Source organism: Streptomyces harbinensis, from assembly GCF_900116145.1.
Lineage (GTDB): Bacteria > Actinomycetota > Actinomycetes > Streptomycetales > Streptomycetaceae > Streptomyces > Streptomyces carpaticus.
The window spans coordinates 395094-596451 of sequence record NZ_FPAB01000005.1; the positions used below are offsets into that span (position 1 = coordinate 395094).

Annotated in this window: 180 protein-coding genes, 3 tRNA genes, 2 pseudogenes, 1 CRISPR repeat array and 1 riboswitch (1 of these 187 running past the window's edge); of the genes and pseudogenes, 98 read left to right on the forward strand and 87 right to left on the reverse strand. The window is 72.5% G+C overall.

The features are described from left to right. From BM385_RS16785 to rdgB, 8 genes are all read left to right on the forward strand, one after another. Positions 1-391, forward strand: the 3' portion of a protein-coding gene (locus BM385_RS16785) for an MBL fold metallo-hydrolase (protein ID WP_019433234.1). Its footprint begins 365 nt before the window's first position; the window shows 391 of its 756 coding nt (coding positions 366-756); its start codon lies beyond the left edge, outside the window; the stop codon is at positions 389-391. A 23-nt stretch (positions 392-414) separates the two neighbouring features. Beyond that, entirely contained in the window at positions 415-1143 is a 729-nt protein-coding gene (gene rph, locus BM385_RS16790; protein WP_019433235.1) for a ribonuclease PH, read from the forward strand. 201 nt (positions 1144-1344) lie between these two features. Continuing rightward, on the forward strand, positions 1345-2400 hold the full coding sequence (locus BM385_RS16795) for a LacI family DNA-binding transcriptional regulator (protein ID WP_093843530.1): 1056 nt from the start codon (positions 1345-1347) through the stop codon (positions 2398-2400). 32 nt (positions 2401-2432) lie between these two features. Then, the gene (locus tag BM385_RS16800; RefSeq protein ID WP_254791611.1) at positions 2433-3812 is read left to right on the forward strand and encodes an ABC transporter substrate-binding protein; all 1380 of its coding nucleotides are present in this window, start codon (positions 2433-2435) and stop codon (positions 3810-3812) included. After that, positions 3812-4687: a carbohydrate ABC transporter permease gene (locus BM385_RS16805; protein ID WP_019433238.1), complete on the forward strand. Its 876-nt coding sequence runs from the start codon at positions 3812-3814 to the stop codon at positions 4685-4687. The genes BM385_RS16800 and BM385_RS16805 overlap by 1 nt, the downstream gene beginning before the upstream one ends. Next, entirely contained in the window at positions 4684-5559 is an 876-nt protein-coding gene (locus tag BM385_RS16810) for a carbohydrate ABC transporter permease (protein WP_019433239.1), read from the forward strand. The genes BM385_RS16805 and BM385_RS16810 overlap by 4 nt, the downstream gene beginning before the upstream one ends. Positions 5560-5590: 31 nt before the next feature. Further along, complete coding sequence (locus BM385_RS16815; RefSeq protein ID WP_093843531.1) at positions 5591-7693, forward strand: beta-galactosidase; 2103 nt, start codon at positions 5591-5593, stop codon at positions 7691-7693. A gap of 8 nt (positions 7694-7701) precedes the next feature. Next, entirely contained in the window at positions 7702-8304 is a 603-nt protein-coding gene (gene rdgB / locus BM385_RS16820) for an RdgB/HAM1 family non-canonical purine NTP pyrophosphatase (protein ID WP_019433241.1), read from the forward strand. A 76-nt stretch (positions 8305-8380) separates the two neighbouring features. Here rdgB and BM385_RS16825 read toward each other — a convergent pair whose 3' ends face one another. The 4 genes from BM385_RS16825 to bcp form a co-directional block, all read right to left on the reverse strand. Continuing rightward, the gene (locus BM385_RS16825) at positions 8381-9049 is read right to left on the reverse strand and encodes a class F sortase (protein WP_093843532.1); all 669 of its coding nucleotides are present in this window, start codon (positions 9047-9049) and stop codon (positions 8381-8383) included. Further along, positions 9049-9729, reverse strand: coding sequence for a hypothetical protein (locus BM385_RS16830; protein WP_093843533.1), 681 nt, complete (start codon positions 9727-9729; stop codon positions 9049-9051). Before BM385_RS16830 ends, BM385_RS16825 begins: the two co-directional genes overlap by 1 nt. 132 nt (positions 9730-9861) lie before the next feature. Continuing rightward, positions 9862-10641 carry an HAD-IIA family hydrolase gene (locus BM385_RS16835; protein WP_019433244.1) on the reverse strand — a complete coding sequence of 260 codons (780 nt, stop codon included), beginning with the start codon at positions 10639-10641 and terminating at the stop codon, positions 9862-9864. Further along, on the reverse strand, positions 10634-11128 hold the full coding sequence (gene bcp, locus BM385_RS16840; RefSeq protein WP_019433245.1) for a thioredoxin-dependent thiol peroxidase: 495 nt from the start codon (positions 11126-11128) through the stop codon (positions 10634-10636). The genes BM385_RS16835 and bcp overlap by 8 nt, the downstream gene beginning before the upstream one ends. A gap of 134 nt (positions 11129-11262) precedes the next feature. On the opposite strand from bcp, the gene BM385_RS16845 reads away from it, so the two are divergent. Beyond that, on the forward strand, positions 11263-11571 hold the full coding sequence (locus BM385_RS16845) for a DUF3618 domain-containing protein (RefSeq protein WP_093843644.1): 309 nt from the start codon (positions 11263-11265) through the stop codon (positions 11569-11571). 74 nt (positions 11572-11645) lie between these two features. After that, positions 11646-11948, forward strand: a complete 303-nt coding sequence (locus BM385_RS16850) for a GroES family chaperonin (protein WP_051131108.1) — start codon at positions 11646-11648, stop codon at positions 11946-11948. Positions 11949-11958: 10 nt separating this feature from the next. Here the strand turns inward: BM385_RS16850 and BM385_RS16855 are convergent, their stop codons facing one another. Together BM385_RS16855 and BM385_RS16860 are read right to left on the reverse strand one after the other, a co-directional pair. After that, positions 11959-14250 (reverse strand): transglycosylase domain-containing protein, encoded by a 2292-nt coding sequence (locus BM385_RS16855; RefSeq protein WP_093843534.1) that lies wholly within the window; start codon positions 14248-14250, stop codon positions 11959-11961. Positions 14251-14327: 77 nt separating this feature from the next. Then, the gene (locus tag BM385_RS16860) at positions 14328-15626 is read right to left on the reverse strand and encodes an SGNH/GDSL hydrolase family protein (RefSeq protein ID WP_254791631.1); all 1299 of its coding nucleotides are present in this window, start codon (positions 15624-15626) and stop codon (positions 14328-14330) included. 78 nt (positions 15627-15704) lie between these two features. On the opposite strand from BM385_RS16860, the gene BM385_RS16865 reads away from it, so the two are divergent. The 6 genes from BM385_RS16865 to BM385_RS16890 all read left to right on the forward strand — a co-directional run bounded on the left by BM385_RS16865 (position 15705) and on the right by BM385_RS16890 (position 19529). Beyond that, positions 15705-16961: a DUF445 domain-containing protein gene (locus BM385_RS16865; protein WP_254791613.1), complete on the forward strand. Its 1257-nt coding sequence runs from the start codon at positions 15705-15707 to the stop codon at positions 16959-16961. Between the two features lie 70 nt (positions 16962-17031). Continuing rightward, positions 17032-17664, forward strand: coding sequence for an HNH endonuclease signature motif containing protein (locus BM385_RS16870; protein WP_093843537.1), 633 nt, complete (start codon positions 17032-17034; stop codon positions 17662-17664). Then, complete coding sequence (locus BM385_RS16875) at positions 17661-18359, forward strand: HNH endonuclease signature motif containing protein (protein WP_093843538.1); 699 nt, start codon at positions 17661-17663, stop codon at positions 18357-18359. The genes BM385_RS16870 and BM385_RS16875 overlap by 4 nt, the downstream gene beginning before the upstream one ends. A gap of 107 nt (positions 18360-18466) precedes the next feature. Beyond that, a tRNA-Leu gene (locus BM385_RS16880) sits at positions 18467-18541 on the forward strand. 134 nt (positions 18542-18675) lie between these two features. Beyond that, entirely contained in the window at positions 18676-19104 is a 429-nt protein-coding gene (locus BM385_RS16885) for an OsmC family protein (RefSeq protein ID WP_093843539.1), read from the forward strand. A gap of 89 nt (positions 19105-19193) precedes the next feature. Further along, a complete protein-coding gene (locus BM385_RS16890; RefSeq protein WP_093843540.1) occupies positions 19194-19529 on the forward strand; it encodes an antibiotic biosynthesis monooxygenase family protein in 336 nt (111 codons plus the stop codon). Between the two features lie 25 nt (positions 19530-19554). Here BM385_RS16890 and BM385_RS16895 read toward each other — a convergent pair whose 3' ends face one another. From BM385_RS16895 to BM385_RS27190, 7 genes are all read right to left on the reverse strand, one after another. Beyond that, positions 19555-20313, reverse strand: a complete 759-nt coding sequence (locus BM385_RS16895; RefSeq protein ID WP_019433255.1) for an IclR family transcriptional regulator — start codon at positions 20311-20313, stop codon at positions 19555-19557. Positions 20314-20428: 115 nt separating this feature from the next. After that, entirely contained in the window at positions 20429-21220 is a 792-nt protein-coding gene (ehuA, locus tag BM385_RS16900; protein WP_019433256.1) for an ectoine/hydroxyectoine ABC transporter ATP-binding protein EhuA, read from the reverse strand. 29 nt (positions 21221-21249) lie between these two features. After that, complete coding sequence (gene ehuD / locus BM385_RS16905) at positions 21250-21903, reverse strand: ectoine/hydroxyectoine ABC transporter permease subunit EhuD (RefSeq protein ID WP_093843541.1); 654 nt, start codon at positions 21901-21903, stop codon at positions 21250-21252. Continuing rightward, on the reverse strand, positions 21900-22619 hold the full coding sequence (gene ehuC / locus BM385_RS16910) for an ectoine/hydroxyectoine ABC transporter permease subunit EhuC (protein ID WP_093843542.1): 720 nt from the start codon (positions 22617-22619) through the stop codon (positions 21900-21902). The genes ehuD and ehuC overlap by 4 nt, the downstream gene beginning before the upstream one ends. Beyond that, positions 22619-23542: an ectoine/hydroxyectoine ABC transporter substrate-binding protein EhuB gene (gene ehuB, locus BM385_RS16915; RefSeq protein WP_093843543.1), complete on the reverse strand. Its 924-nt coding sequence runs from the start codon at positions 23540-23542 to the stop codon at positions 22619-22621. The genes ehuC and ehuB overlap by 1 nt, the downstream gene beginning before the upstream one ends. Before the next feature lie 61 nt (positions 23543-23603). Continuing rightward, a complete protein-coding gene (locus tag BM385_RS16920) occupies positions 23604-24803 on the reverse strand; it encodes a S8 family serine peptidase (protein WP_175543012.1) in 1200 nt (399 codons plus the stop codon). Then, positions 24800-26296, reverse strand: a complete 1497-nt coding sequence (locus BM385_RS27190) for a WXG100 family type VII secretion target (RefSeq protein WP_175543013.1) — start codon at positions 26294-26296, stop codon at positions 24800-24802. Before BM385_RS27190 ends, BM385_RS16920 begins: the two co-directional genes overlap by 4 nt. A 132-nt stretch (positions 26297-26428) precedes the next feature. Between BM385_RS27190 and BM385_RS16930 the strand changes: the two genes are divergently transcribed. Beyond that, a complete protein-coding gene (locus BM385_RS16930) occupies positions 26429-26935 on the forward strand; it encodes a DUF3830 family protein (protein WP_019433262.1) in 507 nt (168 codons plus the stop codon). Here BM385_RS16930 and BM385_RS16935 read toward each other — a convergent pair. After that, a complete protein-coding gene (locus BM385_RS16935; protein WP_093843546.1) occupies positions 26878-28428 on the reverse strand; it encodes an amidase in 1551 nt (516 codons plus the stop codon). The two genes, BM385_RS16930 and BM385_RS16935, sit on opposite strands and share 58 nt — an antisense overlap. Next, positions 28425-29405, reverse strand: a complete 981-nt coding sequence (locus BM385_RS16940; RefSeq protein ID WP_093843547.1) for a D-2-hydroxyacid dehydrogenase — start codon at positions 29403-29405, stop codon at positions 28425-28427. Before BM385_RS16940 ends, BM385_RS16935 begins: the two co-directional genes overlap by 4 nt. Positions 29406-29636: 231 nt before the next feature. Between BM385_RS16940 and BM385_RS16945 the strand changes: the two genes are divergently transcribed. Next, complete coding sequence (locus BM385_RS16945; RefSeq protein ID WP_019433265.1) at positions 29637-30539, forward strand: maleate cis-trans isomerase family protein; 903 nt, start codon at positions 29637-29639, stop codon at positions 30537-30539. Between the two features lie 161 nt (positions 30540-30700). Next, complete coding sequence (locus BM385_RS16950; RefSeq protein ID WP_254791615.1) at positions 30701-31534, forward strand: maleate cis-trans isomerase family protein; 834 nt, start codon at positions 30701-30703, stop codon at positions 31532-31534. Between the two features lie 102 nt (positions 31535-31636). On the opposite strand, the gene BM385_RS16955 is transcribed toward BM385_RS16950, so the two are convergent. Beyond that, a complete protein-coding gene (locus BM385_RS16955; protein WP_380979029.1) occupies positions 31637-33529 on the reverse strand; it encodes a putative bifunctional diguanylate cyclase/phosphodiesterase in 1893 nt (630 codons plus the stop codon). Positions 33530-33841: 312 nt separating this feature from the next. On the opposite strand from BM385_RS16955, the gene BM385_RS16960 reads away from it, so the two are divergent. Beyond that, entirely contained in the window at positions 33842-35059 is a 1218-nt protein-coding gene (locus BM385_RS16960) for a M6 family metalloprotease domain-containing protein (RefSeq protein ID WP_093843549.1), read from the forward strand. 72 nt (positions 35060-35131) lie between these two features. On the opposite strand, the gene BM385_RS16965 is transcribed toward BM385_RS16960, so the two are convergent. The 5 genes from BM385_RS16965 to BM385_RS16985 form a co-directional block, all read right to left on the reverse strand. Beyond that, positions 35132-35205: transfer RNA gene (locus BM385_RS16965), tRNA-Lys, on the reverse strand. 127 nt (positions 35206-35332) lie between these two features. Then, positions 35333-35406: transfer RNA gene (locus tag BM385_RS16970), tRNA-Lys, on the reverse strand. After that, positions 35397-35915, reverse strand: coding sequence for a hypothetical protein (locus BM385_RS16975; protein ID WP_086024451.1), 519 nt, complete (start codon positions 35913-35915; stop codon positions 35397-35399). Before BM385_RS16975 ends, BM385_RS16970 begins: the two co-directional genes overlap by 10 nt. 51 nt (positions 35916-35966) lie before the next feature. Further along, positions 35967-36344, reverse strand: a complete 378-nt coding sequence (locus tag BM385_RS16980) for a DUF8844 domain-containing protein (RefSeq protein WP_019433269.1) — start codon at positions 36342-36344, stop codon at positions 35967-35969. 53 nt (positions 36345-36397) lie between these two features. Further along, on the reverse strand, positions 36398-37276 hold the full coding sequence (locus BM385_RS16985) for a phosphatase PAP2 family protein (RefSeq protein ID WP_019433270.1): 879 nt from the start codon (positions 37274-37276) through the stop codon (positions 36398-36400). Between the two features lie 153 nt (positions 37277-37429). On the opposite strand from BM385_RS16985, the gene BM385_RS16990 reads away from it, so the two are divergent. Continuing rightward, positions 37430-38044, forward strand: a complete 615-nt coding sequence (locus BM385_RS16990) for a histidine phosphatase family protein (RefSeq protein ID WP_093843550.1) — start codon at positions 37430-37432, stop codon at positions 38042-38044. A 49-nt stretch (positions 38045-38093) separates the two neighbouring features. Next, positions 38094-38366: direct repeats of the CRISPR family, unit length 29 nt; unit sequence CTGCTCCCCGCACGCGCGGGGTTGGTCCC. Positions 38367-38404: 38 nt separating this feature from the next. Here BM385_RS16990 and BM385_RS16995 read toward each other — a convergent pair. Further along, positions 38405-39760, reverse strand: a complete 1356-nt coding sequence (locus tag BM385_RS16995) for an NsdA family TPR-like regulatory protein (RefSeq protein ID WP_093843551.1) — start codon at positions 39758-39760, stop codon at positions 38405-38407. 230 nt (positions 39761-39990) lie between these two features. Here BM385_RS16995 and BM385_RS17000 point away from each other — a divergent pair, with 230 nt between their 5' ends. Beyond that, the gene (locus tag BM385_RS17000) at positions 39991-40356 is read left to right on the forward strand and encodes a hypothetical protein (protein ID WP_019433273.1); all 366 of its coding nucleotides are present in this window, start codon (positions 39991-39993) and stop codon (positions 40354-40356) included. Positions 40357-40381: 25 nt separating this feature from the next. Next, positions 40382-41233: a spermidine synthase gene (locus BM385_RS17005; protein ID WP_175543014.1), complete on the forward strand. Its 852-nt coding sequence runs from the start codon at positions 40382-40384 to the stop codon at positions 41231-41233. Positions 41234-41258: 25 nt separating this feature from the next. Here the strand turns inward: BM385_RS17005 and BM385_RS17010 are convergent, their stop codons facing one another. Beyond that, positions 41259-41852, reverse strand: a complete 594-nt coding sequence (locus BM385_RS17010) for a hypothetical protein (RefSeq protein ID WP_093843553.1) — start codon at positions 41850-41852, stop codon at positions 41259-41261. A gap of 32 nt (positions 41853-41884) precedes the next feature. Between BM385_RS17010 and BM385_RS17015 the strand changes: the two genes are divergently transcribed. After that, on the forward strand, positions 41885-42580 hold the full coding sequence (locus tag BM385_RS17015) for a response regulator transcription factor (RefSeq protein ID WP_093843554.1): 696 nt from the start codon (positions 41885-41887) through the stop codon (positions 42578-42580). After that, on the forward strand, positions 42577-44079 hold the full coding sequence (locus BM385_RS17020; RefSeq protein ID WP_093843555.1) for a sensor histidine kinase: 1503 nt from the start codon (positions 42577-42579) through the stop codon (positions 44077-44079). Before BM385_RS17015 ends, BM385_RS17020 begins: the two co-directional genes overlap by 4 nt. 10 nt (positions 44080-44089) lie before the next feature. On the opposite strand, the gene BM385_RS17025 is transcribed toward BM385_RS17020, so the two are convergent. The 4 genes from BM385_RS17025 to BM385_RS17040 all read right to left on the reverse strand — a co-directional run bounded on the left by BM385_RS17025 (position 44090) and on the right by BM385_RS17040 (position 48919). Continuing rightward, positions 44090-45523 carry a GH1 family beta-glucosidase gene (locus BM385_RS17025; RefSeq protein WP_026047341.1) on the reverse strand — a complete coding sequence of 478 codons (1434 nt, stop codon included), beginning with the start codon at positions 45521-45523 and terminating at the stop codon, positions 44090-44092. A gap of 130 nt (positions 45524-45653) precedes the next feature. Beyond that, positions 45654-46619 carry a carbohydrate ABC transporter permease gene (locus tag BM385_RS17030; RefSeq protein ID WP_093843556.1) on the reverse strand — a complete coding sequence of 322 codons (966 nt, stop codon included), beginning with the start codon at positions 46617-46619 and terminating at the stop codon, positions 45654-45656. 3 nt (positions 46620-46622) lie between these two features. Continuing rightward, complete coding sequence (locus BM385_RS17035; RefSeq protein ID WP_093843557.1) at positions 46623-47630, reverse strand: carbohydrate ABC transporter permease; 1008 nt, start codon at positions 47628-47630, stop codon at positions 46623-46625. 20 nt (positions 47631-47650) lie between these two features. After that, entirely contained in the window at positions 47651-48919 is a 1269-nt protein-coding gene (locus tag BM385_RS17040; RefSeq protein ID WP_093843558.1) for an ABC transporter substrate-binding protein, read from the reverse strand. A 296-nt stretch (positions 48920-49215) separates the two neighbouring features. Between BM385_RS17040 and BM385_RS17045 the strand changes: the two genes are divergently transcribed. Further along, a complete protein-coding gene (locus tag BM385_RS17045; protein WP_093843559.1) occupies positions 49216-50253 on the forward strand; it encodes a LacI family DNA-binding transcriptional regulator in 1038 nt (345 codons plus the stop codon). A gap of 720 nt (positions 50254-50973) precedes the next feature. On the opposite strand, the gene BM385_RS17050 is transcribed toward BM385_RS17045, so the two are convergent. Next, positions 50974-51966 (reverse strand): NAD(P)/FAD-dependent oxidoreductase, encoded by a 993-nt coding sequence (locus BM385_RS17050; RefSeq protein WP_093843560.1) that lies wholly within the window; start codon positions 51964-51966, stop codon positions 50974-50976. A gap of 152 nt (positions 51967-52118) precedes the next feature. Next, positions 52119-52325 (reverse strand): GNAT family N-acetyltransferase, encoded by a 207-nt coding sequence (locus BM385_RS26790; RefSeq protein ID WP_139275186.1) that lies wholly within the window; start codon positions 52323-52325, stop codon positions 52119-52121. On the opposite strand from BM385_RS26790, the gene BM385_RS17055 reads away from it, so the two are divergent. Next, complete coding sequence (locus tag BM385_RS17055) at positions 52324-52692, forward strand: glyoxalase superfamily protein (protein WP_246337969.1); 369 nt, start codon at positions 52324-52326, stop codon at positions 52690-52692. The genes BM385_RS26790 and BM385_RS17055 overlap by 2 nt on opposite strands. A gap of 107 nt (positions 52693-52799) precedes the next feature. Here the strand turns inward: BM385_RS17055 and BM385_RS17060 are convergent, their stop codons facing one another. Next, positions 52800-54224, reverse strand: a complete 1425-nt coding sequence (locus BM385_RS17060; RefSeq protein ID WP_093843561.1) for a glycoside hydrolase family 6 protein — start codon at positions 54222-54224, stop codon at positions 52800-52802. Between the two features lie 616 nt (positions 54225-54840). Here BM385_RS17060 and BM385_RS17065 point away from each other — a divergent pair. Beyond that, positions 54841-56805 (forward strand): annotated as a pseudogene (locus BM385_RS17065) (glycoside hydrolase family 48 protein); the annotation flags it as partial. A gap of 146 nt (positions 56806-56951) precedes the next feature. On the opposite strand, the gene BM385_RS17070 reads toward BM385_RS17065, so the two are convergent. Then, positions 56952-57902: an SCO2400 family protein gene (locus tag BM385_RS17070; RefSeq protein WP_437438502.1), complete on the reverse strand. Its 951-nt coding sequence runs from the start codon at positions 57900-57902 to the stop codon at positions 56952-56954. Between the two features lie 363 nt (positions 57903-58265). On the opposite strand from BM385_RS17070, the gene BM385_RS17075 reads away from it, so the two are divergent. The 10 genes from BM385_RS17075 to BM385_RS17120 all read left to right on the forward strand — a co-directional run bounded on the left by BM385_RS17075 (position 58266) and on the right by BM385_RS17120 (position 69120). Beyond that, positions 58266-60038, forward strand: coding sequence for a glycoside hydrolase family 6 protein (locus BM385_RS17075; RefSeq protein ID WP_093843564.1), 1773 nt, complete (start codon positions 58266-58268; stop codon positions 60036-60038). A gap of 157 nt (positions 60039-60195) precedes the next feature. Continuing rightward, entirely contained in the window at positions 60196-61050 is an 855-nt protein-coding gene (locus BM385_RS17080; RefSeq protein ID WP_019433290.1) for an SOS response-associated peptidase, read from the forward strand. Between the two features lie 305 nt (positions 61051-61355). After that, positions 61356-62015, forward strand: coding sequence for a sigma-70 family RNA polymerase sigma factor (locus tag BM385_RS17085; RefSeq protein WP_026047344.1), 660 nt, complete (start codon positions 61356-61358; stop codon positions 62013-62015). Further along, a complete protein-coding gene (gene rsrA / locus BM385_RS17090) occupies positions 62012-62326 on the forward strand; it encodes a mycothiol system anti-sigma-R factor (RefSeq protein ID WP_093843565.1) in 315 nt (104 codons plus the stop codon). Before BM385_RS17085 ends, rsrA begins: the two co-directional genes overlap by 4 nt. A 184-nt stretch (positions 62327-62510) precedes the next feature. Further along, positions 62511-63791, forward strand: coding sequence for an HD-GYP domain-containing protein (locus BM385_RS17095; protein ID WP_093843566.1), 1281 nt, complete (start codon positions 62511-62513; stop codon positions 63789-63791). Continuing rightward, positions 63788-64492 (forward strand): HD-GYP domain-containing protein, encoded by a 705-nt coding sequence (locus BM385_RS17100; protein ID WP_093843567.1) that lies wholly within the window; start codon positions 63788-63790, stop codon positions 64490-64492. The genes BM385_RS17095 and BM385_RS17100 overlap by 4 nt, the downstream gene beginning before the upstream one ends. An 83-nt stretch (positions 64493-64575) precedes the next feature. After that, positions 64576-65562, forward strand: a complete 987-nt coding sequence (locus BM385_RS17105) for a tetratricopeptide repeat protein (RefSeq protein ID WP_019433295.1) — start codon at positions 64576-64578, stop codon at positions 65560-65562. 31 nt (positions 65563-65593) lie between these two features. Further along, complete coding sequence (def, locus tag BM385_RS17110) at positions 65594-66217, forward strand: peptide deformylase (protein WP_037755793.1); 624 nt, start codon at positions 65594-65596, stop codon at positions 66215-66217. Between the two features lie 252 nt (positions 66218-66469). Then, on the forward strand, positions 66470-67909 hold the full coding sequence (locus BM385_RS17115; protein ID WP_093843568.1) for a hypothetical protein: 1440 nt from the start codon (positions 66470-66472) through the stop codon (positions 67907-67909). Beyond that, on the forward strand, positions 67906-69120 hold the full coding sequence (locus BM385_RS17120; RefSeq protein ID WP_093843569.1) for a S8 family serine peptidase: 1215 nt from the start codon (positions 67906-67908) through the stop codon (positions 69118-69120). Before BM385_RS17115 ends, BM385_RS17120 begins: the two co-directional genes overlap by 4 nt. On the opposite strand, the gene BM385_RS17125 is transcribed toward BM385_RS17120, so the two are convergent. The 6 genes from BM385_RS17125 to BM385_RS17150 all read right to left on the reverse strand — a co-directional run bounded on the left by BM385_RS17125 (position 69100) and on the right by BM385_RS17150 (position 76856). Next, a complete protein-coding gene (locus BM385_RS17125; protein WP_078575964.1) occupies positions 69100-69306 on the reverse strand; it encodes a DUF397 domain-containing protein in 207 nt (68 codons plus the stop codon). The two genes, BM385_RS17120 and BM385_RS17125, sit on opposite strands and share 21 nt — an antisense overlap. A gap of 179 nt (positions 69307-69485) precedes the next feature. Next, positions 69486-70511 (reverse strand): ribonucleotide-diphosphate reductase subunit beta, encoded by a 1026-nt coding sequence (locus BM385_RS17130; RefSeq protein ID WP_019433299.1) that lies wholly within the window; start codon positions 70509-70511, stop codon positions 69486-69488. Continuing rightward, positions 70511-72904 (reverse strand): ribonucleoside-diphosphate reductase subunit alpha, encoded by a 2394-nt coding sequence (locus BM385_RS17135; protein WP_093843570.1) that lies wholly within the window; start codon positions 72902-72904, stop codon positions 70511-70513. The genes BM385_RS17130 and BM385_RS17135 overlap by 1 nt, the downstream gene beginning before the upstream one ends. Positions 72905-73041: 137 nt before the next feature. Further along, a riboswitch (cobalamin riboswitch) is annotated at positions 73042-73174 on the reverse strand. Positions 73175-73482: 308 nt separating this feature from the next. After that, a complete protein-coding gene (locus BM385_RS17140; RefSeq protein WP_093843571.1) occupies positions 73483-73719 on the reverse strand; it encodes a YbdD/YjiX family protein in 237 nt (78 codons plus the stop codon). Then, a complete protein-coding gene (locus BM385_RS17145) occupies positions 73716-75929 on the reverse strand; it encodes a carbon starvation CstA family protein (protein WP_302848654.1) in 2214 nt (737 codons plus the stop codon). Before BM385_RS17145 ends, BM385_RS17140 begins: the two co-directional genes overlap by 4 nt. Positions 75930-76067: 138 nt before the next feature. Beyond that, positions 76068-76856, reverse strand: coding sequence for a GntR family transcriptional regulator (locus tag BM385_RS17150; protein ID WP_019433303.1), 789 nt, complete (start codon positions 76854-76856; stop codon positions 76068-76070). Between the two features lie 266 nt (positions 76857-77122). On the opposite strand from BM385_RS17150, the gene BM385_RS17155 reads away from it, so the two are divergent. The 6 genes from BM385_RS17155 to BM385_RS17180 all read left to right on the forward strand — a co-directional run bounded on the left by BM385_RS17155 (position 77123) and on the right by BM385_RS17180 (position 84803). Next, positions 77123-78385 (forward strand): extracellular solute-binding protein, encoded by a 1263-nt coding sequence (locus BM385_RS17155; RefSeq protein WP_019433304.1) that lies wholly within the window; start codon positions 77123-77125, stop codon positions 78383-78385. Positions 78386-78433: 48 nt separating this feature from the next. Then, positions 78434-79408, forward strand: a complete 975-nt coding sequence (locus tag BM385_RS17160; RefSeq protein ID WP_093843573.1) for a carbohydrate ABC transporter permease — start codon at positions 78434-78436, stop codon at positions 79406-79408. Further along, positions 79405-80319 (forward strand): carbohydrate ABC transporter permease, encoded by a 915-nt coding sequence (locus BM385_RS17165; protein WP_019433306.1) that lies wholly within the window; start codon positions 79405-79407, stop codon positions 80317-80319. Before BM385_RS17160 ends, BM385_RS17165 begins: the two co-directional genes overlap by 4 nt. Before the next feature lie 7 nt (positions 80320-80326). Further along, a complete protein-coding gene (locus tag BM385_RS17170) occupies positions 80327-81895 on the forward strand; it encodes a glycoside hydrolase family 3 protein (RefSeq protein ID WP_093843574.1) in 1569 nt (522 codons plus the stop codon). A 23-nt stretch (positions 81896-81918) separates the two neighbouring features. Beyond that, entirely contained in the window at positions 81919-82944 is a 1026-nt protein-coding gene (locus BM385_RS17175; protein WP_051131110.1) for an SIS domain-containing protein, read from the forward strand. 365 nt (positions 82945-83309) lie between these two features. Beyond that, positions 83310-84803 (forward strand): sensor histidine kinase, encoded by a 1494-nt coding sequence (locus BM385_RS17180; RefSeq protein WP_093843575.1) that lies wholly within the window; start codon positions 83310-83312, stop codon positions 84801-84803. Positions 84804-84989: 186 nt separating this feature from the next. Here BM385_RS17180 and BM385_RS17185 read toward each other — a convergent pair whose 3' ends face one another. Both BM385_RS17185 and BM385_RS17190 read right to left on the reverse strand, forming a co-directional pair. Continuing rightward, positions 84990-85247: a WhiB family transcriptional regulator gene (locus BM385_RS17185; protein ID WP_019433310.1), complete on the reverse strand. Its 258-nt coding sequence runs from the start codon at positions 85245-85247 to the stop codon at positions 84990-84992. 331 nt (positions 85248-85578) lie between these two features. Next, positions 85579-86547, reverse strand: a complete 969-nt coding sequence (locus tag BM385_RS17190; RefSeq protein ID WP_093843576.1) for a diacylglycerol/lipid kinase family protein — start codon at positions 86545-86547, stop codon at positions 85579-85581. Positions 86548-86620: 73 nt separating this feature from the next. Here BM385_RS17190 and BM385_RS27195 point away from each other — a divergent pair, with 73 nt between their 5' ends. Further along, entirely contained in the window at positions 86621-87034 is a 414-nt protein-coding gene (locus BM385_RS27195) for a hypothetical protein (RefSeq protein ID WP_019433312.1), read from the forward strand. A 66-nt stretch (positions 87035-87100) separates the two neighbouring features. Here the strand turns inward: BM385_RS27195 and BM385_RS17200 are convergent, their stop codons facing one another. The 3 genes from BM385_RS17200 to BM385_RS17210 all read right to left on the reverse strand — a co-directional run bounded on the left by BM385_RS17200 (position 87101) and on the right by BM385_RS17210 (position 89544). Then, positions 87101-87976 carry an RNA polymerase sigma factor SigF gene (locus BM385_RS17200; RefSeq protein WP_019433313.1) on the reverse strand — a complete coding sequence of 292 codons (876 nt, stop codon included), beginning with the start codon at positions 87974-87976 and terminating at the stop codon, positions 87101-87103. A 38-nt stretch (positions 87977-88014) separates the two neighbouring features. Beyond that, positions 88015-88428: an ATP-binding protein gene (locus BM385_RS17205; RefSeq protein ID WP_019433314.1), complete on the reverse strand. Its 414-nt coding sequence runs from the start codon at positions 88426-88428 to the stop codon at positions 88015-88017. Positions 88429-88590: 162 nt separating this feature from the next. Further along, positions 88591-89544, reverse strand: coding sequence for a 1-aminocyclopropane-1-carboxylate deaminase/D-cysteine desulfhydrase (locus BM385_RS17210; protein ID WP_093843577.1), 954 nt, complete (start codon positions 89542-89544; stop codon positions 88591-88593). A 153-nt stretch (positions 89545-89697) separates the two neighbouring features. On the opposite strand from BM385_RS17210, the gene BM385_RS17215 reads away from it, so the two are divergent. Then, positions 89698-91950: a HelD family protein gene (locus BM385_RS17215; protein ID WP_093843578.1), complete on the forward strand. Its 2253-nt coding sequence runs from the start codon at positions 89698-89700 to the stop codon at positions 91948-91950. On the opposite strand, the gene BM385_RS17220 is transcribed toward BM385_RS17215, so the two are convergent. Continuing rightward, positions 91928-92392, reverse strand: a complete 465-nt coding sequence (locus BM385_RS17220; RefSeq protein ID WP_093843579.1) for an NUDIX domain-containing protein — start codon at positions 92390-92392, stop codon at positions 91928-91930. The two genes, BM385_RS17215 and BM385_RS17220, sit on opposite strands and share 23 nt — an antisense overlap. A gap of 99 nt (positions 92393-92491) precedes the next feature. Between BM385_RS17220 and BM385_RS17225 the strand changes: the two genes are divergently transcribed. Further along, positions 92492-92914 (forward strand): four-helix bundle copper-binding protein, encoded by a 423-nt coding sequence (locus tag BM385_RS17225; protein ID WP_175543015.1) that lies wholly within the window; start codon positions 92492-92494, stop codon positions 92912-92914. 81 nt (positions 92915-92995) lie between these two features. Here the strand turns inward: BM385_RS17225 and BM385_RS17230 are convergent, their stop codons facing one another. Next, a complete protein-coding gene (locus tag BM385_RS17230; RefSeq protein WP_093843580.1) occupies positions 92996-95434 on the reverse strand; it encodes a SpoIIE family protein phosphatase in 2439 nt (812 codons plus the stop codon). Between the two features lie 148 nt (positions 95435-95582). Further along, positions 95583-95978, reverse strand: coding sequence for a superoxide dismutase, Ni (gene sodN, locus BM385_RS17235; RefSeq protein WP_019433320.1), 396 nt, complete (start codon positions 95976-95978; stop codon positions 95583-95585). A gap of 171 nt (positions 95979-96149) precedes the next feature. On the opposite strand from sodN, the gene sodX reads away from it, so the two are divergent. Next, positions 96150-96569, forward strand: coding sequence for a nickel-type superoxide dismutase maturation protease (sodX, locus tag BM385_RS17240; protein WP_093843581.1), 420 nt, complete (start codon positions 96150-96152; stop codon positions 96567-96569). Here sodX and BM385_RS17245 read toward each other — a convergent pair. Continuing rightward, positions 96482-97105, reverse strand: a complete 624-nt coding sequence (locus BM385_RS17245) for a CGNR zinc finger domain-containing protein (RefSeq protein ID WP_093843582.1) — start codon at positions 97103-97105, stop codon at positions 96482-96484. The two genes, sodX and BM385_RS17245, sit on opposite strands and share 88 nt — an antisense overlap. A gap of 88 nt (positions 97106-97193) precedes the next feature. Here BM385_RS17245 and BM385_RS17250 point away from each other — a divergent pair, with 88 nt between their 5' ends. Beyond that, positions 97194-97958 (forward strand): class I SAM-dependent methyltransferase, encoded by a 765-nt coding sequence (locus tag BM385_RS17250; RefSeq protein WP_093843583.1) that lies wholly within the window; start codon positions 97194-97196, stop codon positions 97956-97958. 104 nt (positions 97959-98062) lie between these two features. Here the strand turns inward: BM385_RS17250 and BM385_RS17255 are convergent, their stop codons facing one another. After that, a complete protein-coding gene (locus BM385_RS17255) occupies positions 98063-99298 on the reverse strand; it encodes an NAD(P)-dependent malic enzyme (RefSeq protein WP_093843584.1) in 1236 nt (411 codons plus the stop codon). Between the two features lie 481 nt (positions 99299-99779). Between BM385_RS17255 and BM385_RS17260 the strand changes: the two genes are divergently transcribed. From BM385_RS17260 to BM385_RS17270, 3 genes are read left to right on the forward strand one after another with little or no spacing between them, the layout of a single operon-like run. Next, positions 99780-100721: an ABC transporter substrate-binding protein gene (locus BM385_RS17260; protein WP_093843585.1), complete on the forward strand. Its 942-nt coding sequence runs from the start codon at positions 99780-99782 to the stop codon at positions 100719-100721. Positions 100722-100728: 7 nt separating this feature from the next. Then, positions 100729-101658: an amino acid ABC transporter permease gene (locus BM385_RS17265; protein WP_019433325.1), complete on the forward strand. Its 930-nt coding sequence runs from the start codon at positions 100729-100731 to the stop codon at positions 101656-101658. Between the two features lie 20 nt (positions 101659-101678). Next, positions 101679-102431, forward strand: coding sequence for an amino acid ABC transporter ATP-binding protein (locus BM385_RS17270; protein WP_037755823.1), 753 nt, complete (start codon positions 101679-101681; stop codon positions 102429-102431). A 21-nt stretch (positions 102432-102452) separates the two neighbouring features. Here BM385_RS17270 and BM385_RS17275 read toward each other — a convergent pair whose 3' ends face one another. The 3 genes from BM385_RS17275 to BM385_RS17285 all read right to left on the reverse strand — a co-directional run bounded on the left by BM385_RS17275 (position 102453) and on the right by BM385_RS17285 (position 104546). Further along, complete coding sequence (locus BM385_RS17275; protein ID WP_093843586.1) at positions 102453-103253, reverse strand: SDR family NAD(P)-dependent oxidoreductase; 801 nt, start codon at positions 103251-103253, stop codon at positions 102453-102455. A gap of 44 nt (positions 103254-103297) precedes the next feature. Next, complete coding sequence (locus tag BM385_RS17280) at positions 103298-103864, reverse strand: Uma2 family endonuclease (protein ID WP_093843587.1); 567 nt, start codon at positions 103862-103864, stop codon at positions 103298-103300. Positions 103865-103979: 115 nt separating this feature from the next. Next, the gene (locus BM385_RS17285) at positions 103980-104546 is read right to left on the reverse strand and encodes a helix-turn-helix transcriptional regulator (protein WP_246337974.1); all 567 of its coding nucleotides are present in this window, start codon (positions 104544-104546) and stop codon (positions 103980-103982) included. A 50-nt stretch (positions 104547-104596) separates the two neighbouring features. Here BM385_RS17285 and BM385_RS17290 point away from each other — a divergent pair, with 50 nt between their 5' ends. Continuing rightward, on the forward strand, positions 104597-104830 hold the full coding sequence (locus tag BM385_RS17290; RefSeq protein WP_254791633.1) for a DUF2000 family protein: 234 nt from the start codon (positions 104597-104599) through the stop codon (positions 104828-104830). Between the two features lie 25 nt (positions 104831-104855). Here the strand turns inward: BM385_RS17290 and BM385_RS17295 are convergent, their stop codons facing one another. Continuing rightward, a complete protein-coding gene (locus BM385_RS17295; RefSeq protein ID WP_019433331.1) occupies positions 104856-105395 on the reverse strand; it encodes a GNAT family N-acetyltransferase in 540 nt (179 codons plus the stop codon). Between the two features lie 102 nt (positions 105396-105497). Between BM385_RS17295 and BM385_RS17300 the strand changes: the two genes are divergently transcribed. Next, positions 105498-106436 carry a zinc-binding dehydrogenase gene (locus tag BM385_RS17300; RefSeq protein WP_019433332.1) on the forward strand — a complete coding sequence of 313 codons (939 nt, stop codon included), beginning with the start codon at positions 105498-105500 and terminating at the stop codon, positions 106434-106436. A 36-nt stretch (positions 106437-106472) separates the two neighbouring features. On the opposite strand, the gene BM385_RS17305 is transcribed toward BM385_RS17300, so the two are convergent. Beyond that, positions 106473-107228: a FadR/GntR family transcriptional regulator gene (locus tag BM385_RS17305; protein WP_019433333.1), complete on the reverse strand. Its 756-nt coding sequence runs from the start codon at positions 107226-107228 to the stop codon at positions 106473-106475. A 239-nt stretch (positions 107229-107467) separates the two neighbouring features. Between BM385_RS17305 and BM385_RS17310 the strand changes: the two genes are divergently transcribed. The 7 genes from BM385_RS17310 to tkt are packed head-to-tail and all read left to right on the forward strand — an operon-like array spanning position 107468 to position 115575. Beyond that, entirely contained in the window at positions 107468-108868 is a 1401-nt protein-coding gene (locus tag BM385_RS17310) for an MFS transporter (RefSeq protein WP_019433334.1), read from the forward strand. Continuing rightward, positions 108865-110613: a dihydroxyacetone kinase family protein gene (locus BM385_RS17315; RefSeq protein WP_093843591.1), complete on the forward strand. Its 1749-nt coding sequence runs from the start codon at positions 108865-108867 to the stop codon at positions 110611-110613. The genes BM385_RS17310 and BM385_RS17315 overlap by 4 nt, the downstream gene beginning before the upstream one ends. A gap of 1 nt (position 110614) precedes the next feature. Next, positions 110615-111094: a ribose-5-phosphate isomerase gene (locus tag BM385_RS17320; RefSeq protein ID WP_019433336.1), complete on the forward strand. Its 480-nt coding sequence runs from the start codon at positions 110615-110617 to the stop codon at positions 111092-111094. Further along, positions 111094-111855: a triose-phosphate isomerase family protein gene (locus BM385_RS17325; RefSeq protein ID WP_093843592.1), complete on the forward strand. Its 762-nt coding sequence runs from the start codon at positions 111094-111096 to the stop codon at positions 111853-111855. The genes BM385_RS17320 and BM385_RS17325 overlap by 1 nt, the downstream gene beginning before the upstream one ends. After that, complete coding sequence (locus tag BM385_RS17330) at positions 111855-112658, forward strand: sugar phosphate isomerase/epimerase family protein (protein WP_093843593.1); 804 nt, start codon at positions 111855-111857, stop codon at positions 112656-112658. Before BM385_RS17325 ends, BM385_RS17330 begins: the two co-directional genes overlap by 1 nt. Continuing rightward, positions 112655-113524 (forward strand): phosphogluconate dehydrogenase C-terminal domain-containing protein, encoded by an 870-nt coding sequence (locus BM385_RS17335; RefSeq protein ID WP_019433339.1) that lies wholly within the window; start codon positions 112655-112657, stop codon positions 113522-113524. The genes BM385_RS17330 and BM385_RS17335 overlap by 4 nt, the downstream gene beginning before the upstream one ends. Next, a complete protein-coding gene (gene tkt, locus BM385_RS17340; protein WP_093843594.1) occupies positions 113524-115575 on the forward strand; it encodes a transketolase in 2052 nt (683 codons plus the stop codon). Before BM385_RS17335 ends, tkt begins: the two co-directional genes overlap by 1 nt. 107 nt (positions 115576-115682) lie before the next feature. Here tkt and BM385_RS17345 read toward each other — a convergent pair whose 3' ends face one another. Then, positions 115683-116123: a glutaredoxin domain-containing protein gene (locus tag BM385_RS17345; protein WP_026047349.1), complete on the reverse strand. Its 441-nt coding sequence runs from the start codon at positions 116121-116123 to the stop codon at positions 115683-115685. A 98-nt stretch (positions 116124-116221) separates the two neighbouring features. Beyond that, a complete protein-coding gene (locus tag BM385_RS17350) occupies positions 116222-116797 on the reverse strand; it encodes a TetR/AcrR family transcriptional regulator (protein WP_026047350.1) in 576 nt (191 codons plus the stop codon). A gap of 90 nt (positions 116798-116887) precedes the next feature. Between BM385_RS17350 and BM385_RS17355 the strand changes: the two genes are divergently transcribed. Beyond that, entirely contained in the window at positions 116888-117718 is an 831-nt protein-coding gene (locus BM385_RS17355) for an oxidoreductase (protein WP_019433343.1), read from the forward strand. A 161-nt stretch (positions 117719-117879) separates the two neighbouring features. Here BM385_RS17355 and BM385_RS17360 read toward each other — a convergent pair whose 3' ends face one another. Both BM385_RS17360 and BM385_RS17365 read right to left on the reverse strand, forming a co-directional pair. After that, a complete protein-coding gene (locus BM385_RS17360; protein WP_026047351.1) occupies positions 117880-118101 on the reverse strand; it encodes a DUF397 domain-containing protein in 222 nt (73 codons plus the stop codon). Further along, complete coding sequence (locus BM385_RS17365; RefSeq protein ID WP_026047352.1) at positions 118094-118921, reverse strand: helix-turn-helix domain-containing protein; 828 nt, start codon at positions 118919-118921, stop codon at positions 118094-118096. Before BM385_RS17365 ends, BM385_RS17360 begins: the two co-directional genes overlap by 8 nt. Before the next feature lie 159 nt (positions 118922-119080). Here BM385_RS17365 and BM385_RS27200 point away from each other — a divergent pair, with 159 nt between their 5' ends. Continuing rightward, a complete protein-coding gene (locus BM385_RS27200) occupies positions 119081-119248 on the forward strand; it encodes a hypothetical protein (RefSeq protein ID WP_175543016.1) in 168 nt (55 codons plus the stop codon). 38 nt (positions 119249-119286) lie between these two features. On the opposite strand, the gene BM385_RS28240 is transcribed toward BM385_RS27200, so the two are convergent. Then, positions 119287-119412 carry a hypothetical protein gene (locus BM385_RS28240; protein WP_259453509.1) on the reverse strand — a complete coding sequence of 42 codons (126 nt, stop codon included), beginning with the start codon at positions 119410-119412 and terminating at the stop codon, positions 119287-119289. Between the two features lie 74 nt (positions 119413-119486). Here BM385_RS28240 and BM385_RS17375 point away from each other — a divergent pair, with 74 nt between their 5' ends. Then, the gene (locus BM385_RS17375; protein WP_139275187.1) at positions 119487-119903 is read left to right on the forward strand and encodes a hypothetical protein; all 417 of its coding nucleotides are present in this window, start codon (positions 119487-119489) and stop codon (positions 119901-119903) included. Between the two features lie 821 nt (positions 119904-120724). On the opposite strand, the pseudogene BM385_RS17385 reads toward BM385_RS17375, so the two are convergent. From BM385_RS17385 to BM385_RS17405, 5 genes and pseudogenes are all read right to left on the reverse strand, one after another. Further along, a pseudogene (locus tag BM385_RS17385) lies at positions 120725-121573 on the reverse strand (helix-turn-helix domain-containing protein). Further along, positions 121570-122307 carry a DUF6879 family protein gene (locus BM385_RS17390; RefSeq protein WP_093843596.1) on the reverse strand — a complete coding sequence of 246 codons (738 nt, stop codon included), beginning with the start codon at positions 122305-122307 and terminating at the stop codon, positions 121570-121572. The pseudogene BM385_RS17385 and the gene BM385_RS17390 overlap by 4 nt, the downstream one beginning before the upstream one ends. A 127-nt stretch (positions 122308-122434) precedes the next feature. Further along, positions 122435-123331, reverse strand: coding sequence for a PadR family transcriptional regulator (locus tag BM385_RS17395; protein WP_093843597.1), 897 nt, complete (start codon positions 123329-123331; stop codon positions 122435-122437). A 12-nt stretch (positions 123332-123343) separates the two neighbouring features. Further along, entirely contained in the window at positions 123344-124222 is an 879-nt protein-coding gene (locus BM385_RS17400; protein ID WP_093843598.1) for a DUF4097 family beta strand repeat-containing protein, read from the reverse strand. A 109-nt stretch (positions 124223-124331) separates the two neighbouring features. Next, a complete protein-coding gene (locus BM385_RS17405; protein ID WP_019433354.1) occupies positions 124332-124511 on the reverse strand; it encodes a DUF6104 family protein in 180 nt (59 codons plus the stop codon). A gap of 144 nt (positions 124512-124655) precedes the next feature. Here BM385_RS17405 and BM385_RS17410 point away from each other — a divergent pair, with 144 nt between their 5' ends. The 8 genes from BM385_RS17410 to fxsT all read left to right on the forward strand — a co-directional run bounded on the left by BM385_RS17410 (position 124656) and on the right by fxsT (position 137865). Beyond that, on the forward strand, positions 124656-125051 hold the full coding sequence (locus BM385_RS17410) for a CU044_2847 family protein (RefSeq protein ID WP_019433355.1): 396 nt from the start codon (positions 124656-124658) through the stop codon (positions 125049-125051). Further along, positions 125048-127222: a VMAP-C domain-containing protein gene (locus BM385_RS17415; protein WP_093843599.1), complete on the forward strand. Its 2175-nt coding sequence runs from the start codon at positions 125048-125050 to the stop codon at positions 127220-127222. The genes BM385_RS17410 and BM385_RS17415 overlap by 4 nt, the downstream gene beginning before the upstream one ends. Positions 127223-127299: 77 nt before the next feature. Then, on the forward strand, positions 127300-128340 hold the full coding sequence (locus tag BM385_RS17420; protein WP_019433357.1) for an AAA family ATPase: 1041 nt from the start codon (positions 127300-127302) through the stop codon (positions 128338-128340). 4 nt (positions 128341-128344) lie between these two features. Next, the gene (locus tag BM385_RS27205; RefSeq protein ID WP_093843601.1) at positions 128345-131677 is read left to right on the forward strand and encodes an SAV_2336 N-terminal domain-related protein; all 3333 of its coding nucleotides are present in this window, start codon (positions 128345-128347) and stop codon (positions 131675-131677) included. An 87-nt stretch (positions 131678-131764) separates the two neighbouring features. Further along, the gene (fxsA, locus tag BM385_RS17430) at positions 131765-131974 is read left to right on the forward strand and encodes an FxSxx-COOH cyclophane-containing RiPP peptide (protein ID WP_019433359.1); all 210 of its coding nucleotides are present in this window, start codon (positions 131765-131767) and stop codon (positions 131972-131974) included. Positions 131975-132030: 56 nt separating this feature from the next. Then, positions 132031-133188, forward strand: a complete 1158-nt coding sequence (locus BM385_RS17435) for an FxsB family cyclophane-forming radical SAM/SPASM peptide maturase (protein WP_175543025.1) — start codon at positions 132031-132033, stop codon at positions 133186-133188. A 223-nt stretch (positions 133189-133411) separates the two neighbouring features. Beyond that, a complete protein-coding gene (locus BM385_RS17440; protein WP_019436052.1) occupies positions 133412-134731 on the forward strand; it encodes an HEXXH motif domain-containing protein in 1320 nt (439 codons plus the stop codon). 101 nt (positions 134732-134832) lie between these two features. Next, positions 134833-137865 (forward strand): FxSxx-COOH system tetratricopeptide repeat protein, encoded by a 3033-nt coding sequence (fxsT, locus tag BM385_RS17445; protein WP_093843602.1) that lies wholly within the window; start codon positions 134833-134835, stop codon positions 137863-137865. On the opposite strand, the gene BM385_RS17450 is transcribed toward fxsT, so the two are convergent. Then, positions 137862-138824, reverse strand: a complete 963-nt coding sequence (locus tag BM385_RS17450) for an MBL fold metallo-hydrolase (RefSeq protein WP_037756713.1) — start codon at positions 138822-138824, stop codon at positions 137862-137864. The two genes, fxsT and BM385_RS17450, sit on opposite strands and share 4 nt — an antisense overlap. A gap of 100 nt (positions 138825-138924) precedes the next feature. On the opposite strand from BM385_RS17450, the gene BM385_RS17455 reads away from it, so the two are divergent. After that, positions 138925-139908, forward strand: a complete 984-nt coding sequence (locus BM385_RS17455; RefSeq protein WP_093843603.1) for an AraC family transcriptional regulator — start codon at positions 138925-138927, stop codon at positions 139906-139908. Between the two features lie 85 nt (positions 139909-139993). On the opposite strand, the gene BM385_RS17460 is transcribed toward BM385_RS17455, so the two are convergent. From BM385_RS17460 to BM385_RS17480, 5 genes are all read right to left on the reverse strand, one after another. Further along, positions 139994-143752, reverse strand: coding sequence for a multifunctional oxoglutarate decarboxylase/oxoglutarate dehydrogenase thiamine pyrophosphate-binding subunit/dihydrolipoyllysine-residue succinyltransferase subunit (locus tag BM385_RS17460; protein ID WP_093843604.1), 3759 nt, complete (start codon positions 143750-143752; stop codon positions 139994-139996). A 289-nt stretch (positions 143753-144041) separates the two neighbouring features. Then, positions 144042-145121 carry a HAMP domain-containing sensor histidine kinase gene (locus BM385_RS17465; RefSeq protein WP_019436047.1) on the reverse strand — a complete coding sequence of 360 codons (1080 nt, stop codon included), beginning with the start codon at positions 145119-145121 and terminating at the stop codon, positions 144042-144044. Positions 145122-145125: 4 nt separating this feature from the next. Next, a complete protein-coding gene (locus BM385_RS17470; protein WP_019436046.1) occupies positions 145126-145998 on the reverse strand; it encodes a response regulator transcription factor in 873 nt (290 codons plus the stop codon). Positions 145999-146118: 120 nt separating this feature from the next. Continuing rightward, on the reverse strand, positions 146119-146841 hold the full coding sequence (locus BM385_RS17475; RefSeq protein ID WP_093843605.1) for a spermidine synthase family protein: 723 nt from the start codon (positions 146839-146841) through the stop codon (positions 146119-146121). Positions 146842-146890: 49 nt separating this feature from the next. Next, entirely contained in the window at positions 146891-147694 is an 804-nt protein-coding gene (locus BM385_RS17480) for a protein phosphatase 2C domain-containing protein (protein ID WP_093843606.1), read from the reverse strand. A gap of 323 nt (positions 147695-148017) precedes the next feature. Between BM385_RS17480 and BM385_RS17485 the strand changes: the two genes are divergently transcribed. Together BM385_RS17485 and BM385_RS17490 are read left to right on the forward strand one after the other, a co-directional pair. Continuing rightward, complete coding sequence (locus BM385_RS17485) at positions 148018-150441, forward strand: sensor histidine kinase (RefSeq protein ID WP_107407821.1); 2424 nt, start codon at positions 148018-148020, stop codon at positions 150439-150441. Continuing rightward, positions 150438-150902, forward strand: a complete 465-nt coding sequence (locus BM385_RS17490) for a roadblock/LC7 domain-containing protein (RefSeq protein WP_026047819.1) — start codon at positions 150438-150440, stop codon at positions 150900-150902. Before BM385_RS17485 ends, BM385_RS17490 begins: the two co-directional genes overlap by 4 nt. A 7-nt stretch (positions 150903-150909) precedes the next feature. Here the strand turns inward: BM385_RS17490 and BM385_RS17495 are convergent, their stop codons facing one another. From BM385_RS17495 to BM385_RS17505, 3 genes are all read right to left on the reverse strand, one after another. After that, on the reverse strand, positions 150910-152037 hold the full coding sequence (locus BM385_RS17495; protein WP_093843608.1) for a C40 family peptidase: 1128 nt from the start codon (positions 152035-152037) through the stop codon (positions 150910-150912). A gap of 76 nt (positions 152038-152113) precedes the next feature. Further along, positions 152114-152392, reverse strand: coding sequence for a DUF8847 domain-containing protein (locus tag BM385_RS17500; RefSeq protein ID WP_093843609.1), 279 nt, complete (start codon positions 152390-152392; stop codon positions 152114-152116). 31 nt (positions 152393-152423) lie between these two features. Beyond that, positions 152424-152960 carry a CHAP domain-containing protein gene (locus BM385_RS17505; RefSeq protein ID WP_093843610.1) on the reverse strand — a complete coding sequence of 179 codons (537 nt, stop codon included), beginning with the start codon at positions 152958-152960 and terminating at the stop codon, positions 152424-152426. Between the two features lie 279 nt (positions 152961-153239). Here BM385_RS17505 and BM385_RS17510 point away from each other — a divergent pair, with 279 nt between their 5' ends. Further along, positions 153240-154544 (forward strand): YeeE/YedE family protein, encoded by a 1305-nt coding sequence (locus tag BM385_RS17510; protein WP_093843611.1) that lies wholly within the window; start codon positions 153240-153242, stop codon positions 154542-154544. A 63-nt stretch (positions 154545-154607) separates the two neighbouring features. Here BM385_RS17510 and BM385_RS17515 read toward each other — a convergent pair whose 3' ends face one another. Beyond that, on the reverse strand, positions 154608-155330 hold the full coding sequence (locus tag BM385_RS17515; RefSeq protein WP_019436037.1) for a TetR/AcrR family transcriptional regulator: 723 nt from the start codon (positions 155328-155330) through the stop codon (positions 154608-154610). A 79-nt stretch (positions 155331-155409) separates the two neighbouring features. Next, entirely contained in the window at positions 155410-156585 is a 1176-nt protein-coding gene (locus BM385_RS17520) for a site-2 protease family protein (protein ID WP_019436036.1), read from the reverse strand. Positions 156586-156695: 110 nt separating this feature from the next. On the opposite strand from BM385_RS17520, the gene polX reads away from it, so the two are divergent. Then, complete coding sequence (gene polX / locus BM385_RS17525) at positions 156696-158432, forward strand: DNA polymerase/3'-5' exonuclease PolX (protein ID WP_019436035.1); 1737 nt, start codon at positions 156696-156698, stop codon at positions 158430-158432. Positions 158433-158655: 223 nt separating this feature from the next. Beyond that, complete coding sequence (locus BM385_RS17530) at positions 158656-159111, forward strand: hypothetical protein (protein WP_026047818.1); 456 nt, start codon at positions 158656-158658, stop codon at positions 159109-159111. A gap of 34 nt (positions 159112-159145) precedes the next feature. Here the strand turns inward: BM385_RS17530 and BM385_RS17535 are convergent, their stop codons facing one another. Next, the gene (locus BM385_RS17535; RefSeq protein ID WP_093843612.1) at positions 159146-160450 is read right to left on the reverse strand and encodes a phosphoribosyltransferase family protein; all 1305 of its coding nucleotides are present in this window, start codon (positions 160448-160450) and stop codon (positions 159146-159148) included. A gap of 194 nt (positions 160451-160644) precedes the next feature. On the opposite strand from BM385_RS17535, the gene BM385_RS17540 reads away from it, so the two are divergent. Genes BM385_RS17540 through BM385_RS27495 form a run of 5 tightly spaced genes read left to right on the forward strand, consistent with a single transcriptional unit; the run spans position 160645 to position 165995 of the window. Next, a complete protein-coding gene (locus BM385_RS17540; RefSeq protein ID WP_019436033.1) occupies positions 160645-161175 on the forward strand; it encodes a DoxX family protein in 531 nt (176 codons plus the stop codon). Next, positions 161172-162527 carry an ergothioneine biosynthesis glutamate--cysteine ligase EgtA gene (gene egtA / locus BM385_RS17545; RefSeq protein WP_019436032.1) on the forward strand — a complete coding sequence of 452 codons (1356 nt, stop codon included), beginning with the start codon at positions 161172-161174 and terminating at the stop codon, positions 162525-162527. The genes BM385_RS17540 and egtA overlap by 4 nt, the downstream gene beginning before the upstream one ends. Next, a complete protein-coding gene (egtB, locus tag BM385_RS17550) occupies positions 162524-163906 on the forward strand; it encodes an ergothioneine biosynthesis protein EgtB (protein WP_093843613.1) in 1383 nt (460 codons plus the stop codon). Before egtA ends, egtB begins: the two co-directional genes overlap by 4 nt. Beyond that, on the forward strand, positions 163906-164769 hold the full coding sequence (egtC, locus tag BM385_RS17555; RefSeq protein ID WP_093843614.1) for an ergothioneine biosynthesis protein EgtC: 864 nt from the start codon (positions 163906-163908) through the stop codon (positions 164767-164769). Before egtB ends, egtC begins: the two co-directional genes overlap by 1 nt. 20 nt (positions 164770-164789) lie before the next feature. Next, complete coding sequence (locus BM385_RS27495; protein ID WP_276034613.1) at positions 164790-165995, forward strand: L-histidine N(alpha)-methyltransferase; 1206 nt, start codon at positions 164790-164792, stop codon at positions 165993-165995. On the opposite strand, the gene BM385_RS27870 is transcribed toward BM385_RS27495, so the two are convergent. The 4 genes from BM385_RS27870 to BM385_RS17580 all read right to left on the reverse strand — a co-directional run bounded on the left by BM385_RS27870 (position 165955) and on the right by BM385_RS17580 (position 169372). Beyond that, positions 165955-166818: a DUF3152 domain-containing protein gene (locus BM385_RS27870; RefSeq protein WP_308277284.1), complete on the reverse strand. Its 864-nt coding sequence runs from the start codon at positions 166816-166818 to the stop codon at positions 165955-165957. The two genes, BM385_RS27495 and BM385_RS27870, sit on opposite strands and share 41 nt — an antisense overlap. 70 nt (positions 166819-166888) lie before the next feature. Next, positions 166889-167704 (reverse strand): hypothetical protein, encoded by an 816-nt coding sequence (locus BM385_RS17570; protein WP_093843615.1) that lies wholly within the window; start codon positions 167702-167704, stop codon positions 166889-166891. Then, the gene (locus BM385_RS17575) at positions 167701-168255 is read right to left on the reverse strand and encodes an RNA polymerase sigma factor (protein ID WP_093843616.1); all 555 of its coding nucleotides are present in this window, start codon (positions 168253-168255) and stop codon (positions 167701-167703) included. Before BM385_RS17575 ends, BM385_RS17570 begins: the two co-directional genes overlap by 4 nt. Positions 168256-168376: 121 nt before the next feature. Further along, on the reverse strand, positions 168377-169372 hold the full coding sequence (locus tag BM385_RS17580) for an NAD-dependent epimerase/dehydratase family protein (RefSeq protein WP_367889604.1): 996 nt from the start codon (positions 169370-169372) through the stop codon (positions 168377-168379). Positions 169373-169443: 71 nt separating this feature from the next. On the opposite strand from BM385_RS17580, the gene BM385_RS17585 reads away from it, so the two are divergent. Continuing rightward, complete coding sequence (locus BM385_RS17585) at positions 169444-169980, forward strand: DUF6328 family protein (protein ID WP_246337982.1); 537 nt, start codon at positions 169444-169446, stop codon at positions 169978-169980. Between the two features lie 155 nt (positions 169981-170135). Then, complete coding sequence (locus BM385_RS17590) at positions 170136-171014, forward strand: helix-turn-helix domain-containing protein (protein ID WP_019436023.1); 879 nt, start codon at positions 170136-170138, stop codon at positions 171012-171014. 30 nt (positions 171015-171044) lie between these two features. Here the strand turns inward: BM385_RS17590 and BM385_RS17595 are convergent, their stop codons facing one another. After that, on the reverse strand, positions 171045-173441 hold the full coding sequence (locus BM385_RS17595; protein WP_093843619.1) for a phosphoketolase family protein: 2397 nt from the start codon (positions 173439-173441) through the stop codon (positions 171045-171047). Between the two features lie 73 nt (positions 173442-173514). On the opposite strand from BM385_RS17595, the gene BM385_RS17600 reads away from it, so the two are divergent. The 10 genes from BM385_RS17600 (at position 173515) to BM385_RS17640 (ending at position 181554) form a co-directional block, all read left to right on the forward strand. Continuing rightward, positions 173515-175527 (forward strand): glycoside hydrolase family 31 protein, encoded by a 2013-nt coding sequence (locus tag BM385_RS17600; protein ID WP_093843620.1) that lies wholly within the window; start codon positions 173515-173517, stop codon positions 175525-175527. Between the two features lie 231 nt (positions 175528-175758). Then, entirely contained in the window at positions 175759-176958 is a 1200-nt protein-coding gene (locus BM385_RS17605) for a cytochrome P450 (protein ID WP_019436020.1), read from the forward strand. Between the two features lie 510 nt (positions 176959-177468). Beyond that, positions 177469-178701, forward strand: coding sequence for a helix-turn-helix domain-containing protein (locus BM385_RS17610; RefSeq protein ID WP_093843649.1), 1233 nt, complete (start codon positions 177469-177471; stop codon positions 178699-178701). 68 nt (positions 178702-178769) lie between these two features. After that, positions 178770-179309 carry a hypothetical protein gene (locus BM385_RS26805; RefSeq protein ID WP_139275190.1) on the forward strand — a complete coding sequence of 180 codons (540 nt, stop codon included), beginning with the start codon at positions 178770-178772 and terminating at the stop codon, positions 179307-179309. Beyond that, a complete protein-coding gene (locus BM385_RS17620) occupies positions 179306-179503 on the forward strand; it encodes a hypothetical protein (RefSeq protein ID WP_093843622.1) in 198 nt (65 codons plus the stop codon). The genes BM385_RS26805 and BM385_RS17620 overlap by 4 nt, the downstream gene beginning before the upstream one ends. A gap of 26 nt (positions 179504-179529) precedes the next feature. After that, the gene (locus BM385_RS17625; protein ID WP_139275191.1) at positions 179530-179760 is read left to right on the forward strand and encodes a hypothetical protein; all 231 of its coding nucleotides are present in this window, start codon (positions 179530-179532) and stop codon (positions 179758-179760) included. Then, complete coding sequence (locus BM385_RS17630; RefSeq protein ID WP_139275192.1) at positions 179760-180017, forward strand: hypothetical protein; 258 nt, start codon at positions 179760-179762, stop codon at positions 180015-180017. The genes BM385_RS17625 and BM385_RS17630 overlap by 1 nt, the downstream gene beginning before the upstream one ends. 125 nt (positions 180018-180142) lie before the next feature. Then, positions 180143-180412: a hypothetical protein gene (locus BM385_RS17635; protein WP_139275193.1), complete on the forward strand. Its 270-nt coding sequence runs from the start codon at positions 180143-180145 to the stop codon at positions 180410-180412. Positions 180413-180434: 22 nt separating this feature from the next. Continuing rightward, the gene (locus BM385_RS26810) at positions 180435-180743 is read left to right on the forward strand and encodes a hypothetical protein (protein ID WP_139275194.1); all 309 of its coding nucleotides are present in this window, start codon (positions 180435-180437) and stop codon (positions 180741-180743) included. Beyond that, positions 180727-181554: a Scr1 family TA system antitoxin-like transcriptional regulator gene (locus BM385_RS17640; RefSeq protein ID WP_093843626.1), complete on the forward strand. Its 828-nt coding sequence runs from the start codon at positions 180727-180729 to the stop codon at positions 181552-181554. The genes BM385_RS26810 and BM385_RS17640 overlap by 17 nt, the downstream gene beginning before the upstream one ends. 223 nt (positions 181555-181777) lie before the next feature. On the opposite strand, the gene BM385_RS17645 is transcribed toward BM385_RS17640, so the two are convergent. From BM385_RS17645 to BM385_RS17665, 5 genes are all read right to left on the reverse strand, one after another. After that, positions 181778-182842 carry an MDR family NADP-dependent oxidoreductase gene (locus BM385_RS17645; protein ID WP_019436019.1) on the reverse strand — a complete coding sequence of 355 codons (1065 nt, stop codon included), beginning with the start codon at positions 182840-182842 and terminating at the stop codon, positions 181778-181780. Continuing rightward, positions 182842-184623 (reverse strand): phytoene desaturase family protein, encoded by a 1782-nt coding sequence (locus BM385_RS17650; RefSeq protein ID WP_019436018.1) that lies wholly within the window; start codon positions 184621-184623, stop codon positions 182842-182844. Before BM385_RS17650 ends, BM385_RS17645 begins: the two co-directional genes overlap by 1 nt. Before the next feature lie 41 nt (positions 184624-184664). After that, the gene (locus BM385_RS17655; RefSeq protein ID WP_093843627.1) at positions 184665-194048 is read right to left on the reverse strand and encodes a non-ribosomal peptide synthetase/type I polyketide synthase; all 9384 of its coding nucleotides are present in this window, start codon (positions 194046-194048) and stop codon (positions 184665-184667) included. A 389-nt stretch (positions 194049-194437) separates the two neighbouring features. Further along, complete coding sequence (locus BM385_RS17660; protein ID WP_093843628.1) at positions 194438-195019, reverse strand: DUF305 domain-containing protein; 582 nt, start codon at positions 195017-195019, stop codon at positions 194438-194440. Between the two features lie 65 nt (positions 195020-195084). Further along, positions 195085-195426: a DUF6153 family protein gene (locus tag BM385_RS17665; RefSeq protein WP_019436015.1), complete on the reverse strand. Its 342-nt coding sequence runs from the start codon at positions 195424-195426 to the stop codon at positions 195085-195087. A gap of 131 nt (positions 195427-195557) precedes the next feature. Here BM385_RS17665 and BM385_RS17670 point away from each other — a divergent pair, with 131 nt between their 5' ends. Together BM385_RS17670 and BM385_RS17675 are read left to right on the forward strand one after the other, a co-directional pair. Then, on the forward strand, positions 195558-196316 hold the full coding sequence (locus BM385_RS17670; RefSeq protein WP_093843629.1) for a polysaccharide deacetylase family protein: 759 nt from the start codon (positions 195558-195560) through the stop codon (positions 196314-196316). 71 nt (positions 196317-196387) lie between these two features. Beyond that, positions 196388-197179: a VOC family protein gene (locus tag BM385_RS17675; protein WP_019436013.1), complete on the forward strand. Its 792-nt coding sequence runs from the start codon at positions 196388-196390 to the stop codon at positions 197177-197179. A 62-nt stretch (positions 197180-197241) separates the two neighbouring features. Here BM385_RS17675 and BM385_RS26815 read toward each other — a convergent pair whose 3' ends face one another. The 3 genes from BM385_RS26815 to BM385_RS26820 are packed head-to-tail and all read right to left on the reverse strand — an operon-like array spanning position 197242 to position 200482. After that, complete coding sequence (locus BM385_RS26815; RefSeq protein WP_139275195.1) at positions 197242-198015, reverse strand: hypothetical protein; 774 nt, start codon at positions 198013-198015, stop codon at positions 197242-197244. After that, on the reverse strand, positions 198012-200054 hold the full coding sequence (locus BM385_RS17685) for a hypothetical protein (protein WP_093843630.1): 2043 nt from the start codon (positions 200052-200054) through the stop codon (positions 198012-198014). Before BM385_RS17685 ends, BM385_RS26815 begins: the two co-directional genes overlap by 4 nt. Continuing rightward, positions 200051-200482: a hypothetical protein gene (locus BM385_RS26820; RefSeq protein ID WP_139275196.1), complete on the reverse strand. Its 432-nt coding sequence runs from the start codon at positions 200480-200482 to the stop codon at positions 200051-200053. The genes BM385_RS17685 and BM385_RS26820 overlap by 4 nt, the downstream gene beginning before the upstream one ends. Positions 200483-201040: 558 nt before the next feature. Here BM385_RS26820 and BM385_RS17690 point away from each other — a divergent pair. Further along, the coding region (locus BM385_RS17690) for an IS5 family transposase (protein WP_139275197.1) at positions 201041-201358 on the forward strand (318 nt) is incomplete at its 3' end.

Genomic DNA, 201358 nt, shown 5'->3' on the forward strand with positions numbered 1-201358 from the left:
CGCCGGCGGCACCTTCCGGCTCGGGCCGCTCACCATCCGCACCGACCGGGTGACCCACCCGGTGGAGACCTACGGCTTCCGCGTCGAACACCGCGGCCGGACGCTGTGCTATTCGGGTGACACCGGCGAGTGCGGCAATCTCACCGAGCTGGCCAGGGACAGCGACCTCTTCCTGTGCGAGGCGTCCTTCACCCACGGCAAGGAGGACATCGGTGAACTGCATCTCAACGGCCGGCAGGCGGGGGAGTGCGCCGAGCGGGCCGGGGCCAGGCAACTGGTCCTCACCCACATCCCGCCGTGGACCGATCCGCTCACCAATCTCCGCGACGCCCGGGCGGCCTTCGGCGGCCCGGTGGAGCTGGCCAGGCCCGGGGCGGTCTACCGCGTCTGAGGCCGCCCACTAGGCTCACCCGCATGTCTCGTATCGACGGCCGCCAGGCCGACCAGCTCCGCCCCGTCTCCATCGAGCGCGGCTGGAGCAAGCACGCCGAGGGCTCCGTGCTGGTGTCCTTCGGGGACACCAAGGTGCTGTGCACCGCCAGCTTCACCGAGGGCGTGCCGCGCTGGCGGCGCGGCAGCGGCGAGGGCTGGGTCACCGGCGAGTACGCGATGCTGCCCCGGGCCACCAACACCCGGGGCGACCGCGAGTCGGTGCGCGGCAAGATCGGCGGCCGTACCCATGAGATCTCCCGGCTCATCGGCCGCTCGCTGCGCGCGGTGGTGGACTTCAAGGCCCTCGGCGAGAACACGATCGTGCTGGACTGCGATGTGCTCCAGGCGGACGGCGGGACCCGTACCGCCGCCATCACCGGCGCCTATGTGGCGCTGGCCGACGCGATCTCCTGGGGCCGGGCCCGCAAGCTCGTCAAGGGCAAGGGCCAGCCGCTGACCGGCTCGGTGGCGGCGGTCAGCGTCGGCGTCGTCGGCGGTGTGCCGATGCTGGACCTGGCGTACGAGGAGGACGTGCGGGCCGGCACCGACATGAACGTGGTGTGCACCGGCGACGGCCGCTTCATCGAGGTGCAGGGCACCGCCGAGGGGGTGCCGTTCGCCCGGCACGAGCTGAACGCGCTGCTGGACCTGGCGGTGGCTGGCTGTGCCGAACTCGACGCGGCCCAGCGGGCGGCGCTGGCGGCCGACTGACCACCGGACATCCCGCCGGGGCGGTTACCCACCGTGAGGACGGGTGGCCGCCCCCGCTCTTTGTCCGGTATCCCGAACGAATTTCAGCATCCCGAACGTTTTTCCGCCGTAAACCTTGACGCCTCCGAGTACCCCTCCTTAACGTACCGGCAACCGGCTGACTGCGCAGTCAACCGGTGCCGCTGGCAAAGGAGCTGGTGCATGACGAGCCGCATATCCATGAGGGATGTCGCCCGCCGGGCCGGGGTGTCCCAGAAAACCGTTTCCCGGGTGGTCAACGACGAACCCCACGTCTCCCCGGAGTTGCGCGCCCGCGTACGGCGCGAGATAGAACTCCTCGGTTACCGGCCCAATACCTTCGCCCGCGCCCTGGTCACCCGGCGCTCCCGGAGAATCGGCCTCATCTCCACCGGCAGCGGCTATTTCGGCCCCGCTTCCCTCCTCAGCGGACTCCAGCGCGCCGCCCACGCCGAAGGCTACGACGTGAGCGTCATCCACGCCGACGAACACGACCCGGAAGAAGCCGGGCGCGCCGTCTGGCAATTGGTCGGCCACGGAATCGACGGCATCGCCCTGTGCGGCCCGATCGGCTCCGCGGACATCGCCCGGCACATTCCGCGCGAGATCCCCGTCCTGCGCGTCGACCTCCCCGAGGACCCGGCCGGCCCCGCCGAAACGGACGGCCACCGGGTGCTGTGGGTCGGCAACGACGACATCACCGCCGCCACCGAGGCCACCGCCCACCTGCTGCGGCTCGGCCACCGCACCGTCCACCACCTCGCCGGCCCGCCCCGCTGGGCCGTCACCGGCTACCGCCAACGCGGCTGGCGCACCGCCCTGGAACTGGCGGGCGCACCCCGCCCCGAGGCGCGGCACGGCGACTGGAGCCCCGCCTCCGGCTACCGGGCCACCCGCGAACTCCTCCAGGACGGCGGCGTCACCGCGCTGTTCGCCGCCAACGACCAGATGGCCATCGGCGCCGTCCACGCCATCGAGCGCAGCGGCCGGCGCGTCCCCGAGGACGTCAGCGTCATCGGCTTCGACGACATCCCCGAAGCCGGCTACCTCTCCGTCCCGCTCACCACCGTCCGGCAGGACTTCGCCCGCATCGCCCGCGAAGGCATGCACCGGCTCGTCGCCGCCATCGGCCACACCACGGGGCCCGGCACCGACGCCGCCCCGGCCGGTCTCGCCATCCCCGCCGAACTCGTCCACCGCGCCTCCACCGCACCCCCGCCGGCCCCGCCCACCGCCTGAGCCCCCACCGGCACCGCAACACAGGGACGACGATGACCCGCACCCACCACCCCCCGCCCACACCGCCGCCCGGCATATCCCGCAGGCACGTGCTCCGCGCCGCCGGCGGCCTCGGCGCCGCCGCGGCCCTCACCCCCGCACTCGCCGCCTGCGGCTCCGCCGCACCCGCCGAACCCCTCACCTCGGGACGCGCCGACCTCGCCTTCTGGACCCACGACGACGCCTACGTCGACTTCTTCCGCGAAGCCGCCGCCAACACCACCGGCTCCCCCTTCACCTGGCACCTCCGCCCCACCCGGGCCGGCGCCGCCGACCTCGTCACCAAGACCATCGCCCAGGCCATCGCCGGCCGCGGCACCCCCGACGTCGCCGGCTTCGAGATCGGCGCCTTCACCCGGCTGCTGCGCGGCGACATCGCCGCCGAACTCCTCGAAGACCTCACCGGCCACCTCGACCCGGACATCCGGGCGGACCTGCTCACCGTGCGCACCGAGCCGTTCAGCAAGGACGGCGCCCTCTACGCGCTCGACTCCGACGCCCCGCTGGTCGTCTACTACTACCGCGAGCCCGAATTCGCCCGCTACCACCTGCCCACCGACCTCGGCAGCTGGGACGAACTAGCCGACGCCGGCACCCGCCTCGCCGACCGGCACGGCGTCGCCGTCGCCGCCGTCCCCACCGGCAGCGACCTCCCGCAGGTCCTCCAGTCCTTCGAGATGCTGCTCCTCCAGCGCGGCGGCCGGCTCTTCGACGCCGACGGCACCCTCACCCTCGACACTCCCGAGGCCGAGGACACCCTGCGCTTCCTCGCCGACGGCGTGCAGCGCGGCTACCTCACCACCGTCTCCGACTACTACGGCCCCAGCATGCAGGCCGCCCTGAAGACCGGAAAAGTCATCGGCCAGTGGATGGCCAGCTGGTACAAGGTCTACGGACTCATCGCCAACGTCCCCGAACAGTCCGGCCAGTGGCGCATCCGCCCGCTGCCCGTCTTCCCCGGCGGCGGAGGCCGCACCTCCTTCGCCGGCGGCACCGGCTTCGCCGCCCTGCGCGGCAAACGCAACACCCTCGCCGGCGTCGAACTCGTCAAAGCCGCCTACCTCGACCCCGCCGAACAGGTACGCCGCTACACCGTCCTCGGCTACCTCCCCAGCCGGCGCTCCGTCTTCAACGACCCCGGGCTCACCCGCATCGAGGACGCGTACTGCGGCGGCCAGCGCATGTTCGAGGTGTACCGGGACATCATCGACGAAGCCCCCGTCCTCCATCTCAGCGCCGACCGCACCATTCTCGAAACCGTCCTCAGCGGCTATCTGCTGCGCGCCTACCAGGGCCGCACCTCACCCCGCGAAGCCCTGAGAAACGCCGAAGAAGATTTCCGGGGACAGACCCGCAACCGAGGAGGATCGTGATGGCCTCCCGCGGCAGACAATGGGCGCCCTACGCCTTCATCGCCCCTTTCTACCTCCTCTACGGCCTGTTCATGGTCGTCCCCATCGGCGTCGCCTGCTATCTCAGTCTCACCGAATGGGTCGGCCTCGGCACCCCCACCTTCATCGGCTTCGCGAATTTCACCGACCTCGCCCGCGACACCAGTTTCCACACCGCACTCGGCAATTCCCTGATCTTCGTGCTGGTATCGCTCTTCCTCGTCGTTCCCGCCGCGCTGCTCATCGCCCAGCTCCTCAACACCCGGGGCCTGCGCGCCCGCGATCTGTTCCGGGTCACCTTCTTCATCCCCATGGTGTTGTCACCCATCGTGATCGCCCTGCTCTACAGCCTGCTGCTCGACCGCGAATACGGACTCGTCAACTCCGTGCTGCGCGCCCTCTTCGGCTGGGGCGGCGCCGACTGGCTCGGCGACCCCACCCTCGCCAAGGTCTCCATCAGCTTCGTCCTGCTGTGGCGCTGGACCGGCTACCTCACCATCTTCTTCCTCGCCGCCCTCCAGGCCGTCCCCCGCGAACTGTACGAATCCGCCGAACTCGACGGCGCCGGAACCGTCCGCCAGTTCACCACCGTCACCCTGCCCGCCATCCGGCCCGTCACCGCCTTCGTCGTGGTGACCTCCTTCATCGGCGCCGCCCAGCTCTTCGACGAGCCCTACCTCATCACCGGCGGCGGACCCGGCGAAGCCACTCTCACCGTCGCCCAGTTCGTCTACCGCGCCGCCTTCGAACGCCAGCAGTTCGGCTACGCCGCCGCCGCCGGCCTCGTGCTGTTCGCCGTCGTCTTCGGCCTCAGCCAACTCCTCAACCGGCTGCTGCGCATCGGGAGGACCGCATGAGCGCCACCCGCGCCCGTACCCGCACCCCTCGCCCCGCCCCCCGGCGCCGCCGCTCGATACCCGGCCGGATCGCCCTCTACGGCACCCTCACCCTGCTGCTCGTCGTCTTCGCCGCACCCCTCCTCTGGGCCCTCTCCGGCTCCTTCAAACCGCGCGGCGACATCTTCGACTACCCGCCCACCCTCGTCCCCGACCCCGCCACCACCGAGAACTACCGCAACCTGCTCACCGGACAGCCGTTCTGGAGCTGGTTCGCCATCAGCGTCGTCACCGCGCTCATCGCCACCACCGTCGCCGTCCTGGTGTGCGCGCTGGCCGGCTTCGCCTTCGCCAAATACCGCTTCGCCGGCAAGAAACTGCTGTTCGGCGTCATGTTCAGCTCGCTGTCCGTGCCGTTCGCGGTGATCCTCGTCCCGTTGTTCATCCTGGTCGTCAAGTCCGGACTCGCCAACCCCTGGTTCGCCCTCGTCGTCCCCTGGGTCGCCCCCGCCTTCGGGATCTTCATGATGCAGCAATACATCATCCAGTCCATCCCGGACGAGATCCTCGAAGCCGCCCGCCTCGACGGCGCCGGCGAGTTCGGCATCTTCCTCCGCGTCGTCCTGCCCCTGCTGCGGCCCTCCCTCGGCGCCCTCGCCGTCTGGCAGTTCCTCCAGAGCTACAACAGCTTCCTGTGGCCGCTCGTCCTCATCTCCGACGTCGACCAGTACACCCTGCCGCTCGGCCTCAACATCCTCTTCCGCGCCGAGAGCCGCGCCTTCGACCTGGTCCTGCCCGGCGCCGTCCTCGCCTCCGTACCGACCATCGCCGTCTTCCTGCTGCTGCGCAAACAGCTGCTCGAAGGACTCTCCGCCGGAGCCGTCAAAGGCTGACCGCCCGCCCCGCAGAAAGGCCCCACACCCCATGTCCCACCTGCCCGACCGGGTTCTGTTCGGCGCCGCCTACTACCACGAGTACCAGCCCTCCCCGCGCCTGGACGAAGACCTCGACCTCATGGCCGCCGCCCACTTCACCGTCATCCGCGTCGGCGAATCCGTCTGGTCCACCTGGGAACCCGAGAACGGCGTCTTCGACCTCGACTGGCTCCAGCCCGTCCTCGACGGCGCCCACGCCCGCGGCATCCAGGTCATCCTCGGCACCCCCACCTACGCCGCCCCGCCCTGGCTCGCCCGCGCCTACCCCGAGATCAACACCGAACGCCGCACCGGAGCCCGCGCCGGCTGGGGCGCCCGCCAGGAAATCGACTACACCCACCCCGCGTTCCTCTTCCACGCCGAACGCGTCATCCGCAAGATCATCCAGCGCTACGCCGGCCACCCCGCCGTCATCGGCTACCAGGTCGACAACGAACCCGGCAACGAGATCTTCCACAACCACGGCGTCTTCCAGCGCTTCACCGACCACCTGCGCGAGCGCTACGGCACCGTCGAGGAACTCAACCGCGCCTGGGGCCTCACCTACTGGTCCCACCGCCTCGCCACCTGGGCCGACCTGTGGACCCCCGACGGCAACGCCCAGCCCCAGTACTCCCTCGCCTGGCGCCGCTTCCAGGACGACCTCACCACCGCCTTCATCGGCTGGCAGGCCGACATCGTGCGCGAATACGCCCGCCCCGGCCAGTTCGTCACCACCTGCATCTCCTACGAACGCCCCACCGTCCGCGACGACGACGTCACCGCCCGCCTCGACATCACCGCCGGCAACCCCTACTACCGCATGCAGGACAGCCTCCAGCTGCCCGCGAGCCCCACCGACCCCGGCCAGAGCTGGACCACCCACGGCACCTGGGCCCTGTACGCCACCGCCGACCGCATGTACTCCTCCCGCCAGGAACCCTTCCTCGTCACCGAGACCAACGCCCAGGCCATCGGCCCCTCCTGGATCAACGAACCCGCCTACGACGGCCAGTGGCGCCAGGCCGCCTGGGCCCTCGTCTCCCGCGGCGCCACCATGATCGAGTACTGGCACTGGCACACCCTGCACTACGGCGCCGAAACGTTCTGGGGCGGCATCCTCCCGCACAGCCAGGAACCCGGCCGCACCTACCAACAGCTCGCCGCGCTCGGCGCCGAGTTCCACCGCGCCGGCCCGCTCGTCGCCGCCCTCACCCCCGACACCGACGTCACCCTCCTGTACTCCGCCGACAGCAAACGCGCCCTCACCGAACACCCCCTGCTCGCCGCACCCGACGGCGGCCCCGACCCCCGCTCGTACCAGAGCGTCCTGGACGCCTACCAGCGCGGCGCCTTCGACGCCGGACTCCAGAGCGGCCTCATCCACCCACGCCAGCTCTTCGGCCAGGACCCCGCCGCCTGCGCCGCCGCCCGCCCGCTGCTCGTCGCCGCCGGACTCCTGGTCGCCGACGACACCCAACTGCGCTGGCTGAAGGCGTACGCGGCGGCCGGCGGCCACCTCGTCCTCGGCATCCACACCGGCTACGGCGACGAAGAAGCCCGCGCCCGCACCGAACGCAAACCCGCCCACCTCAGCGACGCCGCCGGCGTCCACTACGACGAGTTCTCCACCCTGCGCACCCCGCTGCCCGTCCACACCCCCGACGGCTCCCCGCTGCGGCTGCCCGCCGGCACCACCGCCACCCGCTGGGCCGACGGACTGCTCCCCGCCGACGGCACCGACATCCTCGCCGGCTACACCCACCCGCACTTCTCCCGCTGGCCCGCCGTCACCACCCGCGCCCACGGCACCGGCCGCATCACCTGCGTCGGCACCGTCCCCGACCCCGCCCTCGCCGCCGCCGTCCTCACCTGGGCCGCCGGCGAGCGCACCGGCGACGGCTGGCGGCCCGCCGCCGACAGCCAGACCGTCACCGGCGCCACCGCCGGCGACGGCACTCGGCTGCGCTTCGTCCACAACTGGTCCTTCACCCCCAGCACCTTCCCCCTGCCCACCGCCGTACGGGACGTCCTCACCGGCACCGACCTGCCCGCGGGCGACACCCTCCACCTCGGCCCCTGGGACGTCCGCGTCCTCGCCGAACACGGATAATCACCGCCATGCACCGTCTCGTCCTCGCCACCCGCAACGCCCACAAGATCACCGAGCTGCGCGCGATCCTCACCGGCGCCGGCCTCGACGTCGAACTCATCGGCGCCGACGCCTACCCCGACGTCCCCGACGTCAAGGAAACCGGCGTCACCTTCGCCGAGAACGCGCTGCTCAAGGCGCACGCCCTGGCCCGGGCCACCGGACTGCCCGCCGTCGCCGACGACTCCGGGCTGTGCGTGGACGTCCTCGGCGGCGCCCCCGGCATCTTCTCCGCCCGCTGGGCCGGCCGGCACGGCGACGACCGAGCCAACCTCGACCTCCTGCTGGCCCAGCTCGCCGACATCGACGACCCGCACCGCACCGCCCACTTCGCCTGCGCCGCCGCCCTCGCCCTCCCCGACGGCACCGAACGCGTCGTCGAAGGCCGCCTCACCGGCACCCTGCGCCACACCCCGGCCGGCAGCGGCGGCTTCGGCTACGACCCGATCCTCACCCCCGACGGCGACACCCGCAGCGTCGCCCAGCTCACCCCCGAGGAGAAGAACGCCATCAGCCACCGCGCCCGCGCCTTCCACGCCCTGGCCCCCGAAGTCGCCGCCCTGCCGGCCTGACCCGTGACACCGGACCGACCGCGGCGCGGCGAGCCCACCCGGCCCGCCGCGCCCCGGACCTCTCCCGCGCCCGCCCTCACGCCGTACCCGTCAGATACGCTGACACCACCACATTCGCCGAATACTCCCGCGCCTGCGGATCGTACGTCCCGCCACAGGTGATCAGCCGCAGCTCCGCCGCCCCCTCGCGGCGCGGCCCGTACACCCGGTCCGCGTCGAACTCCGAGCGCTCCACCACCTCGGTCCCGCTCACCGTGAACGCCGCCACCGAGCCGTCGTCCCGCACCACCCGCACCGCGTCCCCCGGCTCCACCGACCCCAGCGCATGGAACACCGCCCGGTCCGTCTCGGTGTCCACATGCCCCACCAGCACCGCCGCCCCCTCCGCACCCGGCGCCGGAGAACCCGCGTACCAGCCCACCAGATCCGGCTCACTGAACGGCGGCGGCGCCACCCCGCCACTGCCGTCCACCCCGCGCGCCATGATGTCCGCCCGCACCCCGATCGCCTCGATCTCCAGCACCGCCGGATCCACCCCGCCCGCCAGCGGCTCCGCCGCCGGCGGCAGCGCCCCGCGCGCCCCCGCCGCCTGCGCGGCCTGCGCCGCACCCGGCGCCGCGCCCGGCAGCCACCCCGCGCCCTCCGTCAGCTGACGCCCCCACAGCCACAGCCCCGTCAGCAGCAGCGCCCACGCCACGCACGAGATCAGCCGGCCGGTGCCCGAAGCACGCGGCTCGTCCTCCATCACCTCTCCCGGGACCGCAGCCGCCGCACCGTCAGCCCGGCCGCCGCCGCCAGCACCCCCGACAGCACCGTCAGCGCCGTCGGCACCCCCGGCACCCGCTCCTCGCGCTCACCGGCCACCGGCTCGGCGCCCGCCGTACCGCCGCCACCCGCCCGCACCGGAGCGGAGGGCCGCGCCGGCAGCGAAGGCGCCGCCTCCCGCTCGTGCTCGCGCCCCTGCTCGTGCTCGCGTTCGTGCTCCGTGCCGTGCTCCGCGCCCGGCTCCTTGCCGTGCTCCGCCCCCGGCTCCTTGTCGTGCCCGCGCCCACCGCCGTCCGCCACGACCTTCACCTGACCCGACACCGCCCGGTCCTCGCCGTCGCACGACACATCCACCGGATACGCGCCCGGCTCCACCGTCGAACTGATCCGCGCCTCGCCGAACAGCCCGCCCTCCGCCGACGGCGCCAGCACCGCCTCCGCGACGAACGCCTCCGAATGCGCGGTACCGCTCGCCCCCCGGCACCCCGTCACCCGCAGCACCACCTCCTCGCCCGGCCGCGGCCCGGACGGCGAGACCCGCACCTCCCCCTGCTCCCGCTCCCCGCCGGCCGCGAACGCCGCACCGGCCGGCACCGGCACCACGGCCAGCGACAACGCCAACGTGCACAAGGTGAGCCCGGCGGGCCTGACGATGCTCATGGCACAACCTCCGGATCGATCCCTTCCGAAGGTCACCCGCCCGCCGCGCCGCCGCACCCCGGGAGCCGCCCGCGTTACGCCATCGGGTGACGCGAATCCCCCGTTCGCGTCACCCGGAGAACGCCCCGCCCCTCAGACCCGGTCCACCAGATCCGCGATTGAATCCACCACCTTGGACGGCCGGAACGGATACCGGTCGATGTCCTCCGGCCGGGTCAGCCCCGTCAGCACCAGGAACGTCTCCATCCCCGCCTCCAGACCCGCCAGCACATCGGTGTCCATCCGGTCACCGATCATCGCGCTCGTCTCCGAATGCGCGCCGATCTCGTTCAGCCCCGCCCGCATCATCAGCGGATTCGGCTTCCCCACGAAGTACGGATCACGCCCCGTCGCCTTCGTGATCAGCGCCGCCACCGAACCCGTCGCCGGCAGCGCCCCCTCCGTGGAGGGACCCGTGTGATCCGGGTTCGTCGCGATGAACCGTGCCCCGTCGTTGATCAGCCGGATCGCCTTCGTCAGCGACTCGAAGCTGTAGGTACGCGTCTCACCCAGCACCACGTAATCCGGCGCCGCGTCACTGAGCACATAGCCCACATCGTGCAGCGCCGTCGTCAGCCCCGCCTCACCGATCACGTACGCGCTGCCGCCCGGCCGCTGCTCCGCCAGGAACTGCGCCGTCGCCAGCGCCGAGGTCCAGATGCTCTCCACCGGCACGTCAAGCCCCATCCGGGACAGCCGCGCGTGCAGATCCCGCCGGGTGTAGATCGAGTTGTTCGTCAGCACCAGGAACGGCCGGCCCGACTCCCGCAGCCGCTTCAGAAAACGGTCCGCGCCCGGGATCGGCACCCCCTCATGGATGAGCACCCCATCCATGTCCGTCAGCCACGACTCGATCGGCTTGCGCTCAGTCACCCTGCTCGCCTCCCGCCGGCGCCAGTTCCAGATCACGGATCAGCTTCGCCACGTGCCCGGTCGCCTTCACGTTGTACAGCGCCCGCTCGACCTTGCCGTCCTCCCCGACGATCACCGTCGAACGGATGACACCGGTCACCGTCTTCCCGTACAGCTTCTTCTCCCCGAACGCCCCGTACGCACTCAGCACCGCCTTGTCCGGGTCGCTCAGCAGGGTGATCCCCAGGCTCTCCTTCTCCCGGAACTTCGCCAGCTTCTCCGGCTTGTCCGGCGAGATCCCGATGACGTCGTACCCCGCCCCGGCCAGCAGCTGGAGATTGTCGGTGAAGTCGCACGCCTGCTTGGTGCAGCCCGGGGTCAGCGCCGCCGGGTAGAAGTAGACAATGACCTTGCGCCCGGCACGATCGGCCAGCGACACCCGCTTGCCATCGGCGTCGGGCAGGGAGAAGGCGGGGGCGGGATCCCCCGGCTGAAGGCGCTCACTCATCGCGGATCCTCACGGTTCGGTCATACGGGCACTGCGCCACCCAGCCTAATCGGGGGCTGCGACAGGCAGCGGCTGGGAGGAGCTGACACACTGTCCCGTAAACCCGAGACGGGACGGACCATGGAGGCGTGAGCGTGTCGCAAGCAGCCGAGAACCCCGCGGCGATCGAGGCGCGGATCCACAGGCGGCGGGAGAGCCTGCGGGGCACCCTCGAAGAGATCGGCGTCCGGGTGCACCCCAGGACCATCGTCGGAGACGCCAAGGCCCGCGCCGCCGCCAGCGTGGACCGCACCGTCGGCGGCTTCCGCGAGAAGCTCACCCACCCCGACGGCAGCCCCCGGATGAGCCGCGTGGTCCCCATCGCGCTCGCCGTGGTCGCCGTCGGCCTGCTGGTCGCCGCCTCCCGGTCCACCCCGGACGGCAAGGACCCGCGGAACCGGTAGCCGAACGTTCAACGACCTGAGATACCGTCTTCCCCGTGAGCTCGAACCCCACCCACGACAAACTGCCGATCCGGATGCTCCACGACCGGATCCTCGTCCGCGCGGACGGCGAGGGCGGCGAACGCCGCTCCTCGGGCGGCATCGTCATCCCGGCGACCGCCCAGGTCGGCCGCCGGCTCGACTGGGCCGAGGTGGTGGCGGTCGGGCAGAACGTCCGCACCGTCGAAGTCGGCGACCGGGTGCTCTACGACCCCGAGGACCGCGCCGAGGTCGAGGTCCGCGGCGTCGCCTACGTCCTGATGCGCGAACGCGACCTGCACGCCGTCGCCGCCGAACGCCTCCAGGGCTCCGACGACTCCACCGGCCTCTACCTCTGACACCGTCGGTCTAGGGCTCCCGCGCCGGAACGTCCGCCCCCTCACGCGGCGGCGACGGCTCCCGCGAGGGAGCCACCGGCGGCTCGCCCTCGCCCGGCGGACCCGACGGCACCGGCCCCGAGGACGGCTCGGCGGAGCCGGACGACGGCACCGGCGACGACGGCTCCGACGGCTCCGATGACTCCGGGGGCCCCGACGGCGACGGCGACACCTCCCCGGACCGCCCGCCCCCCTCCGTACCGCCCTCCGTACCGCCGCTGTCCGCCCCCTCGCCCTCGCCGGCCCCCTCCCCGCCGCCGTCCTCCCCGTCCGGCGACACCCGCTCCGCCGCGCCCCCGAACTCCGCCACCGGCAGGCCGTGCAGCGCCGCCGCCGTGTACTGCCCCCAGATCAGCGCAGGAAAGCCCCCGCCACTGATCCGCTCCTGCCCCGCCGCCCCGTACAGCGACTGCTGCTCACCCGTCTCCGAGTCCTGCCCGAACACCGCCACCACCGTCGCCAACTCCGGCGTGAACCCGGCGAACCACGCCGCCCGGTCCTCCTCCGCCGTCCCCGTCTTCCCCGCCGCCGGCCGCCCCGCCGACCCCGCCGCCGTCCCCGTACCCGACTCCACCACGCCGCGCAGCACCGCCGTCACCTCCTGCGCCACCCCCGCCGACACCGCCCGCCGCTCGGCCGGCTCCGGCACCGGCACCACCTCCCCGTCCCGGCTCACCTCCCGCACCAGTACCGCCTCCCGGAACACCCCCTGCCGGGCCAGCGCCGCGTACACCTGCGCCACATCCACCGTGCTCGGTGTCGCCGTCCCCAGCGAGATCGACCCCCGCGCCTCCGCCAGCCCCGGCACCTCCTCCGGAATGCCCAGCGCCACCGCCGTCTCCCGCACCCGGTCCGCCCCCACATCCTCACCGAGCTGCGCGAACACCGCGTTCACCGACCGGTCCATCGCCTCCGCCACCGTCAACGGGCCGTAATCCCGCCCACCCTCGTTCTGCGGCGCCCAGCCCGTGTCCGTGCCGTCCCGGCCCACCACCGGCCGGCCGCTGCTCCCGTCGTACACCGTGTCCGGGCCGATCCGCTCGCCGTCCACCGTCTCCGCGCCGTGCTCCAGCGCCGCCGCGTACACGATCGGCTTGAACGTCGACGCCGCCTGATAATCGCGCCGCGTCGCGTTGTTGACGAACTGCTCCGTGTAATCCCGGCCCCCGTACATCGCCACCACCTCACCCGACGCCACCTCCACCGATGTCGCCCCCACCCGCAGATAACTGTCCGGCGGCGCACTCCCCAGACCGTCCAGCACCTGCTCCTCCACCGCCCGCGTCAGCGCCTCCTGCCGCACCGGATCGATCGTCGTCGTGATCCGGTACCCGCCCGCCGCCAGCTCGTCCTCCTCCAGCACCCCCCGCGCGGTCAGCTCACCCCGCACCGCCTCCACCAGATAGCCCCGCTCACCCGACAGCAGATCCGGCGGCTCGTAAGGCCCCGGCCGCGGAAACTCCAGCGCCTCCCGCTCCGCGGGCGCCAGCCAGCCCTGCGACACCATCCCGTCCAGCACGTACTCCCACCGCGCCACCGCCCGGCCCGCGCTCCCCGGATCCGCCACCACGTCGTACGCGCTCGGCGCCTGCAGCAACGCCGCCAGATAGGCCCCCTCGGCCACCCCCAGCTCGCCCACGTCCTTGCCGTAGTACGCCTGCGCCGCCGCCTGCACCCCGTACGCGTTGCGGCCGAAATAACTGGTGTTCAGATAGCCCTGGAGAATCTCCTCCTTGCTCAGCTCCCGCCCCAGCTTCACGGCGATGAACAACTCCTTGACCTTGCGCGACACCGTCTGCCGCTGATCCAGGTAGTAGTTCTTCACATACTGCTGCGTGATCGTCGAACCCGACTGCCGCCCCCCGCCGCGCAGCATGTTCCAGCCCGCCCGCACCATCGCCGACAGATCCACCGGCGACGCGTCGAAGAAATCCCGGTCCTCCGCCGCCAGCACCGCGTACCGCACCGGCTCCGGAACCTCCTCCAGCGCCACATTCGCCCGGTTCACCTCACCGACCGCCGCGATCTGCGAACCATCCGCGTACAGATACACATTCGCCTGCGCCGCAGCCGCCGACTTCGGCTCCGGAATCTCCACCAGCAGATAGCCCGCCACCAGCGCCCCCACGGACAGCACCACCGCCGCCACCCCCGCGCCCAGCACCATCCGCCACGAAGGCACCAGCCGCCACACCCCACCCCGGCGCGGCCGGCGCACCCCCGCACTCCTGGCCGGCCACCGCGGCCATCGGTCATCGCCCATGGGCCACACTGTCGCAACCCGCCCCCGGCACGCCCCCGCACACCACCCGGTGCGCCCCCCGGCTCCCCCGAACGGCCCTACGCCGGTGCCGGCACCCCGGCCTCCAGCGCCCCCACATCGACCGCCCCCGCCATCGCCTCGTACCCCGCGTCCGTCGGATGCAGCCCGTCCCCCGAATCGAACACCGGCAACAGCCGCGACGGACGGACCGGATCACGCAGGGCCGCGTCCAGATCGACCAGCCCGTCGAACACCTCACCCGACCGCAGCCAGTCGTTCACCGCCAGCCGCACCGCCTCCAGCTCCGGCGACCACGCGTAATGCCCCTCGAACGGCATCAGCGTCGCCCCCACCACCCGCAGCCCACCCGCACGCGCCTCCCGCGCCAGCTGATCCAGCCCCGCCGTGATCCGCTCCGCGTCCAGCTGCCGCGGCTCCCGCAGAATGTCATTGATCCCCAACTGCACGATCAGCACCTCCGCGCCCTCCTGGCGCAGCACATCACTGTGCAGCCGGCTCAGCCCGCTCGCCCCGTTGAACGCCCGCCCCGGCGGACTGTCCCGCAACAACCGGTTCCCACTGATCCCCAGATTCAGCACCGGCCGCCCCTCCAGCCGCGCCGCCAGGAAATCCGTCCAGCGATGACCCGCGCCCGGCGTCGCCGTGATCCCGTCGGTCAGCGAATCCCCCAGCACCACCACCGCCCCGCGCGGCACCGGCGAGAACACCTGCACCCCCGTGAGGTAACGCCAGTGCTCGGTGACCGTCGTGTACGCCACCCCCGCCTCGTCCCGCGTGTGCTCCCCGCGCGCCGCGAAATTCACCTCCCGCGCATGCCGGTGATACGTCACAGGACCCGAAGGACCCGGCGCGTACACCGACACCAGCAGCCGGTCCGCCGGCTCCACCGCCAGCCCCACCGCATCACTCAGCACCACGCCCCCCACCGGTATCGTCACCGCGCTCCGGCCACCGAACGCCAGCGGCAGCACCGACCCCGCCACCGCCTCGGGCCCCGCACCCACCGCAAGCCCCACCGACGCCCGCGTGAACGTCACCGGCTGACTGCCGTACCGGTTCGACAACTCCACCCGCACCGCCGTACCACCCGCCGACACCTGCACCGCGTTCCGCAGCGACCGCCCGCCCAGACCGTCCCGCGTCCCCGGCTCCGCACCCGTCGGCGCCGCCGACCAGGCACCCACCCACGCCCCCTGCGCCGCCGGCACCACCGACCCCTCCGGCCCCGGCGCCGGCCGCAGCCCCCGCCCGTCACCGCCCGGCAACCCCGCCAGCACCGCCGACACGATCACCAGCACCGCCACCACCCCGGCCGCCGCCCACGCCGGGCCGCGCCGTACACCCACCGCTCCCACACCCACCCGGCCATGATCCCACGACCGGACGACAGGGGCTCGTCCGTTCGAATCGCCCCACCCCCGACAATGGGGGACATGAGCTTCACCGCAGCAGATGTGGCGAAACAACGCTCCCTGCGCCGCATGAAGGGAGTGGCCACCGGACTGCTGGTGGCCGTGGCCCTCGTGTACGCCCTCGCCACCTGGGCCGAACACCGCGGCGCCGGCGCCTGGGCGGGCTACGTCGCCGCCGCGGCCGAAGCCGGCATGGTCGGCGCCCTCGCCGACTGGTTCGCCGTCACCGCCCTCTTCCGCCACCCCCTCGGCCTGCCCATCCCGCACACCGCCATCATCCCCACCAAAAAGGACCAGCTCGGCCAGTCCCTCGGCGACTTCGTCGGCGACAACTTCCTCGCCGAGGACGTCGTCCGCGGCAAACTCCGCTCCCTCGGCCTCTCCCGCCGCGCCGGCACCTGGCTGACCCGCCCCGAGAACACCGACCGGGTCACCGCCGAACTCGCCACCGCCGTACGCGGCTCACTCACCGTCCTGCGCGACGCCGACGTCCAGGCCGTCATAGGCGAAGCCATCACCCGCCAGGCCGGCGCCCGCGAGATCTCCCCCCACCTCGGCGACCTCCTCGACCGCACCGTCACCGCCGGAGCCCACCACCGCCTCGTCGACCTCGTGTGCGCCCGCGCCCACGACTGGCTCGTCCTGCACCGCGACTCCGTCCTGGAAGCCGTCGAAGGCGGCGCCCCCGGCTGGACCCCCCGCTTCGTCGACCGCCGCATCGGCGAACGCGTCTACCGCGAACTGCTCCGCTTCGTCACCGAGATGCGCGACAGCCCCGACCACCCCGCACGCGGCGCACTCGACCGCTTCCTCACCGACTTCGCCCAGCAACTCAAGGACGACCCCGACACCCGGGCCCGGGTCGAACGCCTCAAAACCGACCTGCTCGGCCGCCCCGAGGTCCAGGACCTCATCGCCTCCGCCTGGTCCGCGGTCCGCGCCATGATCCTCACCGCGGCGGAGGACGAACACAGCGCCCTGCGCCGCCGCGCCCGCGCCGCCCTGCTCTCCCTCGGCCACCGGCTGGCCACCGACGACCGCCTCGGCACCAAACTCGACGGCTGGGTGACGGACGCGGCACTGCACGTCGTCTCCGGCTACCGCGCCGAGATCACCTCCCTGATCAGCGACACGGTCGCCTCCTGGGACGCCCGCACCACCTCCCGCAAGATCGAACTCCACATCGGCCGCGACCTCCAGTTCATCCGCCTCAACGGCACGATCATCGGCTCCCTGGCCGGCCTGACGATCCACGCGGTCACCCAGCTCTTCACCTGACCGGCGTAACCGGCGCCCGCCGCGCTCGTTGATCCGTGCGAGAGGACGACAGACGATCGAGGGGGCGCGCATGGCCGGTCCGTACACCCGCGAACGACTCGCCGAGGCGGCGGCGGGCGCGGCGACCCTGACCGAGGCGATCGCCGCGCTCGGCGCCGACCCCCACAGCCCGACACGGCGCTACCTGCGGGAACGGATGCGGGCGCTGGGCATCGACACCGCGCACTTCACCCCGGAGAACCGGCGCTGGAACCCGGAGCAACTGACCGAGGCGGTCGCGGCCGCACGGAACATGGGCGAGGTACTCGACCGCCTCGGCGTCCCACGGGCGGGCGGCCGGCACACCCACCTCAGCCGCCGGATCCGCGAACTGGGGATCGACACCTCGCACTTCACCGGGCGGGCGGGCGATCCGCCGCGCCGCGCCCGGCGCACGCCGGCGGAGATCCTCGTCCGTCAGGATCCCGGTGCTGGGCGGATCCCCGGGGCACGGCTCCGCCGGGCCATGCTGCGCGCCGGTATCGAGGACCGCTGTTCCGGCTGCGGCATCCCGCCGGTCTGGCGGGGGCAGCCGCTCCCGCTGGAGGTGGATCACCGGGACGGCGACCGGAACAACAACCGTCCGGAGAATCTCCGGCTGCTGTGCCCGAACTGCCATGCGGCGACCGACACCTACCGGGGCAGGGGCAAGCGGACGCGATGACCGGGAAGAGGTACTCACGGGAACTGCTCGCCGAGGCGGCCCGACGCTGTTCCGGCCTGGATGAGGTGATCGCCTTCCTGGAGGTGCGGCCCTATCCGAATCTGCGGCCGTATCTGCTGCGCCGCTTCGCCCACTTCGGCATCGATGTGACGCATTTCCCGCCCGGCGACGGCCGTCGCCGGGCGCGCCGCCCGGAGCCCACGCCGGTCGACTGGGTGGAAGCCGTCCGCGCGTCGCAGTCCATCGCCGCCGCTCTCAGAAGACTGGGGCTGCCCGACACCACCGCCTCACGGGCCCGGTTCCGCGCGGCGGTCGCCGAACTCGGGTGCGATACCTCGCACTTCCTGGGCCAGGCGCATCAACGGGGGAAGCCGAGCCCCCGTGCGCGGACCGCCGAGGCCATCCTGGTCGAGCGACCCGGTGAGCGGCGTACGAAAACCCATCTGCTGCGCCGTGCGCTCGCGGAGATCGGCCGGCCCGAGCAGTGCGCCGGCTGCGGAACGGGCCCGCGCTGGCACGGCAGGCCGATGACCCTGGAAGTGGACCACATCAACGGGAACTGGACCGACGACCGGGCAGCGAACCTCCGGCTGCTGTGCCCGAACTGCCATGCGATCACCCGCACCTGGTGTCGCGGCGGACGGCCGGGGCGCCAGGGGAATGAGAAGCCGCCCACGGCATCCCGGGGCGGGTGACCTGCGCTTCCGCCATGCTCCGGCTCGCACGGACAGTTCCGGCCGGGCAATCCGCGTACCCCCTGGCCGGAGCTCCGTGCTGGACACTGTCTGTAGGATGACGGCGCGGGTCCGTACCCCAGCTGGCCAGAGGGCGCCGGTTTAGGTCCGGTGTGTCGTGGGTTCGAGTCCCACCGGGCCCACCGTGGCAGACGTTCGCGGCCCGGCTCCGTGCGAGCCGGGCCGCCGCCGTGTCCGGGGTCGATCCGGGCGATGCGGTGATCGGGCCGATAGCGTGTGGGGGTATCGCTTTCCCTGATGTGCTGGAGGAACGACCATGGCAACCACCCGTGTCGCGACAACCCATTGGGCCGGCTCTCTCATGGAGGGGTCCGGGACCGTCGCGCTGGAGTCCTCGGGGGTCGGGACGTTCGACGTCAACTGGCCCTCGCGGGCCGAGACGCCGAACGGGCGGACCTCTCCGGAGGAGCTGATCGCCGCCGCGCACTCCTCGTGCTTCTCCATGGCGCTCTCGCACGGCCTGGCCGGCGCCGGTACTCCGCCGGAGACCGTGGACACCCAGGCGTCCGTCACCTTTCAGCCCGGTGAGGGCATCACCGGCATCGTGCTGAGCGTGAAGGCCCGCGTGCCCGGGCTGTCCGCGGACGGTTTCCAGGAGGCCGCCCGGGCCGCCAAGGAGAACTGCCCCGTCAGCAAGGCGCTCGCCGGGGTCACCATCACTCTGGAGGCCGAACTGCTCGACTGAGCGGGGCGCGGTCGGCCCCGGCGCCCTGCGGGGTGCCGGGGCCGCCGTACGCTGGCGGTGGTCCGTTCCCGCACGAGAGGTGTCCGCCGATGGCCAGCGTGGTGAAGATCAACGTCCTGACCGTTCCCGCCGAGCAGCGCGAGGAGCTGGAGCGCCGGTTCGCCTCGCGCGCCGGTGCGGTGGAGGGGCAGGACGGTTTCGAGTGGTTCGAGTTGCTGCGGCCCGTGGAGGGTACGGACACCTATCTGGTGTACACCCGCTGGCGCAGCGAGGAGGATTTCCAGAACTGGATGCGGGGGTCCATGCGGCAGGCGCACGGGGGCTCCGGCGGGGAGGGCCGCAAGCCGGCCGCGTCCGGTTCCGAGCTGTGGTCCTTCGAGGTGGTCCAGCAGGCGGCGCCGGTCCGTGGTGATCGTCCCGCTTGAGGACGCGTGAGGCGCCTGCCGCCGGTTACAGCGCGAGGGACAGCAGCGCCGGGGCGGCCTTGCGGTTGAGGGTTTCGGCCGCCTGCCGCAGCCGGTGTGCCTCGCCCACCGGCAGGGACAGCGCCAGGGTGCCGACCGTCGCCCCCGCGGTGAGCGGTACGGCCGCGCACAGCGTGCCCACCGCGTACTCCTGGAGGTCGAGCACCGGCATGGTGGGCGGCTGCCGCTCCAGGGAGGAGAGCAGGACCCGGGCGTCGGTGATGGTGCGGGAGGTGAGCCGGGCGGCCCGGTGGCGGGCGAAGTGGTCCTGCCGTCCGTCGTGGTCGAGCTGGCTGAGCAGGCACTTGCCGATGGCCGTGGCGTGCGCGGCCGAGCGGAAGTCGACCCACTGGTGCACCGGGGGCGTCTCGGGGGATTCCGAGACGTGCGGCACCTCCAGTTCGCCGTCCCGGTAGAGGCCGATGTAGACGGCCGCTCCCAGGCTGACGCGCAGGTCGTCCAGCGCCTCGCGCAGTTTGTCCCGGCGCACCCGGTCCCGGTCGCCGCCCCGGCTGAGCAGGATCAGCGCGTCCCCGGGCAGGTACGCGCCGTCGGGCAGCCGGTGCACGTACCCTTCGCGGCCGAGCATCAGCAGCAGATGGGACAGCTGGCCGGGCGGGAGGTCGACGTGCCGGGCGATCTCGTCCTCGGGGATGCCGTCGGAGTGAGCCGCGATGGTCTCCAGCAGGCGCAGCGCGTACTGCACGGAGTGAAACGGGGCGGTCAGCCCGGGTGTGATCGCCACTTCGTCCTCCTGGAGGGGGAGTTGTGCCAGCTCCGGACCCAGGGTAGCGACGTTGGGGCGTGCGGGGAGGCGGTCCGGCACAAGTGGGTGCCCGGTGCCGGACCGTACCCCCGGTTCACAGCACGGTGCTCAGGAACTCCCGGGTACGGTCGTGCTCGGGGTCGCTGAAGATCTTCTCGGGGGAGCCCGATTCGACGATCTTTCCCTTGTCGAACATCAGCACGCGGTCGGAGATGTCCCGGGCGAAGCTCATCTCGTGCGTCACGCAGATCATGGTGATGTCGGTGCTGTGCGCGATGTCGCTCAGCACGTCCAGGACGCCGGCCACCAGCTCGGGGTCGAGCGCGGAGGTGACCTCGTCCAGGAGCAGCACCTGGGGGCGCATGGCCAGGGCGCGGGCGATGGCGACGCGCTGCTGCTGGCCGCCGGAGAGCTGGCTGGGGTACTTGTCGAGGTGTTCGGTGAGGCCGACGAGTTCGATGAGGTCCTTGGCGCGCTGGGCGGCCTCGTCCTTGTCCAGGCCGAGGACGTGGACCGGCGCCTCCATGACGTTGCGCTGGACCTTCATGTTGGGGAAGAGGTTGAACTGCTGGAAGACCATGCCGATCTTCTTGCGGACCTCGCGGGTGTGCCGCTCGCCGGCCCGGACCAGCTTGCCGTTCTTCTGTTCGTGGGTGAGGAGTTCACCGTCGACGGTGATGGTGCCCTCGTCGGGCTTGAGGAGGGTCATCAGCAGTCGCAGGATCGTGGTCTTGCCGGATCCGGAGGGGCCGATGAGGGTGACGTGCTTGTTGGTGGCGACGGAGAAGTCGAGTTCGTCGAGGACGGTCACCTCGCCGAAGCGTTTGGTGACCTTGTCGAAGCGGACGAGTTCGGCGCCGTTGGCGCGGCTGGTGTCGTTGGTCATGGGTGTTGGGGTCTTCCCGTGCGATCGGATCAGGAGGTGAGCGCGAGCCGGCGTTCGAGGGCGCGGATCAGCAGGGAGGCCGGGTAGGCGATCACCAGGAACGCGATGCCGACGATCGTGTACGCCTCCGAGGTGAAGGTGGCGTTGCTGAAGCTGCGGGCCTCGCCGAGCATTTCGAGGGCGCCGATGACCGCGATCATGGGCGAGTCCTTGAGCATGGCGATGACGTAGTTGCCCAGCGCCGGTACGACGCGGCGGATGGCCTGCGGCAGGATGACGGCGGTCCAGGTGCGCACGCGCGGCAGGCTGAGCGCGGTGGCGGCCTCCCACTGGCCGACGGGGACGCCGCCGATGCCGGAGCGGTACACCTCGGCGGTGTAGGTGGAGTAGTGCAGCCCCAGGCCGACGATGCCGGTGGTCAGCGCGGACATGGACGGACCCCACTCGGGCACCACGAAGTACAGGAAGAACAGCTGTACGAGGAGGGGGGTGTTGCGGATGAACTCGGTGATCGCGCTGACCGGCCAGCGGACGAAGGCGAAGCGCGAGCGTTGCGCTATGGCCCACACCAGGCCGAGGGAGAAGGCGATCAGGGTGCCCAGCGCGAGCGCCTGGAGGGTGACCAGCACGCCGTCCCAGAAGAGCGGCATGAAGTCGGAGACGACGTCCCAGCTCCAGTTCATCGGGCACCTCCCGAGGTGGTCGCGGGGGCGGTGGCCTTGGTACGCCGGAACGTGAGCGGGTCGGCCTGGCCGACGCCGGCCTTGGCGACGCGTTCGACGACCCGCATGCCGCGGGTGAGGACGAAGGCCATCGCGAAGTACAGGACCAGCAGGAGGGTGTACACGGGTGCGCTTTCGTTGCTGCCGAGCCGGACCAGGTTGCCGGCGTACGTCATGTCGGCGACGCCGATGACGGAGACCAGGGCGGTGCCCTTGAGCAGTTCGATCAGCAGGTTGTTGAACGGCGGGACCATCTCGGGCCAGGCCTGCGGGATCTCGATCCTGCGCAGCCGCTGGGCCCGGGAGAAGCCGAGCGCGACCCCCGCTTCGCGCTGGGCGACGGGTACGGCGGCGAGCGCGCCGCGTACCACTTCGGAGCCGTAGGCGCCGTAGGTGAGGCCGAGCGCCAGGACTCCGGCGTACATCGGCACGAGCTGCCACTGGAGGATCAGGGGCAGCGAGAACGCCAGCCAGAACAGCATGACGAGCGCGGACATGCCGCGGAAGATCTCGAAGTACGCACCGGCGAGGAAACGGACGATCCACAGCCGTGAGGTGCGCAGGGTGCCGATGGTGAAGGCCACCACGGCGGCGAGCGCGGCGCTGTAGACGGTCACCTGGATGGTGATCCAGATGCCGGGGAGAAAGTAATTCTGGAACATGCCGGAGGTCATCATCAGCAAAGCTCCTCGGCCGTGAGGTCCGTCATTTCCGCTTCGGTGAATCCGAAGGGACGGACGATCTCGAGCAGCTCGCCGCTGTCCTTCAGCTTGTGCAGTTCCACATTGAAGGCGTCGCGGAAATTCTTCTCGGAGCGGCGGAACGCGAATCCGCCGGCGCCGTAGGCGGGCTCACCGTTCACATAGGGCTGGAACGGTTCGGTGGCCTCGGCGCGGGAGGAATTCTCGACGACGCCGGTGACGGTGACGTTCGTCCCCGCGAAGGCGGCGGCCCGGCCCTGGACGACGGCGTCGAGGCCGGCGACCTGGTCGGGGAGGATGAGCAGCCGGCTCTGCGGGATCCCGGCGGCCAGCGCGTAGTCGATCTCGGCGTAGGCGGTGCCGGTGGCCAGGACGAGGCCCTGTTCGGCGATGTCCTCGTAGCGCTGGATGTTGTGCGGGTTCCCGGTGGGCACGATGAACGAGTCCAGCATGAGGTAGTCCGGGTCCGAGAAGAGGACCTGAGCGCACCGGGTGGGGTTGATGTACATCCCGGCGGACACCACGTCGAACTGCTGGGCCTTGAGCCCGGGGATGAGCGCGCCGAATTCGACGGGCACCGGGGTGACCTTGTCGATCCCGAGCCGGTCGAAGATCACCTTGGCGATGGCCGGGGCCTCACCGTCGGGCTGGCCGTCCTCGTTGATGTAGCCGAACGGCGGCTCGCTGGCGATGCCGACCTTGACGGACCCGCGGGAGCGCAGCCGCTCCAGCAGATCGCCGCCTTCGACGTCGCCCTCCGGGGGGACCCGGCTGCACGCGGCGGCCAGGGAGCCGAAGGCGCCGAAGGCGGCGGCACCGGCGAGGAGTGATCGCCGGCTGATGCCGTTTGACGTCCGTCTTTCGGAAGGTGTCGATTTTGTCCGTTGTGGTGGAGCCATGGCGGCGCGGCTACCCAGCCTCAACGAACTTATGCGGCTCCTTTCAGGTCACGATCCGGACTCAGGCCCGCCGCCGCCACAGCAGCCAGCCCACGGATCCGGCCACGAGGACGGCGGCGCCGCCGCCGAGCAACCAGGGCAGCGGACTGGCGTCGTCGCTGGTCGCGGCGGGTTCGGCGTCCGGGGCGGGGGTGGTTTCGGCGTCGGGGCCGGGGCTGGTTTCGGGGGTGGGGGAGGGGGTGGCGGGCGGGCGGAGCTCGGCCTCCCAGTCCCGGAAGATGGGCGGGCTGTCGGGATCGCCCGGGTCCCCTTCTCCGTCCAGGACGACGCGGTCGGGCCGGACGATGCCGTAGCCGGTGTAGTCATCCCGTCGCTGGTCGTCGGGCCGCTCGGCGGTGTTGAGCATCACGCGCAGGACCTGGTTCTTGGTCCAGTCGGGATGCTGCGCCCAGATCAGCGCGGCGGATGCGGAGGCGAGCGCGGTGGCGGAGCTGGTGCCACCCTCGTCCCGGATGCAGGCGGGCCCGGAGATGTCGCCGCAGTGCCCGGGGACGTCGTCGCCGGGGGCGGCGAGGGAGACCTGGGGGCCGTAGGTCGAGTACGGGGCCCGCTCGCCGCTGCTGTTCACTGCGCCGACGCCGACAACGCCATCGAGCGAGTTCGGAACGGAAATGACGTTCGTGCCATCACCGTCATTCCCTGCGCCTGCAAAGATAAGTACATCGTGACGTGCGGCCATTTCCAGCGCTTCGGCCATATCCTGCTGCGTTCGCTCTGTGTATGGGTCGGCGAGAGAGAAGTTGATGATTCGGGCGCCGGAGTCAATGGCGTACGTTATGGCCTCGGCCCAAATGGGTCCCGAATTCCCGGTCAGTCCACCGGATGTAACCCGAACGGGGATGATTTTGGCATCGGGGGCCATTCCCTGCACTCCTGTTCCGGCGCCGGTTCCGGCGATGAGTGCGGCCATGTCGGTGCCGTGTCCGTCGGTGTCGACGTGGGCGCCTAGGGGGTCGGGTGTGAGGTCGGTGCCGTCGAGGACTTGTCCTTGGAGTTCGGGGAGGGTGGGGTCGACTCCGGTGTCGATGACGGCGACGGTGACGCCTTCGCCGGTGGTGTGTTCCCAGACGTCTTCGATGCGGTAGGTGTCGAAGTACCAGGGGTGCTGGGGGGTGTCCGCGTGGGCGGTGGTGATAGGTGCGGTGGTGAGTGTGGCGGTGAGGGCGAGGGTGGTGACCAGGGCCCTGCGGGTGGGGGTCATGACTGCCTGTCGTCCTTGCTCTCGTTCCGCTTCTTCCTGCTCTTGCTCTTTTTGGTTCTGCGGGTCTGTCCGGGCAGACCGATCACCCCGGTCGGCTTCGGCAGACCCCGCCGGCGGTCCCCCGGGGTGCGTCCGTCCACGGTCGCTTTCCCGTAGGTACCTCTGGGCTGACCCGGCTGCTCGGCCTTCCTCGTTGTGGGGGTGAGGCGTGAGTTGGTGGGGTTCATGCCGGGCTGGATCACCCCACCCGGCGGGATCCGCGACGCCACCGTGGGCTTGGCGTTCGATCCGGGTCTGCCGCCGAGGAGGCCGTAGTTGTTCGCCTTCCCCCACGGATTCCCCCCACCAGGACCCGTCGCAGAGGGACGCCCCAACGGATTCTGCTGACCACCGGGCGCGCCAGGGTTGTAGGGCGGGCGCCCCACCGGCGGCTGCTGACCACCCGGCACGCTGGACGGACCGGCCGGCACACGCCCACCACCGGCAGGCATCTCCCCGGGGCGCTGGACCGGGCCCCGGGTCGGCGGTACCTGACCACCACTGCCACCCCGGCCGGGACCTTGGCCTCGGCCGGGATTGCCGGGCCCGGGCCATCCCGGCGCAGGCCCCACGACCGGCTGCTGCACCGGACCCCCACCACCCGGTGCCACCGGCCGCTCCACCACCGGAGGCGGAGGCGCAGGCGGAGGCGCACTGTTGGGCAACGTCCCGACCGAATCCAGCGACGTCCCCACACCACCATCAGCAATGGCAGAACCGGATGGCTGCGTCACGCCGGTCGTCGGCCATACAGGAGTTACGGAAACAGGTTTCGGATCAGCCTGGCGAGATACCTCCTGGTGCACCGAAGAAGGCGTCGTACCGGTCGGCGGTGGCGTGCCTGCGGCGCTGCCCTCGGGCCGAGGGCCCTCATCGCCGGGGAGAACTGGACTTGGGTTCACCACGGTGAACTGCGGTTCCGGCGCATCCTGGATCGTCCGTGCCGACAGCTCGTACACCGACGACAGCCGCCGGATGGCCGCCACCGCCTCCTGGCGGGTGGCCTCGCTCTCGGTCAGGGTCGCCGGTCGTTCCGCGCCGGCCGGGAGCGCGGCTTGTTCCCGGAGCGACAGCGGCATCTCCATGGGAGGCGCCGGAGGCATCTCGCTCTTGGCTTGCTGGAGGGCTTCGCCCGCCCTGGTGATCGCCGTGGCGACGAACGTCACGTACGTCTTCAGAGTGCCCGACTCACGGGACAACTCCCGCACCCACGCCCGGAATTCCTCGGCCGCCTGGCCTTCCCACTCCAGTTCCTCGGCCCTGGCCCTGATCTCCTCCCCGAGCCAGCCCACCACTTCCGCCGTCGACTCCAGGGCCTCCCCGCGCTGCATCAGCGCCTGCGGATTCGCCCCCCTGAGCAGCGCCTCCAGCTCCTGGTGTGACATGGCCTGCAACTGCGCTTCCGTGGCGCCGCTGCCGCTGTATGTGTGCCAGTAACCATCCGCGTCTTCCACGTCGTTCCCCTCCCCGTTCACCTTCGCCGGTCAGACGCTCCCCGGCTCAGGATACGTTCCGCTGCCGACACGCTCCGGTGTGCCACCATGCCAGCAGCAGGAACATCGTGTGCGGATCAGGAGGGATGTCCCATGTCGGACCCGGAGCGGTTCATCACCGTCTCGCTGGACAAGCGCGGGGTCAGCTGCACCGCCAGGCTGCTCACTGACCGGGCGCCCATCACCTGTCATGCCGTCTGGGACGCGCTGCCGTTGGGCGGTGACGTCTATCACGCCAAGTACGCCCGCAACGAGATCTACACCCTCGTACCGCCCTTCGCCCCGGAGGAACCGCCGCTGGAGAACCCGACCATCACGCCGATCCCCGGCGACCTGTGCTACTTCACCTTCTCCGATACCCAGCTGGGCACGAAGTCCTACGGGTACGAGACCCACGCCGCCCACCAGGGCAAGGCGACCGTCGTCGATCTCGCGCTCTTCTACGAGCGCAACAACCTCCTCATCAACGGTGACGCCGGCTGGGTGCCCGGGATCGTGTGGGGGACCGTCGTGGAAGGGCTCGACCGGATGGCCGAGGCCTGTCAGGACCTCTGGCGGGCCGGCGCGATCGGCGAATCGCTCAACTTCCGGCGCGCGTAGGGGCCTTCGATCCGGGTGGCGCCGCAGGCGTCCAGGGCGTGGGCGACCGCGAGCACCAGTTCGTCCGCGTGCCGCGCCGCCACCAGCTGGGCGCCGATCGGCAGCCCGTCCGTGTCGAGGCCGCACGGCACGGACGCGGCGGGCTGCTGTGTCATGTTGAACGGGTACGTGAACGGCGTCCACTCCGTCCACCGCGTCATGCCGGAATCCGCCGGCACCTCCACCCCGGCCGCGAACGGCGCGATCGGCATGGTCGGGGTCAGCAGCAGGTCGTACGCCTCGTGGAAGCCGCCCATCGCCCGCCCGGCGGCCATCCGCACATCCACCGCCGCCAGGTAGTCCAGCGATCCGTACCGCGCGCCCTGTCCGCAGATCTCCCGCAGGTCCGGGTCGAGGAGGGCCCGGTGCCGTTCGTCGAACGGCTCGGTTACCCGGGCGGCGCCCGCGAACCACAGCACGTGGAACGCCTCCCGCAGCTGTTCGAGCGGCGGCAGCGGCGGGTCGGTCTCCTCCACCACCGCGCCCAGGTCCGCCAGCCGGTCCGCCACCCGCCGCACCGCCGCCGCGATGGCCGGCTCCACCGGGATGCCGGGGAAGCCGAGTTGCGGGGAGTACGCCACGCGCAGGCCGCGCACCGTGTCCTCGGCCTCCGCGACCGCCGTGCGGAAGCCGTGCGCCCCGCCGGTGGCGGGCAGGCTGGACCAGTCGCGCGGGTCGGGCCGGGCGATCACGTCCATCAGCAGCGCCGCGTCCCGCGCGTCCGGGGTGAGCGGGCCGACGTGCGCGAGGGTGCCGAACGCGCTGGCCGGGTACAGCGCCACCCGGCCGTAGGTCGGTTTCAGCCCGAACACGCCGCAGAACGACGCCGGGATGCGCACCGAGCCGCCGCCGTCCGTGCCCAGGCTCAGCGGCCCGGCGCCCGCCCGCACCGCCGCCGCGCTGCCTCCGCTGGAGCCGCCGGAGGTGCGCTCGGGGGCGTACGGGTTACCGGTCGCGCCGTGCCGCGGCGAGTCGGTGACCCCTTTCCAGCCGAACTCGGGCGTGGTGGTTTTCCCGGTGAACACCGCCCCCGCCGCACGCAGCCGCGCCACCGCCGGCGCGTCCTCGGCCCAGTCGCCGCCCGCGGACACGGCCGCCGAGCCGCGCAGGGTGGGGTGGCCGCGCAGCAGCAGGATGTCCTTCACCGTCACCGGTACGCCGTCCACAGGACCGGCCGGGGTGCCGCTGTGCCAGCGGTGTTCCGCGGCCCGCGCCTGTTCCAGGGCGCCGTCGTGGTCCAGCAGGACGAACGCGTTCAGCTCGTCCTGTACGGCCTCGGAGCGTTCCAGGACCGCCCGCGTCACCGCGACGGGGGAGAGTTCGCCCGAGGCGTAGGCCGCCGTCAGCTCGGTGGCGGTCAGCCCGGTGAGCTCGGTCGGCCCCGTCGCTCCGGTCGGTTCCGGCGCCGTCGTGGGCCCGGTGCGCCCGGTGGGGTCGCCGTCCGTCGTCGTCATGCCGCCTCCCCTGCGCCGGACACGTAGCCCAGCTGTTTGTCGACCACGTTGAACAGCGGCTTTCCCGCCGCCCAGCGGTCGAAGTTGTCGAGGAACTGCTCCGCCAGGTCGTCCCGCCAGCCGAAGGTGTCCCCGCTCATGTGCGGCGAGACGATCAGCCCCGGCGCGTCCCAGAGCGCGCTGCTCTCCGGCAGCGGCTCGGTGGCGAAGACGTCGAGCGCCGCGCCCGCGAGCGCGCCCGCGTGCAGGGCCGCCGCCAGGTCCGGTTCCACCACGTGGCCGCCGCGCCCGATGTTGATGAAGTGCGCGGTGGGTTTCATGCGGGCGAAGGCGTCCGCGTCGAACAGGCCCGTGGTCTCCTCGGTGAGCGGCGCGGCGCACACCACCCAGTCGGCCTCCGGCAGCAGTGCGGGCAGTTCGCCGGCCGCCGCGACCCGGCCGAATTCGGGATCGCCGGTACGTTCCCGGCGGCCGGTCAGGGTGACCTCGACACCGAGTGCCAGCAACAGGGAGCCGATTTTCCGGCCGATCGGGCCGGATCCGACGACCACCGCCCGGCTGCCGTACACCTTGAATGTCTCCCGGTGCCGCCAGCGGCGTTCCTGCTGCAATTTCCAGCTGCCGTGGAAATCCTTTGCCATGGCCAGGACCAGCCCCGCCACATATTCGGCGATCGGCCGGTCGAAGACGCCCCGCGCATTCGTCATGATCGTCGGTGCGGACAACAGTTCGGGAAAGAGCAGCCGGTCCACGCCGGCGCTCGCGGTATGCACCCAGCCGGGTCGCGCTCCGGCGCCCGGCCAGGCCTCGCGCACCGCGTCGGAGGTGAAGTCCCACACCAGCAGAACGTCGGCTTCCGGCAGCTGCCGGGCCAGTGCCGCGGCGCCGTCGGCGTGCAGTACGCGCGCGCGTCCGGCGAGCCGGTCGAGGCGGGGGAGGGGGTCGGCGTCGAGGACCAGGACACAGGATTCGGGCATCCGGCGAAACCGTTTCGAAACGAGGGAGTGTTTGAGTGGAGAACGTGGCGCCAAAGCTGCCGCAGCCAAGGATTGACCACGGTAGGGAGAAGAAACTACCTTCGTCAACGAAGGCATCGGCACCGGCGTCCGGTCCCGGAGGATTCACCGACCGGGTGTGCGTTTATGTCTGTGTCAGCGTCCGGCCAGAACTGGTTCTGCGCCGCCCCTGCGTGTGAATTGGGGTGTGAAATGGATGTCTCCTTCCTGGGCGGCCCGCAGCCGCAGCGCGGGATCGGAGTCGTGGCGCCGTTCGACTTCGCGCTCGACCGCGAACTGTGGCGGTGGGTGCCCGACGATATTTCCCTGCATGTGACCCGGACCCCGTTCGTCCCGGTGGAGGTGAGCCTCGACCTGGCCCGGATGGTCTCCGAGCACGAGACGCTGCGGGAGGCGGTACGGGCCCTGTCCGCCGTGTCCCCCGAGGTCATCGCGTACGCCTGCACCTCCGGCAGTTTCGTCGGCGGGGTGGCGGGCGAGATGTCCATGACCACCGCGATGACCCAGGCGGGCGAAGCCCCGGCGATGACCACCTCCGGCGCGCTGCTGGAAGCGCTGCGCGAGCTGGACGTCCGCCGGCTGGCGGTGATCACGCCGTACACCCGCTCGGTCACGGACTCGCTGGAGGAGTTCGTGCGCGCGGCCGGGGTGGAGGTGAGCGGGCGCAGCTATCTGGGGCTCACCCGGGAGATCTGGCGGGTCGGTTACCGCGATGTGGTGACCATGGCGCGCGAGGCGACCGCGGCCGACGCGCCGGACGCGCTGTTCATCAGCTGCACCAACCTCGCCACCTACGACGTCATCCCGCAGCTGGAGGCCGAGCTGCGGATCCCGGTGCTGTCGGCGAACCAGGTGACCGTCTGGAAGGCGCTGCGGATGATCGGCAAGACGGCGGTGGGCCCGTACCAGGCGCTGCTGGATCCGGCGGCGCGCGCCTCGCTGGAGGCCCTGTCCGCGCTGCCGCCGCTGCCGGCCGCCCCGGCGCCCGAACCGTACGCCGCGACGGCGCCGGCCGGTGAGGAGGGCCCGCTGGAGGCCGGGAGCGCCGGGCCGGTGTTCCCGGACGACCTGGGCGGCGGTCGCCAGGCGGGCTGACGGCGCGCGGCCCGCCGGTGGGCCCCAACCGGCGCGAGGACGACCCGTACGAGGACGCGTACGGCGACGAGAACGAGCACGAGCACGATCCCCCGCGGGCGCGCAGGCGACGCGTACCGGCACGAGCACGAGCACCAGCACGAGCAGGGAGCGAACGGCAGATGGGCGACAGCACGAGCCGCACCGGCACCACGGTCACCGCAGGAACCTCCGACACCACCGGCATCACGGGTACCGCCGGCACGGCGGACACGGCGGAGGCCACCGTCGGATTTCTCTACCCCGGCTACTCGGCGGAGGACGACTACCCGCGCCTGGAGTCCCTGATCCACGACAGCGGCGACCCCCGGGCCGCCGGGGTGCGGCTCCCGCTCGTCCACACCGACATGGGGACGGACGCCCACCGGGTGGACGCGTTGCTGGAGATGGGAGCGGTGCACCGGCTGGCCGCCGGGGTCGGGGAGCTGAAGGCGGCGGGCGCGCGGGCGGTGGTGTGGGCCTGCACCAGCGCCAGCTTCGTCTACGGCTGGGAGGGCGCGGGCCAGCAGGTGGCGGCGCTGTCGGAGGCGGCGGGCCTGCCGGCGTCCAGTACGTCCTTCGCCTTCGCGCACGCGGTCCGGGAGCTGGAGCTGAGCCGGGTGGCGATCGCGGCGACCTACCCGGACGACGTGGCCGGCCTGTTCGCCGAGTTCCTGAAGACGGCGGGCGCCGAGGTCGTGGGCACCCGGGGCAGCGGCATCATCACGGCGGCCGAGGTCGGCACCTGGGGGCGCGAGGACGTGCTGCGGATCGCCCGGGAGGGCGACGACCCGGCGGCGCAGGCGGTGCTGCTGCCGGACACGGCGCTGCACACGGCGGCCTGGGTGGCGGAGGTCGAGGAGGCGCTCGGCAAGCCGGTGCTCACCGCGAACCAGGTGACGGCCTGGGAGGGACTGCGGCTGCTGGGCCGTACGGTGCGGGTCCCGGCACTGGGCGCGCTCTTCGACCGGGGCTGACCCGGGGCTGACCGGGGGCCCGGGTGCCGGCCCCCCGGCCCCCCGGCCCCCCGGCACCCGGCCCTGGCCCGTGCCCCGGGCCACGGCCTCCGGGGGTGCGGCCTACCCCCGGCCCCCGCCCCCGCCGCTGCCGCCGTCCTCCCCGCCACCGCCACGGCCACCGCCGCCGTCCCCGCCGTACCCGGCCACGCCGTGGATCATCGCGGTGATCTGCTCGGGCGGCAGCGGCTTCGCGTACAGCCAGCCCTGCCCCGTGTCGCAGCCGATGCGCCGCAGCCGGTCCGCCTGGGCCTGGCCCTCGACGCATTCGGCGGTGACGGTCAGGCCCAGCTTGTGGGCGAGGTCCACCAGGGCGGTCACGATCGTCTCGTCGGCCGGGTTGAGGTGGCGGGCGGTGCGGAAGCCCTTGACGAAGGTGCCGTCCAGTTTGAGGGCGCGCACCGGGAGCTGGGAGAGGTAGGCGAGGTTGGAGTAGCCGGTCCCGAAGTCGTCGATGGCGATCCGTACCCCCATCTCGGACAGTTCCTGGAGCGCCTGGAGGGGGCGCCCGGCGGGGCCCATGACGGCGGATTCGGTGAGTTCCAGCTGGAGCAGCCCGGCGGGCAGCCCGATCTCGCCGAGCACCCGGGTGACGTCCGCGACGACGTCCGAGTCCCACATCTGCCGCACCGCCACGTTCACGCTGACGAAGGGCGGCGGGCCGGCGCCCGCCGTGCCCGCGGGCCGCAGCTGGTGGGCGAGCTGCCAGGCGCGGGCCTGCCGGACGGCCTCGGTGAGCACCCAGCGGCCGAGTGGGACGATCGCGCCGTTCTCCTCGGCGAGCCCGATGAACCGGTCGGGGGTGAGCCGCCCGAACCGCGGGTGCTGCCAGCGCACCAGCGCCTCGACGCCGCGCAGGGTGTCGTCGGCGAGGGAGACGATCGGCTGGTACTCCAGGACGAACTCGCCGCGTTCGATGGCGGGCCGCAGGGTGGCGGTGAGGGACTGGCGGGTCATGCGGTGCGCGTTGCGCTCCGGGTCGAACAGCGTCCAGCGGGCCTTTCCGTCGGCCTTCGCCCAGTACAGGGTGGTGTCGGCGGCCTGCATGAGGGAGGTGGCGGTCAGGCCAGCGCACTCGCGTTCCACCACGCCGATGCTGGCGGAGACCGACAGCCGCTGCCCGGCGACCTCGAACGGCCGCTGGAGCGCGGTCAGCATCGCCTCGGCGAGCCGGGTGAGCTGGGCGGTGCCGGCGGAGCTGTCCACCAGGACGGCGAACTCGTCGCCGCCGAGCCGCGCCACCAGGGGGCCGGAGCCGGTCGCGCCCGCCGTGCAGTGGGTGAGCCGCTGGGCGGCGGCGGCCAGCAGTTCGTCGCCGACCCGGTGGCCGTGGGTGTCGTTGATGGCCTTGAAGCCGTCCAGGTCGAGGTAGCACAGGCCGATCCGGCCGGTGGCGGAGTCGCCGAGGGCGGCGGTGAGCCGTTCCACGAAGAGCGAGCGGTTGGGCAGCCGGGTGACGGGGTCGTGCATCTGGAGGTGCCACAGCTTCTCGCGCAGTTCGCGCCGTTCGGTGACGTCCAGCACGGACAGCAGCGCGCCGCCGCCGTGGCCGGTGGGCCGTACCGTGACCTCGGCCCAGACGGCGTGCCCGTCGGCGTGTTTGAGCCGGCGGGTGCAGCGCAGCTGCTCGCGCCGCCCGCTGAGGACCGCGTGGTACGGGCCGCGGATGTCGCCGTCCAGGCCGAGGTCGAGGCCGGTGGCGGCGTCGGCGGGGAGGCCGGCCAGGGCGCCGGGCGCGTAACCGAGGAGGGTTTCCAGCGCCGTGTTGGCGGAGCCGATCCGGCCCGCCGGATCGATCAGCGCCATCGGCAGGGTGGCGATCCGGAACGCGGCCCGGTAGTCCGCCAGGTGACCGGCCCGGTCATCAGCCTGGACATCACGTTCCGTGACAGGTGGTCGGGGTGAATCCTGGGTGCCGCCCGAGGGGTCACCCGGTCCTGGGATGGGTCCGTTCACCGATCGCTCCTGGGCCGTCGGCGGGGGGAATCCGCTGGAAATGTGCCGATCATAGAGGCTGATCCATGGCCGGAGCCAGCTCCGCCGGGGCCTGTCTCGATCCCTGACACCTCCGCTCCGTACGTGTTTTCGACGGGCTGATCGGTTCTGCACGAGCGGGGCGAGGGACCGATCGATCGCGAAAGATATATACGCAGGGTAATCGTACTGCCCTTACTCCAGCCGGCCCAACTCAACGGGAAAGAGCGGGACAGAAGTGACCAGAGTGGTCAAGGCACCTTCCCGTCCCCGAAGACCCGATGGGAGGCCGACGTGTTCCGGAGCGCACTCCGCAGGCCCGCCGCGGTCCTCACGGTGCTGGCCGCCCTCATGGGCAGCACCCTCACCGCCGGGCCGGGCCCCACCGCGTTCGCCGACGACCTCTGCGGTCTGGAGCGCTCCGCCGTCCACCACTCCGAGGGCCTGGACACCTGGAACACCGCCTACCCGCAGCCGGTGGGCACCCTCGACGCGGTGATGCTCTTCCTCTCCTTCCCGGACTCCGCCAACCTCCTGGACCCGGACGTCATCGCCGCCGACTACTTCCCCGCCACCACCGACTTCTTCACCCGCGCCTCCTACGGGCGATTCCAACTGGCGGTGGACGTGGTGCCCCGGTGGACGGAACTGCCCGTCCCGTCCACCCACTACGCCATACAGCGCGACTGGGACGCCGGAGCCCGTACCGCCTACCTGCGCGACGCCTTCACCGCACTCGCCCCGCTCGCCGACCTCGGCGCGTACGACGTCATCTACCTGGCCGCCGACCCCGACGCGCCCGGCGTGGACTCCGACGCCACCAAGGTCGTGAACTTCCACGAGCCGCTGAAGGTCGCCGGCAGCGAGATCAACCGGGTCGTCACCCTCTTCGAGCAGCGCCCACCCGACCGCAACGTCCTGGCCCACGAGACCGGACACGTCTTCGACCTGCCCGACCTGTACAACCGGCCGAGTGGCGACACCGGCGACTGGGACACCCATGTGGGTGACTGGGACCTCATGGGCAGCCAGTTCGGACTCGCCCCCGAGCCCTTCGGCTGGCACAAGTGGAAGCTCGGCTGGCTCGGCGCCGAGCACGTCGACTGCGTCCGTGTGCCCGGCACCACCCGGCACACCCTCCAGCCGCTCACCGCGCCCCTCGACACCGCCCACCCGGCCGCCGACACCCGCATCGCCGTCGTCCGCACCGGCCGCACCGAGGTCCTGGTCGCCGAGGCCCGCACCCGGGACGGCAACGACCGCCGGGCCTGCACCGAAGGCGTCCTGCTCTACACGGTGCGCAGCGACATCGCCTCCGCCGAGGGGCCCGTGCAGGTCATCGACGGCCACCCGGACACCGAGGCGTGCACCGGCCGGTCCGTGCACCCGAGGCTGGCGGACGCGCCGCTGGGCACGGGGGAGAGCTACCACGACGCGGAGCGCGGAGTGCGGGTGGAAGTGGGCGACCGTACGCCCTCGGGTGGCTGGAATCTCAAGATCGTCAAGGAGTGAGCGGGAAGGGCAAGAGGGGGGAGAGAGGTACGGAAAAGGCCCCTCGCCGCTGCGAGGGGCCTTCCGTGTCGGTGCGCCGCCAGGGACTCGAACCCCGGACCCGCTGATTAAGAGTCAGCTGCTCTAACCAACTGAGCTAGCGGCGCCTGCTGACATCGACAAGATTAGCACCCCGCGCGCCCCCTTCCGTACCACCCCGGGATGGGGTACGCGGTGGGGTGGCGGAGGGTACGGAAAAGGCCCCCCGCTGCTGCGAGGGGCCTTCCGTGTCGGTGCGCCGCCAGGGACTCGAACCCCGGACCCGCTGATTAAGAGTCAGCTGCTCTAACCAACTGAGCTAGCGGCGCCTGCTGACGTCGTAGACATTAGCACCCCGCCGGTCATCAGCAAAAATCGCCGGTTCCGGCACCCGCCGGGACCCGTCCCTGGCCGCCCGCACACACGCCCACAGCACCATCTCGGGACCCGGCAGCCACGGATGCCGGCTCTGCGGCGCGACCAGCCACTGACCGTTCGCCGCCGTCCGGCCGTCCGGCACCGTCACCACGTCCCCGACGCCGTGGCACAGCAGCGGCGGGATCAGCCGGGCGCCCCGGTTCCACTCCTCCCAGCGCAGCAGCGCCGGCAGCCGGGCCGCCGTACCGGGCTGCGCGAAGAGCAGCAGCCGGCCGCGGTGCGCCGCCACCGGGCCGCGCCCCGGACCGGCCGACCACAGCCGCTCCAGCACCCGCCGCCCGAACAGTCCCGGTGCGCTGATCACATCGAAGGCCGTGCCGCAGCGCGCCGTGGCCAGCCACTGGGCGCCGCCGGAGGTGGGAGCCGGCAGCGGGGTCACCGGGATCGCGGGTTCCGTCATGACAACCAGGTGTACGGCACGGGGCGCGCCGCCGGGCCAACTCCGCGGAAATCAGGACAACGGGGGGTGCCCTCCGGTACCGTGCGGCGACTGCTGCCGCTGGAGGCGGCGGCCGAACTCGATCATCTTCACCGCGTAGTCCTCGGTCCACTCCGCCCGGTCGGCGATCTGCGCCGCCGACAGCCGGTCGAAGCGGCGCGGATCCGCCAGCTGGGCGGCAGCCACCGCCTGGTACTCCACGGCCCGGTCGGCCGCCGCCTGGAAGGCCACCGCCAGCTCGGTGGCGCGCGAGAGCAGCCGGTCCGGCTCGGAGATGGACTCCAGATCGAAGAAGTGCTCCTCCTGCGGGGCGTCCGTCGGCGGCTCGAAGAACAGCCCTGCCGGGCGGCGGAAGCGGGGCGGCTCCGGTGTCGGTCCGGAATCGGTCATGAGGGAGCCTCCACGGCTGGGTGGGGGAGGGGGACGGTGGGATCCTCCCCAGGTTACGTCCGGGAGCCGCCCGAGGACCGGCTCAGTTCGGCTTCGCTCCGGCCGGCACCCCGCGCGCCGTCCGCGCGCTCCGGGGCGTACGGGCGTACGGAGCCGGACCCCTCGCCCCGTACCGCCGCGCCGCGCACCGTGGCGAACCGCTCCTGGAACCGCTCGGCCAGCCGCATGAGCGGGCGGGCCAGCAGCAGCCCGGCGATCATCACCGCGATCCCGGCCAGCGCGTCCATGAAGTAGTGGTTGGCGGTGCCCATCACCACCATCACCGTGATCAGCGGATAGCCGACGGCGGTGGCGCGCAGCCACCAGGTACGCGGCCCGAAGTACCACAGCGCGACCCCGCACCACACCGCCCAGCCGACGTGCAGGCTGGGCATCGCCGCGTACTGGTTGGTCAGATCCCCCATCCCGCTGGGCGCGCTCGCCTCGTCACCCCACCAGCCGTAGTCGCTGTACTGCGAGAGGCTGTCGGTGAAACCGTGCCGCTCGTGCAGCAGCCGGGGCGGGGAGGTGGGCATCAGCGTGAACCCGATCAGCCCCATCAGGGTCGAGCCCATCAGCCAGGTGCGCATCAGCCGGTAGTGGGCGGGGCGGCGCTTGAACAGCCAGATCAGGATCGCCGGGGTGACCAGATAGTGCAGGGAGGCGTAGGCGAAGGAGGACGGGATGCCCAGCCATGCCTCGCTGGTGAACAGATCGTTCAACGGCTCCTCGGCGTTGAGGAACAGCGTCCGCTCCAGCCGCAGGATCGACAGCCCGTTCTCGACCGCCGTGGACACATCGCCCCTGGCCAGCAGCCGGGCGCCGGAGTACGCCCCGTACACAACCACGATGAGCAGCAGCTCGGTCCACCAGCGGGGCCGGACTCGGGGCATGGGGTCGGACTCCAGTGTCGGGGCAGGGCTGTTCACCCGCCGGACGGCAGGGCGTAAGGGAACAGACGCTCGGTTGGTGCCCATGGTTCCATGCGTGATGATGGGAAAATCAGCCACATACGACCCCGGTGAACCGTGAGAGAAAAGAGCAACATGACCGCGCGCATTCTGCTGGTACGACATGGGCAGACCGCCTGGTCGGTGGACGGACGGCACACCGGGCACACCGATATCCCGCTGCTCGACCGGGGCCGGGCGGACGCCCGCGCCCTGGGCGCGCGGCTGCGGAACGCGCCGTGGGACGGGTTCCCCGGTGCCGAGGTACGCACCTCACCCCTGTCGCGGGCGAAGGAAACCTGCGAGCTGGCCGGATTCGGCGACCGGGCGAGCGACTGGGACGCGCTGAAGGAGTGGGACTACGGCGACGCCGAGGGCCGCACCGGCGAGCAGATGCAGCAGGACCGGGGCGGCGAGTGGGTGCTGTGGCGCGACGGCGTACGCGGCGGCGAAAGCTTCGCGGAGCTGTCGGCACGCGCGGACGAGGTGGTGGCCTGGGCCCGCGAGGCGGAAAACGGGGCGGTGCTGTTCGCCCACGGCCACATCCTCCGCTCGGTGACGGCCCGCTGGCTGGGCGAGGACGTCCGCTTCGCCGCCCGCCTGAAACTGGACCCGGCCTCACTGTCGGAACTGAGCTGGGCCCACGGCAAGCCGGTGATCGCGCGCTGGAACGACACGGCACACCTGGAGGGGCGGACGGGCGCTGAGTAAAGTGAGTAAAGACGGCCTGACCGAGGGATAACGGCCCAGGTCAGAAAGCCTGCTCCCCGCACGCGCGGGGTTGGTCCCGGAGGCCGGGGGTCCGGCCGGCCCTGCGGGAGCTGCTCCCCGCACGCGCGGGGTTGGTCCCTGCAGGCTGCGCGTCATCACGATGTTCAGCCGCTGCTCCCCGCACGCGCGGGGTTGGTCCGTACAGCCCCGCACAGGAGCGGGCCATGGTCGCCTGCCCCCCGCACGCGCGGAGTTGGTCCCGCGACCTGGACGTCTCCGCGGCCATCCACGCGCTGCTCCCCGCACACGCGGGGTTGTGCCCATCGGCTTCACGCCGCAACTGCGCCCCGCCCGGCAGGGCTACGCCGCTCGCGCCGCGAACGCCGCGACCTCCGGAGCGTGGGTGTGCGCGGTCAGGCGGTTCGCCGTGTGGCGGAGGAGGGTGCGGATGCGGGAGGAGTGGACCTCTTCCAGGAGGTCCAGGGCCTGCTGGCCCGTCTCCGCCGCTTCTTCCGGGTGGCCGCCTGCCCGCAGGTGGTCGGCGAGTTCGGCGGTGTACAGGGCGCGGTTGCGGACCAGGTGCGGGTCCTGGGTGGTGAGGGCGCGGCGGGCCGCTTCGGAGGCGCGGTGCCAGTCGCCGAGCGCCGCCCAGCAGTGCGCTTCCTGGCTGGCGAGTTCGGCGGCGTTGAAGAAGCTCATCCAGTCCGGGTCGGCGTCGTCCGGGCCGTGGGCGAAGGCCGTCTGGGCGCGGGAGAGGGCCAGTTCGCAGCCCTTGCGGTCGCCGAGGCCGGCCCAGCCGGCGGCCTCGCGCAGGGCGAGCAGGGAGTGGAGGCGGTGCGAGCCGGTCGCGCGGGCCGCTTGCTGGCCGGCCTGCGCGGCGCGCACCGCTTCGCGGTGGCGGCCGGTGTCGCGGGCGAGGAAGGCGGTGTTGCAGAAGGCGTGCGCCTCCAGCGCGCGGTCGTCGCTGACGCGCGCCGTGGCGAGGGCTTCCGCGTAGTGCGAGCGGGCCTCGGTGTGCCGGCCCGAGTCGTGGGCCAGCCAGCCGACCGACAGGGCGAGTTCGCCGGCGGCGGCGTGCAGGCGGGCGCTGACGGTCGCGCGGGCGGTGCCGGCGTCCAGGAGTTCCTGGGCGGCGCGCAGTGATTCGCCGGCCGGGCGGTAGAGGGCGTCAGCGCCGTGGCGGTCGTCGTAGGTGCGGATGTCGGTGACCGCCTGTTCCACGGCGGCGGCCTCGGTGGCGCCCACCCGGCGGGGTGGTGCGGGTGCTTCGCCGGCGCCGGTAGCGGTGCCGGCTGCGGCGGTGAGTGCGGCCAGGGGGGTGAGGGACGCCACGGCGGCGGGGCCGCCGGCCATGAACACTCGGCGCAACACGTCGCTCTCCTCGGTGTTGTCGGTGCCAGTGCGGTCCCTGGTGGTGTACCCGGTATTTCGTACTGATGTGCTTACTCCGGCGCGCGCCCCGCGCCCGCGTACCGCGTAGCGGGGGGCGAAGCCCAGGTCGCTCAGGGTGCGGCCGGGGAACATGTGGCGGAACACCCGCTCGTAGGCGTAGTTCGGGCAGCGGATGACGCCGGACTCCACCCGGCCTATGTAGCGCGCATCACAGCTGACGTTCTCGCCGATCTCCCGGGCGGCCCGCCGTACCGCGGCGGCGAATTCGGCGGCCGAACGGTCGCCGCGCAGGGCCCGGAAGGACCGGTTCGGTGACGTGGCCATGGCGGGGGCACCTCCCTGAGGAGCCGTCCGGCCGGGGGCCGGCGGGGGAGTCCTGGGGCACGACCGTACCCGTCCCGGAACCGGCCAAGACGCGGACATCTGCGGACACATCGGATATTCCGCACGGGATCTGCCATGATCTGCCACTCGTTTCGGCGGCACATGCCCGTAGCCATTGACGCCTGTGCGGCGTTGTACCTCACACACCGAGACGTGAGGAGTGAATCCCCATGGCGAACGGCGGCGGAGCACAGCCGTGCGATCTGGTCACGGTACCGGCCAGAGAGGGCCTGGAAGCCGTGGACCTGATGGTGCGGCTGCTCAACGGCACCGGGCCCGTGCTGCACGACCGCAACGGCGACACCCTGGGTTTTCTCGTACCGCCGGGCACCGCCGAGCGCTGGGACGTGCCCGGCAGCGCCTGCACCCCCACCTACGGCCAGCCGCAGGGGGTGGGCCGCCCGCCGGTCACCGGCACCGGCTGGCTGGTGCCGCCGGACGGCTGCGTTCCGCAGGCCACCCCGCCCGAGCGGCTGCGCACGGCGCTGCGGCACGCCGCCCGGCTGCTCGCCGCCGCCGACCGCTGTCAGCCCTGACCGGTCCGCGCGCGATACTGAACGGATGGCGCGACGAGCACGGCAGGTGGAGACGACCAGCGCGACGGTGGCCGGCGGCCGGGCGGAACTGCTGCGCGACCCCGATCGCGCCGACGCCTGGGAACTGCTGCTCGACGGCGCCCCGCAATCCCACGTCGATCTCACCGAGCCGACCCGGCTCGCGTTCGAGTACCAGCGCCGGCTCGGTCACGTCATCGACGTCGCCGCCCCGGACCGGGCCCCGCTGCGCGCCGTGCATCTCGGCGGCGGCGCGCTCACCCTGGCCCGGTACACCGCCGTCACCCGGCCACGTTCCTCCCAGCAGGTGGCGGAGCCCGACGCGGCGCTCACCGAGTTCGTCCGCCGGCATCTGCCCCTGCCCGCCGGCGCGCGCATCAAGGTGCGCGCCCTGGACGCGCGCGAGGCGCTCGACCGGATGCCCGAGGACTCGGCCGAGCTGATCATCGCCGACATCTTCCACCACGCCCGCACCCCCGCCCACTGCGCCAGCGCCGAATTCCTGGACGCCGTGCGCCGGGTGCTCGCCCCCGGCGGGCTCTACGCGGCCAACATCACCGACGGCGGCCCGCTGACCCATCTGCGCGGCCAGGCAGCCACCGCCCTCGACCGCTTCCCGGCCGCCGCGCTGAGCATCGCCCCCGCCGTCGCCCGCGGCCGGCGCTACGGCAACGGCATCCTCCTCGCCTCCGACGGGCCGCTGCCCCTGGACGCCCTGCGCGCGCGGCTCGGCCGCGAACCGCAGCCCACCCGGCTGCTCACCGGCGCCGAACTGCGCGACTTCACCGCCGGCGCCCGGGTGGTCACCGACGCCACCGCCCAGCCCTCCCCGGCCCCGCCCGCGGAGCTGTTCGGCTGACCCCGGGAAGCCGCGGGCACACACCTCAGCCCTCGTGCACCTCGATCGCCGGCTCGTAGCCGTGCCAGGTGCAGAACGCCGACAGCTCCCGGCCGTGCCCCGCGAAGGTGACCCGCAGATACGACTCGGTCGTCCACACCTGCATCTCCCAGCCGGGCTCCGGGGTGGCCGACACCAGCTCGCAGCGCTCGGCCCCCAGGTCGTACACCACCCGGCCGCCCTCCAGCGTCACCGTCTCCACCCGGCCGGCCGCATCCGGCGGCGGATCGGCGGACTCCTCCGCACCGCCGTCCGGACCGGGATCCGGACCCGGCTCGGCCTCCGGTCCGGCTTCCGGCTCCGGGCCGGCCTCGTCCGGCGCGGGGCTCTGCGAGCCCGCGGGTGCCGAGGTGCCGGGCGCCGGGCCGGTCGCGGGCGGCGGCGCCGCCGGATCCTGCGGCGGCCGGTGCGTGGAGGACGCGTCCGGCTCCGCCCACGCCGAGGCGTCCCGCACCGGAACGGCACGCGGCGGGTCGTACACCGTGGCGCGCAGCACCGTGTGCACCCCGAACCAGGAGAGCGTCACGGACGAACCGGTGGCGACCAACCACACACCCGCGCGCACCAGGAGACGTTGCATCAGGATCACCCTAATGGCGTACGGTGCCGCGCATGGCGCATGTGCTCGTCGTGGAAGACGACCCCTTCGTCCGGTCAGCCCTGATCCGGCAGCTCACCGACGCCGCACACACCGTGCGCAGCGTCGGCACCGCGCTCGAAGCGCTCCGGGAAGTGGCCCAGATCGGCTTCGACCTGGTCATTCTCGACCTCGGACTCCCCGATCTCGACGGCAGGGAAGCCCTGAAGATGCTGCGGGGCATCACCGATGTCCCGGTGATCATCGCCACCGCCCGCGACGACGAAGCCGAGATCGTACGTCTCCTCAACGACGGTGCCGACGACTATCTCGTCAAACCCTTCTCGGCCGAGCACCTTTCGGCCCGCATGACGGCGGTATTGCGCCGAGTACGCGCCTCCGGCGGGCGCCCCGGCGCGCCCCAGGACGACGAACTGCGCGTCGGCGGCCTCTGCGTGGACCCGCTGCGCCGCCGCGCCCGCCTCGACGGAATCGAACTCGACCTCACCCGGCGCGAGTTCGACCTGCTGGCGTTCCTGGCCCAGCGCCCCGGTGTGGTCGTGCCGCGCAAGGAACTCCTCACCCGGGTGTGGCGCCAGTCCTACGGTGACGACCAGACCATCGACGTCCATCTGTCCTGGCTGCGCCGGAAACTGGGCGAGACCGCGGCCAAACCCCGCTATCTGCACACGCTGCGCGGCGTCGGCGTGAAGCTGGAAGCGCCCCGATGAGATGGGCGCTGGTGCGCATCTCCCTCGCCGTCACCTCCATGGTGGTCCTCGCCTTCGCGGTCCCGCTGGGCCTGGTCGTCCAGGAGATGGCGGGGGACCGGGCGATCGGCAACGCCGAACGCCAGGCCGCCGCCATCGGGCCGGTCCTCGCCATCACCGGTGACCGCGACCAGCTCGAACGCGCCGTCGCCAGCACCGAGGCGGGCGCGGCCGGGCGGATGGCTATCTGGCTGCCCACCGCCGACGCCCCGGACCCCGCCGGCCCCGCAGATCCCGCCGATGTCGCGGATACCGCCGACCCCGGCCGCGAAGCGCTGGTCATCGGCGACCCCCACACCAGCGACGAGGACTTCCGCGCCTTCACCGAGTTCGCCCGCGCCGCGACCCTGGAGGTCCCCGGCGGCGTCATCCTGCTCCAGCCCACCGCCGTATCCGGCGAACGCATCGCCGTCGTCGAGGTGTTCGTCCCCGACGCCGACCTCGCCACCGGCGTCACCACCGCCTGGCTGGTCCTCGCCGGGGTCGGCATCGCCCTGGTGGCCGGCTCCCTGGTCATCGCCGACCGGCTCGGCCGCCGTACCGTACGCCCCGCCGAACAACTCGCCGGCGCCGCCCGCAGACTCGGCGAGGGCCGCCTGGACGTCCGCGTCCCCGAGGCCGGGCCCGCCGAACTGCGCGAGGCGGCCGTCGCGTTCAACTCCATGGCCGACCAGGTGGTCCGGCTGCTCGCCAACGAACGCGAACTCGCCGCCGACCTCTCGCACCGGCTGCGCACCCCGCTGACCGTGCTGCGCCTGAACACCGCCACCCTCGGCGAGGGCGACGCCGCCGACCAGACCCGGCACGCCGTGGACCAGCTGGAGGCGGAGATCGACCAGATCATCCGCACCGTGCGCGAACAGCGCTCCCACAGCCCGGAAAGCCCGGGCACCGGCGAACGGGGCGAGGTGGACGCCGCCGAGGTGATCAGGGAACGGATGGCGTTCTGGTCGGCGCTCGCCGAGGACGAGGGCCGCGAGGCGCGGCTGTCCGGCGCCGACGCGCCGGTACGAGTGCCGGTGCCGCGCGCCGATCTCGTCGCCGCGCTCGACGCGATGCTCGGCAACGTCTTCCGGCACACCCCCGAGGGCACCGCCTTCGCGGTGGACGTGCACCACGCCAGCACCGACGACGCCGTCATCGTGCTGGTCTCGGACGCGGGGGAGGGCATCGCCGACCCGGATGCCGCGCTGCGCCGGGGGCACGGCCACGGCGGGCCGGGATCCACCGGCCTCGGCCTGGACATCGTGCGGCGGCTGGCCGAATCGACCGGCGGCGATCTGCGGATCGGCCGCTCGGTGCTGGGCGGCGCCGAGATCCGGCTGTGGCTGGCCCGCGGCGGGACCGCGACGGACGGCGGGCCGGGCCGTGACCCGGGCCCGGCCCGCCGCCGCGCACAGGCACGGCGGCGGACCAGGCACCAGGCCCCCCCGTCCCCCCTTCCGGGAAAGCGACGTTAGACGGCGGTGGCTAGTCGCTCTGGGAGGCGGGGAGCTGGTTCGCGGCGATGACCCCGGCGTACCAGCGGGCGCTGGACTTCGGGGTACGCGCGAGGGTGTCGAAGTCCACGTGGACGATGCCGAAGCGCTTGCTGTACCCGAAGGCCCACTCGAAGTTGTCCAGCAGCGACCACACCTGGTAGCCGCGGACGTCCGCGCCCTGCTCCATGGCGTCGTGCACGGCCGCGAAGTGCTGCCGCAGATAGGAGATGCGCTCCGGGTCGTGCACCGCGCCGGAGGCGTCCGGCTTGTCGTCGTACGCCGCGCCGTTCTCGGTCACGTACAGGCCGAGCTTCGGTGCCTCGCGGCTGAACCGCAGCAGCAGCTCGGTCAGCCCGGACGGGGCGACGGTCCAGCCCATCTCGGTGACATCGCCCGGCGGGCGGTGGAACACCACGTCCTCGGCCGCCACCCACATGGAGTGCTCGGACTTGCCGTGGTTGTCCGCGCGCTTGCTCTCCGGCAGCTCGTCCGCCACCGGACCGGAGACCACCGTGGTGGTGTAGTAGTTGATTCCGATCGAGTCCAGCGGCTGGTGGATGGTCGCCTCGTCGCCGTCCCGGACGAAGGACCAGTCGGTCACCCGCGCGGTGTCCTGCTTCAGGTCCTCCGGGTAGGAGCCGTGCAGCACCGGGTCGGAGAAGATCCGGGTGTGCAGGTTGTCGATCCGGCGCGCCGCGTCGCGGTCCGCCTCCGACTCGGGGTTCAGCGGGTGCACCACGCCGGGGTTGAAGCTGATCGACACCTCGGCGGTGCGCGGCAGCACCGAGCGCAGGGCCTGCGTACCGAGGCCGTGCGCGAGGTTGAGGTGGTGCGCGGCGCGCAGCACCGACTCGTGGTCGTGGCGCCCCGGGGCGTGCACGCCGGAGCCGTAGCCCAGGAACGCGCTGCAGAACGGCTCGTTGAGCGTGGTCCACAGCGAGACCCGGTCGCCCAGCGTCTCGCCGACGATCCCCGCGTACTCGGCGAACCGCTCGGCCGTCTCCCGCTCCGGCCAGCCGCCGGCGTCCTCCAGCTCCTGGGGCAGGTCCCAGTGGTAGAGGGTGACGATGGGCGTGATGTCGCGCTCCAGCAGCCCGTCCACCAGCTCGCGGTAGAAGTCGAGCCCGCGCTGGACGGCCGGTCCGCGCCCGGTGGGCTGGACCCGGGGCCAGGAGACGGAGAACCGGTACGAGCGCAGGTTCAGCTCGGACATCAGCGCGAGATCGTCGCGCCAGCGGTGGTAGTGGTCGCAGGCCACGTCACCGGTGTCACCGGCCAGGACCTTGCCGGGCGTATGGCTGAAGGTGTCCCAGATCGAGGGGGTCCGGCCGCCGTCGCGGGCGCCGCCCTCGATCTGATAGGCGGCCGTGGCCGCGCCCCACAGGAAGTCCGGTGGAAACACTCGTGGATTGTTTTCAGTCATGGAAGCGCTCCCATTTTTGCTTGTTTCAGAGGGTAACCGACCTCGCCGGACAGTGCTGCCCGCGGCGGCCCCGGGCCGTACCCGGGTGCCGCCGCCCGGCCGCGGGCCGCCGAGCGGCCCGCGGCGGTGTTCAGCCCTTGATCGCGCCGTGCATGATGCCGCCGACGATCTGCTTGCCGAACAGGACGAACGCGATCAGCAGCGGCAGCGTGCCCAGCAACGCGCCCGCCATGATGACGCCCTGATCGGGTACATACCCACGACCGAGATTGGTCAGGGCCACCTGAACGGTCGGATTTCGCTGGGTGAGGGCGATGATCGGCCAGAAGAACTCGTTCCAGGCCGCCACGAACGTGAGCATGCCCAGCACCGCCATCGCCGGCCGCGCCACCGGGAAGACCACGTGCCACACCACCCGCAGGCTGTGCGCACCGTCCATCCGGGCGGCCTCGATCAGTTCGGTGGGCAGCGCCTGCGACAGGTACTGCCGCATGAAGAACACCCCGAAGGCGCTCACCATCATCGGCAGGATGACCACTTGCAGCTGGTCCACCCACTCCAGCTTGGCGGCCCCCATGAACAGCGGCACCACCGTCAGCTGCGGCGGCACCATCATGGTGCCGATCACCAGCAGCATCAGCACGTTCTTCGCCCGGAACCGCAGTTTGGCGAACGAGAACCCGGCCAGCGTCGCGAACAGCACCGTGGAGACGGTGATGGTGCCCGCCACGAAGGTGGTGTTCAGCAGGGCCAGACCCAGGTTGGCGTCCGTCCAGGCCCGCTCCAGGTTGTCGAAGAGCCGGTCCCCGAACCAGAACGGCGGCGGCGTCTGCGCCAGCCGGCCCGAGGAGTGGGACGCCGCGATCAGCTGCCACACCAGCGGGACCAGCGAACCGATGGTGAAGATGATCAGAATGGTGTACGTCAGCCAGCCGCCGTGCATCTGCCGGCCGGCGCTGCCCGCCCGCCGGCCGCGCCGGCGCCGCCCGGAGGAACCGCCCGCCGCGCCGTCGCCCCGGCCATCGGACTCCGTGGCCGGGGACTTTCCGGCCACGCCCGCCGCGCGCTCCGTGCTCTCGGTCTCAGTGGTCGTCACGGGTCACGCCTCCTTACCGGCGGTGTCGCGGTTCACCCAGCGCATGATCGCCCAGTAGACCAACCCGATGATGATCAGCAGGAGGAACATGGTCCAGGCGATGGCCGCCGCTCGGCCGAGATGGAAGTTGAACCACCCCATCTGGTACATGTACAGACCGAGCGTCTGGTACTGGGACTGCGAACCACCCGCGGGCGAACCGGCGAACAGCAGCGGCTCACCGAACAGCTGAGTGGCGCCGATGGTCGAGACCACGACGGTGAAGATGATCGTCGGCCGCAGCGACGGGATCGTCACATGGATGAACTGCTGCCAGCGGCTGGCACCGTCCAGCGACGCCGACTCGTACAGATCGTGCGGAACGGCCTGCATCGCGGCCAGGTAGATCAGCGCGTTGTAGCCGGTCCAGCGCCAGATGACGATGGTGGACACGGCGAACTGGCTGCTCCAGCTGCCCGCTTCCCAGGACACCGGGTCGATCCCCACCAGGCCGAGCGCCCAGTTGATCAGACCGTAGTCCCGGCCGTACAGCATCGCGAAGACCAGGGTGGCGGCGGCGATGGAGGTGGCGTACGGGGTCAGCATCGCGACCCGGAACATCATCGAGCCGCGCAGCTTGTAGTTGAGCAGATGGGCGATGCCCAGCGCCATCAGCAGCTGCGGCACCGTGGAGATGACGCCGATGGTGAAGGTGTTGCCCAGGGCGTTCCAGAAGAATTCGTCCTGCCACAGCCGGGTGAAGTTCTGGAAGCCCACCCATTCCAGTTCGTTCGGGTTGTGAAGCGACACCCGGTGCAGGGCCGACCAGCCCGTGTACAGCAGCGGGAAGAGCCCGAACGCGGCGAAGAAGACGAAGAAGGGCGCGATGAAGCCGTACGGGCTCCACTTGGTGTCCCGCTGATAACGGCGGGAACGGCGAGCGGCCCGGCGCTGCTCCTTGGCATCGTCGCCGGGCGGGGCCGCGCCCCCCGTGGAAACGGGGGGCGCGGCCGGAACGTGATCGGTAGTCATGTGATCCGCACCTGATCCGATTATTCGTCGAGGGCGTTCTGGATCCTGCTGAGCGTGTTGTTCCAGGCCGCCTCGGGCGACTCGCCCTGCTGGGCGATCTGGAGCAGACCGTCCGCGAACGCCTCCTGGATCAGCTGGTCACGCGGACCGATGATGGTCGGCGGGATCTCCGCGGCGGCCGAGGAGAAGATCTCGCCCATCGGCATCCCCTCGAAGTACGGGTGCGTGGCCTCCTGGACGACCGACTCCTGCTGGGCCTCCAGGGACGACGGGAAGCTGCCGCGCTCGGAGAAGAGCTTGGCCTGCTGCTCCGGGGCGGTCAGCCACGCGGCCAGCTTGACCGCTTCCTCGCGGTTCTTGCCCGCCTCGGGCACACCGACGAAGGCACCGCCCCAGTTGGACGGGACGGGCGCGGGCGCCGCGTCCCACAGACCGGCGGAGCCGTCCCCGGCCTTCTCCTGGATGTAGCCGAGCATCCAGGCCGGGCAGGAGATGGTCGCGAAGTCGCCATTGGCCATGGCGCGGTCCCACTCGTCGGTGAACTGCTTCTGACGGGTGCTCAGACCGCTCTCCTCGGTGCGCACCCCCAGCTCCCAGGCGGCCTGCACGGCTTCGCTGTCCTCGTAGATCAGCTCGCCCTGCGCGTCGTAGTAGCGCTCCTCGTAGCTGGAGACGACACCGTTGTACACACCGCCGGGGGAGTCCACCCAGGAGACGCCGTCGGGGGCGTTCTCCTGGAACTGCTCACCGGTCTCGATGTACGCGGACCAGTCGCCGGCCCACAGCGCGCCGACCTCTTCGCGGTCGGTGGGCAGGCCCGCCGCCTCGAAGTGGTCCTTGCGGTAGCAGATGGCGGTCGGGCCGATGTCGGTGCCGAGCCCGATCAGACGGCCGTCCGCGCTGGTGGACTGCACCAGCTTCCACGGGGCGAAGTGGCTGGTGTCGACATCCTCGTACTCGTTGAAGTCCACCCAGCGGGCGTTGAGATCGCCCGCCATGTCTGCGATGTTCGCGACTTCGATGGCCTGGATGTCGGCCAGTCCGCTGCCCTGGGAGAGCCGGGTGAGCAGCTGGGCTATGTAGTCCTTGTTCTCGGTGATCGAGTCCTGCTGGATCTTGATGTGCGGGTTGAGGTCCATGTACTCGTCGTAGAGACCGGCCTCTTCGTAGCCGAACTGTCCGAAGACACCGACCGTGAGGGTGATCTGGTCACCGTCGCCGCCGTCGTCGCTGCTCGAACAGGCGGCGAGCAGACCACCGGTGAGAACAGCGGTCAGGCCGATCGCCATCGCTCTGGCGGTCCTGCCACGCGGGCGGTATGACACTTCGGGGGTGTTGCGCATAACGGGTCGTCCTCCTGGCGCACTGACGTTGCCTTCCCGGCCGGGTGATGCGGCGCGCGTGTGGGGGTGGGGCCTGGGTTCGGAACGTACGAGGTCTGTAGGGTTTCTGGTCTGTGGGAGCGCTCCCAGTTGTGATGGGTTGAAGGCTCCCCGAGCCCTTGGCAGGTGTCAAGGCATCGGACACGACGACTCGGTATCCGTGATGTAGTTGGAAACTGGGGCGGGCGAACGGGAGGAAAGCGATGGTTCGTACAGGACGCGGCTCCGGCCGTGACGGCAGACCGACCCTGGAGCAGGTCGCGGCCCGCGCCGGAGTCGGCCGCGGCACGGTCTCGCGCGTGATCAACGGCTCCCCGCGGGTGAGCGACCGCACCCGGGCCACCGTGGAGCAGGCGATCGCCGACCTGGGGTACGTACCCCACCGCGCGGCGCGCGCCCTGGCCGCCAACCGCGCCGACGCCATCGCCCTGGTCATCCCGGAGGCGGAGGCCCGGCTGTTCGCCGAGCCGTACTTCTCCGGCATCATCCGGGGCGTCACCGCCGAGCTGGCCGACACCGACATCCAGCTGCTGCTCACCCTCATCCGCACCCCGAAGGAACGGCAGCGCTTCGGCCAGTACGCCTCCAGCCGGCGGGTGGACGGCGTCCTGCTCGTCTCGGTACACGGTGATGACCCCCTGCCGGATCTGCTCACCGAGATCGGCATGCCCGCGGTCATGAACGGCCGCCGCTCGGGGCAGGAGTCCTTCCCGCACGTCGACTGCGACAACCTCGGCGGGGCCCAGCTCGCGGTCGAACACCTGCTGGGCCGCGGACGCGGCACGGTCGCCACCATCACCGGGCCGCTGGACATGTACGCGGCCCAGTGCCGGCTGGCCGGCTACCGCGAGGCACTGCGGGCGGCGGGCCGGGAGGCGGACGACGACCTGGTCGCGCACGGCGACTTCACCGAGGAGAGCGGCCACGCGGCGATGCGCGCGCTGCTGCGCCGCCGGCCCGGGCTCGACGCGGTGTTCTGCGCCTCCGACCTGATGGCGATCGGCGCCCGCCGGGCGCTGCGCGAGGTCGGCCGGACGGTGCCGGGGGACGTGGCGCTGGTCGGGTTCGACGACTCCTCGATGGCCCGGCACATGGACCCGCCGCTGACGAGCGTCCGGCAGCCGATGGAGGGGATGGGACGGGCGATGACCCGCGCCCTGCTGGCGGAGATCGCGGACGGCGGTCCGGAGCGCCCGCACCTGGTGCTGCCGACGGAGCTGGTGCGGCGTTCGTCGTCGTGACGCGGCGGGGGCGGCGCGACGGCGGGACGGTGGACGGCAGTCGGTAGCGGACGGCGGACGGCGGAGGGCGGACGGCTTTCGGTAGCGGACGGCGGGACGACTGTCAGTAGCGGACTGCGGACGCCGGGACAGCAGCGGCGAAATGGCCTGACGGGTGGGCGACGTCCGGGCGCATACGGCACGGCGGCGCGGCGGTTCGTACCGCGCGGCGCTGCGGCGGTTCGTACCGCGCGCGGTGCGCGGGCGGGGGCGCGGCGTCGTCCAGCGGTGCGGCGGTGCGTGCGGCTCGGTGGCGCGGCGGTGCGGCAGTTTTCGTACCGCGCAGCGGTGCGCGGGCGGGGGCGGGCGCCGGTCGCGAGAGCAGGATCTGCGGGACGGCAGGGCGGTGTCCGGGCTGGGCTCCGCTGCCCGGACCGGCGCCGGAGCGGTCCGTTCGGCGTCCGGTTCCGGCGGCGGCCGACCGGCGGGCTCTGTCGCACGGTCTCCGGTACCTCTGTCCACCCCGCCACCCTCCCGCCCGCGCGGCCCGGTCCCGCCCGGGCCCACCGGCCCTGCCGGCCCGCCCGGCCCACCGCCCGCCCTGTCCACCGCACCGCCCGTCCGCGCGGCACGCGCCGTGCCCGCGGTCGTCCCGCTCCTCCGGCTCGCCCGGCCCTCCGCGCTGGATCCCGTGACCCCCGCGACCTCGCGAGGGCCGCCCGCCCGGCAACGCCAGCGGGCTCAGCCCAGCGGGTCGTCGTTCCGGTGCCGCGCCGCGTGGGCCATGTGCTCGCCGGCGGCGGACAGGGCGCGGCGGTCCGCTACGGCCTGTTCCACTTCCGTCATCAGCAGGTCGGCGTTGATCGCCGCCGCCGCGGCCGAGCCCTGCCCGGCGGCGTGGATCACCTGGGCCATGGGATTGACGACGTTGCCCGCCGCCCACACCCCCGGCACGTCGGTGCGTCCGGTCGCGTCGGTGGCGACGAAGCCGCTGTCCAGGCGTTCGGCGCCCAGCGCGCGCAGTACCTCGTCCCGGGGGACGAACCGCGGCGTCACGAACATCGCCTCGCGCAGGACCGACCCGGCCCCGTCCACCTCGACGCCGCGCACCCTGCCGTCCTCGACGGCCAGCCGGTTCACCCGGCCGGTGACGACCCGCACCCCGCGCGCCGCCAGCTGCTCGTGCTCCTCCTCCGTCACCGGCTGCTCGTGCGGGAAGTACACGAGGTCGCGCGACCACTGGCTGAGCAGCAGCGCCAGGTGCGGGGCGCCGATGACGCCCACCGGGCGGTCCCTGACCTCGTAGCCGTGGCAGTACGGGCAGGCCGCCACGTCCTTGCCCCAGCGTTCACGGACACCGGGGATGCCGGGTAGTTCGTCGCGCAGTCCGGTCGCGACCAGTACCCGGAGCGCGGACAGCGTCGATCCGTCGTCCAGCCGGGCGCGGAACCGGCCGTCGGTGTGGGTGACGTCGTCGACCCGGCCGGTGATCAGCCGGACTCCGTACCCGGCGGCCTCGGTACGCCCCATGGCGAGCAGTTCGGACGGCGGCAGGCCGTCCCGGGACAGGAAGCCGTGCATGTGCGCGGCGGGCGCGTTGCGCGGGTCGCCGCCGTCCACCACCGCCACCCGCCGCCTGGCCCGTCCCAGCACGAGCGCGGCGCTGAGCCCGGCCGCTCCGCCGCCCACGATCAGTACGTCGTACGCGGAATCGTCGCGTGCGTTGTCGGTCATCGTGACCACCTCCGCGGCCGAGCATGCGGAGCGGATGCCATGCCGACAACTTCTGTTGCCATTTCCGGGAAGAGCGGCCGATGCGGGTGTTCAAGTAGTGAAGGCAGCGGCGTACGGGGCGCGGGTCCGCTCCGGCCTGCCGGGGGCGGCGGCTACGTCAGCAGGCGTTCGCCGAGGACCTGCCCGTGCAGCGTCTTTCCGGTCGGGCGGAACCCGACCCGCAGGTAGAACTGCTCCGGGCCGTTCGCGTGCGGCACCCACAGCACCGTGATCCGCCGCTGCCCCCGCCGGCGGGCTTCGGCGCACACCGCGCCGATGACACCGCGGATTGTCAGTGGTGGCTGCCAGGATCGGGGCATGGTCGATACGGACAGTGTGGTGGAGGAGATCGTCCCGGTGCTGCGGGTCGCCGATGCCGCGGCGGCGGTGCGGTGGTACGGGCGGCTGGGGTTCGCGCGGACGTGGGAGCACCGGTTCGAGCCGGGGCTGCCCGCGTTCGTGGAGGTGGCGCGGGGGCCGGTGAAGATCTTTCTGTCCGAGCACACGGGGGACGCCGTGCCCGGCGGCCTGGTGTATCTGCGGGTGCGGGACATCGACGCGGTGGCCGCCGTGTTCGGGGCGGTGGTGGAGGAGGCCCCGTGGGGGAGGGAGCTGGAGCTGACCGATCCGGACGGGAACCGGATCCGGGTGGGAGAGGCGGCAGGGGAGGAGGGCCGGGCGGGGTGAGCCGGAGGGGCCCGGGAAACGGCAACCCGCCCCCGGGCCGCGGAGGCGCCGGGGGCGGGTGCGTTCAGGAGGGGGTGACACCGGTGGTGCGTGCTGATCCCGTCAGATCACAGGGGCGGGTAGGCGTTCGCCAGCAGCTCCTGGAACTGGGCGGAGAACCAGTGACCCGAGACCGGGGCGTCCGGCAGAGCACCCGAGGGGTGGTTGTTGTTGCGGGGGTTGCCCTCGTAGGTCGGGTCGCACATGCGGTCGAAGCCCTTGCCCTCGTCGTTCGGGATCTCCGAGCTCGACCCGTCGGACTCACCCGGGGGCTTCATCCACACATACGCGTCGATGCCGGGGGCAGGAGCGGTGGTCGGGCGCTCGCCCAGGCCGGCGCCGGCCTGGTTGCACCAGTTGCCCTGGTGGATACGGCCGTCGACGCGGCTCGCCTCGACGAACTCGTTCACGCTCGTGCGCGGGCCTTCGCCGCTGGGCCGGTCGGGGCCGCCCCAGCCGCTGCGGGAGGTGTCGATCAGCATTCCGATACCGGGGTCGAAGCCCTGGCTGATCAGTTCGGTGCGGAACGCCTGGGCGAAGCCCTGGTTGTCGACGTAACGGTTCCAGTCCACCCAGTCCGACTCACGGACCGAGGTGCCGTTGACGGAATCGTCGATCGAGTAGTACGGCTCGACCGCGGGGCCGAAGTTGGCGGTGTTGACGATGAATCCGTGCACGTCGTCGACGGTGGCGCCGCCGGTGGTGGCCGTCGTCTTGAAGAGTTCGGCCGAGGCGGTGAAGTTGTCGTCCCAGCCGATCCAGCCGTAGTGGCCCGCGTCAACGTAGTTGTACACGTTCGGGATGGCACCGAGCTGGTCGAGCGCGTACGCCACGCCCTCGACGTAGTTGCCGTTCTCCTTCATCACATCGCACTCGGGCGTGGCCGTGGGCCGCGGTGAGATGTTGGTGATGAGGTTGGGCAGCGAGTCGATCTCGATCGTCGTCACGATCCGCAGGTCCGCGTAGGCCGGGTCGGCGAGGATCTCGGCGATCGGGTCGATGAACTCGCTCTTGTAGCGGTCGATCTCGGTCGGGCCCAGCTCGCCGTTGGAGGCGAGGGCCGAACAGTCACGTCCCGGCAGGTTGTAGACGACGACCTGGAACACGAACGCGTCGTGCCCGGCCGCCTGCTCCACCGCCGCGTCCAGGTGGTCGCGCAGGCCCATGGTGCGGCCACCACCCTGGCCCGAACCGTCAATGGCGGCGATCCGGTCCAGCCACACACCGGTCGGCTGGTCGGCGATCTGGTCGCCACCCGGCTCGGCGGCGGCGTTGGCCGACCACTCCGGGTTCACATAGACACCGGCGCCGACGTACGGATTGTCGACCCGGTTCAGCGTGCTGGGGCTGCCGTCGGCCGAGGCGGTGCTGAGCGTGGTCACCGTCAGGGCGCCGGCGCCGAGGAGCGCGCCGGCGGCCAGGGCGAGCCGGCGTCCGCGGCGGTCACGGCGGTGCGGGGGATGCTCGTGCGGGGGGTTGGTGGTGCGGCTCATCGCAGTCTTCCTCCGTTGTGGGGTATGGAGTGTTCTGCTGCTCTGTGGTGCCGGTGTTGACGGTTCGCCAGGTGCCGCGCCGCGGCGGTACGCGCTCGGTGGCCGGCCCGTACGTCCGCCCTCGCTGTACGGCGGTGACGTCGCGGCCATGACACCCGGGCGACTCGTGCGTTGTGGGGGTCGTGGGTTGTGGGGGTGGGTGGGGACGGAACGGGGTCCGGCATGTGGTGACGCGTCGTCCAGGGCGCCACGCCGGAGCTTGGAACCGCTCCCACTGGTTGAAGGGACCGTAGGACACGAACCCCCCATTCGCCAAGGGGGTGTTCGAGAAATTACCGCCGAACCCGGCTTTCCGGGGGGTTGACGTGTACACCTCGTAGACAGAATCCTTGGGAGCGCTCCCATTGGTCTGGAGTAGCACAGCCGGCACAGCCTCTCACCCCCCACCGAGCCGCGAGGAGGCGCGATGCGTATCCGGCCTGGATCACTCATCGGGACCCCAACCCGAGCGAGACCACACGAACCTCACCTGCCCCACCCGCCCCGCAGGTCCCGCAGCACCCGCAAGCTGTGGACCGCCGGACTGCTGGCGCTGTCGCTCCCCCTGGGACTGACCGCCACCGCCGCGCAGAGCAGCGCCGCACCCGTCCCGCTCACCGACGGGCCGGGCGCGCTGCGCTTCGAGGACCAGTTCCTCGAGCTGTACGACACGATCAAGGACCCCGCGAACGGCTACTTCTCGCCGGAGGGGATCCCGTACCACTCCGTGGAGACCCTGATCGTCGAAGCCCCCGACCACGGACACGAGACGACCTCCGAGGCGTACTCGTATCTGATCTGGCTGGAGGCGCAGTACGGCAAGGTCACCGGCGACTGGGGGCCGTTCAACGACTCCTGGGAGCTGATGGAGCAGTACATGATCCCGGGCTCCGTCGACCAGCCCACCAACAGCTTCTACAACCCGTCGAGTCCGGCCACCTACGCGGCCGAGCACCCCGACCCCTCCGCGTACCCGTCCCCGCTGGACCAGGGCGTGTCCGTCGGCCAGGACCCGATCGCGGGCGAGCTGACGTCCACCTACGGCACCGCCGACATCTACGGCATGCACTGGCTCCAGGACGTCGACAACGTCTACGGCTTCGGCAACAGCCCCGGCAACCCCTGCGGCGGCGGCCCGGACACCGAGGGACCGTCGTTCATCAACACCTTCCAGCGCGGTTCGCAGGAATCGGTGTGGGAAACCGTGCCCCACCCCTCCTGCGAGGACTTCAGCTACGGCGGGGACAACGGCTACCTCGACCTCTTCACCGGTGACCAGGGCTACTCGCAGCAGTGGCGCTACACCAACGCGCCCGACGCCGACGCCCGCGCCGTCCAGGCCGCCTACTGGGCCAACCAGTGGGCCGCCGAGCAGGGCAACGCCTCCGCCGTGGCCGCCACGGTCGACAAGGCCGCCAAGATGGGCGACTACCTGCGCTACTCGATGTACGACAAGTACTTCAAGCGCGCGGGCGACTGCGTCGGCGCCACCTCCTGCCCGGCGGGCAACGGCAAGGACAGCGCCCACTACCTGATGTCCTGGTACTACAGCTGGGGCGGCGCGCTCGATCCGAACGCCGGCTGGGCCTACCGCATCGGCAGCAGCCACTCGCACTTCGGCTACCAGAACCCGCTGGCCGCGTACGCCCTGAGCACCGACCCCGCGCTGATCCCGGACTCCCCGAGCGCCGGGCAGGACTGGGGCCAGTCACTGGAGCGGATGGTGGAGTTCTACCGCTGGCTCCAGTCCGCCGAGGGCGGCATCGCGGGCGGCGCCACCAACAGCTGGGAGGGCTCGTACGCCACCCCGCCGGCCGGCACCCCGACCTTCTACGGGCTGTACTACGACGAGGCGCCCGTCTACCGCGACCCGCCGTCCAACCAGTGGTTCGGCATGCAGGCGTGGTCGATGCAGCGGATGGCCGAGTACTTCTACGAGTCCGGTGACGCGCTGGCGGGCGAGGTCCTCGACAAGTGGGTCGACTGGGTCCTGGAGCACGTGACCATCGGCAGCGGCGGGGACTTCAGCATCCCCTCCACCCTGTCCTGGTCCGGCAGCCCGGACACCTGGAACCCGGCCAACCCGGGCAGCAACTCCGGGCTGCACGTCACGGTCACCGAGTACACCCAGGACGTCGGGGTGACCGGTTCGCTGGCCAACGCCCTGTCGTACTACGCCGCCGCCACCGGTGACACGGCCGCGCGGGACACGGCGGCCGGGCTGCTGGACGCGCTGTGGGCCAACTCCGACGGCCTCGGCATCGCGGTGCCCGAGGAGCGCGGGGACTTCTCCCGCTTCAACGACCCGGTGTACATCCCGTCGGGCTGGAGCGGTCAGATGCCCAACGGCGACGTGATCGAGCCGGGTTCCACCTTCGACTCGATCCGGTCCTTCTACCACGACGACCCGGACTGGCCGAAGGTCGAGGCTCATCTGAACGGCGGGCCCGCCCCGACGTTCGAGTACCACCGCTTCTGGGCGCAGGCGGACATCGCCATCGCCATGGCGACCTACTCCGAACTGTTCGGGGACGGCGCGTAGCGGGCAGACTCCCCCCGAACGACCTCACGCACCCACGCACCCACGCCCGGAGCCCCGGTCGGCGTTCCTACGCCGGCCGGGGTTTCCGGCGTGCGGCGGGGCGGCGGGGCGGCGGGCGGGGCAGGGCGGTCCGGGACGGTGCGGTGTCAGGAGCACCACCACAGCCAGCAACTGCCGCCGCCGCTGTCGCCGTTGTCGTCGTCCTCGCCGCCGCCTCCGCCCGCGCCGTTGTCGTCGCCGCCGCCGTCCTCGGGGGGCGGGGGAGAGGAGTCGTCCTGGCCCGGATCGCTCTCGGTCGGGTCGGGAGAGGCGCCATCCGTGGGGGTACCGGTATCACTGGGAGGCGGGCTGACCCGTCCGGAACTGGAGGCGTCCGGCGGCGGGGACTCACCGGCGCGCTCCTCGTCGTCGGCGCCGTCCCGGTCCCCGGCCTCCTCGCCGTCCTCGCCGGTGGCGCCGTCCTCCTCATCCGCGTCCGCGTCGTCCCGGGGCGCGCCGCTCTCCCCGGCGGTGGCGGAGGCGTCGCCGCCCGAGCCGGCGGCCGGGGCGTCATCGCTGTCCGTACCGTCCTCCCGCTCCTCCTCGCCCTCCGGCGCGGAGGCGGATTCGGACGCGGCGTCGGTGGTCCGGTCGGCCCCGGCCGGCTGGTCGCGCGGCAGCCGCACCTCGCCCACCTCGGCGACCAGCACACCGACCGCGACGATGCCGAGCACGGCGCCGATCGCGTACCGGCGGCCCTTGCGGGGGCGGGAGGCGTGCCGTTTGCCCCGGGCGGCGCGCCGGCCACCCCCGGGGAGGAGCGCGGCGGGGGAGGAGGCGTCGGAGCCGTCCGCGCCGGAGTCGTCCGTGTCAGAGCCGTCCGCGTCGTACTCCGTACCGTCCTCCGGGGCGGCGCGCCGGGGCGCGTCCGCTCCCGGCGCTCCGTTTCCGGACGCGCCGGAGCCGGCCGGGCCCGTACGCTCCGGGCCGGCCGGCGCCGGTGAGACGGCGGCCGGGTCCCGGTGCGCGGGCGTGGGCTGCCAGGAGGTCACTTCGCCACATCCTGGACATGTCAAAGCGCCGTTGAGGTGGCGGCGGCAGGTTATGCAGTAGTCCACGGGTTTACCCGGATTCGTACGAGGGGGGTCGGCGGTGCGCGAAACACCTTAGCCACGTGGACGTCCGGGGTGGTGCGGGTGGTTCTGGAGTGGTGCCAGGTGGTTCTTGCTCCATAGCTAGTGGGAGCGCTCCCAAGACTGTGACCATGACGCGTATGTGTCAAGACCTTTGACGCGAGGTCATGACTGTCCCGTGCTTTCCGTGCAGTATCTGACCTTCTGGTGACTTCATGGGCACAATTTCTGAACAGACATCTGGCGCACGGGTGGATTGGGCGCTACTTTCCTCCCAGCTAGTGGGAGCGCTTCCATGAACGCACCGCACTCGCGGTGCAGGACCTTTCGAGGACGAAGGGAACTGTGATGAGCCGCATCAACCCCCCACTTCCCCGTCGCCGCAGACGCGGCGCCCTGCTCGCCACCGGGGCGCTGATCGCCACCGCGCTCGGCACCGGCGGAATGCTCCAGGGCACGGCCTCGGCCGCCGCCGTGGAGTGCTCGGTGGATTACCGCACCAATGACTGGGGCTCCGGCTTCACCACCGATGTCACCATCACCAACTCCGGTACCACCGCCGTGAACGGGTGGACCCTCACCTACTCCTACTCCGGCAACCAGACCCTGGCGGGCGGCTGGAACGGCCAGTGGTCGCAGTCCGGCAGCAACATCACCGTCCGCAACGCCGCGCACAACGCCGGCATCGCCGCGAACGGCGGCAGTGTCAGCACCGGCGCGCAGTTCACCTACAGCGGCACCAACACCGCGCCCACCAGCTTCGCCGTCAACGGCATCACCTGCGGCGGCGGCAGCGGCAACCCCGGAGAGCCCGGGGAGCCGGGTGAGCCCGGTAACCCCGGCAACCCGCCCGGCGACCGCGTCGACAACCCGTACGTCGGCGCCGGTGTCTATGTGAACCCGGAGTGGTCGGCGAACGCCGCCGCCGAGCCCGGCGGCAGCCGGATCGCGGACCAGCCGACCGGTGTGTGGCTGGACCGGACCGCCGCGATCGAGGGTTCGGGCCAGGGCGCCGGCCGCACCATGGGCCTGCGCGACCACCTCGACGAAGCCGTCCTCCAGGCGGCCGGGCACGACGCGTTCGTGTTCCAGGTCGTCGTCTACAACCTGCCGGGACGTGACTGTTCGGCCCTCGCCTCCAACGGTGAGCTGGGCCCGACCGAGATCGACCGCTACAAGTCCGAGTTCATCGACCCGATCGCCGAGATCCTGGCCGACCCGGCCTACGCGGACCTGCGGATCGTCACCACTATCGAGATCGACTCACTGCCCAACCTCATCACCAACGTCTCGCCCCGGCCCACCGCCACCCCTGAGTGCGACGTCATGAAGGCCAACGGCAACTACGTCGAGGGCGTCGCCTACGCGCTCGACCAGCTGGGCGCCATCCCGAACGTGTACAACTACATCGACGCCGGCCACTACGGCTGGATCGGCTGGGACGACAACTTCACCGCTTCCGCCGAGCTGTTCAAGACGGCGGCCACCACCGGCGGCGCCACCGTCGACGACGTGCACGGATTCATCGTCAACACCGCCAACTTCGGCCCCGCCGTCGAGCCCTTCTACTCCATCAATGACTCGATCAACGGCACCTCGGTCCGTGAGTCGAAGTGGGTGGACTGGAATCGCTACGTCGACAACCAGGGCTTCGCCCAGGCCTTCCGCACCGAACTGATCAGCCAGGGCTTCGACCCCGGTATCGGGATGCTGATCGACACCTCCCGCAGCGGCTGGGGCGGCCCCGACCGGCCGACCGCCGCCGGGCCCCGTACCACCGTCGACGCGTTCGTCGAGGCGAGCCGCGTCGACGGCCGTATCCATCAGGGCAACTGGTGCAACCAGGCCGGCGCCGGCCTGGGCGAGCGCCCGACCACCGCTCCCGCCCCCGGCATCGACGCCTACGTCTGGATGAAGCCCCCGGGCGAGTCCGACGGCTCCAGCTCGGAGATCCCGAACGACGAGGGCAAGGGCTTCGACCGCATGTGCGACCCGACCTACGAGGGCAACCCCCGCAACAACCACAACATGTCCGGCGCCCTGCCGGACGCCCCGGTCTCCGGTCACTGGTTCTCCGCCCAGTTCCAGGAGCTGATGGCCAACGCCTACCCGCCCCTGTGATGCGGGCCGAACCGCATCGCCTGAACCGCATCGCCTGATCACCACCGGCTGATCACGGTCGCCCGGACGGCACCCTCCGCGTCCGGGACGTCCGATCACCCACCGTGTGCGCCGGGGCCCGTCACCGTACGGACCCCGGCGCATTACGCTTGATCACATGTGTGGACGGTACGCGGCCAGCAGAAGCCCGGAGGATCTCGCGTCGATCTTCGACATCGAGCGCTGGGAGCCCACCGAGGCCCTGCCCGCCGACTGGAACGTCGCCCCCACCAAAGAGGTGTACGCGGTCCTCGACCGCCCGCTCAAGGGCGCCGGCCCCGAGCCGGTGCGCCAGCTGCGGGTGCTGCGCTGGGGCCTGGTCCCCTCCTGGGCCAAGTCCCCCGAGTCCGCCGCCAAGATGATCAACGCCCGGTCCGAGACCGTCCACGAGCGGGCCTCCTACCGCCGCGCCTTCGCCGCCCGCCGCTGTCTGCTGCCGGCCGACGGGTACTACGAATGGGCCACCGGCGACGAGGAACGCACCGAGGAGGTCAAGGGCAAGCGCAAGCGGCCCCGCAAGCAGCCGTACTTCGTCACCCCCGCCGACGGCTCGGTGATGGCGCTGGCGGGCCTGTACGAGTTCTGGCGCGACGCCACCCTCCCCGAGGACCACCCGCGCGCCTGGTGGGTCACCTGCACGGTGCTCACCACCGAGGCCGAAGCCACCCCGCTGGCGGACGCCCCGCCCGGCACCCCGCAGTCCGCGGGCCCGGCCGTCGGCGGCGCGGCGAAGGGCCCGCGCTCCCTCGCGGACATCCACCCCCGGATGCCGCTCATGCTGCTGCCGGACCGCTGGGACGCCTGGCTGGACCCGTCCCGCACCGACCCGGAGGAGATCCGGGAGCTGCTCACCCCGCCCCCGGCGGGTACCGTCCGTGCCCATCCCGTCACCCGGGACGTCAGCAACGTACGGAACAACGGCCCCGAGCTGGTCGCGGCCCTGCCCGCGCCCGAGGAGGAGACGCTTTTCTGAGCGACGGGCGGTCGGGGCGGCCCGGCGCGGTCCGGCGCGGCCGGGCCCGGGAATGCGCCACCCGTCCGGTGTGTTGTGCCCTGCGTATGCGCGTACAGCACGCCGACGAGAGAGCGGAGACGTCCCCCATGGGATCCATCAGCTGCCCGACCCGACCGCAGCGGCCGGCCGCCGCCGAGGTGGACTGGGCGACGCTGGCACTGGCCGCCGACCGGTCCTCCCGACCGGCGGAGGGCACCGTCCGTCGTCTATCCTCCGAGACGGGCGGACCCGTGCCCGGGTTCGTCGCTTTCCGGGCGGAGGAGGTGGGTCAGGTCACCGGTACGGACGACAACGTGTCGCAGGACGAGACGGTGCGCGCGACCGAGAGCGAGGCGGAACGCAACGCCCGCTTCGAGCGTGACGCCCTCGGCTTCCTCGACCAGATGTACTCGGCCGCGCTGCGCATGACGCGCAACCCCGCCGACGCCGAGGACCTGGTGCAGGAGACCTACGCCAAGGCGTACGGCTCCTTCCACCAGTTCCGCGAGGGCACCAACCTCAAGGCGTGGATGTACCGCATCCTCACCAACACCTTCATCAACTCGTACCGCAAGAAGCAGCGCGAGCCGCAGCGCAGCGCCGCCGAGGACATCGAGGACTGGCAGCTGGCGCGCGCCGAGTCGCACATGTCGACCGGGCTGCGCTCGGCCGAGTCGCAGGCGCTCGACCACCTGCCGGACTCCGATGTGAAGCAGGCGCTCCAGGCGATCCCGGAGGAATTCCGGATCGCCGTCTATCTCGCGGATGTCGAGGGCTTTGCCTACAAGGAGATCGCCGACATCATGGGGACACCCATCGGTACGGTGATGTCCCGGCTGCACCGCGGCCGGCGGCAGCTGCGCGACATGCTCAGTGATTACGCCCGTGAGCGTGGCCTGGTCCCGGCCGGCACGGGCGGGGCACAGGAAGGCTCTGGCTCATGAGTGGCGACCCGTCGCGTCCCACGGACTGTTCCGAGGTCCTCGGGCATCTCTACGAGTATCTCGACAAGGAGATGCCGGATGTGGACTCCGCGAAGTTCCAGGAGCACATCGAGGAGTGCCGGCCCTGCCTGGCCGAGTACGGCCTTGAGGAGTCGGTGAAGAAGCTGGTCAAGCGGTGCTGCGGCCACGACGAGGTACCGGCCGACCTGCGCGCCAAGGTGCTGGACCGGATCGACCTGATCCGGGGCAGCGGCAGCGGGCAGGCGCCGGCCGGTGGCGGCGCGGCTCCGCCGGCGGCGACGGCCGACTGAGCGGGTACTGAACTGAGCGGGCGCACGCCCGGCCGGGGCTGCTCCGCTTTCACTTCCTTCACCCTACTTTCACTCGATCGGGTGAGTATGGCGGCGTTCTGCCAGGACTGACCCGCAAACTCCCCCCGCGTCCACCGGCTCGCGCTCTATCCTCCCCGGGACACCCAGGGGAGGAGGAACCACCATGCCGCACCTCGGGGAGGCCGTCGCGGCCCTGCCGTGGACCCAGTTCCTCCCGCTGGCCGTCCTCGGCACGTTCTGCCGCTACCTGCCCAGCTGCCGCTTCTTCGGCCACCGCGTGCCCCCGGAGACCGCCTCCTACGGCGCGCTGCTGTTCACCGGCGTCTTCCTGCTGCCGCCCGCGCTCGCCGCACTCGCGCCCGTACCCGGCGCGCTGCTCGGCCGCCCGCCCGCCGAGGGCCGCGCCCGGCACGCCCTACGTCTCATGGTCACCGCCGCCGCGGGCGCGTACTGCTTCCGGCTGCTCACCGAGGGTCTGCTCGGCGACGCCCTGCCGCTGCCCGGCGGCGCCGACCCGGGGCACTCCCAGCCGGCCGCCGCCCCGCTGACCATCACCCTGCTGCCCGCACTCATCGCCGTCCTCACCTGCGCCGCCGCCGACCGGGCGCTGGGCGGCAGCCGCAGCGCCTCCGCCGTCCTGCTCGGCCACCTGCCGTACGGGCTGCTCGGCCTGCTCGCCGCCACCCTGTGGCACGCGGCCCCCGGGCCGGGGCTGCTCGGTGCCCTCGCCGTGCTGGCGCCCGGCTACATCTGCTGCTGGATCCTCGCCCGCTCCCGGCACCTGGACGCCGCGCACCGCGCCACCGTCGCCGCGCTCGTCCAGGCGGTCGACCTCAAGGACCGCTACACCCGCGGCCACAGCGAACGCGTCGGCCACGCCGCCGCCCTGATCGCCGGCGAACTCGGCCTGGACGCCGAACGCACCCACGCGCTGCGCACCGCCGGCGCCCTCCACGACATCGGCAAGCTGGCCGTGCCCACCCGCACCCTGCGCAAGGAGGGCCCGCTGGACGACGAGGAGTGGCAGCAGATCCGCCGCCACCCCGAGTACGGGCACGCCATCGTGCGCGGCATCCCGGTCCTCGGCGAAGCCGTGGACGCCGCGCTCCACCACCACGAGAGCTTCGACGGCAGCGGCTACCCGGCCGGTCTCGCCGGGCGGCGCATCCCCGAGGCCGCCCGGATCGTGGCCGTGGCCGATGCCTTCGACGCCATGACCTCCACCCGCAGCTACCGGCGCGCGCGCCCGGTGGGCGAGGCGCTCGCCGAGCTGCGGCGCTGCGCCGGCACCCAGTTCGACCCGCGGATGGTGGCCGCGCTGAGCAGCGCCCTGGAGCGGCACGGGTGGCCCTACACCGAGGCCCCGCGCCGCGGCGTCCCCGGCGCCAGGCCCGCCGCGGAACCCGTGCCCCTGCCCGACGAGCAGCCCGGCGCCCGCGCATGAACTGGTCCGCGTTACGGCTGCTGCGCGCCGACCCGCCCGCCGCCACCGCGCTGGCGGTGGCCGTGGCGGGCGGGCTCGCCGCGCTGGTGCTCGGCACGGTGTACGCCCGTTGGTGGGCGGCACCGCTGTTCAGTGCGCCGCTGCTGATGACGGCGCTTGTCTTCCGCCGGTACGCGGCGGTACGCGCCACCTACCGGCAGACGGTCAGGGCGCTGGCCCGGGCCACCGAGGTCGCCGGGTACACCCCCGAGGGGCACGCCCAGCGGGTGGCCGCCCTGGCGCGCGCCACCGGGCGCGTGCTGCGGGTGCGCGGGCACCGGCTCACCGCACTGGAGTACGCCGCCCTGCTCCATGACATCGGCCAGCTCTCCCTCTTCGAGCCGCTGCCCGACGGCGCCACCGTCGCGCTGCCCGCCGCCCGGCGCCGGGCCATCGCCGCCCTGGGCGCGACGGTGGCGCGGGAGGCGGGCGCGGGGGAGGCCATCGCGCACACCGTGGAGCTCCAGGCCGAGCCGTACCGGGAACAGCCGCTGGCGGCCCGGATCGTCCGCACGGCCAACGCGTACGCCGACCTCGCCCCGCCGCACCGCCCCTGCGCCCAGCGGGCGCTGAGCGTGCTGGAGCGGGAGGCCGGCACCGAGTACGACCCCGAAGTGGTGCGGGCCCTCGCACAGATCGTCTCGCGCGGGGCGGTCGCCTGACCCATGCTGTGGTTGGATGCGCCCTGAGGCGGACAGGAGAACGACGACGTGCACATCACCCAGCGGGAATCAGGCAGGACACCGTGAGGATCTTCGGCAGAGTCCGGCAGCGTCCGTCGACCGACTGGCGACTGGCCACCAACCGGGCTTTCACCCTCATCGACGACGGCCGGTACGAGGACGCGGGCGCGCTCCTCACCCGTGCCGCCGATCTGGAGCCATGGCTGTCCGAGTCCTGGTTCAACCTGGCGCTGCTGCACAAGTTCCGGCACGACTGGGAACAGGCGCGCTCCGCCGGCCTGCGGGCCGTCGCGCTGCTGGAGCGGGACACCGGGGCCCCGGACTGGTGGAACGTCGGCATCGCCGCCACCGCGCTCCAGGACTGGCCGCTGGCCCGCCGGGCGTGGCAGGCGTACGGGCTGACCGTGCCGGGCGCCGGGACGGTCGCCGACGAGCCGCTGGGCATGGACCTGGGCGGGGCCGCCGTACGGCTCTCCCCGGAGGGCGAGGCGGAGGTCGTGTGGGGCCGGCGCCTGGATCCGGCCAGAATCGAGATCCAGAACATCCCGCTGCCGTCCTCGGGCCGGCGCTGGGGCGAAGTGGTGCTGCACGACGGGGTGCCGCACGGCGAGCGGGCCACCGGGTCGGCGGTCTTCCCGGTCTTCGACGAGATCGAACTGTGGGCGCCCTCGGCGATCCCGACCTGGGTGGTCCTGATCGAGGCCGCCGCACCGCGCGACCGGGACGCCCTGGAGCGGCTGGCGGCGGACGCCGGATACGCGGCCGAGGACTGGTCCTCGTCGGTGCGGCTGCTGTGCCGCTCCTGCTCGGAGAGCCGGATGCCGACCGAGGAGGGCGACGGCGGCGCGGTGCGGCACGACCCGCACGACCACAGCGAGCCGGGCAGCCCCGGCCCGCTGGGGCACGTGGCCGCCGCGGACGGCCTGTGGACCCCGGAACGCGAATGCGGCCTGGCGGCCCCCGAACCCCTGGTGCGCGGGCTGCTGGACGGCTGGGTCGCCGACAGCCCGGACACCCGGGACTGGCGGGACCTGGAAGAGGTCTGCTGAGGCTGTCGGATGCGGACCGTAAGCTGTATGCATGACGCAAGAGATCGATCAGCGTGTGGATGACTTCATCGACGACACGCAGGACTGCGAGGCGCGGGAGCAGGCGTACCGGGAACGCGGTACGGCCCGGCCCATCACGGTCGTCGGCAACCCGGTGCTGCACTCCGAGTGCCGGAACGTCACCGAGTTCGACGACGGTCTCGCGGCGCTGATCGACGACATGTTCGCCAGCCAGCGGGCGGCGGAGGGAGTCGGCCTCGCGGCGAACCAGATCGGCGTCGACCTGAAGGTGTTCGTCTACGACTGCCACGACGACGACGGCGTGCGGCACGTCGGGGTGGTCTGCAACCCGGTCCTGGAGGACCTGCCGGCCGAATCCCGGGTGCTCGACGACAACAACGAGGGCTGCCTGTCCGTCCCGACCGCCTACGCGGAGCTGGCCCGCCCCGACTACGCGGTGGTCACCGGCCAGAACGCGGCGGGCGAGCCGATCCGGGTCCGCGGCACCGGCTACTTCGCGCGCTGCCTCCAGCACGAGACGGACCACCTGTACGGCCGCCTGTACATCGACCGCCTCTCGAAGCGGGAACGCAAGCGCGCCCTGAAGATGATGGAAGAGGGCACCCCGCGCTACGAGACGGTCCCGAACGACTGACCCGACGGAGCCCCACCCCCGAGGACCCCGACGAGGGGCGGACCGCCGACCGGTCCGCCCCTCAGTCCTTGCGCTGATCCTTTGGGCACCGCGGCTCCCGGCGCCGAAGCAGTCCCCGGTGAGGCGGCCGTGGTGGAGGTGGCACCGGACGTGTTGACATCCGGATACGTACGGTAGCGGCCCCTTCGTGCTCGAAAACCAGCGGTACGTATCCTGTTGCGGTACGTACGTGACCGGGACGGGGAGGGGCCGGTGGACTTCGAGGATCTGGAATTCGCGACGCACGAGCAGTTGGCGGCGTTGCTGAACGGGGCCAATCCGGACGCGTTGATCGGGCGGGGGGAGACGCTGATCAACGCGGCACGTGCGGTCGCCCAGGTGGGCGCGGTGGTGGCCCACCAGATGCGGGTGCTGGAGTGGGAGGGCGAGACGGCGACGGTCCTGCGGGAGTGGGCGGCTCGCTTCGAGGCGGACTCCGAGCACCTGAAGATGTACACCAACACCATCGGCCTGGCGATGAGGACATCAGGTGCCGCGCTGAAGGAAGCCATCAGCAGCATGCCGCCCGTGCCGGAGACGACGCCGGTACCGGATTCCGGCTCGCAGCAGGCATTCGGAACGTACCTGGGCGCGGGCGCGCTGAGCGGGAACGAGCAGGTGCGCCAGGAGGCCATCGGCGTCATCTCCCGGCTGGGGCAGGCGTACACGGGGGCATCGACGGTGATCCGGGCGCTGCCGGAGCCGCACTTCACACCGCTGGAGCCCGAGGGCTTCTCCGACCGGCAGGACCACCGACCCGGGCCAGTCCCGTCGCCGGGCGCTGGGCCCCATTCATGGCTGCCGCAGTCCACCAGGAACGACCCTCTCGATCCCGATCAACCTGCTTATCGGGTATCGGCTCCGACCGTGCAGGGGTCTGCACAACAGCCCGGCACGACGGTGCCTCCCGTCATCGCTGATGGTGGGGTGGGGACGTCGCTGGATTCTGTCGGGACGTTGCCCAACAGTGCGCCTCCGCCTGCGCCTCCGCCTCCGGTGGTGGAGCGGCCGGTGATGCCGGGTGGTGGGGGTCCGGTGCAGCAGCCGGTCGTGGGACCGGTACCGGGCTGGCCCGCGCCCAACAACCCCGGTCCGGGGCGTGGCGGGGGCGGTGGTCAGGTGCCGCCGGTACGGGGCCCGGTCCAGCGCCCCGGGGAGATGCCTGCCGGTGGTGGGCGTGTGCCGGCCGGTCCGTCCAGCGTGCCGGGTGGTCAGCAGCCGCCGGTGGGGCGTCCGCCCTACAACCCCGGCGCGCCCGGTGGTCAGCAGAATCCGTTGGGGCGTCCCTCGGCGACGGGTCCTGGTGGCGGTAATCCGTGGGGGAAGGCGAACAACTACGGCCTCCTCGGCGGCAGACCCGGATCGAACGCGAAACCGACCGTGGCGTCGCGGATCCCGCCGGGTGGGGTGATCCAGCCCGGCATGAACTCCAACAACTCACGCCTCACCCCCACAACGAGGAAGGCCGAGCAGCCCGATCAGCCGAGGGGTGCCTACGGGAAAGCAACCGTGGACGGACGCACCCCAGGGAACCGCCGGCGTGGCTTGCCGAAGCCGACCGGGGTGATGGGTCTGTCCGGACAGACCCGCAGAACCAAGAAGAGCAAGAGCAGGAAGAAGCGGAACGAGAGCAAGGACGACAGGCAGTCATGACCCCCACCCGCAGGGCCCTGGTCACCACCCTCGCCCTCACCGCAGCACTCACCACCGCCCTCGCCACCACGGCACAAGCCGCCGATACACCGCAACATCCCTGGTATTTCGACACCTACCGCATCGACGAGGTCTGGGAACACACCACCGGCGAAGGCATCACCGTCGCCGTCATCGACACCGGAGTCGATCCCACCCTCCCCGAACTCCAAGGACAAGTCCTCGACGGCACCGACCTCACTCGAAGCCCGAAAGGCGCTCACGTCGATGAGGACGGTCATGGTAGTGACATGGCATCTCTCGTCGTCGGCACGGGAGGAAGCGGGATTCAGGGGATGGCCCCCGGGGCCGAGGTGCTTCCCATCCGCGCCAGCACGAATCAGTTGGATTTCGACGGCGCTCAACGCTGGGCCGAGGCGATTGAATACGCGGTCGCGCAAGGGGCCCAGATCATCAATATCTCCCTGGGCGCGACTGACAACGGCAGAGCCTCGGATGTGCTGGCCGACGCCCTCGCCTCCGCGGCCCGGAATGACGTTCTGATCTTTGCTGCGGTGGGGAATGATGGCGACACGTTCAATACGCGAAGCGCACCCGCAGTGTTGGACGGAGTCATCGGGGTCGCCGCTGTAGGGAGCGATGGAGAACGAGCGGCGTATTCCACCCACGGTCCGCAAGTTGCCCTCGCCGCTCCGGGGGAAGGTGTGCCCTCCCACTGTGATGACCTTTCCGGCCCTGCCTGCATTCGTGATGGCGGCGGCACCAGCTCCGCCACCGCGCTCGCCTCCGCCTCCGCCGCGCTGATCTGGGCGCAGCATCCCGACTGGACCAAGAACCAGGTCCTGCGCGTGATGCTCAACACCGCCGAGCGGGCCGACGATCAGCGGCGGGATGACTACACCGGGTACGGCGTCGTCCGGCCGGATCGGGTTGTTCTCGATGGTGAGGGTGATCCCGGGGATCCGGACAGCCCGCCGGTCTTCCGGGATTGGGAGGCTGCCCTCGATCCGCCCGCGACGCCCGAGCCCACTCCCGGAACCGGCCCGAGCCCTGACGCCGAACCCGCGCCCGGGCCCGACGCCGAAGCTGCCGCGACCAGCGACGACGCCAGTCCGCTGCCCTGGCTGCTCGGGGCCGGCGCCGCCGTCCTCGTGGCCGGATCCGTGGGCTGGCTGCTGTGGCGGCGGCGGTCAGGGGTGGTGCGGGGGTAAGGGGGTTAAGGAGTCGGTGCGGGCGGCTGTGACGAAGGATTGCCAGGCGGCTGCCGGGAGCAGCAACGTGGCGCAGGTGCGTGCCTTGGTGTCACGTACGGCCTGGAGGCCGGTGGGCAGGGGGGCGTGTTCGAGGCAGTTGTTGCCGGTGCTGCTGTAGCTGCTGATGTGCCAGCGCACGCTCATCGCGGGGCGCTCCTCTCGTTCCGGTGGCGGAGCGTCATCCTGCTGAGCCGGGTGGAGCGGCACAAACTCCTGATTCTGGTGAGCGGTCAATTAACGCCAGAGGGCGCGTTGTATACGAAAGGCGCCGCGGTCCGGTGGTTCCCCACCGGGCCGCGGCGCCTCGCGTGTGCCGTCTTGTCTCAGAAGTCGTCGTCGAAGGAGACGTTGCCCTCCACGGCCACCTGGTAGGCGGACGCGCGGCGCTCGAAGAAGTTGGTCAGCTCCTGGACGTCCTGGAGCTCCATGAAGGCGAACGGGTTCTCCGAGCCGAACACCGGCTTGATGCCCAGGCGCAGCAGCCGCTGGTCGGCGACGCACTCCAGGTACTGGCGCATCGACTCGGTGTTCATGCCGGGCAGACCGTCGCCGCACAGGTCGCGGGCGAACTGGAGTTCCGCCTCGACGGCCTCCTTGAGCATGTCGGTGACCTGGCGCTCCAGCTCCTCGTCGAAGAGCTCGGGCTCCTCCCGGCGCACCGTGTCGACGACCTCGAACGCGAAGTTCATGTGCATGGTCTCGTCACGGAACACCCAGTTGGTGCCGGTGGCCAGGCCGTGCAGCAGCCCGCGCGAGCGGAACCAGTACACGTAGGCGAAGGCGCCGTAGAAGAACAGCCCCTCGATGCAGGCCGCGAAGCAGATCAGGTTGAGGAGGAAGCGCCGCCGGTCCGCCTGGGTCTCCAGCCGGTCGATGTCCTCGACCGAGTCCATCCAGCGGAAGCAGAACTGGGCCTTCTCGCGGATGGAGGGGATGTTCTCGACGGCCGCGAACGCCTCCGCCCGGTCGTCCGGGTCGGGCAGGTAGGTGTCCAGGAGCGTCAGATAGAACTGGACGTGCACGGCCTCCTCGAAGAGCTGCCGCGACAGGTACAGCCGCGCTTCGGGGGAGTTGATGTGCTTGTAGAGCGTGAGGACCAGGTTGTTGGCGACGATCGAGTCGCCCGTGGCGAAGAACGCCACCAGCCGGCCGATCATGTGCTGCTCGCCGGGCGAGAGCTTCGCCAGGTCGGCGACGTCCGAGTGGAGGTCGACCTCCTCCACGGTCCAGGTGTTCTTGATGGCGTCCCGGTACCGCTCGTAGAAGTCCGGGTAGCGCATCGGCCGGAGGGTCAGTTCGAAGCCCGGGTCGAGCAGGTTCTTCTTCCGGTCGGGGGTCTCGGTGGTCATTACTGGCATGCCTCGCAGGACTCGGGGTTTTCCAGGGAGCAGGCGACGGCGTCGGCTTCGGCGGCGGGCTGCTGCTGTACGGGGATGGTCGGGGTGCCAGCCGGGGCGGCGGCGGTGGCCGGGGCGGTGCCGCGGGCGGAGGCGGCGATCCGGGTGGCCGGGCGCGACCGGAGGTAGTAGGTGGTCTTCAGGCCGCTCTTCCACGCGTAGGCGTACATCGAGCTGAGCTTGCCGATGGTGGGGGAGGCCATGAAGAGGTTCAGCGACTGCGCCTGGTCGATGAACGGGGTACGGGCCGCGGCCATGTCGATGAGCGCGCGCTGCGGGAGTTCCCAGGCGGTGCGGTACAGGGCGCGGACCTCGGCGGGCAGCGACTCGATGCCGTCGATGGAGCCGTTGGCCTCGCGCAGCGCGGCGCGGGTGGCCTCCGTCCACAGTCCGAGCCGCTTCAGGTCCTCCACCAGGTAGGTGTTGACCTGGAGGAACTCGCCGCTGAGCGTCTCGCGCTTGAAGAGGTTGGAGACCTGCGGCTCGATGCACTCGTACACGCCGGCGATCGAGGCGATGGTGGCGGTGGGCGCGATGGCCAGCAGCAGCGAGTTGCGCATGCCGGTGCCGGCGATGCGGGTGCGCAGCGCCTCCCAGCGCTCGGGCCAGGTGATGGCGGCGTCGGCGTAGTGGTCGGGGTGCAGGATGCCGCGGGCGGTGCGGGTCCTGGACCAGTTCTCGAACGGGCCGTGCCGTTCGGCCAGGTCGGCGGAGGTCTCGTACGCCGCGAGCATGATGCGCTCGGAGATGCGGGTGGAGAGCGCCTTGGCCTCGGGCGAGTCGAACGGCAGCCGCAGCCGGAAGAACACGTCCTGGAGGCCCATGAGGCCCAGGCCGACCGGACGCCACCGGTTGTTGGAGGCGGCGGCTTCCTCGGTGGGGTAGAAGTTGATGTCCACCACGCGGTCGAGGAAGGTCACGGCGGTGCGGACGGTGGCGTCGATGCGCTCCCAGTCCATGTCGCCGTTCTCGCCGAGGTGGGCGGCGAGGTTGATGGAGCCGAGGTTGCACACGGCGGTCTCGCCGTCGTTGGTGACCTCGATGATCTCGGTGCACAGGTTGGAGGAGTGCACGATCGAGCCGGGTTCGGCGGTCTGGTTGGCGGTGCGGTTGGCGGCGTCCTTGAACGTCATCCAGCCGTTGCCGGTCTGCGCCAGGGTGCGCATCATCCGCGCGTACAGCTGCCGGGCGGGCACCGTCTTGGCGGCGCGGCCCTCGGCCTCGGCCTTGCGGTAGGCGGCGTCGAACTCCTCGCCCCACAGGTCGACCAGTTCGGGTACCTCGGAGGGGGAGAACAGCGACCACTCGGCGTCGGCCTCGACGCGGCGCATGAACTCGTCCGGGATCCAGTGCGCCAGGTTGAGGTTGTGGGTGCGGCGGGCTTCCTCGCCGGTGTTGTCCCGCAGTTCGAGGAATTCCTCCAGGTCGGCGTGCCAGCTCTCCAGGTAGACGCAGGCGGCGCCCTTGCGCCGGCCGCCCTGGTTGACGGCGGCGACGGAGGAGTCCAGGGTGCGCAGGAACGGCACGATGCCGTTGGAGGTGCCGTTGGTGCCCCGGATGAGGGAGCCGCGGGCGCGGATGCGCGAGTAGGACAGGCCGATGCCGCCGGCGTGCTTGGAGAGCCGCGCGACCTGGTGGTAGCGCTCGTAGATGGAGTCGAGTTCGTCCAGCGGCGAGTCCAGCAGGTAGCAGGAGGACATCTGCGGGTGCCGGGTGCCGGAGTTGAACAGGGTGGGGGAGGACGGCAGGTACGCGAGCGAGCTGGTGAGCCCGTACAGCCGCGTCACGTCCTGAAGGGCGCGCTCGGAGTGGTCCTCGGCCAGGCCGCAGGCCACCCGCAGCAGGAAGTGCTGGGGGGTCTCGATCACCTTGCGGGTGATGGGGTGGCGCAGCAGGTAGCGGGACTGGACGGTGCGCAGACCGAAGTAGCCGAACCGGTCGTCGGCGCCGTCCGCGATCGCCTGCTCGACGAGCGCGTTGAGCCGGTCGGCGTGCGCGGCGACGAACGCGGCGGTGGAGTCGGCGATCAGCCCTTCGCGGTGGCCGGTGGCGATCGAGTCGGAGAAGGTGACCGCGCCCTGTCCGGCGGCTTCCTCGCGCACCGCGAGGGTGAGCAGACGGGCGGCCAGCCGGGAGTACTCGGGCTCCTCGCCGATGAGGCCGGCGGCGGCCTCGATGGCGAGCGAGCGCAACTCGGCCGCGTCGGAGTCGGCCGCCCGGCCGCGGATCACGGCCGCCGTGACCCGCGAGGGGTCGGTGGCGGGCAGATCGGCGGTGAGGTCGCTCACGGTGCGCAGCAGTTCGGCTGAGGCCGGTTCCGCTGGGGCGACGGGTGCGATGGTCACGCGATGCTCTCCCTCATATCGCAGGGAAACCTCCGGGGGCCACACACGACGGGCGCATGCGGGCATACGTGTGGCAAGGCAAAGGTCCTTGTGACGTACACCGCGCAGCGTCCGCCGGCCCAGCCCACGAGGCCCGGACGTTCTCGATACTGACGGCAGGTGTTCGGACTTGTGACGGGTCGTGAGAAATCGGCCCATCACATACCGTTGCGGGACAGTTCCGGAATCGCACCGGATTCCCCTGCGGCGACAGCGAGGACGAGCATACATCTAGTGCCGCATGAAGCGAGCACCCCCATATCTAGTGTTCGCCGTCATACTTACGGTCACAGTCCACGTGCGAACACGTGAAGAGCCGCCCCGGCTGCCGGGGAGTGGTCGCACTCCGGGGCCCGGACGAACCCGAGCCGTTCGCGAAGTCTGTGCGCTGTGTGCAACTGCGACGGACCGAAGAGGACGACACGCCGTTCGCCGGGCGTGGCGCGCCCGGCGCGGCCGGTGCCGGGGCGCATACGGACGGGCCGGTACCTCCCCGGTGGTGGCGGGGGATACCGGCCCGGTGTGGTGGCCTTAGGGGGTCAGCAGCAGCGGGCGCCGCCCTGGGGGTCGGCCGCTCTGGCGTCCATGCGCATCCGTTCGAACTCGCGCCGGGTGAGCACCCGTACGGCGGGGTCCTGGGCCCTGGCGCGGGCCGTGTAGCGGTCGTACGCGCTCTCCCCGGTGACCTCGCGCAGGTACCAGCGCAGCCAGCGGCCCACCCGGCGGGCGGTGCCGGCCACGCGGGTGCGGGCGGCCGGGGCGGTGGTCCCGTTCACTCCGCGGCTCCTTCCGGGGTGCGCTCGCCGCCGCGGGTCTGCCCGGGGATGCCGCCCTCGGGGCCGAGCCCGGCGGCCACCAACTCGGCCTTCTCCTCCTTGGTGGCGATGAGCCCGGCCGGGGCGATCAGCCGGGACTCGACGAACGGCGCCTCCTGGAGGGTGACCGAGCCGGGGTCGCGCAGCGACCTGACGATCATCCGGGCGGCGTCGGCGAAGACCACCAGGACCAGGATCGCCAGCAGGCCGGTGATGGCGGCGGTGATGGTGGCGTTGTTCACAATGGTCTGCATATCGGACATGTCCCTGGCGCCCGGGAGCAGTTCGCCGGCGGCGATGCCGTCCTGGTACTGCGAGCGGCGGGCCAGGAAGCCGACCGCCGGGTCGCCGGAGAACACCTTCTGCCAGCTGGCGGTGAGCGTGACGATCGCGATCCACACCAGGGGGACACCGGTGACCCAGGCGTAGCGCACCCGCCCGGCCTTGACCAGCAGCACGGTGCAGATCGCCAGCGCGACGGCCGCCAGCAACTGGTTGGCGATGCCGAAGACCGGGAAGAGCGTGTTGATGCCGCCGAGCGGGTCGTGCACGCCGATCCACAGCAGGCCGCCCCACAGGCCGACGACGACCGCGCCGGTGAACCAGATGCCGGGCCACCAGTGGGTGGAGCGGAACTTCGCGAGCCGGGGGTGCAGCCCGCCGATGGCGTCCTGGAGGATGAAGCGGCCCACCCGCGTTCCGGCGTCGATCGCGGTGAGAATGAACAGGGCCTCGAACATGATCGCGAAGTGATACCAGAAGGACATCATGGCCTCGCCGCCGAGGATGTCCGCGAGAATCGCGGCGAGTCCGAGCGCGAGTGTCGGGGCGCCTCCGGTGCGGGAGAGCAGGGAGCCTTCCTCCACCGATTCGGCCGCCGCCGTCAATTGGTCCGGGGTGACGGTGAAGCCCCACGAGGTGATGATTTCGGAGGCCGACTGGACGGTGTCCCCGATGACGGCCGGTGGCGCGTTCATCGCGAAATAGATGCCCGGATCGAGGACGCAGGCGGCGGTGATCGCCATGACCGCGACCGAGGATTCCATCAGCATCGCGCCGTAGCCGATGGTGCGGACCTGGGTCTCCTTCTGGATCATTTTCGGCGTGGTGCCGGAGGAGATCAGCGCGTGGAATCCGGAGAGCGCGCCGCAGGCGATGGTGATGAAGACGAACGGGAAGAGGGAGCCGGCGAAGACCGGGCCCTCGCCGTTGGAGGCGAAGTCGGTGATGGCGTCCATCTTCAGACCCGGCACCGTGATGATGATGGCCGCCGCCAGCAGGCCGATGGTGCCGATTTTCATGAAGGTCGACAGATAGTCACGGGGCACCAGGAGCAGCCACACCGGGACCACCGAGGCGGCGAATCCGTACACCGCCAGCCAGATCACCAGGGTGCCCGGCTCCAGGGTGAAGGTCTCGCCGAGCGAGGAATTCGCCACCCAGCGGCCGGCGACGATGACGAACATCAGCAGGGAGACGCCGATGACGGTGACCTCGGCGACCTTGCCGGGCCGCAGATAGCGCAGATAGAAGCCCATGAAGAGCGCGATCGGAATGGTCATGCCGACCGAGAAGGTGCCCCAGGCGGATTCGGCGAGCGCGTTGAGCACCACCAGCGCCAGCACCGCCAGCAGGATGATCATGATGGTGAAGATCGCGATGACCGCCGCGATCCCGCCCACCGGGCCGATCTCCTCGCGGGCGATCTGGCCGAGCGACTTGCCGTCGCGCCGGGTGGAGGCGAACAGCACCACCATGTCCTGCACGGCGCCGGCGAAGATCACCCCGACGATGATCCAGATGGTGCCCGGCAGATACCCCATCTGCGCGGCGAGGACGGGGCCGACCAGCGGGCCCGCGCCGGAGATGCCGGCGAAGTGGTGGCCCAGCAGCACCCGCCGGTCGGTGGGGTGGTAGTCCAGCCCGTCGTCGTACCGTTCCGCCGGGGTGGCCCGCCGCTTGTCGACGCCCAGCGCCCGGTGCGCGATGAAACGCGAGTAGAACCGATAGCCGATCGCGTACGAGCCGAGCGCCGCGGCCACCATCCAGGCCGCCGACACCTCCTCGCCCCGGGAGAGCGCCAGCACGGCCCAGCCGGCCGCCGCCACCAGCGACACCAGGGTCCAGATGACCACTGTGCGTGGCCGTGCCTGCCGTAGTTGTCGCACCACCGTCGTGCCTCCCTGCGCGCCGTGCCGGTCCTCGTCGCCCGACAGAGGGCGAATCTAGGGCAGGAGCGGCCGGATGACCATGGGGCGGTGCACGATTGGCGGACGTCTTCACCGAGTCGTCGCGCGGTGATCATGACCTCACGGCGCGGGCGGCGGCGGGGCGGGACGCTCCAGGTTGGCCACGAACTTGTACCGGTCGCCCCGGTACACCGACCGCACCCACTCCACCGGTTCGCCGTCCCGGTCGAACGAGTGCCGGGAGAGCATCAGCATCGGCAGTCCCACGTCGGTGCCCAGCAGCCCGGCCTCGCGCGGGTTGGCCAGCGAGGTCTCGATGGTCTCCTCGGCGCGCGCCAGGTGTACCCCGTACACCTCGGCCAGCGCCGTGTACAGCGAGGTGAAGCGCACCAGGGAGCGGCGCAGCGCCGGGAAGCGCTCCTGGGACAGATGGGTGGTCTCCAGCGCCATCGGCTCGCCGCTGGCCAGCCGCAGCCGTTCGATGCGCAGCACCCGGCCGCCCTCGGGCAGGCCGAGCAGCCGGCTGAGCCGTTCGTCGGCGTTGACGTAGCCGATGTCCAGCAGCTGGGAGGTGGGCTCCAGGCCCTGGGCGCGCATGTCCTCGGTGTAGGAGGTGAGCTGGAGCGCCTGGGAGACCTTGGGTTTGGCGACGAAGGTGCCCTTGCCCTGGATGCGCTCCAGCCGGCCCTCGACGACCAGTTCCTGGAGGGCCTGGCGGACGGTGGTGCGGGAGGTGTCGAACTCGATGGCCAGGGAACGTTCCGGGGGGACCGGGGTGCCCGGCGGCAGGGTTTCGGTCATCCGCAGCAGATGCCGCTTGAGGCGGTAGTACTTGGGCACGCGCGCGGTACGGTTCCGTTCGGTGCCGTCGGTTCCGGCCGCCGGTGCCGCGCTCCCTTCGCCCGCCATGGACCGTCCTTCCCCGTATCGGTGCGGTGGTGTCACCGGCTCCTCCGTTTTTCGCAGCTGACATCGTGGCACGGCCCGGACAGGGGCCGCGCCGACGGACATGTGTCGGTCCGATAACGGACGGACGGGGCCCGCTTGTGGACTCTTGACACTCCTCCTTGGTCTAGTCCAGGCTCCGTGCAACTGGTCTACACCTCTTGTTCCTTCCCTACTAACCACCGCTCCCGGCACGGGTGTCAAGGGGCGGATGCCCCGAGGAGGGTCACGTGAAGCGCACGCTGATGGCCGCCCTATCGGTGACGGCGATGACCGCCGCACTGGCCGCCTGCGGCACCGGCGACGACGGCAGCGGTTCGAGCGGCGGGGGCGGTTCGTCCGATTCCCTGACCGTTTGGCTGATGGACGGATCCGCGCCGGAACCGTGGGTGACCGAGCTCAACCAGGCGTTCGAAGCCGAGCACGGCGTCACGGTCGATGTCCAGATCCAGCAGTGGGGCGGCATCCAGGACCGGCTCACCACCGCGCTGTCCGAGGACGGCACCGTCGATGTCATGGAGATCGGCAACACCCAGACCGTGGGGTACGCCAACACCGGCGGCCTCGCCGATCTGAGCGAGCTGCGCGACGAGCCGTGGAACAGCAACATGCTCGCCTCCGCCGAGATCGACGACACCCTGTACGCGGTGCCGTGGTACGGCGCCAACCGGGTGGTCATCTACGACAAGCAGATCTGGGCGGAGGCCGGCGCCGAGGTGCCCACCACCCGGGACGAGTGGATCACCGCCCTGGAGACGATCCGCGACAACACCGACGCCGAGCCCATCTACCTGCCGGGCCAGAGCTACTACGTGCTGGGCGGTTTCATCGCGGACGAGGGCGGCAGCTTCGCCGTCGAGGACGGCGACGAGTGGAAGGGCTCGCTGAACACCCCCGAGGGGCAGGCGGGCATGGAGTTCTACGCCGAACTCCAGTCCTTCTCCGACTCGCCCACCGACAATGACGAGGCGTCGCCCCAGCAGTCCACCGACATCGTGCCGAACGGCAACGTGGCGTCCTGGATCGGCCTGGGCTGGGAGGCGAACGGCGCCATCGAGGCACTCGGCGGCGAGGCCGACTTCGGCTACTTCCCGGTCCCCGGCAAGACCGCCGACCAGCTCGGCAACGTCTTCCTCGGCGGATCCAACCTGGCGGTCAACGAGCGCGCCGGCAACCCGGAGCTCGCCCGCGAGTGGCTGGCCCTGGCCACCTCCCAGGAATGGGCACAGAAGTTCGTGGACGCCAACGGGGGCGGCGTCGTCCCCAACCGCACCGATGTGACCGCCAACCCGGAGGCCGGCTCCTTCGCCGAGGCCATGGTCGCCTCCGCCGATGTGGGGTTCCTGCCACCACTGACCACCGGATGGGCCAACGTCGAAGCCGTCCCGAATCCGATCAAGGAACTGATGACCGCGTCGCTCAACGGCGAGGACTACGCCTCCGCCGCCCAGGCGGCCGACTCGGAGATCACCACCCGCATCAACCGCGAATAGTCCGCGCGGCGGCGGATCCCTCCCAGCGAAGGACGAGGAAGAACACGCATGTTGACCGTGGACACCGAGGGACCCGGGACCGGCACGGCGGGCAGCAAGCCCGCCGGCCGGTCCGGCCGCCGGTACGCACCGCCCGGCGGCTGGCTGCCGTACGTGCTGATCGCGCCCGCCGTGCTGGCGATCGTGGGCATCCTCGGCTACGCCCTGGTGCGCAACCTCCTCATCTCCTTCCAGGCGTTCGGCCGCCGCCAGCTGATCTCCCACACCACCGAGTGGACCGGCTTCGACAACTACCGGCGGGTGCTGGAGGACGAGCGCTTCTGGGCCTCCCTCACCCGCACCTTCGTCTTCATGGCCGCCAACGTGGTGCTGATCATGGTGCTCGGCACCCTGATCGGGCTGCTGCTGAACCGGCTCGCCAAGCCGATGCGGCTCACCCTGTCCATCGCCCTGGTGGCCGCCTGGGCGATGCCGGTCATCGCCACGACCACCGTCTTCCGCTGGCTGTTCGACACCCAGTTCGGGGTGGCCAACTGGGTGATGCGCACACTCGGCTTCTCCGGCTACGAACAGCACAACTGGTTCAGCAGCGGCTTCTCCACCCTGACCATCGTCACCGTGCTGATCGTGTGGGCCTCGGTGCCGTTCGTGGCGCTCAACCTCTACGCCGGGCTCACCACCATCAGCGGCGAGATCTACGAGGCCGCCCGGATGGACGGCGCCTCCGGCCCGCGGATCTTCTGGTCCATCACGGCGCCGATCATGCGGCCGTTCTTCCTGATCACCACCTTCCTGGAGATCATCTGGGTCTTCAAGGCGTTCACCCAGATCTACGCGCTGAACGCCGGCGGGCCCAACCGCGAGTCCGAGACCCTGCCGGTCATGGCCTACATCGAGGGCATGATGCAGAACCAGTACGGGGTGGCGGCGGCCATCTCCGTGCTCACCCTGGTCATCCTGCTGGTCGCCCTGTCCTTCTACTTCCGCCTGATCCTCAAGCAGGAGAAGGAGCCGCAGTCATGACCGCCACCGACAAGGCCGTCGCCCAGGCCCCCGCCGCCCGGCACCCCGTCGCGGCCCGCGACGCCGCCGCCTCCGTCCGGGCGCGCCGCACCAAGCGGCTGGGCCGCTTCGGACTGAACTCGGTGGCCCTCGCGCTCACCGTGCTGTTCCTCTTCCCGGTCTACTGGATGTTCTCCACGTCCCTCAAGAGCAACTCCCAGGTGCTCGTGAAGGACCCGGTCTTCTTCTTCACCCCCACCTTCGAGCACTACTCCACCGCCACCGGGGTCGACCTGTTCTGGACGTACGTCCGCAACAGCCTGGTGGTGACCCTGGCCGCCGTCCTGCTGGCGCTGCTGGTGGCCCTGGCCGCCGGCTTCGCGATCGCCCGGCTGCACTTCCGCGGCCGGCGCGGCATGGTGCTCGTGGTGATGATGGCCCAGATGGCGCCCTGGGAAATCCTGATCATCGTGATGTATCTGAACGCCCGGGACGCCCAGGCGCTCAACAGCCTGGTCACCCTCATCGTCATCTACTTCGTGATGGCGCTGCCCTTCACCATCTGGACGCTGCGCGGCTTCATCGCCGCCGTGCCCAAGGAACTGGAGGAAGCCGCCCTGATCGACGGCTGCACCCGCACCCAGGCGTTCTTCCGCATCATCTTCCCGCTGCTGGCGCCCGGGCTGATGGCCACCTCGCTGTTCGGCTTCATCATGGCCTGGAACGAGTACGCCATGGTGCTGGTGCTCAACAAGGCCCCCGAGATGGCCACCCTGCCGCTGTGGCTCACCCAGTTCCAGACGAACTTCGGCAACGACTGGGGCGCCACCATGGCCGCCTCCTCCCTGTTCACCGTCCCCGTGCTGATCGTTTTCATCCTCCTCCAGCGAAGGGTCACCGGCGGTCTGTCCGCGGGTGCCGTGAAGGGATAGCCCCGCGATGACCACCACCCACCGCGCCACCGACACCCTCACCCGCGACGCCCTCGCCGTCCTCCAGCCCACCTTCGCCGGCACCACCGAGGCCCCGGCCTGGCTGCTGCGCCAGCTGGAGAACGGTATGACCGGCGTCGGGCTCTTCGGCCGCAACGTGCAGAGCACCGCACAGCTGGCCGCCCTCACCGCACAGCTGCGCGCCGCCAACCCCGAGGTGCTGGTCGCCACCGACGAGGAGGCCGGCGACGTCACCCGCCTCGAACTCATCGGCGGCTCCTCCTTCCCCGGCAACCTCGCCCTCGGCGCGGCCGACGACCTGGACCTCACCCGCGAGGTGGCCACCGCCATCGGCCACCGGCTCACCGAAGCCGGCGTCACCGTCAACTGGGCGCCCTCGGCCGACATCAACACCGACCCCGGCAACCCGGTCATCGGCGTCCGCTCCTTCGGCCAGGACCCCCACCTGGTCGCCCGGCACACCGTCGCCTTCGTCGAAGGGCTCCAGAGCACCGGCGTCGCCGCCTGCGTCAAGCACTTCCCCGGCCACGGCAACACCAGCGTCGACTCCCATCTCGCCCTGCCGCGCATCGACATCGACCTCGACACCCTCCACTCCCGCGAACTCGTCCCCTTCAAAGCGGCCGTCGCCGCCGGCACCCGCTGCGTGATGAGCGCGCACATCCTGCTGCCCGTCCTGGACCCCGACCGCCCCGGCACCCTCAGCCCCAGCGTGCTCACCGGGCTGCTGCGCGCCCCCGAGGCGGACGGCGGCCTCGGCTTCGACGGGGTGATCTACTCCGACGCCATCGAGATGAAGGCGATCGAAGCCGTCCACGGCCTGGCCCGCGGTTGCGCCCTGGCGGTGGCCGCCGGCGCCGACGCCATCTGCGTGGGCGGCACCCCCTCCGACGAGGACGAGGTGCTGACCCTGCGCGACGCGATCATCCAGGCGGTACGCGACGGGGACCTGTCCGAGGAACGCCTGCACGACGCCGCCGAACGGGTACGCGCGCTCGGCCGCTGGACCGCCACCGCCCGCACCGCGGCCACCACCACCCCCGGCGCCCCCGCGCGGGACATCGGCCTGGCCGCCGCCCGCCGCGCCCTGCGGGTGACCCGGCAGCCCGGCGCCGCCCCGTACACACCGCCGGCCCGGCCGCCGTACGTGGCCTCCTTCCACCCGGTGGCCAACATCGCCGTGGGCCACCACACCCCGTGGGGCGTGGCCACCGAACTGGAGCGGCTGCTGCCCGGCACCCGCTCCGCCGAGCACACCGCCGACCGGGCCGGCGCCCTGGGCCCGGCGGGCCTGGCCGCCCGGATCCTGGCGGAGGCCGGCGAGCAGCCGGTGGTCGCGGTGGTCCGCGACGCGCACCGGCACCCGTGGATGGCCGACACCGTCACCGCGCTGCTCGCCGCCCGGCCCGACACCGTCGTGGTGGAGATGGGGGTTCCCGCCTCCTCGCCCACCGGCGCCCTGCACATCGCCACCCACGGCGCCGCCCGGGTCTGCGGGCGGGCCGCAGCCGAGATCATCGCCGGGGTACCGGCGGGGGAGGACCGCGACCAGTGACCAGTGACCGGCCCGGCCGCATCATGGCCGGTGAGATGGCCGAGCAGCCCGCCGTGCTGCGCCGCCTGCTGACCGAAGGGGCCCCCGCCATCCGGGAGACGGCCCGCGCGATCGCCGCCCGCCGGCCCCGCTTCGTCCTGCTGACCGCCCGGGGCACCTCCGACCATGCCGCGCTCTACGCCAAGTATTTGCTGGAGATCGAGCTGGGCCTGCCCTGCGGCCTCACCTCCATGTCCACCACCACCGCCTACGGGGCCACCCCCGAGCTGCGGGACGTGCTGGTCATCACGGTGAGCCAGTCCGGCGGCTCACCCGATCTGCTCGCCTCCACCCGCGCCGCCCGCGCGGCCGGCGCCCTCACCCTCGCCGTCACCAACAACCCCTCCTCCCCGCTGGCCGGGGCCTCCGAGTTCCACATCGACGTGCTCGCCGGACCCGAGGAGGCCCTGCCGGCCACCAAGACCTACACCGCCGAACTGCTCGCCCTGTACCTCCTGGTGCAGGGCCTGCGCGCGGCGGACGGCGCCCCGGACGCGGCCGGGCTGCCCGAACTGGCCGAGCGGATCCTCGACCGCCGCCAGGAGATCACCACCCTGGCCGCCCGCTACCGCTTCGCCCAGCGCATGGTCCTCACCTCGCGCGGCTACGGCTACCCCACGGCCAAGGAAGCCGCCCTGAAACTCATGGAGACCAGCTACATCCCCGCGCTGTCCTACTCGGGGGCCGATCTGCTGCACGGCCCGCTGGCCATGGTCGACAACGTCTCCCCGGTGATCGCCATCGTCACCGACGGCAAGGGCGGCCGGGCCCTGCAACCGGTGCTCGACCGGCTCCGCGACCGGGGCGCGGATCTGATGGTGGTGGGCCCCAAACCCCAGGTGGACGCGGCCTCGGCCGGCTTCGCGCTCCCCACCGAGGGGGTGCCGGAGAACCTTCAGCCGATCCTGGAGATCATCCCGCTCCAGATGCTGGCCCACGAGATCACCCTGGCCCGCGGCCAGGACCCGGACGCGCCCCGCGCGCTGGCCAAGGTCACCGAGACCCGCTGAACCGTCCGCAGCCGTGGCCCCTGGGGCGCACGCGCCGTCCCGGCGCGCACCCAGGGCCGCGGCGCCTGAGAGGGACCCTCAACCCTCCCGGCACCGCAGCCCGGAGCGATCGCGGACCCGGGCGCCGTCAGGGCAGAGAGCACCGGGGCCTCGCGTTCTGCCCTCCTGTGCGGGGAGGACAGAGGTATCGGAAGCTGCGGTCCGGTCCATTCTGACCGCAGCCGCGGCGGCTGTCCATGCTCTGAACGCAATTCCCGCGCCCACCGCCGCCATCCGCCCGGCTGCCGACGTTTCCTGATCACAGCGGCGCACCCCTGGCGGTGCGCGCCGCTCACCATCCGGACACCCGCCGGTAAGCTCCCCGTGTGCCCTCCATGAACGACCTCGTCCACCAGCACACCGATCTCGGGGAACGCGATCTCGAGTGGCTGCACCTGCTGGTCTCCGAATGGCAGCTGCTCTCGGACCTCTCCTTCGCGGACCTGGTGCTGTGGCTGCCCACCCGGGACGGCACCCGTTACGTCTCCGTCGCCCAGATGCGCCCCAACACCGGCCCCACCTCCTACCAGGACGACATGGTCGGCCACCTCGTCCCGCGCGGGCGCCGCCCGCTGCTCGACGTCGCCCACGACGAGGGCCGCATCGTCCGCGAGGGCGACCCCGAATGGCGCGAGGAGGTCCCGGTCCGGGTCGAGTCGATCCCGGTGCGCCGCGAGGGCCGCGTGCTGGGCGTCATCGCCCGCAACACCAACCTCCTCACCGTCCGCACCCCCAGCCGCCTCGAACTCACCTATCTCCAGAGCGCTTCCGACCTCGCCCAGATGATCGCCGGCGGCACCTTCCCCTACCCGGGCCAGCAGGTCGGCATGGACCGCGCCCCCCGGGTCGGCGACGGCTTCCTGCGGCTGGACGCCGACGGCGTCGTCCAGTACGCCAGCCCCAACGCCCTCTCCGCCTACCACCGGCTCGGCCTCGCCGCCGACCTGGTCGGCCTCCCGCTGGGCCCCACCACCGCCGAACTGGCGCCCACCCGGGGCCCGGTGGACGAGTCCCTGGTCAAGCTGGCCAGCGGCTACGCGCCCCGGGAGACGGAGATCGAGGGGAACGACTGCGTCGTCCAGCTGCGCGCCATCCCGCTCAAGCCCAAGGGCGAGCACATCGGTTCGCTCATACTGCTGCGCGATGTGACGGAACTGCGCCGCCGCGAGCGCGAGCTGATCACCAAGGACGCCACCATCCGGGAGATCCACCACCGGGTGAAGAACAACCTCCAGACCGTGGCCGCCCTGCTGCGCCTCCAGGCCCGCCGGATCGGCGCCACCGGCGACGAGAACGCCCGCGCCGCGCTGGAGGAGGCGGTGCGCCGGGTCGGCTCCATCGCGATCGTGCACGAGACGCTCTCGCAGAACCTGGACGAGCGGGTCGAGTTCGACGAGATCGCCGACCGGGTGATCACCATGGTCGCCGAACTCTCCCCGGACGGCCGGGTCACCGGCCACCGCAGGGGCCGCTTCGGCATCCTGGACGCCGAGATCGCCACCCCGCTGTCCATGGTCCTCACCGAAATCCTCCAGAACGCCCTGGAGCACGCCTTCGGCCCCGGCGAGACGGGCCGGATCGAGGTCGGCGCCACCCGTACCGAGGTACGCCGCGGCTCGGCCCGGCTGCTGGTCACGGTGACCGACAACGGCCGCGGGCTGCCGGAGGGGTTCGACCCGCGCTCGGACGGCAGTCTCGGCCTCCAGATCGTGCGCACCCTGGTGGAGGGGGAGTTGGGCGGCCGGTTCGACATGATCGCGGCCGAGGGCGGCGGCACCCGGGCCGTCCTCGATCTCCCCGTCGAGCAGCGCAAGCGCTGAACCCGGCGGCCGGCTGCCGGCCGGCCCGCTGCGGACAGACGACGAGCCCCGGACCTGAAGTGGTCCGGGGCTCGGTCGCGTTCATCGCGTATCGCGTGGCACCTGCGGTCGGTGCGCTGTGTGCTGCGGCTCGGGGCAGCAGTGGCGGGGTGGCAGCCGCCGGGCGAGGCCTGGGCCGGCCTCGGGTCAGGCGGTGGCCTTCCGTGCCCGGTTGCGAGCGGCGCGGCGCTTCATGGCGCGGCGCTCGTCCTCGCTCATCCCACCCCAGACACCGGAGTCCTGGCCGGACTCCAGCGCCCACTGCAGGCACTGCTCCATGACGGGGCAGCGGCGGCAGACGGCCTTGGCTTCCTCGATCTGCAGCAGCGCGGGACCGGTGTTGCCGATGGGGAAGAACAGCTCGGGGTCTTCCTCGCGGCAAACGGCGTTGTGACGCCAGTCCATGTCTGCTCCATCTCCTGCACGTTGCAGTTACATTGCTTGTGAATGTGAACGCTTTCACGAACCCCCCGACAAAGAACGAGCCGTGGCTTGCGCTGCGGTGGATGTCTTTGCCGGGATCCCGCTGGGTGGGGAAGAAGGATTCGGGCGATCCTGGGGGCCGAGGTTTCGGCCGTCCCGATCGCCATGTAGAGGTTCGCAAACCTCAGCGGCGGATACAACCCCTTCCGGAAAGTTTTTTTTGAATCCTTGGTGTCGTGTTGCTCACAGCCCTACTTCTCCTGGGTGGAGTCTGGGCTAAACGTTCGACTGTAAGGACTTTTCGGCGTTCCGCTCACACAATCACACGCAGTGCACGGCGTACGCCTGTGAAGGTCACACTCGTGCGCACTCCGAGATGGTCACCATCAAGCTGAAACGGCAGTGGCACCTGCGATTGCAAGGTGAACTCCGTCTCATCGTGGAGCGAGACCACATGCTTCCCCTGCGGCCCGCGCTCCGGCGAGGACATCAGCAGTTGCGTGACATACCGGGTCAGACCCGGCGAGGACAGCTTGGAGATCGCCATCACGTCCAGCGCGGTGTCGAACGACGCCCGCGGCGCCGCGTACACCGGCCGGTTCCCGAAGAACGTCCACGGCGCCGTGTTGCACACTATGGACAACACCAGCTCCTCCACCGGGTCGTGGCCCGGCCGCAGCAGGGTGATCGGCCCCCGCTCCCCGTGCGGATGGCGCGCGAACGCCCGCAGCCCCTGCCGTACGTACAGCGCGTGCGTGGACCGCTTCCCGCGCGCCCGCTGCCGCTCCACCCGCCCGATCACCCCGGCGTCGAACCCGAGACCGGCACAGAAGGTGAACCAGCGCCCCGGCACCTCCGCGTCCCGCGACCCCGGCGTCCCGGACGCGAGACCCAGCCCGATCGTCCGCTCCGAACCGGTGTGCAGCGCGTCCAGCAGCGCCCCCGTCGCCTCCACCGCGTCGTTCGGCAGGCCCAGCGCCCGCGCGAAGACATTGGTCGAGCCGCCCGGCAGCACCGCGAGCCGCGGCAGCCGCTCCGGGTCCGGGCCGTGGTGCAGCAGCCCGTTGACCACCTCGTTGGCCGTGCCGTCCCCGCCCAGCGCGATCACCAGATCGACGCTCTCCTCCTCGGCCGCCCGCCGGGCCAGCTCCCTGGCGTGGCCCCGGTGTTCGGTGGCGGCGACCTCCAGCTTCAGATCGCTGGCCAGCGCGTGCGTGAGAACTTCACGGGTCCGGACACTGGTGGTGGTGGCGACCGGATTGACCACGAGAAGCGCGCGCATGGAGTGCAGCGTACCCAGCGCGGGAGGTTCCGGGCGTCAAGGGTGCGCCGGACCGGCCCTATACCCTGGCGGCGTGAGCGAGAACAGCACCCCCGCCGAGCGGCCCGGTACCGTGACGGCCGCCGCCGTCCTCACCGGGCTCCAGGGCCTGGTCGCCGCCGGCCTGGGCGGCTACATGCTGCTGCTGGTGGCCACCGGCGACCCCGGGGACCCGATGCAGGCCGTCGTCGGAGCGATCACCGTGCTGGCCCTGGCGCTGGTGCCGCTGGCCGCCGGGCACGGACTGTGGCGGCTGCGCAGCTGGAGCCGGGGCCCGGCCGTGATCACCCAGCTGCTGATGCTTCCGGTGGCCGGCACCCTGGCCGGCAGCGGCGGGGCCTGGCCGGCGGCCGCGGTCGCGCTCGGCGGCACCGCCCTCGCCGTCCTGGTCTGCCTGATGAACCGGACCTCGGCCCAGGCCCTGCACATCGGGGCCCGCGGCGCTTGAGACGCCGGCCCGCGCGGTGACGCGTACGGGTTACGGGGCACGGGGCGAGCGCGCCCCGTACCCGCCTCACTCCTCCACGAGCAGCTTGTCCCGCAGCTGCGCCAGCGTGCGGGCCAGCAGCCGGGAGACGTGCATCTGCGAGATCCCGACCTCCTGCGCGATCTGCGACTGCGTCATGTTGCCGAAGAAGCGCAGCAGCAGGATCTTCTTCTCGCGCGGCGGCAGCTCCTCCAGCAGGGGCTTGAGGGATTCGCGGTACTCCACCCCCTCCAGCGCGTCGTCCTCCGCGCCCAGGGTGTCCGCCACGGCGGGCGATTCGTCGTCGGTGTCGGGGACGTCGAGGGACAGCGTGCTGTAGGCGTTCGCGGACTCAAGACCCTCCAGCACCTCCTCCTCGGAGATGTTCAGCCGCTGGGCCAGCTCGTGCACCGTCGGCGCCCGGCCGTGCTGCTGGGACAGCTCGGCGGTCGCCGTGGACAGCGAGAGCCGCAGCTCCTGGAGCCGGCGCGGCACCCGGACCGCCCAGCCCTTGTCCCGGAAGTGCCGTTTGATCTCCCCGACCACGGTGGGGGTGGCGTAGGTGGAGAACTCCACCCCGCGCTCCGGGTCGAAGCGGTCGACCGACTTGATCAGCCCGATGGTGGCGACCTGGGTCAGATCGTCCAGCGGCTCACCGCGGTTGCGGAACCGCCTGGCCAGATGCTCGACCAGCGGCAGATGCATCCGTACCAGGGCGTTGCGCAGCTCGGCCCGCTGCGGCGAGCCGTCGGGGAGGCCGCGCAGTTCGATGAAGAGATCGCGGGCGGCGCCGCGGTCCTGGGGATCGGGCAGCGCCCGCCGGGTGGCGGCCGTCGCCGGTGGTGGTGGCGGCGGTGGTGATGGTGGTGGCGGCTCGGGCTGGCCGGGGATGGCGGCGGCCCGTGCCTGGTCCAGGTCGTTCATGTCGGCCCCCTCGTCAGCCGGCGGCCCCACTACGCCGGTCACGGCGCTCCGGGGGCGGCGCCGCGCGTCTTGTGCAGGCTGATACTGACCGTCTTGTCGTCCTTGACGGTCGATTCCACCTCACCGGCCAGCGCGCTCAGGACGGTCCAGGCGAAGGTGTCCCGCTCGGGGGCGTGACCTTCGGTGGTGGGTGCCGAGACGGTGACCCGCAAGGCATCCCCGACCAGCGTGAAAACGCATTCGAGCACACTGCCCGGGATGGCTTGCTGGAGCAGGATCGCGCAGGCCTCGTCCACCGCGATGCGCAGATCCTCGATCTCGTCGAGGGTGAAGTCCAAGCGGGCCGCGAGACCGGCCGTGGCCGTACGCAGTACCGAAAGATAGGCACCCGCCGCGGGCAGCCGGACCTCGACGAAGTCCTGCGATCCTGGCTCACCTGGGAACTGGGACACCCTCACCTCCACAGTGGCTGTCACTGATTGAGCGCTGCCCGGCACCACCGAGGGTGCCGCGCGCCAACACGAAACGTACGCCCTGCGACGCTACCGCGATCACTGGCGTGCTGTCGCCTGGATCTTCGCGGCCACCTCAGCGGTATTACTCATCGTAATGCATCAAGTGCGTTCTGTGGTGGGGTGGATGGGATTCATTACGGTTTCCGGGCCGGGGACTCCGGTGATCACGGCGGCCAGGGTGGTGCCGGGTGCGAACGCCCCCTCTCCGGCGAGCGCGGTGAGCGCGTACAGCAGTTTGGCCACGTAGATCACCTCGATCCCGGGCAGCCCGTGCCGGCCGGCGAAGTCGGTGGCGAACTCCCGCAGGACGGGCGGCACCCGGGCGTAGCCGCCGTGGTGGAAGCGCTCGTCGAGCCGCCAGTCGCCGCGCGGGCCGCCGAACGCCTCCTCCTGGAGGGCGCGGACCCGCCCGGCCAGGCCCGCGCCCTTGAGGACCGGGACGCCCAGCGCCCGCCGCCCGGGGCCGAGTCCGGCGGCGAGCCCGGCGAGCGTGCCGCCGGTGCCCACGGCGACGGCCGCCACATCGGGCGGATCGGCGGCCTCGCGCAGTTCGCGGCCGAGTTCGGTGCAGCCGTGCACGGCGAGGGCGTTGCTGCCGCCCTCCGGGACGAGGTAGGGGTCGCCGAACCGGGCGCGCAGCGCGGCGAGGTGGGCCGGATCCTCGCGCAGCCGGTACGCGGCCCGGCTGACGAAGTGCAGCCGCATGCCGTCGGCGGCGCAGCGGGCGAGCGAGGGGTTGAGGGGGCGGCCGGCGAGTTCGTCGCCGCGCACCACGCCGATGGTGGCGAGCCCGGTGATGCGGCCGGCCGCCGCCGTGGCGCGCAGATGGCCGGAGTAGGCGCCGCCGAAGGTCAGCAGGGCGCGGTGGCCGGCCGCCCGCGCCGCGCGCACGTTCGGCATGAGCTTGCGCCACTTGTTGCCGATGAGTTCGGGGTGCAGCAGATCGTCCCGCTTGAGGAGCAGCCGTACCCCGTGCCGTGCGAAGCGCTCGTCGCGCACCTCCTGGAGCGGGGAGGGCGGCGGCGTCGGGAGCGGGCCGGGTGCGCGCGTCATGCCGGTGAGGCTACCGGGGGCGGGGGCGGGCGCGGATACAGAAAAACCCCGCCTGGAAATGCGGGGAAAGCATTGCTATATTGCTGGGTTCGTGCGCGTGAGAAATGCCGAACTCGCGCAGGATAAAGCCAGTTTACCGAAGGGGGAATTCCTTTGTCAACCGCGCGTGACAGGGAACAGGAATGCCTGACCGAGCTGTACACCCGCCTCGACGAGCTGCGCGAACAGACCCGGCAGCGGCTGGACCAGGTGCTCTCCACCACCGGCCTCGGCCACCAGGGCCTGACCGAACGGGACGTCGCCGCCGCCGGCCTCGCCCGCCGGCTCGGCGAACTGCATTCCGTCGAGAACGGCCTGTGTTTCGGCCGGCTCACCATGACGGAAGGACCGGACCGCGCCATCGGCCGCATCGGAATTCCGGCGGCGGCCGACGAAACCGAACCCCCGCTGATCGACTGGCGCGCACCCGCCGCCCGCCCCTTCTACACCGCCACCGGAGCCCGCACCGAAGGCGTCCGCGTCCGGCGCCACCTGCGCACCAGCGGCCGTACCGTCACCGGCGTCCAGGACGAGGACCTCGCCGCCGGCGCGGTCGCCGGGGCCGGCGGCGACGGCACCCCGGCACTGCTCACCGCCCTGAACGCCCCGCGCACCGGCCGGATGACCGACATCGTCGCCACCATCCAGGCCGAACAGGACGCGATCATCCGCGCCCCCCGGGCCGGGGTGCTCGTCGTCCAGGGCGGCCCAGGCACCGGCAAGACCGCCGTCGCCCTGCACCGCGCCGCCTACCTGCTGTACACCCACCGGGAACGGCTCGCCCGCGACGTCGTGCTGATCGTCGGCCCCGGGACCGCGTTCCTGCGCTACATCGGCGAGGTCCTGCCCTCCCTCGGCGAGAGCGGCGTCCTGCTGGCCACCCCCGCCGAGCTGTACCCCGGCGTCACCGCCGACCGTCCCGAGGACCCGCGCACCGCCGAGCTCAAGGGCCGCGCGGCCATGGCCGGGGTGATCGCCGCCGCCCTCGCCGACCGGCAGTGGCTGCCGGCCGACACCCTGCGCATCGACCACGACGGCGAGACCCTGCACCTCGACCGGGCCGGCGCCGAGCGGCTGCGCCGCCGCGCCCGCGACCTCGGCCTGCCGCACAACGAGACCGCGCCCCTGCACGGCGAACTGGTCGTCGACGCCCTCGCCCGCTCCGTCGCGGCCGGCATCCACACCGCCGTCCTCGGCCCCGGAGGCGAGGACGGCGGCTGGGGAGACGGCGGCGACTGGCCCCCGGGCGAGGACGACTCCCTGCTGAGCGAGGACGAACTCGACGACCTGCGGGCCGAGCTGCGCTCGTCCCCCGGCGTACGCGCCGCCCTGCGCCGGCTGTGGCCCCCGCTCACCCCGCAGCGGCTGCTCGCCGACCTGTTCGCCTCGCCCCGCCGGCTGGCCACCGCCGCCCCCCGCCTCACCGACGCGGAACGCGGCCTGCTGCTGCGCGAGCCCGGCGGCTGGGCCCCCTCGGACGTACCGCTGCTGGACGAGGCCGCCGAACTCCTCGGCACCGACGACCGCGCCGCCCGGGCCGCCGAAGCCGCCGAGCACGCCGAACGGCTGCGGCTCGCCCAGGAAGCCCTGGACGTCGCCCGCGGCTCCCGCGCCACCGAACACGACGACGGCACCGACCCCGAGACCCTGTCCGCCTTCGACCTGCTCGACGCCGGCCGGCTCGCCGAACGCCACGCGGAAGCCGACCACCGCACCCCCGCAGAACGCGCCGCCGCCGACCGCACCTGGGCGTTCGGGCACATCGTGGTCGACGAGGCGCAGGAACTGTCCGCCATGACCTGGCGGCTGCTGCTGCGCCGCTGCCCGGCCCGCTCCATGACCCTGGTCGGCGACATCGCGCAGACCTCCGCGCCCGGCGGCGCCCGCTCCTGGGCCGCGGCCCTCGACCCGCACCTGGGGCCCGGCCGGGCCCGTACCGTCGAGCTGACCGTCAACTACCGGCTGCCCGCCGAGATCGCCGCCCCGGCCGCCGATGTGCTGCGCGCCATCGACCCGGAGCTGCGCCCGCCCCGCGCCGTACGCTCCACCGGCGTGCCGCCGTGGCACCGCACCGTGCCCGCCGGCCGGCTGCCCGCCGGGACCGCCCGCGCCCTGGCGGACGAACGCGCCGCGCACCCCGGTGGCACCGCCGCCGTGATCGCCCCGCCGGACCTGCTGCCCGCGCTCACCGCGGCGGTCGGCCCCGTACCCGGGGTGAGCGTGCTGGACCCGCGCACCGCCAAGGGCCTGGAGTACGACACCGTCCTCGTCGTGGACCCCGGTGCGATGCCGCTGCCCGACCGCTACGTCGCGCTCACCCGCGCCACACAGCGGCTCGGCATCCTCACCCCCAGCCGTGCAGGCTGACCACCGGCTCCCCGCGCAGCGCGCGGTGCAGCATCCGGTCGGTGGAGAGCACCATCTCCCCGGCCGGCACCTCGCCGGTCCCCACCCAGCGCACCTCGCTGTGCTTGCCCGGCTCGGTGTTCACCGGCTCGCCCTGCCACCGCTCGGCCACGAACACCACCGTGAGGAACCCGGCCGCCGAGCCGATACCCGGCGCCGCGTGCACCACCGACGCCAGCCGCAGATCCTCCTCCGCCACCACCAGACCGGTCTCCTCGCGCAGTTCCCGCACCGCGCCCCGGGTCACCGGCTCGCCCGGCTCGCACTTGCCCAACGGCAGGTCCCACAGGCCCGCCCCGAACCGCGCCCCCGCGCCGCGCCGCAGCAGCACCACCCGGGCGCGCTCCCGGTCGTGCACGACGACGGCGGCGGACAGGGGCGGGGCGGCTGCGGAGGACGTCATGCGCCGCAGCCTAGAGGTTTGCCCGCGGGCCGCCGCGGCCACCCGTGACCCAGCCATCGCAGAACGAGGAGAACACCGGAGGAGAAGGGGCGAAGAACGATGACCACGGCACACGAGACCATGATCCGCGGCATGCTGCGCAGCTACCCCGCCGACCTGGGGCACGTCGACCGGGAGGCGATGGCGCGCTGCATCGAGGCGTGTGTGGCCTGCGCGCAGAGCTGTACGGCGTGCGCGGACGCCTGTCTGTCGGAGGTGCGGGTGGCCGACCTCGCCAAGTGCGTGCGTACCGACCTGGACTGCGCGGACGTCTGCGAGACGACCGGGCGGGTGCTGTCCCGGCACACCGGCTACGACGCGCAGCTCACCCGCGCCCAGCTGACGGCGTGCGTGGCGGCGTGCAAGGCGTGCGGCGACGAGTGCGGCCGGCACGCGGAGATGCACGAACACTGCCGGATCTGCGCCGACGCCTGCCGCCGCTGCGAGGAAGCCTGCCGCGAACTGCTCGCCGCGCTCGGCTGAGCCGCTGAGCCGCTGAGCCGCTGAGCCGCTGAGCCGCTGAGCCGCTGAACCCGGCCCCGGGCCGTCCGCCGTCCGGCGGGGTCAGGGACGGTCCGGCAGCTGCTGCTCCGCCCAGATGGTCTTGCCGCCGGCCGACTGGCGGGTGCCCCAGCGCTCCGTCAGCTGGGCCACCAGCATCAGCCCGCGCCCGCCCTCGTCGAACCCGGCCGCCCGGCGCAGATGCGGGGCGGTGCTGCTGGTGTCCGAGACCTCCACGATCAGCGTGCGGTCCAGGATCAGCCGCAGCCGGATCGGCCCGGTGGCGTGCCGGATGGCGTTGGCGATCAGCTCGGTGACCACCAGCTCGGTGGTGAACACCAGCTCCGCGAGCCCCCAGTCCGTCAGCTGCCCGCTCACATCCTGCCGGGCGATGCCGCAGCTGGCCGGGTCGTCGGGGATGTCCCAGGCGGCGACGTTCCGCTCGTCGAGCATCCGGGTGCGCGCCATCAGCAGCGCCACGTCGTCGCCCGGCGGCTCCCCGGCGAGCAGGGTGCTGATCACCTCCTCGCAGCGGGCGTCGAGCGAGGGCGCGGGGGCGGCGATCGCCCGGTGCAGCCGCCGGTACCCCTCGTCCATGTCCCGGTCCCGGCGCTCCACGAGGCCGTCGGTGAACAGCGCCAGCACCGAGCCCTCGGGCAGGGTCAGCTCCGCCGACTCGAACGGCAGCCCGCCCAGGCCCAGCGGCGGCCCGGCCGGCAGCTCCACCGTGATGACCTCCGCCGTCTCCGGCAGGTACAGCACGGGCGGCGGGTGCCCGGCCCTGGCGACGGTGCAGGAGCCGTTCACCGGGTCGTAGACCGCGTACAGGCAGGTGGCGCCGATGTCCCCGGGGCCCTCGGCCACGCCGGTGTCCTCCGACAGCCGGAGCACCAGGTCGTCCAGGTGGGTGAGCAGCTCATCGGGCGGCAGATCGACGTCCGCCAGGGTGCGGACGGCGGTACGCAGCCGGCCCATCGTCGCGGACGCCTGCACCCCGTGGCCCACCACGTCGCCCACGATCAGCCCCACCCGGGCGCCGGACAGCGGGATGACGTCGAACCAGTCGCCGCCCACCCCGGTCTGCCCGGCCGCCGCCAGATAGCGGGAGGCGACCTGGACGGCGGTGCGCTGCGGGAGGGTCTGCGGGAGCAGGCTGCGCTGGAGCCCGAGGGCTGTCTCGCGCTCGTGGGTGAACCGCTGCGCGTTGTCCAGGCACACGGCGGCCCGCGCGGCGATCTCCCGCGCCACCAGGACGTCGTCGGGCGCGAACGGGTCCGGGCGCCGGTAGCGGGCGAACTGCGCCACGCCCAGGGTCACCCCGCGCGCCGACAGCGGGACGGTGAGCGCCGAGTGCACGCCCAGCTCCCGGGCCCGCCGCCCGCGTACCGGGTCCTGTTCCACCCAGGCCAGGAAGTCGGGGTCGTCGCGGTCCAGCACCACCGGTTCGCCGGAGAGCACCGCCCGTACCGGGGAGGCGGAGACCGGGTGGTCCCACACCTCGCCGTCCGCCACCAGCGCCCCGGGGCTCTCCGGCAGGGCGGAGCGGTGGGCGACGCGGCGCAGGGTCAGCGTCCCCTCCTCCAGGGCGGGCAGCGCGGCGCCGTGCGGGTGCGGGACGGCCAGCAGGTCGACGGTGGCGAAGTCGGCGAGCCGGGGAACGCACACGTCCACCAGCTCCTGCGCGGTGCGGCCGACCTCCAGGGTGCTGCCGATCCGCCGCCCGGCGTCGTTGACCAGCTGGAGCCGCACCCGGGCCCGGTCCTCGCCGGTGATGTCCACGGCGGCCAGCGCCACGGCCACCAGCCGGCCCTCCTGGTCCCACACCGGGGCGATGCGGCCGAGCCAGGCGTGCTCGCGGGTCTCGCCGCCGGTGCGCAGCCGGGTGCGGACGTCCCGGGGCCGGCCGGTCCGTACCGCTTCGCGCAGTTGTTCCTCCAGCTCGATGCTCTGGGGTTTGCCGCCGATCTCCGACAGCCGCAGCCCGCGCACCTCGTCCTCGGTGACGCCGATGACCTCCTCCATGGCCCGGTTGGCGCGGCGCAGCCGGATGTCGGTGTCGTAGAGCGCGAGGGCGTTGGGCGCGTACAGGAAGGCGGAGCGGGGGAGCTGGTCGTCCTGCGGGGTGCGGGTGGTGCCGGTGATCGGGCTGACCACCAGCCAGCCGTCCGGGTGACCGTCCCGCTCCGACAGCCGGTGGACGAGCAGGCGTACGGTGAGCCGCCGTCCGTCGCGGTGCCGCAGCGCGACCCGGCCCTTCCAGAGCAGCGGGCCGCCGTCCGGGGGCGGGACGCCGGGCGGTACGGGATCGGCGAGCAGTCCGGCGGCGGGACGGCCGACGGTCTCGGCCGCGGGGTGGCCGAGCAGCCGGCGGGCGCCGTCGTTCCAGTGCGTGACCGTCCCGGAGGCGTCCAGGACGGCCCGGGCGGTGGCCGCCTCGTCCGGGGGCCCGGACCAGGGGTCGGCCCCGTCCCTGGTGGGGTGCCCCGGGCCGCCTGTACTCACATCCCCAGCGTGTGGCACGGGCGGCCGGCCGACAACCGCACAGAGCCGCCCGGGGTCGGGGACGTACCGGGCCCGGAACCTCCCCGTACACACCGGCGGCGCCCGTCCCCCGAGGGGCCGGGCGCCGCAGGGCGACCTGAGCCGGCGTTCACGCCTTCTTGGTCTCCCAGAAGATCTCGTCGATCTTCGCGATGTAGTCCAGGGCCTTCTGGCCGGTGGCCGGGTCGGTGGAACCCTTGGCCGCGCTGAGCGCCTTCAGGGTGTCGTTGACCAGCTGGTGCAGCTCCGGGTACTTCTCGAAGTGCGGCGGCTTGAAGTAGTCGCTCCACAGCACCGACACGTGGTGCTTGGCCAGCTCGGCCCGCTCTTCCTTGATGACGGTGGCCCGGGCCCGGAAGTGCGGGTCCTCGTTGGCCTGGTACTTCTCCTGGACTGCCTTGACGGATTCTGCCTCGATGCGCGCCTGGGCGGGGTCGTACACGCCGCACGGCAGGTCGCAGTGGGCACTGACCTTCACCGTGGGGGCGAAAAGGCGGGAGAGCATGGGGCCGTCCTTCCTCGTGATCGTCTTCTCGCGTGCGACATTACTCCGTGAGGGGCGGCTTTTCTCGGTTGACCCCGGTCACCGGGCCCGGCTTACATCCAAAGTCCGATGCGAGCGGGCCAACCGGCCGAGTGCGAAGGCCGGTCGAGCACAGGAAGAGGCAGCGGGCGGATGACGGAGCGGGCAGGGCGGCGTGCGGACGGGACGGGGCGGATCGGCCTCGCCGAGGTGTACAACCCCTCGATGCTGCCCACGCTGCGCCCGGGCGACCGGTTGCTGCTGCGGTACGGGGCCCGGGTGCGGCCGGGCGATGTGGTGGTGCTGCGCCATCCGTTCCAGCACGATCTGCTGATCGTCAAGCGCGCGGTGGAGCGGCGGGGCGCGGGCTGGTGGGTGGTCGGGGACAACCCCGAGGTCACCAACGACAGCCGGGAGTTCGGGGCGGTTCCGGACGATCTGGTGGTGGCGCGGGCGCTGGTGCGGCTGCGGTCGCCGCGCCGGTCTCAGCGGTCGCCGCTGGCGGTGCTGGGCTGGCTGCCGTCGGCGGTACGGCCGCTCAGTTCGCGTTCGCGGCGCTTGCGGGCCCGGTAGGCGGCGACGTTGGCGCGTGTCGCACAGCGATCCGAACAGTAGCGTTTGGAGCGGTTTGTTGACGTGTCGATATACGCGTTGCGGCAGGGTCCGGCCTCGCAGATGCCGAGCCGGTCCACCCCCAGGTCGGTGAGCTGGAAGGTGAGTCCCATGCAGGCGATCGCGGCGTAGCCGGCGGTGGCGTTCGAGGGGTGCTCGGCCAGGTGCAGATGCCACAGCGGGCGGCCGGTGTCGTCGTCCCGGTACTCGTGCCCGGAGATCTGCGGGCTGGCGGGGTACTCCAGGAGCAGGGCGTTGAGCAGATCCACGGCCCGTACCTCGTCGCCCTCGGCGGCGGCGGTGAAGACGGCGCGCAGCCGGGTACGTACTCCCTTGAGGCGGGTGATGTCGGCCTCGCCGGCCCGGCGGGCCAGCTGCTGCATGGGGCCGAAGAGGGCGCGGACGGATTCCACGGAGGTGAGGGTGTCCTTCTCCCGCAGCGGTTCCTCGCTGTTGACCAGGCGCACCGCGAAGTCCGAGTAATAGGCCAGTTCCACTTGTGTTCCTTACTCCCGCCTGCTTAGAGTGACACTGTACTTGTAAGGGTCACTATCAGTGTGGCCCATTACCAGGGGAGTGTCGCGCATGGTGTCCTGGGAACAGTGGCAGGAGAGTTGGGACCGGCAGCAGGAGTGGTACCTCCCGGACCGCGAGGAACGGTTCCGGGTCATGCTCGACGGGGTCGAGGCCCTGGCCGGCACCGAACCGCGGGTCCTGGACCTCGCCTGCGGCACCGGCAGCATCAGCGCCCGGCTGCTGCGCCGCTTCCCCGGCGCCACCAGCACCGGCGTCGACCTCGACCCCGCACTGCTCACCATCGCGCGCGGCACCTTCGAGGGCGATAGCCGGATCACCTTCGTCACCGCCGACCTGCGGGACCCGGCCTGGACCGACGCGCTGCCGTACGAGACGTACGACGCCGTGCTCACCTCCACCGCCCTGCACTGGCTGGCACCCGACGCACTGCGCACCCTGTACGGACAGCTCGCCGATCTGCTGCGGGCCGGCGGCCTGTTCGTCAACGCCGACCACATGCCCAACCCCGACGCACCGCGCATCAACGCCGCCGTCCACGCCTTCACCGAGGCCCGGCAGGAGAAGCTGCGGGCCGAGGGCGGCCGGGACTGGCCGCAGTGGTGGACCGAACTGGCCGCCGACCCGCAGCTGGCGGACGTGGCCGCCGAACGCTTCGCGATCTTCGGCAACCCCGCCGAAGCCTCCGGCGACCACGACGACACGGGCGCCCGCCCCATCGGCTGGCATATCGAGACCCTGCGCGCGGTGGGCTTCGCCGAGGCGACCTGTGCCTGGGCCTCCCTCACGGACGCGGCGGTCCTCGCCCTGCGGTAGCCGGAGCCGGGCGCGGCCGGGGCCGGGACACCCGCCCGGCACCGCCGTGACCCGCGCCCGGCGGCCCGTGCGGCCCGCCCCCGTCCGGGGCGGGCCGCACGCCGCTACCGGCGGGCCACCCCCTCCGCGCGCGCCGCCTCGGCGACCGCCGCCGCGACCGCCGGGGCGACCCGGGTGTCGAACGGCGAGGGGATCACCTTCGACGGCGACAGTTCGTCCGCCACCACCGCCGCCAGCGCCTCCGCCGCCGCCAGCTTCATCCCCTCCGTGATCCGCGCCGCCCGCACCCGCAGCGCGCCCGCGAAGATGCCGGGGAACGCCAGCACGTTGTTGATCTGGTTCGGGTAGTCGCTGCGCCCGGTCGCCACCACCGCCGCGTACCGCGCCGCGACCTCCGGGTGGATCTCCGGCGTCGGGTTGGCCATCGCGAAGACGAACGCCCCAGGCGCCATCGTCGCCACCGCCTCCTCCGGCACGCTGCCGCCGCTCACCCCCACGAACACATCCGCGCCCGCCAGCGCGTCCGCCAGCGAACCGGTCACCCCGGCCTTGTTGGTAGCCGCCGCCAGCTCCGCCTTCACCCCGGTCAGCTCCGCGCGGTCCGCCGACAGCACCCCCTTGCGGTCGCACAGCGCCACATCGCCGATGCCCGCGCCCAGCAGGATCCTCGCGATCGCCGCCCCCGCCGCGCCCGCGCCCGAGATCACCACCCGCAGCTCGGCAAGACCGCGCCCGCTCAGCCGCGCCGCATTCCGCAGCGCCGCCAGCGTCACCACCGCCGTACCGTGCTGGTCGTCGTGGAAGACCGGGATGTCCACCCGCTCCTGGAGCCTGCGCTCGATCTCGAAGCAGCGCGGCGCCGCGATGTCCTCCAGGTTGATGCCGCCGAACGACGGCGCCAGCCGGGCCACCGTCTCCACGATCTCGTCCACGTCCTGGGTGTCCAGCGCCAGCGGCACCGCGTCGACACCGCCGAACTCCTTGAAGAGGATCGCCTTGCCCTCCATCACCGGCATCGACGCGCCGGGGCCGATGTCGCCCAGCCCCAGCACCGCGCTGCCGTCCGTCACCACGGCCACCACCTGCGAGGTCCAGGTGTAGTCGTGCACCAGCTCCGGCTGCTCGGCGATGGCCGCGCACACCGAGGCGACCCCGGGCGTGTACGCGAGCGACAGATCGGCGGCGTCGCGCACCGGCACCGTGGAGGCGACCTCCATCTTTCCGCCCCGGTGCAGGGCGAAGACCGGATCGAGCAGGCTTGCGGCGGCCTCGGCGGTACCGGCGGCGTCCGCACGCTCCGTACCGGCCGCGCCGCGAGGATTGATGATCTCCGATGTCACGAGAGGTGAACCCCTTTGGTTGCGCTGTCACGAGGGTGGCCGTTTCCCGGTCGGGAAGCGGGCGGGCACCACGTCCGCGTCCCGGCCGGCGAGTGGCCGCCGTAGGGGAGTGGCGCGGACGCCGGACGCGCCGCACACGCGCCCCGGTCCCCGGGTGAGGGGTGTTAACGGATCGTTCTACCCGATGGCGGGGGGAGCGCGCACGCCCGAGTGTTGGCCAGGACATGGCACGCCCGGCGGGGTGACCGATGTCTCATCCCCGGTGCGCGCAGGTCACAGCGCCACCCGCGTGCGGCAGTTCGTCACTCCCGGTGAGCAGTACGCGATGTCCGTTATCCGATCGGGACGCAGCGGTGGACGCAACTCGACCTGCGGATGGCAGGATGCCTACTCGTCCTATGCACAAGAAACGAACACAGTCGTGACACTCGAAGACGTGTGCCCGGCCTCGGATACTCCCCACCCCCAGGAGGACCACGCCATGACCAGCCTCACCCGACGCTCCCGCTGTACGGTCCTGGGAGCCTTCGCCACCGCCGGTGTGCTGCTGCTGAGCGCCTGCGGTGACCAGACCGACGGGGACAACGGGTCGGGCGGATCCGCCTCCGGCAACGGCGGCGGGGCCAATGCCGAGGCCCCGCTGTACGACCTGCTGCCCGAGGCGATCCAGGAGGCCGGCGTCATCAAGGTCGGCTCCAACATCGACTACGCCCCGATCGAGTTCTTCGACGACAACGACGAGATCGCCGGCATCGACCCGGACATCGCCGCCGCGCTCGGCGAGGTCCTCGGCGTCGAGTTCACCTTCAGCGACGGCACCTTCGACGGCCTGGTCCTCGGCCTCAACAACGGCCGCCACGACATCGTGATGTCGGCCATGACCGACACCAAGGACCGGCAGAACGGCATCAGCGAGGACGCCGAGGGCGGCGCCGACTTCGTCAACTACTTCCAGGCCGGCTCCGCCATCCTGGTCGCCAAGGGCAACCCCGAGGGCATCAACGGCGTGGCCGACCTGTGCGGGCTGACCGTGGCCGCCCAGCGCGGCACCGCCAACGAGTACCTCCTGGACGCCCAGCAGGAGGAGTGCGACGAGCCGATCAGCCCGATGATCAACGAGACGGACTCCAACTCGATCACCGCCCTCCAGAGCGGCCGTGCCCAGGCCGTCATCACCGACTTCCCCGTCGCGCTCTACAACGAGCTGAACGCGGGCGGCGGTGACCTCTTCGAGGTCGTCGGCGAGCAGATCGACGCCGCCCCGTACGGCATCGCCGTCAAGAAGGACAACACCGAACTGCGCGACGCCATCCAGGCCGCCGTCCAGGAGATCATCGACAACGGCACCTACGACGAGGTGCTGGCCAAGTGGAGCGCCGAGACCGGCGCCGTCGACGAAGCCACCATCAACGCGGGCGAGTGACGCGCCGGTGTCCCTCGATCTCGACAAGGGCCGCGACGAGGTGGCCCCCGAGGAGCTGACAGCGGTCCCGGTACGCCACTGGGGCCGCTGGATCGGCGCCGGCCTGGTCATCGCGCTGCTCGCCATGGTGGTCTGGGCGTTCGCCAACGCCAAGATCAACTGGAACGTCGTCGGCGACTACCTGACGTACGACCGCATCATGGAGGGTGCCCTCAACACCCTGTGGATCACGGTGTGCGCCATGGTCCTCGGCCTGGTGCTGGGCATGCTGCTCGCCGTGATGCGGCTGTCCGACAACCCGGTGCTGTCGTCGGTCGCCTACGGCTACATCTGGTTCTTCCGGGGCACGCCGGTGCTGGTGCAGCTGGTGCTCTGGTACAACCTCTCCTACATCTTCGACACCGTGAATCTCGGCTTCTACAAGAACGAGATGAACGACGTCATGACCCCGTTCCTCGCCGCCCTGCTGGGGCTCGGCCTGAACGAGGCCGCCTACATGGCGGAGATCGCCCGCGCCGGCATCAAGTCCGTGGACAGCGGCCAGACCGAGGCCGCGCAGGCGCTGGGCATGAACGGCACCAAGACCATGCGGCGCATCGTGCTGCCGCAGGCGATGCGCGTCATCATCCCGCCGTCCGGCAACGAGTTCATCAACATGCTCAAGACGTCCTCGCTGGCGTCGGTGATCTACTTCGACGAACTCTTCCGGGCCGGCGACACCATCAGCTCCCGCAACCTCGCGGTGATGGAGATGATGATGGTGGTCAGCGTCTGGTACCTGCTGCTCACCACGGTGTTCAGCATCGGCCAGTACTACCTGGAACGGCACTTCGCCAAGGGCAGCGACCGCGAGCAGCCACCCACGCCGCTGCGGCGGCTGCGGCAGCAGCTCACCACCTTCCGTACCAAGAGCCGGGTGGGAGGCGAAACCGTATGAGCGACACCGACGACACGCCGATGGTGAAGGCCGAGCGCGTCCACAAGTCGTTCGGCGCGGTCGAGGTCCTCAAGGGCATCGACCTCCAGGTACGGCGCGGCGAGGTGTTCTGCGTGGTCGGGCCCTCGGGCTCGGGCAAGTCCACCTTCCTGCGCTGCATCAACCACCTGGAGAAGATCAACGCCGGGCGGCTGTACGTGGACGGCGAACTCGTCGGCTACCGGCAGCGCGGCAACAAGCTCTACGAGATGCGCGAGCGGGAGGTGGCCGCCCAGCGCCGGGACATCGGCATGGTCTTCCAGCGCTTCAACCTCTTCCCGCACATGACCGCCGCCGAGAACGTCATGGAGGCGCCGGTCCAGGTCAAGGGCCTGCCCAAGGCCGAGGCCCGGGAGCGCGCCGAGGAGTTGCTGGAACGGGTGGGCCTGGGCGATCGCGCCGACCACTACCCGGCGCAGCTGTCCGGCGGGCAGCAGCAGCGGGTGGCGATCGCGCGGGCGCTGGCCATGGACCCCAAGCTCATGCTCTTCGACGAGCCGACCTCCGCGCTCGACCCCGAGCTGGTCGGTGAGGTGCTGGATGTGATGCGGGCCCTCGCCGAGGACGGCATGACCATGATCGTGGTCACCCACGAGATGGGGTTCGCCCGCGAGGTCGGCGACTCCCTGGTGTTCATGGACGAGGGCGTGGTCGTGGAGTCGGGCCACCCCCGCGAGGTGCTGACCAACCCCCGGCACGAGCGGACCAAGGCGTTCCTCTCCAAGGTCCTGTAGCGGCACCCCCGGCCCGTCCGCTCACAGGGCGTGCCCGCCGGCCACCTGGATCACCTGCCCGGTGATCCAGGCGGCCTGCCGGGAGGCCAGGAACACCACCGCGTCCGCGATGTCGCGCGGGGTGCCCACCCGGCGCAGCGGGATGGCGGTCAGCGCGCGCTCCACCAGCTCCTGCGACATCCACCCGGTCTGCACCGGGCCGGGCGCCACCGCGTTGACCCGCACCCCGGCCGGGCCCAGATCCAGGGCGGCGGCCCGGGTGAACGCCTCAAGGGCCGCCTTGGAGGTGCCGTAGCCCAGCTGCCCGGGGAAGGCACGGGCGGCGTCGGTGGAGATGTTGACGACGGCGGCGGTGCGCGACCCGGCCGCCGCGCGGCGCGCCACCTCGGCGGTGAGCAGCGCCGGGGCGAAGGTGTTGACGGCGTAGTTGCGGTGCAGGCTGCCGGCGGTGAGGTCCAGCACCCCGTCCGGGCTCTCGGTGTGCGCGGCGTTGTTGACCAGGACATCGACCGGGCCGAGCCGCTCCTCGACGGCGGCCGTCAGCCGCTGCGCCGCGTCCGGCGCCGCCAGATCGGCCGGCACCGCGCACGCGTCGGCCGCGCCCAGCTCCCGCAGCCGCGCCACGGTCTCCTCGGCGGCCCGCGCGTCCCCCACATAGTGCTCGGCCGCCACCCCCTCCGGCAGCTCCGCCCCGCCCCCGCCGTACCAGTGCACCGCGACGGCGGCCCCCTGCTCGGCGAACGCGGCGGCGATCTCCCGCCCGATGTTGCGGTGTGCCCCGGTGACGAGAACGACGCGGCCACGGAGTCCGGTATCGATCATGCCCGGCAGGGTGCACCGGCGTCCGCTCTGCCCGCAACCGGGTTTCAGGAGTACTGAGGGAACCGCCCGGTGGCGATTTTCAGACCGAGCGTGGCCAGCTCGACATCCTCGCCGTACAGACCGTGCAGAACCCCCTGGTATTCGCCGTCGCGGGGGACCGTGTACCGGGTCCAGCTCCCCTTGCGTGGGTCGATCAGCAGGTACACGGGAATGCCGGCGTCGGCATACCAGGCGACCATGTCGCGGGTGTCCTTGCTGCTGTTGCCTTTGGACACCACCTCGACCACCAACTCGACGGATCCGGGCTCCGCCAGCCAGCTGTCGGAGTCCTCGAAAGAGGCATCACAGACCAGCAGATCGGGGCTGGCGTAGTCGTCGGGATCGTGCGGGAGTGCCACCGATGCGACCTGGAAGGGTTGCAAGCCTTCGGGAAGCGCCGGTCGCAGCTGGTCGTAAAGCTTGTTGATGATCCCGGCGTGCTTCCCACGGGGGATGGGCGACATCATGAGGACTCCTCGGATGATCTCGGCACGCAGACCAGATGCGTCCTCCGCCGCCTCGGCGGCGCGGCGCAGTGGAGTCATCTCTGGGTCGGCGGTCATGGGGGCCATGGCATCCTCCTTCCGGCGCCGTCGAGTTCAACGATCCGGGTCCTCGCCGGTAGCGGGCGCGCGCCCCGCACCCGGGTGCGTCGTCGCCGGTGCGCCGCGCAGCCGCCCGTCCGTTTCAGCCCGCCGCCCGGCGGTACGTCGCCGGGGTGATGCCGTAGACGCGGGTGAACCAGCGCGTCAGGTGCGGCTGGTCGGCGAAGCCGCAGGATGTGGCCGCCTCCGCGGGGGTGGTGCCGGTGGCCAGCAGGCGGCGGGCGGCGCGCAGCCGGAGCAGGCGCTGGTAGTCGCTGGGCGGCATCCCGTACTCCGCGCGGAACGCCCGGTACAGCGCGTACCGGCTGCACCCGGCCGCCCGGGCCAGGGCGTCGGCGCCGAGGTCGCGGTCCCACGCCTCGTCCAGCAGCGCCTTGGCCCGGCGCGCCGCCGCGCCGCCCGCCGGGGCGGTGCGCAGCCGGGGGCGTACGGTGGCGGCCTCCCGGACCAGCGCGGTCACCACCGAGCTCAGCCGCTCCTCGCGCACCAGCGTGCCCGCCCCCGCCACCAGCGCGTGGTGCAGTCCCAGAAGGGCGCGGGCCAGCACGGGCGCGTACCGCACCGGGCGGTCGAACAGCGGCAGGCCCCGTTCCCGTCCGCCGGCCGCGTCCGCCAGCACCTCGCGCACCAGGGACGGGTGCAGGTGCACGATCCGGTAGGTGAAGAAACCGCTATCTCGCCCTGCTGCGCGAGCCCGTCCTGGTCTTCGCCGCCGACGCCGCCGCGCTCACCCGCACCCACGCCCGCGCGCTGTCGCGGGGGCTGACGGCGGCGGTGTACACCGAGGACATGTTCGCCACCGGGCACGACGCCGACAACCGGGCGGCGGTGCGCGCCGTCGCGGCGGAGAAGCTCAACCTGGTGGGGATCGGGCTGTACGGGGCGCGCACCCCGGTCGACAAGGTGATCAAGGGGCTCACGCTGCACGGCTGAGCGGTCAGCGGTCAGCGGTCAGGGGTCAGCCGTCCAGGACGCGGCTCCACACCTCCTTCGGCGGCGCCTCCAGCGGGGTCAGCTGGCCGCTCTTCGTCCAGCCCCAGGACTGGTACGCGGTGCGCGCCGTGCTGTCCCCGGGCTCCAGCAGGGCGAGCGCCACCGCCGGGTTGGCGCGGGCGAGCAGATCGGTCAGCAGCCGGGTGGCGACCCGCTCGCGCCGGCGCGCCGGGATCACCATCAGTTCGGCGACCACGAAGACCTGCCGGGACGCGGCGAGTTCGTCGATCTCGGCGGGTACGTCCTGGAACTCCTGCCACCAGGCGGAGTCCCGCTCCACCCGGAATCCGTACGCGGCGCCCACCAGCGCCGGATCGCTGGCCAGCACGAGGTCGAAGTCCTCCTGCTGGACGTCGTGCTCGGTGAGCCGCCGGATGAAGTCCTGCCGTTCCAGCGGCAGCGCGCCGTACGCGTCGCGGTACGCCGCGCCGTGGATGTCGGCGATCTGTTCGCGCTGCGATTCCGCCTGCCAGCGGCTGAGCCGCCGCAGAAAGACCGTGCCCATCGGTGCCTCCCCGAAGCCCCTCGTGCCCCCGGACGGAGGCGACCTCTCATCGTCCCACCGAAGTACCCCCGCGCGGAACGCCCGGACGATAGCGTTGACCTCATGTTTGCCGCCTACGCCGCACGTCTGGACGCCGACGACCCGCTGTCCGCACTGGAGTTGGGGGAGCGGCCCGAGCCGCAGGCACCGCCGGGCTGGACGGTGGTCCGGGTGCGGGCCGCCTCGCTCAACCACCACGATCTGTGGTCGCTGCGCGGGGTGGGCCTGGGTGCCGGGTCGCTGCCGATGATCCTGGGCTGCGACGCGGCCGGGACGGACGAGTACGGCAACGAGGTGGTGGTGTACCCGGTGATCGGCGGGGCACGCCGCACGCTGCTGTCGGAGAAGTACCAGGGGACGTTCGCGGAGCGGGTCGCCGTACCGGCCGGCAATGTGCTGCCCAAGCCGCCCGAGCTGTCGTTCGAGGAGGCGGCGGCGCTGCCGACGGCCTGGCTGACGGCGTACCGGATGCTGTTCACCAAGGCCGGGGTGCGGCCGGGGGACAGTGTGCTGGTGCAGGGCGCGGGCGGGGGAGTGGCGACCGCCGCGATCGTGCTGGGTGCCGCCGCCGGGCTGCGGATGTTCGTCACCGGCCGGGACGAGCACAAGCGGCGCCGGGCGCTGGAGCTGGGCGCGGAGGCGGTGTTCGCGCCGGACGCCCGGCTGCCGCACCGGATGGACGCGGTGCTGGAGACGGTGGGCGCCGCGACCTGGTCGCACTCGGTGAAGTCGCTGCGGCCGGGCGGCACGCTGGTGATCTCCGGCACCACCACCGGGCCCAACCCGCCGGCCGCCGAGCTCCAGCGGATCTTCTTCCTGGAGCTGACGGTCGCCGGCTCCACCATGGGCACCAAGGAGGAGCTGGCCGGGCTGCTGAGCCTGTGTGCCGCCAAGGGGGTCCGGCCGCTGATCGACACGGTGCTGCCGCTGGACCGGGCGCGCGAGGGGTTCGCGCGGATGCGGGCGGGCGACCTCTACGGGAAGATCGTCTTCACGGTCTGACGGTCACTGCGGGGCGGCGGGGAGCGGGCGGCGGGCTCAGTCCGCCTGCTCCATCGCCGCGCTCAGCCGCGCGTTGGCCATGCGCATGTGCTCGGCCATCGCGCGGTCGGCGGCCTCCGGGTCCCGGTCGCGGATCGCGGCGAGGACGGCGTCGTGTTCGCACAGGGTGCCGCTGACGGTGCCCTCGATGTCGCTGACGCGTTCCATCCACACCTGGAGCAGCGCCCGGATGCTGTGCAGGATGTCGCTGAGGACGGTGTTACCGGCGATGCGGGCGGTCTCCAGGTGGAAGGCGATGTCCGCCTCGATGAACGCCTTGGCGTCGCCGCCCGCTTCCCGCATGTGCTGAAGGTGCTCCTCCAGCCGCACCACGTCCGCGTCGGAGGTGCGCTGGGCGGCGAGCCGGGCGGAGACGGCCTCCATGTGGGTGCGTACCTCGACCAGGTCGCGGGTGCGCCGCTGGCCCAGCATGAGGCCCCAGTTGATGGCGCGGGGCAGGAACTCCGAGGTGCCTTCGCGGACATACGACCCGGAGCCCGGCCGTATCTCGATGATGCCCAGCACGTCCAGGGCGGACAGCGCGCCGCGCACGCTGGAGCGTGCCACTCCCAGGGCCTCGGCCAGCTGCCGTTCGGCCGGCAGCCGGGTGCCGGGCCGGATGTCGCCCGAGGTCAGATGGTCGAGCAGCCGCTTGGCGACCTCGCTGACGGAGGACTCGCGCACGACGGGGCGCAGCAGCTGGGCCAAGTCGGGCGCGGCGGCGGGGGTCTGCTGATCGGACTGGGTGGTCACGCAGACCAGTACACCAGATGGACGGTGCTGGCAGCCAAGGCCGCAATCCATCCGAAATGTTCAGCAGAACGTCAAGTGGGGTCATACAGTCGGTTATGTGACATTCATCACCTCGGAGAATTGGTGACCAATTTACCAGTCGAGGCTTAGCGTGTCCGCAGTCCGGCAGACGCCGCCGCTCAGGGCGCTGCCGGAAGGACCCACCCGGACGGAGCTGTCCGGCGAGCCGAGGAGTCACCATGGGTGCTGTCGCCCCCGCCACCACGCCGGTGGAGAGATCCGCCATCCGGAAGATCTCGATCCGCCTGGTGCCCTTCGTGGCACTGATGTTCTTCGTGAACTACCTGGACCGCACGGCCATATCCTTCGCCGAGCCCAACGGCATGGGAGAGGATCTGGCCCTGACCGCCGCCCAGTTCGGGTTCGCGTCCGGGATCTTCTTCCTCGGCTACATCGTGCTGGAAGTGCCCAGCAACATGGCCCTGCACCGGTTCGGCGCCCGCCGCTGGCTGGCCCGGATCATGGTCACCTGGGGCATCGTGTCCCTGCTGTTCACCTGGGTGGACAACAGCGGCCAGCTCTACGTCCTGCGCTTCCTGCTCGGCGTCGCCGAAGCCGGCTTCTTCCCCGGCGCGATCCTCTTCCTCAGCCAGTGGGTGCCCGGCCGGCACCGCACCAAGGTCCTCGGGCTCTTCTACCTCGCCCAGCCGCTGACCACCGTCCTCGGCGCCCCGCTCGCCGGCTGGCTCATCGGCCACCACGGGCTGTTCGGCCTGGAGGGCTGGCGGGTGATGTTCCTGTTCGTGTCGATCCCCGCCATCGTGCTGGGCGTCATCGCCTGGTTCTACCTCAGCGACAAGCCCACCGACGCCAAGTGGCTCACCCGCGAAGAGCAGGAGTGGCTGACCACCAAGCTCGCCGAGGAGAGCGAGGGCAAGACCGGCGCCCGTGCCGGCCACGGCAAGGACGCCCTCAAGGCCGCCTTCGGCAACGCCCGGGTGTGGGTCCTGTCCCTGGTCTACTTCGGCTTCGTCTACGGCCTGTACGCGCTCGCGTTCTTCCTGCCGACGATCATCAGCGGCTTCCAGGAGCAGTTCGACACCACCTTCTCCGTGATGGACCGGGCCTGGATCACCGCCATCCCCTACCTGCCCGCCGCCGTCGCCCTCTACTTCTGGACCCGGCACGCCACCAAGCACGGCACCCGCACCTGGCACATCGCGGGACCCGCCGTCGTCGGCGGTCTCTCCATCCCGCTGGCCCTGTACATGGGCTCGCCCGCCGCCACCGTCGCCGTGATCACCGTCACCGCGTGCGCGATCTTCGCCGCGCTGCCCGTCTTCTGGTCGGTGCCCTCCCGGTACCTCACCGGGGCCGCTGCCGCCGCCGGTATCGCGCTGATCAACACGATGGGCAACATCGCCGGATTCGGCTCCAGCTACATCACCGGCTGGGTCAAGGACTGGACCGGCAGCTACACCGCATCCCTGTACCTGGTCGGCTTCTTCATGCTGCTGTCCGCCGTCCTGATCGTCTCGCTGGCCGCCCGTGAGCGCCGCACCGCCGCGACCGGCTCCGGCGCGGGCGACGGCGACGGTGAAGGCGGCGCGAGCCGTGAGCCCGTGGAGGCCGCCCGATGACCCGGCTGTTCAACGACCCCGCCGACTTCGCCGACGAGGCCCTGGCCGGCTTCGTCGCCGCGCACCGCCGCTGGGTCCGCCCCGTGACGGGCGGCGTGGTCCGCGCCGCCGGCACCCCGGCCGGGCAGGTCGCGGTGGTCATCGGCGGCGGCTCGGGCCACTACCCGGCCTTCTCCGGCCTGGTCGGCGCCGGCCTCGCCCACGGCGCGGCGGTCGGCAACGTCTTCGCCTCGCCCTCCGCCCAGCAGATCCGCGGCGTGGCCAAAGCCGCGCACGGCGGCGCAGGCGTGCTGCTCATGTACGGCAACTACGCGGGCGACGTCCTGCACTTCGGGCAGGCCGCCGACCGGCTGAACGCCGAGGGCGTACCCACCGCCACCTTCGCCGTCACCGACGACATCTCCAGCGCCCCGGCCGACCAGGCCGCCAAACGGCGCGGCATCGCCGGCGACCTGCCCGTCTTCAAGGCGGCGGCAGCCGCCGCCGAGGCCGGGCAGCCGCTGGCGGAGGTGGCGCGGATCGCCGCCCACGCGAACGCCCGTACCCGCTCCTTCGGCATCGCCTTCTCCGGCTGCACCCTGCCGGGCGCCGACGAGCCGCTGTTCACCGTCCCCGCCGGGCGGATGGCGGTCGGCCTCGGCATCCACGGGGAGCCCGGCATCGGCGAGGCGGTCCTGCCCACCGCCGACGAGGCCGCCGAACTGCTGGTGGCCGGTCTGCTGAAGGAACTGCCCGACGGCGTCACCGCCCCGGCCGGGAACCGGGCGGCCGTCATCCTCAACGGCCTCGGCTCCGTGAAGTACGAGGAACTGTTCGTCGTCTACCGCCGCGTCGCCGAACTGCTCCAGGAGGCCGGCGTCACCGTCGTGGAACCCGAGGTCGGCGAACTCGTCACCAGCTTCGACATGGCCGGTGTCTCCCTCACCCTCACCTGGCTCGACGCACAACTCGAACCGCTGTGGACCGCGCCCGCCGACACCCCCGCCCTGCGCAAGGGCGCCGTCGCCCCCGCCGCCGCGGGCACGGCGGCGGCGGCGCCGGAGAGCACGCCGGAGACCGAGGACGACGCCCTCCCGCAGGGCACCGCTGCCTCCCGCGAGACCGCCGTCACCGCCGCCGCCGCACTGCGCGCCGTCGCCGCCACCGTCGCCGAGCACGCCGAGGAACTCGGCCGCATCGACGCGGTCGCCGGCGACGGCGACCACGGCATCGGCATGCTGCGCGGCGCCACCGCCGCCGACGCCGCAGCCCGCGACGCCGCCGAACGGGGCGCGGGCGCCGGGACCGTACTGCACCGGGCCGCCGACGCCTGGGCCGACCGGGCCGGCGGCACCTCCGGCGCGCTGTGGGGCACCATCCTGCACGCGGTCGGCGACGCCCTCGGCGACGAGGAACGCCCCACCGCCGCCACCGTCGCCGCCGGCGTCACCCGCGCCGGCGAGGAGGTACGCCGGGTCGGCGGCGCCCGGGTCGGCGACAAGACCATGGTCGATGTCCTGGTGCCGTTCGCCGACACCCTGGCCGCCGCCACCGGCGCCGGCGACCGGCTCGCCGCCGCCTGGGACCGGGCGGCCGGCGCCGCCGGCGAGGCCGCCGCCGCGACCGCCGACCTGCTCCCGCAGATGGGCCGCGCCCGCCCGCACGCCGAGAAGTCCCTCGGCACCCCGGACGCCGGCGCCCACTCGCTCGCCCTCATCGTGCGCGCCGTCCACGGCGTGCTGTCCGACACCACCGAGGAACACTGAGATGACCGACAAGCTCCGCATCGTCATCGGCTGCGACGACGCCGGCTACCAGTACAAGGAAGCCCTCAAGAAGGATCTGGAGGCCAGCGAACTGGTCGCCTCGGTCACCGACGTGGGCGTGGACGCCGACGGACACACCGCCTACCCGACCATCGCCATCGCCGCCGCCGAGATCGTCGCGCGCGGCGAGGCCGACCGCGCGCTGCTGGTGTGCGGCACCGGCCTCGGCGTGGCCATCGCCGCCAACAAGGTCAAGGGCATCCGCGCCGTCACCGCGCACGACTCCTTCTCCGTCGAGCGCGCCATCCTCTCCAACAACGCCCAGGTCCTCACCTTCGGCCAGCGCGTCATCGGCCTCGAACTGGCCCGCCGCCTCGCCCGCGAATGGCTCACCTACCGCTTCGACACCGCCTCGGCGTCGGCCGGCAAGGTCCAGCTGATGTGCGACTACGAGGACCGGCCGGGGACCGAGGCCGCCTGATGTCCACACCCGCTGCCCCGCCCGTGCTGCTGGGGGTGAGCCTGAAGATGTACTTCGGCCACCACCGGACCCTGCGCTGGGCGGAACAGGTCGGACGGCTTGCCGCCCGCCACCCCGTCACCACCTCCGGCGCCGCCCGGCTGTTCGTGCTGCCCGCCTTCCCCGCCATCGTGCCGGTCGCCGCCGTCCTGGAGGGCACCGGCGTCGCCGTCGGCGCCCAGGACATCGCCACCGAGGACAGCGGCCCCTACACCGGCGAGGTCGGCGGCCCCTCGCTCGCCGAGATCGGCTGCGCCTACGCCGAGGTCGGCCACGCCGAACGCCGCCGGCTGTACGGCGAGGGCGACACCGTGGTGGCCGCCAAGACCGCCGCCGCCCTGCGCAACGGCCTCACCCCCGTGCTCTGCGTCGGCGAACGCGACCGCGTCGCCCCCGACGAGGCCGCCCGCCGCACCGTCGCCGAAACCGAGCGCCTGCTGTACGGCCTCACCGGCCCGGTCACCGTCGCCTACGAGCCCCAGTGGGCCATCGGCGCCCCCGAACCCGCCTCGGCCGAGCACATCACCACCGTGTGCGCCGGGCTGCGCGGCTGGCTGGACGCCCAGCCGCAGCACGCCGGCTCCACCGTCATCTACGGCGGCAGCGCCGGCCCCGGCCTGCTCGGCCGGATCGCGCCCGCCGCCGGCGGCCTCTTCCTGGGCCGCTTCGCCCACGACGTGGCCGCCGTCGAAACCATCCTCGACGAACTGGCGGTGGCGTGATGGCGTACGGCATCAGCACCTACGCGTACTTCTGGCGCATCTCCGAGCGCGCCCCGCGCCCGCTCACCCTCCCCGAGATGCTCGCCGACACCAAAGCGCTGGGCGGCGAGGTCTTCCAGATCTGCGACTATCCGCTCATCGAGGGGTACGACGCGGCCCGGCTCGCCGACCTGCGGGCCACCGCCGCCGACCTCGGCCTGCGCCTGGAACTGGGCACCCGGGGCGTACGCACCGCACACCTCCTGCGCTACCTGGAGATCGCCGAGGCCCTCGGCGTCACCCTGGTGCGTTCCATGCTCAACACCGCCGACCACCGGCCCAGCACCGACGAGGCGGTGGACCTGCTGGCCCCGGCCGTCCAGCGGTACGCGGCGAGCGGGGTCACGCTCGGCCTGGAGACCTACGAGCAGGTCTCCACCGATGACCTGCTCACCGTCGTCCGCCGCGTGGACCGCCCGCAGCTGGGCGTCGTCCTCGACCCCGGCAACAGCGTGGCCCGCCTGGAGCGGCCCGCCGACGTCGTGGCGGCCACCGCCCCGTACGTCGTCAACATCCACGTCAAGGACTTCTCCTTCACCCGCCGCGACGGCTGGATCGGCTTCACCTACGCCGGCTGCCCGCTGGGCGAAGGACTCCTGGACTACGACGGCATGATCGCCGCCGTCCGGCCGCACGAGCGCGGCCTGAGTCAGATCGTCGAACACTGGCTGCCCTGGCAGGACGAGGGCTTCGAAGCCACCGCCCGCCGGGAGGACCAGTGGACCCGGCACAGCATCACCACCCTTCTGAGGAGCGCGTCATGACCACCGAGTCCCCGTCCACCACCCCCACCGTCGCCGTGATCGGCGCCGCCGGCAAGATGGGCCAGCGCGTCTCCAACAACCTCGTCGACAGCGACTTCCAGGTGCTGTTCAGCGAGGCGTCCCCCAAGGGGCAGGAGCTGATCCGGAGCCTCGGCCGCGAGCTGACCGAGTCCGCCGACGCCGCCGCCCGCGCGGACGTCGTCATCCTGGCCGTGCCGGACGTCGTCCTGGGCGCCGTCTCCGCCGAACTCGTCCCGCTGATGAAGCCCGGCACCGTCGTCCTCACCCTGGACCCGGCCGCCGCCTACGCCGGACTGCTGCACGAGCGCGCCGACATCCACTACGCGTGCGCCCACCCCTGCCACCCCTCGGTGTTCCTGGAGCGCACCACCAAGGAGGAGTGGGCCGACACCTTCGGCGGGATCGCCGCGCCGCAGGAGGTCGTCGCCGCGTACGAGGGCGGGGACGCCGCCAAGCAGGAGCTGGCCGAGTCCGTCATCCGCGTCATGTACGCGCCGGTCGTGGACGTGCACTGGGTGACGGTCAAGCAGCTCGCCGTCCTGGAGCCGACCCTGGTGGAGACCATCGCCTGCATGGTGGGCGCGCTGCTCACCGAGGCGCTGCACGAGACCGTGCACACCGTCGGCGTACCGGAGAAGGCCGCCCGCGCGATGCTGCTGGGCCACACCCAGGTGGCGCTGGCCAACACCCTCAAGGGCTCCAACCCGTTCTCGGACGCCTGCCTGATCGCCATGGACTACGGCCGCGAGTCGATCGTGCGCGAGGACTGGAAGAAGGTCTTCGAGGACGAGGAACTGGACAAGGTCATCACCCGGATGCTCAAGATCAAGGAAATCAAGCGCTGATGACCGTCCCCGACTTCACCTGGTCGGAGCTGGACCGCCGGGCCGTCGACACCGCCCGCGTGCTGGCCGCCGACGCCGTACAGCACGCGGGGCACGGCCACCCGGGCACGGCGATGACCCTGGCCCCGGCCGCGTACACCCTCTTCCAGAAGGTGATGCGGCACGACCCGGCCGACCCCGCGTGGCCGGGCCGCGACCGGTTCGTCCTGTCGGCCGGGCACGCCTCGCTGACGCTGTACATCCAGCTGTACCTGGCCGGGTTCGGCCTGGAGCTGGACGATCTGAAGGCGTTCCGCCGGCACGGCTCGCTGACCCCGGGTCACCCGGAGTACGGGCACACCGCCGGGGTGGAGACCACCACCGGGCCGCTCGGGCAGGGCGTGGCGAACGCGGTGGGCATGGCGATGGCCGCCCGCTACGAACGTGGCCTGTTCGACCCGGACACGGCGGTGGGCCGTTCGCCGTTCGACCACTTCGTCTACGCGATCGCGGGCGACGGCTGCCTCCAGGAGGGCATCGCGGCGGAGGCGTCCTCGCTCGCCGGGCACCAGAAGCTCGGCAACCTGATCATGCTGTGGGACGACAACCACATCTCGATCGAGGGCGACACCGTCACCGCCGTCTCCGAGGACACCGCCCTGCGCTACGAGGCGTACGGCTGGCACGTCCAGCGGGTGGAACCGCTGGAGAACGGCGACATCGACCCCGCCGCCCTGCACGCCGCCGTCCGCGCCGCGCAGGCCGTCACCGACAAGCCGTCGCTGATCGCGCTCCGTACGATCATCGCCTGGCCGGCCCCGAACGCGCAGAACACCGAAGCCGCGCACGGCGCCGCGCTGGGCGCGGCGGAGGTCGCGGCCACCAAGCGGGTGCTGGGCCTGGACCCCGATCAGTCCTTCGAGGTCGCGGACGAGGTGATCGCGCACGCGCGCGGCGCCCTGGCACGCGGCCGGGAGGCCCGGGCCGCCTGGGAGAAGGACCTCGCCGCCTGGCGCACCGCACAGCCCGAGCGGGCCGCCGTCTTCGACCGCGTCAGCGCGGGCGAACTCCCCGAGGGCTGGGAATCCGCACTCCCCTCCTTCGAGACCGGCACCAAGGTCGCCACCCGCGCGGCGTCCGGCCAGGTCCTCAAGGCCCTGGGCGCGGTCATCCCCGAACTGTGGGGCGGCTCGGCCGACCTGGCCGGCTCGAACAACACGACGATCGACGCCGGTTCGTCCTTCCTCCCGGAAGGCAACCCGCTGCCGGAGGCCGACCCGTACGGCCGCACCATCCACTTCGGCATCCGCGAACACGCCATGGCGGCCGAGCTGAACGGCATCGCGCTGCACGGCAACACCCGCGCGTACGGCGGCACCTTCCTGGTGTTCTCCGACTACATGCGCAACGCGGTGCGGATGTCCGCGCTGATGGGGCTGCCGGTCACCTATGTGTGGACGCACGACTCGATCGGCCTCGGCGAGGACGGCCCCACCCACCAGCCGGTGGAACACCTCGCCTCGCTGCGGGCCATCCCCGGCCTGAACGTGGTCCGCCCGGCCGACGCCCACGAGACGGCGATCGCCTGGCGCGAGGCCCTGCGCCGGGGCACCCCGCACGGGCTGGCGCTGAGCCGGCAGGGCCTGCCGGTGTACGAGCGGAACGAGGACGCGGCGCGTGGCGGTTACATCCACACCGAGGCAACCGGCGGCACACCGCGGGCGGTGCTGATCGCCACCGGCTCCGAGGTCCAGCTGGCGGTCGCCGCCCGCGACCTGCTCCAGGCCGAGGGCATCCCCACCCGCGTGGTGTCGATGCCGTGCGTGGAGTGGTTCGAGGAGCAGGACCGGTCCTACCGGGACGCGGTCCTGCCCCCGGCCGTCCGCGCCCGGGTCGCGGTGGAAGCCGGGGTCGCCCTGACCTGGCACCGCTACACGGGCGACGCGGGCCGGATCGTCTCGCTGGAACACTTCGGCGCCTCGGCGGACGGGGCCACGCTCTTCCGCGAGTACGGCTTCACCCCGGAAGCCGTCGCGGAGGCGGCCAGGACGTCACTGGCCGACGCCTCCTGAACCCCGGGCGCCCACGCACCGCATCCCTCGCTGCGCGGGCGCCCGGTCCAGCGGGCGGCGCGCCGCCGGGAGTCGGGCGTCAGGAGCCGGGTGTCGGCTGCCGGGTGTCAGGATCCGGCGGCGGAGAGCTGCCGGCGCACCCAGGCGGGGGCGGGATTGGTGTGCGGTCGGCCCCCGACGACGACCGTCGGCACGGTCTCGTTGCCGTCGTTGACCGCCCGCACCGCCTCGGCGGCCTCCGGATCGCGCCAGATGTTCACCCAGTGCAGCCGCCGGGCCCGGCCGGCCAGCCGAAGACGCAGTCGCAGGCAGTACGTACAGCCGGGCCGCCAGTAGACGACCGGCCGGCCATCGGCGGCGCTGCGGCGCCGGGCCTCCGCCGCACCGACCGACATCGGGAAGGCCAGCGGCGAGAACACCGCCGCGAGCAGCAGAAACAGCAGCAGCGTGACCACGGCCCCGACGGGGCTCCCGTCCAGGAACCGCGCCGTCGCGACGGCCGCCCCGCCGAGCAGGTACACGGCCGGCCAGGCCCAAGTGCGCTTCATGACACTGCAGGCTACCGACGCCAGTGTACGAACCGGCGCTACCGGCCGACTCTCGTCATCATCTGTCGCCGACGCCCGAGGTGCCCAACCCGCTGGGATCAGTCTCCCTCCTGTCGGGCCCGTGTGGTCAGACCCGGGATGACGAGCGTGAGCCATCGGGCTCGGGCGGGTTCGGGCTGGTCGATGGGGGCGGTGGAGAAGATCAGGTAGATGTCGTTGACGGTGATGTCGGGGTGGATGTCACCGTCCTGCCGGCCTGCTGAGATCAGGGCGGTGACGGCGCGGCCGGCGCGGTCCTCGTCGGCGCGGTCACCCGGTTCGGCGCCCAGGGACTGGGCCGCTGCCTTCACGGCACGGTCGGTGACGGACAACTCGATCACGCGGCCGAGGAAGGCCGTCAGCTCGTCCGCGGCGCGGGCACCGGCGGCGACACGGCCGACGGCGGCTTCGGCGTCGTCGGCCACCCGGGAGACATGGGCGCCCACGACTGCGGCGACCAGGTCCGTCTTGGTGGGGAAGTGGCGGTACAGCGTCCCGACGGCCACCCCGGCGGCGGCCGCTATCTCCTCCATGCCGACATCGGGCCCGTGGGCCGCGATCTGCCCACCCGCCGCGGAAAGGATCTTCTTACGGTTGCGGACCGCATCTGCGCGCGGTGCCCTGGCCTGACCCACCTGGATGGACCTCCTCCACTTGCATAAAGATGAATGCTGATTCAGGATAGATAGTGAATCTGCATTCATCTTAGTCATGAGGACCCCACCATGCCCACCAAGACCGCCCTCGTCACCGGTGCCTCCTCCGGCATCGGCGAAGCCACCGCCCTCAAGCTGCGGGAGCTGGGCTTCACCGTCTACGGGGCCGCCCGGCGTACCGACCGTCTGCAATCGCTGGCCGAGCGCGACATCCGCCCCCTGACCATGGATGTCACCGACGAGGACTCCCTGCGCACGGGCGTCGACCGCATCGTCACCGACACCGGCCGGATCGACGCTCTCATCAACATCGCCGGCTACGGCTCCTACGGAGCGCTCGAAGACGTGCCCATGGACGAGGCCCGCCGCCAGTTCGAGGTCAACGTCTTCGGGGCCCTGCGCCTGACCCAGCTCGTGCTGCCCCACATGCGCGCCCAGCGCGCCGGCACCATCGTCAACATCACGTCCATGGGCGGCAAGATCTACACACCCCTGGGTGGCTGGTACCACGGCACCAAATTCGCCCTCGAAGCGCTCAGCGACTGCCTCCGCCTGGAGGCCAAGCCCTTCGGCATCGACGTCGTCGTCATCGAACCCGGCGGCATCGCCACCGAATGGGGCGCCATCGCGGCCGACAAACTCGAAGAAGCCTCTGGCAACGGCCCCTACGAGGACCAGGCCAAGGCCGTCGCCTCCTCGCTCCGCTCCGAGGCCAACGCCTCGCGCAACTCCCCGCCCTCGGTCATCGCCGACGCCATCGGCAAAGCCGTCACAGCACGCCGCCCCAAAACCCGCTACGCCACCGGCTTCGGTGCCAAACCCCTCATCTCCCTGCGCCGCATCCTGCCCGACCGCGCCTTCGACAGCGTCATCTCCCGAGCCGTCCGCCTGCCCCGCTGAACAAACCCGAGCGGGCTCGGCTTCCCGAAATCGGGCGGGGGGGATCGTCGATCGCCGGACATGATCTCGTCCCTGAGATCTGCGGCGATCCGTTCCCGCAGAGGCCGCCGATCAGCGGCCCGGGCCGCTTCCACGCACCGGCAGACAGGGGAAGTATCGCGCTAGGCGATTTCGCCGTCCCGCACGGCGGTGACGAACTGCTGCCAGGGCCCCGCGGCGAAGACGAGCGTGCCGCGCGTCCGGTCCTTCGTGTCCCGCACACCCTGCCGCCCGGTGCCATCGGGGGCCATGCGGCCTCCCAGACGGGCAACGGCCACGCACTGGCCGCCGTTTGAACCGCTGTAGGACGACGTGACCCACTCTGCGGCGCTGAGGTCAGTCACTGCCGTAGTCCTCCATTCGTACCGTCCGAATCATCGCGAGTGACGCGTCGGGTGAGAGCGCGTGGGCTCGCAGGCGATCGTACGTGGCCTGTTGAAACGCGACCGTTGACGCCTTCTGATGGAGCTTGCCACCGGTCGCGTCATCCGTCCAAAGTACGGGCTCGGAGCTGGCGAATCCCAGCAGGGTGAATGAGAGGGTGTGGGCCGCTGCGGCCCCCGCCGTGAACGGCAAAACTTGGAGATCGACGCGGGGCCCCGATGCCAGATCCAGCAGGTGGTCAAGCTGACTTCGCATCACGGCGTGGCCACCGACCACTGTGCGCAAACACGCTTCATGCAGCACGACCCAGAGGCTCAGGTCGGGTGATTCGAGGGCATCCCGGCGACGCATGCGTCCGTCAACCTTGCCTTCGATGACTCCCGGTTCCTCACGCGGATGCCCCGCGCGGAAGATCGCTCGGGCGTATGCGTCGGTTTGCAGCAGTCCCATGAGGCACGCAGCCGAGTAGTCGAGTATCCAAGAAGCACGGCGTTCCAAAGCCAGATATGGCTCGAACCACGTCGGGGTGCCGCTCTCCTGGAGGCTCGCGTAGAGCCGGGTGAACAGCCCACCCGTGGCGAAGACCTTGTCGCACCCGGCGATGAAGTCGGCGCTGGGCTGCTGCTTCCCCGCCTCGACCTTGCTGACGTAGCCCTCGGAGTAGCCCGTTCCCAGCCCCAGGTTCTTCTGCGTCAGCTTGCGGCCCAGCCGCACTTCTTTGACTTCCCGGCCGAATCGCTGACCAGGAGTCAAGTAGTCCTCTGCCGCTTCCTCGTTCAAGCTCGTGACCTCCGCTGATGCAAGCACCACGCGCCATTTGACGGGACAGGAACTTGCGGATCCATGCTCAAGCCATCCCCAGCATAGTGCTCCTGTGTTGGTCTGGTCACAGCAAGTGCTCTCCCGGAGCCAGCAAGCCCCAACAGTGGCAGGTGACTTATGACCACCGTGATCCCCGACCAGCCGCAAGAGCCGCCCGAGCCGCCCGACGTTCCGCCTCAGGAAGCGACCGACGTGCCGACCGACGAGGAGGCCGTGACGGTGATCGCCGCCGCGCGGGCGTGGTTGGTGGCCATCGGCTATCGGCGGCCGGGGGCCGACCGGTGAGCGGGGGGTGGGCGTGGTCGGTGCCGATAACGGCCGACTCAGTGCAGGTCGGTGACGCGATCAGCGTCGGCGGCCGGACGCTGATCGTCGCGGATCTGTGCCAGCTCCCGGGTGGTGCGGGCAAGATGGTCCGTTTCCACAGTGGGGAGCGGCTGACGCTGCATCCCCGGTCCGTGCTCGTGGCCACCCGGATCGGGCCGCCGCCTGTCCGCGCCTACCGGCGGCGGGGGGCCGAGCGGTGACCCCGGTGCCCCGGCTGCCGGACCTGATCCACGCCGACGACCGGCCCGTTCCGCCGCGCCTTGGCGATGGAGCGGACTGGGTGCTGGGCCGCTGCTGGCTCTGGTGTGCCAACCGGTACACCTGGGTGCTGTGGCTCGGGCCCGCGTCCACCACCGGGCATCACGCGTCGCTCTACGCGTGCGAGTCCTGCGTGGACCGGCTGCACCACACGATCATCGACTACAGCGAAGCCATGGCCGACGCCCCCACGGACGCCACCGGCATCCGCGTCCCCCTCTACCTCAGCCCCAAGGACCCACCCCGGCCCGGCTCGCTGTTCTACCGCCAGGCGCGGCACCGCCGCCCCCGCACGGTGCTCGGCCGGCTGTGGCACCGCCTGATCACCGGCCGCGACGCGCCACCGTCCCGGTAACCGATGGCTGTGTGGCCGAGTGCGGCGGCTCATTCCACACCACAGACCCGGTCGCGTTGTCCGCACCGGGTCTGTGCCGGGGAATCCCTGCGGTTTGCTCCGAGTGCGGCCAGGCCGCAGCTGTGACCCTCGATGATGGCGCGCTCACCCGCGAACCGATCGGCGCGGCCGTTTCCTCCGGAGCCGTGGCGTCAGCCCCCGCCTTGCAGCCGATCCAGCGCAGCGCACCACCGACAGGCCCCTCACCAGGCCGAATCGTCCATATCAGGTGTCGGAGCAGCGTGGAGGGCGAGATCCCGGTACGGCAGGTCAATGGTGGGGCTCGGTTGAATGCGTGCATGGCTTCATCCAGCGCCACAGAGGTGACTCCGGGGGCCTCCACCAACGTCAGACGGACGTCGTCCGGGAGTGGGATGGAGGAGAACTGGGAGGCCAGGTAAGCGATGGCGGAGCCTCCGCCGGGGCCGACCTCCACGAGGTGGGGACTGTGGTGACGGATCCGCCGGAGAGCTTCCAGCATGAGGAACGCCTTCTCCTCGCCGTGTGTGTTGGCCGCGACATCGAGGTAATCGGATGAGGTCTTCAAGGCGGTGGAAAACGTCGGACCCGGCACGTCCACTCCTCATTGAGCGCGGTCGGCTGCGGTGGTGTGTCCGCCGGCTGATCGGGGACGAGATGGGTGTCGGCTCGTAACCCGGGCCCCGCGGATACCGGCAGAGCGGCAATGGCTCCTGGACAGGACCGTATGCTGGGCTGCCACCCCTCGGCGCGCGCATTGCTCCGGATTGTGCGAGGCCCTGCCGGGGCTTGCGACTGATTGCCTACGAGGGACCAAGAGCGGATCGCGCGCGGCCGATCAGACGCCGAGCCGGGGCGCCGTACACAGCGGACTCCTCGAGCCACTGCCAAGCCCGCTCGTACACGTCCACATCGTCATCGCCTGTCAACCACAACTCTTCGCTGATCGTCTCCACGATGACGAGCCGACGGTCGTAGATCCAGAAGGCGTGCGGCGCCGTCCGGCGCAGTCGCGCACCGAAGGGGATGATCCCCACCTCGATGCGCTGTTGACCCACGAGGTTGAAGAGCCGGCCCAACTGCTGCGCCATGACCTCGACGGGACACGGCCGGTGGTACAGGGCTGCCTCGCAGAGAAGGAACTGGAACGTCTTATCCAGGTCGTACAGGGCCTCTTGCCTGCGCATACGCTTCGCGACGGCCGCGTCGGTCGTTCCGGGGATGCGGCGAAAGCCTGCGACGGAGTCGAAGACGACATGAGCGTACTCGGGTGTCTGGAGCAGGCCCGGTATCCGGGACACCTCCAGGGCGCGGATCCGGCGGGTGCTCTCGGTCAGGCGGACCGCGATCTCCTGCCGCCCCTGGAGGCCGCCGGCCAGTTGCCTGCGCCATGACCGGTAGCGCTGTTTCAGGTCGAGGCCGGCCAGGAGGCCGTGCAGTTCCTGTTCGACATCCGGCCGGTCAAGGGCTTACGCCCACGCGCTCAGGTCGCTGCGGCTGGGTGTCTGCTTGCCGTTCTGCATGCGGCTGACCTTCGAGGGCTGCCAGCCAAGACGCGTGGCAAGGTCCTTCCCCTTCAGTCCCGCCTCGGTGCGCAGTTCCCGCAGGCGCGCACCGAGGGCCTCGCGGGCCGTCTGGAAGTCGGTCGTCACTCCGTCGAAGCTACCTCGCGCGCGAACTCTCCGGTGGGCACGGCGTGATGCCAGGCAGCATCCCGGGCTTGGCAGGCGGCGAGCACTTCTGCGGGGTCCTCGGTAACGTGCACCCCGAGCGTGGTGTCTCCCTCGTCGAACACGAGCCGGGCCACGATCGTGGAGTCGAACAGCCAGAAATCGAACTCCGGCAGGCGAAGCCGCTCGGCCTGTGCACGGGTGAGATTGCGGATGTCCTCACCGGCCGAGACATTGCCAGGCGCGCTCGCGAGCAGGAACCGCTGCCCCTCCGTGGGCGGGTCATCCACCAGGCGGACTCGAGCGAACCGTTTTCCGAGCCTCGTCTGTGCGGTGACATTCTCCAGCCAGCCGCTGGCTTCGTCGGTGATGCACTCACCTCTCTGCCAGCGCGTCCACTTCGGGCTGCGCCGGTCGGAGGCATATCCGCGGCGGGTCTCCAGCCGCCAGGCGGTGTGCCGGAACTCACGGAAGAGGTGGGCGATCGAGGCGAACGGACGCAACGCGGGTGCCTCGGTTCTGGGCGCGTACCGGGTGAGCAGGCTGCGCGGGACCCGCACGAACGTCTCGGACGGCTTGACGTCTCGCAGTTGCACCAGATGTCCGGGGTCGGTCTCGCGTTCACCCTGGACAAGGACATCGTCCGTGCCCTCGATCTCGTACAAGGTGGGGCAGTCGCCTTCGTCACTGGTCGTGCCGATCAGCCTGAGCGTCATGGAGCCTCCGTTATCCGGACGTTGGTTGTCCAGAATGCGCGCAATGGCATGTCGGCGCGCGTTGATTGCGGCAGATTGCGCGGGAAGGAGCGCAACTGCTGATGGCGCGCAACCACTGGGGCAACGATCACGGAGCGTCGTGCCGGGCGTCCTCCCTGCGCAGCAGGGCGACCACCTCGGCGGCCGTGGTCGCCAGGCGGTCGCGGGCGGTGGTGAGCTGGGCGGGGGTGACGCCGTGGTCGCGGGCGGCGTCGCGGATGTCGTCGCGGAAGCGGTCCAGCAGGCGTTCCAATTCGCGGGCGGCCTCCGCCGAGGTCTCGGTGTCCGCGTGGTCGCCGGGGGTGGGCTCGGGGCCGGGGCCGGCGGGCTGCTCGTGGCCGCCCATCCAGGGGACGTAGGGGGCGTATACGCCGGGGCCCCAGCCGCTCAGGCCGTGGCTGAGGCCGTCCAGGCCGACCCGGACCGCGCCCTGCCAGTCGCCTGCCGCGGCGTGCGAGCGGACCTGCTCCTGGAGCCGCTGGGCCGCCTGCTCGAACTCGGAACGGACCTCCTCGCGGGCCGCTTTCGCCTCCTGGCGGGCGCGGCGGGCCTCGTCCCTCGCCCGGCGGGTCTCATCCCGCCGGCCCGCCGCGCCGCCGCGCGCCTGGGCGGCGGCCTGGCGCATCTCCTGGCGCAGGTCGTGCGCGGAGCCGCTGACGTCCTCCCGGATGCCGTCGGCCAGTGCGGTGAGCGAGGCGTTGATCTCCCGCTCCAGTGCGGCCAGTTCATCGGCTCTGGCGGCCAGCTCCCGGCGGCCCTCGGCCGTCAGGGAGTAGACCTTCCGGCCGCCCTCGTCGGTGTGGGTGACCAGCCCTTCCGCCGCCAGCTTCGCCAGCCGGGGGTAGACCGTGCCGGCGGAGGGCGCGTACCGGCCGTGGAAGCGTTCCTCCAGGAGGCGGATGACCTCGTACCCGTGCCGGGGGGATTCGTCGAGCAGCTTGAGCAGGTACAGCCGCAGGCGGCCGTGACCGAAGACGGGGGGCATGGCGGGGGTCCTTTAAACGGGGAAGGCGGAGGCAGGGGCGGGGGAGGCGTCCTGCTCGTGGGCGGCGGGCGGGCGGCGCAGCACGGTGATGCCACCGGAGACGGTGCTGCACGTCAGCCGCCCGGCGCCGGAACCGAGGACGCCGGTGAGCTGCTTGGGGCCCCAGGGGCCGTGCACCGACAGCTCGGGGAAGGCGCTGGAGACGGCCCCGCCGACCGTGTTCCCGGCGACGGTGAGGCCGATCGACGCGGGCAGCCGCAGCGCCACGTCGCCCGAGACCGAGGTGATCGTGAGGTCGGCGACGTCGCCGGACGGCAGGAGGTCCAGGGCCAGTTCGCCGCTGACCGTGTCGGCGTGCAGCGCGGGGCCGCGGCCCTCCACCACCGTGAGCCCGCCCGAGACCGAGGTGAAGGTGAGCGGGCCGCCGAGCGACTGGGCCTCCACATGCCCCGAGACCGTGTCGGCCGTGACCGCGCCGGCCAGGCCGACCAGCGTGGTCTGCCCGGTGACGCCGCGCACCTCCGCGTCCGCGCGGACGCCGCTGACCACGGCCGACGCGCTCACGGTGCCGGCCGAGAGCCGGCAGTCGGCCGGGACTCTGATCGACACCACGGCCGCGCGCTTCATCAGCCGGCGCGGGCGCTTGGGCCAGCCCTTGAGGAAGCTCTGCCAGGGCAGGTCGTCGTAGCCGACCGTCAGCCGCCCGCCCTCGCGCTCGACGATCAGCGGCTCGCCCGTCACCTCGGTGATCTCCACCTCGGCGGTCGGGTCGCTGGTCCCCACCACGTTGACCGTGCCGCCGACGAGGCGGACGCGCAGCTCGCGGACGGGGTGCTCCTCGAAGGTGAGGGTCTGCGGTGCTGAGACCTCCCACCGGGACGTGGCGGCCATGGGTCCTCCTCCATGCATCACGGCACACGACGATATATCGTGTCGCTTCTCAGAACACGATATATCGCGTTGGGGGGAAGTCAAGACCTGTCGCGACAGGTCACCCTTCTCAGTCGTCCTCCTCGTCGTCCAGCCGCGCCAGCCACGTCGCGAGCCGCTCCACCGGCACCTCGAAGTCCGGGTTGAGATCGGTGAACGTCCGCAGCTGCTCGGCCACCCAGCCCAGGGTGACCTCCTCCTCGCCGCGCCGCCGCTCCAGCTCCTCGATGCCCCGGTCCGTGAAGTACACGCCTGCTCCCGTCGGAAAAAGAATGAAGAGAAAACCGAACGAAACCACCAGGATAGGCGGGCTTCCCCAAGCCACTCGCGCCTGTCGGTGGTGCCCGCTAACCTGCAAGGCACCAGCAGTCGCGAGCGACCACGGGGGGCCTCGATGAGCAAGGGCATCACCGAGATCAGCCTGCCGGACGGCACCCCCGTTCTGGCCCGGGTCTCCGGCATCGAGGAACTGCACCGCCCCACCGCCCCCGGCGGCTACGTCGACACCGGCATCGCCGATGCCGCCGTCGCCCGCCTCGACAGCCTGCGCGGCCTGATCGGCGGCGTCGCCGCCTCCCTCGCCGAAGGACTGCGCGGCGTGCGCCCCGATGAGGTCAGCGTCACCTTCGGCGTCGAACTCACCGCCCGCGCCGGGAAGATCGTCGGCCTGCTCGCCGACGGCGAGACCAAGGGCTCCCTCACCGTCACCCTCAGCTGGCAGGGCGCCCCGCCCGCCACCCCCGACCCCGCGCCCGCCCCACCGGGCCAGCGCCAGGGGGAGGCCGCATGAGCCCGTACGAGGGCACGGGGGGCGCACAGGGCGAGGACGTACCCCACATCGAGACCCTGTTCCGGCTCCTCAGCTCCGCCACCGTACGCATCCATGCCGCGCCCGAGGGGTATGCCGAGGGCGTGTCCGGCGCGACACCCTGGGGCAGCGGCTTCTTCGTCGCCCCGGGATGGGTGCTCACCTGCGCCCATGTCGCACTTCGCGGGGGAAGAGACGAGGGAGGCAAGCGCGAAGTGGGCCTGAGCTTCGAGGAGACGGGCGACGGCGGGGCCACCGTCACGCACACCGTGCGCGGCCTCGTCGAATGGGCCCAGCCCGAGCACAGCCCGCCCGGCGACATCTGGCCGGGGCCCGACCTCGCCCTCGTCCGGGTGCTCAACCCACCGCCCCACCCCTGCGTCTGGCTCAGCGAGCGCACCGCCCGCTTCACCCTCCAGGACGTCTACTTCTTCGGCTGGGGACAGCTCGCCGGCTCCGCGAGCCCGGTCGGCCCCGTCGACGGCCGCTGCACCGTCACCGGCCAGTACGGCACCGACGGCTGGCTCAAGCTCGGCAACCAGGACGAGATCCCGCACGGCGTCTCCGGCGGCCCCGTCGTCGACCTCTCCCGCGGCGAGGTCATCGGCGTCGTCAAGGCCTCCCGCTCGGCCGGCCGCGACGGCGGACTCGCCACCTCCATCGTCCAGTTACGCCGGATCGCCCCGCCCGCCGGCACGGTCGCCGCCGAGACCGAGGACACCTACCAGCACGTCATGCACGCCCATGACCGCTACCACGCCCAGCGGCACCGCGACGACGAGACCACCCGCGACACCTGGACCGACATCCAGGGCCCGCTGCGCGCCACCGCCCGGCGCGCCCTCACCGCCGGCCGCCGCGCCGAACTCCTCGGCCTGCTCGCCGAACTGCCGCCCCCGCTCTCCACCGCCCGGCTCGACGAGATCATCGCCCAGCTCACCGGCCGCCGCTACGACGGCATACTCCCCGCCCCGCGCGGCTGGCGCGACGGCCTGGGCATGCTCTACGACCCCCGCCCCGGACTTCGCGAACTCGACGCCGTGCTGCGCTACGCCGTGTACGCCGCCACCGCCGACCGCCCCTACCCCGCCCCCCGGGGCAGCGAACGCCGGCTGTGGGACTGGATCAGCTCCACCGCCGCCGGCGCCGAACTCGACCGCTGGTCCCGCCGCCGGCTGCGCGAGGAGTGGACCGAGCGGCTGTCCGCCCGCCGCGCCTGGCAGCACGACCCCTGGCCCGCCCTCGGCCACGCCGGCGCCGCCCCCGCCGCGCTGCCCGACCCCGCCGACGACGCCCCGCGCCCGTACGTCCTGCTGGAGATCACCCAACAGGGCTGGGAACGCAGCCGCTACGACTGGCGGGTGTGCGTCACCGGGCCCACCGGCGAACGCACCCCCATCGACGGCGAGGACCGCGTCCTCGGCCCCGGCGAGCCCTCACCGCGGCTGCGCGCCGTGCTCACCGAGGCGTTCCGGCGCGGGGACGAGCCGGGCCGCCCCGTCCCGCTCCAGGTCTCCCTGCCCTACGCCCTGCTCGGCTTCCCCGTCGACGAATGGCGGCTGCCCCACGACGGCCCGCAGCTCGGCGAACAACGCCCCGTCGTCGTCCGCTGCGCCGACCTCCCCTCCGCCGGCCCCGCCCCCGAGCAGGAGCCCGGCCACGAACACGGGCACGAAAGGGGCCACGAACCCGGCCACGAAAGGGGCCTGCCCCGGCACACCCGCTGGTCCGCCCTGCACACCGGCCCGATGCGCCCCGACCTCCTCGACTGCGCCGGAAACCACCCGGCCCCGCTCCCCACCTCCGCCGCACTCGGCGGCCGGCCCCCGGAGACGGTGCCGGTGCTCTGCCGCACCAGCACCCCCGGCGGCGACCCCGAAGCCCTGCGCCACGTCCTGGCCGCCGGCTACGACGTGGTGCTGTGGCGCCGCGAGATCTCCGCCCGCGAACTCACCTGCACCGACTTCCACGGCCAGGTGACCCGCACGGTCACCGGCGTACGCCGGGCCGGCGCACTGCCCACCGCCGTGTGGCGGCTGCGCGCCCAGGCCGCCGCCGAGGCGCCCGAGGCCGAATGGTCGCGCGGGCTCGCCCTCCTGTACGCCGACCCCGGGCACGCCACCGGGTACGACGACCCCCTGGAGATCCCGTGAGCGGCGACCGCCCGCCACGGGGCCGCCCCCGCCGCACAGCACCTGGCCGACCGAGTGACAGTGACGAGGAGAGCGCCGTGGCAGCCACCGACTCCACCCCGGACCCCGAACGCGAATGGCTGATCTACCGGGGGGCCGGTGAGCCGCACGACCGCATCCGGGCGCTGCCCAAGCCGCCGCCGTGGCGCGACTTCGACGGCCGGCCGCTGGTCGCGCCAGGCCCCGACACCGACAGCTCCTCCACCCGCAGGCTCGGCACCTACCGGCACCTCGCCGAGATGCACCGGCCCAGCGCCGAGGAGCTGGAGATCATCAACGCCGCGCTCTATCTGCGCCGCCCGCTGCTGGTCACCGGCAGCCCCGGCACCGGCAAGAGCACCCTCGCGCACGCCGTCGCCTACGAACTGGGCCTGGGCCGGGTCCTGCACTGGCCCATCGTCAGCCGCACCACCCTGGGCGACGGGCTGTACCACTACGACGCCATCGCCCGCCTCCAGGACACCCAGATCGCGGCCGGCAGCCGCGCCGCCGGCGTCCCGGCGCCCCGCGTCGGCGGCATCGGCAGCTATCTGCGGCTCGGCCCGCTGGGCACCGCGCTGCTGCCCACCGCCACCCCCCGGGTGCTGCTCATCGACGAGCTCGACAAGAGCGACATCGACCTGCCCAACGACCTCCTCAACGTCCTGGAGGAGGGCTGGTACGCCATCCCCGAGCTGGAGCGCGTCGCCGACCGCGAGCCGGAGGTGGAGGTCCTCAACGACGACGGCGTGAAGGTCACCGTGCGCGACGGCCGGGTGCGCTGCAACGCCTTCCCGTTCGTGGTGCTCACCAGCAACGGCGAACGCGACTTCCCCGCCGCCCTGCTGCGCCGCTGCATCCACCTGGAGCTGACCAAGCCCGACCACGAACGGCTCGCCTCGGTGGTGCGCGCCCAGCTCGGCGACCGGCTCGCCCACCTCGGCGACGACATCATCACCCGCTTCCTGGAGCGCTCGCGCACCGAACAGCTGGCCACCGACCAGCTGCTGAACGCCATCTACCTCACCCACCACGCCGAGCAGCCGACCCGCGACCGGCTCGCCGACCTGCTCATCCAGCGCCTCGACCGGCCGAGGTGACGTCATGGGGGACAAGCGGGCCGCCCGCCACCGCGATCAGCTGGCCGAACTGATCGACGGCCTGCGGCAGGCCGGTCTCGAACCCGGCTCCCGGGAACTGGCCGAGGCGCTGTGGCTGGCCGGGCACCTCACCCCCGGGGAGCCGGCCACCGGCCCGGGCCCGTCCGGCGACGCCTCCGCACCGCGCGAGAGCGCCCCCACCCCGGACCACCGCCCCGGGTTCGGCGACGGCCCCGGACCCGCCCCCGACCGGTCCGCGCCGGAGGCCGGAAATCGCGCCGAGCGCCGGGCCTACCGGGATGATGAGCCCGTGCCGCTCTACCCCGACTACGCCGTGACCCCCGTCCAGGACCCGCCGGCCCCCGGCGACGCCCTGCGCGTCGGCGTGCCCGAGGCCAGAGCCCTCCCCTCCCTCCTCGAACTCGAACGCGCCCTGCGCCCCCTCCAGCGCTGCCGCCCCGCCGCCCCGCCGCCCGCCGGACCGGCCCGGCTCACCCTGGACGAGACCCGCACCGCCGAGAACACCGCCCGGGCCGGCGGCCTGCTGCTCCCCGCCTTCCGCCCCACCGGCCGCCGCGACCTCGAACTCCAGCTGCTGATGGACACCACCTCCGCCATGCGGGTGTGGCAGCGGCTCCTGGGCGAACTCGCCGACGTCTTCGGCCGCATCGGCGCCTTCCGCGACATCCAGGTCCACTACCTGCACACCCTGCCGGACGGCTCCATCGGGGTGAGCGGCCACTTCGACACCGACCCGGCGGGCCGGGACGGCGTGCTGCGCCCCGCCCGCCGGCTGCTGGACCCCACAGGACGCCGGCTGACCGTCGTGGTCAGCGACTGCGTCGGCCCGCTGTGGCGCGGCGGCGCCGCCCACCGGCTGCTGCACCGCCTCGGCCGGTACGGGCCGACCGCCGTCGTCCAGCCGCTGCCCGCCCGGCTGTGGGCGCGCACCCGGCTGCCCGCCAGCCACGGCGCGCTGCGCCGCGCCGAGGGCCCGGCCGCCGGCGCCCGGCTCCGCTTCACCCCCGACGACCCGGGCCACCGGCCGCCGCCCGGCGCCACCCCCGTACCGGTCCTGCCGCCCACCCCCGCCGCCCTCGGCTCCTGGGCGCGGCTGCTGTCCGGCGGCAGCGCCGCCCCGGTGCCGGCCGCCGTCGGCTGGGTACGTCCCGACCAGCCCGCCGCGCCCCCGGCGCGCCCCGGCAGCCGGTCCCGGCCCGCCGGCGAACTGATCGCCCGGTTCCGCGCCACCGCCTCGCCCGGCGCCACCCGGCTCGCCGTCCATCTCGCCGCCGCCCCGCTGTTCCTGCCGGTCATGCAGCTCATACAGCGCACCATGCTGCCCGGCACCGGCCCGGCCGAGCTCTCCGAGGTGCTGCTCAGCGGCCTGCTGCGGCGCGCCGGGGACGGCACCGGCGCGGACGGCCTGTGGTACGAGTTCGCCGACGGGGTACAGGAGGAACTGCTGCGCTCGCTCGGCCAGGACGAGGCGATGCTGGTCCTCAAGCACTGCTCGGCGTACGTCGAGGCCAGGTTCGGCAAGGGCGGCCCCAACTTCCCCGCGCTCGCCCTCGCCCAGCTGACCGGTGGCCGGCTCACCCCGGTCCCGTCGGCCGGGGGCGACCCGGAGGGCGAGCCGGAGCCGGGCGGCACCGGGCCGGCCCGCTCCCCGCAGCCGTTCGCCGAGGTCGCCGCCAAGGTGCTGCGCCGCTTCCTGCCCGGCACCCCGCAGCCGGGCGCGCCGGCCCCGGAGACACCCCCGGCGGTCAGCGACGCGCTGCGCCGCTCCCGGGAGCTGACCCGGCGGTTCGAGGACGACGGCGCGCTCCAGCATCTGCTGGACGCGGTGTGGCAGTTGGAGCGGGCCACCGACCAGCAATGGCTGGACGGCCGCTCCACCGACCCCGAGCTGTACGGAGAACTCGCCACCCAGCTGCTGCGGCTGTGGCGCCAGCAAGGCGAGGCCGACCTGCTGGAGCGCGCGCTGCGGGCCGCCCGTACCGCCGCCTCGCACCTGGACTCGCTGCCGGCCCGCACGGTGCTGGCCCGGGTGCTGCACGCCGCCGCGGGAGAGCGCCGCGAGGCCGGGGACGAGCGGGCCGCGCTGGAGCTGTGGCGCGGCGCCGACCGGGAGTTCGCCGCCGTGTGCGCCACCCCGGGGCTGCCGCCCGCCGAGGCGCTGGGCATCGCGCTGGAGCGGGTGCGGGTGCTGGAGGAGCAGTGGCGGCTCGGGCACGACGCGGGGCTGCTCCAGGAGTGCGTGGGCATGCTGGAGGCGATCGCGGACGCCTGGCCGGCGGGCGAGGCCGAGCCCAGCGGCCTCGCCCTGGCGCACGGCCGGGTGCTGCTGCGGCTGGCCGGGGCGGCGGCCGAGGAGGAGAACACGGAGGCCGCCGCCGTGTACGCCGAGCAGGCGGCCCGGTCGCTGGAGCGCGGCGGGGCGGCCCAGCGCGCCGAGTCGGCGCCGGTGCCGGCCCGGGTGCGCACCGAACTCCAGCTGGTCGACGCGCTGCTGCTCACCGCGAGCCGCTGGCAGGAGGCCGACAAGCACATCACGCTCGCCCGGCAGCTGACGGACGACCGGCGGCAGCGGGCGGCGGCCCTGGTGCGCGCCGGGCGGCTGGGCGTGCGCCGCTACCGGGCGCAGGGCGGGGCGGGCGATCTGGAGCAGGCGGCGCACTGGTTCGCCGAGGCGGCCAGGGCGGTGCCGCGCGACCGGCCGGACTACAGCGATCTGATCGCCGAGTGGGGCCAGGTGCTGCTGGAGCGCTCGGCCCTGCCGGAGGGCGGCGCGTACATCGGGCAGGCCATCCGGGTGCTGCGGGACTGCCGGATGGAGACCCCGGCCGGCGATTCGCGGCTGCCGGGGCGGCTGCTGATGCTGGGCCGGGCCCTGATGGCCCGCTACCGGGCCGCGGTGGACCTGGTGGACCTGCGCGAGGCCGAGCATCTGTTCTCGCTGGCGGCGCACGGCGCGGACGAGGCGATGACCCGGGCCAGGGGCTGGTTCGAACTGGGCGAGGCGCACCGGCACATCTACGGGCACAGCGGCAGCCCCGAGCGTCCCGAGCAGGCGGCGGAGGCGTACCGGCGGGCGGCGGCCGAGGCGCTGCGGGCGGAGCGCGCCGCCGCCCCGGAACGGGCCGCCGCGCCGATCCGGCTGGCGGCCACCGCGCAGCACCAGCGCGGCACGGTGTACCGGGCGGCGGGCCGGCCGCGCGCCGCGCAGGACGCGTTCCGGGCCGCGCTGGAGCAGTGGCGGCGGCTGCCGAACGGTCAGGAGGCGGGGGAGCGCAGCGCCCGGGCGCTCGCGGAGCTGACGTTTCCCCGGACCTGAGCGCGGGCATCTGGGATGGGCCGGTCGACGAGGGGGACCGACGTGGGTCGACCGGGCGGATGACCGCACAGAAGTGGTGGGACGACGATGTGCTCCGACAAATCAGCCGGTGCCACCGGGCTGCCCGAACTCCCCGATCTGCTCACGCTCGGCCTGTCCGACCTGCGCGCCCTCGACCATCCGGTGCTCAGTGAGGTGCTGGCGGAGCTGCGGGCCCGGGTGAGCGGCGGGCCGGCGGTGACCCTGTGGACCTTCGACGAGTTCGCGCCCGGTGACGAGTCCGGAGGGGTCGCGTGAACCAGCGGATTTCGGCCCCGGTGGGCCGGGAACCGGACGGGTTCGCGCCGTGGCCGCTGACGGGATTCGCCGCCGGTGCCGTACGGCCGGTGCCGTTCGACCAGTTCGTGGTGAAGATCCACAGCCGGTGCAATCTGGCGTGCCGCTACTGCTACATGTACTTCGCGGCCGACGGCGGCTGGCGGCGGCAGCCGGTGACGGCCGCGCCCCGGGTGCTGGAGCGTGCGGCGTCGCGCATCGCCGAGCACGCGGCGGCGCACCGGCTGCCGGAGATCTCCGTGGTGCTGCACGGCGGCGAGCCGCTGCTGGCCGGGACGGCCACGCTGGCCGGCTTCGTGGCCCGGGTGCGGGAGCTGGTGCCGGAGGGCTGCACGGTACGGGCCGGGGTGCAGACCAACGGCACCCTGCTGACCGGGGAGCGGCTGCGGGAGCTGGCGCGCGCCGGGATCGCGGTCGGCCTGTCCCTGGACGGCGGGCTCGCCGAGCACAACGCACGGCGCACGGACCACGCCGGGCGCCCCGCCTGGCCCGGCATCCGCCGCGCCGCCGCCCTGCTGGCCGGCCCGTACCGGCACGTGTACGGCGGCGTGCTGTGCGTCGTCGACCCGGCCACCGACCCGGAGCGGGTGTACACCTCGCTGCTCGGCCTCGACCCGCCCGCCGTCAACTTCCTGCTGCCGCACGGCACCTGGACCACCCCGCCGCCCGGCCTCCCCGCGGACGGCACGGCCACCCCGTACGGCGACTGGCTGGCCGCCGTGTTCGACCTGTGGTGGGACGCGGGGCGGCGGCGGACCCGGGTGCGGCTGTTCCAGGAGGCGATCGCCCTGCTGCTCGGCGCCCCGGCCGCCACCGAGGCGCTGGGGCTGCGGCCGGTCAGCGCGGTGGTGATCGAGACCGACGGCGCCATCGAGCAGCTGGACGCGCTCAAGACCGCCTACGAGGGCGCCGCCGCCACCGGCCTGGACATCCACCACCACCCGCTGGACGCCGCCCTGGCCCACCCCGGCATCGCCGCCCGCCAGGCGGGCCGCGCCGCACTCAGCGCCACCTGCCTGGCCTGCCCGCTGGCCGAGGTCTGCGGCGGCGGCAACTACGCCCACCGCTACCGGGCGGGCGAGGGCTTCCGCAACCCGTCGGTCTACTGCGCCGACCTGCGCCGCCTCCTGCACCACATCGCCCGCCGGGTCGCCGCCGCGGCGGTGCCCGCTTGAGCGGGCCGGCCCCGCCCGCCGCCCGCGCCTGCGCCGGGCCGGGGCCTGGGCCTGGGCCGGGTCCTGGGCCGGGCCCTGGCCCGGGTGGGTCCGCCCCGCCCGGACGGGGCGGCGCGCCACGGCTCATCCCGCGCGTGGCCCGCGCCCGCGCCGTGCCCCGGCCGGGCGCCGGCCCCGCCGCGGCCCGGCGGTCCGGGTGGCGGGCCGGGGCGGGGTGGTGAGCGTGACGGGCGCGGTGCTCTCCGACGCCGAGGTGCGGGAGCTGGGCAGCACCGAGGCCGGCGCCGGGGCCCTCGCGGTCCTCGCCGACGGTGCGCACACCCGGCGGCTGCTGCTCTTCCGGGTACTGCTCGACGCGCTGGACTCCGGCGGACTGCCGCCCGCGCAGCGGGCCGCCGCCCGCGAGCACGGGGCGCTGCTGGAGGCCGCCGACCGGGCCGCGCCCGGCCAGGCCCGCCGGGTGATGTTCTATCCGCTCACCGGGCCGTGGGCCGAGAACTGCGTCCGCCAGCTCGACCGGGGCGCCCCCGACCACCGCGACATCGGCCACCTCGGCCCGGTCGCCGCCGCCGCTGCCGCCCGCGCCGGGCTCGGCTTCCGCACCCGCGTCACCCCGCACCGCGACGGCATCGCGCTGCCCACCCTCGGCCTGCTGCGGCACAGCGGCCCCGCCCGCGCCGCCGAACTGCACGGCAGCGGCGACCGGCTCGTCATCCGCCCATCCGGCGGGCCCGCCGCCGAACTGCGCCGCACCGCCGCCGGCCGCTGGTCCTCCCGCGATCCGCGCTGGTCCCCGCTGCCCACCCTGGCCGGCGGCCCGCGCCCCGTCCTCCTGGACGATCTCGACCCCTGCCGCGTCACCCCCGGCGCCGCCACCCCCGCCGGGCCCCCGCAGCAGCGCGCCCACTGGCAGGCCATGTGGCGCCGGGCGCTGCCGCTGCTCCGGCTGGGCGGCGCCGCGCGGGCCGCCGAACTGGCCCTCCTGGACTGTGTCGTCCCGCTCCCCGGCCCCACCGCCACCGGACGCCACACCAGCCACACTCGGGACGGGGCGTTCGGCGCGGTCCTCGCCAGCCCGCCGCCCAGCCCCGAACTGTTCGCCGCCGGGCTCGTCCACGAACTCCAGCACGCCAAACTCGCCGCGCTGCACGATCTGCTCCCGCTGCACACCGCCGGGCCCGCCCCCCGCCACTGGGCCCCCTGGCGCCCCGACCCGCGCCCCTTCGACGGCCTGCTGCACGGCGCCTACGCGCACCTCGCCCTCGCCGCCCTCTGGCAGCGCCTGGCCCTCACCCGCGAGGACCCCGTCGCCCGCGACGACGCCTGGGCCGCCCACGCCCGGTGCGCCGCGCAGGTCGGTGCCGTCCTTCCCGCCCTGCGCGGCGCACGCCCCCTCACCGACGCCGGGCGCGCCTTCGTCAAGGCCATGACCGCCCGTCACTCCCGGCTCGCCGACCACCCGCCGCCCCCCGAACACCGGGTGCGGGCGGCCGCGTACGTCGACACGGCGCGCTCGCTGTGGCACCGCCATCACCCGCCCTGACACGCCGTAGCGGTTAGCCTGAACACCACAAGCATCTGACGGGCCGCCAGGGGAGAAGGCGCGGTACGGGGGTCCGTTCCACAACGAAGGGGAGCTGTCGGATGGCCGGACTGCGCAGGACCACACCCGCCGAGCGGCAGAGGATCACCATCAGCTTCGCCGGGTTCAACCGGCCCTGGGCCGCCTGGATCGCCGACCGGCTGGAGCAGCACGGCTGCGACGTCGCCCTCCAGCGCTGGGACCCGGCCACCGAGATCCCGCTGGTGGAGGCGCTCAGCGACCTGCTGCTCACCGAGGGCCGGGTGCTGGTGATCCTCAGCGACTGGTACTTCCAGATGGGCCCGCGTTCCACCGAGGAGTGGAACCAGGCACTGCGCGCCGTGGTGGCGCCCAACCAGCGCAGGTTCGCCGCCGTCTCCGTCACCTCCGCCGCGCTGCCGCCCGCCGTCGCGGCGTTCGGCGGCGCCGCGGAACTGTGGGGCGTCGGCGCCCGCGAGGCGCACCGCCGGCTCTCCCACCTGCTCGGCCTGGACGGCCGGGAAGCCGACTCCTCCACCACCGTCGGCCTGCGCTCCGGCGCCCGCTTCCCCTACGACCAGCCGCGCGTGTGGGGCGGCGTGCCGCGCCGCAACATCCGCTTCACCGGCCGCGAGACCACCCTCCAGACCGTCTACCAGCGGCTGTCGGAGGCCGACCCCGGCACCGCCGTGGTCACCCTGCTCGGCATGTCGGGCGTCGGCAAGACCCAGGCAGCGGCCGAGTACGTGCACCGCTTCGGCTCCGCCTACGACGTGGTGTGGTGGGTCCCGGCCGACACCCGCGGCACGCTGCGCCAGCGCCTGGCCGAACTCGCCCCCGCGCTCGGCCTCACCACCGGCATCGAGTACGGCGAACGGCTGCGCGCCGTGCGCGACGCGCTGCGCCGCGGCGACCCGTACGCGCGCTGGCTGCTGGTGCTGGACGGCGCGGACGACCCCGGCGCCATCGCCGACCTGGTGCCCACCGGTACCGGGCATGTCCTCATCACCTCGCAGAACCGGGAGTGGGGCGAGCACAACACCACCCTGTGGGAGGTCCCGGTCTACGACCGCGACGAATCCATCGCCTTCGTCCGCCGCCGCGCCCGCCGGATCAGCACCACCGAGGCCGACGCGCTCGCCGAGGCCCTCGAAGACCTGCCGCTCGCCCTCGACCAGACCGCCGGCGCCCTGTCCGACTCGCCGATGCCGGTCACCGAGTACATCGAACTGCTGCGCTCCGGCGCCGACATCGAGATGGGCCTGCGCGTCTCGACGGCCTTCCCGATGACGTACCTGACGGCGTTCTCGATAGTGCTGAACCGGCTGCGCGAGACCGAGCCCGCCGCCGTGGACCTGCTGCGGCTGTGCGCCTGGTTCGCGCCGGGGCCGGTACCGCTGCGGCTGCTGCGCGACGTCCCCGCCCGCGATCTGCCTGAACGCCTCGCCCACCTCATCGACAACCCGCTGCTGTGGAACGCCGCGCTCAGCAAGCTGGTGCAGTACTCCGTCATCCGCCCCGACGACCCCGGCGACGGCGACGGCGAAGGTAGCGGCCGGCACGGCCAGGACGGCCCGGTGCCCGACACCGAGACCATCCATCTGCACCGCATGGTCCACCAGGCGGTACGCGCCGGCATGTCCGAGGCCGACAGCGACACCTTCTCCCGGGTGGTGCGCCGCGCGCTGGCCGCCGCCGACCCGCGCCGCCCCGACGACACCCGGCTGTGGTCGCGGTACGCCGAACTCGTCCCGCACCTGGAGGCGTCGGGCGCGCTGCGCAGCACCCACCCGGAGACCCGCCGGCTCGTCTTCAACTCCCTCACCTACCTGTACCGCTCCGGCGAGTACCGTGCCGGCATCCAGCTCGCCGAGGCCGCGGACGCCGCCTGGCGCGAGGTGTACGGCGAGGACGACCCGCTGCTGTGGGAGCTGGCCTCGCAGCACACCACGCTGCTGCGCGCGGTCGGCGAGTACACCCGCACCGAGCGGATGAACCGGGAGATCATCGACAAACTGGGCGCCGTCCGCGGCCCGAAGGACCTGGTGGTGGTGCGCGCGCACGGCGGACTCGCCGCCGATCTGCGGGGCCTGGGCCAGTACGAGGAGGCGCTGCTCCAGGACCGCCGGGCCCTGGAGCTGTACCAGGAACTGGTCGGCGACGGGGACGTGCGCACCCTCAACACCCGCAACAACATCGCCGTCACACTCCGGCTGCTCGGCCGCTACGCCGAGGCGCTCGAACTCGACCGCAAAACCCTGGAGATGCGCCGCGAGGTGCTGCGCTCCCGCAACCCCTGGACGCTCTCCTCCGAGCTGAGCTGCGCCCTGGACCTGCGGCTGCTGGGCCGCTACGAGGAGGCGCTGTCCCTTCAGGAACGCAACGTCGAATCGCACCGGCTGGTGCTGGGCCCGGACAACCCGCGCACCCTCACCACCGAGCTGAACCTGGCCCTGTGCCAGCACCGCACCGGCGACCGGGCCGGCTCCCGGGCGCTGCTGGCCCGGCTGCTGGAGCGCACCGAGGCGGTGCTGGGCGAGGAGGCGCCGCTGCATCTGAAGGTCGCCACCGACTTCTCCTTCGTGCACCGCGAGACGGGCGACCTCGACCAGGCGCGCGAGATCGGCGAGTTCGCGCTGGGCAGCTACCGCAGGCTGCTGGGCGACCGGCACCCGTACACCATCGGCGCGGGCGCCAACCACGCGCTGGTGCTGCGGGTGGTGGGGGAGCGGCGCGAGGCGCAGTGGCTCATCGAGCGCAGCCTGGAGGAGATGACGGCCGTCCTGGGCCCCGATCATCCCTGGACGCTGGGCATCGCGCTGAACACGGCCGTCGGCCGGAATCTGGAGGACGACCTGGAGCGGGCCGCCGAGCTGAGCCGGGACACCGTCCGCCGGGCCGCCGCCGCGCTCGGCCACGAGCACCCGCTCACCCTCACCTGCCAGCTGGCCCTCGCCTCCGACCTGCGCGGGCTGCGCCACCGGCAGGAGGCGGACCAGGTGGAGGAGGCGGCGCTGAACGGGCTGATCGCCTCGCTCGGCACCCACCACACGCACACCGTGGCGGCCCGCTCCCGCTCCCGCGTGCACTGGGACTTCGAGCCGCTGCTGCCCTAACCGGCACCGGCGCCCGCACCGGCACCGGGCGCCCGCACCGCGGCCCAGCCGCCGGCCCAGGGGCCGAGAGCGAAGCCGCCGCCGGGCGCCCGGCGCACCTCCACGGCGCCCGGCCCACCGAAGTGCGCCGGTATCAGCAACTCCCCGGTGCCGGCCGCCCGCTCCAGGACACGGCGGCGGCCGGCCACCGCCCGTACCGGATCCAGGCAGGCACCGCTGTTGGCGTCCGGCCGCAGGATCTGCACCGGGCTGTGCACCAGATCGCCCACGAACACCGCCCGGGCGCCCCCGGAGACGAGTCGCAGCACGGACGATCCGGGGGTGTGGCCCGGGACCGACTCCAGAGTGAGCCGGGCGTCGATCCGGTGGCTCCCCTCCCACAGCTCCACCACCCCCGCCCGGTGCAGCGGTGCGACGCTGTCCTCGTAGACCAGCCGGTCCGCCGGATCGCGTCCCTGCCCGTACCCGCCTGCCGGCCCGAAGTGGGCGTCGTCGGCGGCCGGGAGGAGGTACCGGGCGCGCGGGAACATCGGAACCCACTCCCCGTCCCGCTCGACCGTGTTCCAGCCGACGTGATCGACATGCAGATGCGTGTTGACGACGACATCGACGTCGCGCGGGTGCACCCCGGCCCGCGCCAGCAGCGCGGGGAAGTCGCCCGCGCACCGGTGGAACGGGGGCATCCCCGGCCGCTCGCGTCCGTTGCCCGCCCCGGTGTCCACCACGACGGTCGGCCCGGCGCCGCGCAGCACCCAGGTCTGGAGCGCGAGCACCGCCCGGCCGCTGACCGGATCCCAGTGGTCCGGCGCCAGCCAGTGGGCGTTCTCCCGCCACACCCCGGCCCCGGCCCCCGGGACGAGCCCGGTGGCCGGGGCGAACGGCCGGTGCCACTCGACGATCCGGATCACCTCCACCTCGCCCAGCGTCATGCTCTCCACCCATCCGCTGTCCTCTGTCATGCTCCGAGCCTAGGAACGCCGGATGACACACTCCATGCGTCAACGGCTCAACCGGATACGCATCCGGCTCACGGATGCGGCGGGTGGATATCCTGTGCCGATGGATGTGGTGAGCGACGCGATCTCCGCCGTCCACCTGGGGCACCCGTCCTCCCACCGGGTGCGGGCGGCCGGCGCCTGGAGCGCGCGCTCCGAGCCGTACGACGGCGCGGCCTGCTACGTGGTGCTGAGCGGCGGCTGCCGGCTGCTGCCCGACGGCGGGGCCCCGGTGCAACTCGGTGCGGGCGACGCGGTGCTGCTGCCGCACGGCACCGGCCACGTGATCACCGGCACGGCGGCCGGCCCGGCCGGCTCGCGCACCGCGGCGGTGCCCTTCGCACGGTGGCTCGCGACGGCGGAACCGGCCACCGGGCCCGTCCGCCCCGGCTCCGGTGACGGCGGGACGGAACTGCTGTGCGGCACGTACTGGCTGGACTGCTCCGGTCTGCATCCGCTCCTGCGGGAACTGCCGGACGTCGTCCACCTGCCCGCCCGGGTGGGCGGACACCCCGAACTGCGCGCCGCCATCGACCTGCTCGCCGGTGAGCTGGACACGCGGCGGCCCGGCTCCTGCGCCGCCCTGCCGAGCCTGCTCGATCTCCTGCTCGTCTACCTGGTCCGCGCCTGGCTGACCGAGGCCACCGGCGACCGGTGGCCCCGCGCCCTGGGCGACCCGGTGACGGCCGCCGCCCTGCGGGCGCTGCACGCCGACCCGGCCGCGCCGTGGAGCACCGAGCGCCTGGCCCGGGAGGCGGGCGTCTCCCGGGCCACCCTGACGCGCCGGTTCACCGCCCTGGTCGGCCGTCCCCCGATGGGCTACCTCACCTGGTGGCGGCTGATCCTCGCCGCCACCAGGCTCCGCGACACCACCGACACCCTGGCCGCCGTCGCCGGCCACGTCGGCTACGGCAGCCCGTACGCGCTCTCGCACGCCTTCGCCCGGGAGTTCGGCACCACCCCGGGGCGGTACCGGGTACGGGCCGCCGAGCGCGCCACCACCCTGGCCCGGCCCCGCCCGGAGCCCGGCAGCGGCCACCCCCGCTGAACCGCCCGGCGGGCGCCCCCACGGAAACGGCGCCCGCCCCCCGGCAAGGGGGACGGGCGCCGCTTCGTGCGATCGCGGGGCCTTCCTACAGCTCGAAGACCTCGTTGATCAGGGTCTGCTGCTCGACCTGGTGCCGCTTGGCCGAACCCACCGCCGGCGAGGACGACGCCGGACGCGACACCCGCCGCAGCCGGTTGGCGTCCGCCACCGGCTTCGAGCCGATGATCAGCTGGAGGTGGTCGACCAGGTTGAGCGCGATGAACGGCCACGCGCCCTGGTTGGCCGGCTCCTCCTGCGCCCACACATAGGTGGCCGCGTTGCGGTACCGGGCGATCTCGGTACGGATCTCCTCCGTCGGCAGCGGGTACAGCCGCTCAAGACGGATGATCGCCGTGTCCGTGACCCCGCGCTTGGCGCGCTCCGCCTCCAGGTCGTAGTAGACCTTCCCGGAGCAGAACACCACCTTGCGCACCTGGTCCGGGTCCACCGTGGTGTCACCGATCAGCGGCCGGAAGCCACCGGTGGTGAACTCCTCCGCCTTCGAGGCCGCCGCCTTCAGCCGCAGCATCGACTTCGGCGTGAAGACCACCAGCGGCTTGTGGTGCGGGTTGTGCACCTGCCAGCGCAGCAGGTGGAAGTAGTTCGACGGCAGGGTGGGCGCCGCGACCGTCATGTTGTTCTGCGCGCACAGCTGGAGGAAGCGCTCGATCCGGGCCGAGGAGTGGTCCGGGCCCTGGCCCTCGTAGCCGTGCGGCAGCAGCAGGGTGACGCCGGAGGTCTGGCCCCACTTCTGCTCCGCCGAGGAGATGAACTCGTCGATGACGGTCGAGGCACCGTTGGCGAAGTCGCCGAACTGCGCCTCCCACATCACCAGGGAGTCCGGGCGGGCCAGCGAGTAGCCGTACTCGAAGCCCATCGCCGCGTACTCGCTCAGCAGCGAGTCGTAGACGTTGAACCGGGCCTGGTCCTCGCTCAGGTACAGCAGCGGGGTGTAGTCCTCGCCGGTGTTCCGGTCGATGAGCACCGCGTGCCGCTGGCCGAAGGTGCCGCGCCGGGAGTCCTGGCCGGCGAGCCGGACGGTGGTGCCCTCCATCAGCAGCGAGCCGATCGCGAGCAGTTCGCCCATCGCCCAGTCGATCGTCCCCTCCTCGACCATCGCCGCGCGGCGCTGCATCTGCGGCAGCAGCCGGGGGTGGACGGTGATCCGCTCGGGGATGTTGACCTGCGACTCGGCGATCCGCTTGACGACCTCGGCGGAGACCGCGGTCTCCACCGCCACCGGGAACTCCGCCTGCGGGGCGGGCACCTCGGCCGGGGCCGGGGAACCGGTGGCCTCGCGGACCTCCTTGAAGACCTTCTCCAGCTGGCCCTGGAAGTCCTGGAGCGCCTGCTCGGCCTCCTCCAGGGTGATGTCGCCCCGGCCGATCAGCGACTCGGTGTACAGCTTGCGCACCGAGCGCTTCTTGTCGATCAGGTCGTACATCAGCGGCTGGGTGAAGGACGGGTTGTCCGTCTCGTTGTGGCCGCGGCGCCGGTAGCAGACGAGGTCGATGACGACGTCCTTGTTGAACGCCTGCCGGTACTCGAAGGCCAGGCGCGCCACCCGGCACACCGCCTCCGGGTCGTCGCCGTTGACGTGGAAGATCGGGGCCTCGATCATCCGCGCCACGTCGGTGCAGTACATCGAGGAGCGGGCGGCGGCGGCCGTCGCCGTGTACCCGACCTGGTTGTTGATGACGATGTGCACGGTGCCGCCGGTGCGGTAGCCGCGCAGCTGCGACATGTTGAGGGTCTCGGCGACCACGCCCTGGCCGGCGAACGCCGCGTCACCGTGGATGAGGATCGGCAGGACGGTGAAGTCCTTGCCGCCCTTGCCGATGATGTCCTGCTTGGCGCGGGCGACACCCTCGACGATCGGGTCCACCGCCTCCAGGTGGGAGGGGTTGGCGGCCAGCGAGACGGTGATCTGCTCACCGGAGAGACCGGTGAAGGTGCCCTCGGTGCCCAGGTGGTACTTCACGTCGCCGGAGCCGTGCATCGACTTCGGGTCGAGGTTGCCCTCGAACTCCCGGAAGATCTGCGCGTAGGACTTGCCGACGACGTTGGCCAGCACGTTCAGCCGGCCGCGGTGCGCCATGCCGATGACGGCCTCGTCCAGCGAGGCGGCGGCGGCCTCGTCCAGCACGGAGTCGAGCAGCGGGATGACGGTCTCGCCGCCCTCCAGCGAGAACCGCTTCTGGCCGACGTACTTGGTCTGAAGGAACGTTTCGAACGCCTCGGAGGCGTTCAGCCGGCGCAGGATGCGCAGCTGCTCCTCGCGCTCGGGCGGGGTGTGCCCGCGCTCGACGCGGTCCTGGATCCACTTGCGCTCCTTGGGATCCTGGATGTGCATGTACTCGATGCCGGTGGTGCGGCAGTACGAGTCGCGGAGCACGCCGAGGATGTCGCGCAGCGTCATCATGGACTTGCCGGCGAAGCCGCCGACCGCGAACTCCCGCTCCAGGTCCCACAGGGTGAGGCCGTGCTCGGTGATGTCCAGGTCGGGGTGCTTGCGCTGCTTGTACTCCAGCGGGTCGGTGTCGGCCATGAGGTGGCCGCGCACCCGGTAGGAGTGGATCAGGTCGAACACCCGGGCGGCCTTGGTGACTTCGTCGTCGTGGTTGACGTCGATGTCCTGGTGCCAGCGGACGGGCTCGTACGGGATCCGCAGCGCCTCGAAGATGTCGTCGTAGAAGTTGTGCTGGCCGAGCAGCAGCTGGGAGATCTGCCGCAGGAACTCGCCGGAGGCCGCACCCTGGATGACGCGGTGGTCGTAGGTGCTGGTGAGGGTCATCACCTTGGAGATGCCCAGGCGGTTCAGGGTGGCCTGCGAGGACCCCTGGAACTCCGCCGGGTACTCCATGGCGCCGACGCCCAGGATGACGCCCTGGCCGGGCATCAGACGCGGCACCGAGTGCACGGTGCCGATGCCGCCGGGGTTGGTCAGGGAGGCGGTGACGCCGGAGAAGTCCTCCATCGTCAGCTTCCCGGAGCGGGCGCGGCGCACGATGTCCTCGTACGCCTGCCAGAACTCGAAGAAGGTGAGCGTCTCGGCCTTCTTGATGCCGGCCACCACGAGCTGCCGGTCACCGTTGGGCTTGACCAGGTCGATGGCGAGCCCGAGGTTGACGTGCTCGGGCTTGACGAGGGTCGGCTTGCCGTCCTTCTCCTGGTAGGAGTGGTTGATGGCCGGCATCGCCTTCAGCGCCTGCACCATGGCGTAGCCGATGAGGTGCGTGAAGGAGACCTTGCCGCCGCGGGCGCGCTTGAGGTGGTTGTTGATGACGATGCGGTTGTCGAACAGCAGCTTCACCGGAACCGCGCGCACGGAGGTGGCGGTGGGCAGGTCGCGGGAGGCGTTCATGTTCTTCGCGACCGCCGCGGCCGGACCGCGCAGCGTGATCAGCTCGGGGCCCCCGGACACCTCCTCGGCGGGGGCCTTCGCCTTCGCCGGGGCGGGCGCCGCCTTGGCCGCCGGCGCCGGCTGTGCGGCCGGTGCCGGAGCCTGGGCGGCGGCCGGAGCCGGTGCCGCGGCGGGCGCGGGCGCCGCGGGGGCCTGACCCGCACGCGCCGGCGGAGCCTTCTCGGGGGCGGGCGGACCGTCCCCCGTCTGCTTGGCCTGGCCCGGCTTGTAGTCGGCGAAGAAGTCCCACCAGGCCCGGTCTACGGAATTGGGGTCCTGGAGGTACTGCTGGTAGATCTCGTCGACGAGCCATTCGTTGGCACCGAAGCCGGCGGCAGGGCTCTTCTGAGATCCGGCTTGTTCGGTCTCGACACCCGAGGTGTCCGTGGACTGTGGCGACACGGCGGCAACCGCCCTCTTCCGCTTCGCAAGGTAATGGACAGCGGGAATCAAGGCTACGCCTGTCGACCCCTCCTCCGCAGTCCTGTGGGGCCAGCAGTCGCGTACGTCACATTCCCGGTCGGGTTTCGGCACTCGATTGTGCGGGAATCGAACCGAGTTCGGCACGATCCGGGAACGACAAAGCAACGGCTGCCGCGGCGGCGCGGTCCGTTTCCGGGACGGAGCCGCCGCACCCCACCCGACCTGCGGCCGGTGGGTCCGGGCTGCTCCGCCCGTGGGCGAGCCTACGTCAACCCTTTACCTGGCTATTACCCGGGAGAGTGAGCCGGATGCGACAACCGCGTATGGATTCGGCCACACCGATCGTCCCACCGTGCAGATCCACCGCCCAGCGGGCGATCGCCAGCCCCAGACCCGTCCCGCCGTCACGCTGCGTGACGCCGTTGGTGCCGCGTCCGAACCGCTCGAAGACCAGATCCCGCTGGGCCGGCGGAATCCCCGGGCCCTCGTCCAGCACCTCCAGCACCAGGGAGTCCGCCGCGATCCCCGGCCGGGCCAGCACCGTCACCGTGCCGTCGCGCGGGCTGTGCTTGACGGCGTTGTCCACCAGATTGGTCACCACCTGATCCAGCCGCTCCGGATCGGCGTGCGTGTGCAGCCCCGGCGTCACGTCCAGCCGCAGCCGGACATCCGTACGGGAATGACCGCGCCCCAGCGCCATGTGCGCGCCGTCCAGCACCGCGCTCAGATACGGCTCCACCTGGAAGCGGCGGGGCGACAGCGGTACCACCCCGTTCTCCAGCCGGGACAGGTCCAGCAGCTGCTCCACCAGCCGGCCGAGCCGCTCCGTCTGCCGCAGCGCGGTGGCCATGGTCTGCGGATCGGCCTCCGAGACCCCGTCCACCACGTTCTCCAGGACGGCGCGCAGCCCCGCGATGGGGGTGCGCAGCTCGTGCGAGACGTTGGCGACCAGCTCCTTGCGGTGCCGGTCCACGGCCTGGAGGTCGGCGGCCATCCGGTTGAAGGCGTCCGCGAGGTCGCCGAGCTCGTCGCGCCGGGCCACGTGCACGCGTCGCCCGTAGTCGCCGCGCGCCATCGCCCGCGAGGCGGCCGTCATCTCCAGCAGCGGAGCGGCCAGCGAGTGCGCCACGAACTGGGTGACCAGCAGCGAGGCGATGATCGCGATGATGGCGATGACCTGCAGCTCGATGTCCGAGCGGTAGGCCATCAGGATCAGCACCGTGGTGATGCCGACCGAGACGATCACCAGCCAGCCGAGCGCGGCCTTCACCGAGCGGTACGGGTCCAGCGGGCGCAGCAGCGCCCAGGTGCGGCGGGAGAGCGGCACCCCGGGGGGCGGGTCGGGCACGGGCTCAGCCCTCGACGGGCGCCTGCCGGGCGACCGGGGGTTCCGCGGCGAAGCCGGGGGGAGTCTCCAGGGCGTACCCGACGCCGTGGACGGTGCGGATGCGCTCCGCGCCGATCTTCCTGCGGAGTGCCTTGACATGGCTGTCCACGGTACGGGTGCCGGAGGCGTCCGCCCAGTCCCAGACCTCGGCCAGCAGCTGCTCGCGGGTGAGCACCGCCCGGGGGGAGCGGGCCAGGCACATCAGCAGATCGAACTCGGTGGGCGTCAGGTGCACGTCCTTGCCGGCCGCCCGGACCCGGCGCTGGGTGCGGTCGATCTCCAGATCGCCCAGCCGCACGCTCCCGGGGCGCGGAGTGGTGGCGGCGACCGTGGCCCGCTCGACGCGGCGCAGCAGGACATGGGTGCGGGCGACCAGCTCGCGCATGGAGAACGGCTTGGTCATGTAGTCGTCGGCGCCGACGCCCAGACCCACCAGCATGTCGGTCTCGTCGTCCCGCGCGGTGAGCATGAGGACCGGCACCGGGCGCTGGGCCTGCACCCGGCGGCACACCTCAAGGCCGTCGAAGCCCGGCAGCATCACATCCAGGACCAGCAGGTCCGGGTGCCAGGACGCGGCGGTCTCCACGGCGGCGGGGCCGTCGGCGGCCGTCTGCACCAGGAAGCCCTCGGCGCGCAGCCGGGCGGCGATGGCCTCCACGATGGTCAGGTCGTCCTCGACCACCAGGACCCGGCGCTGGGCGCCCGGGGTGCTGGCGGTGGCCGCGCCGTGGCCCGTCGCGCGTTCGCGGATCTGCTCGTCCTGCTCCGGGGCTCCGCCGTCGTGCGCCGGGTCGCCGGAGGGCGTCCGGTCGGCCGCTCGGGTGTGTGTCTGGGTCATCTTCCGCCCCCGGAAAGGTCCGTTGCCGGCCGGCTGGTGCCGGCACTCGTCTGGGTGTGGCGCTCGTCGGGTGGAACGCTGGGTAGTACCTGCAGCGTAGAGCCCGCACCTGACATGGGGCTACGCGGATGGGCTGGCGTAATGATGGCTGGCGAGAAAGAGCACGTCGGGTACGCCCCGGGCAACCGGTATCTCTTCGGTGCGCACCGTGGTGAATCCGGCATCGCGCAGGTGTCGCTCGAATGCGGGCGAGGGCAGGGCGGACCAGATGACCAGGACGCCGCCGGGGGTGAGGGCGGCGCGGCAGGCGGCGAGTCCGGCGGGGGAGTAGAGGCCGGCGTTGTCGTCGGTGACGGTCCAGTCGGGGCCGTTGTCGATGTCCAGACACAGGGCGTCGTACCGGCCGGGCGAGGCGGACAGATGGCCGAGCAGCTCGGTGTGGAGCAGCGCGGTGCGCGGATCGTCGAGCGCGGCCCGGGTGAGCGGACGCAGCGGGCCGGTGCGGTGCCAGTCGATGACGGCGCTCTCCCGCTCGGCGACGGTGATGGAGCCCCAGCGCGGTGAGGCGGCGGCCTCGTCGAGGGAGAAGCCGACGCCGAGCCCGCCGATCAGCAGGGCGGGGGCGGCCGGTGGCGCGCCGGGCCCGGTGTCCAGGGCGGTGAGCGCGGCGCGGATCAGCAGCCGTTCGGAGCGGCCGTCCGAGGTGTCCATGAGGAACGTGCCGTTGGCGATGATCTGGAGGAGACCGCCGTGCCGCCGCAGCACCACTTCGCCGTACGGTCCGGTGCGGCGGTCCAGCACCAGGGGGCGGTCGTCGGGGTGGTCGTCACCGTGAACCGTCATGGTCACATCCTCGCGCAGCGGGCGGGCACCGGGAGCAGGCGGAGGGGCGTCAGCCGCCGGTCAGGGCGAGCAGGGCCGAGGCGTCGTCGTGGATCTTGCCCCGGGGGTGGACGGTGCCCGCCGGATCGGCCCGTTCGGCGGCGCGCACCCGGGCGATCAGGCCGTGCGGCCCCGCCTCCTCCAGGACGCCGAACAGCCGGGTCCAGTCGCCGAGCCGGAACACCTCCGTCCAGCGGCTCGCGCCGTCCGTCAGCGCCGCCAGCGCCCGTACCTCCGCCCGCGGCACCGTGCCGGTCACCGCCCGGTGCGCCACCGCCGGGTCGGCCGCCGCCGTGAAGAAGCCGCCGGGCGCGTTGCGCAGCCCCTCCACCCGGGCGGCCCGCCCACCGGGCGGCGCCGTGCGCGCCGCCGCCAGCACCTGCTCCAGCCGGTCGTCCAGCACCGGCCGCACGGTGCCGTCCTGATGGCGGATCAGCAGCACGGTGTCGCACAGCACCAGGTACTCGACGGTGTGCTCCGACCAGCGCGCGCAGACGACCGTGGCCTGCGGTGTGCGGGGGTGAGATAGTTCACACGTCGTGCGGTGGGAGGCGGCGGTGCGGGTGATGGCCCGTGCCAGACACTCCGAAAGCGGGACGTCCGTCAGGGAACCGGACAGCTCCAGCAATGCCCCGCCGAGCCGCGCCGTAAACCACGGGACCCCGTGCACGCAGCCGTCGTCACCGGCCGGCGGGGTCACCCCGTCCAGCAGTACCAGTGCTCCGCCGTGTCCGGAGGCCGGCTGCGCCGTCGCGCAGAAGTCCTCGTTGGGGTGGCCGGAATCCCCCGGTTCCGTTGCTGACTGAATGTACATGGCAATAGCCGTCCGTGGTCCCGGATTTGTCGGGGCATCCGATGTCATGGCCCGTTAAGTTTGGTGGCGCGCGCCGATCCTGTCAGGGCGGCCGGGGGAATTCCAGTCGAATCGTGCGTTGCCCTGGTGGGGCCTTATCCTCGGCTTGTCCACCGACCCCGGGTGTTGTTCACTCCTTCGGGTGGCCGGTTCAGGGACGCCGCCTTTCCGCCCGTCAGCGCTGGCAAGGTCGTGCTGACCGAACGCGGGACCGGCGTACCTCCGACGCGCTGGACCCCCCAGCCGGCCGCTCGCCGGACGCCAGGATGAGAATGCGAGCACAGGTGCGGAACACGACACTGCGCGATCCCGCCGAACCGGCAGCCCCCCGCGCCACCCGCAGACGGCGGGGCAGCCGGGTCCGCAGCCGGCTGCTGATCGGCGTGTTCCTCAGCGGCGTCGCCGTGCTCGGCGCGGGCGCCCCGATGGTCGTCTCCGCCGGCAACGACTACAAGGACGCGCAGCGCCTCGCCGAGGAGACCGCCGTCGCCGAGCGCGCCCTCACGCTCGCCCACACCCTGGCCGACGAGCGCGACACCCTCACCGCGGCGGTGGCCGCCGCGGCCGTCACCGGCAGCCGGCAGCCGCTCGACTCGGCCCTCAGCCCGGAGAACCGCGCCCGCGCCGACCGCAAGATCACCGAGCTGCGCGCCGAACTCCCGGCCGCCGCCCGGGATCCGCTCACCGACCTCATCCCGCTGCGCGACGCCGCGGTGGCCGGCGAGGCCGCCCCGGAGGAGATCAGCGCCGGCTACACCACGATGATCAGCGCCCTGGAGGGCCTGACCCGCGACACCACCCGCGCCACCCCGCCGGACGCCGCCGACCCCACCGCCGACGCGCTCCCCGACCTGATCCGCGCCACCGACTCCTCGGCCGCCACCCGCGGCCTGCTGCTGGCCGCCCTCGTCGGCACCGGCGAACAGCTGGAGCTGTCCCGGCTCGTGCACCTGGAGCGCGCCCGCGAGGAAGCGGCGCTGGCCGACTTCGCCGACCTCGCCGGGCCCAGCGCCCGGGACGCCTACGCGGAGGCCGTCGGCGGTGAGGAGAGCGACACCGCCGAGGAGTACCTGGCCGGCCTCGCCACCGGTACCGGCTTCACCGCGGCCGACCGCGCCCTGGACCGGGGCGACGTCCACGACGCCCTCGCCGCCCGCACCGCCGCCCAGCGCGCCGTGCTCGGCGAGCTGAGCACCGAGCACACCGCCCGGCTCGCCAAGGCCCGCGACAGCGAACTGATGGCGCTCCAGATCAAGTCCGGTGTGGTGCTGGCCGCCTTCACCCTGGTCCTGGTCGTCTCGGTGCAGACCGCGCGCTCGCTCACCCGCCCGCTGGCCGCCGTCCGGCTCGGCTCCAGCCGGGTCGCTGCCGACCCCACCACCCAGGAACCCGTCAAGTACGCGGGCCGCAACGACGAGTTCGCCGAGGTCGTCGCCGCCGTCAACGCGCTGCACGCGCGCGCCCTGGACCTGCACCAGCGCGCCCTGGAGGCGTCGCGGGACAGCGGCGGGCTGCGCGCCGAGCGCGACCGGCTGCTCGTCGAACAACAGGAGCTGGGCGCCCAGCTCCAGCAACTGCACGGCGCGGTGCACGGCATGTTCGCCGACCACGCCGAACGCATCCTCATCCTCGTCTCCGAACAGCTCGCCGTCCTGGAGGGGCTCGAGGAGCACGAGACCGACCCCGACCAGCTGGCCGTCCTGTTCTCCCTGGACCACCTGGCCGCCCGGGTGCGCCGGCACGGCGAGAACCTGCTGCTGCTGGCCGGCGCCGAGCCCGCCGTCCAGCCCACCGAGCCGATGCCGCTCATCGACGTCCTGCGGGCGGCGGTCAGCGAGATAGAGCGGTACGAGGTGGTCGAGACCACCCCGCCGCCGGCCGTGCGCATCATGGGCGTCGCCGCCCGCGACCTCAGCCACCTGCTCGCCGAACTGCTCGACAACGCCACCGCCTTCTCCCCGGCCGGTGCCCGGGTCCGGCTCACCGGCTGGTGCCCGGGCGCCGGGCAGGTGCTCACCCTGCACGTCGAGGACGAGGGCCCCGGGCTCTCCGAGCAGCGCATCGCCGAACTCAACGCCCGCCTGGGCGACTCCACCACCCCGCCGGCCGGCGCCGATCTCGGCCCCGGCATCGGCATGGGCCTGTACACCGTCGCCCGGCTCGCCGCCCGGCACGGCCTGGGCTGCTGGCTGCACGCCCGGCCCGGCGGCGGCACGGTCGCCGAGGTGATCGTCCCGGCCGCGCTGGTGGAGTCGACGCCCGCCGGGTACCCGCCCGTCGACGGCACCGGCGCCACCCCCACGGTGACGGGCACCCAGCCGGTGCCCACGGTCACGGCGCCCACCCAGGACGCGCCGGCCCCCGCCCCGGCACCAGCGGCTGGGGCGGCCCCGGCCGTCCAGGTGCCCGGCCAGCGGGACGCCACCACCCCCACGCCCCCCACCCCCAACCCTCAGGAACACACCCGGGCGGCGGACACCGCCGCCCCGGGCACCGGTTCCTGGACCCCGGAAACGACGGAGAACGGCCTGCCGGTGCGCACCCGGGGCGTCACCCCCGTAGGCTCCATGCCGGCGGCCGAATCCCCGGATCTCACACCGAACCGGGGCACGGACGCCGAGGAACTACGGCGGCGGCTCGGCGGCTTCCAGCGCGGCGCACGTGCCGGGCACCGGGACGCCGCCGCGGAGGAGGACGGTCGCGCATGACAACCCCGACAACCCCGATGAGCGATCTGCGCTGGCTGCTGACGCGGCTGGTCGAAGAGGTGCCCGGCATGCGCTCGGTGGCCGTGGTCTCGGCCGACGGCCTGCCGCTGCTCTCCAGCCAGCCCGACGCGGCGGCCCGCAGCGGCTACGCGGGCCCGTACGGCGCCACCGCCGATCTGGCCACCGTGGTCTCCGGGCTGGGCAGCCTCACCCGGGGCGCCGCCCAGCTCATGGAGGGCGGCGAGGTACGGCAGACCCTGGTCGCCATGGACGACGGCAGCCTGGTGGTGATGTCCATCAGCGACGGCTCGCTGCTCGGCGTCTACGCCGCACCCGACGCCGACATCAGCATGGTCACCTACCACATGGCCCGCTTCGTGGGCCGCGCCGGCCACCTGCTGACCCCTCAGCTGCGCGCCGAACTGCGGGCCGGCACCGCCCCCGGCCAGGCGGCCCGCTGACGCCCGCTCACGGATGGTCGTAGCCGCTGTCCTCGCCCTCGCTCGCCCAGTCGGGCAGCACCGGGGGAGTCCACGACGGCAGCGGCTCGGCCTCCGGATCGGGGCGCACCGCCCCCAGCGGCGGGTTCGCCGCCAGCGGTGACACCTTGACCGTCGCCCCCGGGCGCGGCGCGTGGATCACCATGCCGTCGCCCGCGTACAGGCCGACATGGGTCGCGTCCTCGAAGTACACCACCAGGTCCCCGGGCCGCAGCGCGTCCAGCGGCACCCGCTCCAGCCGCTCCCACTGCTGCTGCGAGGTGCGCGGAACCGGCCGCCCCGCGCCCAGCGCCCACGCCTGCATGGTCAGCCCCGAGCAGTCGAAGCTGTCCGGGCCCTCCGCGCCCCACGCGTACGGCTTGCCCAATTGCTCGATCGCGTACCCCAGTGCCCGCTCGCCCTCGGCGGACGGCGCCCGGGACAGCTCCGCACCGAGCGTGCCCTCCGCCAGCAACTGTTCCTGGGCGCGGGCCGTCCCGGTCCGCTCCAGTGCGCTCAGCTCGGCCAGCTCCGGCTCCGACAACCCGGCCAGCAAGGTCTCCACCTCATCCAGCCGCTCCGTCACCGCGTCGCGCTGCCGCTCGCGTTCCTCGGCCAGCTCCTGCTGCGCGTCCAGCGCCGCGCGCGCCTCGCCCGCCAGCTCGCCCTCGTGCCGCTCGCCGGTCTCCAGCCGCTCCAGCGCGGCTGCCGCCGACTCCGCCGCCCGCTCCAGCGCCGCCGCCCCGGCCAGCTCCCGGTCCGGGTCGGACCCCAGCAGCAGCCGCAGCGAGGCGGGCAGGATCAGCCCGCCGCCCCGGTACTGCTCGCGGGCGAGCGCGCCGATGGCGTCCCGGGTGGCGGCCAGCTCGGTCCGGGTGGCCGCCAGCCGCCGGGACAGTTCGGCGACCCGGTCGCGCTGCGCGGTCAGCCGCTCCTCGGTCGCGTTGTACGCGTCGGTGGCGGCCCCGGCCCGTTCGTACAGGGTGTGCAGCTCGGCGAGGAGCGCGGCGGTGCCCTGCGGCCCGGAGTCCACCGGCTCGGCGCGCGCGGCCGGGGCGGCGGCCAGGGTGAGGACGGCGAGCAGCAGGGCCGGCAGCCGGCGGGGCCTGGTGATCATGCCCCGATCATGGTCCGGACGGCCGGGCGCGGCCCGCCGGGCGCGTACGGGAGAGTGACGGGACGGTGACGCGCGGTCAGCTCCCGGAGGAGCGGCGCCGCCGCCAGGGCCAGTGCGGACCGGAGGACGCGCGGCCGTCCGGGTCGTACACGTACTTCCAGCCGCGCGGCACCCGCAGCCGTTTGGTGTACCCGGCGGCCTCCAGCCGGTAGACGTGCACGGTGGCCGGGCCGCCGTCCACGCCGGGCACCGGCACCTCGTACGTCTTCGGCGGCTTGCCGGTGGGCCCCAGCAGGATGGGCAGGGTCCGCCCGTCCAGGGGCCCACCGACGAACGCGGTCTCCTCGCTCTTCACACCGGCCAGTCTCCCAGCCGGGCCCGGCGGCTCAGAACCGCAGATAGCGGGTGGGCTCGGAGACCGGGATGGTGCGGACGTTCAGCCGGTTCGGCTGGTGGTTGTTGAAGGAGCCCCGCCAGTTGTACTCGTGCACCTGGACGGTGCCGTCCTTGTGCACCGCCGTCACATAGGCGACGTGCCCCTGGGGGCCGGCCCCGGCGTGGTGCGCCGCCCACTGCGCCACATCGCCCACCCGGGGCGAGGTCGTGGTGGTGCGCGGGGCCTTCCAGGCGCGGGCGTCCCCGAGGAAGTCGGGCGAGGCGCTGCGCGGGAGGCTGTCCGACCGTATCGCCCAGGCCGCGAACGACACACAGGACGCCCGGTAGTAGCCGTGACCGTCGGTGTGCCGGGGATTGTCACCCCGCCAGGGGTAGTGGAACGGATCGACGTCGGTTGCGGCCGATGCGGTGGCGGATGCGGCCATCGCGGTGGTGGCGGGGAACGCGGTGGCGCCGCCGGAGGCGAGCGCGGTGACCGCGAGGAGAACCGCCACCACCCGGCGAGTGGCCTTGCGGGGCTTGCGCATAGCGGATGACCTGCTCCTTTCCGGGTGGGGTGATGACCGTCACCACCCCTTCCCCCTGGCGGGCGCCGAAGCCTACCCTGCTGTTCATGTCCGCACCCGCCCGCACACTGCGCCTCGCGCTGTTCGCGATGTCGGCCTGGTGCGTTGACGACGGTCTGTGTAGCCGCTGACGCCCCGGCAGCCCTCAGCGCGCCCGCCTCCCGCTCCGCACGCTCCCCCCACCCCCTTGCGCGCGCCCCCGCCAGGGGTGCGCCGCGCCGTACGTCCCGGAGACCCCCAGTGACCACCGCCCCCGCCGAAGCCGCCCCCGATACCGCGTCCGGAGCACGGACCTCACCCGCCACCGGCTGGCTGACCCCCGCCCCCACCTCCCTGCCCCGGCCGCCCGCCCCGCCGGCGCCGGCCGTGCGCCGCGGCCCGCTCGCCGCCTTCGGCGTCGCCGGTGCCGCCCTCACCGGCTATGTGTGGTCCGAACACGGCGCCAAGCAGGGCGTGCTGCTGCTGCTCGGCCTGGGCCTGGGCTTCGCGCTGTTCCACTCCCGGTTCGGCTTCACCTCCGCCTGGCGCCAGCTGGTCGCGGTCGGCAACGGCGCCGGGCTGCGCGCGCACGCCCTGCTGCTGGGCACCACCGCCACCCTCTTCGCGGTGATCATCGGTACCGGCACCGGCCTGTTCGGCTCGGAGCCGGCGCCGTCCGCCGGCCGGATCGGCCTCGGGCTGCTGATCGGGTCCTTCGTCTTCGCCATCGGCATGCAGCTGGGCGGCGCCTGCGCCTCCGGCACCCTGTTCGCGGTCGGCTCCGGGCAGTCCTCGATCGTGCTCACCCTCGGCGGCTTCATCGCCGGATCCACCCTCGCGGCCTGGCAGTTCGACCTGTGGCGGGACCTGCCGGCGTACGACGCGGTGGTGCTCTCCGACCATGTCGGCTGGCTCGGCTCCTGGGCCCTCACGCTGGCGGCACTGGCCGGCATCGTGGCGCTCACCCGGTACGTCCAGGCCCGCCGCAACCCGCCGCCGGCCGGGGTGGTGCCCACCGCCCGGGGCGCGGCCCGCGCGCTGCGCGGGTCCTGGCCGCTGGCGGCCGGCGCCGTCGTGCTCGCGCTCCTCGGCGCCGGGGTGCTGCTGGTCTCCGGCGGCGCCTGGGGCATCACCAGCGCGTTCGCGCTGTGGGGCTCCAAGATCGTCGGCGCGCTCGGCGGCTCCCCGGAGAGCTGGAGCTTCTGGCAGCAGCCGAACAACCAGGCGATGTTCGACGGCGCCGTGCTCGCCGACAAGAACAGCCTCACCGACATCGGCATCATGCTCGGCGCCGGCCTCGCCGCGGCGCTCGGCGGCACCTGGGCGCTGCACCGCGGCATCCCGGCCCGTACCGCGGTGGCGGCCGTGGTCGGCGGCATCCTGATGGGCATCGGGGCCCGGCTGGCCGGGGGCTGCAACATCGGCGCCTACCTCGCGGGCATCGCCTCCGGCAGCCTGCACGGCTGGATCTGGGGCGCGGTCGCGCTGGCCGGCACCTGGGCCGGGCTGCGGCTGCGCCCGCTCTTCGGGCTGGCCAACCCCCGGCCCAAGGACAGCGTCTGCTGAACCGCCGCTGCGCCCCGACGCGTACGGCCGGTCCGCACCCGGGGCCGGTCCGGCCCCGCCGGGTCAGTCCTTGGGGGCCAGCGCGGCCAGGGTCCGTTCCAGGAGCCCGTCCAGCTGGCCGCCCGGCTCCTCCAGCGCCGCCGCCCCGCGCAGCACGCCCGCCGTCTGCCCGTCCCGCCCGGCCGTGACCACCAGCTGCGCCACGAACTGGTCCATCAGCCAGTCCCGCAGCTCATCCAGCGCCGGCTCCTTGTTCTCGTCCAGCCAGATCAGCGAGGCCGCCTCCACCGTGGTGATCCAGGTGCGCACCACCAGCAGCAGCCGCGGCCCCGGCTCGGAGACCTGCATATGGGCGAATAACTGACCGGCGGCGGCGTGCCGTACCCGGTCCACGATCGTGGAGGTACGGGAGGTGCGCACCACGCTGCCGCCCTTGAGCAGCGCCACGAACCCCTCGTCGTGCGCGTCCACGAACGCCAGATAGCGGTCCAGGCCCAGCCCGAGCCGTCGGCTGAGCGGCCCCTCGTGCGGCACCGCGAAGCAGCCCTCCAGCTGGTCGGCGGCCTTGCGCAGCGCCGCCTCGTACAACTGCTGCTTGCCGCCGGGGAAGTAGCGGTACACCAGCGGGCGGGAGACACCGGCCTCGCGGGCCACGTCGTCCAGCGAGACGTCCTCGGGCGCCTGGCGGGCGAACAGCCGCTGGGCGCTGGTGATCAGCTGGGCATGACGCTCCTCGACGCTGAGTCTGCGGTAGGCCGGACCGGTGAGGGCGGGGCGGCTGCTCATGAACGGAAAGCGTAGTCCGCCGGGCGGCGGCGCCGGGGCGCGGACCGTTCCCCGGAACGCTCCGGCACCGCCCCGCACCTCACCCCCCGGCGCCCCACCCGCCGGGCGCGGGATGCTGCTGCCGGGCGGTGAGCACCCCCACCATGCGGCTCACGTCGGACGGCGACAGCACCCCGACCAGTACCCCGTCCTCCACCACCAGGATCCGCCGGGACGCGCCCGGTTCGAGCTGCGGCAGCACATCGGCGAGCGGGTCGCCCGGCGCCACCACCCGGGTCTCGGCGAGCGGCTGCATGATCTCCGCCATCGTGGTGCTCTCCCGCCCGTCCCGGGGCACCTGTCCGGCCCGCTCCAGCGTCACCAGGCCCACCGGCCGGCCGGGACCGCCCTCCGGCACCACCTCGACCACCGGGAACGCCGAGTGCCGCGAGCGCATCAGGACGTCCTCCAGGAACTCCCGCACGCTCAGCCCGGCCGGTACGGTCACCGGCGCGTGCGACATCGTCTGCTCCACCGACACCCCCGCCAGCACCTCCCGCAGCCGCGCCTGCCGGCCCTCCGCCGAGGCGGCCATCACCAGGAACCAGCCGATCAGCGCCAGCCACAGCCCGCCGAACGCCGCGCCCCACAGGAAGGAGAACAGGCCCAGACCCACCAGCACCCAGCCGAAGACCTGACCGGCGCGGGCCGCGCCCTCCATGGCCCGCAGCCGGTCGCCGCCGCGCCACCACAGGTACGCGCGCAGCAGCCGCCCGCCGTCCAGCGGGGCGGCCGGGACGGCGTTGAAGACGGCCAGCAGGATGTTGATCGCCGCCAGCCACACCGCCCCCTCCACCACCAGCGCGGAGGCGGACAGTGCGTCCAGCAGCCAGGCCAGCAGCGCGAAGGCGCCGCCCAGGATCAGGCTCACCAGCGGCCCGACCCCGGCGATCCGCAGCTCGGCGCCCGGGTCGGGCGCCTCGGTACGGATCCGGGTGGCGCCGCCCAGCAGCCACAGCACGATGTCGTCCACCCCCACCCCGTTGCGCCGGGCCACCACCGCGTGCGCCAGTTCGTGGGCGAGCAGCGAGACGAAGAAGACCACGGCCGTGATCAGCCCGATGAGGGTGTACAGCGCCCAGGAACGCCCGGGGTGGTCCTCCGGCAGCCGGCCGGCCGCCAGCCCGAAGGCGATCAGGGCGAAGATCAGCAGCACGCTCCAGTGGACCCCGACCTTGACGCCCATGATCCGCCCCAGCGGAAAGGTCGCCCGCACAGCCCGCCTCCTTCCGGATCGGCCCGGCCCGCGCCGGAGCCCGGGCCGCGAACGGAATACGCCGGGTACCCGTGCTGCGGAATCCCATTCCCGTCCCTAGACTGAACGACGTGGCCCGGCCCAATGAGGAGATCGAGGCGCTGCTCAACGAATACGCCGACCTCCTCTCCATCACCGGCGGAGACGCGTTCAAGGCACGCGCCTACGAAAAGGCGGCGCGCGCCATCGGCGGTTATCCGGAGGATGTTTCGCGGCTGGACGACAAGGGGCTGCGGGAGATCCCGAACGTCGGGAAATCCATCGCCGACAAGGTCGCCGAATTCCTGCGGACCGGCCATCTGAAGGTGCTGGACGAGCGCCGCACCGCGATCCCCGCCGGGGTCAGGGAACTGATCACCATCCCCACCCTCGGCCCGAAGAAGGCAATGCAGCTCCACCGGGAGCTGGGCATCGCCTCGGTCGACGCCCTGGTGAAGGCCATCGAGGGCGACGAGCTGCGCGGGCTGAAGGGCTTCGGCCCCAAGACGGCGGACAACATCCTGCACGGCGTGGAACTCATGCAGCAGGCCGGGGACCGCATCCTGCTCAGCGCGGCCACCGACATCGCCGAGGAGACGGTGGCGGCGCTGCGCGAGGCCACCGGCTGCGACCCCGAGCACTGTGTGTACGCCGGTTCGCTGCGCCGGATGCGGGAGACGATCGGCGACATCGACCTCCTGGTGGCCTCCGAGGACCCCGCATCCGTGATGGACGCGTTCATCGCGCTGCCGCACACCGCCGAGGTGATCGCGCACGGCGAGAAGAAGACCTCGGTGCGCACCGTCAAGGGGCTCCAGCTCGACCTGCGGGTGCTGCCGCCCGCGTCCTTCGGCGCGGGGCTCCAGTACTTCACCGGATCGCAGGCGCACAACATCCGCACCCGGGAGATCGCCGTCCGCAAGGGGCTGAAGCTGTCGGAGTACGGCCTCTTCCACGCCAAGTCGGGCCGCCGTAAGGCCGCCGCGACCGAGGAGGAGGTGTACGCGGCGCTCGGGCTGCCGTGGATCCCGCCCACGCTGCGCGAGGACCGGGGCGAGGTGGCGGCGGGGCTGGCCGGCGAGCTGCCGCGGCTGGTCACCGAGGACGACCTGCGCGGTGACCTGCACACCCACACCGATCTGACGGACGGTCTCTCCTCGCTGGAGGACATGGTGGCCACCGCGGCGGCGCGCGGCTACGCGTACTACGCGGTCACCGACCACGCGCCGAAGCTGTCCATGCAGCGGATGACGGACGAGAAGATCCTGGCGCAGCGCGAGCAACTGCGGGCGCTCGCCGGCCGGTACAAGAAGATGCGGCTGCTGCACGGCACGGAACTGAACATCGGCCCGGACGGCGAGGTGGACTGGCCGGGCGAGTTCCTGGCGGGCTTCGACCTGTGCGTGGCCTCCATCCACTCGCACTTCACCCTGGACCGCGCGGCGCAGACCCGGCGGCTGATCCGGGCGTGCGAGAACCCGTACGTCGCCGTCATCGGGCATCCGACCACCCGGCAGATCGGCCGCCGGCCGCCCATCGACGCGGATCTGGACGCGGTCTTCGCGGCCTGCGCCCAAACGGGTACGGCGCTGGAGGTGAACTCCCATCCGCACCGGCTCGACCTCAACGACGAACTCATCCTGCGGGCCAGGCACCACGGCGCGGTGTTCGCCATCGACAGCGACGCCCACTCCACCACCCATCTGGCGCACACACGGTACGGCGTGGGCACCGCGCAGCGCGGCTGGCTGACCCCGGACGAGGTGATCAATACCTGGACGTGGCAGCGGCTGAAGAGTTTCCTGGCGAAGAAAAGGAAAAGCGCATGATGGGGGTGCGGCTTTCCCCGTGCTTTCCCGGCTCTTTCTCCGGACTTTCTCGGCAACGGCTCGGTAACCGTCGGCGTAATTCACCCCGTTGAGGTGGCGGCCGGCGGACAGCGCTCACTATCGTGCGATGCCGTGAAGCGCGGACCGAGGGGTCCACGGAGAATACGGAAAATACGGGGGAATTCCTGTGCGCATACGGGTTCGACATGGTGTTCCGGCGGCGGTGGCCGCCGCCGCGCTGCTGCTGACCGGCTGCGGCGGTGACGACGACTCCGGCGGGTCGGGGGCGGCCGGCGGGTTCCTCTCCGGTGGCGGTTCCGGAGCGCCGGAGGGTGACAGCGGCGGGGACCGGGTGCCGCCGGAGCCGGGGGAGGGGGACGCCGGCTGGTACGCCCGCTGGGAGGGGGACGGCATCACCGTCTGGACCACGGCGGACGGTGTGCTGTACGGCAACTCCGCGACCGGCGATGTCTGCACCCAGAACGAGGGCATCCGGGGCGGTCTCGACTGGGAGCCCGTGCTGTTCCAGTGCGAGCAGGCGGGGCTGAAGAACGTCAGGTTCGAACGGGACGGCGACACGCTCTCGATGGAGTGGAGCGACCGGACCGAGGAGGTCGGCGCGGTGGAGAGCCTCGCGGACCGGACGGTGGACCTCGACGCGCTCAGGGCCGGTCTGTAGAAGGAGGGGTGTCAGGCGGCCCGGGCACGCTGTGTCAGGCGGCCCGGGCGCTGCCCGGGCCGGAGGCCGCCTCCGGCAGGTGAGCCAGGAACCAGTCTTGGGCCAGTTCGGCGACCTCCGAGAGGGCCCCGGGTTCCTCGAAGAGATGGGTGGCGCCCGGCACCACCGTCAGCCGGGTCTCGCCGCGCAGCTGCTCCTGGGCCTCGCGGTTCAGCTCGATCACCGGCTCGTCCCGGCCGCCCACGATCAGCAGGGTGGGCGCGTGCACCTCGGTCAGCCGGGGCCCGGCCAGGTCGGGCCGCCCGCCCCGTGACACCACCGCCGCGACGGCCCCGTCCCCCTGCTCGGCGGCGGCCCACAGGGCGGCGGCAGCCCCGGTGCTGGCGCCGAAGTAGCCGACGGGCAGTTCGGGATGGCGCTCGCGCAGCCAGCGGGTCGCCTCGCGCAGCCGGCCGGCCAGCAGCCGGGTGTCGAAGACACTGGCCCGGTCGGACTCCTCCTCGCCGGTCAGCAGATCGAAGAGCAGCGTGCCGAGCCCGGCCTGCCGCATCGCCTCGGCGACGAACCGGTTGCGCGGGCTGAGCCGGCCGCTGCCGCTGCCGTGCGCGAACATCACCACGCCGATGGCGCCCACCGGCACCAGCAGTTCGCCGGTCAGCGTCCGCCGCCGGCCGTCCCGGTCCACCACCGGGATGCCGGCCTCCTCGGGCCGGGCGTGCGCCAGACAGGCGACGACCTCCTGGTCGGTGGTCGGCGCGAAATCCTCGTAGAACTGCCCGACCGCCGCGAAGTCGGCCGGGGTCAGCGGACAGACCAGCTCATCGGCGTCCCGGCCCACCCGGGCCGCCCAGTCCGGTGGCGCCACCGGCACGGCGAGCACCACCCGCGCGGCGCCCCGCTCCCGCGCCGAGCGGCAGGCGGCCCGCGCGGTGGCGCCGGTGGCCATCCCGTCGTCCACGACCAGCGCCGTCCGCCCGCGCAGTGACACCCGGGGCCGGCCGGCCCGGTACGCCTGCGCCCGGCGGGTCAGCTCGGTCCGCTCGGTGCGCTCCACGGCCGCCAGCTCCCGGTCGGTGATGTGGGCGCCCCTGATGACCTCGTCATTGATGATCCGGGCGCCGTCCTCCCCGATCGCGCCCATCGCCACCTCCGGCTGGAACGGCACCCCGAGCTTGCGGACCACCCCGACGTCCAGCGGCGCCCACAGCGCCCTGGCCACCTCGGCGGCCACCGGCACCCCGCCCCGGGACAGCCCGATGACGACCACGTCCTGCCCGCGCAGGTGCCCCACGGCGACGGCCAGCCGCCGCCCCGCGTCGAGCCGGTCCACGAAGGTCATGCCTCAGCCCTCCTTCACCCCTTCTCCTTCCATGGCACCACCCCGGCTCCCATTCCGCACACCCCGGCCGCGGTGCCCCGCGCCCGGTGTCCGCCCGCCCGGATGGGTCACCTGCGGCGGCGGGCCGGGGAGCGGGCCGGGAGACTGGTGAGGTGTTTGTCCGGAAAGGCCGAAAAATCCGAAAGGGAGGCGGCATGGCGCGTTCACGGCGGCAGGACGCCGGGCTGCTGGTGCTGCGCGCCGGCACCGGCGGGGTGCTCTTCGCCCACGGCGCCCAGATCCTCTTCGGCTGGTTCGGCGGCCCTGGCCTCGCCGCCGCCTCCGTCGGCATGGAACGGATGGGCTTCCGCCCCGGCCGCCCCAGCGCCCTGCTCGCCGGAGGCTCCCAGCTGGCCGGCGGCACCCTGCTCGCGGCCGGACTCGCCACCCCCGTCGCCGGAGCCGTCGCCGCCGGCGCCATGGCCGGGGCGGTCGCCGTCCACACCCCGGGCGGCTTCTTCTCCGTCTCCGGCGGCTACGAGTTCCCCGCCCTCCTCGGCTGGACCGCCGCCGCGCTCGGCATCGCGGGACCGGGCCGCTACTCCGCCGACCACCTCACCGGCCACCGCCTGAACCGGCCCCGCACGGCCCGCCTCGCCTTCCTGGCCACCGCCGCCCTCACCGCCGCCGTCCTGCGCCGCCGCGCCGCCCGCCTCCCCCACGGACCCGAGGAGCCCACCCCATGACGACCGCACCCGCCGCCGTCCCCCTGCGGGAAGCCGACGCCGAGGCCCACATCGGCGGTACCTGCTTCACCACCGGACCACCCGGCCGCGTCGGTGCCGAACTGGAGTGGCTCGTCCACGACCGCGCCGACCCGCGCCGCATGGTGCCCGCCCGCCGTGTCGACGCCGCCCTCGCCGCCCTGGAGCGGCCCGGCACCGCCGGACTGCCCTGCGGCAGCCGGCTCACCCGCGAACCCGGCGGCCAGGTCGAGCTGAGCACCCCGCCCGCCGCCTCCCTCACCGAGGCCGTCCGCGCCACCGCCACCGACCTCGCCGCCGTCCGCTCCGCCCTGGCCGGCGAAGGACTGGCCACCGGCCCCCTCGGCCTGGAACCCGTCCGCGACCTGCCCCGCGTCCTGCACCACCCCCGCTACGGCGCCATGGAATCCTCCTTCGACCGGGCAGGACCGTGGGGCCGGGTGATGATGCGGGCCACCGCCTCCGTCCAGATCAACCTCGACGCGGGCGACGACTCGGACGGCCCCACCGGCTACCGCTACCGCTGGCGGCTCGCCCACCGGCTCGGCCCGGTGCTGGTCGCCGCGTTCGCCAACTCCCCGCTGTGGCGGGGCCGCCGCACCGGCTGGGTCTCCACCCGGCAGGCCATCTGGGCCCGCATGGACCCCACCCGCACCCGGCCGCCCGACGCCGACCCCACCGACACCGACCCCCGTACCGCCTGGACCCGCTACGTCCTGGACGCCCACCTGCTGTGCGTCCGCCGCACCCCGCCCGCCGGCTGGGACGCGCCCGGCGGAGTGACGTTCCGCTCCTGGCTGCGCGGCGCACTCGGCGACCACCGCCCCCGGCCGGACGACCTCGACTACCACCTCGGCACCCTCTTCCCGCCCGTCCGCCCGCGCGGCTGGCTCGAACTGCGCATGGTGGACGCGCAGAGCGGCGACCGCTGGGCCGTACCGCTGGCCCTCGCCGCCACCCTGCTCGACGACCCGGTCGCCGCCGAGGCCGCCCACGCCGCCACCGAACCCCTCACCCGCGGCCGGCCGCACCCACCCACCGCCGTCTGGCTGCGCGCCGCCCAGCGCGGCCCCGCCGACCCCGAACTCGGCCGCGCCGTCCGCGCCTGCTTCGCCGCCGCCGACGCAGCGCTCGGCCGCGACCCGCACGCCGCCGGCCTGCGCGGCGTCGTCGCCGACTTCGCCGACCGGTACGCCGCCCGTGGACGCTGCCCCGCCGACGACCACCTGCACCCCGACCGCCCCGCCCGCCCCGGCCCCGTCCACCGGCAGCACACCACCCACCAGGCCGACCGCCCCGCCGATCCGCCCGCCCCCGGGAGGTACCGGCCATGAGCGAGTACACCCTGCCCCGCGACCCGGCGGAACTCGCCGACGCCCTCGCCCCCGAGGCCGTCCTCGACGCCGCCCGGCGCCGCACCCTGGCCCTCACCGACTGCCTCGGCGACGACGAACTCATGGCCCAGCACTCCCCGCTGATGTCCCCGCTCGGCTGGGACCTGGCGCACATCGGCAACCAGGAGGAGATCTGGCTGGTCCGCCGGGCCGGCGGCCGGCCGCCGCTGCGCCCCGACCTCGACCCGCTGTACGACGCCTTCCGGCACCCGCGCGCCGACCGCCCCGCCCTGCCGCTGCTGAAACCCGGGCCGGCCCGCCGCTACCTCGCCGAGGTACGCGAAGCGGCCCTGGAGATCCTGGAGTCCACCCCCCGCCACGCGGACAGCCCCGACCCGCTGCTCCGCCACGGCTTCGTCTTCGGCATGATCGCCCAGCACGAACAGCAGCACGACGAGACCATGCTCGCCACCCACCAGCTGCGGTCCGGGCCCCCCGTGCTCGACGCCCCGCCGCCCCCGCCCGCCCCGGCGGACGCCGCCGGCCTGCCCGCCGAGGTCCTGGTACCGGGCGGCCCCTTCACCATGGGCACCAGCACCGACCCCTGGGCCCTGGACAACGAACGCCCCGCCCACAGCGTCGAACTGCCGCCGTTCTGGCTCGACACCGTGCCCGTCACCAACGCCGCCTACCAGGACTTCATCGACGACGGCGGCTACGCCGACCCCCGCTGGTGGGACCCGGCCGGCTGGGAGCACCGGATCCGCGCGGACCTCAGCGCCCCGCAGTTCTGGCAGCGCGACGGCGCGCACGGCTCCTGGTACCGGCGCCGCTTCGGCCGCACCGAACCGGTGCCGCCCGACCAGCCCGTGCTGCACGTGTGCTGGTACGAGGCCGACGCGTACGCCCGCTGGGCCGGCCGCCGGCTGCCCACCGAGGCCGAATGGGAGAAGGCCGCCCGCCACGACCCGGCCACCGGGCGCGACACGCGCTACCCCTGGGGCGACGACAGCCCCGAGCCCGACCGGGCCGGGCTCGGCCAGCGCCACCTCCAGCCCGCCCCGGCCGGCTCCCACCCGGCCGGCGCCGCCCCCAGCGGCGCCCGGCAACTGCTCGGCGACGTCTGGGAGTGGACCGCCTCCGGCTTCACCCCCTACCCCGGGTTCACCGCCTTCCCCTACCGCGAGTACAGCGAGGTCTTCTTCCCCGCGCCCGGCGCCCCGAGCCCGTACAAGGTGCTGCGCGGCGGCTCCTTCGCCACCGACCCGGTGGCCTGCCGCTCCACCTTCCGCAACTGGGACCACCCGGTCCGCCGCCAGATCTTCGCCGGCTTCCGCACCTGCCGCGACGCCGTACCCGCCGACGAGGGGAGACCCTGATGTGCCGCCACCTCGCCTATCTGGGCATCGCCCCGATCTCCCTGGCCGAACTGCTCACCGCACCGCCCGGCAGCCTGTACGAACAGTCCTGGGCGCCGCGCAAACAGCAGCACGGCACGGTCAACGCCGACGGCTTCGGCATCGGCTGGTACCCCGGCGACCCGTACGAGGGCGCCGAACCCGCCCGCTACCGGCGCGCCCTGCCGATCTGGAACGACCGCAACCTGCCCGAGCTGACCGCCGCCATCGCCAGCACCGCCGTCCTGGCCGCGGTCCGCTCCGCCACCCCCGGCACCAGCCCGGACGAGGCCGTCACCGCCCCGTACCGCTCGGGCCGCTGGCTGTTCTCCCACAACGGCGCCATCGACGCCTGGGAGCGCCTCCCCGACGACCTCGGCCCGGCCGCCGGACCGCTGCGCACCGCCGACCTGCTCGCCGGGGCCGGCCGCTGCGACTCCGCCCTGCTGTGGACGCTTCTGGAGCGCCGGCTGGCGGCCGGCCTGCCGCCGGTGGACGCGGTCGCCGCCCTGGTGCGCGCCGTGGCCGCCGTCCGCCCCGCCGCCCGGCTGAACCTGCTGCTCACCGACGGGGACACCGTCATCGCCACCCGGCACGGCGACTCCCTGTGGTACGCGCAGACGCCCGGCCGGGTCCTGGTCGCCTCCGAGCCCACCCCCGGACTCACCAGCGGCGGCGCGGCCGACTGGCGGGAGATCCCGGAGGGCTCGCTGGTGCTCGCCACCCGCTCGGGGGTGCGCAGCGCCCCGCTGCGGCCCGCGTCCGACGCCGGGCGCGGCCACCCCCGTACCGCGCGCCGGCCCGGGCCCGCGCCGATCCTCACCGTGGAAGGGACCAACCCGTGACGGACACCCCCCGCTTCACCCTGGAGAACCTGCTGCCCGCCGGCCACCGGGCCACCTCGCTGGCCGAGGACGTCAGAAACGGCCTGACCGGCATGCCCAAGACGCTGCCGCCCAAATGGTTCTACGACGAACGCGGCAGCAAGCTCTTCGACCGCATCACCCGGCTCCCCGAGTACTACCTGACCCGCGCCGAGCGGCAGATCCTGCGCGCCCGTGCCCCCGAGATCGCCGCACTCACCGGCGCCCGGGTGCTGGTCGAGCTGGGCTCCGGCTCCTCCCGCAAGACCCGGATGCTGGTGGACGCGCTCAGCGGGGTGGCCACCGCCGGCCCCGCCGGGCCGCAGCTGGGCCCCGCGATGGACGTGGCGCTCGGCCTGCCCCGGGCGCTCGGCAAGGGGCGCAAACGCAAGAAGCCGCCCGCCGAGGAGCCCCCCGACCCCGAACCGGACGCCGTCACCGTCACCGGCACCATGACGGCCGAGCCGCCCGGCGACCCCGGTGCCGCCACCGGCGCGGCGCCCGGCGGCGCGGCGCCGGCCGGCACCCTGGAGCTGTACGCGCCCATCGACGTCAGCGAATCGGCGCTCCAGGAGGCCGGCGACGCCCTGTGCCGCGACTACCCGGAGCTGCGGGTGCACGCCACCGTCGCCGACTTCGACACCGGGCTGGTGCTGCCCGACCTGCCAGGGCCCCGGCTGATCGCCTTCCTCGGCAGCACCCTCGGCAACTTCGACCCCGCCCGGCGCGCCGCCTTCTACGCCGAACTGCGCGGCCTGCTGCGGCCGGAGGACGCCCTGCTGCTCGGCGTGGACCTGGTCAAGGACCCGGCCACGATGCGCCGCGCCTACAACGACGAGCAGGGCGTCACCCCGGAGTTCAACAAGAACGTCCTGCGCGTCCTCAACCGCGAACTGGGAGCCGACTTCGACCTCAACGACTTCGACCACCGCGCCGTGTGGAACGAGGAGGAGGAGCGGATGGAGATGCGGCTGTGGTCCCGGTTCTCCCAGACCGTCCGGATCCCGGCGCTGGGCATGACGGTGGACTTCGGCCGCGGCGAGGAGACCCGTACGGAGATCTCCACGAAGTTCCGGCGGGCCGGCCTCACCGAGGAACTGCTGGCCGCCGGGCTGGCCGTGGACCACTGGTGGACCGACCCGCAGGACCGTTTCGCCCTGCTGCTGGTCACCGCTCCGGGTTCGGCCACGGATTCGGCAGACAGCTGACGTCGGAGCCGGGGGTGGTCAGGGTCTTGGTCTGCTGCATCATGACCGGGGCCAGGGCCCCCTCGGTGGTACAGGTGTGGTGCCCGTGGCCGAGCCGGTGGCCGACCTCGTGGTTGATGACCATGTGCCGGTAGCCGGCGATGTCGTCGCCGAAGGTGTCGGACCCCCGGGCGAACCGCCACGCGTTGATCATGACCCGCTCGGTGTAGGCCACATCGCAGGAGACGTTGTCCTCCCAGGTGTCCAGGCCCACCTTGGCGCACCACTCGGCCGTGGTGCCCGGGCTGGCCAGGGTGATCACGAAATCCGGGGTGCCGGCGGAGATCCGGGCGAACCCGCGCCGCCCGTCGCTGCCCCAGCTGCGCGGGTCGTTCAGCGTGCGGTGCACCACCTCGGCGAAGAACTCCGGATCCACCGGCAGGCCCTTCTCCACATCCACCCGGTAGCGGTACACGCGGGCCGCGTCCGGGTCGGCCGCCGCATCGCTGCCGGGGACCGGGACCAGCTCCCCGGAGCCGGTCAGCTCCGGGTCGAGGTCGATCACGGTCGTCAGCAACTCCTCGTACCCGGCCGGCTCCTCCGGGCCGCTCTCCTCGGCGGCCCCGTCCGCGCCCCGCTCGCCGGTACCGGAACCACCGCCCTCGGGGCCGGGCCGGGGGGCGGCGACGCCGACCGTGGGATCGCCGGTGCCGTTCTTGGCGCCCTGCGGATCGTGGGGGAGCAGCTGGGCGGACGGGCCGGCCAGGGCGAGGAGTATCACCGCCGAGGCCGCCGAGGCACCCAGGAACCAGCCGATCCGCAGTCTGCGCACAGAGGACTTCATGGAGCATTCACCGTCAAACGTCGCCGAACCGTCACGGATACTCTTCTTTGTCGACTGCCCGCTGGTACCGCTATGCGATGAGAAGGCGGGCGATGTCATCCATTTGGACGTCGTCCAGCGGCCTCGGCACCGCCGGGTCGCCGGTGACCGTCACCGACACGCTCTGGAAGGCGGAGATCCGGCGCTCCAGCGTGGTGACCGGCCCCGCGGTCACCACGACGGCCTCCGGAGCGGTGTCGTGCACCGTCCCGTCGTCCGGCACGTCGATGCGGGCAGCCGCGTCGGCCAGGACCCGGCACGGGCCGTCCGCCCCGGCGTCCGCCCCGGCCCGGCAGGCCGGCGGCTCCAGGCTGCCGAAGGACAGGCTCTCCAGCCGCACGGTGGCCTCGAACTCCTGGCCCCCGGCGGTCAGCGTCAGGGCGAACTCCCAGGTGAACAGGGTGCTCTCCGAACCGGGGTACGCGCTGTCGTCCCGCACCCACCCGATCTCGAAGCCCTTCGCCGCGCCGGCCGGGACCGACGCGAGCCGGGCACCGATGTCCTGCGCCACCGCCGCGTACTGCTCCGCGCTGTACGAGAACTGCTCCGGGGCCGGCCACAGCAGCGGCACCGGTACCTCGGTGCCGGGACCGGGAGCCGGTGTGGCCGTGGCCGGCGCGGTGGCCGGCGGCACCGGGGCCGGCAGCGGCGGGGTGGGCGACAGCAGGCCGGGCAGGGTGGTGCCGGCGACGGCGATCAGCACGGTGCCCAGTACGGCGCCGGTCAGCGCACGCCGCCGCCGCCGCTCGTGCCGGGCCCGGCCGACCAGGGCGTCCAGGTCGAGGCGCAGCGGGGGCTCGTCCGCCGCCGCGCGGGCCAGCAGCCGGCGGATCTCGTCCTCCCTCATGACAGCCGGCTCAGCGCGCGCGGCCCGCTGAGCGCCGGGGCGCTCCGGTACCGGCCGAGATGCCCGCGCAGCGCGGAGAGGCCGCGCGCCGTCTGGCTCTTCACATTGCCCTCCGAGCAGCCCAGCGCCACGGCGGTGTCCGCGATCGACAGATCGTCGAAGAACCGCAGCACCACGGTCGCCCGCTGCCGGGGCGGCAGCCGCAGCAGCGCCCCGTGCACCAGCCCGCGCAGGTGCATCCGGTCGGCGACGTCCTCGGGACCGGCCGCCGGGTCGACGACCTCGGGGACCGCGGAGAAGCTCTGCTCGGAGCGGCGCCAGGGCTTGCGCTTCTCGTCCAGCCAGGTGCGCAGCAGCACCCGGCGCACGAACGGCTGGAGCTCCCCGTGCCGGTCCAGCCGCGGCCAGGAGCGGTACACCTTGATCAGCGCGGTCTGCATCAGATCCTCCGCCAGATGCCAGTCGCCGCACAGGAGATAGGCGGTACGGCGCAGCGAGCCGGCCTCCCGTGCGGCGAAGTCCCGGAACTGCTGTTCTTCGTGGCGGCGCATGAGCCCCCCTTTCACCCTTTTCACGGGGCGGGCGCCGGAAAGGTTGCAGCGCGGCAGCCGGGCGCGGGGGCGGGACGGCGCGGCGGGGCGGGACGGCGCGGGGCCGTGCGGGTCCGTGCGGTCAGCGCTCCGCCGCGAGCGCGGCCAGGATCGCCGCCTCCTTCTCCGGCGCGATCCCCTGCCGCGCGTGCCGCGGGTGCGGCACCGGCCGCCCGCCGGACTCCAGCCACGCCCAGGTGTCCATCACCGTCTCGGCCAGCGGCCGGCAGACCAGACCGGCCCGGTGCGCGGCGGCCGGGGACACCGGCCGGCCGCCGTCCCCGCCCGGCCACAGCGGCAGCTCCGTGCCCGGCCGCACCCCGTGCGCCCGCAGCACCGCGCCGTCCGCCCAGCGCGGCACGGCCCGCCGCCCGGTGACGGTCACACAGTCCTGCACCAGGCCGCCCATCGTCTCCCGCCCGATCGGCGCCACCACGTTGTACGCCCCGGCCGCGCCACCGTCCGCGGCCAGCCGCAGCGCGAACGCGGCGGCGTCCCGGACGTCCACCGGCTGGACGCACCGCCCCGGATCGCCCGGTGCCAGCATCGGTCCGCCGCGCCGGGCCCGGCGCAGCCACCACTCCAGCCGGCCGGCGTACTCGCCCGGGCCCAGGACCGCCCACGGCCGCAGCACCACCGTGCGCGCGGCGCCGAAGAGGCCGCCGACCGCGCCTTCGGCCGCCGCCGCGCGCGGCCCGGCACCGTCGCCGCCGTCCCCGTGCAGCGCGGACGACTCGGTCCGCGGCCCGGCGCCGCCGCCCCGGTAGACCTCGGCCGAGGACACCAGGAGGTACCGCCCCGCGACCGGCTCCAGCGCGGCGGCCCCCGCCCGTACCGCCTCCGGGGCGATCCCGGGCGCCGAGGTGTCGAGCACCGCGTCCCAGGGCCCCTCCTCCGCCAGCCGCCGCAGATCGGCCGCGGTCGCCCGGTCCCCGCGCACCGGCCGGACCCCGGGGCTGTCGGCCGCCGAGCGCCCCCGGTTGAACGTGGTCACTTCCCAGCCGCGCCGCAGCGCGCCCTCGACGACCGCGCGCCCGAGGAACCACGTCCCGCCCAGCACCAGTATCCGCATACGCATGCGAGGCATCCTGCCGCAGCCCGCCACCCGCTCCACCTGCGGCCCCGTGCCCCGCACGCGACAATGGCGGCATGCGACGGGCACCGGTGAGGGGCAGACGGGAGACCCCGCGCGAGCGCGACGACCGCAACTTCGCCGAACTGCTCCAGGAGCTGCGGGTCACCCAGACCGGCGTCCAGATCCTCTTCGCGTTCCTCCTCATTCTGGCCTTCAGCGCCCGCTTCCCCGTGCTCGACGCCTTCCAGCGCGGCACCTACCTCACCACCCTGCTGCTGGCGATGGCGGCCAGCATCCTGTTCACCGCGCCCGCCGCCCTGCACCGCGGCCTGTTCCGGCGCGGCGCCAAGCGGCACATCGTGGAGGTCTCCTCGCGGCTCGCCGCCTTCGGGCTCGGCGCGCTCGGCCTCGCCCTGACCGGTTCGCTGCTGCTGGTGGTCGACGTCGTGGTCTCCCGCACCGCCGGACTGCTGGCCGCCGCGGGCGCCTTCCTCGCCTGCACCGGACTGTGGGTGGTGCTGCCCCGGCGCCTCGCCCGCCGGCTCGCCCGGCGGCCCGGCACCGCCCGCCGCCGAATGTCCACCACGGAATTCCATGGACCCGGGCACTGAGCACAAGCCCGTCATCACACCTGCACTGCTGTTCCCGCCGGATTCGTTGGCGGAATTGCGCGGCGCCTCGGCATACTCCCGAAAGCCCCCTGCGGCGCGGAACCCGTACCGCGACCGCGACGTCCGCGGCAGGGGCGTACTCCCGAGGAGGCTGCATGGTCCGCACCATCGAATCCGCGTCGCCCGCCCTGTGCCGGCTCCATCTGAGCAGCGAACTGCGCCGGCTGCGCGAGGAGTCCCGGCTCACCGCCGGCGAGGTCGCCCGCCGCTTCCACTGGGCGGCCTCCAAGATGACCCGCCTGGAGACCGGCAGCGACGGCGTCGTCAAACCCTCCGACGTGATGCTGCTGTGCCGCCTGTACGAGGCGGACGCCGAGACCGCCGCCCGGCTGGAGAGCTACGCCGTCGTCACCAAGACGAAGAAGGACTGGTGGCAGTCGCCCGAGTACCGCTCGGTGATCTCCCCCGGCTTCCAGGCGTACCTCGCCCTGGAGGCCAGCGCCGCCCAACTGCACAGCTACCAGTCCGAGTACGTGCCCGGGCTGCTCCAGACCGAGGAGTACAGCCGCGCCATCCACCAGACCCGCCCGGCGGACGTCTCCGCCGACCAGGTCGAACGCCTCACCGCCGTGCGCATGACCCGCAGCAAGGTGCTGCGCGCCGAGGGCGCCCCCAAGCTCACCGCCATCATCAACGAGGCGGTGCTGCGCCGCCCCGTCGGCGGCACCGAGGTGATGCGCGGCCAGCTGGCGCACATCGCCGCGCTCGCCGCCGGGCAGGCGCACATCCGGGTGCTGGTGGTGCCGTTCAGCGCGGGCGCCCATGCCGGGATGAGCGGCCCGTTCGTGGTGATCCGCTTCCGCCAGCAGGGCATGCGGCCCATCGTCTACCTGGAGAACCTGGCCGGCTCCGGCATCACCCGCCGCCCCGACGACGTGGAACGCTACGGGGACGCCTTCAACGACCTGCTCAGCAGCGCCCTCGACCAGCAGCAGTCGCTCAAGATGATCGAGGCCGCCGCCGGCGAGCTGTGACCCGGACCGGCCCCCCGCCCGGGGCCGGACTCAGTCCGCGTCCCAGCGCCAGCCCGCCACCTCCGGCAGATCCTCGCCGTGCTCCCGGATCCACCGCTCGTGCCGGAACCGCACATCGGCCATCCGCTGCCGTACGTCCGCCGCCCGCACCGCGAGCCCCGGCACCCGGTCGATCACATCCATCACCAGCCGGTAGCGGTCCAAGTCGTTGCGCACCACCATGTCGAAGGGCGTCGTGGTCGTGCCCTCCTCCCGGTAGCCGCGCACATGCAGCTGCCCGTGCCCGGCCCGCCGGTAGGTGAGCCGGTGGATCAGCCACGGATACCCGTGGTACGCGAAGATCACCGGCCGGTCCCGGGTGAACAGCGCGTCGTACTCGCCGTCCGGCATCCCGTGCGGATGCTCCTCCGGCGGCAGCAGCCGGGCCATGTCCACCACGTTCACCACCCGCACCGCGAGCCCCGGCAGCTCGCGGCGCAGCAGCCAGGCCGCCGCCAGCACCTCCTGGGTGGGTACGTCCCCGGCGCAGGCCAGCACCACATCCGGCTCCCCGCCCTGCCGCTCGCTGCCCGCCCACTCCCAGACCCCGGCGCCGCGCGCGCAGTGCGCCCGCGCCTGCTCCAGGTCCAGCCAGTCGAAGCACGGCTGCTTGCCCGCCACCACCACATTCACGTAGTCCCGGCTGCGCAGCACGTGATCGGCGCACACCAGCAGCGTGTTGGCGTCCGGCGGCAGATAGACCCGGACCACCTCCGGGCTCTTGTTCAGCACATGGTCCACGAAGCCCGGGTCCTGGTGCGAGAAGCCGTTGTGGTCCTGCCGCCACACATGCGAGGTGAGCAGGTAGTTGAGCGAGGCGATCGGCTGCCGCCACGGCAGCCGCCGCGAGGTCCGCAGCCACTTGATGTGCTGGTTCGCCATCGAGTCCACGATGTGCACGAACGCCTCGTAGCTGGAGAACAGGCCGTGCCGCCCGGTGAGCAGATAGCCCTCCAGCCAGCCCTGGCACAGATGCTCCGACAGCACCTCCATCACCCGGCCGCCGTGCCGCAGATGCCGGTCCACCTCCAGCACGGCGCTCTCCCACTCCTTGCCGGTGGCCTCGTACACCTCGTCCAGCCGGTTGGACGCCGTCTCGTCCGGGCCCACCATCCGGAAGTCCCGGCGGGACGCGGTGGCCCGCATCAGCTCGGTCAGCAGCGTGCCCAGCACCCGGGTCGGCTCGTGCGTCCCCGCGCCCGGCCGCGCCACCCGCACCGCCGCCGACTCCAGCGGCGGGATCGGCAGCTCGCGCAGCAGCAGCCCGCCGTTGGCGTGCGGGGAACTGCCCAGCCGCCGCGACCCGCGCGGCACCTGCGCCAGCACCGCCTCGCGCGGCCGGCCCCGCTCGTCGAACAGCTCGTCGGGACGGTACGAGCGCAGCCACGTCTCCAGCTGCCGCAGATGACGCGGGTTCTCCCGCACCGTGGACAGCGGCACCTGGTGCGAGCGCCAGGTACCGGCCACCGGCAGCCCGTCCACCTCCTCCGGGCCCGTCCAGCCCTTCGGGGTCCGCAGCACGACCACCGGCCAGCGGGCCCGCTCCCGTACCGCCCCGGCCGGGGCCTCGCGCGCCGTCCGCTGGATCCGCCGGATCCGGTCCACCGCCAGCTCCAGCGCGCCGGCCAGCTCCCGGTGCACCAGCTCGGGCCGGTCGCCGGACACGAACAGCGGATCGTGGCCGTAGCCGCGCAGCAGCTCGGCCAGCTCCTCCTCGGGCATCCGGGCGTACACCGTCGGGTTGGCGATCTTCCAGCCGTTGAGGTGCAGCACCGGCAGCACCGCGCCGTCGTGCACCGGATCGAGGAACTTGTTCGCGTGCCAGGAGGCGGCCAGCGGCCCGGTCTCCGCCTCGCCGTCGCCGATCACGCACGCCACCAGCAGCCGGGGGTTGTCCAGCGCCGCCCCGTACGCGTGCGCCAGGCTGTACCCCAGCTCGCCGCCCTCGTGGATCGAGCCCGGCACCTCGGGCGCCACATGGCTGGGGATCCCGCCCGGGAACGAGAACTGCCGGAACAGCCGCGCCATCCCCGCCCCGTCGCGCGGCACGTCCGGGTAGACCTCGCTCCAGGTGCCGTCCAGCCAGGTGTTCGCCACCACCGCCGGCCCGCCGTGCCCGGGGCCCCACACGCACATCGTCTCCAGGTCCCGGGCGGTGATCAGCCGGTTGAGGTGCGCGTGCAGCAGATTGAGCCCCGGGCAGGTGCCCCAGTGTCCCAGCAGCCGCGGCTTGATGTGCTCGGGCCGCAGCGGCTCCGTCAGCAGGGGGTTGCCCAGCAGGTACAGCTGCCCGGCCGTGAGATAGTTCGCCGCCCGCCAGCGGGCGTCCAGCGCCGCCAGCTCGTCCGCGCCGAGCACCGCGGCGCGCCGCTCCACCGTGAGTGTCATGCGCCCCGGGTAGCCGCGCCGGCCGGTCCGAAACCCCCGGTTTCCGCCCCGGCCGCCCGGGTACGCGGGGCCGGTGACCAGGCACAGCGACCCGTACGCGGCTGCCGGACCGGAGACGGACGGCCGGTATCTGCGGGTGACCCTCGCCTCCGGGACCACCGCCCGGCTGGAGTGCACCGTGCCGCTGGAGGGCGTACTGCGGCTGCGGCTCGCCGACCGGCCCGGGCCGCGCCCGGACTCCCCGGTCCTGGTGGACGCCCCGCACCGGCCGGCCCGGCTGCGCACCACCGGGCAGGGCGTGGAGATCACCGGGCCCGGGGTGCGGGCGTACTGGGACCGGGGCGTGCGGCAGGGGTTCCACTTCGGCTCCTACCACCGCTTCAGCGAACCGGAGGAGGCCATCGGGTACTTCCGCTCCGGCTACCGGCCCGCCACCCGGCACCACCGCTCCGCCTCCTGGGTGGAGACCATCCACCTCAACCCGGGCGCGGCCGTGTACGGCGGCGGCGAGAGCTACCAGGGCATCGATCTGCGCGGCCGGCGCCGTTCCCTGCGCAACAAGGAGGAGAACCGCGCCGCGGGCCGCGACACCGCCTACCTCAATGTGCCGCTGCTGTGGTCGGACGCCGGCTGGGGCCTGTTCGCGCACACCGGCGGCCCGGTCGACGCCGACCTCGGCGCCACCCACTCCGAGGCCGCCCGCATCGAGATCCACGGCGAGGACCTCGACCTCTTCCTCATCAGCGGCGACGCCCCCACCATCCTGGACCGCTACCTCACCCTGACCGGCCGCCCGCACCCGCTGCCCGACTGGGCGTTCGGGGTGTGGATGAGCCGCTCCTCGTACTTCACCGCCGAGGAGATGGTCGCCACCGTCGACGAACTGCGCGCCGCCGACTGCCCGGTGGACGTCATCCACGCCGACGAATGGCTGGCGGGCAACGTCCTGGAGGCCGCCGCCTGGACCTACGGCCCCGACCGGCGCCGCTTCCCGCAGGACTGGGCGCGCGAGCTGGCCCGGCGCGGAGTGCGCACCAGCCTGTGGATCAACCCGTACGTCACCCGCGGCACCCCGCTCGCCGACGAACTGATCCGGCGCGGCTACCTCATCCGGGACCCGGACGGCGCCCCGGCGCCCACCGCCGACAACCCGGACTCCCTCGTCGTCGACTTCACCCACCCCGAGGCCCGCGCCTGGTGGTGCGAACGCCTGGCCGCCACCCTGCGCGAGGAACACAACAGCGCCGTCCTCGCCGACTTCGGCGAGGAGATCCCGGACGACGCGGTCTTCGCCGACGGCAGCCGCGGCAGCCAGCGGCGCAACGCCTACGGGCTGCTCTACCAGAACGTGGTCCGGGAGGCCGGACTGCGCGCCCGGGCCGGGGACTTCACCGCCATCGCCCGCTCCGGCACCGCCGGATCGCAGCGCTACCCCGCGCACTGGGCCGGCGACATGCCCTCCAGCTGGAGCGGTCTTGCCACCACACTGCGGGCCGTGCTGTCGATGGCACTCAGCGGCTGCTCGGTGGTCACCCACGACGCCGGCGGCTACTACACCCCCGACTCCTACGCGCAGGCCGCCGTGGTGCGCCGGAAGATGACACCCGGCGAGGTGCCCACCGACGTGGAGCCCGAACTGTACGCGCGCTGGGCGCAGTGGGCCGCGTTCTCCCCGATCATGCGGTTCCACGGGATGGGCCGCCGGGAGCCGACCGCCTATCCGGAGCCCTTCCGCTCCGCCGCCGTCGCCGCCTGCCGGCTGCGGCGCCGGCTGGCCCCGTACGTCGCCGCCTGCGCCGCGCGCGCCACCGTGGACGGCGGGCTGCCGCTGCTGCGGCCGATGCCGCTGGCCTTCCCCGGGGACCGCTGCGCGCGCGACGCCCAGCTCCAGTACCTGCTGGGGCCCGATGTGCTGGTGGCCCCGCTGCTGGAGCCGGGCGGGCGCCGCGAGCTGTACGTACCGGCGGGGGAGTGGCGGCAACTGCTCGGCGACGGCGTCCTCACCGGGCCGGGCTGGCAGGAAGTGCGGTGCGCGCCCGAGCAGTTCCCGGGGTACGCGCGCGCCGGGCGTGAAATCGGACTGTGACACACTGGCGCATCTGACGCTGGGTACGCGCACGCTCGCTCTTTGGAGTGATCTTGGCGCTCTCGGCACCCGGTGCCGGGTGGTCCGGACGCATGCTGGACATGGCGTGTGCCGCCCCGGCGCCCCGCCCGCCCCCCGTCCCACGGGCCCCGGCCTCCCCCTCCGCCCCCGCGCCGGCGGCGGCGCACGCCCCGCACCATGTCCCCGTCACGAAAGGCGACTGACGCCCCCATGCCCGGACAGCCAGATCAGCAGGATCTGCTCGCGTTCCCCTTCAAGTCCACGGGGCTCGACTTCCCCGCCGTCTACCACGAGCTGTACCAGCAGCGGCTCACCAAGGTACGGCTCCCGTACGGGGACGACGCCTACCTCGCCATCCGGTACGCCGATGTGAAGACCGTGCTCTCCGACCCGCGGTTCTCCATCGTCGCCTCCCTCGGCCAGGACCAGCCCCGCACCCGGGCCGGCGCCCGGGTCGGCAACGGCCTCTTCTCCCTCGACCCGCCGCAGCACACCCGGCTCCGCTCCGTGCTGGGCCGGGACTTCACCCCGCGCCGGGTGGAGAAGCTGCGCGGCCGGGTGCGGGAGCTGACCGACGCGGGCCTGGACCGGCTGGCCGCCGCCGGCTCGCCCGCCGACCTGGTGGCCCACCTCGCGGTGCCGATGCCCACGGCCGTCGTCTGCGAGATGATGGGCGTCCCCGAGAAGGACCACCACCTCTTCTGGGGCTGGGCCGAGACCATCCTCTCCAACGACACCACCCCCGACGATCTCATCCGCCGCTACCAGGAGTTCACCGCCTACATGGGCGGCATGGTGGCCGAGCGCCGGGCCCGCCCCACCGACGACATGTTCGGCATGCTGGTGCGGGCCTGCGACGAGGAGGAGCGGATCACCGAGGTCGAGATGCACGCGCTCGCCTCCGACCTGCTCAGCGCCGGCTTCGTCAGCACCGCCCACCAGATCGCCAACTTCACCGCGATGCTGCTCTCCCGCCCCGAGCGGCTGGGCCCCCTGGTGGACAAGCCGGAGCTGATCCCGGACGCCGTGGAGGAGCTGATGCGCCACGTGCCGATCCTCTCCGGCTTCTCCTTCCCCCGGTACGCCACCGAGGACCTGGAGATGAGCGGGGTCACGGTCCGCCGGGGCGAGGCCGTCATCCCGGTGATCGCCGCCGCCAACCGCGACCCGGAGGTGTACCCCGACGCCGACCGCCTCGACATCGAGCGCGGCGGCGCCCCGCACCTGGGCTTCGGCCAGGGCCCGCACTTCTGCATCGGGGCCCACCTCGCCCGGATCGAACTCCAGGTGGTGCTCGAAGCCCTCACCGAGCGCTTCCCCGACCTGCGGTTCGGTGTCCCCGAGGCCGAACTGAAGTGGAAGGACGGCCACTTCATGAACGGCCTGCACGAACTCCCCGTCGCCTGGTGACACCCCGCCTCCGGCCGGCTCCCGCTGATGGGCTCTCGGGCCCATCAGCCGGAGCCGGCGGGCGCCATAGTGCGCCGGTGACCACAACGCGCTCGGATTCCGGCTTCGTTGCTGCCGCCGCTTCCCGGATCGCCGCCGCCTTGGCCGCCAAGACTCCGCATATTTCTCAGCGCTGCTACCAGCATGTGCGCCGGAGTCGGCCGAGTCCGTCTCGATCACCGAACCCCTTCGGCGTCACTGAAATGGATCTCCGAGGGCGCGGCGAACTGCTGGACCCGGGGAAGTGCCCCGCAGATATAGGTGGATGGTGCCGGCCTGAACGACGGTCCCGATGCGCCCGCCATTGATCGGATTCCGCATTGCCTCTCCCCGAATGCGCAACGGCTCCCGCTCAATGAGTGGGAGCCGTTTTGCTGTTCCCCGATACTGCTCGGGGGTACGGTCCTAAGTGCGACCGAAAAACCGGAGAACATCATGCCCGAGATGAGTCACGCGGAACACCTAGGCCCCATGATCAAGCGCCTCCGCGAAGGCACCGGTCTGTCTCAAGACGAGCTCGCCGAACGCATTGCGGTGGGGAGTAGCCGCGGTGCCGGTTCTCTTGGCCGGGGCGACATCTCCCGGTGGGAGCGGGAAGCGCGGCTTGTCGGCCCGTTCTGGATCGGGCCCCTCGCTTCGGCCCTGGATGTGTCGGTGGCGGAGTTGCAGGCGGCACGGGGGCGCTCTCGTGCCGCACGTGCTGCACGGACGTCTCAGGTTTCGCAGCCGGTTACTGCCCAAGAGGTGCTTGAGTCCTTGACCTTGGAGGAGTCGCTGGCTCCGATCTCGACAGCGACCGGCTACCGGGTGGGCGTTGGCGATGCAGACCGGATTCTCCGACGGACGCACGCGTTCCGTCTGGCCGACGATGTCATCGCCGGTGGGGACTTGGTGGGCCCCGTGACGCGGGAGCTGGACTCCGCGCGTCGGCTGTACCGGACTTCCGCCCACACGGCTGAGGTCGGCCGGGCGCTGCTGGTGGGGATTGCGGAACTGGCTCAGCTCGCCGGGTGGGTGGGGAGTGATTCTGGCGGTGCGGTGGATGCCGCCTCTCTGTACAGGCTCGGCATCGCTGCCGCTCGGGAGGCAGATGACGGGCCTCTGCTCGGCCAACTGTTGGGGTCGCTGGCCTACTTCGAGAGCAACCGCGGCGCGCCCCAGCTGGGCCTTGAACTGGCCCGCGCAGCGGTGGCGGCAACCGGGACGGGCGCCCCACCGCGCGCTCGGTCGTTGGCTCTCGATCGCCTGTCATGGTGTGCCACGGTCGCCGGCGACGTCCAAGCCGCACTACGGGCTGTTGCCGAGTCCAAAGAGGTCCTGGCGGAGCATCAGCCAGGGGATGACGATCACCTTCGGTGGCTGTACTGGGTGTCCGAGGCCGAGCGGCGGATCATGGAGGCCCGGGTCTACACGGAGACGCGCAAGCCGCTTCGCGCCGTTCCGCTTCTGCGGGAGGTCTTGGGCTCCTACCCGGTGACCCACACCCGCGAGTTTGCGCTGTACCTGTCCTGGCTGGCCGTGGCGCTGGCGAACGCGAACGAGCCGGAGGAGGCCGCCGCCGCTGCGCGACAGATGGTGGAGATGACGGCCACTGTTCCGTCGTCCCGGGCGGGGAACCGCCGGGCAGTGGTGCTGGCGGCGCTGCGCCCGTACAAAGGCGTTCCGGACGTCGCCGAGTTGCTGGATGGGTGCCCGCCCGCCTGATCTGGCTCACAGTTTGGCCCACATTCTGGATCTGTGACGGGACGAACGCGATACGTAAGTTCTCGGACATGAGCCAGACAGCCGATCTCCCCAGCTGGATGCCTTCCCCTGAGTACGGGGTGTCGCGGGTACCGTGCGGGCCGTACTTCGGCGCGGTGTTAGTGCCCCGCTCGGTCGGTGAGCTGCTGCTGATGGCCATGCCGACCCGGCTGGTGCGCGGGGTCATCGCCGACACGCTGTTGGACGCGCTGGTGTGGCTCGTGCCGCCCGGGTCGCTCTGGCCTGGCGAGGTGCCGGGCGCGGAGCTGGTGCCCGCGGTGCACCTGCCGCCGGCGGCATGGCGTTCGCGCCGGCCGGTGCGTTGGGTGGTTGCGCCGCGCGGTGACTGCCTCACCGACCCGGCCGCGCTGTCGGCCGCACTCCTGGCCCACGCTCGCGCCGATGCCGGCCGGTGTGCGGCCTGCGGTGGGGTACCCGATTACCCCGCTGTCCTCACCGGTACGGCAGCGGACGGCCGGATGGTCTCGGTGACGTCGTGCCAGGTTCACGTTGATGAGCTGACCGTCGCCCTCGGGTACGCGGCCGAGGTCGCGCGGGAGTCGGCGTGAGTGCGATGTGCGCGTTCGGTTCGGAGGCATGCGGCGAACTCCCCCCGCGCCTGTTGGTGTCAGTGGCCGTCACGCCGGCCGGGACGGTGTACGCCTGTCCCCTGTGCGTGGAGCGGTACCGGCTGGTGCCGGTGGCCGAGCAGCCCGAGGGCACGGCGGACCTGATGTGGCGTGCGGCGGGCGGTGACGGCTGATGGACCGGTTGGTCATGGTGACCGGGATGTGTCGGGACGCCGACGCCGGGAAGCTGCCGGCCTGGGCTCACTGGACTTGTCTGGACGCTCCGATCCCGGGCACCCCCGCCTACCTGCGGACGGATTGCACATGCTGGTGCCACGACCCGGCTGCGGAGAGCGAACTGGTGCCGGTGCCTGAGCGGCACCTGGTGCATGTGCCCGCGCACCGGCGTTCCGCCGCCGAACAGGGGGCGCAGCGGGCGGAGGCCGTGTGATGGCGATTCTCCTTCTCAAGGCGCCGACCGCTGCGTCCGTGGATCTGCGGCAGTTGTCCGGCCAGCAGCTGATCGGACTGGCCTGTGCGGTCTGCGGGGCAGTGCTGCGCTCGACGGACCGTCCGTGCCCGTTGGGCCCGCCCGCACGGGACCGGCACGGCTACCTGCTCCAGTTGTGGGCGTGCTCGCCGGTGTGCCGCCGCCGCACCCCCGCCGCGCCACCGGCCCCGGATGGCGCGGTGCCGGGCTGCACCTGATCGCCTGCCCTGCCCCGGTGGCTGGTTTCCCGGGGCCGGGCAGGATCGGCCCCTACCGCCGCCACTCCGCCCACTCCGAGGCGGGACGGGCCACCCATCACGCCTCCACACCCTGCTGAGACTCCATGACTTCCCCACCGCCCACGTCCGCCCCGCAGTTGCGCGAGGGCCGCTGGTGGCAGCCGGGCATCTGCACCGGCTGCTGCCGCCGTGCCGTCGTCACCTGGGCCGGGCCGCCCGAGCACGGCGGCCGGTACGCGCCGACGCTGCTGTGCGCGGACTGCCTGCCCGGTCCCCGGCCTCGCCGGGTCCTCTACGTGCTCGGCACCGCCGGCCTGCTGCTCACCGCCGCCGCCTCCGTGGCGGCAGCGGTAAACGCCTGGCGTTCCCTGTGACCGAACTCTCCGGAGAACCACGATGAATGCGACGACTTCCCCGCCACGCGGTCACGGCACGTCCGGTGACCGGGATCGGGTTCCAGACCTTCACCTGCGCAGGCTGCGCCGGGCGGCCGGGCGGCCGGTAAAGGCGGCGGCCCGCACGGGTGGTGCTTCGCCGACGACGCCGGTGCGGCTGGAGCACGGCCGCGTCGTCCTGCCCGGTCCGGGCGCTATCCACCGCCCGGCGCACACCGTCCCTGCACCGGACCCCGACGACATCACCGACCTCGACAGCCTGCTGGCGACCGGCCATCACGGAAGGCGGAGCGATGCGCAGCACGGTTGAGGTGGGCCGGTGTCTCCTGGGGGCGCAGCTTCTACGGCTGCGGACGAGCGCCGGTCTGCGGCAGCGGGATGTGGTTGTCCAGGCCCGCGTGGCCCTGGCTCGCCTTCGCCAGGTCGAACACGGCCAGGTGATGCCGGACGCCCACATCCTGTCTCGGCTCTTGCGGTTGTACCGCGCCGGCCAGGAAGCCCGCGAGGACATCCATACCCTGCTGGCGGCCATCCCGCCCGGCCCTCCGCAAGAAGCGGACGAGCCCAGCGGGGCTTTCTGCGATGCCGGGTCGGGCCGTTGGGAACGCCTGACCAGGCTCACCAACAGCGCCCAGGCGGTGACGGAGATCAGCACCGGCACGCTGCCGCCCCGCGTGCAGATCGCGGAGTACGCCATCGCGCTCGTGCGCGGCCAGTCGGCGCCGGCCGGCGCCGATATCTCGATGGCGCTCACCGGCCGGTGCGGAGCGGCAGCCTCCCGCGTGGTCGTCACCGAGCCCGTACTCTCACGGACCGTGGGCGGGCGCCGCGTGATGGCCGCCCAACTGGACCACCTGATGGTCCTGGCCACCCACCCCGGACCCGTCACCCTGCGCATCATCCCCACGAGCGCCGTGCCGCATACGACGGTGGGAACGCTACGGCTGCTTCACCTCGGCACCGGTGACCTGTCGATCCGCGTGACACCCTCGCATGTCGCCTACCACCCCGGAACCGTGGAACGCGCGCAGGCCCGCCGCGCCCTGTCCGCAGCCGCGGACAGCCGGGGCAGCGCGGAGATGATCCGTGCCGTCGGCCGCCGCTACGGAGCGCGGCTGTGATCGCCCTCCCCCCGCCTGGTCGCCACCGCACACGGGTGGCGCCTGCGGCTCAGCCGCGCGGCGGTCCAGTAGCCGGAAGCACGTGCCCGGGTCCGCCGGGAGCGGGCCTGCCTCCGCTGCCTGCCGGTCGGTCGGCCCTCCTCGGCACCCACCCTGACGCGACGACGCCGGCCCCGGCCCCCCGAGCGGGGGGCCGGGGCCGGCCTACGGGTGCCGCGCGCGGCTACAGTTCGACCAGGACCTTGCCCCGGTTCGCCGCCTGTCCGGTGTACAGCGAGCGGTAGGCGCCCGGCAGGGCGTCGAAGCCGCGGTGGATCGTCTGGTGGTAGGTCAGCTCGCCCTTGCGGATCAGCCCGCCCACCTCCTCGTGCAGTGCGTCCAGCATCTCCTCCGTATACCACTCGTCGGCGAAGATGCCCCGGATCGTGGTGCGCGGGAACATGATGTACGGCAGCAGCCGCGGCCCGGTCCAGTCGCCGTTGACCGTGGTGGACCACTGCCAGCACACCGCCACCTGGCTGTGCACGTTGAGCATGGTGAACACCGCGTCGGTCACGGTGCCGCCCAGGTTGTCGAAGTACTTGTCGACACCGTCCGGGGCCGCCTCCGCCAGTGCCGCGCGCACCGTGTCGGTGTCGTCGCCCTGCCGGTAGGTCACCACCGCGTCGAAGCCCAGCTCCGTCAGATACGCCGCCTTGCCCGGCGAGGAGGTGGTGCCCACCACCCGGGCGCCGGCCCGCTTGGCGAGCTGGCCGACCAGTGTGCCCACCGTGCCGGACGCCCCGGAGATCACCACCGTGTCCCCGGCCCGCACCGTCAGGAACGTCTTCAGCGCGCCGAACGCCGTGATCCCCGGCGTCCCCATCACGCCCAGCGCCGTGGACAGCGGCAGCAGTTCGTCGTACCGGCGCGGGTCCAGCTTCCGGAACGGCGGCAGCGCCACCGGGAACTCGCCGTCCTCGTCGTCCCACACCGTCTGCCCGCCGGTGGAGACCACATGGCTGCGCCAGCCGCCGTACCCCTGCACCAGATCCCCGACCCGGTGCGAGGCGCGCGGCCCGGCCTCGATCACCTCCATGATCGAGTCACCGCGCACCGTCGCCCCGATCGGCGTCTGGAGGGTGAGCCCCACCAGATACGGGTCGACCGACACATAGCGGGTCCGCAGCAGCATCTGGTCCTCCGCCAGGGAGGCCGGATCGAACTCCTCGGTCACCTTGCGGTAGATCCGGTCGGTGTCCGGGATCCCCGGGATGTGCTCGGCGACGACCCATTTGTGTACCTGCACTACACGCTCCTCGATGATGTGACGCTCGGATCGGCGGCGGCCGGGTCGGCGGCCGCCGCGGGGGAGGGAAAGCCGGCCAGGTCGAGCGGCGGTGGCTGCTTGCCGACCGGGATGGTCACCTGCGTGGGCAGCGGCGCGCTCTCGTCGATGCTCGCGGTGAAGTCCCGGCCGTCGTCCCGGCAGATGACCTGGGTGACCTGCCGGCCCGAGGCCACCGCCCGGATCAGCCCGCCGACGGTGACCCACACCCCGGCCAGATAGAAGTTGGACAGGCCGGGCAGCACGGGGCCGTTCTTGTTGATCTCCACCTCGACGGTCTCCCCGCCGTCCACGAACGGCTGCCAGCCGGGGAACCCGCCGTTGTAGGTGCCCGTGTACCGCACCTGGGTCAGCGGAGTGGAGACGTCCCGCACCGCGATCGCGTCCTTCAGACCGGGGAAGCGCTCCTCCAGGAAGTTCTCCACCGTGATCCGCGCCTGCCGCTTGGCCTGCGTGTACGCCTTGCCGTGCTTGACCGGCAGGGTGTGCAGCACCTGACCGCGCCGCACCCGCCCCGCCTGCTCCGGCACGTCGTCGCGCAACTCCCGCCAGGGGGCGGCCTCCGAGAAGTACGTCGCGAAGATGACCGTGGTCTCGTCCGGCGACAGCTCCGGGTAGTGGCAGCTGCGGAACTGCACGTTCATGCTGGGATGCCGCATGCCGGTCAGCTTGGCCGCCATGCTCTCCTCCAGCAGATACGTGGTGCACGGCTCGCCCTCGGGGAACGGCCGGCGCAGCCCGAAGAACAGCGACACATAGCCGGGGGAGATCGTGCCCGGCTCGTCGATCGTCTCGGTGAGCAGCTTGCGCCAGGTGTCGTTCAGATACCGGCCGCCGAGCATGCTCATCGCGGTGGTGTGCACATCGGCCGCCGACACCACGATGTCGGCGCGGAACTCCCGGCCGTCGTCCAGCCGTACCCCCACCGCCTTGTCGTGCTCGACGAGGATCTTCTCCACCTTGGCGTTGTAGGTGATCTCCCCGCCCAGCCGCAGATAGCGCTGCTCGACGGAGCGGGCCAGCGCCAGCGAACCGCCCTCCGGCACCCCGGCCGAGCCGTTGGCGTGCGAGGCCAGCTGGAACCAGAACGGCAGCACGGGGAAGTCGGGGTGCTTCTCGTACAGCACGTAGTTGAACGCCTCGCGCAGCACCGGATGCTGGAACTTCGCGGCGTAGTCGGTCATCAGCTCGGTGATCGACTTGCGGATGGCGTTGAAGTACGGCAGGAACGAGGCCAGCATCCGCCACCGCTCCCACCGCCCCATCAGGCCCACCGGCTTGAGGAACGGGTACACCGCCAGGGCCTTCTGGAAGGTGCGCACCCCGTCGCAGAAGTTCTTGATGCGGCGGGCGTCGGCCGGCGAGATCTCCAGCAGATGGGCCTGGAGACGGTCCGGGTCGGAGTAGAAGTACACCGGCTGGCCGCCCCGCACCCGCACGATGTTGAACACGTCGAACTGGCGCATCTCCTTGCCCTGCAAGGCCCCCAGTTCCAGCCAGATCTGGTGCATCTCGTTGCCGGGACCGCTGCCCAGCAGCCAGCTGACGCACCAGTCGAAGGTGAAGTCGCCGCGCTCCCAGGCGGTGCAGGAACCGCCCGGGATCTCGTGCATCTCGAAGACGCGCGTGGTGTAGCCGTTCATCTGCGCGTAGCAGCCGGTGGACAGGCCCCCCAGGCCGCCGCCGATGATGATCATCGACTGCCTGGCGCCCGGGGTGCCGGAATTGGTGGGGGATGACATGGCGCTGTGCTCCTTGATGTCGACCGGTCGGGCCGCAGGCGTCATGCCTCGTCACCGCCGGTGAGAATGGCGCGCGCCAGGCGCGCGTTGTGCTCGACCGGGCCCGGATCGAGCATGTCGGCGTGCCGGCCCACCCCGCGCAGCACTTCGGTCCCGGTACGGGAAGCGCCGTGCCAGCTGCCCTCGGCGCCGCCCGCGTATGCCTGGTGGTTCTCCTCGTCGCTGATCACCGAGATCCGCGCCCCGGTGGAGCCGGGGTTGGCGGTGCGGCCGGTGAACTCCAGGTAGTCCTTCGCCTGCTCCCGGGTCTTCTCGGCCACCAGCGCCGACCCGGTGTGCTTGTGCAGGTGCTCGGCCAGCTCGCGCTCGAAGACCGCCAGATGCTCCGGGCCCAGCTCGTAGGACTCCTCCACCCGCAGCGAGTCGACGATGACGACGTGGCGCACCGTACGGCCGCGCTCCTCCAGCTCCTTGGCCACCTCGAAGGCGAGGTTGCCACCGAGGGAGTAGCCGAGCAGGTCCAGCGCGCCGGACGGCTGCCGCTCCACCACCAGATCGGCGTAGCGGGCCACCTTGTCCTCGCCCATCAGGTAGTTGAAGGCGATGACGTCGTGCTCGGGGAGCTGCGCGGCGAACGCCCGGTACACCAGGCCGTGGCCGCCGGCCGGCGGGAAGCAGAACACCGCCTGCCCCGCCCCCTCGTTGAACCGCAGATACGGCAGCGATCCCTCGATCTCACCGGTGACGATCCGCTCCACGGTCTTGGCCATCCCGTGCAGCGTGGTCACCTGGAACAGCCGGCTCACCGGGATGGAGATGCCGAACTCCGCCTGGAGGTGGTAGATCAGCTCGATCAGCCGGATGGAGCTGCCGCCCGACTCGAAGAAGTCGTGCGCCAGACCGGGGCCCGGGGCCTCGATGCCCAGCAGCCGCTGCCAGTGGTCCGCCATCCGGGTCTCGTACAGGGTGACCGGCGCCTCGTACGCCGGGCCGCTGCCGGTGTCGCCGCCGGGGGCCGGCAGGGCCGCCACGTCCACCTTGCCGTTGGGGGTGAGCGGCAGCTCGGTCAGCGTGGTGAAGTGGGTGGGGATCATGAACGTCGGCAGATAGTCCGCCAGGTGCTGCCGCACGTCCCGCCAGTCGAGCTCCGCGCCGGGCGCCGGCACACCGTAGGCGCACAGCACGTTCTCGCCGCCGGCGTCCGGCCGCACGGTGACCTGCGCCTGCGCGAGCGCCGGGTAGGCCGCCAGGTGCGACTCGATCTCGCCGATCTCGATCCGGTGCCCGCGCACCTTGATCTGCGAGTCGGCCCGCCCCAGCAGATGGACGGTGCCGGCCGCGTCCCAGTGCGCCAGGTCGCCGGTACGGTACAGCCGCACGGGGTGCTCGCCGTCCAGGGTGCGGGTGAGGAACCGCTCGGCGGTCAGCTCCGGGTCGCCGAGGTAGCCGAGCGCCACCCCGTCGCCGCCGATCCACAGCTCGCCGGGGACCCCGGGCGGCACCGGCTCGCCGCGCCCGTCCAGGATGTACAGCGCGCTGCCGGGGAACGGCCGGCCGATGGGCACCATCCGGCCGCCCTCGACGGTGTCGGCCGGGCCCTCGAACCAGGAGCTGTCGATGGTCGCCTCAGTAAGCCCGTAGGAGTTCACCAGCCGCCCGGCGCCCAGCGCCCGCAGCCGCTCGTACTCCTCGGCCTTCCAGGAGTCGGAGCCGACGATCAGCAGCCGCAGGAAGTCCAGCCGCTCGCCGCTGTTCTCGCAGTGCCGGATCAGGGTCCGCGCCACGGCGGGGACGAACTCGCCGCAGTCCACCGCCTCGGCCCGCATCACCGCGTACAGCCGGGCCGTGTTGAACAGCACCTCGCGGCCGATCAGCACCAGCGTGCCGCCCGAGCACAGGGCGCGGGTCAGATCGCCGGTGAAGACGTCGAAGGCGGGGCCGGCCATCTGGAGATGGGTCCGGACGTCACCGTCCTCCAAGCCGTACTCGGTGCGCCAGCCGGCGTACGCGGCGGCCAGGTTGCGGTGGCTGACCGCGACCGCCTTGGGCCGGCCGGTGGAGCCGGAGGTGTAGATGACGTACGCCGGGGAGTCCGGGTCCGGGTCCGGGTCGGGGTCCGGGTCGGAGTCCGCTCCGGCGGCCGGGGCGGGGCCGTCGCCCGCCGTCTGGCCCGCCAGCAGTTCGTCGACCGTCACCACCGGCCCCGGCAGCCCCGCGCCGGTGTCCCGGCCGCCGATGACCAGCGCGGCACCGGCGTGGCGCACCATGTAGGCGAGCCGGTCGGCGGGGTAGTCCGGGTCGAGCGGCAGATAGGCGCCGCCGGCCTTGAGCACCGCGAGCAGCGCGATGATCAGCTCGGGCGACTTCTCCAGACACAGCGCCACCACCGTGCCCGCGCCCACGCCGCGCGCCCGCAGCGCCGCCGCCAGTTCCGCGGCCCGCGCCTCCAGTTCGCCGTAGGTCAGCTGCCGGGTCGGCCCGCTCTCGGCGGGCGCGGCCACCGCGACCGCCTCCGGGGCGCGCCGGGCCGCCTCGGCGATCAGCCGGGGCACCGGGGGGTGTTCCCGGCCGCCGGTGTGGGCGGCGCCGCTCCACTCGGTGAGGATGCGGTGCCGTTCGCCGCCGGACAGCATCGGCAGCCCGCTGACGGTGGCGTCCGCCTGCGCGTGGGTGAGCGAGTGGAGCAGTTGCTGGTAGTGGCCGGCCAGCCGCCGCATGGTCTCCGGCTCGAAGAGGTCGGTGTTGTACTTGAACACGCAGTGGAACCTGCCGTCCGCCGCCTCCTCGTAGGCCGACAGCGTCAGGTCGAACTGGCCCTCCTCCTCCGGCAGTTCGATGTACTCCAGCTTGTAGCCGTACTTCTCGGTGGCCACCTTGTGGTGCAGCAGGATGAACATCGCCTGGAAGACCGCCGACCGGCTCGGGTCGTGCGCGAGCCCCAGCTGCTCCACCAGCAGCGTGAACGGGTACTCCTGGTTGTCCAGGCCGCCCAGCACCGTGGTGCGCACCCGGTCCAGCAGCTCGGCCACGCTCGGGTCGCCGGCCAGCGAGACGTGCAGCGGCAGCGGGTTCACGAAGTACCCGTAGACGGCGCCGAACTCCTCCTGGGTGCGGCCGGTCACCGGCGAGCCGACGATGATGTCGTCCTGTCCCGCGTACCGGTGCAGCAGCAGGTAGTAGGCGCTCAGCAGCACCATGAAGACGGTGACGTTGTGCTCGCGGGCCAGCGCGTGCACCCGGGCGCTCAGCTCGGCGTCCAGCGCGAAGAACTCCGAGGCCCCGTTGTGGGTGAGCACCGCGGGCCGCGGCTTGTCGGTGGGCAGTGCCAGCACCGGCACCTCGTCGGGCAGCTGCCCGCGCCAGTAGTCGAGCATCTTGCGGGCCTCGCGGCCGGCCAGGAACTGGTTCTGCCAGTTGAGGAAGTCCAGGTAGCGGGCGGCCACCGGCGGCAGCTCGACCTCCTGGCCCCGCCGCATCCCCTCGTACAGGGCCAGCAGTTCCTCAATGAAGGTGAAGGTGGAGATCGCGTCCGAGATGATGTGGTGGACGGCCTTGGTGATCACCCACCGGTCGGGGCCGCGCCGGAACAGCCGGAAGCGGATCAGCGGATCGTGCGCCAGGTCGTACGGCTTGCGGTACTCGTGGATGATCATCTGATAGATGTCGTCCCAGTCGCGGTCCTCGACCTCGAAGAGCGCGACGTCCTCCTTGATCTCCGGCGAGATCCGCTGCACCGCCTTCCCCTCGACCAGCACGAAGTTCGCCCGCAGCACCGGGTGCCGGGCCAGCAGCCGGCGGAACGCCTCGAACATCAGGTCCGGGTCGAGCTCCACCCGCACCTCGACCGCGCCGCCGATGTTGTACGCGAAACCGTCCGGGTTCAGCTGCTTCAGGAACCACAGCGCCTGCTGGTTCTGCGTCAGCGGGAACGCGGACTCGTCCTCGTACCGCTCCACCGCCGTCGCCGCCGTGCCCTCGCCCTCCTCGGCCAGCAGCTCCAGCAGCCCCTCGTGCAGCTGCGTGATCAGCTCACCGGCCGGGGCGCTGGAGAGCAGCGCCACCACCGGCAGCGCGATGCCCACCTCGGCCACCACCCGGGCCCGCAGCTCCATCGCCAGCAGCGAGTCCAGACCCAGCAGATTCAGGCTCACCGCCGGATCGACCTGCTCGGCCCGCACCCGCAGCACCTGCGCCACCAGCGTGGTGAACCGCTCGGTCAGCAGCAGCATCCGCTTGTCCGGGCTCGCCTGCCGGAACGCGTCCAGGAAGCTGCCGCCGTCCCCGTCGCCCGCCGCGTCCCCGGCCGCCCGCGCCAGGTCGGTCACCAGCCGGGGCGGCTCGGCGTACCAGGACATGAACACCGGCCAGTCCACCACCGTGGCCACCAGCAGCTGCGCCCGGTCCTGCCCGATGACCCGCTCCAGCACCGCCATGCCCGCCTCGGGCGCCAGCGAGGACATGCCCCGGCTGTTGCGGTAGTGCTCGATCAGGCCCAGCTCCTCGATCATGCCGGTCGCCCACGGACCCCAGTCCAGCGACAGCGCCGGCAGCCCCTGGGCCCGCCGGTGGTGCGCCAGCGCGTCCAGGAAGGCGTTGCCCGCCGCGTAGTTGGTCTGCCCGGCCGTGGTCAGCCAGGCCGCCACCGACGCGAACAGCACGAAGTGCTCCAGCGGCTCCCCGCTCAGCTGCCGGTGCAGCAGCGCCGCACCCACGACCTTCGGGTCGTGCACGGCGTCGAAGACGTCCCGCTCCATCTCCGGCACCAGCGTGTCCCGCACCTGGCCCGCCAGATGGAACACACCGCGGATCGGCGGCCCCTCGGCCCGCCGGTACCCCGCCAGCCAGCCGGCCAGCGCGTCCTCGTCGGTGATGTCCAGCGGGGCGAGGATCGGCTGCGCGCCCAGCGCCTCCAGCTCCTTCAGGAACCGCACATGGCGCCCGGCCGGCGAGCCCGGGTCCTGGTCGGCCCACCGCTCGCGCTCCGGCAGCCGGGTGCGGCCCACCAGGATCAGCCGCCGCGCACCGCGCTTGACCAGCGTGCGGCACAGCAGCCGGCCGAGCGCGCCGAACGCGCCCGTCACCAGATAGCTGCCGTCCGCCCGCAGCCGCAGCGGCAGCGGCCTGCTCAGCCCCTCGGCCGGCACCAGCCGGCTGGTGTGCCGCACCCCGGCGCGTACCGCGATCTCGTCCTCGCGCTCGGCGCCCTCACCGGCGTCGGCCAGCTCCCGCAGCAGCACGAGCGCGTCGTCCTCCGGCGCGCCGTCGGCGGCCAGGTCGATCAGCTTGCCGCCGCGCCCGGTCAGCTCCTGTTGCCACAGCACCCGGCCGATGCCCCAGGCCGGCGCCCCCAGCGGCTCCACCGCATCGCCCGGTACCACCGGCTGCGCGGCGCGGGTGACCACGTGCACGGCGGTCGCCGCGCCCGTGTCCGGCGCCGCCAGCAGCGCCCTGGCCAGCGCGATCACCGAGTACGCGCCGGTGGTGGCGAGTTCACCGAACCGCTCGCGCGGCGCGTCGGCCAGCGCCGGCCGGTCCAGGTTCCACAGATGGACCACCCCGTCCACCGGCCCGAGCTCGGCCAGCAGCCGCCCCAGCTCGTCGGTCGAACCGGGATCGACGGTGCCGGTGCGCGCGGCGCGGTCCAGCGCGTACCCGCCGCCGGGGCGCACCAGATACGCCTCGCCGCCGGCCTCGCCGATCAGCGCGGCGAGCCGTTCGGCGAGCCCGCCGGCGTCGGCGAGCAGCACCAGCCGGCCGCCGATCCGCACCGGCTCCGCCGTCTCGGGCAGCGGGCACGGCACCCAGCTCGGCTCGGTGAGCCAGCTGTCGATGGTGGAAAGACCCACCGTGGTGGCCGCCTTCTCCACATCGGCGGCGCGGAAGCCGGCGACGCGGCCCAGCGGCGTCCCGTCGGCGCCGTCGTACACGGCGATGTCACCGGTGAGTTCGCCGTCCTCGTCGCCGGTGACGGTGGCGTGCACCCACAGCTCGCGGTCGCCGACCGGGTCCATGCGCACCTCGGCGATCGACAGCGGCAGCCGGATGCCGGTGCCCTCCGGGTCGCCGGGCGCGGTGAGCAACTGCGGGGTGAGCAGCGACTGGAAGCAGGAATCCAGCAGCACCGGGTGCATGTGGTGCGCCGCCGCGTCCTCGCCCAGGCCCTCGGGCGGCCGGATCCGGGCCAGCGCCTCGCCCTCGCCGATCCACACCTCCTCGATGCCCTGGAACGCCGGCCCGTAGTGGTAGCCGAGCGCGGCCAGCTGCGCGTAGCAGTCCGGGCCGGCCAGATGGCGGACGGCGCGGGAGCGTACCGCCGCGGTGTCCAGCGGCGCGGTCAGCGTCCGGCGCTGCCCGGCGCGCACGGTGCCGGTGGCGTGCACGGTGGGCTCGGCGCCCACGGTGGCGACGGAGAACGCGGCGGCGTCGGAGGAGAACGACAGCTGGACGGTGCGGGGTTCGCCGTCCGGGAGGAACAGCGCCTTGCGCAGCTCGATGTCGGCCAGCGCGGCGGTGCTGTCCGCGCCGCCGGTCAGCGCCCGCATCGCCTGGGCCGCCATCTCCAGATAGCCGGCGGCCGGGAACAGGACGCTGCCCTGGATGCGGTGGTCCTCCAGATACGGGGCGGCCTCCGCGTCCAGCTTCACCTCCCACACCGGCTCGGCGCCCCGGGTGCGGCGGCCGAGCAGCGGATGGTCCTGGTGGCCGAGCCGGATCTGCGCGACGGCGGGCGGCTCGACCCAGTACCGGTCGCGGCGGAACGGGTAGCGCGGCAGCTCCACGGTGCGCCCGGCCGGGTGCAGGGCGTGCCAGTCCAGGGTGAAGCCCATGCCGTGCAGGGCGGCCAGGGAGAGGGTGAAGCGCTCGCGCTCGTCCGCCTTGCGGCGGATGGAGGCCAGGGTCACGCTGTCGGCGTCCCGCGCCTCGCAGCACTCGCGCAGGGAGTGCGCGAGGACGGGGTGCGGGCCGATCTCCAGGAAGACGCCGTAGCCGTCGTCCAGCAGCCGGTCCACGGCGGCCCGGAAGTGCACGGCCTCGCGGACGTTGCGCCACCAGTAGCCGGCGTCCAGCTCGGTGCCCTGGGCGACGGCGCCCGGCTCGGCGGTCAGGTACAGCGGCAGCTTGGCGCGCTGCGGCTTCAGGTCGGCGAGGGAGGTGAGCAGCTCGTCCTTGATCAGCTCCATACGCGGGCTGTGGTACGGGACGCCGACCTCCAGGAAGCGGGCGAAGATGTCCTCGGCGCCCAGCTCGGCCGCGATCCGCTCCAGCGCCTCGGTGTCACCGGCCAGCGTGACGGAGGTGGGGCTGTTGACGGCGGCGAGGGAGACCCGGTCCCCGTGCGGTCGCACCCGGCGGGCGGCCTCGGCCTCGGTGAGGCTGACGGCCAGCATGGAACCGGTGCCGATGAGCTTCTGCTGGAGCCGGCTGCGGTGCACCACGATCTTGACCGCCTCGGGCAGGGTGTACACCCCGGCCTCGTAGAAGGCGGCCACCTCGCCGGTGCTGTGCCCGGTGATGGCGTCGGGACGCACGCCCTTGCTGCGCCACAGCGCGGCGAGGGCGATCTGGACGGCGAAGTTGGCGGGCTGGGCGAGCCAGGTCTCGCTCATCCGGGAGTCGGCCTCGTCGGCGTTCAGCTCCTGGGTGAGGGACCAGCCGGTCAGGGCGGCGATCTCCCGGTCGCAGCGGTCGATGACCTCGCGGTAGACGGGCTCGGTCGCGTACAGCTGGCGGCCCATGGCCCACCACTGCGGACCCATGCCGGTGAACACCCACACCAGGCGGCGCTCCAGGCCCTCGCGCTGGGTGCCGGGCACGGCGTGCGGGTGGCTCTCGCCGCGGGCGACGGCGGCCAGCACCTCGTCCAGCGCCTCGGGGGAGTCGTAGACCAGCGACAGCCGCTGGTCCAGGTGCTGCCGCCGGTGGGCGAGGGTGTAGGCGGCGTCGGTGAGCCGGGTGCCGGTGGCCAGCCGCTCGCGCAGCCCGGCCGCCTGGGCGGCGAACGCCTGCGGGTCGCGGGCGGTCAGCGGCAGGACGTGGTACCCGTCGCGCTCGGCCGGCTCAGCGGTCTCGGCGGTTTCGGCGGGCTCGGGGACGGGCGGGGCCTCCTGGAGCAGCACGTGGGCGTTGGTGCCGCCGAAGCCGAAGGAGTTGACGCCGGCCCGAGCGGGGCCGCTGTGCGCCGGCCACGCGGTGGGCTCGCGCGGGATGCGGTACGGCAGCGAGGCCTCGTCGACCTGCGGGTTGACGGTCTCCAGGTTGATGTGCGGCGGGATGATCCGGTGCTTGAGGCTGAGCACGGTCTTGATCAGCCCGGCGACACCGGCGGCGGCCTCGGTGTGCCCGATGTTGGTCTTCACCGAGCCGACGTAGGTCTCGGCGCCGGGCTCGCGGCCGATCGCCAGCGCGCGGGCCAGGGCGTTCGCCTCCAGCGGGTCGCCGACGGGTGTGGAGGTGCCGTGCGCCTCGACGTACTGGAGGCTGCCGGGGGTGATGCCGGCCTCGGCGCAGACCCGTTCGATCAGGCTGACCTGGGCGTCGGGGTTGGGCACGGTGATGCCGTTGGTCCGGCCGTCCTGGTTGACGCCGCTGCCGATGATGACCGCGTGGATGGGGTCGCCGTCGCGCTGCGCGTCCGCAAGGCGCTTGATGGCGATCATGCCGACGCCCTCGGCGCGCACATAGCCGTTGGCGGCGGCGTCCAGGGTGCGGGAGCGGCCGTCGGGGGAGAGGAAGCCGCCCTTGGTCTCGGCGATGGTGTACTGCGGCGCCATGTGCAGGAGGGTGCCGCCGGCCAGCGCGACGGAGGTCTCGCCGCGCCGCAGGCTCTGGCAGGCGAGGTGGACGGCGACGAGCGAGCCGCTGCACGCGGTGTCCACGGAGACGGACGGGCCCCGGAAGTCGAAGCAGTACGAGATCCGGTTGGACACCATCGTCATCATGGTGCCGGTGGCGGTGTGGGAGGCCAGGGTCTCGAAGCTCAGGTCGGCGAACTGGAGGATCTTGTAGTCGAGGGTGAACGCCCCGACGTAGACGCCGACATCGGTGCCGGCCAGTTCACCGGGGCGCAGCCCGCCGTCCTCCAGGGCCTCCCAGGCGACCTCGAGAAGCTTGCGCTGCTGGGGGTCCATGTGCTCGGCCTCGCGCGGGCTGATGCCGAAGAAGGCCGGGTCGAACTCGTCGAACCCGTCGATGTAGCCGCCTCTGCCGCCCACCAGCCGGCCGGGCTTGGCCTTGTCGCGGCTGGCCAGGGTGCGGGTGTCGTAGCGGTCGGCCGGGGTGTCGGTGATGCAGTCCTTGCCGTCGAGCAGGTTGCGCCAGAACGTCCGGTAGTCACTGGCGCCGCCGGGGAGCCGGCAGCCGATGCCGACGATGGCGAAGGCGTCTTCCGGGGAGGGCACGGGGACAGGGTGGTGCGTGGAATCCATCGTGAGAATCCTTGGGTGATGGCGCTTGGGGCGGATCAGGCGATTCGAGCGGGAATCCTGGTCAGCCCGCCGGGGGACAACGCCGGGGTAAGGACAGAAAAGTCTGAAGAACTGATAGGCGCATTGCGACGGTGGTGCGCGCGGCTGTGTCGAGTGGCATGACGGAACGCGGAACGATAACCCCCCTCTGAACGGGCGCAGGCCGATCACAACCCCCACGGGTGTTTATGGGGATTGTGTGTTTTGGCTGCGCGGTTGAAGCCTGCCTTATGAAGATCGAATAGGCCAATGGGGTTACGCGGGGGGCGCACGTTGCATTACGCGCGCCCCGGGGTACGCCGAGGGGCGGATAGCCGGTTTCCCGCGCTACCCGCCCCTTATGGCGAACGTCAGTTCAGAAGTTCGGTCATCTGCTCGATTTCGCTGGACTGGGAGGAGGCGATCTCCCGCGCCATCTCCTTCGCCGGCTCATACGACCCGGAACGCTCCAGCTCACCCGCCATCTCGACCGCCCCCTCGTGATGCACGATCATCAGCCGCAGAAAAGCGGCGTCGAATTCCGCGCCCGACGCCTCCTCCAGTTCGGCCATTTCCTCGCCGGAGAGCATCCCGGCCATCTCGTGGCCGCCGTGGTGCCCCTCTTCCGCACCCCATTCCGAAAGCCAGGAGCGCAGCGTCGCGATCTCCGGACCCTGGGCCCGCTCGATCTCTTCGGCAAGGGTCCGCACCGCCTCCGCGTCCGCCCGGTCCCGGGCGAGTTCCGCCATGGCGAGGGCCTGCTCGTGGTGCGGAATCATGCCCTGGGCGAAGGCCACGTCCGCGTCGTTGAAGGTGTCCGCCCGGGATTCCCCGCCGTGCCGGGAATGACCGGCGGACGGCTCGGAATCACCGCCGCAGCCGGCGGTGAACAGAACGGCGGAGGCGACGGCGGCGGCGCCGAGCGCCCGCGTCGCAAAACGGTATGACGTCATGGTGGAAAGAACAGCTTTCTGTGCGGTACTGCGGAATGGTGTGCGCGCGGAAGACCACGGCACGCCTATATGCGCAGCGTCTGCAGAAAGCTCAGTGAGGGCGGAGCCGGAGGTGCCGGCCCCCGCCCGGTGACTCCGGCCGGGGCGGACCGGAGGGCGACGGCGCCCGCGTCACCGGTGTGGGGGACGGGCAGCGGCGGCGCCTGGGCCGTCCCACCCGCCACACAGTCCGGATCCGCGTGGGCCGGATGCGCCGCGCCCTGCATGTCGTGCGCGGGCGCGCCCACTTCCGGATGGTGCGCCCCGGCGCTGATCACCACCCCCGGCGCCAGGCCGTGCATGGCGAACAGCCCGGCGAGTACCGCCAGGATCAGCAGCACGCCACGGCCCCGGTTCACGGCCGCCATCCTACGGGTACCCCCCACGGGTACCTGGGAGCGGGGTCCGGGCTGCTCGCGGAACCCACCGGCGAGCTGCCTATACACCCAACGTATAGTCGGACGAACCGCCTTCACGACCACTCGGGGGACCGTCCGTCATGCCGCAGTCCAGAAAATCGCTCACCGCTGTCGCGGGGGCCGCCACCCTCGCGCTCACCCTCGCCCTGACCGGCTGCTCGGCCGAGCGCATATCCCCCGAGAGCGTCCGCGAGGCGGCCGACGAGAAGGCGGGCGGCGCCTTCGGCTCCGTGGACTGCCGCGACGCCAAGTGCATCGCCCTGACCTTCGACGCCGGACCCGGCCCGTACACCGCCGAACTGCTCGACATCCTCGCCGCCGAAGAGGTCCCCGCCACCCTCTTCCTCCTCGGCAAGAAGCACATCGACACCTACCCCGAACTGGTGGTGCGCGCGGCCGAGGAAGGCCACGAGCTGGCCAACCACACCTGGACCCACCCCCGCCTCACCGAGGTGGACCGGGACGAGGTCCGCGACCAGCTCCAGCGCACCAACGAGGCCATCGAGGAACTCACCGGGCAGACCCCCACCCTGATGCGCCCGCCCCAGGGCCGTACCGACGACACCGTCGCCGAGGTCTGCGAGGAGCTGGGCCTGGCCCAGATCCTGTGGTCGGTCACCGCCAAGGACTACCAGACCACCGACTCCGACCTGATCACCGAGCGCGTCCTGGACCAGGCCGACCGCGACGGCATCATCCTGCTGCACGACATCTACGAGGGCACCGTCCCCGCCGTCCCCGGCATCATCGACGCGCTCAAGGCCGACGGGTACACCTTCGTGACCGTCTCCCAGCTGATGGCCCCCGGCGTTCCCGAGCCGGGCAAGGTCTACCGCTGACCCGAGCGGTGGCGGCCGGCCGCGGGTGGTGTCACGCTGACAGCTGAGACCCAAGTGACCAGGGAGGAACCGTGCTGACCACCGACTTCGCCCCCGGCTCCCCCTGCTGGCTGGACCTCGGCGCCCCCGACACGCGGCGGGCCGCCGCGTTCTACGGCGCGGTGCTCGGCTGGACCTTCGAGGCGGTGAACCCCGAGAGCCCCGAGTTCGGCTTCCTCCAGAGCGCCGGCCGTACGGTCGCGGCCCTCGGCCCGCTCACCGAGGAGGGCGCCCGCTCGGCGTGGATGCTGTACTTCGCCACCACCGACGCGGACGCCACCACCACGGCGGTCACCGACGCCGGCGGCACCGTCCGGGTCGCGCCCACCGGCATGGACGACACCCACCGGATGGCCCAGTACACCGACCCGCAGGGCGGCCAGTTCGCGGTCTTCGAACCCCGCGACGACATGGGCCTGGACCTGGTGGACGCCCCCGGCTCCCTCTCCTGGACCGAGCTGTACACCCCGGACGGCGCGGCGGCCAAGACCTTCTACTCCGCGGTCTTCGGCTGGACCTACCAGGACATGCCCCTCCCGGGCGACGGCGGCACCTACACCCTGATCGCCCCGGCCGGCCGGGACGTCACCGCGATGCAGGGCGGCCTGATGCAACTGCCACCCACCGCCCTCACCGCCACCCACGGCGCGGCGTACTGGCACCCGGTCTTCGCCGCCGAGGACTGCGACGCGGCCACCGCCCAGGTCACCGCGAACGGCGGCACGGTCCAGATGGGCCCCGAAACGGCCGAGGGAGTGGGCCGCCTGTCCGTCTGCCAGGACCCGCACGGCGCGGACTTCGTCCTGCTCACCCCGGAGAGCTGACCCCGCGCGACGGACGCCTCACGACGGGGCGTTGCAAGGGAGCGGATGGTTACTCCTCGGAATCAGCGGGAGGTGAGGTCCTCCTCGTGCTCGTGGTGGATGAGATTTACAAGTTGTTGAAGAACCCGGGCTGCGGCTGTGGCCACGGCGGGGTCTTCAAGGGCCGACAGCAAGATGTCGACGCGGGCGCGGATCAGCGTGCTGGCAGTCGTTGGCTCGGGCGACCCAGAGCGGAGCAGGGTCGTATGGAGCGTCTGAAAAGCGGAAATCACCTCATCGACTCGGGCCTTGGTGACATCAGAGGCGTTCAGGGTTTCGGCATGCTGGTCCAGCCAGGACAGTAGGCCGAGATTGGGGTCGAGTAAGCGGTCACGCAGCAGCTCGAGGCGCACGGTTTTCTCATGGTGTGCCACGGCGAGAGCCTGTTCGGCCGCGAGTTGCCGGTCAGCAAGAAGCTTGGTATCCGGATCAAGGCAGATCGAGACATGAGCCTGCACTGTCAGTTGAGGATCGACGGTCGAGGGTAGGGACAACACTGCATTCACGGCGTCTTCGGCTTCCCGGAAATCCAGTGGGTGAAATCCGGAAGTGATGCCCACCGCCTTCTGTCGGAGCATGGCACGGGCCACAGCGTTCGCATGGCGGGTGCCAACGGAGCATTGCGGGCTGAGCGTGACAGTGGAGGAGAAGCGTCCGCAGAAGTACAGCCCCTTGCTGAGGCTGGGGAGCCGGCTTTCGAAGTGGCGGATGCCATTGGAAGCGGGTTGACGTTTCGCCTCAGCAGAGGCAGCAGGGGTTACCGGCTTGCCTCTGCGGAACAGTTGGGCGAGTCTCACGGCAATGGTGCGGGCGATGGTGTGCGGTTGCGTGCAGCGGCCCCTCGCACGGACCGGACATAGGAATCGAGCAGTGCGCGACGGAGAGGACTAGAACCGCCGACGATCCTATGGAGGTCACCGTTCAGCGGATTGCTGGATTCCTCTTCGAAGACTGCGGAGATCACTGCTTCGATCGGTTCCTGGGGCAGCAATCCTGATTCAACCGCCGAGCACCAGCCGTCCAACGCGGCGGCGGCCAACGGGCGTGAGTCGGCACGTCGCCATGTACTCTGCCAGCCGTCTCGCAGCATCCCCAGGACTGCCGCTCCCCTGGCGCCTTCCTGGGTGAGCAGGTGGTTCACCAGCCTGGTGTCGACCTGCTCGCCGTCCGAAGTGAGAGAAAGCAGCCGAACGAACGCCGAGCCGCTGGGGGTCGGCGCCGTGGCCCAGCCGACTAGGGCTGCCAGTGTCCGTCCCATGGAATTCGGTGCCGTGAGCAGATCGGCGAGGGATGACATCGCCTCGTTTCCGGGCTCGGCCTCCGTGCTGGTATCGAGGACCTTCCGCAGTCGATTAAGAGCTACCCGGGTGTATTCCGTACCGAAGCGTCGCCGACAGATGTCTGCTACTGCTTGTTGCCGGTCGGGCATGGTCGGTGCCTTGCTCCAGTCGCTCAGCCTGTCTCGTACGGACGGGCCGATGCGGGGATGCACCGCGAGATCGTCCAGGACACGGACGGCAAGGCTGCGCTGACTGTCCTCCTTCACCCACTGCTCAACCCGGTCCAGGACGACGCCGGCGCCCTCTGATTCGGCGAGGGCCGTCAGCGCGGCAGCCAAACGGTCGAGATGGCCTGACCCGGCGCACTTGGGCGAGCTGATGTGGCCAAGCCACCGGGTCAGGACCGGGATCAGCTGTGGTCGGGTACGCCAAACATGCCGGAGCAGAGCCTGGGCGATGCCGGGGTATTTGTGGTTGACGGAGATGGTGCTGTCGTCCAGGAAGGAAATGCCTGCCTCGTCGCACCGGGTCTTGGCGTCCGGCCCGGCCAAGACACCTCCCTTGTCCGGCGGCCAGCCGACATCCTCTGCGCTGAGCAGCAGATCCGCGGAATCCAGCACCGCCCGGGAAGGAGCGCCTTCGAGAAACGCGGTGGCGATATACAGGGCTCGGCGGGGAACCCATGCGTCATCGCTGCTGCCGAACCACTCCTTCAGCTTCTCGTCCCAGCCCTGATAGGCGGCGACGGCCCGCTCGTCCTTTCGGTGATCAGCACGCTTGATCACCTCGGCCAGGCGAACCGCTGCATGAGGAGGTGTTGTCGGACTCAGCAGATTCGTGAAGAGGCTGTCGTCGTGCAACCAGGCGATGCGCTCGCTCGCATCGAATCTGGTCCGCAGCCACCGTTCGGTGATTCCGGCCGCATTTGGACGGCCCATTCGTAGGGGCACGAGGGGTGGCGTAGGGAAGACAGTGCCCGTGATTAGCGTTCCCCAGACCCGCGCGGAGGCGAGAACGATGAGATACGTGCCTTGCTCGCGTGCCAGTGCAGCGTACTCGTTCAGCCCGTTCCTGAAGGTCTCAGTGAGTGCTTCGCCCTCGGCGGACAGGTTGAGGAGGTAGCCGCAGCGCTTCTCGCGGGGAATCCGGGAAACATCCGGGGAATCCCAGTCGGGGAAGAGTTCGTAGATCTCAGCTTTTTCGGGCAGAAGTTCATCGAGCAGGCGCAGGGCTGTCGTTCGCGCGCCGGACCCAGGTTCCACCACCAGGACGAGAACACTCGCCCCGGGATTGTCCTCAGCACCTGGAGTGAGCAGTTGGAGGGCGTCGTCGAACTCCGCCGGGCATTCGAATTGCTTGCTGGAAAGGATTCCGCTGCGGGAGATGGCGTGTGGCTCGAGGTGTGCGAGCTGAGTGATGTACTTGGTGACGGTGACGTTGAAGCCTGCCAAGAGGTCCCCGTAGACCTCGTTTCCCGTGATCTGAGGGAAGGTCGGGATCTCGGCCGACGGCAGCTGCCGGTCCACCTTGTCCTTCAGGGCCCCGTTCTCTGTCATCGATTTACCACCGTGTTCGTGTGCCCGCCAAAGTTGAGGTCACCTTTTACCGTGTTGTCCGCGATCCGCACACCACTGTTCACGACTCCCGAGCCCTGAGTGATTCCGCCGGGAGTTGCCAGCAACTCCTCGGCAATGCGGCGAAGATCGGCAGCCGCCTGAGGACTGTACTCGGCCACCTTGCGCAGATCGCCCGCGAGACCCGTGCTGAGGTACCGTGCAGCGGTCTCACGTTCCCCGGACGGCAGCGCCAGCAGATCCTGCTCGAACCCATCCAGGCGCACAGTCAGGGCGCTCTGTTCGTCGGGCGTGGCATGGCGTCGGAAAACCTTTGCGAATCCGTCCCTGGCCAAGTGCCAGAAATCGGTTCCGACCGATCCCAGCGCGGCTCCTGCCGCGAGAGTGACGATGTCTGTCGGTGTTGCCATGGGTTCCCCTTGGTCGTGGGAAGCGGTTGGCACCGCCGTGGCGCATCCAGCAGCCGGTGCGGTGTGGCCAATACAGATATCGGGAGGTGCGGTCCTTCCCTCTGTGATCGGTCGTTCCCCCGAGGCGAGAATCATGCGCTGGATCCCTGCACCACTTCACACTTGAGGCGCTCCATTCCCATGAGTCCCAAAGAGCTCAGGGGCGTCGTCGGAAACCCCAATGGCAGTGGGTGCCGAACGTCTATGCGAGGTGAAAATGAGCTAACCGATATTGGCTACGATCAGTCCGTTTGCCGGCGCATTGCTGGGAAAGTGCGCCCGTGAAGGTATCCACAGTGCGCTGGCTTCTGGCCCCGCGCAGCGCGATGCGCGCGCGGCGGCTCATGAGAATGTACGGGGGCCGGCTTCCGTACGAGACCGCCTGGCAGATGGCACGTCTCCACCATTGCCCCGATGAACTTCCCTATGCCCGGAGTGCCTCCCTGGACCGACGTCGCGGAACCGCCGGGAGGTGACGACTAGGGCGTTTCTTTCGGATCACCGGATCGTTGGTCTGGTGTGTCGTTGACTGATGCCCAGTGGGCGAGGATCGAGCCGTTGCTGCCGGATCGGACTCCGAAGCGGGGAGGGCGGTGGCGTGATCACCGTCTGGTGATCGACGCGATCGCGTTCAAGTACCGCACCGGCACGCCGTGGATGGACCTGCCCGAACACTTCGGGTCGTGGAAGGGCGTCCACAACCGACTGCGGAAGTGGGCCGCCGACGGCACGTGGGAGAAGGTCTTCACCGCCCTGCTCGCCCGGGCCGACGCCGAAGGCGACCTCGACTGGGTCGTCGCCGTCGACTCCACCATCGTCCGTGCCCACCAGCACGCC

What these genes read in the sequence shown, in the direction of transcription:
- BM385_RS17480 (WP_093843606.1), bottom strand. Translation starts at nt 147,694, where the DNA reads ATGTACATTCAGTCAGCAACGGAACCGGGGGATTCCGGCCACCCCAAC.
- BM385_RS17655 (WP_093843627.1), bottom strand. Translation starts at nt 194,048, where the DNA reads ATGGATTCCACGCACCACCCTGTCCCCGTGCCCTCCCCGGAAGACGCC.
- BM385_RS17025 (WP_026047341.1), bottom strand. Translation starts at nt 45,523, where the DNA reads ATGACTGAAAACAATCCACGAGTGTTTCCACCGGACTTCCTGTGGGGC.
- BM385_RS17585 (WP_246337982.1), top strand. Translation starts at nt 169,444, where the DNA reads ATGCGACGGGCACCGGTGAGGGGCAGACGGGAGACCCCGCGCGAGCGC.
- BM385_RS17250 (WP_093843583.1), top strand. Translation starts at nt 97,194, where the DNA reads ATGGTGTCCTGGGAACAGTGGCAGGAGAGTTGGGACCGGCAGCAGGAG.
- rsrA (WP_093843565.1), top strand. Translation starts at nt 62,012, where the DNA reads ATGAGTGGCGACCCGTCGCGTCCCACGGACTGTTCCGAGGTCCTCGGG.
- BM385_RS17685 (WP_093843630.1), bottom strand. Translation starts at nt 200,054, where the DNA reads ATGACAGAGAACGGGGCCCTGAAGGACAAGGTGGACCGGCAGCTGCCG.
- ehuA (WP_019433256.1), bottom strand. Translation starts at nt 21,220, where the DNA reads ATGACCAACGACACCAGCCGCGCCAACGGCGCCGAACTCGTCCGCTTC.
- BM385_RS17050 (WP_093843560.1), bottom strand. Translation starts at nt 51,966, where the DNA reads ATGACCGACAACGCACGCGACGATTCCGCGTACGACGTACTGATCGTG.
- BM385_RS17300 (WP_019433332.1), top strand. Translation starts at nt 105,498, where the DNA reads ATGTTTGCCGCCTACGCCGCACGTCTGGACGCCGACGACCCGCTGTCC.
- BM385_RS17335 (WP_019433339.1), top strand. Translation starts at nt 112,655, where the DNA reads ATGACCACCGAGTCCCCGTCCACCACCCCCACCGTCGCCGTGATCGGC.
- BM385_RS16980 (WP_019433269.1), bottom strand. Translation starts at nt 36,344, where the DNA reads ATGACCGATTCCGGACCGACACCGGAGCCGCCCCGCTTCCGCCGCCCG.
- BM385_RS17310 (WP_019433334.1), top strand. Translation starts at nt 107,468, where the DNA reads ATGGGTGCTGTCGCCCCCGCCACCACGCCGGTGGAGAGATCCGCCATC.
- BM385_RS27200 (WP_175543016.1), top strand. Translation starts at nt 119,081, where the DNA reads ATGACCACCGTGATCCCCGACCAGCCGCAAGAGCCGCCCGAGCCGCCC.
- BM385_RS17270 (WP_037755823.1), top strand. Translation starts at nt 101,679, where the DNA reads ATGGTGAAGGCCGAGCGCGTCCACAAGTCGTTCGGCGCGGTCGAGGTC.
- BM385_RS17315 (WP_093843591.1), top strand. Translation starts at nt 108,865, where the DNA reads ATGACCCGGCTGTTCAACGACCCCGCCGACTTCGCCGACGAGGCCCTG.
- BM385_RS17015 (WP_093843554.1), top strand. Translation starts at nt 41,885, where the DNA reads ATGGCGCATGTGCTCGTCGTGGAAGACGACCCCTTCGTCCGGTCAGCC.
- BM385_RS16890 (WP_093843540.1), top strand. Translation starts at nt 19,194, where the DNA reads ATGGCCAGCGTGGTGAAGATCAACGTCCTGACCGTTCCCGCCGAGCAG.
- def (WP_037755793.1), top strand. Translation starts at nt 65,594, where the DNA reads ATGACGCAAGAGATCGATCAGCGTGTGGATGACTTCATCGACGACACG.
- BM385_RS17130 (WP_019433299.1), bottom strand. Translation starts at nt 70,511, where the DNA reads ATGACCACCGAGACCCCCGACCGGAAGAAGAACCTGCTCGACCCGGGC.
- BM385_RS17495 (WP_093843608.1), bottom strand. Translation starts at nt 152,037, where the DNA reads ATGATCACCAGGCCCCGCCGGCTGCCGGCCCTGCTGCTCGCCGTCCTC.
- BM385_RS17100 (WP_093843567.1), top strand. Translation starts at nt 63,788, where the DNA reads ATGAACTGGTCCGCGTTACGGCTGCTGCGCGCCGACCCGCCCGCCGCC.
- BM385_RS17280 (WP_093843587.1), bottom strand. Translation starts at nt 103,864, where the DNA reads ATGGCCCCCATGACCGCCGACCCAGAGATGACTCCACTGCGCCGCGCC.
- ehuC (WP_093843542.1), bottom strand. Translation starts at nt 22,619, where the DNA reads ATGATGACCTCCGGCATGTTCCAGAATTACTTTCTCCCCGGCATCTGG.
- BM385_RS17200 (WP_019433313.1), bottom strand. Translation starts at nt 87,976, where the DNA reads ATGAACGACCTGGACCAGGCACGGGCCGCCGCCATCCCCGGCCAGCCC.
- BM385_RS17540 (WP_019436033.1), top strand. Translation starts at nt 160,645, where the DNA reads ATGGCGCGTTCACGGCGGCAGGACGCCGGGCTGCTGGTGCTGCGCGCC.
- BM385_RS17160 (WP_093843573.1), top strand. Translation starts at nt 78,434, where the DNA reads ATGTTGACCGTGGACACCGAGGGACCCGGGACCGGCACGGCGGGCAGC.
- egtB (WP_093843613.1), top strand. Translation starts at nt 162,524, where the DNA reads ATGAGCGAGTACACCCTGCCCCGCGACCCGGCGGAACTCGCCGACGCC.
- BM385_RS17220 (WP_093843579.1), bottom strand. Translation starts at nt 92,392, where the DNA reads ATGACGTCCTCCGCAGCCGCCCCGCCCCTGTCCGCCGCCGTCGTCGTG.
- ehuB (WP_093843543.1), bottom strand. Translation starts at nt 23,542, where the DNA reads ATGGCTCCACCACAACGGACAAAATCGACACCTTCCGAAAGACGGACG.
- BM385_RS16825 (WP_093843532.1), bottom strand. Translation starts at nt 9,049, where the DNA reads ATGGAGGACGAGCCGCGTGCTTCGGGCACCGGCCGGCTGATCTCGTGC.
- BM385_RS17450 (WP_037756713.1), bottom strand. Translation starts at nt 138,824, where the DNA reads ATGACAGAGGACAGCGGATGGGTGGAGAGCATGACGCTGGGCGAGGTG.
- BM385_RS16975 (WP_086024451.1), bottom strand. Translation starts at nt 35,915, where the DNA reads ATGACGGAACCCGCGATCCCGGTGACCCCGCTGCCGGCTCCCACCTCC.
- BM385_RS17165 (WP_019433306.1), top strand. Translation starts at nt 79,405, where the DNA reads ATGACCGCCACCGACAAGGCCGTCGCCCAGGCCCCCGCCGCCCGGCAC.
- BM385_RS27205 (WP_093843601.1), top strand. Translation starts at nt 128,345, where the DNA reads ATGGGGGACAAGCGGGCCGCCCGCCACCGCGATCAGCTGGCCGAACTG.
- bcp (WP_019433245.1), bottom strand. Translation starts at nt 11,128, where the DNA reads ATGAGTGAGCGCCTTCAGCCGGGGGATCCCGCCCCCGCCTTCTCCCTG.
- fxsT (WP_093843602.1), top strand. Translation starts at nt 134,833, where the DNA reads ATGGCCGGACTGCGCAGGACCACACCCGCCGAGCGGCAGAGGATCACC.
- BM385_RS17040 (WP_093843558.1), bottom strand. Translation starts at nt 48,919, where the DNA reads ATGGCGATCGGCCTGACCGCTGTTCTCACCGGTGGTCTGCTCGCCGCC.
- BM385_RS17580 (WP_367889604.1), bottom strand. Translation starts at nt 169,372, where the DNA reads ATGCGTATGCGGATACTGGTGCTGGGCGGGACGTGGTTCCTCGGGCGC.
- BM385_RS17000 (WP_019433273.1), top strand. Translation starts at nt 39,991, where the DNA reads ATGGCGAACGGCGGCGGAGCACAGCCGTGCGATCTGGTCACGGTACCG.
- BM385_RS16850 (WP_051131108.1), top strand. Translation starts at nt 11,646, where the DNA reads ATGCTCCACGACCGGATCCTCGTCCGCGCGGACGGCGAGGGCGGCGAA.
- egtA (WP_019436032.1), top strand. Translation starts at nt 161,172, where the DNA reads ATGACGACCGCACCCGCCGCCGTCCCCCTGCGGGAAGCCGACGCCGAG.
- BM385_RS17605 (WP_019436020.1), top strand. Translation starts at nt 175,759, where the DNA reads ATGCCCGGACAGCCAGATCAGCAGGATCTGCTCGCGTTCCCCTTCAAG.
- BM385_RS17635 (WP_139275193.1), top strand. Translation starts at nt 180,143, where the DNA reads ATGACTTCCCCACCGCCCACGTCCGCCCCGCAGTTGCGCGAGGGCCGC.
- BM385_RS17400 (WP_093843598.1), bottom strand. Translation starts at nt 124,222, where the DNA reads ATGGCCGCCACGTCCCGGTGGGAGGTCTCAGCACCGCAGACCCTCACC.
- BM385_RS28240 (WP_259453509.1), bottom strand. Translation starts at nt 119,412, where the DNA reads ATGCAGCGTCAGCCGCTCCCCACTGTGGAAACGGACCATCTTGCCCGC.
- BM385_RS16930 (WP_019433262.1), top strand. Translation starts at nt 26,429, where the DNA reads ATGTCGGACCCGGAGCGGTTCATCACCGTCTCGCTGGACAAGCGCGGG.
- BM385_RS17055 (WP_246337969.1), top strand. Translation starts at nt 52,324, where the DNA reads ATGGTCGATACGGACAGTGTGGTGGAGGAGATCGTCCCGGTGCTGCGG.
- BM385_RS16985 (WP_019433270.1), bottom strand. Translation starts at nt 37,276, where the DNA reads ATGCCCCGAGTCCGGCCCCGCTGGTGGACCGAGCTGCTGCTCATCGTG.
- BM385_RS17035 (WP_093843557.1), bottom strand. Translation starts at nt 47,630, where the DNA reads ATGACTACCGATCACGTTCCGGCCGCGCCCCCCGTTTCCACGGGGGGC.
- BM385_RS17060 (WP_093843561.1), bottom strand. Translation starts at nt 54,224, where the DNA reads ATGAGCCGCACCACCAACCCCCCGCACGAGCATCCCCCGCACCGCCGT.
- BM385_RS17610 (WP_093843649.1), top strand. Translation starts at nt 177,469, where the DNA reads ATGATCAAGCGCCTCCGCGAAGGCACCGGTCTGTCTCAAGACGAGCTC.
- BM385_RS17665 (WP_019436015.1), bottom strand. Translation starts at nt 195,426, where the DNA reads ATGGCGGCCGTGAACCGGGGCCGTGGCGTGCTGCTGATCCTGGCGGTA.
- BM385_RS17080 (WP_019433290.1), top strand. Translation starts at nt 60,196, where the DNA reads ATGTGTGGACGGTACGCGGCCAGCAGAAGCCCGGAGGATCTCGCGTCG.
- BM385_RS16945 (WP_019433265.1), top strand. Translation starts at nt 29,637, where the DNA reads ATGGATGTCTCCTTCCTGGGCGGCCCGCAGCCGCAGCGCGGGATCGGA.
- BM385_RS17225 (WP_175543015.1), top strand. Translation starts at nt 92,492, where the DNA reads ATGACCACGGCACACGAGACCATGATCCGCGGCATGCTGCGCAGCTAC.
- BM385_RS16830 (WP_093843533.1), bottom strand. Translation starts at nt 9,729, where the DNA reads ATGAGCATCGTCAGGCCCGCCGGGCTCACCTTGTGCACGTTGGCGTTG.
- BM385_RS17355 (WP_019433343.1), top strand. Translation starts at nt 116,888, where the DNA reads ATGCCCACCAAGACCGCCCTCGTCACCGGTGCCTCCTCCGGCATCGGC.
- BM385_RS17595 (WP_093843619.1), bottom strand. Translation starts at nt 173,441, where the DNA reads ATGACACTCACGGTGGAGCGGCGCGCCGCGGTGCTCGGCGCGGACGAG.
- BM385_RS17150 (WP_019433303.1), bottom strand. Translation starts at nt 76,856, where the DNA reads ATGGCGGGCGAAGGGAGCGCGGCACCGGCGGCCGGAACCGACGGCACC.
- BM385_RS17170 (WP_093843574.1), top strand. Translation starts at nt 80,327, where the DNA reads ATGACCACCACCCACCGCGCCACCGACACCCTCACCCGCGACGCCCTC.
- BM385_RS17175 (WP_051131110.1), top strand. Translation starts at nt 81,919, where the DNA reads ATGGCCGGTGAGATGGCCGAGCAGCCCGCCGTGCTGCGCCGCCTGCTG.
- BM385_RS26790 (WP_139275186.1), bottom strand. Translation starts at nt 52,325, where the DNA reads ATGCCCCGATCCTGGCAGCCACCACTGACAATCCGCGGTGTCATCGGC.
- BM385_RS17490 (WP_026047819.1), top strand. Translation starts at nt 150,438, where the DNA reads ATGACAACCCCGACAACCCCGATGAGCGATCTGCGCTGGCTGCTGACG.
- BM385_RS16990 (WP_093843550.1), top strand. Translation starts at nt 37,430, where the DNA reads ATGACCGCGCGCATTCTGCTGGTACGACATGGGCAGACCGCCTGGTCG.
- BM385_RS17395 (WP_093843597.1), bottom strand. Translation starts at nt 123,331, where the DNA reads ATGCCCCCCGTCTTCGGTCACGGCCGCCTGCGGCTGTACCTGCTCAAG.
- BM385_RS17505 (WP_093843610.1), bottom strand. Translation starts at nt 152,960, where the DNA reads ATGCGCAAGCCCCGCAAGGCCACTCGCCGGGTGGTGGCGGTTCTCCTC.
- BM385_RS17260 (WP_093843585.1), top strand. Translation starts at nt 99,780, where the DNA reads ATGACCAGCCTCACCCGACGCTCCCGCTGTACGGTCCTGGGAGCCTTC.
- BM385_RS17410 (WP_019433355.1), top strand. Translation starts at nt 124,656, where the DNA reads ATGAGCAAGGGCATCACCGAGATCAGCCTGCCGGACGGCACCCCCGTT.
- BM385_RS17570 (WP_093843615.1), bottom strand. Translation starts at nt 167,704, where the DNA reads ATGAGGGAGGACGAGATCCGCCGGCTGCTGGCCCGCGCGGCGGCGGAC.
- BM385_RS17630 (WP_139275192.1), top strand. Translation starts at nt 179,760, where the DNA reads ATGGCGATTCTCCTTCTCAAGGCGCCGACCGCTGCGTCCGTGGATCTG.
- BM385_RS17020 (WP_093843555.1), top strand. Translation starts at nt 42,577, where the DNA reads ATGAGATGGGCGCTGGTGCGCATCTCCCTCGCCGTCACCTCCATGGTG.
- BM385_RS17210 (WP_093843577.1), bottom strand. Translation starts at nt 89,544, where the DNA reads ATGACGCGCGCACCCGGCCCGCTCCCGACGCCGCCGCCCTCCCCGCTC.
- BM385_RS17470 (WP_019436046.1), bottom strand. Translation starts at nt 145,998, where the DNA reads ATGACCCAGACACACACCCGAGCGGCCGACCGGACGCCCTCCGGCGAC.
- BM385_RS17650 (WP_019436018.1), bottom strand. Translation starts at nt 184,623, where the DNA reads ATGTCATCCCCCACCAATTCCGGCACCCCGGGCGCCAGGCAGTCGATG.
- sodN (WP_019433320.1), bottom strand. Translation starts at nt 95,978, where the DNA reads ATGCTCTCCCGCCTTTTCGCCCCCACGGTGAAGGTCAGTGCCCACTGC.
- BM385_RS17330 (WP_093843593.1), top strand. Translation starts at nt 111,855, where the DNA reads ATGGCGTACGGCATCAGCACCTACGCGTACTTCTGGCGCATCTCCGAG.
- rph (WP_019433235.1), top strand. Translation starts at nt 415, where the DNA reads ATGTCTCGTATCGACGGCCGCCAGGCCGACCAGCTCCGCCCCGTCTCC.
- BM385_RS16795 (WP_093843530.1), top strand. Translation starts at nt 1,345, where the DNA reads ATGACGAGCCGCATATCCATGAGGGATGTCGCCCGCCGGGCCGGGGTG.
- BM385_RS16805 (WP_019433238.1), top strand. Translation starts at nt 3,812, where the DNA reads ATGGCCTCCCGCGGCAGACAATGGGCGCCCTACGCCTTCATCGCCCCT.
- BM385_RS16810 (WP_019433239.1), top strand. Translation starts at nt 4,684, where the DNA reads ATGAGCGCCACCCGCGCCCGTACCCGCACCCCTCGCCCCGCCCCCCGG.
- BM385_RS17475 (WP_093843605.1), bottom strand. Translation starts at nt 146,841, where the DNA reads ATGACGGTTCACGGTGACGACCACCCCGACGACCGCCCCCTGGTGCTG.
- egtC (WP_093843614.1), top strand. Translation starts at nt 163,906, where the DNA reads ATGTGCCGCCACCTCGCCTATCTGGGCATCGCCCCGATCTCCCTGGCC.
- BM385_RS17125 (WP_078575964.1), bottom strand. Translation starts at nt 69,306, where the DNA reads ATGAGCGTGCGCTGGCACATCAGCAGCTACAGCAGCACCGGCAACAAC.
- BM385_RS16870 (WP_093843537.1), top strand. Translation starts at nt 17,032, where the DNA reads ATGGCCGGTCCGTACACCCGCGAACGACTCGCCGAGGCGGCGGCGGGC.
- sodX (WP_093843581.1), top strand. Translation starts at nt 96,150, where the DNA reads ATGACGGAGCGGGCAGGGCGGCGTGCGGACGGGACGGGGCGGATCGGC.
- BM385_RS16950 (WP_254791615.1), top strand. Translation starts at nt 30,701, where the DNA reads ATGGGCGACAGCACGAGCCGCACCGGCACCACGGTCACCGCAGGAACC.
- BM385_RS16920 (WP_175543012.1), bottom strand. Translation starts at nt 24,803, where the DNA reads ATGACCCCCACCCGCAGGGCCCTGGTCACCACCCTCGCCCTCACCGCC.
- BM385_RS26820 (WP_139275196.1), bottom strand. Translation starts at nt 200,482, where the DNA reads ATGGCAACACCGACAGACATCGTCACTCTCGCGGCAGGAGCCGCGCTG.
- BM385_RS26805 (WP_139275190.1), top strand. Translation starts at nt 178,770, where the DNA reads ATGAGCCAGACAGCCGATCTCCCCAGCTGGATGCCTTCCCCTGAGTAC.
- BM385_RS17455 (WP_093843603.1), top strand. Translation starts at nt 138,925, where the DNA reads ATGGATGTGGTGAGCGACGCGATCTCCGCCGTCCACCTGGGGCACCCG.
- BM385_RS17005 (WP_175543014.1), top strand. Translation starts at nt 40,382, where the DNA reads ATGGCGCGACGAGCACGGCAGGTGGAGACGACCAGCGCGACGGTGGCC.
- BM385_RS16995 (WP_093843551.1), bottom strand. Translation starts at nt 39,760, where the DNA reads ATGGCCACGTCACCGAACCGGTCCTTCCGGGCCCTGCGCGGCGACCGT.
- BM385_RS17010 (WP_093843553.1), bottom strand. Translation starts at nt 41,852, where the DNA reads ATGCAACGTCTCCTGGTGCGCGCGGGTGTGTGGTTGGTCGCCACCGGT.
- BM385_RS17075 (WP_093843564.1), top strand. Translation starts at nt 58,266, where the DNA reads ATGAGCCGCATCAACCCCCCACTTCCCCGTCGCCGCAGACGCGGCGCC.
- BM385_RS17120 (WP_093843569.1), top strand. Translation starts at nt 67,906, where the DNA reads ATGACCCCCACCCGCAGGGCCCTGGTCACCACCCTCGCCCTCACCGCA.
- BM385_RS17660 (WP_093843628.1), bottom strand. Translation starts at nt 195,019, where the DNA reads ATGACGTCATACCGTTTTGCGACGCGGGCGCTCGGCGCCGCCGCCGTC.
- BM385_RS16885 (WP_093843539.1), top strand. Translation starts at nt 18,676, where the DNA reads ATGGCAACCACCCGTGTCGCGACAACCCATTGGGCCGGCTCTCTCATG.
- BM385_RS17670 (WP_093843629.1), top strand. Translation starts at nt 195,558, where the DNA reads ATGCCGCAGTCCAGAAAATCGCTCACCGCTGTCGCGGGGGCCGCCACC.
- BM385_RS17535 (WP_093843612.1), bottom strand. Translation starts at nt 160,450, where the DNA reads ATGACCTTCGTGGACCGGCTCGACGCGGGGCGGCGGCTGGCCGTCGCC.
- BM385_RS17515 (WP_019436037.1), bottom strand. Translation starts at nt 155,330, where the DNA reads ATGAGCAGCCGCCCCGCCCTCACCGGTCCGGCCTACCGCAGACTCAGC.
- BM385_RS27870 (WP_308277284.1), bottom strand. Translation starts at nt 166,818, where the DNA reads ATGAAGTCCTCTGTGCGCAGACTGCGGATCGGCTGGTTCCTGGGTGCC.
- BM385_RS16855 (WP_093843534.1), bottom strand. Translation starts at nt 14,250, where the DNA reads ATGGGCGATGACCGATGGCCGCGGTGGCCGGCCAGGAGTGCGGGGGTG.
- BM385_RS16935 (WP_093843546.1), bottom strand. Translation starts at nt 28,428, where the DNA reads ATGACGACGACGGACGGCGACCCCACCGGGCGCACCGGGCCCACGACG.
- BM385_RS17325 (WP_093843592.1), top strand. Translation starts at nt 111,094, where the DNA reads ATGTCCACACCCGCTGCCCCGCCCGTGCTGCTGGGGGTGAGCCTGAAG.
- BM385_RS17390 (WP_093843596.1), bottom strand. Translation starts at nt 122,307, where the DNA reads ATGACGCTCAGGCTGATCGGCACGACCAGTGACGAAGGCGACTGCCCC.
- ehuD (WP_093843541.1), bottom strand. Translation starts at nt 21,903, where the DNA reads ATGAACTGGAGCTGGGACGTCGTCTCCGACTTCATGCCGCTCTTCTGG.
- BM385_RS16815 (WP_093843531.1), top strand. Translation starts at nt 5,591, where the DNA reads ATGTCCCACCTGCCCGACCGGGTTCTGTTCGGCGCCGCCTACTACCAC.
- BM385_RS16940 (WP_093843547.1), bottom strand. Translation starts at nt 29,405, where the DNA reads ATGCCCGAATCCTGTGTCCTGGTCCTCGACGCCGACCCCCTCCCCCGC.
- BM385_RS16800 (WP_254791611.1), top strand. Translation starts at nt 2,433, where the DNA reads ATGACCCGCACCCACCACCCCCCGCCCACACCGCCGCCCGGCATATCC.
- BM385_RS17415 (WP_093843599.1), top strand. Translation starts at nt 125,048, where the DNA reads ATGAGCCCGTACGAGGGCACGGGGGGCGCACAGGGCGAGGACGTACCC.
- BM385_RS16865 (WP_254791613.1), top strand. Translation starts at nt 15,705, where the DNA reads ATGAGCTTCACCGCAGCAGATGTGGCGAAACAACGCTCCCTGCGCCGC.
- BM385_RS16875 (WP_093843538.1), top strand. Translation starts at nt 17,661, where the DNA reads ATGACCGGGAAGAGGTACTCACGGGAACTGCTCGCCGAGGCGGCCCGA.
- BM385_RS17590 (WP_019436023.1), top strand. Translation starts at nt 170,136, where the DNA reads ATGGTCCGCACCATCGAATCCGCGTCGCCCGCCCTGTGCCGGCTCCAT.
- BM385_RS17185 (WP_019433310.1), bottom strand. Translation starts at nt 85,247, where the DNA reads ATGGACTGGCGTCACAACGCCGTTTGCCGCGAGGAAGACCCCGAGCTG.
- BM385_RS17275 (WP_093843586.1), bottom strand. Translation starts at nt 103,253, where the DNA reads ATGATCGATACCGGACTCCGTGGCCGCGTCGTTCTCGTCACCGGGGCA.
- BM385_RS17345 (WP_026047349.1), bottom strand. Translation starts at nt 116,123, where the DNA reads ATGAAGCGCACTTGGGCCTGGCCGGCCGTGTACCTGCTCGGCGGGGCG.
- BM385_RS17295 (WP_019433331.1), bottom strand. Translation starts at nt 105,395, where the DNA reads ATGGGCACGGTCTTTCTGCGGCGGCTCAGCCGCTGGCAGGCGGAATCG.
- BM385_RS17625 (WP_139275191.1), top strand. Translation starts at nt 179,530, where the DNA reads ATGTGTCGGGACGCCGACGCCGGGAAGCTGCCGGCCTGGGCTCACTGG.
- BM385_RS17095 (WP_093843566.1), top strand. Translation starts at nt 62,511, where the DNA reads ATGCCGCACCTCGGGGAGGCCGTCGCGGCCCTGCCGTGGACCCAGTTC.
- fxsA (WP_019433359.1), top strand. Translation starts at nt 131,765, where the DNA reads ATGTGCTCCGACAAATCAGCCGGTGCCACCGGGCTGCCCGAACTCCCC.
- rdgB (WP_019433241.1), top strand. Translation starts at nt 7,702, where the DNA reads ATGCACCGTCTCGTCCTCGCCACCCGCAACGCCCACAAGATCACCGAG.
- BM385_RS17320 (WP_019433336.1), top strand. Translation starts at nt 110,615, where the DNA reads ATGACCGACAAGCTCCGCATCGTCATCGGCTGCGACGACGCCGGCTAC.
- BM385_RS17640 (WP_093843626.1), top strand. Translation starts at nt 180,727, where the DNA reads ATGCGCAGCACGGTTGAGGTGGGCCGGTGTCTCCTGGGGGCGCAGCTT.
- BM385_RS26810 (WP_139275194.1), top strand. Translation starts at nt 180,435, where the DNA reads ATGAATGCGACGACTTCCCCGCCACGCGGTCACGGCACGTCCGGTGAC.
- tkt (WP_093843594.1), top strand. Translation starts at nt 113,524, where the DNA reads ATGACCGTCCCCGACTTCACCTGGTCGGAGCTGGACCGCCGGGCCGTC.
- BM385_RS17190 (WP_093843576.1), bottom strand. Translation starts at nt 86,547, where the DNA reads ATGCGCGCGCTTCTCGTGGTCAATCCGGTCGCCACCACCACCAGTGTC.
- BM385_RS17045 (WP_093843559.1), top strand. Translation starts at nt 49,216, where the DNA reads ATGGTTCGTACAGGACGCGGCTCCGGCCGTGACGGCAGACCGACCCTG.
- BM385_RS17575 (WP_093843616.1), bottom strand. Translation starts at nt 168,255, where the DNA reads ATGCGCCGCCACGAAGAACAGCAGTTCCGGGACTTCGCCGCACGGGAG.